Annotated in this window: 213 protein-coding genes, 5 tRNA genes, 1 other RNA gene and 4 pseudogenes (2 of these 223 cut by a window edge); 115 read left to right on the top strand and 108 right to left on the bottom strand. The window is 72.2% G+C overall.

What is annotated here, in order from left to right:
- Positions 1-650, top strand: the 3' portion of a protein-coding gene (locus tag AC27L3_RS10660; protein ID WP_487233752.1) for an S-(hydroxymethyl)mycothiol dehydrogenase. Its footprint begins 442 nt before the window's first position; 650 of the gene's 1092 nt are visible here — the last part of the coding sequence; its start codon lies off the left edge, out of view; its stop codon occupies positions 648-650.
- Between the two features lie 18 nt (positions 651-668).
- Here AC27L3_RS10660 and bla read toward each other — a convergent pair whose 3' ends face one another.
- From bla to AC27L3_RS10640, 4 genes are all read right to left on the bottom strand, one after another.
- On the bottom strand, positions 669-1628 hold the full coding sequence (bla, locus tag AC27L3_RS10655) for a class A beta-lactamase (protein WP_487233751.1): 960 nt from the start codon (positions 1626-1628) through the stop codon (positions 669-671).
- An 88-nt stretch (positions 1629-1716) separates the two neighbouring features.
- Complete coding sequence (locus AC27L3_RS10650; protein WP_487233750.1) at positions 1717-2532, bottom strand: polyphosphate polymerase domain-containing protein; 816 nt, start codon at positions 2530-2532, stop codon at positions 1717-1719.
- Positions 2529-3152 (bottom strand): DUF4956 domain-containing protein, encoded by a 624-nt coding sequence (locus AC27L3_RS10645; RefSeq protein ID WP_487233749.1) that lies wholly within the window; start codon positions 3150-3152, stop codon positions 2529-2531. Before AC27L3_RS10645 ends, AC27L3_RS10650 begins: the two co-directional genes overlap by 4 nt.
- 211 nt (positions 3153-3363) lie before the next feature.
- On the bottom strand, positions 3364-4695 hold the full coding sequence (locus tag AC27L3_RS10640; RefSeq protein ID WP_487233748.1) for a 6-phospho-beta-glucosidase: 1332 nt from the start codon (positions 4693-4695) through the stop codon (positions 3364-3366).
- A gap of 77 nt (positions 4696-4772) precedes the next feature.
- On the opposite strand from AC27L3_RS10640, the gene AC27L3_RS10635 reads away from it, so the two are divergent.
- From AC27L3_RS10635 to era, 8 genes are all read left to right on the top strand, one after another.
- The gene (locus tag AC27L3_RS10635) at positions 4773-5888 is read left to right on the top strand and encodes a PfkB family carbohydrate kinase (RefSeq protein WP_487233747.1); all 1116 of its coding nucleotides are present in this window, start codon (positions 4773-4775) and stop codon (positions 5886-5888) included.
- Between the two features lie 104 nt (positions 5889-5992).
- On the top strand, positions 5993-6991 hold the full coding sequence (locus AC27L3_RS10630; RefSeq protein ID WP_487233746.1) for a PhoH family protein: 999 nt from the start codon (positions 5993-5995) through the stop codon (positions 6989-6991).
- 12 nt (positions 6992-7003) lie between these two features.
- Positions 7004-7501, top strand: a complete 498-nt coding sequence (ybeY, locus tag AC27L3_RS10625; RefSeq protein ID WP_365967070.1) for an rRNA maturation RNase YbeY — start codon at positions 7004-7006, stop codon at positions 7499-7501.
- Entirely contained in the window at positions 7498-8805 is a 1308-nt protein-coding gene (locus AC27L3_RS10620; protein WP_487233745.1) for a hemolysin family protein, read from the top strand. Before ybeY ends, AC27L3_RS10620 begins: the two co-directional genes overlap by 4 nt.
- Positions 8806-8873: 68 nt before the next feature.
- Complete coding sequence (locus tag AC27L3_RS10615; protein ID WP_487233744.1) at positions 8874-9284, top strand: DoxX family protein; 411 nt, start codon at positions 8874-8876, stop codon at positions 9282-9284.
- A 113-nt stretch (positions 9285-9397) separates the two neighbouring features.
- Positions 9398-10237, top strand: coding sequence for a helix-turn-helix transcriptional regulator (locus AC27L3_RS10610; protein WP_487233880.1), 840 nt, complete (start codon positions 9398-9400; stop codon positions 10235-10237).
- A 34-nt stretch (positions 10238-10271) separates the two neighbouring features.
- On the top strand, positions 10272-10619 hold the full coding sequence (locus AC27L3_RS10605; protein ID WP_487233743.1) for a cytidine deaminase: 348 nt from the start codon (positions 10272-10274) through the stop codon (positions 10617-10619).
- Between the two features lie 58 nt (positions 10620-10677).
- Positions 10678-11619: a GTPase Era gene (gene era, locus AC27L3_RS10600; RefSeq protein ID WP_344434913.1), complete on the top strand. Its 942-nt coding sequence runs from the start codon at positions 10678-10680 to the stop codon at positions 11617-11619.
- 20 nt (positions 11620-11639) lie between these two features.
- Here era and AC27L3_RS10595 read toward each other — a convergent pair whose 3' ends face one another.
- Both AC27L3_RS10595 and AC27L3_RS10590 read right to left on the bottom strand, forming a co-directional pair.
- Positions 11640-11906 carry a protealysin inhibitor emfourin gene (locus AC27L3_RS10595; RefSeq protein WP_344434912.1) on the bottom strand — a complete coding sequence of 89 codons (267 nt, stop codon included), beginning with the start codon at positions 11904-11906 and terminating at the stop codon, positions 11640-11642.
- Positions 11907-11945: 39 nt separating this feature from the next.
- On the bottom strand, positions 11946-13013 hold the full coding sequence (locus AC27L3_RS10590; protein ID WP_487233742.1) for a M4 family metallopeptidase: 1068 nt from the start codon (positions 13011-13013) through the stop codon (positions 11946-11948).
- A 311-nt stretch (positions 13014-13324) separates the two neighbouring features.
- Between AC27L3_RS10590 and leuA the strand changes: the two genes are divergently transcribed.
- The 5 genes from leuA to AC27L3_RS10565 all read left to right on the top strand — a co-directional run bounded on the left by leuA (position 13325) and on the right by AC27L3_RS10565 (position 18159).
- Positions 13325-15112 carry a 2-isopropylmalate synthase gene (gene leuA, locus AC27L3_RS10585; protein WP_487233741.1) on the top strand — a complete coding sequence of 596 codons (1788 nt, stop codon included), beginning with the start codon at positions 13325-13327 and terminating at the stop codon, positions 15110-15112.
- A gap of 141 nt (positions 15113-15253) precedes the next feature.
- Positions 15254-15955: a TerB family tellurite resistance protein gene (locus tag AC27L3_RS10580; RefSeq protein WP_487233740.1), complete on the top strand. Its 702-nt coding sequence runs from the start codon at positions 15254-15256 to the stop codon at positions 15953-15955.
- Positions 15956-16000: 45 nt separating this feature from the next.
- Positions 16001-16747, top strand: a complete 747-nt coding sequence (gene recO / locus AC27L3_RS10575; RefSeq protein ID WP_365967078.1) for a DNA repair protein RecO — start codon at positions 16001-16003, stop codon at positions 16745-16747.
- 43 nt (positions 16748-16790) lie between these two features.
- On the top strand, positions 16791-17624 hold the full coding sequence (locus AC27L3_RS10570) for an isoprenyl transferase (protein ID WP_487233739.1): 834 nt from the start codon (positions 16791-16793) through the stop codon (positions 17622-17624).
- Positions 17617-18159, top strand: a complete 543-nt coding sequence (locus AC27L3_RS10565; RefSeq protein ID WP_487233738.1) for a YcxB family protein — start codon at positions 17617-17619, stop codon at positions 18157-18159. The genes AC27L3_RS10570 and AC27L3_RS10565 overlap by 8 nt, the downstream gene beginning before the upstream one ends.
- 64 nt (positions 18160-18223) lie before the next feature.
- Here AC27L3_RS10565 and AC27L3_RS10560 read toward each other — a convergent pair whose 3' ends face one another.
- From AC27L3_RS10560 to AC27L3_RS10545, 4 genes are all read right to left on the bottom strand, one after another.
- Positions 18224-18634 carry a Fur family transcriptional regulator gene (locus AC27L3_RS10560; protein ID WP_487233737.1) on the bottom strand — a complete coding sequence of 137 codons (411 nt, stop codon included), beginning with the start codon at positions 18632-18634 and terminating at the stop codon, positions 18224-18226.
- Between the two features lie 64 nt (positions 18635-18698).
- Entirely contained in the window at positions 18699-19568 is an 870-nt protein-coding gene (locus tag AC27L3_RS10555) for a metal ABC transporter permease (protein WP_487233736.1), read from the bottom strand.
- Positions 19568-20335 carry a metal ABC transporter ATP-binding protein gene (locus tag AC27L3_RS10550; protein WP_487233735.1) on the bottom strand — a complete coding sequence of 256 codons (768 nt, stop codon included), beginning with the start codon at positions 20333-20335 and terminating at the stop codon, positions 19568-19570. Before AC27L3_RS10550 ends, AC27L3_RS10555 begins: the two co-directional genes overlap by 1 nt.
- Positions 20336-20352: 17 nt before the next feature.
- A complete protein-coding gene (locus AC27L3_RS10545) occupies positions 20353-21360 on the bottom strand; it encodes a metal ABC transporter substrate-binding protein (RefSeq protein WP_487233734.1) in 1008 nt (335 codons plus the stop codon).
- Positions 21361-21513: 153 nt separating this feature from the next.
- Between AC27L3_RS10545 and AC27L3_RS10540 the strand changes: the two genes are divergently transcribed.
- Positions 21514-22896, top strand: a complete 1383-nt coding sequence (locus tag AC27L3_RS10540; protein ID WP_487233733.1) for a glycine--tRNA ligase — start codon at positions 21514-21516, stop codon at positions 22894-22896.
- Positions 22897-23110: 214 nt separating this feature from the next.
- Here the strand turns inward: AC27L3_RS10540 and AC27L3_RS10535 are convergent, their stop codons facing one another.
- Positions 23111-24595, bottom strand: a complete 1485-nt coding sequence (locus AC27L3_RS10535; protein ID WP_487233732.1) for an MFS transporter — start codon at positions 24593-24595, stop codon at positions 23111-23113.
- A gap of 101 nt (positions 24596-24696) precedes the next feature.
- Here AC27L3_RS10535 and AC27L3_RS10530 point away from each other — a divergent pair, with 101 nt between their 5' ends.
- From AC27L3_RS10530 to AC27L3_RS10515, 4 genes are all read left to right on the top strand, one after another.
- The gene (locus AC27L3_RS10530) at positions 24697-25617 is read left to right on the top strand and encodes a helix-turn-helix transcriptional regulator (protein ID WP_487233731.1); all 921 of its coding nucleotides are present in this window, start codon (positions 24697-24699) and stop codon (positions 25615-25617) included.
- 54 nt (positions 25618-25671) lie between these two features.
- Positions 25672-26802, top strand: a complete 1131-nt coding sequence (dusB, locus tag AC27L3_RS10525; protein ID WP_487233730.1) for a tRNA dihydrouridine synthase DusB — start codon at positions 25672-25674, stop codon at positions 26800-26802.
- Between the two features lie 307 nt (positions 26803-27109).
- Positions 27110-29920 (top strand): pyruvate, phosphate dikinase, encoded by a 2811-nt coding sequence (ppdK, locus tag AC27L3_RS10520; protein ID WP_487233729.1) that lies wholly within the window; start codon positions 27110-27112, stop codon positions 29918-29920.
- 460 nt (positions 29921-30380) lie between these two features.
- Positions 30381-31424: an ArsR/SmtB family transcription factor gene (locus tag AC27L3_RS10515; RefSeq protein WP_487233879.1), complete on the top strand. Its 1044-nt coding sequence runs from the start codon at positions 30381-30383 to the stop codon at positions 31422-31424.
- Here AC27L3_RS10515 and AC27L3_RS10510 read toward each other — a convergent pair.
- The 4 genes from AC27L3_RS10510 to AC27L3_RS10495 form a co-directional block, all read right to left on the bottom strand.
- Positions 31382-32218, bottom strand: a complete 837-nt coding sequence (locus AC27L3_RS10510; protein WP_344434884.1) for a carbohydrate ABC transporter permease — start codon at positions 32216-32218, stop codon at positions 31382-31384. The two genes, AC27L3_RS10515 and AC27L3_RS10510, sit on opposite strands and share 43 nt — an antisense overlap.
- A gap of 17 nt (positions 32219-32235) precedes the next feature.
- Entirely contained in the window at positions 32236-33162 is a 927-nt protein-coding gene (locus AC27L3_RS10505; RefSeq protein ID WP_487233728.1) for a carbohydrate ABC transporter permease, read from the bottom strand.
- Positions 33162-34415, bottom strand: coding sequence for an ABC transporter substrate-binding protein (locus AC27L3_RS10500; RefSeq protein ID WP_487233727.1), 1254 nt, complete (start codon positions 34413-34415; stop codon positions 33162-33164). The genes AC27L3_RS10505 and AC27L3_RS10500 overlap by 1 nt, the downstream gene beginning before the upstream one ends.
- A 71-nt stretch (positions 34416-34486) precedes the next feature.
- Complete coding sequence (locus AC27L3_RS10495) at positions 34487-36385, bottom strand: APC family permease (protein WP_487233726.1); 1899 nt, start codon at positions 36383-36385, stop codon at positions 34487-34489.
- Between the two features lie 221 nt (positions 36386-36606).
- Between AC27L3_RS10495 and AC27L3_RS10490 the strand changes: the two genes are divergently transcribed.
- Entirely contained in the window at positions 36607-37197 is a 591-nt protein-coding gene (locus tag AC27L3_RS10490; RefSeq protein WP_487233725.1) for a hypothetical protein, read from the top strand.
- Between the two features lie 21 nt (positions 37198-37218).
- On the opposite strand, the gene AC27L3_RS10485 is transcribed toward AC27L3_RS10490, so the two are convergent.
- Entirely contained in the window at positions 37219-38148 is a 930-nt protein-coding gene (locus AC27L3_RS10485) for an oxidoreductase (protein WP_487233724.1), read from the bottom strand.
- Between the two features lie 146 nt (positions 38149-38294).
- Here AC27L3_RS10485 and AC27L3_RS10480 point away from each other — a divergent pair, with 146 nt between their 5' ends.
- Complete coding sequence (locus AC27L3_RS10480) at positions 38295-39080, top strand: sulfite exporter TauE/SafE family protein (RefSeq protein ID WP_487233723.1); 786 nt, start codon at positions 38295-38297, stop codon at positions 39078-39080.
- A gap of 150 nt (positions 39081-39230) precedes the next feature.
- Positions 39231-40172: a trypsin-like serine peptidase gene (locus tag AC27L3_RS10475; RefSeq protein ID WP_487233722.1), complete on the top strand. Its 942-nt coding sequence runs from the start codon at positions 39231-39233 to the stop codon at positions 40170-40172.
- A 25-nt stretch (positions 40173-40197) separates the two neighbouring features.
- Here AC27L3_RS10475 and AC27L3_RS10470 read toward each other — a convergent pair whose 3' ends face one another.
- On the bottom strand, positions 40198-40857 hold the full coding sequence (locus AC27L3_RS10470) for a SanA/YdcF family protein (protein ID WP_487233721.1): 660 nt from the start codon (positions 40855-40857) through the stop codon (positions 40198-40200).
- A 160-nt stretch (positions 40858-41017) separates the two neighbouring features.
- On the opposite strand from AC27L3_RS10470, the gene AC27L3_RS10465 reads away from it, so the two are divergent.
- The 5 genes from AC27L3_RS10465 (at position 41018) to AC27L3_RS10445 (ending at position 47524) form a co-directional block, all read left to right on the top strand.
- A complete protein-coding gene (locus AC27L3_RS10465) occupies positions 41018-42337 on the top strand; it encodes a deoxyguanosinetriphosphate triphosphohydrolase (RefSeq protein WP_487233720.1) in 1320 nt (439 codons plus the stop codon).
- 147 nt (positions 42338-42484) lie between these two features.
- Complete coding sequence (locus tag AC27L3_RS10460; protein ID WP_487233719.1) at positions 42485-43747, top strand: NAD(P)/FAD-dependent oxidoreductase; 1263 nt, start codon at positions 42485-42487, stop codon at positions 43745-43747.
- Positions 43744-44208, top strand: coding sequence for a GNAT family N-acetyltransferase (locus tag AC27L3_RS10455; protein ID WP_487233718.1), 465 nt, complete (start codon positions 43744-43746; stop codon positions 44206-44208). Before AC27L3_RS10460 ends, AC27L3_RS10455 begins: the two co-directional genes overlap by 4 nt.
- Before the next feature lie 59 nt (positions 44209-44267).
- Positions 44268-46169 (top strand): DNA primase, encoded by a 1902-nt coding sequence (gene dnaG, locus AC27L3_RS10450; protein WP_487233717.1) that lies wholly within the window; start codon positions 44268-44270, stop codon positions 46167-46169.
- A 239-nt stretch (positions 46170-46408) separates the two neighbouring features.
- Positions 46409-47524: an RNA polymerase sigma factor gene (locus AC27L3_RS10445; RefSeq protein ID WP_487233878.1), complete on the top strand. Its 1116-nt coding sequence runs from the start codon at positions 46409-46411 to the stop codon at positions 47522-47524.
- 53 nt (positions 47525-47577) lie between these two features.
- Here AC27L3_RS10445 and AC27L3_RS10440 read toward each other — a convergent pair whose 3' ends face one another.
- Together AC27L3_RS10440 and AC27L3_RS10435 are read right to left on the bottom strand one after the other, a co-directional pair.
- Complete coding sequence (locus AC27L3_RS10440; RefSeq protein ID WP_487233716.1) at positions 47578-49014, bottom strand: FGGY family carbohydrate kinase; 1437 nt, start codon at positions 49012-49014, stop codon at positions 47578-47580.
- Positions 49015-49056: 42 nt separating this feature from the next.
- On the bottom strand, positions 49057-49344 hold the full coding sequence (locus AC27L3_RS10435) for a YtxH domain-containing protein (RefSeq protein WP_487233715.1): 288 nt from the start codon (positions 49342-49344) through the stop codon (positions 49057-49059).
- A 198-nt stretch (positions 49345-49542) separates the two neighbouring features.
- On the opposite strand from AC27L3_RS10435, the gene AC27L3_RS10430 reads away from it, so the two are divergent.
- The 5 genes from AC27L3_RS10430 (at position 49543) to AC27L3_RS10410 (ending at position 51247) form a co-directional block, all read left to right on the top strand.
- Positions 49543-49615 (top strand) — tRNA-Asn (locus tag AC27L3_RS10430).
- A 5-nt stretch (positions 49616-49620) separates the two neighbouring features.
- Positions 49621-49693 (top strand) — tRNA-Asn (locus AC27L3_RS10425).
- Between the two features lie 187 nt (positions 49694-49880).
- Positions 49881-49957, top strand: a tRNA-Ile gene (locus AC27L3_RS10420).
- 131 nt (positions 49958-50088) lie between these two features.
- Complete coding sequence (locus AC27L3_RS10415; RefSeq protein ID WP_487233714.1) at positions 50089-50745, top strand: histidine phosphatase family protein; 657 nt, start codon at positions 50089-50091, stop codon at positions 50743-50745.
- Positions 50746-50821: 76 nt separating this feature from the next.
- Entirely contained in the window at positions 50822-51247 is a 426-nt protein-coding gene (locus AC27L3_RS10410) for an OsmC family protein (protein ID WP_487233713.1), read from the top strand.
- A gap of 24 nt (positions 51248-51271) precedes the next feature.
- On the opposite strand, the gene AC27L3_RS10405 is transcribed toward AC27L3_RS10410, so the two are convergent.
- Together AC27L3_RS10405 and AC27L3_RS10400 are read right to left on the bottom strand one after the other, a co-directional pair.
- Positions 51272-51868: a sortase domain-containing protein gene (locus AC27L3_RS10405; protein WP_487233712.1), complete on the bottom strand. Its 597-nt coding sequence runs from the start codon at positions 51866-51868 to the stop codon at positions 51272-51274.
- 73 nt (positions 51869-51941) lie between these two features.
- Positions 51942-52529, bottom strand: coding sequence for a hypothetical protein (locus AC27L3_RS10400; protein WP_487233711.1), 588 nt, complete (start codon positions 52527-52529; stop codon positions 51942-51944).
- 182 nt (positions 52530-52711) lie between these two features.
- Between AC27L3_RS10400 and AC27L3_RS10395 the strand changes: the two genes are divergently transcribed.
- Positions 52712-53236 carry an isochorismatase family protein gene (locus AC27L3_RS10395; protein ID WP_487233710.1) on the top strand — a complete coding sequence of 175 codons (525 nt, stop codon included), beginning with the start codon at positions 52712-52714 and terminating at the stop codon, positions 53234-53236.
- 24 nt (positions 53237-53260) lie between these two features.
- Here AC27L3_RS10395 and AC27L3_RS10390 read toward each other — a convergent pair whose 3' ends face one another.
- Entirely contained in the window at positions 53261-53731 is a 471-nt protein-coding gene (locus tag AC27L3_RS10390; RefSeq protein WP_487233709.1) for a MarR family winged helix-turn-helix transcriptional regulator, read from the bottom strand.
- Between the two features lie 92 nt (positions 53732-53823).
- Between AC27L3_RS10390 and AC27L3_RS10385 the strand changes: the two genes are divergently transcribed.
- The 9 genes from AC27L3_RS10385 (at position 53824) to AC27L3_RS10345 (ending at position 61031) form a co-directional block, all read left to right on the top strand.
- Entirely contained in the window at positions 53824-54870 is a 1047-nt protein-coding gene (locus tag AC27L3_RS10385) for an NADP-dependent oxidoreductase (RefSeq protein WP_487233708.1), read from the top strand.
- A 38-nt stretch (positions 54871-54908) separates the two neighbouring features.
- The gene (locus AC27L3_RS10380) at positions 54909-55700 is read left to right on the top strand and encodes an EI24 domain-containing protein (protein ID WP_487233707.1); all 792 of its coding nucleotides are present in this window, start codon (positions 54909-54911) and stop codon (positions 55698-55700) included.
- A gap of 111 nt (positions 55701-55811) precedes the next feature.
- Positions 55812-56390, top strand: a complete 579-nt coding sequence (locus tag AC27L3_RS10375) for a TetR/AcrR family transcriptional regulator (protein ID WP_487233706.1) — start codon at positions 55812-55814, stop codon at positions 56388-56390.
- Positions 56391-56501: 111 nt separating this feature from the next.
- Positions 56502-57434 (top strand): MBL fold metallo-hydrolase, encoded by a 933-nt coding sequence (locus AC27L3_RS10370; protein WP_487233705.1) that lies wholly within the window; start codon positions 56502-56504, stop codon positions 57432-57434.
- A gap of 184 nt (positions 57435-57618) precedes the next feature.
- Entirely contained in the window at positions 57619-57831 is a 213-nt protein-coding gene (locus AC27L3_RS10365) for a hypothetical protein (protein WP_487233704.1), read from the top strand.
- Positions 57818-59209, top strand: a complete 1392-nt coding sequence (locus AC27L3_RS10360) for an amidase (protein WP_487233703.1) — start codon at positions 57818-57820, stop codon at positions 59207-59209. Before AC27L3_RS10365 ends, AC27L3_RS10360 begins: the two co-directional genes overlap by 14 nt.
- Before the next feature lie 13 nt (positions 59210-59222).
- The gene (locus AC27L3_RS10355) at positions 59223-59606 is read left to right on the top strand and encodes a tautomerase family protein (RefSeq protein ID WP_487233702.1); all 384 of its coding nucleotides are present in this window, start codon (positions 59223-59225) and stop codon (positions 59604-59606) included.
- 106 nt (positions 59607-59712) lie between these two features.
- Positions 59713-60060 carry a VOC family protein gene (locus AC27L3_RS10350; protein WP_487233701.1) on the top strand — a complete coding sequence of 116 codons (348 nt, stop codon included), beginning with the start codon at positions 59713-59715 and terminating at the stop codon, positions 60058-60060.
- 242 nt (positions 60061-60302) lie between these two features.
- On the top strand, positions 60303-61031 hold the full coding sequence (locus AC27L3_RS10345; RefSeq protein WP_487233700.1) for a hypothetical protein: 729 nt from the start codon (positions 60303-60305) through the stop codon (positions 61029-61031).
- Between the two features lie 182 nt (positions 61032-61213).
- Here the strand turns inward: AC27L3_RS10345 and AC27L3_RS10340 are convergent, their stop codons facing one another.
- Genes AC27L3_RS10340 through AC27L3_RS10325 form a run of 4 tightly spaced genes read right to left on the bottom strand, consistent with a single transcriptional unit; the run spans position 61214 to position 63969 of the window.
- Positions 61214-61486: a hypothetical protein gene (locus AC27L3_RS10340; protein WP_487233699.1), complete on the bottom strand. Its 273-nt coding sequence runs from the start codon at positions 61484-61486 to the stop codon at positions 61214-61216.
- Positions 61483-61953, bottom strand: a complete 471-nt coding sequence (locus tag AC27L3_RS10335; protein ID WP_487233698.1) for a MarR family transcriptional regulator — start codon at positions 61951-61953, stop codon at positions 61483-61485. Before AC27L3_RS10335 ends, AC27L3_RS10340 begins: the two co-directional genes overlap by 4 nt.
- Before the next feature lie 41 nt (positions 61954-61994).
- Positions 61995-62693, bottom strand: a complete 699-nt coding sequence (locus AC27L3_RS10330) for a carbon-nitrogen hydrolase family protein (protein WP_487233697.1) — start codon at positions 62691-62693, stop codon at positions 61995-61997.
- Between the two features lie 7 nt (positions 62694-62700).
- A complete protein-coding gene (locus tag AC27L3_RS10325; protein WP_487233696.1) occupies positions 62701-63969 on the bottom strand; it encodes a pyroglutamyl-peptidase I in 1269 nt (422 codons plus the stop codon).
- 90 nt (positions 63970-64059) lie between these two features.
- On the opposite strand from AC27L3_RS10325, the gene AC27L3_RS10320 reads away from it, so the two are divergent.
- Positions 64060-64854: an MgtC/SapB family protein gene (locus AC27L3_RS10320; protein WP_487233695.1), complete on the top strand. Its 795-nt coding sequence runs from the start codon at positions 64060-64062 to the stop codon at positions 64852-64854.
- Between the two features lie 321 nt (positions 64855-65175).
- Here the strand turns inward: AC27L3_RS10320 and AC27L3_RS10315 are convergent, their stop codons facing one another.
- Entirely contained in the window at positions 65176-66024 is an 849-nt protein-coding gene (locus tag AC27L3_RS10315) for an SGNH/GDSL hydrolase family protein (RefSeq protein ID WP_487233877.1), read from the bottom strand.
- Between the two features lie 330 nt (positions 66025-66354).
- Here AC27L3_RS10315 and AC27L3_RS10310 point away from each other — a divergent pair, with 330 nt between their 5' ends.
- Both AC27L3_RS10310 and AC27L3_RS10305 read left to right on the top strand, forming a co-directional pair.
- Complete coding sequence (locus AC27L3_RS10310) at positions 66355-66849, top strand: DUF3145 domain-containing protein (protein ID WP_487233694.1); 495 nt, start codon at positions 66355-66357, stop codon at positions 66847-66849.
- 1 nt (position 66850) lies between these two features.
- A complete protein-coding gene (locus tag AC27L3_RS10305; protein WP_487233693.1) occupies positions 66851-67726 on the top strand; it encodes an NAD(P)-dependent oxidoreductase in 876 nt (291 codons plus the stop codon).
- Positions 67727-67788: 62 nt separating this feature from the next.
- On the opposite strand, the gene fabF is transcribed toward AC27L3_RS10305, so the two are convergent.
- From fabF to AC27L3_RS10280, 5 genes are all read right to left on the bottom strand, one after another.
- A complete protein-coding gene (gene fabF, locus AC27L3_RS10300; RefSeq protein ID WP_487233692.1) occupies positions 67789-69051 on the bottom strand; it encodes a beta-ketoacyl-ACP synthase II in 1263 nt (420 codons plus the stop codon).
- Between the two features lie 65 nt (positions 69052-69116).
- Positions 69117-69365, bottom strand: coding sequence for an acyl carrier protein (locus AC27L3_RS10295; RefSeq protein WP_487233691.1), 249 nt, complete (start codon positions 69363-69365; stop codon positions 69117-69119).
- Positions 69366-69467: 102 nt separating this feature from the next.
- Positions 69468-70472 carry a beta-ketoacyl-ACP synthase 3 gene (locus AC27L3_RS10290; protein ID WP_487233690.1) on the bottom strand — a complete coding sequence of 335 codons (1005 nt, stop codon included), beginning with the start codon at positions 70470-70472 and terminating at the stop codon, positions 69468-69470.
- 14 nt (positions 70473-70486) lie between these two features.
- Positions 70487-71440, bottom strand: coding sequence for an ACP S-malonyltransferase (locus AC27L3_RS10285; RefSeq protein WP_487233689.1), 954 nt, complete (start codon positions 71438-71440; stop codon positions 70487-70489).
- A 98-nt stretch (positions 71441-71538) separates the two neighbouring features.
- Positions 71539-72720 (bottom strand): PucR family transcriptional regulator, encoded by a 1182-nt coding sequence (locus tag AC27L3_RS10280; protein WP_487233688.1) that lies wholly within the window; start codon positions 72718-72720, stop codon positions 71539-71541.
- 106 nt (positions 72721-72826) lie between these two features.
- Between AC27L3_RS10280 and AC27L3_RS10275 the strand changes: the two genes are divergently transcribed.
- Entirely contained in the window at positions 72827-73498 is a 672-nt protein-coding gene (locus AC27L3_RS10275; protein WP_487233876.1) for a pirin family protein, read from the top strand.
- 206 nt (positions 73499-73704) lie between these two features.
- Here AC27L3_RS10275 and AC27L3_RS10270 read toward each other — a convergent pair whose 3' ends face one another.
- Entirely contained in the window at positions 73705-74523 is an 819-nt protein-coding gene (locus AC27L3_RS10270) for a serine hydrolase domain-containing protein (protein ID WP_487233687.1), read from the bottom strand.
- Between the two features lie 112 nt (positions 74524-74635).
- Here AC27L3_RS10270 and AC27L3_RS10265 point away from each other — a divergent pair, with 112 nt between their 5' ends.
- Both AC27L3_RS10265 and AC27L3_RS10260 read left to right on the top strand, forming a co-directional pair.
- Positions 74636-75097: a MerR family transcriptional regulator gene (locus tag AC27L3_RS10265; protein WP_487233686.1), complete on the top strand. Its 462-nt coding sequence runs from the start codon at positions 74636-74638 to the stop codon at positions 75095-75097.
- Positions 75098-75104: 7 nt separating this feature from the next.
- Positions 75105-76124, top strand: coding sequence for an aldo/keto reductase (locus tag AC27L3_RS10260; protein WP_487233685.1), 1020 nt, complete (start codon positions 75105-75107; stop codon positions 76122-76124).
- Between the two features lie 95 nt (positions 76125-76219).
- Here the strand turns inward: AC27L3_RS10260 and AC27L3_RS10255 are convergent, their stop codons facing one another.
- The 5 genes from AC27L3_RS10255 to AC27L3_RS10235 form a co-directional block, all read right to left on the bottom strand.
- On the bottom strand, positions 76220-76897 hold the full coding sequence (locus AC27L3_RS10255; RefSeq protein WP_487233684.1) for a response regulator: 678 nt from the start codon (positions 76895-76897) through the stop codon (positions 76220-76222).
- The gene (locus AC27L3_RS10250; protein ID WP_487233683.1) at positions 76894-78207 is read right to left on the bottom strand and encodes a sensor histidine kinase; all 1314 of its coding nucleotides are present in this window, start codon (positions 78205-78207) and stop codon (positions 76894-76896) included. The genes AC27L3_RS10255 and AC27L3_RS10250 overlap by 4 nt, the downstream gene beginning before the upstream one ends.
- Positions 78208-78304: 97 nt before the next feature.
- Positions 78305-79162: a DUF4429 domain-containing protein gene (locus tag AC27L3_RS10245; protein WP_487233682.1), complete on the bottom strand. Its 858-nt coding sequence runs from the start codon at positions 79160-79162 to the stop codon at positions 78305-78307.
- A 65-nt stretch (positions 79163-79227) separates the two neighbouring features.
- On the bottom strand, positions 79228-80475 hold the full coding sequence (locus AC27L3_RS10240; protein ID WP_487233681.1) for an alpha/beta hydrolase: 1248 nt from the start codon (positions 80473-80475) through the stop codon (positions 79228-79230).
- Between the two features lie 110 nt (positions 80476-80585).
- The gene (locus tag AC27L3_RS10235) at positions 80586-81236 is read right to left on the bottom strand and encodes a TetR/AcrR family transcriptional regulator (protein ID WP_487233680.1); all 651 of its coding nucleotides are present in this window, start codon (positions 81234-81236) and stop codon (positions 80586-80588) included.
- Positions 81237-81318: 82 nt separating this feature from the next.
- Between AC27L3_RS10235 and AC27L3_RS10230 the strand changes: the two genes are divergently transcribed.
- Positions 81319-82911: an MFS transporter gene (locus tag AC27L3_RS10230; RefSeq protein WP_487233679.1), complete on the top strand. Its 1593-nt coding sequence runs from the start codon at positions 81319-81321 to the stop codon at positions 82909-82911.
- A gap of 99 nt (positions 82912-83010) precedes the next feature.
- A complete protein-coding gene (locus AC27L3_RS10225; RefSeq protein WP_487233678.1) occupies positions 83011-83385 on the top strand; it encodes a peptidase inhibitor family I36 protein in 375 nt (124 codons plus the stop codon).
- Between the two features lie 58 nt (positions 83386-83443).
- Here AC27L3_RS10225 and aceE read toward each other — a convergent pair whose 3' ends face one another.
- On the bottom strand, positions 83444-86176 hold the full coding sequence (gene aceE / locus AC27L3_RS10220) for a pyruvate dehydrogenase (acetyl-transferring), homodimeric type (RefSeq protein ID WP_487233677.1): 2733 nt from the start codon (positions 86174-86176) through the stop codon (positions 83444-83446).
- A gap of 472 nt (positions 86177-86648) precedes the next feature.
- Between aceE and AC27L3_RS10215 the strand changes: the two genes are divergently transcribed.
- The 6 genes from AC27L3_RS10215 (at position 86649) to AC27L3_RS10190 (ending at position 91205) form a co-directional block, all read left to right on the top strand.
- Positions 86649-87071 carry a DUF3052 domain-containing protein gene (locus AC27L3_RS10215; RefSeq protein WP_487233676.1) on the top strand — a complete coding sequence of 141 codons (423 nt, stop codon included), beginning with the start codon at positions 86649-86651 and terminating at the stop codon, positions 87069-87071.
- Positions 87072-87262: 191 nt separating this feature from the next.
- Complete coding sequence (locus AC27L3_RS10210) at positions 87263-87721, top strand: peroxiredoxin (RefSeq protein ID WP_487233675.1); 459 nt, start codon at positions 87263-87265, stop codon at positions 87719-87721.
- Between the two features lie 182 nt (positions 87722-87903).
- Positions 87904-88479: a TerD family protein gene (locus tag AC27L3_RS10205; RefSeq protein ID WP_487233674.1), complete on the top strand. Its 576-nt coding sequence runs from the start codon at positions 87904-87906 to the stop codon at positions 88477-88479.
- Positions 88480-88597: 118 nt separating this feature from the next.
- Complete coding sequence (locus AC27L3_RS10200) at positions 88598-89173, top strand: TerD family protein (RefSeq protein ID WP_344434821.1); 576 nt, start codon at positions 88598-88600, stop codon at positions 89171-89173.
- A 48-nt stretch (positions 89174-89221) separates the two neighbouring features.
- The gene (locus AC27L3_RS10195) at positions 89222-90361 is read left to right on the top strand and encodes a DUF475 domain-containing protein (protein ID WP_487233673.1); all 1140 of its coding nucleotides are present in this window, start codon (positions 89222-89224) and stop codon (positions 90359-90361) included.
- A 100-nt stretch (positions 90362-90461) separates the two neighbouring features.
- Positions 90462-91205 carry a TerD family protein gene (locus tag AC27L3_RS10190; protein WP_487233672.1) on the top strand — a complete coding sequence of 248 codons (744 nt, stop codon included), beginning with the start codon at positions 90462-90464 and terminating at the stop codon, positions 91203-91205.
- Positions 91206-91259: 54 nt separating this feature from the next.
- Here the strand turns inward: AC27L3_RS10190 and AC27L3_RS10185 are convergent, their stop codons facing one another.
- The gene (locus AC27L3_RS10185; RefSeq protein WP_487233671.1) at positions 91260-92207 is read right to left on the bottom strand and encodes a TerD family protein; all 948 of its coding nucleotides are present in this window, start codon (positions 92205-92207) and stop codon (positions 91260-91262) included.
- Positions 92208-92419: 212 nt separating this feature from the next.
- Between AC27L3_RS10185 and AC27L3_RS10180 the strand changes: the two genes are divergently transcribed.
- The 4 genes from AC27L3_RS10180 (at position 92420) to AC27L3_RS10165 (ending at position 97687) form a co-directional block, all read left to right on the top strand.
- Positions 92420-93622 carry an HpcH/HpaI aldolase/citrate lyase family protein gene (locus AC27L3_RS10180; RefSeq protein WP_487233670.1) on the top strand — a complete coding sequence of 401 codons (1203 nt, stop codon included), beginning with the start codon at positions 92420-92422 and terminating at the stop codon, positions 93620-93622.
- On the top strand, positions 93619-96144 hold the full coding sequence (locus AC27L3_RS10175) for a phosphoribosyltransferase (protein WP_487233669.1): 2526 nt from the start codon (positions 93619-93621) through the stop codon (positions 96142-96144). The genes AC27L3_RS10180 and AC27L3_RS10175 overlap by 4 nt, the downstream gene beginning before the upstream one ends.
- Complete coding sequence (locus AC27L3_RS10170) at positions 96141-96938, top strand: HAD family hydrolase (RefSeq protein WP_487233668.1); 798 nt, start codon at positions 96141-96143, stop codon at positions 96936-96938. Before AC27L3_RS10175 ends, AC27L3_RS10170 begins: the two co-directional genes overlap by 4 nt.
- A gap of 86 nt (positions 96939-97024) precedes the next feature.
- Positions 97025-97687, top strand: a complete 663-nt coding sequence (locus tag AC27L3_RS10165) for an O-methyltransferase (protein ID WP_487233667.1) — start codon at positions 97025-97027, stop codon at positions 97685-97687.
- A gap of 36 nt (positions 97688-97723) precedes the next feature.
- Here AC27L3_RS10165 and AC27L3_RS10160 read toward each other — a convergent pair whose 3' ends face one another.
- Both AC27L3_RS10160 and AC27L3_RS10155 read right to left on the bottom strand, forming a co-directional pair.
- Positions 97724-97939: an FmdB family zinc ribbon protein gene (locus tag AC27L3_RS10160; protein ID WP_487233666.1), complete on the bottom strand. Its 216-nt coding sequence runs from the start codon at positions 97937-97939 to the stop codon at positions 97724-97726.
- Positions 97940-97963: 24 nt separating this feature from the next.
- Positions 97964-99364 carry a hypothetical protein gene (locus tag AC27L3_RS10155; RefSeq protein ID WP_487233665.1) on the bottom strand — a complete coding sequence of 467 codons (1401 nt, stop codon included), beginning with the start codon at positions 99362-99364 and terminating at the stop codon, positions 97964-97966.
- Positions 99365-99590: 226 nt separating this feature from the next.
- On the opposite strand from AC27L3_RS10155, the gene AC27L3_RS10150 reads away from it, so the two are divergent.
- A tRNA-Val gene (locus AC27L3_RS10150) sits at positions 99591-99662 on the top strand.
- 474 nt (positions 99663-100136) lie between these two features.
- A complete protein-coding gene (locus AC27L3_RS10145) occupies positions 100137-100487 on the top strand; it encodes an HNH endonuclease (protein ID WP_487233664.1) in 351 nt (116 codons plus the stop codon).
- Between the two features lie 574 nt (positions 100488-101061).
- Here the strand turns inward: AC27L3_RS10145 and AC27L3_RS10140 are convergent.
- Complete coding sequence (locus AC27L3_RS10140; protein ID WP_487233663.1) at positions 101062-101526, bottom strand: hypothetical protein; 465 nt, start codon at positions 101524-101526, stop codon at positions 101062-101064.
- A gap of 731 nt (positions 101527-102257) precedes the next feature.
- On the opposite strand from AC27L3_RS10140, the pseudogene AC27L3_RS10135 reads away from it, so the two are divergent.
- The 4 genes and pseudogenes from AC27L3_RS10135 to AC27L3_RS10120 form a co-directional block, all read left to right on the top strand.
- Positions 102258-102647, top strand: a pseudogene (locus AC27L3_RS10135) (phage terminase small subunit P27 family); the annotation flags it as partial.
- 294 nt (positions 102648-102941) lie between these two features.
- Positions 102942-103280, top strand: a complete 339-nt coding sequence (locus AC27L3_RS10130; RefSeq protein ID WP_487233886.1) for a hypothetical protein — start codon at positions 102942-102944, stop codon at positions 103278-103280.
- Between the two features lie 170 nt (positions 103281-103450).
- Complete coding sequence (locus AC27L3_RS10125; RefSeq protein WP_487233662.1) at positions 103451-103894, top strand: hypothetical protein; 444 nt, start codon at positions 103451-103453, stop codon at positions 103892-103894.
- 608 nt (positions 103895-104502) lie between these two features.
- A tRNA-OTHER gene (locus tag AC27L3_RS10120) sits at positions 104503-104584 on the top strand.
- Between the two features lie 66 nt (positions 104585-104650).
- Here the strand turns inward: AC27L3_RS10120 and AC27L3_RS10115 are convergent.
- Positions 104651-105382, bottom strand: a complete 732-nt coding sequence (locus AC27L3_RS10115) for an SDR family oxidoreductase (RefSeq protein WP_487233661.1) — start codon at positions 105380-105382, stop codon at positions 104651-104653.
- A gap of 111 nt (positions 105383-105493) precedes the next feature.
- Between AC27L3_RS10115 and AC27L3_RS10110 the strand changes: the two genes are divergently transcribed.
- From AC27L3_RS10110 to AC27L3_RS10100, 3 genes are all read left to right on the top strand, one after another.
- The gene (locus AC27L3_RS10110; protein WP_487233660.1) at positions 105494-106090 is read left to right on the top strand and encodes a TetR/AcrR family transcriptional regulator; all 597 of its coding nucleotides are present in this window, start codon (positions 105494-105496) and stop codon (positions 106088-106090) included.
- Positions 106091-106133: 43 nt separating this feature from the next.
- Entirely contained in the window at positions 106134-106787 is a 654-nt protein-coding gene (locus AC27L3_RS10105) for a GNAT family N-acetyltransferase (protein ID WP_487233659.1), read from the top strand.
- A 77-nt stretch (positions 106788-106864) separates the two neighbouring features.
- Positions 106865-107722 (top strand): YwqG family protein, encoded by an 858-nt coding sequence (locus AC27L3_RS10100; RefSeq protein WP_487233658.1) that lies wholly within the window; start codon positions 106865-106867, stop codon positions 107720-107722.
- 12 nt (positions 107723-107734) lie between these two features.
- On the opposite strand, the gene AC27L3_RS10095 is transcribed toward AC27L3_RS10100, so the two are convergent.
- Together AC27L3_RS10095 and AC27L3_RS10090 are read right to left on the bottom strand one after the other, a co-directional pair.
- The gene (locus AC27L3_RS10095; protein WP_487233657.1) at positions 107735-108247 is read right to left on the bottom strand and encodes a DinB family protein; all 513 of its coding nucleotides are present in this window, start codon (positions 108245-108247) and stop codon (positions 107735-107737) included.
- Positions 108244-108774: a hypothetical protein gene (locus AC27L3_RS10090; RefSeq protein WP_487233656.1), complete on the bottom strand. Its 531-nt coding sequence runs from the start codon at positions 108772-108774 to the stop codon at positions 108244-108246. The genes AC27L3_RS10095 and AC27L3_RS10090 overlap by 4 nt, the downstream gene beginning before the upstream one ends.
- 160 nt (positions 108775-108934) lie before the next feature.
- Here AC27L3_RS10090 and AC27L3_RS10085 point away from each other — a divergent pair, with 160 nt between their 5' ends.
- Complete coding sequence (locus tag AC27L3_RS10085; protein WP_487233655.1) at positions 108935-109690, top strand: DUF5919 domain-containing protein; 756 nt, start codon at positions 108935-108937, stop codon at positions 109688-109690.
- Positions 109683-110150, top strand: coding sequence for an NUDIX domain-containing protein (locus tag AC27L3_RS10080; RefSeq protein WP_487233654.1), 468 nt, complete (start codon positions 109683-109685; stop codon positions 110148-110150). Before AC27L3_RS10085 ends, AC27L3_RS10080 begins: the two co-directional genes overlap by 8 nt.
- 24 nt (positions 110151-110174) lie before the next feature.
- On the opposite strand, the gene AC27L3_RS10075 is transcribed toward AC27L3_RS10080, so the two are convergent.
- The 3 genes from AC27L3_RS10075 to AC27L3_RS10065 form a co-directional block, all read right to left on the bottom strand.
- Positions 110175-110753: an RNA polymerase sigma factor gene (locus AC27L3_RS10075; protein ID WP_487233653.1), complete on the bottom strand. Its 579-nt coding sequence runs from the start codon at positions 110751-110753 to the stop codon at positions 110175-110177.
- Between the two features lie 232 nt (positions 110754-110985).
- Positions 110986-114408, bottom strand: coding sequence for an NACHT domain-containing protein (locus AC27L3_RS10070; protein WP_487233652.1), 3423 nt, complete (start codon positions 114406-114408; stop codon positions 110986-110988).
- A complete protein-coding gene (locus AC27L3_RS10065; protein ID WP_487233651.1) occupies positions 114405-115373 on the bottom strand; it encodes a LysR family transcriptional regulator in 969 nt (322 codons plus the stop codon). Before AC27L3_RS10065 ends, AC27L3_RS10070 begins: the two co-directional genes overlap by 4 nt.
- Positions 115374-115626: 253 nt before the next feature.
- On the opposite strand from AC27L3_RS10065, the gene snpA reads away from it, so the two are divergent.
- Positions 115627-116304: a snapalysin gene (gene snpA / locus AC27L3_RS10060; protein WP_487233650.1), complete on the top strand. Its 678-nt coding sequence runs from the start codon at positions 115627-115629 to the stop codon at positions 116302-116304.
- Positions 116305-116373: 69 nt separating this feature from the next.
- Here the strand turns inward: snpA and AC27L3_RS10055 are convergent, their stop codons facing one another.
- From AC27L3_RS10055 to AC27L3_RS10045, 3 genes are all read right to left on the bottom strand, one after another.
- Positions 116374-117015 carry a DedA family protein gene (locus AC27L3_RS10055; protein WP_365965556.1) on the bottom strand — a complete coding sequence of 214 codons (642 nt, stop codon included), beginning with the start codon at positions 117013-117015 and terminating at the stop codon, positions 116374-116376.
- 171 nt (positions 117016-117186) lie between these two features.
- On the bottom strand, positions 117187-117618 hold the full coding sequence (locus AC27L3_RS10050) for a DoxX family protein (RefSeq protein ID WP_487233649.1): 432 nt from the start codon (positions 117616-117618) through the stop codon (positions 117187-117189).
- Between the two features lie 190 nt (positions 117619-117808).
- A complete protein-coding gene (locus AC27L3_RS10045; RefSeq protein WP_487233648.1) occupies positions 117809-118477 on the bottom strand; it encodes an HNH endonuclease family protein in 669 nt (222 codons plus the stop codon).
- A gap of 239 nt (positions 118478-118716) precedes the next feature.
- On the opposite strand from AC27L3_RS10045, the gene AC27L3_RS10040 reads away from it, so the two are divergent.
- From AC27L3_RS10040 to AC27L3_RS10030, 3 genes are all read left to right on the top strand, one after another.
- On the top strand, positions 118717-119511 hold the full coding sequence (locus tag AC27L3_RS10040; RefSeq protein WP_487233647.1) for an ABC transporter permease: 795 nt from the start codon (positions 118717-118719) through the stop codon (positions 119509-119511).
- Positions 119512-119706: 195 nt separating this feature from the next.
- Positions 119707-120288 (top strand): TMEM165/GDT1 family protein, encoded by a 582-nt coding sequence (locus AC27L3_RS10035; RefSeq protein ID WP_487233646.1) that lies wholly within the window; start codon positions 119707-119709, stop codon positions 120286-120288.
- A gap of 41 nt (positions 120289-120329) precedes the next feature.
- Entirely contained in the window at positions 120330-121070 is a 741-nt protein-coding gene (locus tag AC27L3_RS10030; protein WP_487233645.1) for an SAM-dependent methyltransferase, read from the top strand.
- A gap of 21 nt (positions 121071-121091) precedes the next feature.
- Here the strand turns inward: AC27L3_RS10030 and AC27L3_RS10025 are convergent, their stop codons facing one another.
- From AC27L3_RS10025 to AC27L3_RS10015, 3 genes are all read right to left on the bottom strand, one after another.
- Entirely contained in the window at positions 121092-123824 is a 2733-nt protein-coding gene (locus AC27L3_RS10025; protein WP_487233644.1) for a KGGVGR-motif variant AAA ATPase, read from the bottom strand.
- A 12-nt stretch (positions 123825-123836) separates the two neighbouring features.
- Positions 123837-124250: a hypothetical protein gene (locus AC27L3_RS10020; RefSeq protein ID WP_487233643.1), complete on the bottom strand. Its 414-nt coding sequence runs from the start codon at positions 124248-124250 to the stop codon at positions 123837-123839.
- Between the two features lie 116 nt (positions 124251-124366).
- A complete protein-coding gene (locus AC27L3_RS10015; RefSeq protein ID WP_487233642.1) occupies positions 124367-124636 on the bottom strand; it encodes a DUF6255 family natural product biosynthesis protein in 270 nt (89 codons plus the stop codon).
- Between the two features lie 388 nt (positions 124637-125024).
- Between AC27L3_RS10015 and AC27L3_RS10010 the strand changes: the two genes are divergently transcribed.
- Positions 125025-125783 carry a GntR family transcriptional regulator gene (locus tag AC27L3_RS10010; RefSeq protein WP_487233641.1) on the top strand — a complete coding sequence of 253 codons (759 nt, stop codon included), beginning with the start codon at positions 125025-125027 and terminating at the stop codon, positions 125781-125783.
- A gap of 122 nt (positions 125784-125905) precedes the next feature.
- The gene (locus AC27L3_RS10005) at positions 125906-126313 is read left to right on the top strand and encodes a hypothetical protein (protein WP_487233640.1); all 408 of its coding nucleotides are present in this window, start codon (positions 125906-125908) and stop codon (positions 126311-126313) included.
- A gap of 11 nt (positions 126314-126324) precedes the next feature.
- Here AC27L3_RS10005 and AC27L3_RS10000 read toward each other — a convergent pair whose 3' ends face one another.
- The gene (locus tag AC27L3_RS10000) at positions 126325-126771 is read right to left on the bottom strand and encodes a MarR family winged helix-turn-helix transcriptional regulator (RefSeq protein WP_487233639.1); all 447 of its coding nucleotides are present in this window, start codon (positions 126769-126771) and stop codon (positions 126325-126327) included.
- A 50-nt stretch (positions 126772-126821) separates the two neighbouring features.
- Here AC27L3_RS10000 and AC27L3_RS09995 point away from each other — a divergent pair, with 50 nt between their 5' ends.
- Both AC27L3_RS09995 and AC27L3_RS09990 read left to right on the top strand, forming a co-directional pair.
- Positions 126822-127304, top strand: coding sequence for a MarR family winged helix-turn-helix transcriptional regulator (locus AC27L3_RS09995; RefSeq protein WP_487233638.1), 483 nt, complete (start codon positions 126822-126824; stop codon positions 127302-127304).
- Between the two features lie 112 nt (positions 127305-127416).
- On the top strand, positions 127417-127785 hold the full coding sequence (locus tag AC27L3_RS09990) for a cupin domain-containing protein (protein WP_487233637.1): 369 nt from the start codon (positions 127417-127419) through the stop codon (positions 127783-127785).
- A 136-nt stretch (positions 127786-127921) separates the two neighbouring features.
- On the opposite strand, the gene AC27L3_RS09985 is transcribed toward AC27L3_RS09990, so the two are convergent.
- On the bottom strand, positions 127922-128629 hold the full coding sequence (locus AC27L3_RS09985; protein WP_487233636.1) for an HAD-IA family hydrolase: 708 nt from the start codon (positions 128627-128629) through the stop codon (positions 127922-127924).
- 251 nt (positions 128630-128880) lie between these two features.
- On the opposite strand from AC27L3_RS09985, the gene AC27L3_RS09980 reads away from it, so the two are divergent.
- Positions 128881-130971 carry a DHA2 family efflux MFS transporter permease subunit gene (locus AC27L3_RS09980; protein ID WP_487233635.1) on the top strand — a complete coding sequence of 697 codons (2091 nt, stop codon included), beginning with the start codon at positions 128881-128883 and terminating at the stop codon, positions 130969-130971.
- 7 nt (positions 130972-130978) lie between these two features.
- On the opposite strand, the gene AC27L3_RS09975 is transcribed toward AC27L3_RS09980, so the two are convergent.
- A complete protein-coding gene (locus AC27L3_RS09975) occupies positions 130979-131491 on the bottom strand; it encodes a GNAT family N-acetyltransferase (RefSeq protein ID WP_487233634.1) in 513 nt (170 codons plus the stop codon).
- Between the two features lie 85 nt (positions 131492-131576).
- Between AC27L3_RS09975 and AC27L3_RS09970 the strand changes: the two genes are divergently transcribed.
- Positions 131577-131717 carry a hypothetical protein gene (locus AC27L3_RS09970; RefSeq protein WP_487233633.1) on the top strand — a complete coding sequence of 47 codons (141 nt, stop codon included), beginning with the start codon at positions 131577-131579 and terminating at the stop codon, positions 131715-131717.
- 35 nt (positions 131718-131752) lie between these two features.
- Here AC27L3_RS09970 and AC27L3_RS09965 read toward each other — a convergent pair whose 3' ends face one another.
- The 3 genes and pseudogenes from AC27L3_RS09965 to AC27L3_RS09955 all read right to left on the bottom strand — a co-directional run bounded on the left by AC27L3_RS09965 (position 131753) and on the right by AC27L3_RS09955 (position 133700).
- Complete coding sequence (locus AC27L3_RS09965; RefSeq protein ID WP_487233632.1) at positions 131753-132451, bottom strand: hypothetical protein; 699 nt, start codon at positions 132449-132451, stop codon at positions 131753-131755.
- Between the two features lie 658 nt (positions 132452-133109).
- Positions 133110-133282: pseudogene (locus AC27L3_RS09960) on the bottom strand (transposase); the annotation flags it as partial.
- A gap of 61 nt (positions 133283-133343) precedes the next feature.
- The gene (locus tag AC27L3_RS09955) at positions 133344-133700 is read right to left on the bottom strand and encodes a VOC family protein (protein WP_487233631.1); all 357 of its coding nucleotides are present in this window, start codon (positions 133698-133700) and stop codon (positions 133344-133346) included.
- A gap of 99 nt (positions 133701-133799) precedes the next feature.
- On the opposite strand from AC27L3_RS09955, the gene AC27L3_RS09950 reads away from it, so the two are divergent.
- Positions 133800-134171 (top strand): creatininase family protein, encoded by a 372-nt coding sequence (locus AC27L3_RS09950; RefSeq protein ID WP_487233875.1) that lies wholly within the window; start codon positions 133800-133802, stop codon positions 134169-134171.
- Between the two features lie 81 nt (positions 134172-134252).
- Here AC27L3_RS09950 and AC27L3_RS09945 read toward each other — a convergent pair whose 3' ends face one another.
- The 6 genes and pseudogenes from AC27L3_RS09945 to AC27L3_RS09920 form a co-directional block, all read right to left on the bottom strand.
- Positions 134253-134585: an antibiotic biosynthesis monooxygenase family protein gene (locus tag AC27L3_RS09945; RefSeq protein ID WP_487233630.1), complete on the bottom strand. Its 333-nt coding sequence runs from the start codon at positions 134583-134585 to the stop codon at positions 134253-134255.
- 138 nt (positions 134586-134723) lie between these two features.
- A complete protein-coding gene (nbaC, locus tag AC27L3_RS09940; protein WP_487233629.1) occupies positions 134724-135272 on the bottom strand; it encodes a 3-hydroxyanthranilate 3,4-dioxygenase in 549 nt (182 codons plus the stop codon).
- Positions 135254-135877 (bottom strand): hypothetical protein, encoded by a 624-nt coding sequence (locus tag AC27L3_RS09935; RefSeq protein WP_487233628.1) that lies wholly within the window; start codon positions 135875-135877, stop codon positions 135254-135256. The genes nbaC and AC27L3_RS09935 overlap by 19 nt, the downstream gene beginning before the upstream one ends.
- Before the next feature lie 23 nt (positions 135878-135900).
- On the bottom strand, positions 135901-136434 hold the full coding sequence (locus AC27L3_RS09930) for a hypothetical protein (protein WP_487233627.1): 534 nt from the start codon (positions 136432-136434) through the stop codon (positions 135901-135903).
- Positions 136435-136656: 222 nt separating this feature from the next.
- Positions 136657-136788 (bottom strand): annotated as a pseudogene (locus AC27L3_RS09925) (antibiotic biosynthesis monooxygenase family protein); the annotation flags it as partial.
- Between the two features lie 24 nt (positions 136789-136812).
- Positions 136813-137508, bottom strand: coding sequence for a TetR/AcrR family transcriptional regulator (locus AC27L3_RS09920; protein WP_487233626.1), 696 nt, complete (start codon positions 137506-137508; stop codon positions 136813-136815).
- 73 nt (positions 137509-137581) lie between these two features.
- Between AC27L3_RS09920 and AC27L3_RS09915 the strand changes: the two genes are divergently transcribed.
- Positions 137582-139501, top strand: coding sequence for a bifunctional glycosyltransferase 87/phosphatase PAP2 family protein (locus AC27L3_RS09915; protein WP_487233625.1), 1920 nt, complete (start codon positions 137582-137584; stop codon positions 139499-139501).
- Here AC27L3_RS09915 and AC27L3_RS09910 read toward each other — a convergent pair.
- The 4 genes from AC27L3_RS09910 to AC27L3_RS09895 all read right to left on the bottom strand — a co-directional run bounded on the left by AC27L3_RS09910 (position 139488) and on the right by AC27L3_RS09895 (position 142713).
- On the bottom strand, positions 139488-140168 hold the full coding sequence (locus tag AC27L3_RS09910) for a hypothetical protein (RefSeq protein WP_487233624.1): 681 nt from the start codon (positions 140166-140168) through the stop codon (positions 139488-139490). The genes AC27L3_RS09915 and AC27L3_RS09910 overlap by 14 nt on opposite strands.
- Positions 140168-140572, bottom strand: a complete 405-nt coding sequence (locus AC27L3_RS09905) for a DUF6114 domain-containing protein (protein ID WP_487233623.1) — start codon at positions 140570-140572, stop codon at positions 140168-140170. The genes AC27L3_RS09910 and AC27L3_RS09905 overlap by 1 nt, the downstream gene beginning before the upstream one ends.
- Positions 140559-141179, bottom strand: coding sequence for a DUF6230 family protein (locus AC27L3_RS09900; protein WP_365965394.1), 621 nt, complete (start codon positions 141177-141179; stop codon positions 140559-140561). Before AC27L3_RS09900 ends, AC27L3_RS09905 begins: the two co-directional genes overlap by 14 nt.
- Positions 141180-141471: 292 nt before the next feature.
- Complete coding sequence (locus AC27L3_RS09895; RefSeq protein ID WP_487233622.1) at positions 141472-142713, bottom strand: cytochrome P450; 1242 nt, start codon at positions 142711-142713, stop codon at positions 141472-141474.
- A 403-nt stretch (positions 142714-143116) separates the two neighbouring features.
- On the opposite strand from AC27L3_RS09895, the gene AC27L3_RS09890 reads away from it, so the two are divergent.
- Positions 143117-144286, top strand: a complete 1170-nt coding sequence (locus AC27L3_RS09890; RefSeq protein ID WP_487233621.1) for a steroid 3-ketoacyl-CoA thiolase — start codon at positions 143117-143119, stop codon at positions 144284-144286.
- Here AC27L3_RS09890 and AC27L3_RS09885 read toward each other — a convergent pair.
- From AC27L3_RS09885 to AC27L3_RS09865, 5 genes are read right to left on the bottom strand one after another with little or no spacing between them, the layout of a single operon-like run.
- Positions 144270-145148, bottom strand: a complete 879-nt coding sequence (locus AC27L3_RS09885; protein ID WP_487233620.1) for an ECF transporter S component — start codon at positions 145146-145148, stop codon at positions 144270-144272. The two genes, AC27L3_RS09890 and AC27L3_RS09885, sit on opposite strands and share 17 nt — an antisense overlap.
- Positions 145097-146770: an ABC transporter ATP-binding protein gene (locus AC27L3_RS09880; protein WP_487233619.1), complete on the bottom strand. Its 1674-nt coding sequence runs from the start codon at positions 146768-146770 to the stop codon at positions 145097-145099. The genes AC27L3_RS09885 and AC27L3_RS09880 overlap by 52 nt, the downstream gene beginning before the upstream one ends.
- Entirely contained in the window at positions 146767-147969 is a 1203-nt protein-coding gene (locus AC27L3_RS09875) for an energy-coupling factor transporter transmembrane component T (RefSeq protein ID WP_487233618.1), read from the bottom strand. Before AC27L3_RS09875 ends, AC27L3_RS09880 begins: the two co-directional genes overlap by 4 nt.
- Complete coding sequence (locus tag AC27L3_RS09870; protein ID WP_487233617.1) at positions 147966-148616, bottom strand: SCO2322 family protein; 651 nt, start codon at positions 148614-148616, stop codon at positions 147966-147968. Before AC27L3_RS09870 ends, AC27L3_RS09875 begins: the two co-directional genes overlap by 4 nt.
- On the bottom strand, positions 148613-149893 hold the full coding sequence (locus tag AC27L3_RS09865) for an SCO2321 family membrane protein (RefSeq protein WP_487233616.1): 1281 nt from the start codon (positions 149891-149893) through the stop codon (positions 148613-148615). The genes AC27L3_RS09870 and AC27L3_RS09865 overlap by 4 nt, the downstream gene beginning before the upstream one ends.
- 242 nt (positions 149894-150135) lie before the next feature.
- On the opposite strand from AC27L3_RS09865, the gene AC27L3_RS09860 reads away from it, so the two are divergent.
- The 6 genes from AC27L3_RS09860 (at position 150136) to AC27L3_RS09835 (ending at position 158523) form a co-directional block, all read left to right on the top strand.
- Positions 150136-151623 carry an aldehyde dehydrogenase gene (locus tag AC27L3_RS09860; protein ID WP_487233615.1) on the top strand — a complete coding sequence of 496 codons (1488 nt, stop codon included), beginning with the start codon at positions 150136-150138 and terminating at the stop codon, positions 151621-151623.
- Complete coding sequence (locus tag AC27L3_RS09855; protein ID WP_487233614.1) at positions 151620-151859, top strand: ferredoxin; 240 nt, start codon at positions 151620-151622, stop codon at positions 151857-151859. Before AC27L3_RS09860 ends, AC27L3_RS09855 begins: the two co-directional genes overlap by 4 nt.
- Positions 151860-152006: 147 nt before the next feature.
- Positions 152007-154619, top strand: a complete 2613-nt coding sequence (lanKC, locus tag AC27L3_RS09850; RefSeq protein ID WP_487233613.1) for a class III lanthionine synthetase LanKC — start codon at positions 152007-152009, stop codon at positions 154617-154619.
- 36 nt (positions 154620-154655) lie between these two features.
- Positions 154656-154781, top strand: coding sequence for a SapB/AmfS family lanthipeptide (locus AC27L3_RS09845; RefSeq protein ID WP_487233612.1), 126 nt, complete (start codon positions 154656-154658; stop codon positions 154779-154781).
- A 78-nt stretch (positions 154782-154859) separates the two neighbouring features.
- Entirely contained in the window at positions 154860-156545 is a 1686-nt protein-coding gene (locus tag AC27L3_RS09840) for an ABC transporter transmembrane domain-containing protein (RefSeq protein ID WP_487233611.1), read from the top strand.
- 166 nt (positions 156546-156711) lie between these two features.
- A complete protein-coding gene (locus tag AC27L3_RS09835; protein ID WP_487233610.1) occupies positions 156712-158523 on the top strand; it encodes an ATP-binding cassette domain-containing protein in 1812 nt (603 codons plus the stop codon).
- On the opposite strand, the pseudogene AC27L3_RS09830 reads toward AC27L3_RS09835, so the two are convergent.
- A pseudogene (locus AC27L3_RS09830) lies at positions 158449-158853 on the bottom strand (LuxR C-terminal-related transcriptional regulator); the annotation flags it as partial. The gene AC27L3_RS09835 and the pseudogene AC27L3_RS09830 sit on opposite strands and share 75 nt — an antisense overlap.
- Positions 158854-159183: 330 nt before the next feature.
- The gene (locus tag AC27L3_RS09825; RefSeq protein ID WP_487233609.1) at positions 159184-159849 is read right to left on the bottom strand and encodes a TetR family transcriptional regulator; all 666 of its coding nucleotides are present in this window, start codon (positions 159847-159849) and stop codon (positions 159184-159186) included.
- A gap of 227 nt (positions 159850-160076) precedes the next feature.
- Between AC27L3_RS09825 and AC27L3_RS09820 the strand changes: the two genes are divergently transcribed.
- The 5 genes from AC27L3_RS09820 (at position 160077) to AC27L3_RS09800 (ending at position 165667) form a co-directional block, all read left to right on the top strand.
- Positions 160077-161423: a glycosyltransferase family 4 protein gene (locus AC27L3_RS09820; RefSeq protein ID WP_487233608.1), complete on the top strand. Its 1347-nt coding sequence runs from the start codon at positions 160077-160079 to the stop codon at positions 161421-161423.
- A gap of 123 nt (positions 161424-161546) precedes the next feature.
- Positions 161547-162278 carry a class I SAM-dependent methyltransferase gene (locus AC27L3_RS09815; protein WP_487233607.1) on the top strand — a complete coding sequence of 244 codons (732 nt, stop codon included), beginning with the start codon at positions 161547-161549 and terminating at the stop codon, positions 162276-162278.
- Positions 162275-163357 carry a prenyltransferase/squalene oxidase repeat-containing protein gene (locus AC27L3_RS09810; protein ID WP_487233606.1) on the top strand — a complete coding sequence of 361 codons (1083 nt, stop codon included), beginning with the start codon at positions 162275-162277 and terminating at the stop codon, positions 163355-163357. Before AC27L3_RS09815 ends, AC27L3_RS09810 begins: the two co-directional genes overlap by 4 nt.
- An 87-nt stretch (positions 163358-163444) precedes the next feature.
- Positions 163445-164236 carry a maleylpyruvate isomerase N-terminal domain-containing protein gene (locus tag AC27L3_RS09805; RefSeq protein WP_487233605.1) on the top strand — a complete coding sequence of 264 codons (792 nt, stop codon included), beginning with the start codon at positions 163445-163447 and terminating at the stop codon, positions 164234-164236.
- A gap of 12 nt (positions 164237-164248) precedes the next feature.
- Entirely contained in the window at positions 164249-165667 is a 1419-nt protein-coding gene (locus AC27L3_RS09800; protein ID WP_487233604.1) for a M1 family metallopeptidase, read from the top strand.
- A gap of 187 nt (positions 165668-165854) precedes the next feature.
- Here the strand turns inward: AC27L3_RS09800 and AC27L3_RS09795 are convergent, their stop codons facing one another.
- The 6 genes from AC27L3_RS09795 to AC27L3_RS09770 form a co-directional block, all read right to left on the bottom strand.
- Positions 165855-166865, bottom strand: a complete 1011-nt coding sequence (locus tag AC27L3_RS09795; protein WP_487233603.1) for an LLM class F420-dependent oxidoreductase — start codon at positions 166863-166865, stop codon at positions 165855-165857.
- 123 nt (positions 166866-166988) lie between these two features.
- Complete coding sequence (locus tag AC27L3_RS09790; RefSeq protein WP_487233602.1) at positions 166989-167891, bottom strand: DUF5336 domain-containing protein; 903 nt, start codon at positions 167889-167891, stop codon at positions 166989-166991.
- Positions 167892-168080: 189 nt separating this feature from the next.
- A complete protein-coding gene (locus tag AC27L3_RS09785) occupies positions 168081-169013 on the bottom strand; it encodes an N-acetylmuramoyl-L-alanine amidase (RefSeq protein WP_487233601.1) in 933 nt (310 codons plus the stop codon).
- 23 nt (positions 169014-169036) lie between these two features.
- Complete coding sequence (locus AC27L3_RS09780; RefSeq protein WP_487233600.1) at positions 169037-169714, bottom strand: class I SAM-dependent methyltransferase; 678 nt, start codon at positions 169712-169714, stop codon at positions 169037-169039.
- A gap of 78 nt (positions 169715-169792) precedes the next feature.
- Positions 169793-170419: a response regulator transcription factor gene (locus tag AC27L3_RS09775; protein WP_487233599.1), complete on the bottom strand. Its 627-nt coding sequence runs from the start codon at positions 170417-170419 to the stop codon at positions 169793-169795.
- Entirely contained in the window at positions 170416-171576 is a 1161-nt protein-coding gene (locus AC27L3_RS09770) for a sensor histidine kinase (RefSeq protein WP_487233598.1), read from the bottom strand. The genes AC27L3_RS09775 and AC27L3_RS09770 overlap by 4 nt, the downstream gene beginning before the upstream one ends.
- A gap of 197 nt (positions 171577-171773) precedes the next feature.
- On the opposite strand from AC27L3_RS09770, the gene AC27L3_RS09765 reads away from it, so the two are divergent.
- From AC27L3_RS09765 to AC27L3_RS09750, 4 genes are all read left to right on the top strand, one after another.
- Positions 171774-172640, top strand: coding sequence for a MaoC/PaaZ C-terminal domain-containing protein (locus AC27L3_RS09765; protein ID WP_487233597.1), 867 nt, complete (start codon positions 171774-171776; stop codon positions 172638-172640).
- Positions 172641-172676: 36 nt separating this feature from the next.
- Positions 172677-173753 carry a Zn-dependent alcohol dehydrogenase gene (locus AC27L3_RS09760; protein ID WP_487233596.1) on the top strand — a complete coding sequence of 359 codons (1077 nt, stop codon included), beginning with the start codon at positions 172677-172679 and terminating at the stop codon, positions 173751-173753.
- Positions 173750-174682: a 3-oxoacyl-ACP reductase gene (locus tag AC27L3_RS09755; RefSeq protein WP_487233595.1), complete on the top strand. Its 933-nt coding sequence runs from the start codon at positions 173750-173752 to the stop codon at positions 174680-174682. The genes AC27L3_RS09760 and AC27L3_RS09755 overlap by 4 nt, the downstream gene beginning before the upstream one ends.
- 980 nt (positions 174683-175662) lie before the next feature.
- Entirely contained in the window at positions 175663-175860 is a 198-nt protein-coding gene (locus AC27L3_RS09750; RefSeq protein ID WP_487233594.1) for a hypothetical protein, read from the top strand.
- Positions 175861-176291: 431 nt separating this feature from the next.
- Here the strand turns inward: AC27L3_RS09750 and AC27L3_RS09745 are convergent, their stop codons facing one another.
- Positions 176292-177014, bottom strand: a complete 723-nt coding sequence (locus AC27L3_RS09745; protein ID WP_487233593.1) for a hypothetical protein — start codon at positions 177012-177014, stop codon at positions 176292-176294.
- 522 nt (positions 177015-177536) lie between these two features.
- Here AC27L3_RS09745 and AC27L3_RS09740 point away from each other — a divergent pair.
- Entirely contained in the window at positions 177537-177980 is a 444-nt protein-coding gene (locus tag AC27L3_RS09740) for a hypothetical protein (protein ID WP_487233592.1), read from the top strand.
- 2 nt (positions 177981-177982) lie between these two features.
- Here the strand turns inward: AC27L3_RS09740 and rnpB are convergent.
- Together rnpB and AC27L3_RS09730 are read right to left on the bottom strand one after the other, a co-directional pair.
- An RNA gene (gene rnpB, locus AC27L3_RS09735) (RNase P RNA component class A) lies at positions 177983-178381 on the bottom strand.
- A 29-nt stretch (positions 178382-178410) separates the two neighbouring features.
- Positions 178411-179877: an RNB domain-containing ribonuclease gene (locus AC27L3_RS09730; protein WP_487233591.1), complete on the bottom strand. Its 1467-nt coding sequence runs from the start codon at positions 179875-179877 to the stop codon at positions 178411-178413.
- Positions 179878-180011: 134 nt separating this feature from the next.
- On the opposite strand from AC27L3_RS09730, the gene yaaA reads away from it, so the two are divergent.
- The gene (yaaA, locus tag AC27L3_RS09725; protein ID WP_487233590.1) at positions 180012-180794 is read left to right on the top strand and encodes a peroxide stress protein YaaA; all 783 of its coding nucleotides are present in this window, start codon (positions 180012-180014) and stop codon (positions 180792-180794) included.
- Between the two features lie 174 nt (positions 180795-180968).
- A complete protein-coding gene (locus AC27L3_RS09720) occupies positions 180969-181274 on the top strand; it encodes a hypothetical protein (RefSeq protein ID WP_365965473.1) in 306 nt (101 codons plus the stop codon).
- A gap of 27 nt (positions 181275-181301) precedes the next feature.
- On the opposite strand, the gene AC27L3_RS09715 is transcribed toward AC27L3_RS09720, so the two are convergent.
- From AC27L3_RS09715 to AC27L3_RS09705, 3 genes are read right to left on the bottom strand one after another with little or no spacing between them, the layout of a single operon-like run.
- Entirely contained in the window at positions 181302-182498 is a 1197-nt protein-coding gene (locus AC27L3_RS09715; protein WP_487233589.1) for a bifunctional RNase H/acid phosphatase, read from the bottom strand.
- Between the two features lie 44 nt (positions 182499-182542).
- Positions 182543-183286, bottom strand: coding sequence for a zinc ribbon domain-containing protein (locus AC27L3_RS09710; protein WP_487233874.1), 744 nt, complete (start codon positions 183284-183286; stop codon positions 182543-182545).
- Positions 183287-183302: 16 nt separating this feature from the next.
- On the bottom strand, positions 183303-184142 hold the full coding sequence (locus tag AC27L3_RS09705; RefSeq protein WP_487233588.1) for a Nif3-like dinuclear metal center hexameric protein: 840 nt from the start codon (positions 184140-184142) through the stop codon (positions 183303-183305).
- A 287-nt stretch (positions 184143-184429) separates the two neighbouring features.
- Here AC27L3_RS09705 and AC27L3_RS09700 point away from each other — a divergent pair, with 287 nt between their 5' ends.
- Both AC27L3_RS09700 and AC27L3_RS09695 read left to right on the top strand, forming a co-directional pair.
- A complete protein-coding gene (locus AC27L3_RS09700; RefSeq protein WP_487233587.1) occupies positions 184430-185554 on the top strand; it encodes a hypothetical protein in 1125 nt (374 codons plus the stop codon).
- A gap of 134 nt (positions 185555-185688) precedes the next feature.
- On the top strand, positions 185689-185874 hold the full coding sequence (locus tag AC27L3_RS09695; RefSeq protein WP_487233586.1) for a hypothetical protein: 186 nt from the start codon (positions 185689-185691) through the stop codon (positions 185872-185874).
- Between the two features lie 804 nt (positions 185875-186678).
- On the opposite strand, the gene AC27L3_RS09690 is transcribed toward AC27L3_RS09695, so the two are convergent.
- Positions 186679-188568, bottom strand: coding sequence for a stealth family protein (locus AC27L3_RS09690; protein ID WP_487233585.1), 1890 nt, complete (start codon positions 188566-188568; stop codon positions 186679-186681).
- A 418-nt stretch (positions 188569-188986) separates the two neighbouring features.
- Between AC27L3_RS09690 and AC27L3_RS09685 the strand changes: the two genes are divergently transcribed.
- Genes AC27L3_RS09685 through AC27L3_RS09675 form a run of 3 tightly spaced genes read left to right on the top strand, consistent with a single transcriptional unit; the run spans position 188987 to position 194998 of the window.
- Positions 188987-190012, top strand: a complete 1026-nt coding sequence (locus AC27L3_RS09685; protein ID WP_487233584.1) for a hypothetical protein — start codon at positions 188987-188989, stop codon at positions 190010-190012.
- A gap of 40 nt (positions 190013-190052) precedes the next feature.
- Positions 190053-192929 (top strand): stealth conserved region 3 domain-containing protein, encoded by a 2877-nt coding sequence (locus AC27L3_RS09680; protein ID WP_487233583.1) that lies wholly within the window; start codon positions 190053-190055, stop codon positions 192927-192929.
- Positions 192930-192934: 5 nt separating this feature from the next.
- On the top strand, positions 192935-194998 hold the full coding sequence (locus AC27L3_RS09675; RefSeq protein WP_487233582.1) for a PIG-L family deacetylase: 2064 nt from the start codon (positions 192935-192937) through the stop codon (positions 194996-194998).
- 82 nt (positions 194999-195080) lie between these two features.
- On the opposite strand, the gene AC27L3_RS09670 is transcribed toward AC27L3_RS09675, so the two are convergent.
- From AC27L3_RS09670 to AC27L3_RS09660, 3 genes are all read right to left on the bottom strand, one after another.
- A complete protein-coding gene (locus AC27L3_RS09670; protein ID WP_487233581.1) occupies positions 195081-196610 on the bottom strand; it encodes a trypsin-like serine protease in 1530 nt (509 codons plus the stop codon).
- A gap of 90 nt (positions 196611-196700) precedes the next feature.
- Positions 196701-198311: a S1 family peptidase gene (locus AC27L3_RS09665; RefSeq protein ID WP_487233580.1), complete on the bottom strand. Its 1611-nt coding sequence runs from the start codon at positions 198309-198311 to the stop codon at positions 196701-196703.
- Positions 198312-198381: 70 nt separating this feature from the next.
- Positions 198382-198870 (bottom strand): hypothetical protein, encoded by a 489-nt coding sequence (locus AC27L3_RS09660; protein WP_487233579.1) that lies wholly within the window; start codon positions 198868-198870, stop codon positions 198382-198384.
- 454 nt (positions 198871-199324) lie between these two features.
- Here AC27L3_RS09660 and AC27L3_RS09655 point away from each other — a divergent pair, with 454 nt between their 5' ends.
- Positions 199325-202657 (top strand): ALF repeat-containing protein, encoded by a 3333-nt coding sequence (locus tag AC27L3_RS09655; protein WP_487233578.1) that lies wholly within the window; start codon positions 199325-199327, stop codon positions 202655-202657.
- A gap of 65 nt (positions 202658-202722) precedes the next feature.
- The gene (locus AC27L3_RS09650) at positions 202723-203118 is read left to right on the top strand and encodes a hypothetical protein (protein WP_487233577.1); all 396 of its coding nucleotides are present in this window, start codon (positions 202723-202725) and stop codon (positions 203116-203118) included.
- Positions 203119-203197: 79 nt separating this feature from the next.
- Here the strand turns inward: AC27L3_RS09650 and AC27L3_RS09645 are convergent, their stop codons facing one another.
- From AC27L3_RS09645 to AC27L3_RS09620, 6 genes are all read right to left on the bottom strand, one after another.
- Positions 203198-205006 (bottom strand): FG-GAP-like repeat-containing protein, encoded by a 1809-nt coding sequence (locus AC27L3_RS09645; RefSeq protein ID WP_487233576.1) that lies wholly within the window; start codon positions 205004-205006, stop codon positions 203198-203200.
- A 152-nt stretch (positions 205007-205158) separates the two neighbouring features.
- Entirely contained in the window at positions 205159-207288 is a 2130-nt protein-coding gene (locus tag AC27L3_RS09640; protein WP_487233575.1) for an FG-GAP-like repeat-containing protein, read from the bottom strand.
- 117 nt (positions 207289-207405) lie between these two features.
- Positions 207406-209445: an FG-GAP-like repeat-containing protein gene (locus AC27L3_RS09635; RefSeq protein ID WP_487233574.1), complete on the bottom strand. Its 2040-nt coding sequence runs from the start codon at positions 209443-209445 to the stop codon at positions 207406-207408.
- Between the two features lie 103 nt (positions 209446-209548).
- On the bottom strand, positions 209549-209929 hold the full coding sequence (locus tag AC27L3_RS09630) for a hypothetical protein (protein ID WP_487233573.1): 381 nt from the start codon (positions 209927-209929) through the stop codon (positions 209549-209551).
- Between the two features lie 126 nt (positions 209930-210055).
- Positions 210056-210592 (bottom strand): hypothetical protein, encoded by a 537-nt coding sequence (locus AC27L3_RS09625; protein ID WP_487233572.1) that lies wholly within the window; start codon positions 210590-210592, stop codon positions 210056-210058.
- Positions 210593-210754: 162 nt separating this feature from the next.
- Positions 210755-211633: a PhzF family phenazine biosynthesis isomerase gene (locus AC27L3_RS09620; RefSeq protein ID WP_487233571.1), complete on the bottom strand. Its 879-nt coding sequence runs from the start codon at positions 211631-211633 to the stop codon at positions 210755-210757.
- Between the two features lie 108 nt (positions 211634-211741).
- On the opposite strand from AC27L3_RS09620, the gene AC27L3_RS09615 reads away from it, so the two are divergent.
- From AC27L3_RS09615 to AC27L3_RS09600, 4 genes are all read left to right on the top strand, one after another.
- Complete coding sequence (locus AC27L3_RS09615; protein WP_487233570.1) at positions 211742-213055, top strand: multidrug effflux MFS transporter; 1314 nt, start codon at positions 211742-211744, stop codon at positions 213053-213055.
- 10 nt (positions 213056-213065) lie between these two features.
- Positions 213066-214094, top strand: a complete 1029-nt coding sequence (locus AC27L3_RS09610; protein ID WP_487233569.1) for a small ribosomal subunit Rsm22 family protein — start codon at positions 213066-213068, stop codon at positions 214092-214094.
- A 646-nt stretch (positions 214095-214740) separates the two neighbouring features.
- Positions 214741-215250 carry a GNAT family N-acetyltransferase gene (locus AC27L3_RS09605; protein ID WP_487233568.1) on the top strand — a complete coding sequence of 170 codons (510 nt, stop codon included), beginning with the start codon at positions 214741-214743 and terminating at the stop codon, positions 215248-215250.
- Between the two features lie 108 nt (positions 215251-215358).
- Positions 215359-215922 carry a Uma2 family endonuclease gene (locus AC27L3_RS09600; protein ID WP_487233567.1) on the top strand — a complete coding sequence of 188 codons (564 nt, stop codon included), beginning with the start codon at positions 215359-215361 and terminating at the stop codon, positions 215920-215922.
- A 12-nt stretch (positions 215923-215934) separates the two neighbouring features.
- On the opposite strand, the gene ddaH is transcribed toward AC27L3_RS09600, so the two are convergent.
- The gene (ddaH, locus tag AC27L3_RS09595) at positions 215935-216756 is read right to left on the bottom strand and encodes a dimethylargininase (protein WP_487233566.1); all 822 of its coding nucleotides are present in this window, start codon (positions 216754-216756) and stop codon (positions 215935-215937) included.
- 268 nt (positions 216757-217024) lie between these two features.
- Here ddaH and AC27L3_RS09590 point away from each other — a divergent pair, with 268 nt between their 5' ends.
- Positions 217025-217750 (top strand): bifunctional DNA primase/polymerase, encoded by a 726-nt coding sequence (locus AC27L3_RS09590; RefSeq protein WP_487233565.1) that lies wholly within the window; start codon positions 217025-217027, stop codon positions 217748-217750.
- An 18-nt stretch (positions 217751-217768) separates the two neighbouring features.
- Here the strand turns inward: AC27L3_RS09590 and AC27L3_RS09585 are convergent, their stop codons facing one another.
- From AC27L3_RS09585 to map, 6 genes are all read right to left on the bottom strand, one after another.
- Complete coding sequence (locus AC27L3_RS09585; protein ID WP_487233873.1) at positions 217769-218719, bottom strand: SCO2278 family lipoprotein; 951 nt, start codon at positions 218717-218719, stop codon at positions 217769-217771.
- The gene (efeU, locus tag AC27L3_RS09580; RefSeq protein WP_487233564.1) at positions 218616-219608 is read right to left on the bottom strand and encodes an iron uptake transporter permease EfeU; all 993 of its coding nucleotides are present in this window, start codon (positions 219606-219608) and stop codon (positions 218616-218618) included. The genes AC27L3_RS09585 and efeU overlap by 104 nt, the downstream gene beginning before the upstream one ends.
- A gap of 31 nt (positions 219609-219639) precedes the next feature.
- A complete protein-coding gene (gene efeB / locus AC27L3_RS09575; protein WP_487233563.1) occupies positions 219640-220926 on the bottom strand; it encodes an iron uptake transporter deferrochelatase/peroxidase subunit in 1287 nt (428 codons plus the stop codon).
- A 12-nt stretch (positions 220927-220938) separates the two neighbouring features.
- Entirely contained in the window at positions 220939-222075 is a 1137-nt protein-coding gene (efeO, locus tag AC27L3_RS09570) for an iron uptake system protein EfeO (RefSeq protein WP_487233562.1), read from the bottom strand.
- Between the two features lie 234 nt (positions 222076-222309).
- A complete protein-coding gene (locus AC27L3_RS09565; RefSeq protein WP_487233561.1) occupies positions 222310-222978 on the bottom strand; it encodes a biliverdin-producing heme oxygenase in 669 nt (222 codons plus the stop codon).
- A 93-nt stretch (positions 222979-223071) separates the two neighbouring features.
- Positions 223072-223929, bottom strand: a complete 858-nt coding sequence (gene map, locus AC27L3_RS09560) for a type I methionyl aminopeptidase (protein ID WP_487233560.1) — start codon at positions 223927-223929, stop codon at positions 223072-223074.
- Positions 223930-224005: 76 nt separating this feature from the next.
- On the opposite strand from map, the gene AC27L3_RS09555 reads away from it, so the two are divergent.
- Positions 224006-224239, top strand: a complete 234-nt coding sequence (locus AC27L3_RS09555; protein WP_487233559.1) for a hypothetical protein — start codon at positions 224006-224008, stop codon at positions 224237-224239.
- 36 nt (positions 224240-224275) lie between these two features.
- Here the strand turns inward: AC27L3_RS09555 and AC27L3_RS09550 are convergent, their stop codons facing one another.
- Positions 224276-224738 carry the 3' end of an MFS transporter gene (locus AC27L3_RS09550; RefSeq protein ID WP_487233558.1) on the bottom strand. 860 nt of this gene lie beyond the right edge of the window, so the window shows 463 of its 1323 coding nt (coding positions 861-1323); the start codon falls outside the window, past its right edge; the stop codon is at positions 224276-224278.

Raw genomic sequence — 224738 nt, 5'->3', positions numbered from 1 at the left:
TCGACCCCGCGGTCTCGCCCGCCGTTGCCGGCCTGCTCGGCTGCGGCGTCATGGCCGGCTTCGGCGCCGCCCTGAACACCGGCAACGTCGGCCGCGGCGACTCGGTCGCCGTCATCGGCTGCGGCGGCGTCGGTGACGCGGCCGTCGCCGGCGCCCGCCTCGCCGGAGCCGCGCGGATCATCGCCGTCGACCTCGACGACCGCAAGCTGGAGTGGGCCCGGCGCATGGGCGCCACCCACACGGTCAACTCCCGCGACACCGACCCCGTCGAGGCCATCCGTGAGTTCACCGGCGGCTTCGGCGCCGACGTCGTCATCGACGCCGTCGGCCGCCCCGAGACGTACAAGCAGGCCTTCTACGCCCGCGACCTCGCCGGCACCGTCGTCCTCGTCGGCGTCCCGACGCCCGAGATGCAACTGGAACTGCCGCTCCTGGACGTCTTCGGCCGCGGCGGCGCCCTGAAGTCCTCCTGGTACGGCGACTGCCTGCCCAGCCGCGACTTCCCCATGCTCGTCGACCTGCACCTGCAGGGCCGGATCGACCTCGCCTCCTTCGTCACCGAGACCATCGGCCTCGGCGACGTCGAGAAGGCGTTCGAGCGCATGCATCAGGGCGACGTGCTGCGCTCGGTGGTGGTCTTCGAGGACTGACCGCCGGCCGACCTGCGGTCAGCCGAGGGCGCCGGCGAGGACGGCGACGGTCTGCGCGATCAGCTCGTTGTCGCCCTCCGCCTTCCGGTCGTGGGGGTGCGTCGTCAGCACGGCCATCACGACCGGCGCACCCTGCGGCGTCCAGACGACGCCGACGTCGTTGTTCGTCCCGTAGCTGCCGCCGCCGGTCTTGTCGGCGACCCTCCAGCCGGCGGGGATGCCCTTGCGGAACCGCTTGTCGCTCGTGGTGTTGCCCAGCAGCCAGCCCGTGAGCCGGCTGCGGTCGTCGGGGTCCAGCGCGTTGCCGAGCACGAGGTGGGCGTAGGTGCGGCCGATGGCGTACGGGGTCGTGGTGTCCGTCACCCGGTCCGGCTCGGCGGTGTTCAGCGCGGGCTCCCACCGGTCGAGGCGGGTGACACGGTCACCGACCGAGCGCGCGAAACGCGTGACGGCCGTCGGGCCACCGAGCTCGCGCAGCAGCAGATTGGCGGCGCAGTTGTCGCTGAAGGAGATGGCGGCGGCGCACAGCTCCTCGACGGTCATGCCGTTGGCGATGTTCACCGGCTTGTTGGTGATCGGCGAGTTTTCCGCCTGCGCGTCGACGACGTCCTGGGCGGTGTAGCGGATCCGCTTCGCCAGGAACGCGCCGTCACGGTCGAGATCGCGCAGCACGGCGGCGACGGCGAGCGTCTTGAACGTCGAACACATCGGGAACAGTGCGTCGGCGCGGTGCGCGACGGTGCGGCCGGTGCGGACGTTGTGGGCGTACACGCCGAGGCGCGCGCCGTGCGTGCGCTCCAACTCGGCGAGACGCCGGGCCGCGTCGTCGCCGCCGCGCCGCTGCGGGGCGGCCTGGGCCGTTCCGTTGCCGGCCAGGACGGTGGCCAGGGCGGCGCCTGCGCCGAGGGTGAGGACGTTGCGGCGGGGTATGGACGTCACTGCGGGTGGTTCCTCTCGCCGGGGGCTGTTCGGTGCCATTACACGTCCGGCTTGCCGCCTCTGGTTCCACATCAGCCACATTTGCCCCAGGGATGGTTCGCCCCGTAGGGGCGCACCCCCCCCGCACTCACCCCGTCGTGAACGCGGCTCGTGCCGCGCGGCGCCAGCGGTTTGCGGGGAGGGCGGGTCGCAGGGCCGCCAGTGCCGCGCAGTACTTCGTGAAGACCGCCGGCCGCACCCCGTGCGCGTGCAGCAACAGGTCCGCCTCCGTCAAGTGCCCCGTACTCTTCGTCTCGACGAGTACCAGTCCGCTGTCGCACCGCACCACCCGCCCGCCCCGCAGGTCGGTGCACACGAGCCCGGCGTCGCAGGTGATGCGTTCCCCGTCCGCGACGAGTGTCGTGCGGACGTAGTCGGTGCTGACCGACGGGCTGAGGGTCTCCGGGGCGGGGAAGCCGTAGGCCCGGGCCAGGGTGGTGTCGAGGAAGGCGCGGTGGGAGGCGTCCAGGGGGTGGTCGCCGGTGCCCATGGCCCGCCGGAGTTTGACGGTGTCGCCGCGGCGGCCCTTGAGCTTGAGCTCGAACTGCCGCTCGCCGGAGTCCTCGTACACCCGTTCGCGAATCTTGAAGCGCAGCCGGCGGCCCTGGCGGTGATCGTGGAAGCTGCGCAGCGTGGGGGTGTCGTAGTAGACGGAGTGGTAGCGGAAGGCGCGGACGCCGTCGATGGTCAGGGCCCGGAAGGGGCCGCCGGTGCGCCGGGGGTCGGTGAGGTGGGCGGCCAGGCGGCAGAACGTTTCGGCGGGCACCAGGTAGCTGCGGTCGAAGCGGGTCAGCAGTTCGGCCCGCTCGTTGACCTCCGACAGGGTTATGGGTGCCGCGGCGGCCGCGGCCGTGCCGATGGCGCCCACGGCCCCGGCTCCGGTGACGGCTACGGGTGCGGTCACGCCGCCTCCCAGGCCGGGGCGGACTGCGGGGTCACCTGCCGCGGGGTGGTGGGGGCACCGGGTTCGAGGGCGCGGTAGCGGACGTCGACGACCATGAGGTCGCGGACGTAGTCGATCTCCATGACGGTCCAGTCCAGCGGTTCGCCGAGCCTGCGGGCGAGGTCGGCGCGCAGGGCGGCGGGGTCGCCGTGGACGGCGTCGAGGGTGACGAGGGTGCGGCGGGAGCGGGCGTACAGCCGGGGGTGGTCGGCGCCGTAGACGACCAGCAGCAGGACGGCGGCCATGGCGGCGGCGATGCCCAGGGCCAGGTGCGGCAGGCCGCACACCAGGCCGAGGACGAGGGTGGTGAAGTAGTACGCCACCTCCTCGTGCTGCACGGCGTCCGAGCGCAGCCGGATGATGGACAGCACGCCGAACAGGCCGAAGCCGAGCGCCAGGCCGCCGTTGCCGCTGAGCTCGCCGAGGGCCGCGACGACGGTGAACAGCGCGACGTTCAGGGCGAGGTAGGCGGGTACGAGGTCGCGGCGGCGGTGCCGCGGGTAGTAGATCGCGAAAGTCAGCAGGCATACGGCGACCAGGTCGAGTCCCAGGTGGGCGGCCAGGTGACGCATGGATTCCATTGCTCCCTCTCTCTGCGCGCTCGGACGATCACAGACGTTGGGGAAACTTTGAGTGAAGCGGTGGACTCACTCGGGTGAACAATGCGAATCCTTGACGGAATCGGCCCCGGACTGACCGGAACCGGAAGCATCTCTTACGTAAATCACCTTGTTGCGCGGGCGGTATCACCCGTGCAGCCGCAGCCGCAGCCGGCCCGCGGCGGACGGGGCGTCAGATACCGGCCCGCTCCGCCCGTTCCAGGATGCGGGCCGCCACGGCCGGGGAGTCGACGAGCGGGTGCAGCGCCAGGGCGCGCAGGGCGGCATCGCGGTCCTCGTGCACGGCGGCGTCGATGGTGGCCCGCTCGACGGCCTTCAGCTGCAGCATCAGGCCCAGCTGGTCCTCGCGCAGGGGGGCGCCCGGCAGGGGCTGCGCGCCCTTCGCGCTGACGTCGCACACCGTTTCGATGATGGCGTGCGGGGCGAGGGCGGGCACGGTCGAGCCGTTGGGGACGTTGAGGATGAGGCGGGTGTTCTCGTCGCCGGCGATGGCCCGCATCAGGGCGAGGGCCACCTGGTCGTAGCCGCCGCCGTCCAGGTCGCAGGAATCGCGTTGCCAGCCGCCGGAGGCCGCCCTGCTCTCCGCCATGTACGTCTCCTCGCGCTGCAGCCGGGCGTGCTGCCACAGCTCGTGCGCGCGGTGCGGCTCGGCGGTGGCCCGCTCGAAGAAGTCGCCCTGCTGCCGGTCGAGGAACTCCCCCCGGGTCTGCGGGGCCTCCCGCAGCGAGGCGAAGGTCTCGCGGCGGAAGTAGTAGTAGTGCAGGTATTCGTTGGGCAGTGCGCCGAGCGCCCGCAGCCAGCGCGACCCGAAGAGCTTGCCCTCCTCGAACGTGGCGAGCGCCGCCGGGTCGGCCAGCAGCCCCGGCAGCAGGTCCTCGCCCCCGACCCGCAGCGACCGCAGCCAGCCCAGGTGGTTCAGGCCGATGTAGTCGAACTCCGCACCGGCCTGTTCGACCCCCAGCGCCCGGGCCGCCCGCCGCACCAGCCCCACGGGTGAATCGCAGATGCCGATGACGCGCTCACCCAGCACGGCGGACATCGCCTCGGTCACCATGCCGGCCGGGTTGGTGAAGTTGATGACCCAGGCGTCGGGCGCGACGGCCGCGACGCGCTCGGCGATGTCCATGGCCACCAGCACCGTGCGCAGCCCGTACAGCACCCCGCCCGCGCCGACGGTCTCCTGGCCCAACACGCCCTCGGCCAGCGGGATCCGCTCGTCGAGCACCCGCCCGGAGGTGCCGCCCACCCGGATCGCGGAGAAGACGAAGTCCGCCCCGCGCAGGGCCTCGTCCAGGCTGCTCGCCAGCCGTACCGCCGGGGCGCCGGCCACGCCTGCGGCCTGGGCGCCCAGCACGGAGGCGATCACGGCCATGCGGGCGGAGTCCGTGTCGTACAGCACCAGTTCCGTGCAGCGGCCGGGCGCGTCCCGCCGGGCGTCGTCCAGCAGCGCGCGGTGCACCAGAGGCACTCTGAACCCGCCACCGCCGAGAATGGTCAGCCTCATGGGACGGAACGTACCTCAGCATCGGGCACACTGTGCGGAACCGCATTCGTGCATCCCGAGAGGAGCGGCGAGCGAACATGACGGTGCCCGGCCCCCACGAATATCGTCCGGAGCGGCCTGCGGCCCCCGTCCTCGACCCGCTCGCCGCGGTCCGCGCCCCGGACGATCCGGCCACCGACGTCTACCTCACCGGCACCGTCTTCCTGGACATCATCTTCACCGGTCTGGACTCCGCCCCCGTGCGCGGCACCGAGTCCTGGGCCCGCGGCATGGGCTCCAGCCCCGGCGGCATCGCCAACATGGCCACCGCCCTGTCCCGGCTGGGCCTGCGCACCTCGCTCGCGGCCGCCTTCGGCGACGACATGTACGGCGAGTACTGCTGGGAGGCGCTCTCGCGCGGCGAGGGCATCGACCTGAGCCTGTCGCGCACCGTCCTCGGCTGGCACTCCCCGGTCACCGTCTCCATGGCCTACGAGGGCGAGCGCACGATGGTCTCCCACGGCCACGAGGCGCCGCCCGAGGAGCCCCCCGGCTGCCCGCCGCCCGCCCGCGCCTGCGTGGCCCTGCTGGAACCGGGGCGGCCGCAGGAGTGGATCGCCCGGGCCGCCCGCGGCGGCAGCCGGGTCTTCGCCGACGTCGGCTGGGACGAGTCCGGCCGCTGGGACCCGGCCGACCTGGACGGCCTGGAGCACTGCGAGGCGTTCCTGCCCAACGCCGAGGAGGCCATGCGCTACACCCGCACCGACTGCCCGCGCGCCGCCGCCCGGGCGCTGGCGGAGAAGGTGCCGCTGTCCGTGGTGACCATGGGGGAGCGGGGCGCGTACGCCGTGGACGGGCGCACCGGCGAGAGCGCCGAGGTCCCGGCCATCGTCGTCGAGGCCCTGGACCCCACCGGCGCCGGCGACGTCTTCGTGGCCGGCTTCGTCACCGGCACCCTCGCCGGGTGGCCGCTGGCCGACCGGCTGGCCTTCGCGGGGCTGACCGCGGCCCTGTCCGTGCAGGAGTTCGGCGGCTCGCTCTCCGCGCCCGGCTGGGTGGAGGTCGCCGCCTGGTGGCAGCACGTGCGCTCCTTCGACGACCAGTCCGCGGCCACCCTGCGCCGCTACGCCTTCCTCGACGACCTGCTGCCCGCGGCCCCCCGCCCCTGGCCGCTGCGCCGGGCCGTGCCCACGCTGGGCTTCCGGCACAGGTAAAAGCCCTTCGGCCCGCTGGCCGGGCCGTCGTACCCTTGAATTCCAGGGTTCTTCGGATACAGGAATGCAGGAAAGAGAGGGATGAGCAGGCCTAGAGCCGGCCCATGACTCAGACACCCACACGACCGCAGGCGAGCACGAGCATCACCGTCCCGGCCAAGCACCCCATGGTCACGGTCCTGGGCTCCGGGGACTCGCTCCTGCGCGTGATCGAGAAGGCGTTCCCGTCGACGGACATCCACGTCCGGGGGAACGAGATCAGCGCTACCGGGGACGAGCGGGAAGTCGCCCTCGTGCAGCGCCTCTTCGCAGAGATGATGCTGGTGCTCCGCACGGGCGCACCGCTGACGGAGGACGCGGTGGAACGCTCGATCTCCATGCTGCGCGAGGAGAACGCGGGGGCCGCGGTCGAGGCACCGTCCGACGTCCTCACCCAGAACATCCTCTCCAACCGCGGCCGCACCATCCGCCCCAAGACGCTCAACCAGAAGCGCTACGTCGACGCGATCGACAAGCACACCGTCGTCTTCGGCATCGGCCCCGCCGGCACCGGCAAGACCTACCTGGCCATGGCCAAGGCCGTGCAGGCCCTGCAGTCCAAGCAGGTCAACCGGATCATCCTCACCCGGCCCGCCGTCGAGGCCGGCGAGCGGCTCGGCTTCCTGCCCGGCACGCTCTACGAGAAGATCGACCCCTACCTGCGCCCGCTGTACGACGCGCTGCACGACATGCTCGACCCCGACTCCATCCCGCGCCTGATGGCCGCCGGGACGATCGAGGTCGCGCCGCTGGCGTACATGCGCGGCCGGACGCTCAACGACGCGTTCATCATCCTCGACGAGGCGCAGAACACGAACCCCGAGCAGATGAAGATGTTCCTCACCCGGCTCGGCTTCGACTCCAAGATCGTCATCACCGGTGACATCACCCAGGTCGACCTGCCCGGCGGCACCAAGAGCGGTCTGCGCCAGGTGCGCGAGATCCTCGACGGTGTGCCCGACGTGCACTTCTCCATGCTCACCAGCCAGGACGTCGTCCGGCACAAGCTCGTCGGCCGTATTGTCGACGCGTACGAGAAGTACGACAGCCGCAACGGAAAGTAAACCGCGAAACCCATGGCCATCGACGTCAACAACGAATCCGGCACGGAGGTCGACGAGCAGGCGATCCTCGACGTCGCCCGCTACGCCCTCAACCGGATGCGCATCCACCCGCTCTCCGAGCTCTCGGTCATCGTCGTCGACGCCGAGGCCATGGAACAGCTGCACATCCAGTGGATGGACCTGCCCGGCCCCACCGATGTGATGTCCTTCCCGATGGACGAGCTGCGCCCGCCGGCCAAGGACGACGACGAGCCCCCGCAGGGTCTCCTCGGCGACATCGTCCTGTGCCCGGAGGTCGCCAGGAAGCAGGGCGAGGAGGCGCCGACCGGGCACTCCATGGACGAGGAGCTGCAGCTGCTGACCGTCCACGGCGTGCTGCACCTCCTCGGCTACGACCACGAGGAGCCCGACGAGAAGGCCGAGATGTTCGGCCTCCAGGCGGCGATCATCGACGGCTGGCGCGCCGAGCACGGCCTGACCGGACCCTCCCCGGCGCCCACGTTCACGTGACCGGCCGCCTGATCGCGGCGGCGGTCCTGCTGCTGGTCGTCGCCTGGCTCGCCGCCTGCGCCGAGGCCGGCCTCGCCCGGACCACCCGGTTCCGGGCCGAGGAGGCCGTCCGGCTCGGGCGGCGCGGCAGCGCCCGGCTCATGGCCGTCGCCGCCGACCCCACCCGCTACCTCAACGTCGCCCTGCTGGTGCGCGTCGCCTGCGAGATGGCGGCGGGCGTCTTCGTCACCTACGTCTGCCTGGAGTCCTTCGACGCCACCTGGCAGGCGCTGACCGTCGCCATCGCCGTCATGGTGCTGGTCTCCTACGTCGCCGTCGGCGTCTCCCCGCGCACCATCGGCCGCCAGCACCCCCTCGGCACCGCCACGGCCGCCGCGTACGTGCTGCTGCCGCTGGCCCGCATCATGGGCCCGGTGCCCAGGCTGCTGATCCTCCTGGGCAACGCACTCACCCCCGGCAAGGGCTTCCGCATGGGCCCCTTCGCCTCCGAGGCCGAGCTGCGGGCCATGGTCGACCTCGCCGAGAAGGAGTCCCTCATCGAGGACGAGGAGCGCCGCATGGTGCACTCCGTCTTCGAGCTCGGCGACACCCTGGTGCGCGAGGTCATGGTGCCGCGCACCGACCTGGTGGTCATCGAGCGCGGCAAGACCATCCGGCAGGCCCTGACCCTCGCCCTGCGCTCCGGCTTCTCCCGGATACCGGTCACCGGCGAGAACGAGGACGACGTCGTCGGCATCGTCTACCTCAAGGACCTCGTCCGCAGGACGCACATCAACCGCGAGGCCGAGAGCGAGCTGGTCTCCACCGCCATGCGGCCGGCCGTCTTCGTGCCCGACACCAAGAACGCCGGCGACCTGCTGCGCGAGATGCAGCAGCAGCGCACCCACTGCGCCGTCGTCATCGACGAGTACGGCGGCACGGCCGGCATCGTCACCATCGAGGACATCCTTGAGGAGATCGTCGGCGAGATCACCGACGAGTACGACCGGGAGCTGCCGCCCGTCGAGGAGCTCGGCGAGGGCCGCTACCGCGTCACCGCCCGCCTCGACCTGGGCGACCTCGGCGAGCTCTACGGCCTGGAACACCTGGACGACGAGGACGTCGAGACCGTCGGCGGCCTGCTGGCCAAATCCCTGGGCCGGGTGCCCATCGCCGGCGCCACGGCCGAGGTGCCCGTCGGCGAGCGGGGCATCGACCCTTCCCTGCAGGCCCTGCGCCTGACCGCCGAGGCCCCCGCGGGCCGGCGCAACCGCATCGTCACGGTGCTGGTCGAGCCGGTGCGGGAGGCGTCGCAGGACGCCTGAGCGGGCTGAGCGGGCGAACCTTGCGGGGCCGGGGCATCCCCCCGGCCCCGCGAGGGAAGGCGGTGAACGTGGCAATCGTCCGGAGCCTCGCCCGCCCCCTGCTCGCGTCCGTCTTCGTCACCAGCGGCCTGCAGACCGTCCGCCATCCCGAGGCCCTCGCGGCCCTCGCGGCGCCGGTGGCCCTGCCCATCGCCCGACGCGTGCCGGGGCTGCCGCGCGACGCCCGGGCGCTGGTCCGGCTCAACGGCGCCGTCCACCTGGGCGCCGGCGCGGCACTGGCCTGCGGCATCCTGCCGCGCGCCTCGGCCCTGGTGCTCGCCGCGAGCCTGGTGCCCACGACGCTGGCCGGTCACGCCTTCTGGAAGGAGACGGACCCGGGCCGGCGGATGCAGCACCGGGCGGCGTTCTACGGCAACGTCTCGGTCCTGGGCGGTCTGCTGCTGGCGGCCGTGGACCGCCGGCACCGCCGCAGGAAGTGAAGGCACCGCGCCTTATCGTGGGGGCCGTACCGCCACGCAGGGCCGCCTCCGGCGGGGGAAGAGGGGGAGAGTTGACGGCCGTACGCCGACGCCACGAGTTGCGCGAGTTCCTGATGAGCCGTCGGGCCCGGGTGTCCCCGGCCGACGTGGGCCTGCCCGACGGCGGGGGCCGGCGCCGCACACCGGGGCTGCGCCGGGAGGAGGTCGCGGTCCTCGCCGGGGTCGGCGCCTCCTGGTACCAGTGGCTGGAGCAGGGCCGCGACATCACCGTCTCGCCCCAGGTGCTCGACGCCGTCGCCCGGGTGCTGCGCCTGGACCACCCCGAGCGCCGCCACCTGTACGTCCTGGCCGGGCTCAACCCGCCGCTGCCCGAGCCCGCACCCGCCGACGACCCCGAGTACCTGTGCGACGGGCTGCGCCGGCTCATCGACGCCTGGCTGCCCTCGCCGGCGCACATCATGGACCCGTACTGGAACCTGGTGGCCTACAACGAGTCCGCCACCCTCGTCCTGGGCTTCCGCGAGCAGACCCGGCAGAACTGCCTCATCGACTTCTTCACCGACCCCGTCTACCGCTCCCGCGCCGGCAACTGGGAGGCCAACGCGGGCAGGGTCGTCGCCCAGTACCGGGCGGCCTGCTCCGAGCGGCCCGGGGACGAGGGCTTCGAGGCGGTGGTGGCCGAGGTGTCCGAGGCCAGCGAGGAATTCCGGCAGCTGTGGGCGCGCGGCGACGTGCAGCCCGGAGGACAGATGGTCAAGGAGGTCCACCACCCGGTGGCCGGCACCCTGTACCTGGAGAGCACCCAGCTGCGCGTCCCGGCCCGCCCCGACCTGGCCATCGTCCTGCACAACCCCGTGCCCGGCACCGGCACCGCCGAGAAGGTGGCCCGGCTGTGCACGCCGGAGGGCCGGCGCGAGGCCATGTACGCCCTGGCGGACGCGGCCACCGGCTGATCGGCGCCGGGTGCCCCGCGCCTATGCTCCAGGCATGACGGAGACCCTGCACCCCGAAGACCGCAAGCTGATCACGCTCGCCCGGGCCACCCGGGCCCGCAACGCCGTCGCCGAGGGCGCGGCCGTACGCGACGAGACCGGCCGTACGTACGTCGCCGGCACCGTCGACCTGCCGTCCCTGCGGCTGAGCGCCCTGCAGACGGCCGTGGCCATGGCCGTGGCCAGCGGGGCGGCGTCCCTGGAGGCCGCGGCGGTGGTCTCCGAGGCCGGGGCCGTCACCGACGCCGACCGGGCCGCCGTGGGCGACCTGGGCGGGCCGGGAACGCCCGTCCTGCTGGCCGGGCCCGACGGCACCCCCGGGCCCGTGGTCGCCGCGGGCTAGCCCGGCCCGCGGGCGGCTCTGGTCGGAGGGCAGCGGGGAATCGGGGAGAATGTGAGGCATGGACAACGCCGCCTCCCCCTCCCAGGCCCCCCACCGCGCGGGCTTCGCGTGCTTCGTCGGCCGCCCCAACGCGGGCAAGTCGACCCTGACCAACGCACTGGTGGGGACGAAGGTCGCGATCACCTCCAACCGTCCGCAGACCACCCGGCACACCGTGCGCGGCATCGTGCACCGCCCGGACGCCCAGCTGGTCCTGGTGGACACCCCCGGCCTGCACAAGCCGCGCACCCTGCTGGGCGAGCGGCTCAACGACGTCGTGCGCACCACCTGGGCCGAGGTCGACGTGATCGGCTTCTGCCTGCCGGCCGACCAGAAGATCGGCCCCGGCGACCGCTTCATCGCGGGCGAGCTGGCGGGCATCAAGAAGACCCCCAAGATCGCCATCGTCACCAAGACCGACCTGGTCGACTCCAAGACCCTCGCCGAGCAGCTGATCGCCATCCAGCAGCTGGGCGAGGAGCTGGGCATCCAGTGGGCCCAGATCGTCCCGGTCTCGGCCGTGGGCGACAAGCAGGTCGCCCTGCTGGCGGACCTGATCGCGCCGATGCTGCCGGAGAGCCCGCCGCTCTACCCCGAGGGCGACCTCACCGACGAGCCCGAGCAGGTCATGGTCGCCGAGCTGATCCGCGAGGCGGCCCTCGAAGGCGTCCGCGACGAGCTGCCGCACTCCATCGCCGTCGTGGTCGAGGAGATGATCCCCCGCGAGGACCGCCCCAAGGACAAGCCGCTGCTGGACATCCACGCCAACGTCTACATCGAGCGCCCCAGCCAGAAGGGCATCATCATCGGCCCGAAGGGTGCGCGCCTGAAGGAGGTCGGCATGAAGTCCCGCAAGCACATCGAGGCCCTGCTGGGCACGCCGGTCTTCCTGGACCTGCACGTGAAGGTCGCCAAGGACTGGCAGCGCGACCCCAAGCAGCTCCGCAAGCTCGGCTTCTAGCGAAGCGCCCCGCAGGGGCGCTACGCGCCTTCCTTCAGTACCGTGCGGATCAGCTCCCGCTGCTCCGACGTGAGGTGCGGGTCCGCGAGGTGGACCGAACGGCCGTTCACCTTGATCTCGTAGTGGAAGGCGTCCGGTACGCCCCGGGCGGGCGCCTCGCGCCCCGGCGCGAGGGCGCGGTGCGCGAGGGCCTCCAGGTGCGTCGCGTCGGGCCGGCCGCAGGTGTCCAGCTCGGCCCGGCGCTCGATGCCGGCATAGCCGCCGGTGCGGGTGATGGCGATACGCATGCTTGACGCCTACCCCGTCCGTGGCGGTCCAGGCCGCCGCTACGCGGTGGGAACCCCCACCTGGCTCCAGGCCTTGAGCACGGCCTGGACGGCGTCCCCCTCGCCGTACAGCGCCTTCGCCGAAGCCACCGTCAGCCGGGCGAACGCGGCGAAGTCCGCGTCGGAGGCCAGCTCGCCGCCGGTCAGCGTCTGGTACCAGATGCGGCCGGCGCGCTCCCACGCATTGCCGCCGAGTGCGGTGGCCAGCAGGTAGAAGGCGTGGTTCGGGATGCCCGAGTTGATGTGGACGCCGCCGTTGTCCCGGCTGGTACGGACGTAGTCGTCCATGGTGGCCGGCTGCGGGTCCTTGCCGAGGACGTCGTCCTGGTACGCGGTGCCGGGCGCCTTCATCGAGCGCAGCGCGGCACCCCGGTCCACGCCCGGGCCGAGCAGCCCGGCGCCGATGAGCCAGTCGGCCTGCTCCGCGCTCTGGCCGAGGGCGTACTGCTTGATGAGGGAGCCGAAGACGTCGGAGACGGATTCGTTGAGCGCGCCCGACTGGCCGTAGTACTCCAGGTTGGCCGTGTGCTGGGTCACGCCGTGGGTCAGCTCGTGACCGATGACGTCCACGGGGATGGTGAAGTCCAGGAAGAGGTCGCCGTCGCCGTCGCCGAAGACCATCTGCTCGCCGTCCCAGAAGGCGTTGTCGTAACCCTGCCCGTAGTGGACGCTGGCGTTCAGCGGCATTCCGGCGCCGTCGATGGAGTGCCGGCCGTACACCTTGAAGTACAGGTCGAAGGTGGCGCCGAGCCCGGCGTGGGCGCGGTTGACGGTGGCGTCCTTGGCCGGGCCCTCGCTCTCGGCGTGCACCTTGGTGCCCGGCAGGGTGCTGGTGTGCCGGGCGTCGTAGATGGTCCGCTGCGGGTGGTCCGACGCGGCCCCCGCCGCCGCGCCCGACACGGTGCGGGCTGCCGTGACACGGCGCCGGGTGCGCAGCGCGCCGTCGTGCTCCAGGGTGCGGCGGGCGGGCTCGTGGTGGCGGGGGTCCTCGGACTCGGCGAGCCGGTCGAGCACATGCGGCGGGACGATGCCGCAGAAGACCCCGTGCTTCTGGTTCCGGGTAGTCATGCGCCGAATCTGGCACCGGCTCCCCGCCTTGTCAGCGGCCGGTGCACGGATTGACACAAACGAGTGGCCGGATTCCGGCGCGCCCCGCACCCGTCCCGCGCCCGTCCCGCATGGTGGAACGCCCCTGCCCGGTCCCCGGCGTCTCGGCTAGTGTGCTGTGCACCATGCGTGACGTGCTGCTTCTTCTTAGCTGCCGCGGCGAGGGTCCGTAGCGAAGGCCGACCCCCTCCCCGCGGAGTCCGGTGCTGCCCGTGCCTCGTCGCCAGCAGTCCCGTCGGCCGTCCGCGTGACTTCCGAGGAGCCTTCCGCAGATGTCCCAGAACGCCCAGAGCGCTCGGCACGCCGATTCCGTCGGCCGCCCCACGCCCGTCACCGCCGCCACCGTCACCCAGCGGCCCTCCGGGATGCCGGTGCACAAGTACCGACCGTACGACGCCGTCGACCTGCCCGACCGCACCTGGCCCGACCGGCGCATCACCGCGGCGCCCCGCTGGCTGTCGACCGACCTGCGCGACGGCAACCAGGCGCTGATCGACCCGATGTCGCCCGCCCGCAAGCGGGAGATGTTCGACCTGCTGGTGCGCATGGGCTACAAGGAGATCGAGGTCGGCTTCCCCTCCTCCGGGGCGACGGACTTCGACTTCGTCCGCTCGATCATCGAGGAGGGCGCGATCCCCGAGGACGTGACGATCTCCGTCCTCACCCAGGCCCGCGAGGAGCTGATCGAGCGGACGGTGGAGTCCCTGCGTGGCGCCCACCGCGCCACCGTGCACCTGTACAACGCCACCGCGCCGGTCTTCCGCCGCGTGGTCTTCCGCGGCTCGCGCGAGCAGGTCAAGCAGATCGCCGTCGACGGCACGCGGCTGGTCATGGAGTACGCGGAGAAGATCCTCGGCGACGAGACGGTCTTCGGCTACCAGTACAGCCCCGAGATCTTCACCGACACCGAGCTGGACTTCGCGCTGGAGGTCTGCGAGGGCGTCATGGACGTCTGGCAGCCCGAGCCCGGCCGCGAGATCATCCTGAACCTGCCCGCCACCGTCGAGCGCTCCACGCCCTCCACGCACGCCGACCGCTTCGAGTGGATGTCGCGGAACCTCTCGCGGCGCGAGTACGTCTGCCTCTCCGCCCACCCGCACAACGACCGCGGCACCGCCGTCGCCGCCGCCGAGCTGGCGGTCATGGCCGGCGCCGACCGCGTCGAGGGCTGCCTGTTCGGCCAGGGCGAGCGCACGGGCAACGTCGACCTGGTCACCCTCGGCATGAACCTGTTCTCCCAGGGCGTCGACCCCCAGATCGACTTCTCGCAGATCGACGAGATCCGCCGCACCGCCGAGTACTGCAACCAGATGGAGGTCCACCCGCGCCACCCGTACGCGGGTGACCTGGTCTACACCGCCTTCTCCGGCTCCCACCAGGACGCCATCAAGAAGGGCTTCGAGGCGATGGAGGCCGACGCGGCCGCCGCCGCAACGACCGTCGACGCCATCGAGTGGGCCGTTCCGTACCTGCCCATCGACCCCAAGGACGTCGGTCGTTCGTACGAGGCCGTCATCCGCGTCAACTCGCAGTCCGGCAAGGGCGGCATCGCCTACGTCCTGAAGAACGACCACAAGCTGGACCTGCCGCGCCGGATGCAGATCGAGTTCTCGAAGATCATCCAGGCCAAGACCGACGCCGAGGGCGGCGAGGTCACCCCGCAGGAGATCTGGTCCGTCTTCCAGGACGAGTACCTGCCGACCGCCGACAACCCCTGGGGCCGCATCGCCCTGCGCGGCACCCACACCTCCACCACCAGCGAGGGCCGCGACGCACTGACCGTCGAGGCCGTCGTCGACGGTACGCACACCACCCTGACCGGCACCGGCAACGGCCCGATCTCCGCCTTCTTCGACGCGCTCGCCGCCATCGGCGTCGACGCCCGGCTGCTCGACTACACCGAGCACACCATGAGCGAGGGCGCCAGCGCCCAGGCCGCCTCGTACATCGAGTGCGTGATCGACGGCCGGGTGCTGTGGGGCATCGGCATCGACCCCAACACCACCCGCGCCTCGATCAAGGCCGTCGTCTCGGCGGTCAACCGCGCGTACCGCGGTTGACCACATCCGGTGGGCCCGGCGGCCGCCGCACCCCTGCGGCCGCCGCGGCCGGACGGCCGAGGTACTGACGCCGCATCAACGATGTGGCTAACATCACGTCAACGCGGCGACGAGGCCGTGGCGTTATGGAGGTGCGCCGTGATGCACGCGCAAGGCCGACACAGCCCGGACCGGTGTGTGGTGGGCGTACGCACCGTATGGCGCACCGTGGGAGACGGCGAGTTCTTCTGTCCCGGTTGCGGCGGCGACCGCAACTACCACCGCCGCACCGGCCGGCGCCGCCTCGTCGTCCTCGGCATCCCCCTGCTCCCGCGCGGGCAGGCCGGACCCATCGTGGAATGCACCGCCTGCCGCGGCCGCTACGCCATGGACGTCCTCGACCACCCCACCACCACCCGCTTCTCCGCGATGCTGCGCGACGCCGTGCACACCGTCGCCCTGGCCGTCCTGGCCGCCGGCGGCACCCAGGCCCACACGGTCCGGCGCGCCGCCGTGGGTGCAGTACGGGCGGCGGGCTTCGCCGACTGCAGCGAGGAGCAGCTCGTCACCCTCATCGAGGCCCTGGCCGCCGACACGGGCCGCTACGCGGCCCCGCCGACCGGCGGCTTCGACAGCCGCGGCACGGCCCTGGTCATCGAGCTCCACGAGGCCCTGGAACCCCTCGCCCCGCACCTGGCCCCGGCCGGCCGCGAGGCCATCCTCCTCCAGGGCGCCCGCATCGCCCTGGCCGACGGCCCCTACCGCCCCGCCGAACGCGAGGTCCTCGCCACGGTGGGCCGCGCCCTGATGCTGGGCCCCGAAGCCACCGACCGCCTCCTGGCGGCGGCCCGCACCCCCTCGTAGCCGACCGCGGCGGGGGCGCCGTCCGGCGTACGGGACAATGTCCCCATGACTCTGTTCCGCGACGACGGCATCGTGCTGCGCACTCAGAAGCTGGGCGAGGCGGACCGGATCATCACCCTCCTCACGCGCGGCCACGGCCGCGTGCGCGCCGTCGCGCGCGGCGTGCGCCGTACGAAGTCGAAGTTCGGCGCCCGCCTGGAGCCGTTCTCGCACGTCGACGTGCAGTTCTTCGCCCGCGGCGGCGAGCTCGTCGGGCGCAGCCTGCCGCTGTGCACGCAGAGTGAGACGATCGCCCCGTACGGTGGGGCGATCGTCACCGACTACGCCCGCTACACCGCCGGCACCGCCATGCTGGAGACCGCCGAGCGCTTCACCGACCACGAGGGCGAGCCGGCCGTCCAGCAGTACTTGCTGCTCGTCGGGGGCCTGCGCACCCTCGCCTCCGGTGAGCACGCCCCGCACCTCGTCCTGGACGCCTTCCTGCTGCGCTCCCTCGCCGTCAACGGCTACGCGCCCAGCTTCGGCGCCTGCGCGAAGTGCGGAATGCCCGGTCCGAACCGGTTCTTCTCGGTCGCGGCCGGCGGCGTGGTGTGCGGGGAGTGCCGGGTGCCGGGATGCGTCGTACCCTCCTCGGAGTCGATCGAGCTCCTGGGCGCGCTGCTGACCGGGGACTGGGCGACCGCGGACGCGTGCGAGGCGCGTCACGTCCGCGAGGGCAGCGGCCTGGTGGCCGCGTACCTGCAGTGGCACCTGGAGCGCGGCCTGCGCTCCCTGCGCTACGTCGAACAATAGGCACACAGGGATCAAGGACAGGGACCAAGGAGAAGTGGCAGTCATGGCACGACGCGGGATTCTGGGCATCCGACGCGAGTACCGCACCCCCGACCCGCACCCCTCCGGCGCCCGGCCCCCGAAGATCCCCGGCGAGCTCGTGCCCGAGCACGTGGCCATCGTCATGGACGGCAACGGCCGCTGGGCCAAGGACCGCGGCCTGCCGCGCACCGAGGGCCACAAGGTCGGCGCCGAGCGGGTGCTGGACGTCCTGCAGGGCGCCATCGAGATGGGCGTCGGCAACGTCTCCCTGTACGCCTTCTCCACCGAGAACTGGCGGCGGTCCCCGGACGAGGTCCGCTTCCTGATGAACTTCAACCGCGACTTCATCCGCAAGACCCGCGACCAGCTCGACGCGCTGGGCATCCGGGTGCGCTGGGTGGGCCGCATGCCCAAGCTGTGGCGCTCGGTCGCCAAGGAGCTGCAGATCGCCCAGGAGCAGACCAAGGGCAACGACAAGCTCACCCTGTACTTCTGCATGAACTACGGCGGCCGCGCGGAGATCGCCGACGCCGCCAAGGCGCTGGCCGAGGACGTCAAGGCGGGCCGGCTCGACCCGTCGAAGGTCACGGAGAAGACCTTCGCCAAGTACCTCTACTACCCGGACATGCCGGACGTCGACCTCTTCCTGCGCCCCTCCGGCGAGCAGCGCACCTCCAACTACCTGCTCTGGCAGAGCGCGTACGCCGAGATGGTCTTCCAGGACGTCCTGTGGCCCGACTTCGACCGCCGCGACCTGTGGCGCGCCTGCCTGGAGTTCGCCCGGCGCGACCGCCGTTTCGGCGGCGCGATCCCCAACGAGGAGCAGCTCGCGAAGGAGCCGGTGACCGGTGAGTGAGACCCTCGCGGCCCCGCCGGCCGCGGGCTCGGTGACCCTCGAGTTCGAACTGACCCTGGCCGACGTCCGTTCCGCCCTCGCCGCCCGCACGCGCGCGGTCCCCGGCGTCCGGCGGCAGCGCATCCTGCTGCCCCTGGCCTACGCGGTCCTCGCCGTCGCCATCCTCGCCCCGCACGGGCCCGACGGGCTGGCGGGCCGGGACTGGATCACGCTCGCGTTCATGGGCTTCGCCGTGGCCGTGATCCTCCTCCTGCCCACCCTGCAGGCCCGCGCCGCCCACAAGACCTTGAGCCTGCAGGGCCGCACCCACGTGACGGCGGACGCCGAGGGACTGACCACCGTGGCGAGCCTGACCTCGCAGCGCACGCTCTGGCCGGCCTTCGGCCGCTACACGGAGCGCGACGACGTCTTCGTCCTGCTGAGCCCCGACAAGCGCAGCAACTGCGTCGTCATCCTCCCCAAACGCGGCCTCGCCACCCCGACCGAAGCCGACCACCTGCGCGCCCTCCTCGCCTCGCGCCTGCCGCGGGCCTGACCGCGAAAAGCCGAACGGCCCCGGACGTCCTCGACGTCCGGGGCCGTTCACGTGGCCGCTGCGGCTACCGCTTCGCCGCGCACTCTCCGCAGGTGCCGAAGATTTCGATGGTGTGGGCGACGTCCACGAAGCCGTGTTCCTCGGCGATGGAGTCGGCCCACTTCTCGACGGCCGGGCCCTCGACCTCCACGGCCTTGCCGCACAGGCGGCAGACCAGGTGGTGGTGGTGACCGCTGGAGCAGCGGCGGTAGACGGCTTCGCCTTCGCTGGTGCGCAGGACGTCGACCTCGCCGGCGTCCGCGAGGGACTGCAGGGTGCGGTAGACCGTGGTCAGGCCGACGGAGGCGCCGCGGTGCTTGAGCATGTCGTGGAGCTCCTGCGCGCTGCGGAACTCGTCCACCTCGTCGAGCGCGGCCGCGACCGCGGCCCGCTGCTTGGTGGCCCGGCCGCGTACCGGGGGTCCGGCGGTCGCCACAGTTGCCTCCTCAAGCTCGCCTGAACACTCGTCGCACGGGGTGCAGGCCAATTGTGCCAGGCGATCAGACCTTGACGTCGTCCGTGACCGCCGTGCAGCGTTCCGCGGCCTCCGTGGCCGCGGCGCGGCGGCGGGCGAGGGGGGTGGCCAGGACGGTCAGCAGGATGAACAGGCCGATGGCCAGGAGCACGATCGTCGCCCCGGAGGGCACGTCCACGTAGTACGAGGTCACGGTGCCGGAGAGGGTCACCAGGACGCCGATGGCCACCGACATGGAGAAGGTCGCCGCGAAGCTGCGGGCGATTTGCTGGGAGGCGGCGACGGGGATCACCATCAGGGCGCTGACCAGCAGCAGTCCGACGACGCGCATGGCGACGGTGACGGTGACGGCGGCGGTGACGGCGATCAGCAGGTTCAGCAGGCGCACGGGCAGGCCGGTGACGCGGGCGAACTCCTCGTCCTGGCAGATCGCGAACAACTGCTTGCGCAGGCCGACGGTGGTGAGGATGACGAAGCCGGCGAGCAGGCAGATGGCCACGACGTCCTGCGGGGAGACGGTGGTGATCGAGCCGAAGAGGTAGGTGGTGAGGTTGGCGTTGGAGCCGCCGGGGGCCAGGCTCATCAGCATGACGCCGCCGGCCATGCCGCCGTAGAAGAGCATGGCGAGCGCGATGTCGCCGCGGGCGCGGCCGTAGGAGCGGATGAGCTCCATGACGACGGCGCCGACGACGCAGACGATCGTGGCGATCCACACGGGGCTGGTGTTGAGCAGGAAGCCCAGGCCGACGCCGGTGAGGGCCACGTGGCCGATGCCGTCGCCCATCAGCGCCTGGCGGCGCTGGACGAGGTAGATGCCGATGGCGGGGGCGGTGATGCCCACCAGGAGCGCGGCGAGCAGCGCCCGTTGCATGAAGGCGAGTTCGAGGATGTCCATCAGCTCAGCAGCCCTGTCCGGATCGGTTCCGCGGCCGGGTCGGCGTGCGGGTGTACGTGGTCGTGGCCGGGCAGCGCGTGCTGGCCCACGGCCTCGGGCGGGGGCCCGTCGTGGACGACGCAGCCGTCGCGCAGCACGACGGCGCGGTCGATGAGCGGCTCCAGCGGGCCGAGCTCGTGCAGCACGAGCAGGACGGAGGCGCCGCGGGCGACCTGCTCGCGCAGGGCGCTCGCGAGGACCTCCTGGCTGGCGAGGTCGACGCCGGCCATCGGCTCGTCCATGATCAGCAGTTCGGGTTCGCCGGCGAGGGCGCGGGCGATCAGTACGCGCTGGTGCTGGCCGCCGGAGAGCGCGGCCACCGGGTCCTTCAGCCGGTCGGCCATGCCGACCAGCTCCAGGGCCCGTACGACGGCCTCGCGGTCCGCCTTGCGGGTCGGCCCGAGCTTCGTACGGGCCAGGCGTCCGGCGGCGACGACCTCGCGCACGGTGGCGGGCACGCCGCCGGCGGCGGTGGTGCGCTGGGGGACGTACCCCACGCGCGCCCACTGGCGGAAGCGGCGCCGCGGGGTGCCGAAGAGCTCCAGCTCGCCGCCGGTCAGCGGGACCTGTCCGACGATGGCCCGCACGGCGGTGGACTTGCCGGAACCGTTGGCGCCGAGCAGGGCGACGACCTCGCCGCGGCCCACGCTCAGGTCGATGCCGCGCAGCACCGGGCGCGAACCCAGCGATGCCGTGGCCCCGCGCACGGATATGACGGGCTGCTCCATGGCTGTCTCCTGTCCGCTCACTTGGTTCCCAGGGCCTTCTGCAGGGCGGCCAGGTTGGCCTTCATCACGCCGAAGTAGTCGCGGCCCCGGGAGGCGTCGGTGATGCCTTCGAGAGGGTCGAGCACGTCGGTCCTCAGCTTCAGGTCGCCCGCGAGCGTCTTCGCGGTGGCGGGGCTGGCGAGGGTCTCGAAGAAGACGGTGCCGATGTGGTGCTCCTCGGCGAGCTTGTGCAGCTGCTTCATCCGGGCGGCGCTGGGCTCGGACTCGGGGTCGACGCCGCTGATGGCCTCCTGGACCAGCCCGTAGCGCTCGGCGAGGTAGCCGAAGGCGGCATGGGTGGTGATGAAGGTGTCGGAGGCGCGGTTCTTCAGACCGGCCGCGAAGTCATTGTTGAGCGTGTCGAGCCTCTTCGCCAGCTCGTCGGCGTTGTGCGTGTAGTCGGCCCGGTGCTCGGGGTCGGCCTCGCCGAGGGTCTTCGCGACGCCCCGGGCGACCTGGGCGTAGCGGACGGGGTCGAGCCAGACGTGGGGGTCGGTGCCCGCCCCGTCGCCGTGGTCGTGGTGGCCGTCCGCGCCCTCGTCCTCGTGGCCGCCGGCGTCCTCGTGACCGCCGGCCTCGGCACCGTGCTTCTCCAGGCGGGTGAAGGAGGTGGCGTCCGCGACGTGCTTGTTTCCGGACTGCTTGATGGCCTCGTCGACGGCGGGCTGCAGTCCCTTGAGGTAGACGATCGCGCCGGCGTCGGCGAGGGAGCCGGTCTGCCGGGGGGTGAGCTCCAGGTCGTGCGGTTCGACGCCGGGCTTGGTCAGTCCCGTGACGTCGACGTGTTCGCCGCCGATTTCCCGGGCCAGGAATTCCATGGGGTAGAACGACGCTATGACCTGCAGTTTTCCGTTCTTCTTGCCGTCACCGGCGGTGACGGCGGAGCAGGCGGTGAGGGTCACGAGGCCGAGCGCCGCGGCGAGGGAGACGGCGGCGAGGGGTATTCGGCGCCGGCCCGGGGCCGGACGAATCGGGCGTACGTTCATGACACTCATTTTCAACAAAGATGGAAACGATTGTCAACTGCACGGCGGTCCGCGCGAGCGGTCAAGCCAAGGCCAGAGCCGATTTGATGAGAGGGGGTACAGCGCCGGTAACCTGAATCATTCGCTGTTCGTCGTCGCAATGAAGAGAGCACCGTGGCCGCCGACAAGATCGACACCATCGTCAGCCTGAGCAAGCGCCGTGGCTTCGTCTATCCGTGCAGTGAGATCTACGGCGGCCAGCGCGCCGCCTGGGATTACGGGCCGCTCGGCGTCGAGCTCAAGGAGAACATCAAGCGTCAGTGGTGGCGCTACATGGTCACCTCCCGCGAGGACGTCGTCGGCATCGACTCGTCGGTGATCCTGGCCTCCGAGGTGTGGGTGGCCTCCGGCCACGTCGCCACCTTCACCGACCCGCTGACCGAGTGCACCTCCTGCCACAAGCGCTTCCGCGCCGACCACCTGGAGGAGGCGTACGAGGCCAAGCACGGCCGCCTGCCCGAGAACGGCCTGGCGGACGTCAACTGCTCGAACTGCGGCAACAAGGGCCAGTTCACCGAGCCCAAGCAGTTCTCCGGCCTGCTCTCCACCCACCTCGGCCCGACCCAGGACAGCGGCTCGGTCGCCTACCTGCGCCCCGAGACCGCGCAGGGCATCTTCACCAACTTCGCCCAGGTCCAGCAGACCTCCCGGAAGAAGCCCCCGTTCGGCATCGCCCAGATGGGCAAGTCCTTCCGCAACGAGATCACGCCGGGCAACTTCATCTTCCGCACCCGCGAGTTCGAGCAGATGGAGATGGAGTTCTTCGTCAAGCCGGGCGAGGACGAGCAGTGGCAGGAGTACTGGATGGAGCAGCGCTGGAACTGGTACACCGGCCTGGGCCTGCGCGAGGAGAACATGCGGTGGTACGAGCACCCGAAGGAGAAGCTCTCCCACTACTCCAAGCGCACCGCTGACATCGAGTACCGCTTCCAGTTCGGCGGCAACGAGTGGGGCGAGCTCGAGGGCGTCGCCAACCGCACCGACTACGACCTCGGCGCCCACTCCAAGGCCTCCGGCCAGGACCTGTCGTTCTTCGACCAGGAGGCCGGCGAGCGCTGGACCCCCTACGTCATCGAGCCCGCCGCCGGTGTCGGCCGCACCATGCTCGCCTTCCTGCTCGACGCCTACGTCGAGGACGAGGCCCCCAACGCCAAGGGCAAGCTGGAGAAGCGCGTCGTGCTGCGCCTCGACCCGCGCCTGTCCCCGGTCAAGGTCGCGGTCCTGCCGCTGTCCCGCAACCCGGAGCTCTCCCCGAAGGCCAAGGGTCTCGCGGCCGACCTGCGCAAGCACTGGAACATCGAGTTCGACGACGCCGGCGCCATCGGCCGCCGCTACCGCCGCCAGGACGAGATCGGTACGCCGTTCTGCGTGACCGTCGACTTCGACACCCTCGAGGACAACGCGGTCACCGTGCGCGAGCGCGACACGATGAAGCAGGAGCGCGTCTCCCTCGACCAGATCGAGGGCTACCTGGCCGCGCGCCTCATCGGCTGCTGAGGCCGCTGGGACGCTGAGCCGCTGACGCGAGCCGGCGCCTGACAACGCTCAAGGGCCCGGCCCCACCGCACCGCGGTGGGGCCGGGCCCTTGAGCGTGGGGCGCAGCGCCCCCGGCGCGCACGACGCGCCCTGCGCGCCGGCCTCAGAGCCACGGAGCCTCAGAACCCCAGGCCCTCAGACTCTCGGAGCCTCAGGCCCACGGAGCTCGGTGCCTCAGCGCACCGACCGGGGCAGGCGCAGCGTCAGCAGCACCGACACCACCACCAGCACCAGCTGGACGCCCAGGGTGATCGCCAGCGCCTGTCGCATGCCGTTCGACGGGGTCAGCGACAGGAACAGCGAGCCCATCGTCGCCACGCCCAGCGCCATGAACGCCTGCTGCGTGGTGACCAGGACGCCGCTGCCGACACCCGCCCGGTCCACCGGCACCTCGCTGAGCACGAGCCGCATCGTCAGCGGCATCAGCAGGCCCTGGCCCAGGCCCTGCACGGCCAGCCCCGGCGCGAGGCCGAGGGGGCCGAGCCCGTCCCAGCCGTACCAGAAGGTCGCGGCCACGATCAGCAGGCCGGCGCCCTGCAGCAGCGCGCCGCCCGTGGCCAGGCCCCTGCCGTACCGCGCGGCCAGCCGCGGCCCGGCCAGCGAGCCGGCCAGGAACGTCACGCACATCGGCACCAGCGCCAGCCCCGCCGCCAGCGGGCCCAGTCGCAGGCCCTCCTGCAGGGCCACCGCGAGGACGAACATGAAGCCGCCCCACCCGATGGAGAAGGGGGTGATCAGCGTCAGTCCGCTGCGCACCGCGTGCACCCGCAGCAGCGACGGCGGCACCAGCGGGGTGCGCCCCGCCCGCTCCTGGCGTACCTCCACCACGACGAACGCCACGGCGGCCACCGGGAAGAGGGCCAGCAGCAGCCAGGACCACAGCGGCCAGCCCGCCGCCCGGCCCTCGGTCAGCGGCACCAGCAGCGCGATGAGCGCCACCGACAGCAGGACCGTGCCCCAGCCGTCGACGCCGCTGGGCCGCTGCGAGCGGGTCTCCGGGACGGCCCGCGCCGTCAGCAGCAGGGCCACGGCGGCGATCGGGGCGTTGATCAGGAAGATCGAGCGCCAGCCGGTGCCGGCCACGTCGACGGAGACCAGGATGCCGCCGAGCACCTGCCCGACCGCGCTGACCACGCCGGCCGTGCCGCTGTACAGGCTCATCGCGCGGGTGCGCCGCTGGCCGCTGGTGGTGGCCTGGATGGTGGCCAGGACCTGCGGCAGCATCAGCGCCGCCGCCGCGCCCTGGGCGACCCGGGCGGCCACCAGCGTCCAGGCGTCCGGCGCCAGGCCGCAGGCCACGGAGGTCACGCCGAAGGCCGCCGTGCCCCAGCCGAACAGCCGCCGCCGCCCCACCATGTCGCCGAGCCGCCCGCCGAGCACGAGCAGCACGGCGTAGGCGATGCCGTAGCCGCCGACCACCATCTCCAGCAGCGCCGGGCCGGCGTGCAGGTCGTGGTCGATCGTCGGCAGCGCGACGTTGACGATGAAGAAGTCGAGGAACGGCAGGGCGGCTCCGAGCAGGACGGTCGCCAGGCCCAGCGGGGTGAGGACGGTGTCGGCCGGGGCCGCCTGCGGCGGGGACGCGGCGGGCACGGGGGACGTCGGGACGGGGGAGGGGTCGGTGACGGGGGCGGTCGGCGATATCCGGGGTTCACTCACGGATACGACGATGGCAGTGGCCGGAGCCTGGTACCAGATTGTTCTTATCCTGGTACCTGCAGTACCTGGAAACAGCCTGCTGCGGACCGCACCCTGGGGGCATGACGACGATGACGTTCGAGCCCTCCGCCGTAATCGTTCCTACGGCGGACGACGTACGCCGGCGGGAACTGGCGGCCTTCCTGCGCTCCCGCAGGGAGCGCATCACGCCCGAGCAGGTGGGGCTGCCGCGCGGCCCGCGCCGCCGTACGCCGGGGCTGCGCCGGGAGGAGGTGGCCCAGCTCGCCGCCGTCGGCGTCACCTGGTACACGTGGCTGGAGCAGGCCCGGGACATCCAGGTCTCCACCCAGGTGCTCGACTCCCTCGCCCGCGCGCTGCGGCTCGACCGCGGCGAGCGCGGCCACCTCTTCGCCCTGGCCAACGCCGTCGACCCGCTGCCCGGCACGGACAGCGCCGTCATCACCCCGGCGCTGCGCGAGATGCTGGAGCAGCTGGAGCCGCTGCCCGCCACCGTGCAGAACGCGCGCTACGACATCCTGGCCCACAACCGCTGCTACGGCCGGCTGATGAGCGACCTCGACGCCCTGCCGCCCGAGAACCGCAACTGCCTGTGGCTGCACTTCACCGATCCCGTCTGGCGCGCCTCCGCGCTCAACGGGGCGGAGGCACGGCGGGCCATGGCCGCCAAATTCCGGGCCGCCATGGCCGAGCACATCGCCGAGCCGGCCTGGAAGTGCCTGCTGCGGCGGCTGCTGGAGGCCTCGCCCGAGTTCGGCGAGCTGTGGGCACGGCACGAGGTCGTGCCCGTCGACGACCAGCGGCAGGCGATCCTGCAGCACCCCCGGGTGGGCCTGCTGCGGCTGAACCACACCAGTCTGTGGACCGGCCCCACCCCCGGCACCCGGCTGATCGCCTTCACGCCCGCCGACGAGGACAGCCGGGAGGGGCTGCGGCGCCTGCACGCCCTGGTGCTCGCCGAGGAGGCCGGGACGGGCGGCCCTCGGGGGGTCTGCGCCGAATGAGGGACAATTAACGGTCAGCCCGACCGTCCCCACCACTTCGAGGAAGCTCCCTCCATGACGCTCCAGATCGGTCCGCACTCGGTGCAGCCGCCGGTGGTCCTGGCCCCCATGGCGGGGATCACCAACGCGCCCTTCCGCACCCTCTGCCGTGAGTTCTCCGGGGGCAAGGGGCTCTTCGTCAGCGAGATGATCACCACCCGCGCGCTCGTCGAGCGGGACGCCAAGACGATGCGGCTGATCCACTTCGACGGCACCGAGAAGCCCCGCTCGATCCAGCTCTACGGCGTGGACCCGGTCACCGTCGGCAAGGCCGTCCGCATGATCGTGGACGAGGACCTCGCCGACCACATCGACCTCAACTTCGGCTGCCCCGTCCCCAAGGTCACCCGCAAGGGCGGCGGCTCGGCCCTGCCGTACAAGCGCAACCTGCTGCGCTCGATCCTGCGGGAGGCCGTGGGCAACGCCGGGGCCCTGCCGGTGACGATGAAGATGCGCAAGGGCATCGACGACGACCACATCACGTACCTGGACGCCGGCCGCATCGCCGTCGAGGAGGGTGTCACCGCCATCGCCCTGCACGGGCGCACCGCCGCCCAGCACTACGGCGGCACCGCCGACTGGGAGGCGATCGCCCGGCTGAAGGAGGCCGTGCCGGAGATCCCGGTGCTGGGCAACGGCGACATCTGGTCGGCTGAGGATGCCGTGCGGATGGTGCGCGAGACCGGCTGCGACGGCGTGGTCGTCGGGCGCGGCTGCCTGGGCCGGCCGTGGCTGTTCGCCGACCTGGTCGCCGCCTTCGAGACGGGCGGTACGGAGCACAGTGCGCGCCCCACGCTGCGGGAGGTGGCCCGGGTGATGGTGCGCCACGCGCAGCTGCTCGCGGAGTGGCTGGAGGACGAGGAGCGCGGCGTCATCGACTTCCGCAAGCACGTGGCCTGGTACACGAAGGGCTTCGCGGTGGGCTCGGAGCTTCGGAAGAAGCTGGCAATCGCCTCGTCTCTGGATGAACTGGACGCTCTTTTGAGCGAGCTCGACCTGGACCAGCCCTGGCCCGCCGGTGCCGACGGCCCCCGGGGTCGTACGTCCGGACGTAATCGCGTGGTGCTTCCGGACGGGTGGCTGGACGACCCGTACGACTGCGCAATCGTCGGCGCGGAGGCGGAACTCGACACTTCGGGCGGGTGAAACCGGGGTGGACGCCGAGTGATTCTCGCCACCTCTGATACATGATGCGCTCAGATGAGCGCGCGAATCGGGGGTGCACCTCTCGTAGGGGTGGCACGCAGTGCCACCCCTTTTCCCTTCAAGAGTCGACGTCATGCGCCGCCGAACGATGGATTTTCTCGACGCCGCGTGATGGTGCGATTGTTTTCGGTCATCTTCTCTTCAGGAAATGAAGGAAGCGGGTTGAAACCTCAGATGAGCGGAAGACTTTCGATCTGCTGGCTGACAGGTGGTTACGCCCCCAGGTTGGCGGAGTAGACCTCCCTAGATGCCTTCGATCTGGGTACGCTCCCCGCCGTCAGGGCAGCCCTCCCCCCAGCGTCCCCGGGAGGCCCCGAGTGAGGAGTCGATTCCCGTGCCGGTAACCGAAGATCGCCAGAAGTTCGTCTACGACTTCACCGAGGGCAACAAGGACCTCAAGGACCTGCTCGGCGGTAAGGGGGCCAACCTCGCCGAGATGACGAACCTGGGTCTGCCCGTGCCGCCCGGCTTCACCATCACCACCGAGGCCTGCAAGGTCTACCTCGACGGGGGCCAGGAGCCGCCGTCGATGCGCGACGAGGTCAGCGCCCACCTGACGGCCCTCGAAGAGCGCATGGGCAAGAAGCTCGGCCAGCCCGACAACCCGCTGCTCGTCTCCGTGCGTTCCGGCGCCAAGTTCTCCATGCCCGGCATGATGGACACCGTCCTGAACATCGGCCTGTCCGACGCCTCCGTGACCGGCCTCGCCTCCCAGGCCGGCGACGAGCGCTTCGCGTGGGACTCCTACCGCCGCCTCATCCAGATGTTCGGCAAGACCGTCCTCGGCGTCGACGGCGACCTCTTCGAGGAGGCGCTGGAGGAGGCCAAGCGGGCCAAGGGTGTGGCCACCGACGTCGAGCTGGGCGCCCAGGACCTCCAGGGCCTGGTCGAGCAGTTCAAGGGCATCGTCGCCAAGGAGACCGGCCGCGAGTTCCCGCAGGACCCGCGCGAGCAGATGGACCTCGCCATAAGGGCGGTCTTCGAGTCCTGGAACGGCGACCGCGCCAAGCTCTACCGCCGCCAGGAGCGCATCCCCGGCGACCTGGGCACGGCCGTCAACATCTGCTCCATGGTCTTCGGCAACCTCGGCCCCGACTCCGGCACCGGCGTCGCCTTCACCCGCGACCCCGCCAGCGGCCACCAGGGCGTCTACGGCGACTACCTGCAGAACGCCCAGGGCGAGGACGTCGTCGCCGGCATCCGCAACACCATGCCGCTGGCCGAGCTGGAGCGCATCGACAAGGCCTCCTACGACCAGCTCATGCAGATCATGGAGACCCTCGAGACGCACTACAAGGACCTGTGCGACATCGAGTTCACCATCGAGCGCGGCAAGCTGTGGATGCTGCAGACCCGCGTCGGCAAGCGCACCGCCGGCGCCGCCTTCCGCATCGCCACCCAGCTGGTGGACCAGGGCCTGATCGACGAGGCCGAGGCCCTGCAGCGGGTGACCGGCGCCCAGCTCGCGCAGCTGATGTTCCCGCGCTTCGACGAGAAGGCGAAGACCGAGCTGCTGGGCCGGGGCATCGCGGCCTCGCCGGGCGCCGCCGTCGGCCGGGCCGTCTTCGACTCCTACACCGCCGTGAAGTGGTCGCGCTCGGGCGAGAAGGTCATCCTCATCCGCCGCGAGACCAACCCCGACGACCTCGACGGCATGATCGCCTCCGAGGGCATCCTGACCTCCCGCGGCGGCAAGACCTCGCACGCGGCCGTCGTGGCCCGCGGCATGGGCAAGACCTGCGTCTGCGGCGCCGAGGAGCTGGAGGTCGACACCAAGCAGCGCCGGATGACCGCGCCGGGCGGCGTGGTCGTCCAGGAGGGCGACGTCGTCTCCATCGACGGCTCCAGCGGCAAGGTCTACCTCGGCGAGGTGCCGGTCGTGCCGTCCCCGGTCGTGGAGTACTTCGAGGGCCGCATGCACGCCGGTGCCGACGACGCCGACGAACTGGTGCAGGCCGTCCACCGGATGATGGCGTACGCCGACCGGATGCGCCGCCTGCGGGTGCGGGCCAACGCCGACAACGCCGAGGACGCCGCGCGCGCCCGGCGGTTCGGCGCCCAGGGCATCGGCCTGTGCCGCACCGAGCACATGTTCCTCGGCGAGCGCCGTGAACTTGTGGAGCGACTCATCCTCGCCGACACCGACGCCGAGCGCGACGAGGCACTCAGTGCCCTGCTGCCGCTGCAGAAGGCCGACTTCGTCGAGCTGTTCGAGGCGATGGACGGGCTGCCGGTCACCGTCCGGCTGCTCGACCCGCCGCTGCACGAGTTCCTCCCCGACATCACCGACCTGTCGGTGCGCGTCGCCCTCGCCGAGGCGCGGCAGGAGCCGCACGAGAACGAGCTGCGCCTGCTGCAGGCCGTGCACAAGCTGCACGAGCAGAACCCGATGCTCGGCCTGCGCGGTGTGCGCCTGGGTCTGGTCATCCCCGGTCTGTTCGCCATGCAGGTGCGGGCCATCGCCGAGGCCGCGGCCGAGCGGGTGGCGGCCAAGGGCGACCCGCGCGCCGAGATCATGATCCCGCTGGTGGGCACCGTCCAGGAGCTGGAGATCGTGCGCGAGGAGGCCGAGCGCGTCATCGCCGAGGTCGAGGCCGCCAGCGGCGCGGGCCTGAAGCTGCCGCTCGGCACGATGATCGAGCTGCCGCGCGCCGCGCTGACGGCCGGTCAGATCGCCGAGGCCGCCGAGTTCTTCTCCTTCGGCACGAACGACCTCACCCAGACGGTGTGGGGCTTCTCCCGCGACGACGTGGAGGCCAGCTTCTTCACGGCGTACCTGGAGAAGGGCATCTTCGGCGTCAGCCCCTTCGAGACCATCGACCGCGACGGCGTCGGCTCGCTGGTGCGGGCGGCCGTCCAGGCCGGCCGGGCCACGCGGCCCGACCTGAAGCTGGGCGTGTGCGGTGAGCACGGCGGCGACCCGGACTCCGTCCACTTCTTCCACGAGGTGGGGCTGGACTACGTCTCCTGCTCGCCCTTCCGGATCCCGGTGGCCCGCCTGGAGGCGGGCCGCGCGGCGGCCCTGAACGGCACGGCGGGCGGCAGCGACAGCCGCTGAGCCACCGCAACAAGGCTCCGGAGCCGGTGTGGGATGACCTCGACCCTCAGACCCCGACGGCTCCGGTAGGGAGGAGGGGCAGCACCCGTGCGGGGGGCTGCCCCTCCTGTGCTTGCCGTGCCGGGGGGCGTAACCCCCTCGTAACGGGCGCGATCCGCCCGGGCGCATGGCGAAGGGGCGGCGCCCGTGCGGGAGCGCCGCCCCTCTTTACTCCCCCACCGGGAGTTGTTGCCGCCCGCATCGGCTCGGGCGGCAACTCGCGTACTCAGCGTCCGCTTATTCGCTCGCCACCCCCCACGGGAACGAGCGGTGCGGCCCTGAGTGCGTGAATAGCATTTCGCTTGTGCGATGTTCGCCGCGAGTCCTTTCAACTGTGGCCAAAAGGGCGTGGTAACACCTCGTATCGGTGTGCATACTCAGTGAGCGGGGGGTGGCCGCGGATGTCTCATGTGGGGGTTTGGTGCTGCGTGTCCATTTCACTGGACTCGATCTGGCCCGGTTGCGCCTGGCCGGCGACCCGGACGTGCTCTGGGAAACCGTATTGAGCCTGCACCGGCTCCGGGACAAACAAGGCGAGTCGATCTTCGGTGATTGGCGGTCGGAAACCCGGGCTCGGTTGAATGGTGAAACTCGGCTACTGGCGCCGCTGGTACCTCCCCGCGGATATTTCCCCGACTTCCTGACGCCACCGGAAGGGTTAGCGGGACTCGACTGCGGCATACAGGCGCTGCGGGCCACACCGGCCGAGCGGGTGCACGACGAGTTGTCCCGGTTGTCCACCGTGCGGACCCTGCCGGCTTGGATACGATCGCTCGCCGACGGCGACACCCGCGCCTTCGGCAAGCTGATCGCCGCGCTGCACGCGTACCACGACGCGGCCATCGCACCCTACTGGTCGCACATCCAGGCGCAGATCGAGGCCGACCGCGCCGTGCGCGGCCGGGCCCTGCTGGACGGCGGCGCGGACGCGCTGCTGTCCTCGCTGCCGCCGACGATGCGCTGGAACGCACCCGTGCTGGAGGTCGACTACCCCGTCGACCGCGACCTGCACCTGGACGGCCGCGGGCTGCTGCTCCTGCCCTCCTTCTTCTGCCGCCGCACCCCCGTGGCCCTGCAGAACCCGGAGCTGACCCCCGTGCTGGTCTACCCGGCGCGCACCATGTCGGAGACGGCGCCGGTGGTGCCCGCCGCGCCCAAGTCGCTCGGCAAGCTCGTCGGCCACACCCGCTCGGCGGTGCTGGGCTCCATCGGCGGTGGCTGCACCACCAGCGAACTGGCCCGCAGGGTCGGGGTGTCGGCGGCCTCGGCGAGCCAGCACGCCGGCGTGCTGCGGGAGGCGGGTCTGGTGCTGACGCTGCGCAACGGCAGTGCGGTGATGCACACCCTCACGCCCCTGGGCGCGGCCCTGTTGCGCGGCGGCCACGCCCACGGCCACCGCGGCCCCCAGAACAGGCCCCGCGTTCAGTCGTCGATCCCCGAGCGCTCCACCCCCGCCACGATGTAGCGCTGCAGCAGGAGGAAGACCAGCAGCAGCGGGAGGATCGAGACGGCGGCCGCGACGAACAGTTCGTGGATCTGGACGGTCTGGGCCGTGGTGAACGTCGACAGCGCCACCTGCACCGTCCACGAGTCGCGGCCCTGGCCGATCACCAGCGGCCACAGGAAGGCGTTCCATGCGCCGATGAAGACGATCGTGCCCACGGCGGCGAAAACCGGCCGCGAGTTGGGCACGACCACGCGCCAGTACGTGCGCCAGTGGCCGAGCCCGTCCACCTGGGCCGCGTCCTCCAACTCCCGGGGGAAGCCCAGGAAGTACTGGCGGAAGACGAAGCACGCGAAGGCGCTGAAGAGGGTGGGCACGATCAGGCCGCGCAGCGTCGAGATCCAGCCGAGCGAGGAGACCAGCACGAACGACGGGACGAAGGTGACCGCGGCCGGCACCAGCAGGGTGCCCAGGATGGCGTAGAAGACGGCGTCGGCGTGCCGGTAGGGGATGCGGGCCAGCCCGTAGCCGGCGAGGGAGGCCAGCAGCAGGGTGCCGAGGGTGGTGGCCACGGCGATGAGCGAGGAGTTCAGCAGGGCCCGGGCCATCGGCACGTCCGGGTCGGTGAACAGTTCCCGGACGTTGGAGAAGTGCGGACTGTGCGGGAAGAACGTCCAGCCGGGCGCCGTGATCTCCTCCTCGCTCGCCAGGCCGCCGCGCACCAGCAGGTAGAAGGGGATGAGGAACAGCACGGCCAGGGCGCACAGCAGCACCATGCGCAGGGCCCGTCCGGCACGTACGAGTGCGTCGTCCATGGTCTCCTCGGTCCTCCTCAGTCCTCTCTGCGGGCCAGCCCGGCCCAGCGGGCCTGCAGGATCGTCGCCACCGCGATGACGAGCGCCAGCAGCACCGCGCCGGCGCTGCCCAGGCCCAGGTCCTGTCCCTGGCCGAGGGCGAGGTAGTACAGGTGGACCAGCGGCGGCCTGGCGTAGGGCGGGTAGCCGCGCTGGTCGGACAGCAGGTTGTAGAACTCGTCGAACGCCTGGAAGGCGTTGACGACCAGCAGCAGCGCGACGGCCACCGAGGTGCTGCGCAGGGCCGGGAAGGTGATGTGGCGGAAGGTCTGCCAGCCCGGCCGGGCACCGTCCAGGGCGGCCGCCTCGTACAGCCGGGGCGGGATGCGCTGCAGGCCGGCCAGGAAGAGCACCATGTAGAAGCCGGTCTGCAGCCACAGCCGCACACTGACGATCACCAGCCAGTACCAGGGCGGGTCGGTCTGCGCCAGCCAGGCCACCGGCTCGGCGCCGAACCAGCCCAGGACGGTGTTGGCCAGCCCGAAGCGCACCCCGTTGAACAGCGAGAGCTTCCACACCGTGGCGGCGACGACGTAGCTGCAGGCGGTGGGCAGGAAGAAGACCGACCGGAAGAACGCCCGGGCGAAGCGCAGCCGGTTGACCGCCAGGGCCAGCGCGAGCGACAGCGCGAAGGTGGCCGGTACGACGAAGGCGGTGAAGACGGCGAAGGTCACCAGCGAGGAGCGGAAGGAGGCGTCGCCCAGCAGCTCGGCGTAGTTGGCCAGGCCCACGAAGTCGCTGGGGGAGACGGTGTTGTGGGCGTCGAAGAAGCTCAGGTACACGCTCCAGGCGAGCGGTACGTAGGTGAAGAGGGCGAGCCCCGCGGCGAAGGGGCCCACGAAGACCCAGAACCACAGGGTGCGGTGCCGCTGCCGGGTGGCCGGGGCGCCGGCGGAGGCGGGCATCAGCCGTGGTTCCGTACGCGCCGCAGTTCGGCGTCGGCCTTGCGGGCCACCGCCTTCAGCTCGCCGGCGGGGTCGGCGCCCTCGCGGATGATGCGGCTGAGTGCATCCAGATAGGCGGTCTGGCTGGCCGCCGTCCACAAAAGGGGCACCGCCCAGCCGTGGTCCTTGGTGAAGCGCACGATGTCGGCGGCCGCCCCCGACGCCAGCCGGTCGGCGCGGGCGGCCAGGGAGGTGCGGGCGGGGATGTGCAGCCCGTAGGACTGGGCGAAGTCCAGCTGGAAGTCGGTGCGCTGCACCCACAGCCACTTCACGTACGCCTCGGCGGCCTCCCGGTGGGCGCTGCGGCTGCTGACGGCGGCGGCCCACGCGCCCACGGGTACGGCGGGGCGCCCGGCCGGGCCGTCCGGCGGGAAGGGCAGCACCCCGAAGTCGTCGCCGAACGCCTTTGCCACCTGCGGCAGCGCCCACAGCCCGCACCACTGCATCGCGGCCAGGCCCTGGGTGAAGGCGGCGGGGTTGAACCAGTCGGTGGGTGCGCCCAGCAGCAGCGAGCCGTCGGTGTGCAGCCGGTGGAGCTTGCCGAGGGTGCGCGCCGCGGCCGGGTCGTCGAAGCCGACCCGGCCGTCGGGGGTGACCAGCGACAGGCCGGCCGCGTACAGCGGGGTGCCGCCCAGGGCGCCGGCGCCGCCGGCGTTGCCCAGGAAGAGTCCCTTGACGTCCTTGCGGGTCAGCCGGCGGGCGGCGTCGACGAGCTCGTCCAGCGACTGCGGCGGCCGCACTCCGGCCGCCTGGAGCAGGCTGCGGCGGTAGTAGAGCACCTGGGTGTCCACCAGCTGGGGGATGCCCCACACGCGCCCCCGGTAGGTCCGGGGCGCCAGCAGCGCGGGGGCGAAGTCGTCCTTGGCGTCGCCCAGCAGGGCGGTCAGGTCGGCCACCTGACCGCCCTGGATCTGGTCGATCGTGGGGCCGGCGACCTCGAAGACGTCCGGCCCGGAGTCGGTGAGCAGGGCGGCGGCCGTCTGCTGGTCGTAGTTGCCCGGCCGCCATTCCACGCCGACGTCCGCCGCCTTGTACGCGGCGGCGTACCGCTCGACGGCCTGCCGGGTGCCCGGCTCGCCGTACTGGTGGTACCACTGCGCCAGGCGCGGCCCCGAACCTCCGCCGCCGCGCCCGGTGTTGGCGCCGCACCCGGGCAGCGTGGCCAGCCCCAGGCCGGCTCCTCCGGCCAGGAGGGTTCTGCGACTGATCGGCATCCGGGCTCTCCCCTCGCGCTTCCGTCGTAAGGTCAACGATCAGCGATGAGGGGCGATGTCGAACAGAGGTGTCAGCGTCGCATGTCGGCCAATTCCTCGGCACTGCGCGCCGGGCCGATGCGAAAGCGCAGCCGGCAGATGACGGCATCGGTGTCGCGGCGCACGGCGTGCGCCAGCACGGCGCCGCGCTGGTTCTGCAGCAGCCGCTGCCACAGCCGGGCGGGCTCGACCTCGGGGATGAGCACGGTGATGCGCTGGTCGGGGCGGCGGGCGGTCAGCTCGCGCACGTAGTCGACGACCGGGCGGCCCAGCGAGCGGGAGGGGGCGGTCAGCTCCACCAGCGCGACGCCGGGGTTCCACAGCTCCCAGTCGCGGCGCAGCGACTCGGCGGACCTGCGGCCCTCGGCGTCGGGGTGGACGACGGTGACGGCCACGGCCTCGTCGCCGAGGGAGACGGCGGCGGTCAGGGCCTTGCTGGTCAGGCGGGAGAGGGAGGAGACGGGGACGACGACCAGCGAGTGGCAGCGGCGCGGCGGCTCCGGCACCCGGCCCAGCTCCAGCCGCTCGCCGATGCGCGCGTACGCCCGGTGGACGGTTTCGAAGGCGAGCACCAGCAGGGGCAGGGCCAGGGCGATCAGCCAGGCGCCCTCGGTGAACTTCGTGGCCGTCACCACGACGGTGGCCACGCCCGTCAGCAGCGCGCCGAAGCCGCTCAGCAGCGCCCTGCCGCGCCAGCGGGGGGAGCGTTCGTGCCGCCAGTGGCGCACCATGCCCACCTGGCAGACGGTGAAGCCGACGAACACCCCGATGGCGAACAGCGGCACCAGGGTGTTGACGTCGCCGCCGGAGAGGACCAGCAGCAGGGCGGAGGCCACGCCGAGCGCCAGCACGCCGTGCCGGTGGACCTGGCGGTCGGCCTTGAGGGCGAAGACGTGCGGCAGGTAGTTGTCGCGTGCCAGCAGGCTCATCAGTACGGGAAGGCCGCCGAAGGAGGTGTTCGCCGCCAGGGCGAGCAGGACGACGGTGGCGATCTGCACGAGGTAGAAGGCCCAGGTGTGGCCGAGGGAGGCGTCCGCGAGCTGGGCGAGGACGGTGACGCCCTCGACCGGCTGCAGGTGGAAGCGGCCGATGAGCACCGACAGCCCGATGAGCATCAGGCCCAGCAGCGCGCCGAGGGCGACCTCGGTGCGCTGGGCGCGGCGGGTGGCCGGGGCGCGGAAGGCGGGGACGGCGTTGGCCACGGCCTCGACGCCGGTGAGCGCGGAGCAGCCCGCGGCGAACGCCTTGAGCAGCAGCAGGGCACCCACCGAGGTGGCGCCGCCGGCCAGGACGGAGGCGTGCCCGGCGGCGGCCTCGGTGCTGACGGGTGCGGAGCGGAAGAGCCCGACGACGATCACGGCGAGGATCGAGCCGACGAAGACGGCGGTGGGCACGAGGAATGCCTTGGCCGACTCCACGATGCCGCGCAGGTTGACGGCGGTGACCAGGACGAGCACGCCCAGGCACAGCCACAGCCGGTGCGCGTACAGGGAGGGCACGGCCGAGGTCAGGGCGGCGACGCCGGCGGTGACGGAGACGGCCACGTTCAGGACGTAGTCCAGGACCAGGGAGGCCGCGGTGACCAGGGAGGCGCGCCGCCCCAGGTGCCGCTTGGCGACGGCGTAGGAGCCGCCGCCGTCCGGGAACGCGGCGATGACCTGCCGGTAGGAGGCGACGAGCACCGCCAGCAGGACGGCGATGGCGAGCGTGACCGGCAGCGTGCAGCCCAGGCCGTGCGCCCCGGCCGCCGCCAGCACCAGGACCACCGACTCGGGTCCGTACGCCACCGATGCCATGGCGTCGAGCGACAGGGCCGCGAGCCCCTGGACGGCGGTCAGCCGGTGCCGCTCCCGACCGGAGCCCGCGGCGCCGGTATCCGGCGGCTCCTCCGCCGTCCCGGGGCCCTGCTCCGCATTGGCCAGCATGGACATCTTTTGTCTTACCTCCGTTGGTCGGAGGCCCAGCGTCTGTCCGGTCCGCCGGGACCGCGCCCGCTCTTGTCGCGTTCTTGGCGGTTTCTGCGCGGATTCATATGCAATCTTGATGCCTTCTGTGACGCGGTGTCAGTGCAGCGCAAGGATTGCCCAAGACCACGTCAGTACGCCGTCAACGGTGCATGGCAAGTACAGCGATCCGCCCTAGCGTCGGCCCCATGGGACGGCGACAGACCATGCGCGCACGGGTGCGCATCCTCGACGCGTACGGACAGGCCGGCGCCGGCGGCCCGGTGGCGGCAGCCGCGCGAGTACTGGCCCGGGACCGCACCTGGCGGCGCGAGGCGCGGGCCGCCTGGTGCTGCGGGCTCGCACTCGGCGGCGTGCTCCTCCTGGCCGACCTCGCCCGCGGCAGCCTCGATGCGCCGCGCGGCTGCTGCTGGGCCGTCATCGGCGCGACGCTGGTGGCCCTCCTGCGACCGGCGCGCATCAGCGCCGGCGAGAACTGGCTCGCCTCCCGCGGCCTGTTCGGGGAGCGGCGCGTGCGCACCGACCTGCTCGTCCAGGTGCGCCGCGCCGACGGGGTCGCGCCGCGTCTGGTGCTGCGCGACGCCGCCGGCGGCCGCGTCGAGTTCGACCCCGGCGTGCTCGCGGCGAACCCGCTGCTGTGGCACCTGCTCGAATCCGGCGCGCGCCGCTCCCGCCGGCGCGGCCTGCTGCGCGAGGGCGCGCCCGTCCTCGCCGCACTCGCCGAACGGGTCGACGGCGACGGCGCCCGGCAGCTGCTGCGCTCGGCCGGCCTGGAGTAGGCGCAAGGGCCCCCTCGCGGCCTACCCCCAGTCGTACGTCACCCCGGTCAGCCGCTCCGACAGCCGCCACAGCCCCGCGCTCGCCCGGTCGTCGCGCGTCCAGCCGGCCCGCACCGAGCGCACGGGCGCCCCGCGCCACAGCTGCAGGCGCGGGCCGAAGAAATCGTCGGGGCGGACGTCCGGTGCCGTGGCGGCGTACAGCGACGGCAGGGCGCCGGCCTCCGCGCTCTGCGCGACGAATCGATTCAGCAGCTCCACCAGGTGCTCCCGGACCGCCCGCTGCTCCATGCGCGGCCCCGCCGCCTGCAGGTTGGTCGCCGCATAGCCCGGGTGCGCGGCCACCGCCACGACCGGCGAGCCCTCGGCCGCCAGACGCCGCGCCAGCTCGTGCACGAAGAGCAGGTTGGCGCTCTTGGAACGGCCGTAGGCCAGCCACCGCCGGTAGCGGTGCTCCATCTGCACGTCCCGCGGATCGACCGTCCCCAGCACGTGCAGTCCGCTGGAGACCGTCACCACCCGCGCCCCCGCGCCGGCCGCCCGCAGCCGTGGCAGCAGCAGCCCGGTCAGCGCGAAGTGCCCCAGGTGGTTGGTGCCGAACTGCATCTCGAAGCCGTCGACCGTCTGCCGCTGCGGCAGCGCCATCACCCCGGCGTTGTTGACGAGCAGGTCGATCCGCTCGTCCTTCAGATCCGCCGCGAAGCCCCGCACCGAGGCCAGGTCGGCCAGGTCCAGCAGCGCCAACTCCACCTCGGCGCCCGGCGCCTGGTCGCGCATCAGCTCCTCGGCCGCCCTGCCGCGCGTGGCGTCCCGGCACGCCAGCACCACCCGGGCCCCGCGCCGCGCCAGCTCGCGGGCGGTGACGAAGCCGATGCCGCTGTTGGCGCCCGTCACCACGGCCGTGCGGCCGCTCTGGTCGGGGATGTCGCTCGCACTCCAGCCGTTCCTGCGCACCTGCGCACCTCCACGTCGGTTGGGGGTGTCCGATGGATCTCCGCGGCGTCGCGACGCGGCGGCACGCACTCTCGCCGCACCGGCCTCCACGGCCCGGGGCCGCCCGGCGGACCCACGATAGGCCAGGCCCCGCATACCATCCCGCGGTGATCTCCGAGATATCCCTGCCCACCCTGCTCGCCCTGTGCCTGGCCGCCGCCGCGGCGGGCTGGATCGACGCCGTCGTGGGCGGCGGCGGCCTGCTCCAGCTGCCCGCCCTGCTCGTCGGACTGCCGCACGCCCCCGCCGCCCACCTCCTCGGCACCAACAAGGCCGTCGCCGTCTGGGGCACGGCCGCCGCGGCCGTCGCCTACGCCCGCACGGCACCCGTCGACGTGCGCCTGGCCCTGCGCATCGGCGTCGCCGCCCTGGGCGGCTCCCTGGCCGGGGCCTTCTTCGCCAGCGGCATCGACAACTCCGTGCTCCGCCCACTGATCATGGTCGCCCTGCTGGCCGTGCTCGCCTTCGTCCTGCTGCGCCCCGCCTTCGGCGTCACCGCCGCCGAACCCGGACCGCCCGCCCGCACCCGCGTCCTCGCCGCGATCGGCGTGGCGGGGCTGGGCATCGGCTGCTACGACGGTCTCGTCGGCCCCGGCACCGGTACCTTCCTCGTGCTCGCCCTGGCCGGAATCCTGCACCTGAACCTGGTGACCGCCTCCGGCACCGCGAAGATCGTCAACGTCTGCACCAACCTCGGCGCCCTGGTGACCTTCGCCCTCAAGGGCGCGGTGCTGTGGCAGCTGGCCCTCCCGCTGGCCCTGTGCAACCTCGCCGGCGGCGCGCTGGGCGCCCGCATGGCCCTCAAGCGGGGGAGCGGCTTCGTGCGCGGCGTGCTGGTGGTGGTCGTGGTGTCGCTGGTGTGCAAGCTGGCGTACGACCAGTGGGCCCTCTGACGCGAGCGGCGCCCCCGGCCAGAGCCCCCCGATCGGACGATTCGTCGGTCATTCCTCCCTACAGACGGTGCGGAAAGCTGCTCGCTCCGCCGAGTTCACAGCTTCGGCGGTTAGCCTGTCGACTACCTTCCTGACGTGGTGGGGGTGGCCGTGCGTTTCTCCCGTTGGAGCCGTGTCCCCTGGGTGCGGGCCCTTCTCGCGGGGCTGTACGTCGTCGCGTTGGCCGCCGCCGTCCCCCACGGCGCCGGCGGACACGCCAGGCGGGGCGACTGGACCAGCGAGGAGGCCAGACGCTTCTGGGGCCCCACCCGCATGTCGGACGCCGCCGGCGACGACTCCGAGGACGGCTCCGGCACCGAGGCCGCCCGCCGGCGCGCCGCCCAGCGCATCACCACCAGCGCCCGGCACTTCGCCGGCGTCCCCACCGTCGGCGTCATCTTCTACGTCGGCCAGGACCTGAAGGACCACCACTGCACCGCCAGCGTGGTGCACAGCCCCAAGGGCAACCTCATCGTCACCGCCGGCCACTGCGGCCTCGGCGACGACGCCGCCTTCGTCCCCGGCTACCGCTCCGGCGCCGACCGGCAGCCGTACGGGATCTGGCCCATCGACCGCACCTTCACCGACCCCCGGCGCGACGACCACGGCGACGGCTCCGATTTCGACGTCGCCTTCGCCACCGTCGCCACCGACGACCGGGGCCGCCCGATCGAACGCGTCACCGGCGCCAACCGGCTCGTGCGCACCCCCGGCTTCACCAACGTCGTCACCGTCGTCGGCTACCCCGACTCCGACGCCGACCCCGCCGACCAGGCCGTCCGCTGCACCGCCCTGACCAGCAGGCTGGAGGGCCACCAGCAGATGAAGATGCGCTGCGAGGGCTTCTACTCCGGCACCTCCGGCAGCCCCTGGTTCACCCGCTTCGACGACCGGAAGGGCGCCGGCGACATCGCCGGCGTCCTCGGCGGCCTCAACGGCGGCGGCCCCGACGGCGAGGACAGCGACAAGGTCTCCTACAGCCCCCTCAACGGCGACGACGTCTTCGCCCTCTACCTCGACGCCATAAACGGCCGCGAACCCCGGCGCGAGTGACCGCCCGGGGGCCGCACGGCGCGCCTCAGCCCGCCTCCGCCAGCGCCCGCTCCACCCCCGGCTCGTGCGGCCCCAGGAACCGCGGACCGGGCCGCACCAGCGCCTCCAGCGCCGCCTTGCTCGCCGCGAACACCTCCCGGGCCCCGCCCGCGTACCAGGTCACGTCGTGCGCGTCACCGGACGCCCCCACCCCGTACGCCTCGATGCCCGCCGCCTCGCACAGCGCCAGGGCCCGGCGTATGTGGAACCCCTGACTGACCAGCACCGCCCGTTTCACGCCGAAGACGCGCTGCGCCCGCACGCACGAGTCCCACGTGTCGAACCCCGCGAAATCGCTGACGATCCGCTCGCCCGGCACCCCGCGCGCCCGCAGGTACGCCCGCATCGCCTCGGGCTCGTCGTAGTCGTCCCGGCTGTTGTCCCCCGTCACCAGCACCACACGCACCTTGCCCGCGCGGTACAGGGCCGCCGCCGCGTCCAGCCGGTGCGCCAGGTACGGGGAGGGCCGGCCCTCCCACAGGCCGGCGCCGAAGACCATGGCCACCGGCGCCGACGGCACGTCACGGGCCGTGCGCACCCGGGGCGTACCCGCCGCCCACACCCAGGTCACCGGCAGCAGCGCCGCCACGCACACCCCCACCAGCACCCGTACCGCGCGCCGCCGCCCGCGCACGGTCGCCGGCATCCGCACCCGCGCCCGCCACCCGCGCACCCCACCAGCCCCGTCCGTCCGGCCTCCCCGTCGTTCGAAGGAGGATCAAGGAAGACCAACGCCACAGGCCGGCGCACGGTTCCCGCGGCCGGCGCGCATCGCCCCTGTCACACCCGGCGGCTACGGTCGGGGTATGAACGGCAGCACAGCACACCCCGTGACGGAGAACGGCATCCCCGGCTACGCCGCCGACGACCTTCGACGCTGGGCGCCCGAGCCCGACAAACGGCCCGGCCGCACCGCCTTCCAGCGCGACCGGGCCCGCGTGCTGCACTCCGCGGCCCTGCGCCGCCTCGCCGGCAAGACCCAGGTGGTCGCCCCCGGCGTCAGCGCCCACGCCTGGGACGCGACCCCCCGCACCCGCCTCACCCACTCCCTGGAGTGCGCCCAGGTCGGCCGCGAGCTCGGCGCCGCCCTCGGCTGCGACCCCGACCTCGTCGAGGTCGCCTGCCTCGCCCACGACCTCGGCCACCCGCCCTTCGGCCACAACGGCGAACAGGCGCTCGACGAAGTCGCCGCCGGCTGCGGCGGCTTCGAGGGCAACGCCCAGTCCCTGCGCCTGCTCACCCGCCTCGAACCCAAGCGCTTCACCACCGCCGAGGACGGCACCCAGGTCAGCGTGGGCCTCAACCTCACCCGCGCGGCCCTCGACGCCGCCACCAAGTACCCCTGGACGCGCGGCGGCCACCCCCTGATGCCCGACTCCCGCAAATTCGGCGTCTACGCCGACGACGTCCCCGTCTTCGAGTGGCTGCGCCGGGGCGCGCCCGGCCACCGGCGCAGCTTCGAGGCCCAGGTCATGGACTGGTCCGACGACGTCGCCTACTCCGTCCACGACGTCGAGGACGGCCTGCACGCCCGCCACCTCGACCCCGCCGCCCTCCTCTCCGGTCCCGAGCGCGACGAGGTCTTCGCCGTCGCCGCTCACCGCTACGCCCCCGGCGCCGAGCCCGGCGAGCTCGCCGAGGCCCTCGACCGGCTCCTCGCCCAGGAATGGTGGCCGCACTCCTACGACGGCTCCGCCGCCTCCCAGGCCCGCCTGAAGGACGCCACCAGCCAGCTCATCGGCCGCTTCTGCCTCGCCGCCGAGACCGCCACCCGGGCTCGCTACGGCCCCGGCCGCCTCACCCGCTACGGCGCCGAACTCGTCGTACCCCCCGGCACCCAGCTGGAGTGCGCCGTCCTCAAGGCCGTCGCCGACCGCTACGTCATGCAGCGCGAGGACCAGGAGAAGCTGCGCGCCGAGCAGCGCATCGTCATCGCCGAGCTCGCCGAGGCCCTCGTCGCCCGCGCCCCCGACGGCCTCGACCCGCAGTTCCGCGCCCTCTACCTCGACGCCGGCGACGAGGCCGGGCGGCTGCGCGCCGTCGTCGACCAGATCGCCGCCCTCACCGACGCCTCCGCCCGCTCCCTGCACGCCCGCCTCACCGGGGCCGGTGCACCCCACCGGTGATCCCCGCACGGCCCCTTGCGGGCGGCGCCCGCCGCGGGGTACTCCCTCTACCGGCGGCACGCGGGGTGCGGGACCCTCTGCGATGGCGTACCGGACCGGCGGACGTACCGTGCGCAGCGCGGCGCGGCGGCAGCGAGGAGGCAGCAAGTGGTGGACGCGAACCAGACGTTCGTCATCGTCGGAGGAGGACTGGCCGGCGCCAAGGCCGCCGAGACCCTCCGCAGCGAGGGCTTCACCGGACGGGTGATCCTCATCTGCGACGAACGCGAACACCCCTACGAGCGCCCCCCGCTCTCCAAGGGCTACCTGACCGGCCGCGACGCCCGCGACAGCGTCTTCGTCCACAAGCCCGACTGGTACGCCAGGGCCGACGTCGAGCTCCACCTCGGCCAGCCCGCCGTCCACCTCGACCGCGCGGCCAGGAGCGTCCGTCTCGGCGACGGCACCCTCGTCCACTACGACAAGCTGCTGCTGGCCACCGGCGCCGAACCGCGCCGCCTCGACGTCCCCGGCACCGGCCTCGCCGGCGTCCACCACCTGCGCCGCCTCGCCCACGCCGAGCGGCTGCGCGGCGTGCTCTCCTCCCTCGGCCGCGACAACGGCCACCTCGTCATCGCCGGCGCCGGCTGGATCGGCCTGGAGGTCGCCGCCGCCGCCCGCGGCTACGGCGCCGAGGTCACCGTCGTCGAACCCGAGCCCACCCCCCTGCACGGCGTGCTCGGCCCCGAGCTCGGAGCGCTCTTCACCGACCTGCACACCGAACGCGGCGTCCGCTTCCACTTCGGCGCGCGCCTCACCGAGATCACCGGCCACGACGGCATGGTCCTGGCCGCCCGCACCGACGACGGCGAGGAACACCCCGCCCACGACGTCCTCGCCGCCGTCGGCGCCGCCCCGCGCACCGCACTCGCCGAAGCCGCCGGCCTCGCCCTCGTCGACCGCGCCGACGGCGGCGGGATCGCGGTGGACGCCTCCCTGCGCACCTCCGACCCCGACATCTACGCCGCCGGCGACGTCGCCGCCGCCGAGCACCCTTGGCTCGGCACCCGCCTGCGCGTCGAGCACTGGGCCAACGCCCTCAACGAGGGCCCCGCCGCCGCCCGCGCCATGCTCGGGCAGCACATCGCCTACGACCGCGTGCCGTACTTCTTCTCCGACCAGTACGACGTGGGCCTGGAGTACTCGGGCTGGGCGCCCCCCGGCTCCTACGACCAGGTCGTCTGCCGCGGCGACATCGGCAAGCGCGAATTCATCGCCTTCTGGCTCCGCGAGGGCCGCCTCCTCGCCGGCATGAACGTGGGCGTCTGGGACGTCACCGCGCCCATCCAGAGCCTCATCCGCTCCGGCGCCGCACTCGACCCCACGGCCCTGGCGGATCCGGCGACCCCCCTGGAATCCTTGCTCCCATGACCACCACCCTCCGCACCGCCGTCGTCCCCGTCACCGAGATCTTCGACCTCCGCCACGCCGTCCTGCGGCCCGGGCTGCCTCCCGAGGCGGCCGTCTTCGCCGAGGACGCCCTGCCGGACGTCTTCCACGTGGCGGCCTACGACGAGGGCGGTGCGGTGGTGGCGTGCGCCACGTTCTTCCCCGAACCGCTGGAGGGACACGACGCGCCCGCACACCGCATCCGCGGCATGGCCAGCGCGGCGACGGTGCGCGGCAGCGGCTACGGCGCGGCCGTCCTGGAGGCCGGCCTCGCCGAGGCCGCGGCGCGGGGCGCGCGGGTGGTGTGGTGCAACGGGCGCACGGTGGCGCGCGGCTTCTACGAGCGGCACGGCTTCGAAGTCATCGGCGACGAATTCATGGTCGAGGGCGTCGGTCCCCACTTCGTCTGCGCGAAGGAGCTGCCGGCGCCTGCGGCGGGCTGAGCCCCGATCGGCACCCCGCGGCGGACCGCCGGGCTCCCGGGCCACCGTAGAATTCACGCGTGGCAGGCAGGATCAACGATGACGACGTGAAGGCCGTCCGGGACGCCGTCCCGATCGACGCCGTCGTGTCCGAGTACCTCCAGCTGCGTCCCGCCGGCGGCGGCAACCTCAAGGGGCTGTGCCCCTTCCACGACGAGAAGTCGCCGTCGTTCCACGTCAGCCCCGCCAAGGGCCTGTACCACTGCTTCGGCTGCCAGCAGGGCGGCGACACCGTCGACTTCGTCATGAAGATCGACCACCTCTCGTTCGCGGAGACCATCGAGCGGCTCGCCGGCCAGGCCGGCATCACCCTGCGCTACGAGGAGGGCGGCTACACGCCCGGCCGCCAGCAGGGCGAGCGGATCCGGCTGATCGAGGCGCACAAGCACGCGGCGAAGTTCTACGCCGAGCAGCTGGGCAGTGGCGAGGCGGAGATCGGCCGCGCCTTCCTGGCCGGGCGCGGCTTCGACCAGGCGGCCGCCGAGCATTTCGGGGTGGGCTACAGCCCGGCCGGCTGGGACCACCTGACCCGCTTCCTGCGCGGCAAGGGCTTCTCCGACAAGGAGCTGCTGGTCGCGGGCCTGGCGCAGGAGAGCCGCAACGGCCGGCCGATCGACCGGTTCCGCGGCCGTCTGATGTGGCCGATCCGGGACATCACCGGCGAGGTCGTGGGCTTCGGTGCGCGCAAGCTGCGCGACGACGACAACGGCCCGAAGTACCTGAACACCCCCGAGACGCCGATCTACAAGAAGTCGCAGGTCCTCTACGGCATCGACCTCGCGAAGAAGGAGATCGCCAAGAGCAACCGGGCGGTGGTCGTCGAGGGCTACACCGACGTCATGGCCTGCCACGTCGCCGGCGTGACCACCGCCATCGCGACCTGCGGCACCGCCTTCGGCGGCGACCACATCAAGATCCTGCGCCGGCTGCTGATGGACAACGCCGCCTCCGAGGTGGTCTTCACCTTCGACGGCGACGCCGCCGGTCAGAAGGCGGCCCTGCGCGCCTTCGAGGACGACCAGAAGTTCGCGGCGGAGACCTCCATCGCCATCACCCCCGGCGGCATGGACCCCTGCGAGCTGCGCCTGGCCGAGGGGGACGCCGCGGTGGCGGCCCTGGTCGACGCCCGTACGCCGTTGTTCGCCTTCGCCATCCGCCAGGTCGTCGCCCGCCACAACCTGGACACCGCCGAGGGCCGGGCCGCGGCGCTGGAGGCCGCCGCCCCCATCGTGGCGAACATCAAGAACAGCGCCATCCAGCACGAGTACGCCGTGCAGCTCGCCGGCATGCTCGGCATCCTCGACACCCAGTTCGTCGTCCGCCGCGTCGGCCAGCTGGCCCGCTGGGCCCGCGAGCGCGGCCAGCGCCCGGACTCCCGGGGCGGCGCCCGGCAGGGCGCCGCGCAGGCCGCGGCGGCCCCGCAGCCGCCCGCCCCGCGCGGCCCCGCACTGAACCTGCGCAGCCCCGCCGCGCTCACCGAGCGCGAGCTGCTCAAGCTGGCCCTGCAGTACCCGGCGCTGGTCGCGCCCGCCTTCGACGCCTACGGCGAGGACGAGTTCACCGCGCCGCCGTACGCGGTCGTCCGGCGCTGCATCGAGCAGGCGGGCGGCGTGACCGACGCCGACGACGGCTACCTCGCGCGCGTGCGCGACGCCGCGCCCGACGACACCGTGCGCGCCCTGGTCACCGAGCTGGCCGTGGAGGCCGTGCGCACCAAGAACGTGGACGAGAACTACGCGGGCATGCAGCTGGTGCACGTCCGGCTGCGGGCCGTCGAGCGGCGGATCAAGGACGTCCAGGCCGGCCTCGTCCGGCTCGGCGACCGCCCCGACCCCGAGCACCTGGCCGCCGTGCAGAACGAGTTGTGGGTGCTGGAGCAGTACGGCCGCGCCCTGAAGGACCGCGGCGCCGAGGCCCTGTGAGCCCCGCCCCGGCCGCCGGGTCGTAGCAAAACGTCACGGTCCGCGCTCAGAAAGTGAGCGCACGCCCCTCGTGGCGGGCCCGCGTCGTGCCCCACACTGTTGGGCGGTGCCGTCACTCCCGGAGCGCGGCGGACCGGCCCGCCGGACGGGCTCCCCCGTGACGCCGCGCCCGCTCCCCGGCCCGGGCGGCCCCCGCCGCCGCGCCCCACCGCTTTGCCGCATGCTCTGCCTCAGTCGCGATCACCCTGGAGGTCGCCCCCGTGCAGACCCGGACCCCGACCCTGACCCCGGCCCCGGCGCACCCGCTGCCGGTGGTGCCCCAGCAGGCCGAGCCGCCCGCCGCCGAGACCCTCCCACCGCACCGGGAGGACCTCCCCGAGCCGGAACGGCCGTCGCCGGCCGACGGCGGCCCCGTGGAACCGGTGGCCCGGGCCGACACCGGCGGACCCTCCTCCGACCTCTTCCGCCAGTACTTGCGGGAGATCGGTCGCATCCCCCTGCTGTCGGCCGCCGAGGAGGTCGAGCTCGCCCGCCGCGTCGAGGCCGGCCTCTTCGCCGAGGAGAAGCTCGGCAACACCCCCGACCTGGACACCCGCCTCGCCCTGGACCTCGACCGGCTCGTCGTCCTCGGCCGCATGGCCAAGCGCCGCCTCATCGAGGCCAACCTGCGCCTGGTCGTCTCCGTCGCCAAGCGCTACATAGGGCGTGGGCTGACCATGCTCGACCTGGTCCAGGAGGGCAACCTCGGGCTCATCAGGGCGGTGGAGAAGTTCGACTACGCGCGCGGCTACAAGTTCTCGACGTACGCGACCTGGTGGATCCGCCAGGCCATGTCCCGCGCGCTGGCCGACCAGGCCCGCACCATCCGCGTCCCGGTGCACGTCGTCGAGCTCATCAACCGCGTGGTGCGCGTCCAGCGCCGGCTGCTGCAGGAACGCGGCTACGAGCCCACCGCCGAGGAGGTCGCCGCCCAGCTCGACCTGTCCGAGGAGCGCGTCACCGAGGTGCTGCGGCTCGCCCAGGAACCGGTCTCGCTGCACGCGCCGGTGGGGGAGGAGGACGACGTCGCGCTCGGCGACCTCATCGAGGACGGCGACGCCGCCTCGCCCGTGGAGTCCGCCGCCTTCCTGCTGCTGCGCGAGCACCTGGAGGCCGTGCTCTCCACGCTCGGCGAGCGCGAGCGCAAGGTCGTCCAGCTGCGCTACGGGCTGGCCGACGGCCGGCCGCGCACGCTGGAGGAGATCGGCCGGATCTTCGGCGTCACGCGCGAGCGGATCCGCCAGATCGAGTCGAAGACCCTCAACAAGCTGCGCGACCACGCCTTCGCCGACCAGCTGCGCGGCTACCTGGACTGAAGGCCGGGCCGCACGGGCCCCTCAAGGCCCCGTGACGCGCCCGGGAAGGCCCCTCACGCGGGCGGGAAGGCTCCCGGGTGGGTCTGCTCGCGCACGGTCGCGTACTGCTGCCGCACGGCCTGCCCCACGGCCGTGTCCTCGCCCGCGGGATCGAAGACCTCGCCGGCGGGCGCCGGCCACAGCGGGGGCTGCTGCGGGGAGAGCACGCCCTGCTGCACGCCCAGCGACCACGCCGCCTGCCGGGCGGCGCCCAGGGCCGCGTAGTCGGCCGGCTGCGGCACCACGACCTGCGCGCCGAACAGCGCCGGCGCCATGGCCTGCACGGCCGGCAGCTCCGCCGCCGCGCCCAGCAGGAAGACCCGGCGCACCTCCACGCCGCGGCCGCGCAGCACGTCGAGCGCGTCGGTCAGGCCGCACAGCATGCCCTCGAAGGCGGCCCGTGCCAGGTGTTCGGGCTTCATGCTCTCGCGCCGCAGGCCCGACAGGGTGCCGGCGGTGTGCGGCAGGTGCGGGGTGCGCTCGCCCTCCAGGTACGGCAGGAGGACGAGCCCGTAGGAGCCGGGGGAGGACTTCAGGGCCAGCTCCGACAGGCCGGGCAGGTCGGTGCCCAGCAGCTCCGCGGTGCCGCGCAGCACACGGACCGCGTTGAGCGTGTGCACGACGGGCAGGTGCATGCCGGTCGCGTCGGCGAACGAGGTGATCGTGCCGGAGGAGTCGGCGAGGGCGCTGTGGTGGACGGCGAAGACCGAGCCGGAGGCGCCGAGGGAGATCACGGCGTCCCCGGGGCCCACGCCCAGGCCGAAGGCGGCCGCCATCGTCTCGCCCGTACCGGCGGAGATCAGCAGGCCCTCGGGGGTGTGCCCGGCCGGCTCGGCGGGCGCCAGGACGTCCGGCAGCACCGCCTGGCGGCCCAGCGCGAGCTCCACCAGGTCCGGGCGCCAGCTCTCGGTGGCCGCCGACCAGAAGCCGGTGCCCGAGGCGTCGCCGCGGTCGGTCGTACGGCGCGCGGGGCGGCCCAGCAGCTGCCAGACCAGCCAGTCGTGGGGCTGCAGCACCGCCGCCACCCGGGCCGCGTGCTCGGGCTCGTTGCGGGCCATCCAGCGCAGCTTCGCCAGCGCCTGCGCGGCCTGCGGCACCGCGCCGACGGCCTCGGCCCACGCCGCCCGGCCGCCGAGCGCGTCGGTCAGATCGGCGGCCGAGGGCTGCATGCGTTTGTCGTTGCCGAGCAGGGCGGGGCGGATGAGGACTCCGCCCGCGTCCAGGGTGAGCAGCCCGTGCTGCTGGGCGGAGACGCCGATGGCCTGGACACCCTCCAGCAGCCCGCCGGTGGCGGCCTCGCCCAGGGAGATCAGCCAGGCCTGCGGGTCCCCTTCGGGGAGCGAGGAGGGGTGGGGTGCGTAGCCCTGTCGCAGCACGGCACCGGTGTCCGCGTCACAGACGACGATGCGTGTGCTGTCGGAGGAGCTGTCCAACCCAGCGACTATGCCCATGCCGAGATGATGCCAAACCTCTGCCCTTCACCGGGCATCCGGTCAGGTGTTGCTCGTACCCCAGTCGTCCTCGGAGCCCTGCCCGCGCTCCCGCAACGAGCGGACCCGGTCCGCCAGGCCGCCCGGAAGCTTGTCCCCGGCCCGGGAGACGGTCCGCGAGACCAGGGCCCGGCCGTTGACGGCGGCGGTCTCGGCGGTGTTGCGCACCGCCGGGTTCTGTGCGATCCGCAGGGCCCCCTTGCGCAGCTCTTCGTACCGCTCGCGGCCGGCTCGCGCGCCGAGCACGTAGCCGACAGCCGCGCCGGTGATGAACGTCAGCCGGTAGCGCATCGCGCCCATCCTTCCCTTGGATCCGCTGTGCTCGCCGCCTACCCGGCGGGGCCGAAGGTCACTCCCGGCCCGCCCCGGGCCCCGGCCCGGAGGTACCGATTGGCGGAGCACCCCCCAGCTTGCGCTAATGTATGTGTCGCAGCGAGCGCACGCCGCCCGGGAGACCGGTCGGAGGTGCATTCGAGGCAGACGCGCCGATCCCCTGTAGCTCAATTGGCAGAGCAGCCGGCTGTTAACCGGCAGGTTACTGGTTCGAGTCCAGTCGGGGGAGCGCGGTCCCTTGTAGCTCAATTGGCAGAGCAGCCGACTGTTAATCGGCAGGTTACTGGTTCGAGTCCAGTCGGGGGAGCGGTGAGAGGACCCCTCCGGGGGTCCTTTTTTCATCCCGGAACCCGGTCACGGGAACCGGACGGCTCGTGATCGAAGTCCTCATGGTCGGACCGATCACACGATACGGCCCCGCCGGGGCAGCAGATCGTATGAACGGCTATGCTGCGGCAGACGGCGCGCACAGATGTGCGCGACGCGCCGTGAACGGGGCGGTAGCTCAGCCGGTTAGAGCAGCGGACTCATAATCCGTCGGCCGTGGGTTCGAGTCCCACCCGCCCCACCACGGACTGCAGGCGCAGAAACGATGCGACCTGTGACGATTAGAACTGTGAGTGCCCCGTACGGCTCCGCCGGGCGGGGCACAGTGCTGTCCGGGGCGCCTGCCCGGCCGCCCCTGCGGGAAGCCGTTGCGGCATGGGTGAGCTGCTGCTCGTCCGGCACGGCGAGACCGAGTGGAGCCGTGACGGACGTCATACGAGCTGGTCCGACCTGCCGCTGACCGAGGCCGGGGAACGGCAGGCGGTCGCGTTGCGGCCGCTGCTCGGCGGGCGGAGGATCGCTCTGGTGCTCGTGAGCCCCCTGCTCCGGGCGCGGCACACCGCCGAGCTGGCCGGGCTCGGCGACGCCGAGGTCGAGCCGCTCCTGCGGGAGTGGGACTACGGGGCGTACGAGGGCGTCACGACCGCGGAGATCACCCGGGAGCGCCCCGGCTGGTCCCTCTTCGACGACGGCGTCCCGCCCGGGCCGCCCGGTCACCCCGGGGAGTCCCCGGACCAGGCCGGTGCGCGGGCCGACGAGGTGCTGGCGCGGATCGGGCCGGTGCTCGCCGGTGCCGGGAGCGGCGGGGGCGAGGCGGGTGACGCAGGTGACGCGGGTGATGTGGTGCTCGTCGGGCATGCGCACTTCCTGCGCGTCCTGACGGCCCGTAGGCTCGGGCTGCCACCGGCGGCCGGTGCGCTGTTCCGCCTGGACACCGGCACCGTCAGCACACTCGGTGCCGAGCACGGGCGCCCGGTGCTGACCGCCTGGAACGGGCGTGTCGGAGCCGGGGCCGGCCCGGCCGGGGCATGATGATCGCAATGTCATGGCGGCGCAGGCCCGGGAACGGGCCCGCCGCCTCGTCGCTCGTCCCCGGGAGGGAAACACCGTGGCCACCACTCGCACCGCGACCACCGTCTGGGAAGGCGAACTGCTCAAGGGCAGCGGCACCGTCACCTTCGAGTCCTCCGGCATCGGTTCCCAGCCCGTCTCCTGGCCCTCCCGCGCCGAGCAGGCGAACGGCAAGACCAGCCCGGAGGAGCTCATCGCGGCCGCCCACTCCAGCTGCTTCTCGATGGCCCTCTCGCACGGCCTGACCGGCGCCGGTACGCCGCCCACCCGCCTGGACACCAAGGCCGAGGTGACCTTCCAGCCCGGCGAGGGCATCACCGGCATCCACCTGACCGTGCGCGGCGAGGTGCCCGGCCTGGACGAGGAGGGCTTCGCGGCGGCCGCCGAGGACGCCAAGAAGAACTGCCCGGTCAGCCAGGCGCTGACCGGTACGACGATCACGCTGGCCGCTGAGCTCGCCTGAGCGGTTCCGCGGCTTCTTCCGCGGCTACTGCTGCAGGGTCGCGGAGACGATCAGGCGCCGGTGCCCGTGCTCCTCGCCGCCGTCCCCGCCGCAGGTGACCAGCCGCAGCGCCTTCTCCTCCGCCGGCCCGTGGGATCCGGTGGAGGGGAGGGCGTTCCCCGCACGTTCCTCGGTGCCGGTCACGGTGAAGTGCAGCACCTTGCCGTCGCCGCGCACGACGTCGATCATGTCGTTCCTGGCGAGGCGGTGCAGGTCGTGGAAGACGGGCTTGCCGCCGTCGTGCGAGGAGTCGCGCGGGGAGTCGTGGCCGACGATCACGGCCGTGCCGGGCGTCCCGGGGCGCGCGCTGTTCATGACCCAGCCGGCCGTCCCGCTCTTCTCCCGCGGCGGGACGCGCACGCCGTCGCCCGGATCACGGCCGAGCCGGATCAGAGGGCTGTCCACGCCCAGGGACGGTATGACGACCCGCGACGGCTCGTCCGCCCGCGCGGGCCCGCCGATGGCCTTGCCGGTACCCCCGCCGGGCGCGCACGCCGCGATCGCCGGCAGCAGGACCAGCGGCAGCAGGAGCAGCCCGGCAAGGGGCGCCAGCGAGGCTCGGGGGCGTCGGGACACGGACATGGCCCCCACCGTAGGCAGGGCCGGCCCCGCGCCGCCTCGGCCGAAAGGACGGGAGTCCTCCTCGGGCGTCCTGCTACGGGATCAGTCGCTGGAACAGTCCCCACGTGAACTCCGCCACGTACGGACGGCGCTCCCCGCCCGCGTCCGGGGCCGTGAAGGCCAGCTGCCAGCGCGTCGGTGCCGTGCCCTCCATGGGCCGGGCCGGCGGGAAGGCCCGGGCCACCTCGTCGACCGTGTACGCCCAGGGCCGCAGCTCCTCGATCGTGCGCGGCAGCGCCGGCCCGGCGCCGGGGGCGCGCACCAGCCACTCGTTCCAGACCGCGCCGCCGGGCGCGGCGAGGACCTCGAAGCGCAGGTCCGGCCAGAGCGGCACGCGCCAGGTCGACGCCTCGAACGCGAGCTCGCCGACCCTGCGCTCGCCGACCGTCTCGGGCGGCCCGAGGACCGAGCGGTAGCGCGGGCCGGTGCCCCGGCCGCGCGGCGAGCGCACCATGGCCTGCCAGCGCTTGTTGGCCTCGCGTATCCGGCCGCGGTCGACCCCCAGGGTGCGCAGCGCCTCCTCCACCAGGCCGGGCTGGTGGTCGGCCATGCGCCGCAGCAGGACGAGCTGGAAGTCCAGGGGACCGAAGGAGCCGGGAGGGGCATCGGAAGCCGGTGTCATGGCGGCCATCGTGTCGCATCCTGGTCCCGTGGCGACAACCGCCCCGGTCGTCCGGGCGAGTTGCGGCAGGCGGCCCCGAAGTGCCCGGTGAAGTCGCGCTTTCGCGCAAGCTTCACCTCCCGGCAGCCGCGAGCTGTCCGGGAGGCCGCCCATGCCCAGGTCGGGGCCGGTACGGTCGGGCCATGACGGAAATCGACCCCCGGCACAGCGCACTCGTCCTCGTCGATCTCATGGAACGCATGCTGGCGTTGCCGCTCGCGCCGTACCCGGGGGACGAAGTGGCCGAGCGGGCGGCGGAGTTGGCCATGTCCTTCCGCAAGGCGGGGGCGCCGGTGGTGCTGGTGCGGGCCGAACGGCCGGGCGTGGCCGAGCAGCCGCCCGGCAGCGGGCTGCCGCCGGGGCTGGCCGAGCCGGGGGACGTCGAGATCGTCAAGCGCGCCGTCGGCGCCTTCCACGGCACCGGCCTGGACGCGCGGCTGCGCGAGCGGGACGTGCGCACGCTGGTGCTCGCCGGGGTCGCCACGAACCTGGGCGTGGAGTCGACGGCCAGGGCGGCCGCCGACCACGGCTATGCGCTGGTCTTCGTCGAGGACGCGATGAGCGCGCTGACGGCCGAGGAGCACCGTGCCTCGGTCACGCTGGACATGCCGCGGCTGGGCACCGTGCGCCGGGCGGCGGAGCTGCGGATGCCGGGCCGGGTCGGCTGACCGGCGGCGTGCCGGGTCCGGTCGTCAGGCTTCCTCGCCCAGCATCCGGCGCAGCAGGTCGCGCAGGGACGTGCGCTCGGCCGTGGAGAGGGCCGCCAGCGGCTCGCGGGCGAAGTTCAGCGACTCCCGCAGCCGGACGGCCGTGCGGTGCCCCTCCTCGGTGGCGGCGGCGAGCTTGACGCGGCGGTCGTCCGGGTCCGGCCGGCGCTCGACCAAGCCGCGCGACTCCAGGCGGTCGACGATGCCGGTGATGTTCGACGGCTCGCAGCGCAGCTGCTGGGCGACCTTGCGCATGGGCAGCGATTCGCGCGCGAGCAGCGTCAGGACGCGCGCCTGGGCGCCGGTCAGCGCGTGCCGGGAGGCGGCCTCCTCGTACTCCTCGTGGTACCGCGCCACCACGGTGGCGATCAGGTCGACCACCTCGACGGTCAGGGCGTCCGCGGGTGGCAGCGGCGGAGTGGGGGAGGCGTGGGGGGCGGTGGGCGACGACGTCATGGACACCAGGTTACCCGGTTGCTTGACAACATGAAATATCGAGGCACATGCTTGTTTCAGTTGCTGAAGCAATTCGAAGAAGGTTGGCTCCCATGACCAGCACGTCCACCACGCCCGTCACTCCCGTCGCGCCTGCCACCAGCCGGGAATGGCACCTCGTCCGCCGTCCCAAGGGCTGGCCCGTGCCCGAGGACTTCGCCCTGCGCGAGGTGCCCGTGCCGGAGCTCGGCGAGGGCCAGGTCCTCGTCCGCAACCTGTTCATGACCGTCGACCCGTACATGCGCGGCCGCATGGACGAGCGCGAGTCGTACATCCCGCCCTTCCAGCTCGACCAGCCCATGGACGGCGGCGCGGTCGGCGAGGTCGTCGCCTCCCGGGCCGAGGGCGTCGAGGTGGGCGACCACCTCCTGCACGGGCTCGGCTGGCGCGAGTACGCGGTCGTCGACGCCGCCCGCGCCGCCAAGGTCGACCCCGAGGCCGCGCCCCTGTCCGCCTACCTCGGCGTCCTCGGCATGCCCGGCATGACGGCGTACGCCGGCCTGCTCGACGTCGCCTCCTTCAAGGAAGGCGACAGCGTCTTCGTCTCCGGCGCCGCGGGCGCGGTCGGCAGCATCGTCGGCCAGATCGCCAAGCTCAAGGGCGCCTCGCGCGTCATCGGCAGCGCCGGCTCGGACGAGAAGGTGCGCGTCCTGCTGGAGGACTACGGCTTCGACGCCGCCTTCAACTACAAGAACGGCCCCGTCGGCGAGCAGCTGAAGAAGGCCGCACCCGAGGGCATCGACGTCTACTTCGACAACGTCGGCGGCGACCACTTCGAGGCCGCGCTCGACGCCCTGAAGCTGCACGGCCGCGTCACCATCTGCGGCATGATCTCCCAGTACAACGCCACCGAGCGGCCGGCCGGCCCGGGCAACCTCGTCCAGGTCCTGGCCAAGCGGCTGCGCGTGCAGGGCATGATCGTCTCCGACCACGAGGCGCTGCGGCCGCAGTTCGTCAAGGAGGTCGGCGGCTGGATCCGCTCCGGCGAGCTCGTCGTCCGCGAGACGGTGTACGAGGGCGTCGACCGCGCCGTCGACGCCTTCCTGGGCATGCTGCGCGGGGAGAACACCGGCAAGATGATCGTCAAGCTGACCGACTGAGCGGGCCCGATCGAAGGGGGCCGGTACTCTTGCCCGCCATGCGAGATCTTGTGGCGGGCATGAAGTACCTGGTCGAAGGCCAGCGGTGGGTGGCGCGACACCGCCGGCAGTGGGGGTTCGGGCTGCTGCCCGGACTCATCACGGCCGCCGGGTACACGGTGGCGATCGTCGTCCTCGCCCTGCGGGTCGAGGACGTCGCCGTGTGGGCCACACCCTTCGCGGACGGCTGGGGCTCGCCCTGGGCGGGCCTGTTCCGCGGGGCACTGATGGCGCTGTTCTTCGGCGGCGGCCTGCTGCTGGCCCTGCTGTCGTTCACGGCGGTGACGCTGCTGGTCGGACAGCCCTTCTACGAGGCGCTGTCCGAGCGCGTCGACCGGGAGCAGGCGCGCGAGGGCGAGCCCGTCCCCGCATCCGGCCTGCCGCTGTGGCGGGATCTGTGGATCTCCGCCTGGGAGAGCCTCGCGGTACTGGTGCGGGCGATGCTGTGGGGGCTGCTGTTCTTCGCCCTGGGATTCCTGCCGGTGGTCGGCCAGACGGTGGTGCCGGCGATCGGCTTCTGCGTGTCCGGCTTCTTCCTGGCGGAGGAACTCACGGCGGTGGCACTGCAGCGACGGGGAGTACGGCTGCGGGAACGGCTGCACCTGCTGCGCTCCCGGAAACTGCTGGCGGTGGGCTTCGGGCTGCCGCTGGTGCTGCTGTTCCTGGTGCCGTTCGTGGCGGTGGTGGTGATGCCGGGCGCCGTGGCGGGGGCGACCCTGCTGGTGCGGGATGCGGTGGGGGAGCGGGAAGCGGCGGAGGATGCGGCGGGGGAGCGGGAAGCGGCGCAGTAGCGCTGCGGGCGGCCCTCGTAGCCGGTCAAGGCTCCGAGCCCGGCCTCTGCACGGGCAGCGCTCCCGAGGTTCGATCAGCCGGACGCAATTCTTTCGCATTAAGCTGGACGCATGAGTGCCCGAGCGACCACACGTCCCGGCGGGCGCAGCGCCCGCGTCCAGCAGTCCGTGCATCAGGCCGTCCGTGACCTGGAGGCGGAGGTGGGGCGGGACGCCCTGACCGTGCCGCTGATCGCCGCACGCGCGGGGGTGACGCCGTCCACCGTCTACCGGCGCTGGGGGGACCTGCGGGAACTGCTGTCCGATGTCGCCGTCGAGCGGCTGCGTCCCGACGGTCCGCCGGCCGACCACGGCAGCCTGCGGGCGGACCTGGAGGCGTGGGCGGTGCAGTTCGCGGAGGAGATGGCCTCGACGGCGGGGCGCACGTACATCCGCGACGCCTTGCTGGGCGACCCCGAGCAGGGCAATGCGGTTCGCTGCTCCGATTACGCCGCCGAGCAGTTGAAGGCCATCGGGGTGCGCGCGGCCGGGCGGGGGGAGGCCGTGCCCGACGTGGAAACCCTGATGGACGTCCTCGTCGCCCCCCTCATGTACCGCATTCTGTTCCGCCCCTCGGATCTGTCGGAGGGCTACACCGACCGGCTCGTGGCGTCGGCGCTCGGGCGGGGCGCTGTGCCCTCCGGCAGCTAAAAGCTAAAGGTTTGCGTTTTGGGGTGCGGGGAGCCTAATCTGTCTAACGCAAAGCGTTTGCTTTAGGCGCCCTGCTGGCAGCGGGCGGGAGGCAGGGGAAGGGACCCACCGATGAGCACCACCACGCCCCGTCGGGCCACTTCACCCGCACGCGCGGGATGGAGCCTCGGCGACATCGCCGTACAGCGCGTCGACGAGATCGAACTGCCGCGCGAGACCGGACCCTGGCTGCTGCCGGGCGCCACCAAAGAGGTGCTGGACGAGGCGTCGTGGCTGCGCCCGGACTTCGCCGACACCGAGGTCCCCCGTCTGGCGAGCCACAGTTTCGCGGTGGAGGCGGGCGGGCTGCGGATCGTCGTGGACACCGGCATCGGCAACGCCAAGCCGCGCGCCAACCCGGCCTGGAACGGACTCGACACCGACTTCCTGCAGCGCCTGGCGGCGGCCGGCTTCCCGCCCGAGTCCGTGGACCTCGTGATCACCACGCACCTGCACACCGACCACGTCGGCTGGAACACCCGCCTCTCCGGTGACGACTGGGTGCCCACCTTCCCCCACGCCCGCTATCTCACCAGCCGCGCCGAATGGGACCACTGGGCCGCCACCGACCTGGACGAGGCCCGACGCCAGATGTTCCGCGACTCCGTCGTCCCCGTACGCGACGCCGGACAGTACGACCTCGTGGACGTGCCCGAGCAGGGGCACGAGGTCGCGCCGGGCGTCCTGGTCGTCCCCGCCCCGGGCCACACCCCGGGACAGGTCGCCGTCGCACTGCGCGGCAGCGACCGCCACGCGCTGATCACCGGTGACAGCATCCACCACCCCGTACAGCTCTCCCACCCCCACGTGCACAGCTGCGTCGACATCGACCCCGCCCAGGCCGTCCGCACCCGCGCCCGGCTGCTCGACACCCTGGCGGACACCGACGCGCTGCTCCTGGGCACCCACTTCCCGCAGCCCACGGCCGGCACCGTCCGCCGGGAGAACGGCCGTTACCGGCTGCTCGCCGAGCACGCCGCCGAGATCCCGGCCACCGCGGCCTGACCGCCCGCCGCCGACCGCGCAACCGGCCCCACCCGCACCAGGCCACCGCGGCCCGACCGCGCAACCGGCCCCACCCGCACCAGGCCGCCGCGGCGTCCTCGGCCGCCCCACGCGAACCTCCGCCTCCGCCTTCGGAGTGCCGGTCATACCGCCGCCCCACCCCTCGCCGACAGGAAGAACATCCATGTCCGCCGCCGAACTCACCCCGCCCGAGGCCGCCCGCTGGGCCGCCCGCGCCGGACTCGACCTGCCCGCCGAGCGCCACGCCGCGGTCGCCGCGGTCGCCAACCACATCCACGGCGTCGTCTCGGTCCTGCGTGAGCTGGACTTCGCGGACGTCCCACCCGCCGCCGCCTACCACCCCGTACAGGAGAAGCACGACGATGCAGCCGTATGAGCTGTCCCTCGCCGCCGCCGCGGACGCGATACGGGACCGGCGACTGTCCCCCGTCGAACTGGTCGACTCGGTCCTCGACCGGATCGACAAGGCGGAGCCGCACCTCGGCGCCTACGTCACGGTCGGCGCCGAGCAGGCGCGCCGGAGCGCACGCGAAGCCGAACACGAAACGGCGCACGGCCGTTACCGGGGACCACTGCACGGCATCCCGATGGGACTCAAGGACCTCATCGACGTCGCCGGGATGGCCACCACGGCCAGCTCCCGGGTCCGCGCCGGCCACCGCGCCACGGCGGACAGCACCGTCGCCGCGCGTCTGAGCACCGCCGGCGCGATCCTGCTCGGCAAGACCCACACCCACGAATTCGCGTTCGGCCTGACCACCCCTCAGACCGGCAACGCGTGGGACACCGGCCGGGTCGCCGGCGGCTCCAGCGGCGGCTCCGCGGTCGCCGTGGCCTCGGGCACCGCGACCTTCGCCCTGGGCACCGACACCGGCGGGTCGATCCGGGTGCCCGCCGCGCTCAACGGCGTCGTCGGCCTCAAGCCGACCTACGGTCTCGTCCCCCGTCACGGCGTCACCTCCCTGGCCTGGTCACTGGACCACGTCGGCCCGATCACCCGCACCGTCGAGGACGCGGCCCTGGTCCTGACCGCGCTGGCCGGACACGATCCGCGCGACCCCGCCTCGCTCGCTCCGCCCACCGTGGACTACCGGCCCGGTGCCGGCACGGACCTGACAGGGCTGCGCATCGGTCTGCCGCGCACCTACTACTTCGACCACGTCCACCCGCAGGTGGAAACCGCCGTCCGGCACGCCGTCGGGCAGCTGGAAGCCCTGGGCGCCCGGCTCGTCGAGGTCGACATCCCGATGACCCGCTACGTCCAGGCCACCCAGTGGGGCCTGATGGTGCCGGAGGCCGGGGCCTACCACGAAGGCAGCCTGCGCACGGTCCCCGGCCTGTACCAGGAGGACGTCCGCATTCTCCTGGAGGCAAGCGAGTTGATGAGCGCCGGCGACTACGTGCGCGCTCAGCGCTCCCGCACACTCATGCGCGCCGCGTGGGCACGGATGCTGGAGGGCGTCGACGTGATCGTCGCCCCGAGCGTCCCGATGCCGGCAGTCCGGGCCGGCCAGGAGACGGTGACCTGGCCCGACGGCACGGTCGAGAGCGTCTCCGACGCCTACGTGCGCCTGAGCTCACCCGCCAACATCACCGGAGTCCCCGCCCTGACCGTCCCGGTCGGCCACGACGCGGCGGGCATGCCCATCGGCATGCAACTGCTGGGCCGCCCCCTCGGTGAGCCCACACTCCTGCGCGTCGGCCACGCCTACGAGCAGACACAGCCCGCCCGGGCCCTGGCCACGGCGGCCTGACCCCCCGCAGGAGGTGAGCCGCCGTATTGACGCTCTGACCACCGACAGCGAGCGGCTCGACGGGCTCGGCCGTGCCGTGCACGACGCCCTGGTCGAGACGATCGGCATCCCGCCGGACGACCGGTTCCAGGTCCTGACCGGCCACGACGGTGTCAACAGCACGCTGCGGTACGACGATTACCTGGGGATACGGCGGGACGAGGGCATCGTGTTCGTCGCGATCACGATGCGTGCCGGACGTACGGCGGAGCAGAAGCAGGCGCTGTACCGGCGCATCGCCGAACTTGCCGACGCGTACACGGGTACGGAGCCGCGCAATGTGCTCGTCACGGTGACCGAGAACGCGTCCATCGACTGGTCGTTCGGCAACGGGGTCGCGCAGTTCGCCTCGGCGTAGGGGCCCACCGGTATGTGTGCGGCTGAGGCTGCTGCGGCGGCGGGCGTGCCGTAGTACTCCTTGGGGGATGCAAGGGCAGGTTGCTCGTTATCGTTTGGAGTCGTCGATGGCCGTTCGCCGTGTCGTGCCCAACATCCGCTCGGAGGCCGCGCAGGAGAGCCGGGAGTTCTACGGCCTGCTGGGCTTCGAAGAGGTCATGAACCACGGCTGGATCATGACGCTGGCGTCCCCGTCCAGCCCGGCAGCGCAGATCAGCGTCATGGCCGGCGACAAGAGCGCGCCGGTCGCGCCCGACATGAGCGTCGAGGTGGACGACGTGGATGCGGCTTATGTGGTCATGCGGGAGAGCGGTGCGGAGATCGTTCATCCGTTGCAGGACGAGGAGTGGGGCGTGCGGCGATTCTTCGTTCGCGACCCCAGCGGACGGGTGGTCAACGTGCTGGGCCACCGCTGAGGTGGTGGGCTGGTTTCCTGTCGGAACTTCGGCCCGGCCGGGCGGTGTTGCGCCGCAGGTGCTCGGTGAGCTGGGATTCGCCGGCCGATCACGCAATGTGACGCAAATATGGTCGAGTCATCACTTCTTTGGATGATGAGGGTGTTCATCCCGTTACTCGCTGTGCCTGCCAGTGGTTAGCTGGGCTTGCGCCGCGGGCCGGGGCCCGTCCCGGTGCCGCCCGGTGGAAGGAGGACCACGAGATGACACGATCGATGGTCAGAAACCTGTGGACGCTGACAGTCGCGGCCGTGGTGAGCGTTTGCGCCGTCATGGGGATGACGACGCCTGCCTTCGCCGCTTCCGGCTACCTGAATCTGCACCAGTGCGTGTACTACTCCGGCTCGGCAACCGACCACTTCACCACCGTGGTGCCGGGCGGCGACGGACGGTTCACCACGGGGACCAACGCCTCCGGCACGGCTGACACGACCCCGTCCTGTGGCTCGGGTGACGGCAACTACCAGCTGGTCTCACTGCTCTCCGGCGTCAAGGCGCTCAACCTGAGCACCGGACGGTACCTGAACGTCCACCAGTGTGTGTACTACTCCGGTTCGGCGACCAATCACTTCACCACCGTGGTGCCGGGCGGCGACGGACGGTTCACCACGGGGACCAACGTCTCCAACACGGCTGACACGACCCCGTCCTGTGGCTCGGGTGACGGCAACTACCAGCTGGTCTCACTGCTCTCCGGCGTCAAGGCACTCGACCTGAGCGCCGCACGATACGTGAACCTGCACCAGTGTGTGTACTACTCGAGCTCGGCGACCAATCACTTCACCACCGTGGTGCCGGGCGGCGACGGACGGTTCACCACGGGGACCAACGCCTCCGGCACGGCTGACACGACCCCGTCCTGTGGCTCGGGTGACGGCAACTACCAGCTCGTCCCACTGCTCTCCGGCGTCAAGGCACTCACTGTGGCCTAGCTCGTCCACGCCCGGAACGACACCGCCTCCGATCCCTCTTCAGGGGCCGGAGGCGGTAGTTCGTCGGCGGTGGTGGCCTCGCCCCGAGGGCGTCGATCGGGCCGGCGGCCTGGCGCACGCGTCGGTCGGGCCGAGCGTCGTCGGCAAGCGGGTGTGGTTCGAGCCGCGGGAGCGAACCCGCTTCAGACGTGGCGGCCGCGGGGTGCGCAGAACCAGCCCGCGATGTTGCCGAAGAACGCGCAGGCCCACCACAGGAGCAGCGCGGGGGCGGCGAAGTAGGAGGGCCACAGCAGCCAGGCCACGCCGGCGCCGGAGGCGGCGGTGAGGAGCGGCGGGAGTGCCGCGTGGTACCACCGCCCCGCACGGCGGACCAGCCACACCGCACCCCGGCCGGTGAGGAACGCGGCGAGGGTGAAGGCGGCGAGCACGACGAGACCTATGAGCGGCGAATTCACACCCCGACGTTACCCCCCGCGTTGCGGATCAGCTGCTGGAGCACCTTCACCGTGGTGACGTAGTCCGCGTCGTCGATGCCCTCGTGGAGGGCGGCGCGGATGGCGGGAGCGTTGCGGGCGAGGTCGATGCGGGCCTGTTCGCCCTCCTCGGTGATCCACAGCCGGTCCGTGGCGTCCCGGGTCAGCCAGCCGCGTTCCAGGAGTACCTCGGCCTCCGCCGCGAGGTCGTCCTCGGGCCGGATGTAGGAGGCCATGGCGTCCTGCAGCTCGGGCAGGGTCATCCCCCGGCCGTCGGGCGAGATGTCGTTCGCCGACAGGTTGCGCAGCAGCCAGAACTGGGGCTGGGTGTAGCCCTTGGCGGCCTGCTGGGCCCGGGTGTACGCGATGAGGGCCTCGTAGGCGACACCGGTCCAGTGCGCGGCGGGCTGTGCGGCAAGTTCGGCGTCGGACATGTGTCGGGTCGTCATGGGATCGACCGTAGGACCTCAAGCGCGGTTGAGGGCAACCCCTATCCGACCTTCGCCAGTACCAGGTCCTCTTCCTGCGCCGAGCCCTCCGCCAGGACGGTGCCGTCGGGGGCCCAGATCGCGCTGAGGCCGCACGCGTCGTAGGGGCCCGCCGGGCCGATGTGGTTGGCGAGCAGGACGTGGAGGGCGTTGTCGGCGGCCAGGGCGGGGAAGATCTGCATGCGTTCGGCCGCGCCGTTGCCGCGGCCGTACAGGGAGCTGGCCAGCAGGACGGCGCAGCCGTCCGCCGCTGCTCGGGCGGCGAGGTCCGGGAAGTGGGCGTCGTAGCAGATCGCCAGGGCGAAGGCGATGCCGTCGAGGGTGAAGCGGCCGTCGGAGTCTCCTGCCACGAAGCCGGCCGCCTGCTCGTCCGGCGTCAGGTGCTGCTTGGCGTAGCGCGTGAGCAGGGTGCCGTCCGGGCCGTACACGTACGAGGCGATGGTGGGGCCCGGGGCGATGCAGTTGACCACCGCGGCCACGCCCGCGGCGCGGCAGGCGTCGCGGACGGGGGCCAGGCGGGGGTCGTCGGGGGTGACGGCGGCGGTGACGGCTTCCAGCTCGTAGCCGCTGAGGGCGAGCTCGGGGAAGACCACCAGGGCCGCGCCCTGCGCGCCGGCCTCGGTGACGAGGGCGGCCATGCGGGCCGCGTTGGCTTCGATGGCGCAGGGCGCGGCGGTGAACTGGGCGGAAGCGATGATCACGAGCACATCATGGCTGGTGGAGAGTCCCCACGGCCACCTTCAGGATGTCGCGGACCTGGGTGGTGATCATCAGGCGGGCGCGGACGAAATCCGGGTCCGTGACCGTGCCCGGCGACGGGGCGGAGAGCACCGGCGTGTGCAGGTGGCCGCCGGGCACCGGCAGGTGCACGGCGTCGCGCAGGAGCGTGGCCCGGTAGGCGATCTCGTTGGAGAGGTAGTCGCCTCCGCCGCCCGCCCGGGCCGTGGAGCCGGGGGTGGGGCCGTCCGGCCGGTCGACCTCCTCCGTGCCGCCCGCGGGGATCTCGGTGACGGAGGTGTTGTCGTGCACGGGGAAGGGGCCGGTCGTGGCGGAGGTGAGGGCGGTGTACGGCAGGGAGGTCGTCGTCCACTGCGGCTGCGGCGTCACGGTCGGGATGCCGCGCGGGACGGGCACGGTCTCGGTGCGGGAGTCGCGCACGTTGTCGGGGTGGCCGCCGCGCCAGGCGCCGTTGGTGCGTTCGACGTCGAAGCGGCCGGGCCGGCCCTGGCTGATGGTGGTGAAGAGGTCGACCCGATGCGGGCCGGGGCGGAAGGACGGAAGCAGGGTGCGCTCGACGGTGCCGTCGGCGAAGTCGGCCCAGCGCACGGGGAAGACGACGGTCTCGATACGGGCGGGGCCCGCCGCCGTGTCGATGGTGGTGCCGTCCAGGGCGAGGGCGGCCGCGCCGGAGGGGTTGGAGCGGCGGGGGTCGGCGTCGAGCTGGAAGGGGTCGAAGCCGGTGATCAGGACGCGCTTGAGCGCGCTGCCCGCCGGCAGGTCGACGGAGTCCTGGCCGCGGGAGGAGCGTTCGACGGCGGCGAGCAGCCGTGCGCGGGTGCGCTCGGTGAGGGTGAAGGACGGCTGCCAGGTGCGCAGGGCACGCGTCATGCCGAGCCGGGCCCAGTACAGGGGGCGGTCGTCGTCGCGGCTCAGGTCGCCGCCGGCGGGGCCGCGGCCCTGGACGCGGTCGACGGCGCGCCGCCACAGCCGGCGGCCCTCGGCGGTGGCCAGCCGCTCGGCCTGGGCGCAGGTGCGCGTACGGGCGAGGGCGGTGGTGAAGGCGGGGGCGACGTCGTCGAAGCCGGAGCGGCGCAGGATCTCCTGGGGGACTTCGCCGGTGAGCCGTTCCTCCTCGACGGTGAGCGCAGCGGTGGGTGCGGCGGCCGTGGCGGGTGCGGCCAGGGCGAGGGGTGTGCACAGCAGGAGGGCCGCGGCCACGGCGCCGCGTCGTATCGGTGACAGATCACTGAGTCTCATGAGGCGGAAGGAAACCACTGAGCGGGCATTGGGCGATAGTGGGGGCGCCAACTCGCTGTGGTGGCGGCGGAATTCGGCCAGAATGGCGAGATGACCACAGTGCGGCTTCTCACCGATCCGCTCATATCCGCCGGACACCTCCTCGCCGCCCCGCTGTTCGATCCGGGGGCGGGGCAAGGCACCCGCCAGTTAGCCGAGTTGGCGCTCGCGCTGCTGCTGTCCTCGCTCATCGGGCTGGAGCGGGAACTGCAGCAGAAGAGCGCGGGCCTGCGCACCCACACCCTGGTCGGGGTGGGCAGCGCGCTGTTCATGGAGGTCTCGATCCACGGCTTCGGGGCCGTGACGGGCGACAGACTGGACGGGTCCCGGGTGGCGGCCCAGATCGTCTCGGGCATCGGCTTCATCGGCGGCGGGCTCATCTTCGTCCGCCGCGACGCGGTACGCGGGCTGACCACGGCCGCCACGATCTGGCTGACCTGCGCCGTCGGCATGGCCTGCGGCGGCGGGCTGCCGCTGCTGGGGGCGATGGCGGCGCTGGTGCACTTCCTGGTCGTGCGCGGCTTTCCGGTGATGACCCGGCGCCTGGCCCACGGGTCGTCGTCGGGCCATGTGGAGCTGAGCCTGTCCTACCGGGCCCGGCGGGGGCTGCTGGGTCGGGTGCTGGAGCTGTGCACCAAGAAGGGCTTCACCGTCACCGACTTCGAGATCCACGCCGAGGGCAGCGGCGCCGAGGGCGGCGAGAAGGGCAAGGGCAAGGGCAAGGAGACCGGAGTGGTGCTGGGGCTGGAGGGCAGGGCGCCGGCGTTCGTGCTGGTGGAGGAGCTCACGGACTGGGAGGGCATCCTCGGCGTCGACCTGCGCTCGCGCCGGGACAGCACCGAATGAGCCGGGGTCCCCGTAGCGGGTGAACTCGCTTGGGAGAACGGCGCGTTCATCGGATAACGTGCGGGCAGAAGGCGACGCGGGCCCTGCACGGACCCGTGCGCGGTCCCCGCGCGCCTTCGCGCCACGGCTCGGGCGTCTCCGCGCGGGCGTGTGGCACGGGGCGCCCGGGGCGAGGGTACGGGCGCCGGTGCCGCGACGTGCGCCCGTTGACGTCCGGTGGCGGGCCCGGGCCGTGCGCGGCCGGTTCGCCGGCCGCTCCCAGGGGCGGGGGCGGGGTCACCTGACGGTCCCCGCCCCTTCCTCGTGCGGCGCCAGGCGCCCCTATGGGGCGGCCTGGGCCTTGGGCGGCTCGGCGGAGGTGATGGTGCGGTAGGCCAGTCCGGCCAGCTCGACCTGGCCGCGCGGGCTGGGGTGGAACCAGTCCCACTTGCTCAGCTCCTGGCCGGTGAAGCCGTAGCCGTGCACGGTGTCGTCGAAGCGGCACAGCGCGTCCCGGGAGCACACCTCGCGCAGGACGGCGTTGTACTCGCCCACCCGCCGGTCGACCTGCGCCCGCCGGGCCACCGCGGCCTCGTCGGTGGCGTCCGCGTCGCCCAGCATCGACGGGCACACCGAGCCGAGCCGCCAGACCTGCTTGCCGATCAGGCTCTTGCGCCCCTCGGACCACAGGCGCATCAGGTCGGGTACCCCGGCCACGTACACCTGGGTGCGGGGCAGGGCCTGGCGCAGCTCGCCCAGGGAGCGTTCGAAGTCGGCGCGGAAGCTCGCCACGGGTGTCATATCGGCCACATCCCGCCGGCAGGCGTCATTGGCCCCCAGCAGGACCGTGACCAGCTGCGGGCGCCGGGCGACGGCCTGACGCATCTGGTCCGGCAGGTCGGCCATCCGGGCCCCGGTGCGGGCGTAGTTCCAGCTGCTGGTCTGCGGCGACGGCAGCAGCCGCCGGGCGAGGCTGTCGACCTCGGTGCCGGTGGCCCAGGAGACCTCGGGGCAGTCCTCGAGCACCGAACAGGCGTCGAAGCCGCGGGTGATGGAGTCGCCGAGGGAGGCGATCGAGGCGGGGTGGGTGTTCCAGGCGGGGCGGGTGGGGCTGGGTCTCGCCGTGGTCGTACGGGTGTCCTCGCCGCCGGAGCAGCCGCTGACCAGCAGGGCGGCGGACAGGGCGGCCATGGCGGCCCGCGCGAATCCTGATCGTTTCCGCCCCCTGGTGGTGCGCACGGTCCTTCCCCTTTCGGCCGGATGGCATCTGTCCGGGACCGACGGTACGTCACCCCGTTCCCCCGTTCGCGCGGTAGCTTGTGCTCCGGTGATCGAGTCGGTCCGGCGGCTTTCGCTCTTCGGCGCCGCGACATCACAACACGTCACATCCTGTCCCTTTTCAGGAGAATCGCTCCCAATGGTGTTTACTGTTGGTAACCTCGCGAGCCGGTACGGGAGTGGGACCGGTACGGCTGCGGGGCCGCTGGGGAAGGCGAACCTCGAACAGCACAGGAGGTCCCGGTGACGTCACGAGGGGTTCTGTACGTGCACTCCGCGCCCCGCGCGCTGTGCCCGCACGTCGAGTGGGCCGTGGCCGGCGTGCTCGGCGGGCGCGTCACCCTCGACTGGATCCGGCAGCCCGCCGCACCCGGCACCTGGCGCGCGGAGTTCTCCTGGCAGGGCCGCCCCGGCACCGCCTCCCAGCTGGCCTCCGCGCTGCGCGGCTGGCACCTGCTGCGCTTCGAGGTGACCGCCGAGCCCTCCGCCACCGCCGAGGGCGAGCGCTACAGCTCCACGCCCTCCCTGGGCATCTTCCACGCCGTCACCGGCATCCACGGCGACATCCTCGTCCCGGAGGACCGGCTGCGGGCAGCCCTCGCCCGTGCCGCCCGCGGCGAGAGCGACCTGCAGGCCGAGGTGGCCAGGCTCCTGGGCAAGCCCTGGGACGACGAGCTGGAGCCCTTCCGCTACGCCGGCGAGGGCGCCCCCGTGCGCTGGCTGCACCAAGTGGTCTGACGTGTCGTCCGTCGCCGTCCTGGGCACCGGCATCATGGGTGCCGCCATGGCCCGCAACCTCGCCCGCGCCGGGCTGGACGTCCGCGCCTGGAACCGCACCCGGGCCAAGGCCGAACCGCTCGCCGCCCACGGCGTCACCGTGGCCGGTACCCCCGGCGCGGCGGTCCGCGGGGCCGATGCCGTCCTGACCGTGCTCCACGACGGCCCCGCCGCCCTGGACGTCCTGCGCGCGGCCGCGCCGGACCTCGCCCCCGGCACGGTGTGGGTGCAGGCCGGCACCGTCGGCCTGGAGGGCCTGGCGGAGCTGGCCGCCTTCGCCGACGGCAGCGGGCTCGTCCTCCTCGACGCCCCCGTCCTGGGCACCCGGCAGCCGGCCGAGGCCGGCGAGCTCGTCGTCCTCGTCGCCGGGCCCGAGGCCGCCTGCCGGTCCGCGGCCCCCGTCCTCGAGGCCATCGGCAGCCGCACGCTGCGCGTCGGCGACGACGCGGCGGACGGGGCCGCCACCCGGCTCAAGCTCGTCGTCAACAGCTGGGTGCTCGCCGTCACCCACGGCGCCGCCGAGGCCCTTGCCCTCGCCCGCGGCCTGGGCGTGGACCCGCAGCACTTCCTCGAAGCGGTCGCGGACGGCCCGCTGGACCTGCCCTATCTGCGGGCCAAGTCCCGCCTCCTGCTGGAGAACACCCTCACCCCGCCCTCCTTCGCCACCGCCACCGCCGAGAAGGACGCCCGGCTCATCGTGGCCGCCGCCGAGGCGGCCGGCGTCCGCCTGGACGTGGCCGCGGCGGGCGCCGAGCGCTTCCGCCGGGCCGTCGCGCAGGGCCACGGCGAGCAGGACATGGCCGCCTCCTACTTCGCCAGCTTCGGCGCACCGCACTGACGTACGCGCGAAGGGCCCGCCCCGGCCGAAGCCGGGACGGGCCCTTCGCGCTACGGGCGCGGTCAGACCGTGCGCAGTGCGAGCACCACGTTGTGGCCGCCGAAGCCGAAGGAGTTGTTGATGGCCGCGATCGAGCCCTCGGGCAGCGGACGCGGCTCGTCGCGCACGATGTCCGCGTCGATGTCGTCGTCCATCGCGTCGATGTTGATCGTCGGCGGGGCGACGCGGTGGTGCAGGGCCAGCACCGTCGCGACCGTCTCGATGCCGCCGGCACCGCCGAGCAGGTGACCGGTCATGGACTTCGTCGCGGAGACCGCGACGTGGTCCAGGTCCTCCCCGAGGACCTTGCGCAGCGCCTTGATCTCGGCGGCGTCGCCCTGCGGGGTGGAGGTGGCGTGCGCGTTGAGGTGCACGACCTCGGCCGGCTTGAGGTCCGTGGTGTCCAGCAGGTTCTGCAGGGCGGCGGCGATGCCGCGGCCCGTGGGCTCCGGCTGGGCGATGTGGTGGCTGTCCGCGGACAGGCCCTGGCCCAGCACCTCGCAGTAGACGCGGGCACCGCGCCGGGCGGCGTGCTCGGCGGACTCCAGGACGACGACACCGGCGCCCTCGCCGAGGACGAAGCCGTCACGGGCCTTGTCGTACGGGCGGGAGGCCTTGGTGGGCTCGTCGTTGTTCTTGGACATCGCCATCATGCTGGCGAAGGCCGCGACGGGCAGCGGGTGGATGGCCGCCTCGGTGCCGCCGGCGACGACGATGTCGGCGCGGCCGGAGCGGATCATCTCGTAGGCGTAGCCGATGGCCTCGGCGCCGGAGGCGCAGGCGCTGACGGGGGTGTGCACGCCCGCCCGGGCGTTCACCTCCAGACCCACGTTGGCGCTCGGGCTGTTCGGCATGAGCATCGGCACGGTGTGCGGGGAGACGCGGCGGGCGCCCTTGTCCTTGAGCACGTCGTACTGGTCGAGCAGGGTCGTCACGCCGCCGATGCCGGAGGCGATGACGGTGCCCAGGCGCTCGGGGTCGACGGCGGCGTCGTCACCGGCCTTGCCGGTGAAGCCGGCGTCCGCCCACGCCTCGCGCGCGGCGATCAGAGCGAACTGCGCCGAGCGGTCGAGCCTGCGGGCGAGCGGCCGGGGCAGCACCTCCTCCGGGTCCACCGCCGCCGTGGCGGCGATGCGGACCGGCAGGTCGGCGAACCGCTCGTCCTCCAGGGGCCGCACGCCGGAACGGCCGGCGAGCAGGCCCTCCCAGGTCGAAGCGCTGTCGCCACCCAGCGGTGTGGTTGCGCCGATACCGGTGACGACCACGGTGCGATTGGTCGAGTTCATCGGGATTCTGTCTCCACGTGTAGAGGTGCTGGAACCGCCACCGCCGGGTGGCGACGACGCTACGGTCAGTCCTGGTGCTTGAGGATGTAGTCGGCGGCGTCGCCGACCGTCTTCAGGTTCTTGACGTCCTCGTCCGGGATCTTGACGTCGAAGCGCTCCTCGGCGGCCACGACGACCTCGACCATGGACAGCGAGTCGACGTCCAGGTCGTCGGTGAAGGACTTGCCCAGCTGGACGTCCTCGACCGGGATGCCGGCGATCTCGTTGACGATCTCGGCGAGACCCTTGACGATCTCATCCTGGGTGTAGGCCATAGCGGCGCTCCTTTTATTCATGTGCGTTGGAACTGCGGTAAGGAAACTGCAGGGGCGGTGAGCTCCCGGTGGGCACCGGCGGCGCCGGTCCCGGGAACTCGCCTAGGGGAGGGTAACGACCGTCGCGGCGTACACGAGACCCGCCCCGAAGCCGATGAGGAGCGCGGTGTCCCCGCTCTTCGCCGCGCCGGTGGCCAGGAGCCGCTCCATGGCGAGCGGGATGGAGGCCGCGGAGGTGTTGCCCGTGGTCTCCACGTCACGGGCGACCGTGACGCTCTCCGGCAGCTTGAGGGTCTTCACCATCGAATCGATGATCCGCATGTTGGCCTGGTGCGGGATGAAGACGTCCAGGTCCTCGGGGCTGACCCCGGCCTCGTCCAGGGCCTGCTGGGCGATCTTCGCCATTTCGAAGACGGCCCAGCGGAAGACCGCCTGACCCTCCTGGGTGATGGCGGGGAACCGGACGTCGGACTCCTCGCGGTAGACGTCCCAGGCCACCGTCTGCTTGATGGTCTCGGCCTTGTCGCCCTCCGAGCCCCAGACGATCGGGCCGATCGCCGGCACGTCGGACGGGCCGACGACCACGGCGCCCGCGCCGTCGCCGAAGAGGAAGGCGGTGGCGCGGTCCTTGAGGTCGGTCAGGTCCGACAGCCGCTCCACGCCGATCACGAGGACGTACTCGGCCGAGCCGCCCACGATGAAGTCCTTGGCCATGGTCAGGCCGTAGCCGAAGCCCGCGCAGCCGGCCGAGATGTCGAAGGCGGCGGGCTTGCCCGCACCCACCTTGTGGGCGATCTCGGTCGCGATGGCAGGGGTCTGCTTGAAGTGCGACACCGTCGCCACGACGACGGCGTCGATCCGGTCGGGCGAGATACCGGCGGCGGCGATGGCCTTGCCGGCCGCCTCCAGCGACATGGCGGCCACGGTCTCCTCCGGGCCGGCCCAGTGCCGGGTGGCGATGCCCGAGCGGGAACGGATCCACTCGTCGGAGGAGTCGATGTGCTTGAGGATCTCCTCGTTGGGCACCACCCGGGTGGGTCGGTAGCCGCCGACGCCCATGATGCGCGCGTAGGGGGCACCCTTGGCGGGCTTGATGGTCGCGGTCATGGTGGACGGACTCCTTATTCGGCCGGGGCTGCGGCCGGGGTGGCGTGCTCGGCGATCAGCGCGCGGGCCTTGTCGAGGTCATCGGGAGACTTCAGCGCGACGGTCTCGACCCCGGGCAGGGCGCGCTTGGCCAGGCCGACGAGGGTGCCGCCGGGCGACAGCTCGAGGATGCCGGTGACGCCCAGCTCCTTGAAGGTCTCCATGCACAGGTCCCAGCGCACCGGGTTGGCCACCTGGCCCACCAGGCGCGCGACGACCTCGCGGCCGCCGGCCACGACGCCGCCGTCCTTGTTGGAGACGTAGGCGGTGCGCGGGTCGGCCGGGGACAGCTGGGCGACGGCCGCCTCCAGTGCGGAGACCGCGGGAGCCATGTGGTGCGTGTGGAACGCGCCCGCCACCTTCAGCGCGATGGCCTTGCGGGTGCCCTCGGGCAGGTCCTCGGCGAGCGCGGCCAGCTGCTCCGCCGTGCCCGCGGCCACGATCTGACCGGCGCCGTTGACGTTCGCCGGGGTCAGGCCCAGCTTCTCCAGGTGCGGCAGGACGACCTCCGGGGCGCCGCCCAGCAGGGCGGACATGCCGGTCGGGGTCACCGCGGCGGCCTCGGCCATCGCCAGGCCGCGGGTGCGCACCAGGCGCATCGCCTCCTCGTCGGTGAGGACGCCGGTCAGCGCGGCGGCGGCGAGCTCGCCCACGCTGTGGCCGGCGCTCGCGCCGACCTGCGCGGCGAGGTCGTCGGGGGTGGCGAAGAGCTGCTTGGCCGACAGCAGTGCGGCCGCCACCAGCAGCGGCTGGGCGACCGCGGTGTCGCGGATCTCGTCGGCGTCGGCGTTCGTGCCGTAGTGGACAAGGTCCAGGTCGATGGCTCCGGACCACGCACGGAGCTGATCTTCAACACCGGGGAGGTCGAGCCAGGGGGTCAGGAAGCCGGGCGTCTGAGCGCCCTGGCCGGGAGCGACGAGTACGAGCACCCTCACACTCTCTCTCGTGGACGGCATCGCCCACCCGTGGGGACAGGGACGAAGAACCGTCAGGGGAATTGTGGACGTTCAACAAAAGCCTAAGGCTGTCACTCGGTGTCGGCCAGCCGCCCGAGGATCAGTGCGATCCGCAAGGTGAACGCCGAGCGGACATCGGAGGGTGACCATCCGGTGACGTCCGTCACACGTCGCAGCCGGTACCGCACGGTATTGGGGTGGACGAACAACATCCGCGCCGCCCCCTCCAGACTGCTCGCCTGCTCCAGATAGACGCTCAGCGTCTCCAGCAGAGCCGAGCCCGCCTCCTCCAGAGGTCTGTAGATCTCCTCCACCAGCTGCCGCCGCGCCGCCGGATCCCCGGCCATCGCGCGCTCCGGCAGCAGGTCGTCGGCCAGCACCGGCCGCGGCGCGTCCGGCCATGCGGCACATGCCTTCAGCCCGGCCGCCGCGGCCTGCGCCGACCGCGTCGCCGCCAGCAGGTCCGGCACCACCGGCCCCGCCACCACCGGCCCCGCCGCGAACGGCCCGATCAGCGCCTTCGCCGCCTGCACCGGATTGTCCGAACCGCCGGCGATCACCACCAGCCGGCTGCCCAGCACCCCCGTCAGCACCTGCAGCTTCGCGTGCCGGGCGGCCCGCCGGATCGCCTCCACCGTCAGCTCGCTGTCCCCGTTGGGCGCCGTGCCCAGCACCACGCACACATGCGCCGGGGCGTTCCAGCCCAGCGCCGCCGCCCGCGAGACCGCGCCCTCGTCCGCCTCGCCCGACAGCACGGCGTTGACCACCAGCGACTCCAGCCGGGCGTCCCAGGCGCCACGCGCCTCGGCCGCCTGCGCATACACCTGGGCCGTGGCGAAGGCGATCTCCCGCGCATAGACCAGCAGCGCCTCGCGCAGCGACGACGCGTCGCCCGGGGCCGCCACCTCGTCGATGGCCGACTCCATGACCTCGATGGTCGTGCGCACCATCTCCACGGTCTGCCGCAGCGTGATCGCCCGGGTCAGCTCCCGCGGCGCGGTGCCGAAGACGTCCGTGCTGATGGCCTGCGGCGTCTCCGGATGCCGGAACCACTCCGTGAACGCCGCGATACCGGCCTGGGCGACCAGGCCGATCCACGAGCGGTTCTCCGGGGGCATCGCCCGGTACCACGGCAGCTGGGCGTCCATCCGGGCGATGGCCGCCGCGGCCAGCGTCCCGGAGGACTGCTCCAGATTGCGCAGCGTGGCGCTGTGCGGATGCGGGGTCGGGGTCTGGTCAGCTGGTTCAGGCACGGGGACAAGCCTGCCTTATTCGGGTGCGCTCCGGAGCCGCCGGTACCCCCGCGACGCCCGGAGCGGCACCCGGCGGAGCTACGGTGGCCCTGTGACGCGCCCTGTGATGCATGTGCAGCGGGCCGCCGACCGCTACCGCGGCGGTGAACCGGAGGCCGGGATCGACACCCGGCACGCCTTCTCGTTCTCGGGCTTCTACGACCCCGACAACGTGCGCTTCGGACCGCTCGCCGCCTGCAACGAGGAGCGCCTCGCGGCAGGTGCCGGCTTCCCCGAGCACCCCCACCGCGACGTCGAGATCGTCACCTGGGTGATCGAGGGGGAGCTCGCCCACGAGGACTCCACCGGTCATGTCGTCACCGTCCGCCCCGGCGACCTCCAGCGCCTCAGCGCCGGCTCGGGCGCCCGGCACAGCGAACGCAACGCGGGGTCCGCTCCGCTGCGGTTCGTCCAGATGTGGCTGACACCGTCCGACTTCGGTGGCGAACCCGAGTACGAGGTGGTACGCGGCATCGCCGACGACACGCCGTACGCCCTCGCGCGGGCGGAAGCGGTGCTGCACGTCCGCAGGCTGCAGGGCGCCCGGCGGGCGGCGCTGCCGGATGCGCCGTGGCTGTACGTGCACGTGGTCCGCGGAGCCGTGCGCCTGGCCGGCGAGGTACTGCGCGAGGGCGACGCGGCCCGCATCCTCGATGCGACCGGCATCGAAGCGGAGGGCACGGGCGCCCCCGCGGAGCTGCTGGCGTGGGAGATGCACGCCGAGCCGCACTTCGGCTAGGCCGTGCCCCGAAGGGGCGCGGGGAACTGCGCGATCAGCCACCGGCGGCCCGCAGCCGAACGCGCCACCTCGGGGTCCGGGCGCAGCACGGCATGTCGTCCGCGGGCACGTCGTGGCTTGTCGCGCAGTTCCCCGCGCCCCTACGGGGCGCCGTGGTGGCGCGTGACGAAGATCCCCCGGACCCGGCGGCGTCGTAACGTGGCGCGTCAGGCCGAGCGCAGCTCGGCCAGGACGGCGTCCGTCAGGGCAGGCCACACCTCGATCGCCCAGGGGCCGAAGGGGCGGTCCGTCAGGGCGACGCAGGCCGCCCCCGCCTGCGGGTCCACCCACAGGAACGTGCCGGACTGGCCGAAGTGGCCGTACGTCCGCGGCGAGGAGGACGCCCCCGTCCAGTGCGGGGACTTCCCGTCGCGGATCTCGAAGCCCAGCCCCCAGTCGTTGGGGCGCTGGTGGCCGTAGCCCGGCAGGACGCCCGACAGGCCGGGGAAGGCCACCGACGTCGCCTCGCGGACCGTCTCGGCCGCCAGCAGCCGCGGCGCCTGCAGCTCCGCCGCGAAGCGGACGAGGTCCTCGACCGTGGAGACGCCGTCCTTGGCGGGCGAGCCCGGCAGGTCCGTGGCGCTCATGCCCAGCGGCTCCAGCACCGCCTGCCGCAGGTACTCGGCGAAGGGAATGTCCGTCGCCTTGGCGATGTGGTCGCCCAGCACCTCGAAGCCGGCGTTGGAGTACAGCCGGCGCGTGCCGGGGGCGGCCATCGCGCGGTGCTCGTCGAAGGCGAGGCCGGAGGTGTGCGCGAGCAGGTGGCGTACCGTCGAGCCCTCGGGGCCGGCCGGCTCGTCCAGTTCGATCGCCCCCTCCTCGACGGCGACGAGCGCGGCGTAGGCGGCCAGCGGCTTGGTGACGGAGGCCAGGGGGAAGCGGTGCCCCATCGCGCCGTGCGCTCCCGCGCAGCTGCCGTCGGCCCGTACGACGGCCGCCGCAGCGGTCTCCACCGGCCAGTTCTCGATCATCCGCAGGCTCTCCATGGAAGGGAGCCTAACCCGCCCGCGTCCGCTCCCCGGATTCCCGCTTGCTTGGAGTGCACTCCAACTCTCTAGCGTTGAGCCCGACGCAGAAGGTTCGCGAGGGGGAAGCGGCATGACGGTGATCGACAGCATTCAGGTACCGGCTCCGGTCTGCAGGGAGCTGGACCGGCAGCGCAGCCGCCGCCCCGTGGGCCGGGAGCGCTACACGATCAGCGAAGTCGCCGCGTACGCCGGGCTGTCGGCGCACACGCTGCGCTGGTACGAGCGCATCGGGCTGATGCCGCACGTCGACCGCTCGCACACCGGCCAGCGCCGCTACACCGACCGCGACCTCGACTGGCTGGACCTGGTCGCCCGGCTGCGGCTGACCGGGATGCCGGTCGCGGACATGGTCCGCTACGCCGAACTCGTCCGGGAGGGCGACCACACCTTCCCCGAGCGCGAACGACTGCTGAGCGCGCACCGCGAGGACGTCCGCAGGCGGATCGCGGAGCTGCGCAGCACGCTCGACGTGCTCGACTACAAGATTGAAAACTACGCCGCCGCCCGGGACCGGGCACGCGAAGGGGCATGACGTACACATGAGCAACGACAAGATCGCAAGCGTGCGGCTCGGCACGGACGGCCCGGAGGTCGGCGTCCAGGGCCTGGGCTGCATGGGCATGAGCTTCGCCTACGGACCGACCACCGACGAGGACGAGGCCCGCGCCACGCTGGAGCGGGCGCTGGAACTGGGCGTCACGCTCTTCGACACCGCCGACATGTACGGCTTCGGCGAGAACGAGAAGTTCATCGCGCCGTTCGTCCGGGCGCACCGCGAACAGGTCGTCCTGGCCACCAAGTTCGCCATCGTCGCGAACCCGGAGAACCCGGCGGAGCGCACCATCCGCAACGACGCCGCCTACATCCGCCAGTCCGTCGAAGGCAGCCTGCGCCGCCTCGGCGTCGACGAGATCGACCTGTACTACATGCACCGCCGCAACCCCGACGTCCCGCTGGAGGAGTCGGTCGGCACGATGGCCGAGCTCGTGCGCGAGGGCAAGGTCAAGCACCTGGGCCTGAGCGAGGTGACGGGCAGTGAACTGCGCGAGGCGCACGCCATCCACCCGATCGCTGCCGTGCAGTCCGAGTGGTCGCTCTTCAGCCGCGACATCGAGGCGAACGTCGTACCGGCCGCTCGCGAGCTCGGCGTCGCACTGGTGCCGTACTCCCCGCTGGGCCGCGGCTTCCTGACGGGAGCGTTCGTCGACGCGAACAAGGACCTCACGCAGGACGACTGGCGGCGCACGCAGCCGCGCTTCACCGGCGACAACGCGGCCGCGAACGCGGCGCTGCTGGAGCCGGTCCGGCGCGTCGCCGAGGCCCACGGCGCCACGCCGGCGCAGGTGGCACTGGCGTGGGTGCAGCAGCGGGCCCGGGTCGAGGGCCTGGCGGTCGTGCCGATCCCGGGCACGCGCAAGCGCTCCCGCCTGGAGGAGAACGTGGGCGCGACGCGGCTGGTGCTCACCGATGCGGAGCTGGCGGAGCTGGAGCCGATCGCGTCGAAGGTCGCGGGTGACCGCTACCCGGACATGTCCTTCACGTCGGCAGGCCGCGACTAGCGCCTGTCCGGCGCCCCGTCAGGCTCGGGGGCAGCGCGTTCGACTGCGGGCGCGTCGTGGCTTGTCGCGCAGTTCCCCGCGCCCCTACGGGGCGCCTACTCCTCGCCCGGGGCTACCAGCCCCGACTCGTAGGCGAAGACCACCGCCTGCGCCCGGTCGCGCAGCCCCAGCTTCCCCAGCACCCGGCCGACGTGCGTCTTGACCGTCTGTTCCGCCAGCACCAGCCGCGCCGCGATCTCCTGGTTCGACAGTCCGCGGGCGATCAGCTCCAGCACCTCCGTCTCCCGCGGCGTCAGTCCGTTCAGGCGGACGGAGCGGGAGCGGCGGCGGGGGGCCGGGCCCTTGGCGAAGTCGGCGATGAGGCGGCGGGTGACGGAGGGGGCGAGGAGGGCCTCGCCCGCCGCCACCACGCGCACGGCGGAGATGAGGTCCGCCGGTGGCGCGTCCTTGAGGAGGAAGCCGGAGGCGCCGGCGCGCAGCGCCTCGTAGACGTAGTCGTCGACGTCGAAGGTGGTGAGCATCAGCACCTTGGGCCGGTGCTCGACGCCGCGGGGCGGGTCGAGGAGCTGCCGGGCGGCCTCCAGGCCGTCCATTTCCGGCATGCGCACGTCCATGAGCACGACGTCGGGGTGCACCCGGCGGCTGAGCTCCACGCCCTGCCGGCCGTCCGGCGCGTCGCCGACGACGTCGATGTCGCTCTGGGCGGCGAGGAGCGCGGCGAAGCCCGCCCGGACCATGGCCTGGTCGTCGACGATGATCACTCGGATGGTCAACGGGCTTCCTTCGTCGTGGGGGCCTGGGGGGTCAGCGGCAGCCGGGCCGCGACCCGGAAGCCGCCCTCGGGCAGGGGGCCGGCGTCGAGGGTGCCGCCGACCAGGCGTACGCGTTCGCGCATGCCCACCAGGCCGTGGCCGGTGCCGCCGCTCTCCAGGGGGGCCGCGTGCGGGTCGGCGGGGGCGGCGTTGACGACCAGGAGCATCAGGTCGGTGCCGTCGGCCACCGACACGGACACGCTGGTGGCCGCGCCGGGGGCGTGCCGCACGGCGTTGGCGAGGGCCTCCTGCACGATGCGGTACGCGGAGAGGTCGACGGCCTGCGGCAGGCCGTCCGGCAGCGGGTCCGGCACGGTCAGCTCGACGGGGAGCCCGGAGCGTACGGTCGCCTCGACGAGCTGGGGGATGCGCGCGATGCCGGGCTGGGGTGCCCGCTCGGCACCGGTCGCGCCCTCGCCGGAGGCGTCGGCGCTGCGCAGGACGCCGAGCAGGCGCCGCATCTCGGTCAGGGACTCGCGGGCGGTGGTGGCGATGGAGCCGAACTCCTCGCGTGCCTCGTCCGTCAGCCCGCTCAGCCGGTAGGGCGCGCTGTCGGCCTGCACGGTGATCACGGACATGTGGTGGGCGACGACGTCGTGGAGCTCGCGGGCGATGCGGGCGCGCTCCTCCAGCAGGGTGCGGTGGGCGCGTTCGGCCTCGCTGATGGTCTCCTGTTCGGCGAGCGCCCGCCGGGCGTCGCCGCGTTCGCGCAGGGCGCCGCCGATCAGGAGCAGCACGGCGCTGAGGACGACCAGCGGGACCCAGGTGCCGCCGGCCCGTGCCGGGGCGATGGCGTCGAATCCCAGGCTCGCCAGGAGGATCACCAGCCAGACGCCGGTCAGTGTGGCGCGGCGTTCGCGTGCGGCGACGGCGACGGTGAGCAGCAGCAGGCCGATGACGGCCGTCGGCGGCCACGGCCAGGGCATGCCGTGCGGCGGCTGGGCGATGCGCACGGCCGCGGCGGTCGCCGCGTGGGCGCCGAAGGAGACGGCCCAGGCGGCCAGCGGACGGCGGACGGCCATCAGCAGCGGGGCGGTCTGCGCGATCGCGAGCAGGGTGGCGAGGCCGGCCTGCAGGGTGTACTCGCGGGTCAGCAGGTAGGCGCTGACGGGCAGCAGGATGACGAGGAAGAGCCAGGCGACGAGGTAGGGCAGGAGCCGGACGAAGGGACGCCGGGACTGGCCGAGCATCGGCACGGGCGGTCCGGCGGGCGTGCAGGCGTCGCGCAGCAGGGCCAGCGACCGGGTGAGGAGCGGTGACAGCGGGGACATGGCGTGATCAGCCTAGGCGTACGGGCGCGCGTCCCGCGTCACCCCCCGGTGCCGTCCCTGCGGCCGAAACTCATACCCCGGTAGCACGCGCTCGCGGTCACAGCTCCGCCAGCAGCTCGGCCTTCTTCGTGCTGAACTCGTCGTCGGTCAGCAGCCCGGCCTCGTGCAGCTCGCCGAGGTGGCGGATGCGGTCGGCGATGCCGCCGGGGTCGGGGCGGGCGGCGGGCACGGGGCAGGGCGCCGGCCGGTCGGGCCTGGCCCGGACGGCCTGCAGGACCGCGGCGGCGAACGGCAGGGACTCGTGGACCAGGCCGTAGCCCCTGCCGAAGACGACCGCGGCCGGATCCTGGTCCGGGGCGGGCCGGGCGCCGTCGACGCCCCGGCGCAGCAGCCGCAGGTGGCCGCCGTCGGCGTCGGGGGAGCGCCACTGCACCCCGGTGAGTTCCTCCAGGCCGAAGCGCTGGTCCCCCGCCTTCCACTTGGCGGAGGAGGCGCCGGTCCAGAACCAGCGGAAGGAGACGGCCGATCCGTCGAAGGAGGCCTTGCCGTCGTAGGCCTTGAAGGACAGCGGCGGCTCGGGTGCCGCCACCAGGTGCCGCTCGGCCGGCTCGGCGGCGTGCGGGCCGAGCTCGGCCCGTATGCGCTCGGCGAAGTACTCGGCGAGCAGGGCCCGTTCGGCGGGCAGCACCAGCCGGTAGGGGTCGTTGCCCTCCTTGAGCCGGCCGTCGGCCGCGTCCACCAGCGGGTCGGCGCCGGCTCTGACCACGGCGCGCAGCACCACCGTGCCGTGTCTCCCCGGGGCCTGCTCGACGGCCGCGAGCGCCTCGTAGGGGACGCGCCGCTCGCCGAGCACCTGCAGCAGCTTCGGTGTGCGGATCCCCCGTTCGAAGCGGATGAGCACGGAGTCGGTGTCGAACTCCCAGACGGTGTGGAAACCCGTCAGCACATCACCCATGCCGCTCATCGTAAGCGGCACCCGCGCGGGCGTCCCCCCTCGTGGCGCTACGCGCGTCAAGCCCGTCAGGCCGCGGCGGCGCCGGCGGTACGGTCCAGGCCGTCCGTGCAGTCACCGGTGTCCCCGGCGCACCGCACGGCGTCGACGGCACCGACGCCGATGTCGGCGAAGTTGGCCAGGCTGGTGGTGCCGGGGCGGAAGTAGCCGGCGTGACCCTCGGCGTCGGCCGCCGACAGCACGCGGGCGCCGAAGCCCGCGGAGACCGGGTCGGCGCCGTGACCGAGGCCGCCGACCTCCATGTGCGGCACGCCGCGGATCCAGTCGTCGGCGTCCCGCATCGCCCATATCCGGGCCGTGGTGCGCAGGTCGGAGACGCGGTCGGCGCGCATGCCGGGGCTGCCGGCGACGGCGACGTCGGTCACGCGCGGGGAGAGGTCACGGGCCGCGACGCCGCACACCACCGAGCCGTAGCTGTGGCAGAACAGCGAGACGCGGGAGTCGCCGGGCAGGGCACGCACCAGCTTGCGCAGGCGCAGTGCGCCCTCGGCGGCGAGCTTGCCGGTGGCGGCGTCCATGCCGACGCCGGCGGGGGAGGTGTAGTCGGCCCAGGCGATGACGGCGGTCCCGGCGGCGGGGGCCGCCTTCCGCTCGGCGTCGTAGAGCGAGCGGGCCATGCCCACCGGCGCGCTGTACGCGCGCTGGGTCTTCTCGAAGGTCAGCACGTTGGTGTCGACGCCGGGGACGACCACCGAGACGTGCCGGGCGCGGTCGAGGTCGCCGATGACCTCGGCCACCCGGCCGTCGCCGGCCGGGTCGAAGGCGAGCACCTGCCGGCCGTCGGCCAGCAGGGATTCGAAGCGGTGCATGCGCCGGCCGGCCTCGTAGCGGCCGCCGGGGGTCAGGGCGCTGTCGTGGGTGCGGTGCTCCTCCGCCGCGCTGGCCTGGGCGAGCGCGATGCGGTTGGCGCGGTAGCGCAGGGTGAGCGGCACCCCGCCGAGGTTGCCGACGACCAGGGGGTAGCGGTCGGCCAGCCGCTCGCGCTGGCCTTGCGTGAGGGCGGCGAAGAAGCGGGCGACGACGCCGGGTTCGGCGTCGGCCGGCGGCAGCGACCGCCCGCCTATGGAGCCGTGGTGCCACGCGGCGAGGGCCGCGGTGCGCGCATCGGGGGTTCCCTTGTGCCCCTTGACGGCCGTCCAGCCCGTTGTGGCGAGCATCACGAACACCACGGCCAGCGCGAGCAGTGCGCGCCAGGCCGTGGAGGCGTTGGCCCAGGGGATGGCGGAGGGGGAGCCGAGCTCCGGGAAGGAAGTCACCGCCGACCACAGTAGGAGAAAAAAGAGGCCGCCCGGGAATCCGGTGAGCTATATCACGTTTGAATCAACGGCATTTGGGCGTGGAAGAGCGTGTTCCGTGCAGGGTCCGTTCAAGAACGCCAGTTTTCGGCCAGCGCCGGACCGATGTGGTCCAAGTAGTCGGCGGTGACCCGGCGGAACGCCTCCTTGTCGCTCCCCAGAAGATCGCCCCAGCGCTTGACCACCTCCCGCATCACCCCGCCGAACGCCGCGACGATGATCCGCGGGCGCGGGTCGTCGGCCGGCATCCCCTCGCGGCGGGCGATCTCCGCGGTGAGCCGGTCCTCCAGCTCGGCCGACATCCGCAACTGGGCGGCCAGCAGCTGGGGCGTCTCCTGGACCGTGCGGAAGGTGCTGACGTGCAGCTCCAGCGGGACGACCGAGTGAATGGCCTGGTCGATGGTGTCCCAGGAGGCCAGCACGGCCGTGCGCAGGGCCGTCAGCGGCGACTCCGCGGCCGGCCGCGCGCACACCGCCTCGAAGAAGTGCTCCTCCACCATCCGCTGGACGGACAGCGCGACCTCCTCCTTGCCCGCGAAGTAGCGGAAGAAGGTGCGCTGCGAGACGTCGGCCGCGGCGGCGATCTCGTCCACCGTCGTGCGCTCGTAGCCGTGCCGGGCGATCAGCTCCAGCGCGGAGCGGATCAGGGCGTCCCTGGTCCGGCGCTTCTTGCGCTCGCGCAGACCGGGGGGCATCTCCGCCGGGACCTCGATCGCCTGCATGGCTGCCTCTCTCGTGAAACTGGCAGATTATGACGCTTGGAACCGTTGGTCACTTGTCAGTGACTGCCATAATCTCGGAAGCATGACTCAGACCACCGTCGCCGACGCGACGTCGGACCTGAAGCCCCCGAACGGATTACGGGGACACCCCTGGCTGACCCTCGTCTCGGTCGCGATCGGCGTGATGATGGTGGCGCTCGACGGAACGATCGTCGCCATAGCCAATCCCGCCATACAAAAAGACCTCGGCGCCTCGCTCGCCGACGTGCAGTGGATCACCAACGCCTATCTCCTCGCCCTCGCCGTCGCACTGATCACGGCGGGCCGGCTCGGCGACCGCTTCGGCCACCGGCTGGTCTTCCTCATCGGTACCACCGGTTTCGCCGTCTCCTCCGGACTCATCGCCCTCTCCGGCAGCGTGTCGCTCGTCGTCGCCCTGCGCGTCGTCCAGGGCCTCGCCGGAGCCCTGCTGATGCCCGCCGCGCTCGGCCTGCTGCGCGCGGTCTTCCCCGCCGAGCGGCTCAACATGGCCATCGGCGTATGGGGCATGGTCATCGGCGCCTCCACCGCCGGCGGCCCCATCGTCGGCGGACTGCTCGTCGAACACGTCAACTGGCAGTCCGTCTTCTTCATCAACGTCCCCGTCGGCGCCCTCGCCCTCGTGCTCGGCCTGGTCATCCTCAAGGACCACCGGGTGAAAGGCGCCCCCCGCACCTTCGACGCCCCGGGCGTCGCCCTGCTCTCCGCAGCGATGTTCTGCCTGGTCTGGGCGCTGATCAAGGCGACCGACTGGTCCTGGGGCGACGCGCGGACGGTGACCTTCCTGGGCGTCGCCGCCCTGCTCTTCGCCCTCTTCGTCGCCTGGGAGGTACGGGGCACCCGCGAGCCCCTGCTGCCCATGGGCCTCTTCCGCTCCCTCCCGCTGTCCGCCGGCACCGTCCTGATGGTCCTGATGGCCTTCGCCTTCATCGGCGGCCTGTTCTTCGTGACCTTCTACCTGCAGAACGTCCACCGGCTCAGCCCCGTCGACGCCGGACTGCACCTGCTGCCGCTGACCGGAATGATGATCGTCGGCTCACCCGCCGCGGCCGCCCTGATCACCCGGATCGGACCGCGCATCCCCCTGGTCGCCGGCATGGTCAGCACCGCCGTCGCCTGCGTCGGGCTGAGCACCCTGGACGCCGGTACGGACACCCCCACCATGTCGCTGTGGTTCGCCCTCATGGGCGTCGGCCTCGCACCCGTCATGGTCGGCGCCACCGAAGTCATCGTCGGCAACGCGCCGCTGCGGCACGCGGGGGTCGCCAGCGGCCTGCAACAGGCGGCGATGCAGGTCGGCGGATCCCTCGGCACCGCCGTCCTCGGCGCCGTCATGGCCCAGCGCGTCGACGACCTGCTGCCGCGCGCCTGGGAGAGGGCCGGGCTGCGCCCGGGCACGCCGGAACAGATGGACCAGGCGAGCCACGCCGTCCAGGTCGGTGTCGCGCCCGTCCCGCCCGGCCTCCCGCCGCAGGCGGCGGAGCGCATCACCACGGTCGCGCATGACACTTTCGTGTCAGGGATGCAGCTCGGATTCCGGGTGGCCGCGGGCGTCGCGGTGCTCGCGGCGCTGGTCGCGCTGTTCACCAGGCGCGGCGAGCACGCCGCACAGGCGGCCGGCCCCGGCCATCTCTAGTGACTTCCCCTATCAGGGCGTGACCGGTTGAACACCCTTGGCAACAGCAGGCGCGGGCACAAGACTCCTCACATCGACCGAGTGGGGGAGTGATGCGTCATGCGTATGTTTCGTGCTGCCGCTGTAGCCGTGGGCCTGGCCGGGACGGTGGTCCTGGCGCTCGCACCGGCCGCGAGCGCCGGGGCCGCCCAGCGGACCGGCGCCTGCGCGGCAGGCCAGCTGTGCCTGTGGCCGAAGGCCCACTTCAAGGGGCAGGCGCAGGTGGCCGAGCTGGAGGGCACGACGACGGAGAGCTGTGTGCCGCTGCCCGAGGGCATGTCGGCGCTGTCCCTGGCCAACCGGACGGGGCACCCGGTGACGACGTACCAGAGCGCCACGTGCGGCGAGACGGGTGAGTTCCAGACGTACCCGTCGGGCACGTGGGCCCCGGAGTCGCCGTACGTGGTCCGGGCGTACAAGGTCTGGGAGCGCTGACGAACACGAAAGGGCCCCTGGACGGTGAAACCGTCCAGGGGCCCTTTCGCGCGACTACTTACGCGTCACCACCGGCCGCGCCGGGGTCGGCCGCGGCCACGTCGAGCAGCTCGTAGCGGTCGATCGCCTGCTTGAGCGCAGAGCGGTCGATCTTGCCCTCCTTGGCCAGCTCCGTGAGCACCGCCAGCACGATCGACTGCGCGTCGATGTGGAAGAAGCGACGGGCGGCACCGCGGGTGTCGGCGAAGCCGAAGCCGTCCGCACCCAGCGAGGAGTACGTGCCGGGCACCCAGCGGGCGATCTGGTCCGGGACGGCGCGCATCCAGTCGGACACGGCGACCTTCGGGCCCTCGACGCCGGTGAGCTTCTTCGTCACGTACGGGACGCGCTGCTCCTCCTCGGGGTGGAGCAGGTTGTGCTCCTCCACCTCGATGGCGTCGCGGCGCAGCTCGTTCCAGGAGGTCGCCGACCAGACGTCCGCCTTGACGTTCCACTCCTCGGCGAGGATGCGCTGGGCCTCGATCGCCCACGGCACGGCCACGCCGGAGGCGAGGATCTGCGCCGGGATGGCACCGGCCTCGCCGGCCTTGTAGCGGTAGAGGCCCTTGAGGATGCCCTCGGCGTCCACGTTCTCCGGCTCGGCCGGGTGCTGGATCGGCTCGTTGTAGACGGTGAGGTAGTAGAAGATGTCTTCCGCGTTCTCGCCGTACATGCGGCGCAGACCGTCCTGGACGATGTGCGCGATCTCGTAGCCGAACGCCGGGTCGTACGCGACGACGGCCGGGTTGGTCGAGGCCAGCAGGTGCGAGTGGCCGTCGGCGTGCTGCAGGCCCTCACCGGTCAGGGTGGTGCGACCGGCGGTGGCGCCGAGGACGAAGCCGCGGGCCAGCTGGTCGGCCATCTGCCAGAACTGGTCGCCGGTGCGCTGGAACCCGAACATCGAGTAGAAGACGTAGATCGGGATCAGCGGCTCGCCGTGCGTGGCGTAGGCGGAGCCGGCGGCGATCAGCGAGGCGGTGCAGCCGGCCTCGGAGATGCCGTCGTGCAGCATCTGGCCGGTCGGGGACTCCTTGTAGGCGAGCAGCAGCTCGCGGTCCACGGCCTCGTACTGCTGGCCCAGCGGGTTGTAGATCTTCGCCGACGGGAACAGCGAGTCCATGCCGAAGGTGCGGTACTCGTCGGGGGCGATCGGCACGAAGCGCTTGCCGATCTCCTTGTCCCGCATGAGGTCCTTCAGCAGGCGGACGAACGCCATGGTGGTGGCGATCGACTGCTGGCCGGAGCCCTTCTTGATCGCGGCGTAGGCCTTGTCGCCGGGCAGGTTCAGCGGCTTGGAGCGGTCCACACGGGTGGGCACGTAGCCGCCGAGCGCCTTGCGGCGGTCGTGCATGTACTGGATCTCCTCCGAGTCGCGACCCGGGTGGTAGTACGGCGGCAGGCCGGACTCCAGCTCCTTGTCCGAGATCGGGATGTGGAGGCGGTCGCGGAAGCGCTTGAGGTCCTCGACCGTGAGCTTCTTCATCTGGTGGGTCGCGTTGCGGCCCTCGAAGTTCGGGCCGAGCGTCCAGCCCTTGACCGTCTGGGCCAGGATCACGGTCGGCTGGCCCTTGTGGGCCTTGGCCGCCGCGTAGGCCGCGTAGATCTTCTTGTGGTCGTGACCGCCGCGACCCAGGTGCAGGATCTGGTCGTCGGTCATGCCCTCGACCATCTTGCGCAGACGGTGGTCGTCGCCGAAGAAGTGCTCGCGGATGTACGCACCGGTCTCGGTGGCGTACGTCTGGAACTGGCCGTCGGGGGTGCTGTTGAGCTTGTTGACCAGGATGCCGTCGCGGTCCTGGGCCAGCAGCGGGTCCCAGGAGCGGTCCCACACCAGCTTGATCACGTTCCAGCCGGCGCCGCGGAACTGCGACTCCAGCTCCTGCATGATCTTGCCGTTGCCGCGGACCGGGCCGTCGAGGCGCTGCAGGTTGCAGTTGACGACGAAGGTCAGGTTGTCCAGGCCCTCGCGCGCGGCCAGGGACAGCTGGCCGAGCGACTCCGGCTCGTCCATCTCGCCGTCGCCCAGGAACGCCCAAACGTGGGACTTGGAGGTGTCGGCGATGCCGCGCGCCTCCATGTAGCGGTTCATGCGGGCCTGGTAGATCGCGCCGAGCGGGCCGAGGCCCATCGAGACGGTCGGGAACTCCCAGAAGTCCGGCATCAGGCGCGGGTGCGGGTAGCTGGACAGGCCGTAGGGGGCCTTCGACTTCTCCTGGCGGAAGGCGTCCAGCTGCTGCTCGGAGAGTCGGTCCAGCAGGAAGGCGCGCGCGTAGACACCGGGGGAGGCGTGACCCTGGAAGAAGATCTGGTCGCCGCCGTCGCCGTCGTCCTTGCCGCGGAAGAAGTGGTTGAAGCCCACGTCGTACAGCGAGGCGGAGGAGGCGAAGGTGGCGATGTGGCCGCCGACGCCGATGCCGGGGCGCTGGGCGCGCGAGACCATGACGGCCGCGTTCCAGCGGGTCGCGTTCAGGATCTTGCGCTCGATCTCCTCGTTGCCGGGGAAGAACGGCTCGTCCTTGGTCGCGATGGTGTTGACGTAGTCCGTGCTGCGCATCTCGGGCACGGCCACGCGCTTCTCGCGGGCCCGCTCGATCAGGCGGAGCATGAGGTAGCGGGCACGTTCCCGGCCTCGCTCATCGACAGCCGCGTCGAGCGAGTCGAGCCATTCCTGGGTCTCTTCGGGATCGAAGTCCGGGACCTGGCTGGGAAGACCGCCAATGATGATCGGGTTGCGATCGGATCCGGAAGCCACGCTGTTCCTTCGTTGTTCGGGTCGTGCCGCGCACGCGGTCAACACTGTCTATATGTCGCGCCGGCTCCCATCGTGGACCGCGGCGGCGGAAACGTCATCTCTACTGGGTGGTAACCACCGCAGAGCGAGACGAATCGTTCTGATGTCGGGTGGCGCCCGGCGTTGGTCGCCTCGGGCGCCGAATCGCAACCATACGCCCCCAATGCAGGGTGCTCGCGTACGGCCGTTCGGCCGCGGGGGCCGTCATTGCGGGGAGTAACTTCGCAAACCCGGCATCATACTGTGACGTGAATCACTTGCGCTTGCGCTCCGATGGTTGGAGTTGCCATGAGACGTCCGCGTCCGTCAACGTTTCGGCGGTCCCCATGGCCGGGTACTTGCGCGATCGGTCCGGCACGTGTGGACTACGCCCAATGCCTTGCGTACGCGAGGAGCACAAGACAATTTCCCGAAACATGACAGGAGACAATCCGTGAGCGCGACCGCGGACCACGCGGAGGAGCGGAGCAACCCCGCCGGCAGGCTGGGGTTCGAGCCCGGACAGGTGGTCCAGGAGATCGGTTACGACGATGACGTCGATCATGATCTCCGTGAGGGTATCGAGTCCGTCATCGGTCAGGAACTCGTCGACGAGGACTACGACGACGTGGCCGACGTCGTCCTGCTGTGGTTCCGGGACGAGGACGGCGACCTCACGGACGCGCTGGTGGATGCCATCGGCTTCCTCGACGACGGCGGCAACATCTGGCTGCTGACCCCCAAGACGGGGCGCGACGGCTACATCGAGCCGAGCGACATCCAGGACGCCGCGCAGACTGCCGGGCTTTCCCAGACCAAGAGCATCTCCGTGGCCAAGGACTGGACGGGCACCCGGCTGGCCGCACCCAAGCGCTAGCCCCCGCAGACGCCCCGCCCGCCCCGGGCCGCAGGCCCGGGCGTCGGGCCCGAGCACCCCCGGTGACCCTCGTCACCGGGGGTGCCGGCGTTTCGGGCGGATGTCGTTCACCGGGGGTCCGGTGATTTCCCCGGGAGCGCAGTGACAGACTGGGCCCGCCGACAGGTCCCGTCACCAGAAAGGTGTTCCCCATGGCAATCGCCGTAGGCGACAAGGCTCCGGACTTCGAGCTGAAGAACCAGCACGGCGAGACCGTCCGGCTCTCCGACTTCCGGGGCGAGAAGAACGTCGTCCTGCTCTTCTACCCCTTCGCCTTCACCGGCGTGTGCACCGGCGAGCTGTGCGCCCTGCGCGACGAGCTGCCGAAGTTCGTCAACGACGACGTGCAGCTGCTCGCCGTCTCCAACGACTCCCCGTTCTCCCTGCGCGTCTTCGCCGAGCAGGAGGGCCTTCAGTACCCGCTGCTGTCGGACTTCTGGCCGCACGGCGAGGCCAGCCGCGCCTACGGCGTCTTCGACGAGGAGAAGGGCTGCGCCCTGCGCGGCACCTTCGTCATCGACAAGGACGGTGTCGTGCGCTGGACGATCGTCAACGGTCTGCCCGACGCACGTGACCTGAACGAGTACACCAAGGCGCTCGCCGCGCTCTGAGCGCGCCGTCGCCAGTGCACTCCCGGGACGCCTGGGGCAACCCCGCCCGGCGTCCCGGGCGTCCTTGGTGCAAGACCCTGTCGACGCCGGGAACCGGTCACTAGGATCCACACGTTGATCGGGTGCCATCGCACAACCGGGGGCGCGGGAAACGCCTGGCCCCTCGAACCAATGGAGGACTCGTGGGAGTCAGTCTCAGCAAGGGCGGCAACGTCTCGCTGACCAAGGCGGCCCCGAACCTGACCGCGGTCGTCGTCGGTCTCGGCTGGGACGCCCGTACGACCACCGGTACGGACTTCGACCTGGACGCCAGCGCACTGCTGACCAACGACCAGGGCAAGGTCGCCAACGACCAGAACTTCGTGTTCTTCAACAACCTCAAGAGCCCCGACGGCTCGGTCGAGCACACCGGCGACAACCTCACCGGTGAGGGCGAGGGCGACGACGAGCAGATCAAGGTGAACCTCGCCGCCGTGCCGGCCGACGTCGCCAAGATCGTCTTCCCGGTCTCGATCTACGAGGCCGAGGCCCGCCAGCAGAGCTTCGGCCAGGTGCGCAACGCCTACATCCGCGTCGTCAACCAGGCCGACAACACCGAGCTGGCCCGCTACGACCTCAGCGAGGACGCCTCCACCGAGACGGCCATGGTCTTCGGCGAGCTCTACCGCCACGGCGCCGAGTGGAAGTTCCGGGCCATCGGCCAGGGCTACGCCTCGGGCCTGCGCGGCATCGCCCAGGACTTCGGTGTGAACGTCTGACGTCCGCCACGCCACCGCTCCGGCGCCGTACGCCCCGTTCGGGGAGTGCGGCGCCGGACGTGCACCGAGAATCACCGTCATCTCGGGCAACACCGCAAACTCGGGGAGGAAGCTGCACATGGGTGTCACGCTCGCCAAGGGAGGCAACGTCTCCCTCTCCAAGGCCGCGCCGAACCTGACCAACATCACCATCGGCCTCGGCTGGGACGCGCGCTCCACCACGGGCGCCCCCTTCGACCTCGACGCCAGCGCCCTGCTGTGCGCCGCGGGCCGGGTGCTCGGCGACGAGTACTTCGTCTTCTACAACAACCTCAAGAGCCCGGACGGCTCGGTCGAGCACACCGGTGACAACCTCACCGGTGAGGGCGAGGGCGACGACGAGTCCATCCTGGTCGACCTCACCAAGGTGCCGGCCGCCTGCGACAAGATCGTCTTCCCGGTCTCCATCCACGAGGCGGACGTGCGCGGCCAGAGCTTCGGCCAGGTCTCCAACGCCTACATCCGGGTCGTCAACCAGGCCGACGGCAGCGAGCTGGCCCGCTACGACCTCAGCGAGGACGCCTCCACCGAGACGGCGATGATCTTCGGCGAGGTGTATCGCTACAACGGCGAATGGAAGTTCCGGGCCGTGGGTCAGGGGTACGCGTCGGGGCTGCGAGGCATCGCCCTAGACTTCGGGGTCAACGTTTCGTAAAGCCGCGTCCGCGCGGACCTCCCCGTACAGCAAAGGATTGGGTAGCCAGTGCTCCTGAAAACCTTCGGCTGGTCGCTGGCCGTCACGGCGGTCGGACTGGCCCTGGCCGGCTTTCTGTGGGGGTGGCAGGGGCTGGCGGTCGTCGCGATCCTCTCCGTCCTCGAGATCTCGCTCTCCTTCGACAACGCGGTCATCAACGCGGGCATCCTGCGCAAGATGAACGCCTTCTGGCAGCGGATCTTCCTGACCGTGGGCATCCTCATCGCCGTCTTCGGCATGCGGCTCGTCTTCCCGGTCGTGATCGTCGCCATCACCGCCAAGCTCAGCCCCGTCGAGGCGGTGCGGGTCGCGCTGCAGGACCACGACCGCTACGAGCAGCTGGTCACCGGCGCCCACCCCGCCATCGCCGCCTTCGGTGGCGTGTTCCTGCTGATGATCTTCCTTGACTTCATCTTCGAGGACCGCGACATCCGGTGGCTGGGCTGGCTGGAGAAGCCGCTGGCCAAGCTGGGCAAGCTGGAGACCCTCTCCACCGTCGTCGCCCTGGTCGCCCTGCTGATCGCGGCGACCACCGTCGCCACGGCCGTCCCGGTCCACGGCGGCGAGGGCACCGTCGACAAGGCCAGCACCGTCCTGCTCGCCGGCATCGGCGGCCTGGTGACGTACCTGGTGGTCGGCGGCATCTCCGACTTCTTCGAGAACCGCCTGGAGGAGCAGGAGGAGGCCGACGAGGAGGCCGCGGCCAAGGCCCCCGCCAAGAGCGGTGCCTCCGTCGTGGGCCTGGCCGGCAAGGCCGCCTTCTTCATGTTCCTCTACCTGGAGGTCATCGACGCCTCGTTCTCCTTCGACGGCGTCATCGGTGCCTTCGCCATCACCAACGACATCTTCGAGATGGCGCTCGGCCTGGGCATCGGCGCGATGTACATCCGCTCCCTCACCGTCTTCCTCGTCCGCAAGGGCACCCTGGACGACTACGTGTACCTGGAGCACGGCGCGCACTACGCCATCGGCGCGCTGGCCGTCATCCTGCTGATCAGCATCAAGTACGAGATCAACGACGTCATCACCGGTCTCGTCGGCGTGGTGCTCATCGGCCTGTCGTTCCTCTCCTCGGTGGTGCGCAACCGCAAGGAGGCGGCGGCCGGGGAGGGCTCCGGCCCGAAGGCCGAGGTTCCCTCCGGGGTGTGACCCCGGCACATTTGAGGGAACCCTCTCCACGGGGCGGTCATGAGGATCATCCTCCATGACCGCCCCGCGGCATGTGTGCTCACTGTGGGGGTTTTCGGCGATGGGGATCCGGGAGAAATTCTTCGGCAACTGGGGGAGTGCGGCCGCGCGCCAGTTCGACGTCGGCGGCACCAGCGGCGCGGTCGAGCTGACCAGGCGCAGGCCGGCGTTCTCGCTGACCAAGCAGGGGGCGGTGACCGGCAATCTGAGGGTCAACCTCTCCTGGCGCATGCGCACCTCGGACTTCGGTGAGCGCCCCGCCTTCGGCTCCTCCCTGCGCCATCCGCTGCGCAAGTTCACGCCCCAGGTCGTCCAGGCCCAGGGCCCGGCGATGGTCAACGTGGACCTCGACCTCGCCTGTATGTACGAGCTGGCGGACGGGTCCAAGGGCGTAGTGCAGCCCCTCGGCAACATACTGGGCAGCATCAACTCGCCGCCGTATGTTCAGCTCAGCGGTGACGACCGCTTCGGCTCCGGCTCGGGCGAGACCATCTACATCAACATGGACCACCGCGACGAGTTCAAGCGACTGCTGATCTTCGTCTACATCTATGACGGGACGCCGGCCTTCGACCGTACGCACGCGATGGTCACCCTCTACCCCGGCAACGGCCCGCGCCTGGAGGTCGCCCTCGACGAGCGCGCTCCCGAGGCCCGCTCCTGCGCGGTTCTGATGATCGAGAACATCAAGGGCGAGATGATCGTCCGCCGCGAGATGCGCTACGTCTACGGCTTCCAGTCCGAGCTGGACCGCCTCTACGGCTGGGGCCTGCAGTGGGGCCGGGGGTACAAGAGCAAGGTCTGAACGAAACCCCTGTACCTACCCCGTGCCCGCCCGGCGTACGCCCCTCCGTCCCGCTCAGTGCTGCGGCAGGAACTGCGGACCCTGCGGCGGCAGCCGGAAGGCCGGGTCGGGCACCGGGTGGTGCGGCGGGTAGCCGTACGAGGGCTGCGGCGGCGTCTGCTGCGACTGGTGCTGCTGCGGATACCCGTACGCCGGCCGGTGCGCGGGCACGGACGGCACCTGCGGGTACGGCTGCGGATAGCCGTACGCCGGCCGGGGCGCCGTCGCGGGCAGCGGCACGGACTGCGAGGGCGGCGGGACCACCGGCGGCGCCGTGGGCGGCGGCGGGTAGGCGTAGCCCCCGGCCGGCTCGCCCGCCGCACCGGTGACGGCCGGCTCGGTCGGGCCGACGGCCTCCGGAGCGGCCGGGGCGGGGGCGCCCGCCGCGTCCTCGGCGCCCTCCTCCGGCTCCTCCACCGTGATGCCGAACTCCGTCGCCAGCCCCACCAGCCCCGTGGCGTACCCCTGGCCCAGGGCCCGGAACTTCCAGCCCTCCCCGCGCCGGTACAGCTCCCCGCAGAGCATCGCCGTCTCGTCGCCCGTCTCCGGGCGCACGTCGAAGCGCGCGACGGGCGTGGCCTCCGCGGTGCCCGCACCGGGCTGCGCCGCGTCGTACAGCAGCACGCACAGGTCGTCGACCTGCCCGAAGGTGCCACCGTCCGCCGAGGCGGCCAGCACGACGCGGGAGACCGCCGCCTCCAGGCGCGCCACCTCGACCTCGACGGAGTCCGTCGCCCCCTCGACCAGCCGCTTCTTCGGCAGGTGCCGCACCAGGCCGCAGGGGTGGGTGGGCTGGTTGTAGAAGACGAAGTCCTCGTCGGAGCGCACGCGGCCGCCGTCCCCCAGCAGCAGCGCGGAGACGTCCACGTCCGGGACGCCCGGACCCGGGGTCCAGCGCAGGACGGCCCGCACGGCGGGGGCCTCGAGCGGGATGTTCGACCCCTTCAGCATGGCGTGCGTCATGTCCGCAATCCTGCCTTCCCGCCGGGTGCCTGGACAACGCAGGGGGTCACCGGCGGACACCCCTTTACCGAACGGCTTCGCGCAGGTCATGAGTTTTTCATGCGCTTGGGGAACTCTTGACCCACCCGCGGACGTACGATAATCGGCCACACTTCCTGGCCGGCCCGGCCGGAGGGACGGCGCCCGGCAGGCCGCGGCAATCGGGGAGAGCTATGAGGCATTTCGGATACCTTCCACCGGAGGTGCGCGGCGGGCTGTTCCACCGGGAGCCCGGCGAGTTCACCGCCGCTTCCCCCGCCCGTACGCTCGCCGTCGCCCTCGGCGCCACCCTCTACGCCCCCGCCACCCGGCCCACCCTCGCCCAGGACGTCCGAAAGCAGGCGCGCCGCGGCGTGGTGTCCATGGTGCTGTGCCTGGAGGACTCCATCAACGACGCCGACGTGGCGGACGCCGAGGAGAACCTCGTCCGGCAGTTCGCAACCCTCGCCGACGACCCCACCGACAGTCCCGACGACGGCCCCGACGACGGAAGTGCGCCGGACCTTCCCCTGCTGTTCATCCGCGTCCGCGAGCCCGGTCAGGTGGAGGACCTCGTCCGCCGCCTCGGCCCCGCCGTACGGCTGCTGTCCGGATTCGTCCTGCCGAAGTTCACCGAGGAGCGGGGCCTGCCCTTCCTGGAGGCCCTCACCGCCGCCGAGGCCGCCTGCGGACGGCGCCTGTACGCCATGCCCGTGCTCGAATCCCCCGAGATCCTCCACCTGGAGACCCGCGCCGACGCCCTCGCCGGCGTCTACCGCGCCGTCGACAAGTACCGCGAGCACGTCCTCGCCCTGCGCCTCGGCGTCACCGACTTCTGCGCCGCCTACGGGCTGCGCCGGGCACCCGACATGACCGCCTACGACGTCAAGCTCGTCGCCTCCGTCATCGCCGACGCCGTCAACGTCCTCGGCCGCGCCGACGGCAGCGGCTTCACCGTCACCGGCCCCGTGTGGGAGTACTTCCCGCAACCCGAGCGGATCTTCAAGCCCCAGCTGCGCCGCAGCCCCTTCGCCGGCCCCGCCGAGGCCCTGCGCACCGCCCTCATCGAACACGACCTCGACGGACTCCTCCGCGAGATCCAGCTCGACCGCGCCAACGGCCTGCAGGGCAAGACCTGCATCCACCCCTCGCACGTCGCCCCCGTCCACGCCCTCTCCGTCGTCAGCCACGAGGAGTACACCGATGCCCGGGACATCCTGCGGCCGGAAAGCGACGGCGGCGGAGTGCTGCGCTCCGTCTACACCAACAAGATGAACGAGATAAAGCCCCACCGCGCCTGGGCCGAGCGCACGATGCTGCGCGCCGAGGTGTTCGGCGTCGCCCGCGAGGACGTCAGCTTCGTCGAACTGCTGGCCGCGGGGCTCCGCAACGCATGAGAGTGGGGAAAACCGAAGTGAACGGCGTATGGTCCGGCCAATGGGTCACGGACCGGCTGGGCATCGAACTGCGGGGTGACACCGCTCGGCTGCGCGACCTGCTGGGCCTGGCCCTGCGCCGCAACCCCAAACGGGCCCACCTGCTCGTCTCCCACGTCCTCGGCAAACACGTACCGGTCCCACCGGCACGGGTGTACGGCGCAGGGCTCGACCTCGGACGGCGCGTACGGGCCGCACTCGGCGAGGCGGACGCGGCGCGCGCCGTGGTCCTCGGCTACGCCGAGACGGCCACCGGCCTCGGCCACTGCGTGGCCGACGGGCTCGGCCCCGCGCCCTACCTGCACTCCACGCGGCGCGCGGTACGCGGGGTCGAGGCGGTGGGAGGCTTCGAGGAGGAGCACAGCCACGCGACCTCCCACCTGCTCCTGCCGGAGGACGACGCATTCTTCGCCGGCGACGGACCACTGGTGCTCGTCGACGACGAGTTCTCGACGGGGCGCACGGTGCGCAACACGATTGCGGCACTGCATGCGCGCTTCCCGCGGGGGCGGTACGTGGTGGCGGCACTGGTGGACGTGCGCAGCGCGCACGATCGTGCGCGGCTGGAGGACTTCGCGCGCGAACTCGGCGCGCGGATCGACGTCGTGGCCCTGGCCACGGGGACGGTCCACCTGCCGCACGATGTGCTGGAGCGGGGCGCGGAGCTGGTGCGTTGCACGCCGTCGCCGTCTGCGGACGCGTTTGTGCCCACCCGTTCCGCCCTGCGGAACGCCTGCCCACAAACGCGTGTGGAGCTCGCCTGGCCCCCCAACCTCCCGGACGGCGCCCGCCACGGCTTCACGCCGGAGCACCATGAGCGCCTCGAAGAGGCGTTGCCGGCGATGGCAGCCGACCTCTGCCGTGTTGTGGGCAGTCGTTCCGCTGGGGCGATGGGGGCACCTCCCGGCGGTAGCCGGGGGAGGGTGGGCACAACGCGGCCCGCACCCGGCGACGGCGCTCAGCTCCCGCGGTGCGAACCGCACCGCATCCTCGTCCTCGGGACCGAGGAGCTGATGTACGCTCCCCTGCGCCTCGCGCACGCGTTGGAGCGGCAACTCGAAAGGGACGCCCCCGGCGTCACCGTGGCGTACTCCACCACCACCCGTTCCCCCGTGCACCCCGTCGACGATCCCGGCTACGCGATCCGTTCCCGCATCACCTTCCGCACGCGCGAGGGCGACCGGTACGCGTACAACGTCGCCGGTGCCGGCTTCGACACCGTTGTCGTCGTGGCCGACGACGTCACGGACACCGCCGATCTGCTCGCCCGGCTCGCCGCGCACACGCAGCACGTCGTGCTCGCCGTCGTCCCTTCCTACATCCCACCGAAGGCCCGCATTCCCATGCCCGAACCCCTCCGTGGTCCCGCCTTCTCCTCCTACGCCCCGGAGGATGTCGGCTGGCTGCTGCAGGATCTGTCGTCCGTGGAGCTGGAGGCGCCGACCGAGGAGCGGGAGGAGGCCATTCAGAGCGGGGGTGCGCACTATGCGGAGTCGCTGCCGGTGGAGTACCAGCCCAGCGCCCGCTACCAGGAGCTGTACCACGCCGCCCTGGAGGCGTCCGCGCAGCGCCTCGCGCTGGCCGTCGGCACGGTCACGGAGACCGTGCTGGCGGAGCGGTCGCCGCGGCCCGTGCTCGTCTCGCTGGCCCGTGCCGGTACGCCGGTGGGCGTGCTGATGCGGCGCTGGGCGCATCACGCGCACGGCCTGGACGTGCCGCATTACGCCGTCTCGATCGTGCGCGGCCGCGGCATCGACCCCAATGCCCTGCGCTGGCTGGCCGCCCACCACGACCCGGCCGACGTCGTCTTCGTCGACGGCTGGACGGGCAAGGGCGCCATCACCCGCGAACTGGCCGAGGCGCTGCGCGACTTCCCGGGCTTCGACCCGCGTCTGGCGGTGCTCGCCGACCCCGGCCACTGCGTGGAGACCTACGGTACGCGCGACGACTTCCTCATCCCTTCCGCCTGCCTCAACTCGACCGTCTCGGGCCTGATTTCGCGTACGGTGCTGCGCGCCGACCTGGTCGGTCCGCACGATTTCCACGGCGCGAAGTTCTACCGGGAGCTGGCGGGTGCGGACGTCTCGCGGTCGTTCCTGGACGCCGTCGCCGCCCGGTTCCCGGGGCTGGAGGAGGACGTCGCCCTCGCGGTGAAGGAGCTGTCGGCGGCGGACCGTACGCCCACGTGGGTGGGCTGGGAGGCGGTCGAGCGCATCAGCGAGGAGTTCGGCATCCACGACGTCAACCTCGTCAAGCCGGGCGTCGGCGAGACCACGCGGGTGCTGCTGCGCCGCGTGCCCTGGAAGATCCTCGCCGCGCGGGGCGCCGGCGCGGACCTCGACCACGTGCGCCTGCTGGCGGCCCAGCGCGGGGTGCCGGTGGAGGAGGTGGACGGGCTGCCGTACAGCTGCGTCGGCCTGATCCACCCGCGGTACACCCGTGGCGCCACCGGCGCCGACGGCCGGTCGGTGACCGCCCCGTGACCGTACTCGTCGCGAGCGACCTCGACCGCACCCTGATCTACTCCACTGCCGCCCTCGCCCTGGGCATGCCGGACGAGCGGGCCCCGCGCCTGCTGTGCGTGGAGACCTACGAGCAGCGGCCGCTGTCCTACATGACGGAGACCGCGGCCGCGCTCCTGGCCGAGCTGGGCGCCGCGGTCACGTTCGTCCCCACCACCACCCGTACCCCCGAGCAGTACGCCCGCATCAACCTTCCCGGCCCGGCACCGGAGTTCGCCATCTGCGCCAACGGCGGCGAACTGCTGGTGCGCGGGGTGCCGGACGCCGGCTGGCGGACGCAGGTGCGCCGGGCGCTGGACGCCGAGTGCGCCACGCTGGCCGAGGTCCACGAGCGCCTCGTGCGCACGGCCGAACCGGCCTGGCTGCTCAAGGAGCGCACGGCCGCCGGCCTCTTCGCGTACCTCGTCGTCGACCGCCCCCTGCTGCCGGACGCCTGGGTCAAGGAACTGGCCGCCTGGGCGCAGGAGCGGGGCTGGACGGTCTCGGTGCAGGGCCGCAAGCTCTACGCCGTCCCCAAGCCGCTCACCAAGAGCGCGGCGGTCGCCGAGGTGGCCCGGCGCACCGGCGCCGAACGCGTCCTCGCCGCCGGGGACTCGCTGCTGGACGCCGACCTGCTGCTGGCCGCCGACCGCGCCTGGCGGCCCGGCCACGGCGAGCTGGCCGACATCGGCTGGACGGCACCGCACGTCACCGCGCTGACCGCGCGGGGCGTGGCGGCGGGGGAGGAGATCGTGCGGGCGTTCGGCGAAGGCTGAGGGCCGGGGGCTACGCTCGGGACCGCATCAGTGTTGTTGTGCTCACCCGTTCGTCCAGTCGCCCAGTCGTCCGACGAGGAGATCGCATGACCGAGATCAAGAGCCCGCCGCTCACGCCCGAGCTGTACGACTACGTGCTCGCCCACAATCCCCCGTTGGACCCCGTGCAGAGCGCCCTCGTCGAGTCCACCCACGCGCTCTTCCCCGGTGACGCGATCAAGCAGGTGGCCCGGGAGCAGGCGCCCCTGCTGGCCTTCCTCGTCCGGCTCACCGGCGCCCGGCACGTCGTGGAGGTCGGCACCTTCACCGGCCTGTCCGCGCTGGCCATGGCGCAGGCGCTGCCGCCCGGCGGCAGCCTGCTGACGCTGGACGTCTCGCAGGAATGGACGGCCCACGCCCGCGAGGCGTGGGCCAAGGCCGGGGTGGCGGACCGCATCGAGCTGCGCATCGCGCCCGCCCTCGACTCCCTGCGCGCCCTGCCCGCCGAGCCGCACATCGACCTGGCCTTCCTCGACGCGAACAAGGACGGCTACGTCGACTACTGGGAGGAGATCGTGCCCCGGCTGCGCCCGGGCGGCCTGATCGTCGCCGACAACGTGCTCTTCGCCGGCCAGGCGGCCGACCCCACGGTGACGGACGGGCCGGGGGCGGCGATGCGCGTGTTCAACACGCACGTCGCCGCCGACCGGCGGATGGAGTCGGTGATGCTCACGGTCGCGGACGGTCTCACGCTCGCCCGCAAAGTCTGACCCGGGAGCCGGTCAGCCGCAGCAGCCGCCCACCGGTCAGCCGCAGCAGCCGCCCCCGCAGCAACCGCCGCCGCCCGCGCGGGGTGCGGCGGGGGCGGTGGACGAGGTGCCGGTGACGGCGACCGTCGACAGCAGCTTCACGGTGTCGGTGTGCCCTTCCGGGCAGGTGGCGGGCGCCGAGGACTCGGCCATCGGCCGGTTCAGCTCGAAGGTGTCGCCACAGGCCTTGCAGCGGTATTCGTAACGAGGCATGGCGGCAGGATAAATCAGCCTGCCTCAGCCCCGCCCGGCCCCGCGCTCCTCCCGTATCTCCTGCACGACGCGGGCGGCCGTCCGCCGTACCGCCTCGGTCTCGGTCAGGAAGTGCCACCAGTCCGGGTGCCGGCCCTGCAGCCCCTCGACCGCCCGCTCCAGCCGGGCCACCGCCTCGTCCAGCGGGCGCGCATGCCGGGGGTCGGGCGTGCTGCGCCCGGCCATCGCCAGGCGCTGGGCGTCGCGCAGGGCGAAGCGGGTGCGCTCGACCTCCCCGGTGTGGTCGAAGGACACCTCATCCAGCCGGCGCAGCCGCTCCCCGGCCGCCGAGACGCCCTCGTCGGTGGCGTTCAGCAGGGCCCGTACGGTCGCCAGCAGCGCCGTGGCGTCGGCCCAGCGCTGCTCGTCCCGGGCCGAGCGGGCCTGCGCCAGCTTCTGCTCGGCCTGCGAGACGGCCCGTTCGGCCTCGTCCGGCACCTGCTGCAGGTCCTGCCAGCAGGCGGCGCTGTAGCGCCGGCGCAGCTCGCTGAGCACGGGGGCCACGCCGGCCGCGCGCGTGGTCAGCGCCTGGGCGCGGGTGCGCAGGGAGACCAGCCGCTTGTCGATCTCCGCGGCCTTCTGCGGCAGCCGCTCGGCCTCCTCGCGGACCGCCTCCGCCTCCCGCTGCACCCGCTCGGCGCGCTGCAGCGTCTCGCGTACGCCGTGCCGGCCGGCGCCCTCGTTGAGCCTGGTCAGCTCGGGGGCCAGCGCGGCCAGCCGGGCCGCGAGGTCGTCGGCCCGCAGGCCCGCCTCCCGCGCGCCGTCCAGGGCGCCGGTCGCGGCCCGCAGCTGCTGCCGGGCCCGCTCGACGGCGGGCGCGAGCTGCGCCAGCTCGTTCTCGGCGCGGGTCAGCAGCGGGCCGAGGGACTGCGCGAAGCGGTCCAGGTCGGCCTTGGCACGCACCAGCTCGTCCTTGGCCCTGGTCAGCTCGGTGCGGGCGCGCGCGGCGGCCCCCGGCTCCAGGTCGTCGCGGTCGAGGTCGTGCGCGTCGACGGCCGTGATGTACGCGGCGGAGACCTCGTCTATGCGCCGGCCGAACGCCTCGAAGTCGGCGGCCGCCTTGCGGGCCGCGGGCGAGGAGTCGGCGGCCGTGATCGTCTCGATGGAGATCCGCAGGTCGCGCTGGGCGGTGTCCAGCTCGTAGAACGCCGCCGCGGCCGCGTCCTTCGCCTCCTGGGCCTGCGCCCGGTTGTTCTCCCCGCGCCCCCATCCCCAGCGGCGCGTGCCGCCGCCGGCGAAGGCGGCGGCGAGGGCGATCAGGGGCAGTGGCAGCAGGACCACCACGGCGGTCTCCCGGACGGCGGCGGCCAGCGCGGTACGTGCGACGGTCCCTCTCACTTGCCCTCTGCCTCTCCCGTTGGATCGCCCCAGGTCCGGGAGGGCCATTGTCGCAGCCCGGGTTGCGCCCGCGGGGTCAGCCCAGGTCGCGCACCTCGACGTCCCCGTTGCCGCCGCGCGCGGTGACGGCGTGCGGCGCGCAGTGGCACGGCGACCGTAGGAGATCCCGCCCCGCGCGGGGACCCGGCCGGCTCCCGGATCGGTGTGGGGACAACCCCAGATGTGTGGTTTGCGGGGACCGGGGTGGGGCAAGGTAGGCTGTCCACTCATGCCAGGGCGCATAGCTCAGCGGTAGAGCGCTGCTCTTACAAAGCAGATGTCGGCGGTTCGAACCCGTCTGCGCCCACCGGGCTTGACCAGGACAGGAGCCCCGTACCAAGATCGGTACGGGGTTCCTGTGCTGTTGAATGGGAGCGAAACGGGAGACCCACTTCGTGGGCTAGCTCACAGCCCTCAACCCAACTCGGCGGCCGCGCCGCCATCGCGCTTCCAGGCACTCAAGGCGATGCCGTCGCATCTCGGGCGTCACGTGCTCGTAGGTGCCCTCGATGTCCTTCGGGACCCAGCCCATGGTCACGAAGCGCAGGGCCCGGTCCACCCAGTCCTCAGACCTGGTCCATCCCCACCAGCAGCACCCGCTACATCGGACCCTTCCCCGTCCGACTCTTCGGCACCACGCTACTCCTCGACGTCGACCACACCGAACTCAAGCTCTCCGCCTACACCCTCCCCCTCGTCACCTGACCCCCGGGGGCCGACTCCTCCTCCCCCCCCCCCCCGGGGGACCCCCACCCGGGGGACCTACCCGGAGGGGAGCACGATGCCCACCGCCCCACCCAGCCGGTGCAGCGAGCACGGCTGCACCAAGCTCACCATCAACGGACGATGCGACGCCAACACCCGCAAGTCGTGGGCCAACCGGTCAGCAGCCTGGGGCGCAGGCAGCACCCGCAAGCACCGCCGATGGCGCGCCGAGCGCCTGGCCGACGAGCCCGAATGCCGGCGCTGCGGCGCCACCAAGGACCTGCAGGTCGACCACATCGTCCCGCTGTCCGAAGGCGGATCACGCTGGGACCCGGCCAACGCCCAGACCCTCTGCGCCACGTGCCACGAGATCGAGAGCGCCGAGGACCGGTGCCGCCGTACCCGCGACCACTACCTCACCACCTGACCGGACACGTCCGGACCCGATCCGGACACCCATCCGGAGCCGGACAGACACCCTGCCCAACCCTCTGACCTTGCAGAAACACGGACCTCCGCATCGTCGCAGGTCAGAGGAGGTAGGGGAGTCGGAATCGCCAAAACGGGCATCCCGGACAGCACCGCGGTCAAGTCGGAAGACGCGCGCTCAACCGGTGTACCCCTCCTGGGGCGACTCCCTGTGCGAGGTGTCTGCTGGTGGCGCGGATCAGCCGTGGGTTAGCCAGAAGATGCCCCCAAAGAGGAGCAGCATGAGGAAGCTGACAACCCCTCCGACGCCGGGCCTGCGCCGCTTGAGGGCGCACCAGGTGAGCATCGCCAACGCTGGGATCCATCCGCATGCATACACGATCCAGCCTGTCAGCTCGGCTTCATCGCCTCTCACGGCGTTGAAGCAGATGAAGGCGGCTGTAATGAACAAAGCGGGCGAGCCCCAGATGTTGTCCGAGACTGTCTGTTCCCTCGTCTTTTTCAACTGTGCAGCTCCAGGTCAGGGAGCTGTGATGCCCCCGTGCCCGGGGGCATCACAGCGTCAAGCGGTCTTACATACCGGAGAGGTAGCGGACCAGCTCGATCATGGCCTCACCGGGCAGGGCCTGGAGCGTCCACTTGACCGGGTTCCAGTCGGAGAGCCCGTCGACCCAGTCCTTGAAGGCGTTCGCGCCCTTCTTGGCGGCGTTCACGGCGCCCTTGAAGAGCCCGGGGGACTTCTTCAGGAGCGCGATGATCGCGTCGATCTTGCCGCCGACGATCTGCTGGCCCTCACCGGCGTTGGCGGCGGCCGTCAGGGCGGCGAGCTCCGCAGCGGAGATGCTGGCCTCGCCATTGGTGGCGGACCGCGGGTTCGCCGCCTTGAGTGCGGCCAGCTGCGCCTCGGAGATGGCCACCGTGGACACGCTGGCCGTATTGCGGTGGGCTTCCACGGCGTTGGCAGCCGGAATGGCCACGCCGAGCGAGACGGCTGCTATCGCCGTCGCGGCAGCTATTCTCAGGGACTTGCGGTTCATGTAGTCTTACCTCCGTTGAAGGGTGTCCGCGCCCTTGCGAGGGTCGCCAAATCCAGCTGGGGCGCGGTCACTTGATGGAGCAGTAAGGGCAATTGTTGTGCACCGAGGTTTCTGGGCCCCTCGCTCCAAGGGTAGTTGGCGCCTGTTTGTGCAGTGACGCCAGCGAGGCCGCGTCGAAATCGTCGTTCGAGTTGTAGTCAAGACTACGTCTCGCACCCTCGTTGTTCTCTCGCGAGCCAATATCCCGCTTGAGCACTAAACAGCCCCCCGGCTTGCCCTTTTGCTGAGTGCGTGACGAACCTATGCCATTCATTGATCAAAGGGCAAGAAAATCAAGGGGATTGGCTAATTAGTCATGCTGTTGGACGGCAAGTACCCATTTGACCAGCGAGTTTGGCGGGTAAGGGCCTGATCGACATGGCCGCTTCTCGATGCTGTACGTCGGCGTGGGCGCGTTGTCTGCCTTGACATACGCTAAGCATTGCATAAACGACTGATTTCCCGTCTGGCGTGTCGCCTCAAGCACTCGCGGGAACTGGGGCTAATTGGCGATGACGGCCCCCGATACCTGTCGCCGAACCGGCCGCAAGGGTGCTCGATGTGGGAGGTCAGGGTCAGTTCAATGCCGAGGCGATCGCTTTTAGCCATAGCTGCGGTGTTCCTCTCTACAAACCTTGCGCTTCTTCAAACTGTCAGCCCCCCGTCTCCGACTACTTGGTCCAGGAGCGCTGATGTTGAGCGCGGTCGGGAGATGTGTGATGCCTTCTCTCAAGCCGCGCCCAGCCGGTCTGAAACTGATCGAGGGCCGGGCGCCGGGCCGGGACTCCGGCGGACGCCCGGTGAAGCAGGCGCCGACGTTCCGCAGGCTGCCACCGGAGCCGCCAGCATGGCTGCCGGAGGAGGCTCGGGCAGAGTGGGAGCGCGTGGTGCCGGAGCTGGCGCGGCTGGAGCTGCTGAAGCCGGTGGTGGACCGGTCGGCGCTGACGGCGTACTGCCTGTGCTGGGACCGGCTGGTGCAGGCTCAGCGTGAGCTGGCGGAGGATGGCTCAGTGCTATCGATGAACTCGCAGGGGCGGGTACGCCATCCGGCAGTGGCGGTGATCGAGGCGGCGTCGAAGGAGCTGCGCGCATGGGCGGGTGAGTTCGGGCTGACGCCGTCCGCCAGGCGAGGATGGGCCGTCAGGAGGCGGACGATGGCGACGAGGCGAACCCGTTCGCGGGATCTGGCTGACCGTCGGCATCAGCCCCGAGGTCGCGTGGTACCTGGAGGACCGGGGCATCCCGCTTCCCGACTGCCCGCCGAAGGTGCCGTGGGTAGAGCACACTCCCAGCCCCATGCCCCTGCTCAACGGTCGCGACGTAGGCCGACACCTTCAGGTGGCATTCAGCAGCCTGCCGCGCGAAGGGGCACGCCCGTGAGCATCCACCTGACGACCGGGACCAGCATGTCAGCAGTGCGTTCCACCACCGGCCAGGACCAATGGCTCCTACACCGGGAACCTCACCCGTCGGCAGCCCTTGAGCAGTGGCGAAGGGGCATGCCCACCCCCATCCGAATCGGCGCTCACTTCGACCTCGTATCCATCCCCGCGGCAAGGGTTCGAAGCGCCATCGCCGGCATCAAGGACGGCCCAGCCGCCGAGCGCCTGTTCCGGGAAGCGGGCATCGACCACGGGGTGATCGTGACCCGCAGCCGCGAATGCCTCTCCGTCCTCGTGCCGCCCGGCACAGCCCTCAACTGGCCCCGCCAGTAAGCCAAACGCTACGGCTCGATCTACCGGACCGATCGCCTGGTCGTGCCGCCCCCGAGCCGCATGGGGCCGCCCGGCGCCTACTGGCTCCTGCCGGCACCAGCCAGCTCCGAGGAACTCTGCACTGTCGACGCGGTACAGCAGCTGATTGCAGCGTCGAAGGGTGTGTCTCGGTGACCACCTTTCGCCCAACGCCACAAGACCATCCGGGATGCGGTAGAACGCCCGCCACTGACGGGCGGGCGGCTTGGCTTCTCGCCGCTGAGCCGGAGTACAGCCAGTCGATCGCCCTGGAGTGCTGGGGCTGGGTCGGCAACGCCTTGGTGAAGACCGGCCGCCTGTTCGACGCCATTTACATGCGGGCGGCCCTGCTGGGCATCGAGCAGGTCGCGGAGGTGACTGAGCCTCCGCCTGGCTCCGTGCAGCGCCTCCTGGCGGCCGGCCTCACCCACTCCGTGATCGTCACTCGGGCCGGCAGACGGTACACCTTCCTCGTCTCGCCGGGTACGGCGAGCACCTGGCACGTGCCCGGGACTGTCGCCGTGGGCCCGCATGACGTCGAGAGCTCGGTCGCCCTCCCAGCACCGCAGCGGACGACACCGCCCGGCGCGTACTGATCCTGCCGCCGCCGGAGGGGCCCGAGATGCTTTGCAATCCGGAGGCGATCCGGCGGCTGGTCGAGGGTGCGCGATGAACCGCTGGTGCGCCTGGCACAAGGGAACGACGCGCAGCGCAGTCGTGGTCGACGTCATCGTGGGTGACCAAGTGGCCGGGTCCGTCTACGCCTGCCCTGTATGCGTCCGCCAGCATGGGCTCACGCCGCTAACCGTGTCGAAGGCGGTGGTACCGGATGCCGGCGCCGGCGAGCAGCCCATGTCGGATCCTCGGCGGCGTGATCTGTAGCACCTGTTGTGGCGCTTTCAACTTGTCGCCGGATAGGTTCCCTGCACCCTCCACGTCAAGACCGTTCTATCCACTGGTGCCGTGCGGCGCCATCACAACGTGCCGAAGCACCGTAAGGGACGGCCCCCCTCGCAGGGGCTTCGGCACTGCGCCCCTGGCTCCGGGAGCCAGGGGCGCTTCCTTGGTGTTGACCTGCGAGGACTGTGGGTGGATGTGGGAGCGAAATGGGAGCGGGGGAGTGCGCTGAAGGGTCCTGAAAGGGCGTGAAGAGTCGCACCCGGGTGCGAAGCGTCACTTGAGTTCGCAGGTCAACCGGTCCATGGGGCACGGACAAGCACCTTTGTATCCTCTGAGCCTGCTATTACAAGCAGATGTCGGCGGTTCAAATCCGTCTGTGCCCACCAACACGAAGGCCCCCAGCCGATCACGGCTGGGGGCCTTTTCCGTGCCTGCGGGCCGGTGGGCTGCGGTCAGCGGCCGGTGGGGAGGTTGGCACCGCCCGTGCAGTCGAGGACGACGCCGGTGACGAAGGTGTTGGCGGCCAGCATGTGGATGGCCCGGGCCACGTCCTCGGGGCGGCCGACCCGGCCCGCCGGGGTCGTGGCGGCCAGCCCCTCGAACAACGCCTCGCGCTGCGCGTCCGGTACGCGCTCCCACCAGGGCGTGTCGATGACGCCGGGGGAGACGGCGTTGACGCGCAGCGGCGCGAGCTCCACGGCCAGCGGAGGGACCATCGCCGCCAAGGCCCCGTTGATGGCGGCCAGTCCGGCGGTGCCGGGGAAGGCGGCGCCGGCGGAGGCCGCGGTGATCAGCGTGACCGAGCCGTCCTTGCGCAGGTGCGGCAGGGCGGCCTGCAGGATGCGTACGTGCGGCCAGAACTTGCCGTCGAACCCGGCAGCCAGCTCGTCCAGGTCGAGCCCGGCGAACGGGCCGCTGCCCGCGCTGCCGCTGACGGCTATCACCAGGTGGTCGATCGTGCCCGCGCCGGCGAAGAAGGCGTCGACGGCGGACGGGTCGGTGGCGTCCATCCGGTGGCCGGCGGCCTTGCCGCCTATCCGGGCGACGGCCGCTTCCAGCCGCTCCCGGCCTCGGCCGGTGACGAGGACCTCGGCACCGTCGGCGGCGAAGGCCGCGGCGGCGGACTCGCCGATGCCGGAGCTGCCGCCCATCACGACGACCCGCTGCCCGCTGAAAACAGTCATGCTGATGCTTCCCCCTTGACGAGACTGTCGGTTCCGACAAGAGCCTTTACCGGAACCGCTAGTCTCGTCAAGGATCTTCCGGAACCGCAGAGCCCAAGGCAGGAGCGCCCCATGGACGCGATCGAGCACCGCCCGCACACCGGGCGCCGCCGCAACGAGGCCGCGCGCCGCGCCATCCTGGACGCCGCCCTGCGCCTGCTGGCCGAAAGCGACGGTGCGCCCGTCACCGTCGACGCCATCGCCCGAGCCGCAGGCGTCGGCAAGCAGACCGTCTACCGGTGGTGGCCCTCCAAGGGCGCGGTCCTGCTGGACGCCCTCACCGATCGCGCCGGACGCGAGGTGCCCGCACCGGACACCGGCTCCCTGCGCGAGGACGTGCGCACCCTGATCACCGCCACCTTCGCCGCCGCGCAGAGCGCGGCCACGGCTCCCGCACTGCAGGCCCTCGTACGCGAAGCCGCCCGGGACCCCCACCTCGCCGACATGATGCGCACGTTCACCACCGCCCGCCGCAGCGCCATGCGCGACGTCCTCGACCGCGGCCGGCAGCGCGGCGAACTCCCCGGCCACGCCGACCTCGACCTCATCACCGACCAGATCTACGGCCTGTTCTGGTACCGCTTCCTCGTCGGCCACGCCCCCCTCGACGCGGCAACGGCCGGCCGCCTCACGGAAGCCGTCCTGCCCGTCCTGCCGCCCGAAGTGTAAGGTGTCAGCTCAGCCAGGGATCATTACATCGTGGGGGATGGGCATGGCGGACGCGGGAATCGGCGAGCTTGTGCAGGCGTGGATCGACGGCTGGGTCGTCTCGCGCGGCGCGGCGGACCCGGTCGAGGAGACCTGGGGCTGGAGCATCGACGTCGGGCAGACCCGGCACCTGTGGCGCCACGTGGTACCCCGGCCCGACGAAATGACGGTCCGTAAGCTTGCCGACGGCACCACCGCACCCTGGACCTGGCTGAAGCTGTTCGCCGAAGGCGACGAGGTCCGGCCGTGGGTCGGACCGGGGTGGCGGTTCGAGCAGACCGGCTTCCTGATGACCTGCCCGCTGCAGGCCGAACGGCCCGCCGTGCCGGCCGGGTACCGGGTGACCACCTGGACCCGCGGCGACGTCGTCCGCGTCCTCGTCCGCAACACCGACGGCCACTACGCCGCCCGCGGCCAGATCGCCCACGGCTCGGGCTCCGCCGCCGTCGCGGACCAGATAGAGACCGCCCCCGAGCACCGGCGCCAAGGGCTGGGCGGCCTCGTGATGCGGACCCTGCAGAACGCCGCGTACGAGGCCGGAGCCCGCACCGGCGTCCTGGTCGGCACGACCGAGGGCCGGCATTTGTACACCTCGCTGGGCTGGACCACCCACGCCCCGATGGCAAGCCTCTGGTACGAGCCCCAGGCCGCCGCGTGAGATCGGTCCGTACCCTTCCTGACGAACGGGGGAGCCTGAAACCGGCCGTTGTCAGTGGGTCGGTGCATCATCGCCCCATGACACCGAGCACCGACGCCACCGCCCACGCGCTGCACGCGCTGGCCCACGAGCACCTGCCCGCCGACATCGCCGAGCGATGGATCGGTCTGCTGCGGCCGAGCGCGGGGCTGCGGGCGGCCGGCGGCGCCGAATCCGTCGTCGGCCGGCTCGGCGGGTTGCCGCAGTTGCCCGAGGGGGTGCAGTGGCCGGTGTGGGAGAGGCACGGGGCGCTCACCTTCATCGGCTCCGTCGACTGCGCCGCGCTGCCCGGCGCCGCCCTCGACATCCCGCTGCCCGCGGACGGCACGCTCGCCTTCTTCTACTTCGACGGACAGCTCGACGACGGCCGGGCACTGGTCAGGCCGAACGATGCGGCCACGTGGGCGGGGGCGCGCGTGCTGTACGTACCGGCGGGCGTGCCCGTCACCGAACGGGCGGCGCCCGCGGGGATACGGCCGTACCGCGAGGTGCCGCTGACGGCGCACGTGGAGACGACGGCGCCGTACGAGTGGCACCCGGTCGTCTACCGCGAGTTCGACCCGATGGACGACGACCACCCGCTGTGGGGCGAGGACTTCCGGGAGGACCTCTACGAGCGCGTCGACGTCAGCAAGCACCGCATCGGCGGCCACGCGAGCCCCGACCAGGACGACGTCGAGACCGAGGTCGCCCACGGCGCCCTGGGCAGCCCGCCGAGGAACGACCCGCGCCTGGAGGACGAGGCGCTGCGCTGGGTGCTGCTCGCCCAGTTCGGCAGCGACGACGACGCCGGGATGATGTGGGGCGACCTCGGCACCCTCTACTGGCTCATACGCCCCGAGGACCTGGCCGCACGCCGCTTCGACCGCGCGATGTTCACCTGGCAGTGCGGCTGAGCCGTGCGCGCATCAGGCGCCCACGGCGCCATCGACGCCCTCGCGCAGGAAATCCGCGTGCCCGTTGTGGCGGCCGTACTCCAGGAGCACGTGCACCATCACCATCCGCAGTGACACCTCCTCGCCCCACCGCGGCTGGTATCCGGTGACGTCCAGGGATGCCGCCTCCCGCTCGACGCGGCGTGAGGTGTCCACCTCGGCCTCCCAGGCGGCGAAGGCCTCGGCCCTGGTGGACGCGCTCGCGTCGTACGCCGCCTGGAAGTCGCCCTCGTCGGACCAGACCAGGGGCACGTCGTTGTCCTCGAACACGCGACGGAACCACGTGCGCTCCACCTCTGCCATGTGCCGCACCAGCCCCAGCAGCGACAGCGTGGACGGCGGCATCGACCGCTGCCGCAACTCCTCGTCGGTGAGCCCCTCGCACTTCATGGCGAGGGTCGCCCGGTGGTAGTCGAGGAAGGCCCGGAGCGTCTCCCGCTCACTGCCGGAACGGGGCGGGCCTATGCGGTTGTCGTCGCTGCTCACTGGCGGTGCTCCTCATCCGTGCCGGTAACCGGGGCGGTATCCGGGGTCAGTATCCGCCCCCGCCGCCCGCAGCCCGCGCAGGGCCTCGCCCCGGCAGTGGTCCCCGGCCCGTCCGGCGCCGGCAGCAGCCAGTACGCCCCCGGGGGCTCCGCGCGGTGGGGAGGCGGTACGGCGACGTACTCGCTCCGCCCGCCCCGGCCCAGGCACGCCGTGCCGGGCACGTCCCAGTTCCGGTGCGTACCGGGCGCCACGAGCACGCCGTACCGCTCACGAGTACGGGAGACCATAACCCCCGCCTCGATCCCGGCCGCCCGGAAGCGCTCGCGTACGGCGTGGTCGTCCTTGATGCCGCCGACGCATCCGCGCACGAGCGCGGCGGGCAGGTGCACCACCTCGAAGTGCACCCCGACTCGCACGGCGGCGGCCAGCCCGTGTGCCCACGCCTCGCGCGCGTCGCGCGGGTGGGTCTCGCGGGCGAGCAGCCAGCGGGCCGCCTGGGCGGCGTTTTCCTCGGCGGTCGGGGACATGTCGGTGCTCCAATCCGGTGGGGAAGCAGGAGCGTGGCCGCTCCATCGGCTGAGCACCTACATTCGTCCTCCGGAACGGGCGTTCCTACTGCGTTCCGGGGACGTTGGGCACGGAGTCGGAGTACGTTGCCGAACGTTCCCGACGTCCCAGGGGGTATCCGTGAACGAAGCGCTGCGCCGCGCCATGGCGCAGACCCGGCTGACCGACAGACAGTTGGCCGAGCGGTGCGGCGTCGACGTCAAGACGGTTGGCCGCTGGATCACCCAGGCGGGCCGGGTTCCGCACGCCCGGCACCGGTGGGCGGTCTGTGAGGCGGTCGGAGAGGACGAGGCCGTGCTGTGGCCGACAGCAGCGAAGAAGGCGATCAAGGTCGGGCCCGACCGTGAAGTCGTTGCCGTCTATCCCTTCCGCTCGGCCTGCCCGTCGTCGTTGTGGCGCTCGCTGATCACCAAGGCGGAGCAGCAGCTGACCTTCGCCGGGTACACGAACTACTTCCTCTGGTTCGAGCAGGCACGGTTCGGAACGGCCCTGCGCCGCAAGGCGGCGCAGGGGTGCCGCGTCCGGTTCCTGCTCGGTCACCCCGAGGGAGAACTGACCCGGACCCGGGAGCGCGAAGAAGGGGTCGCGCTGACCCTGTCCACCCGCATCCGGGTGACGCTCGCCGAGCTGGAGAAGATCAAGGAGCAGGCCGGCATCGACGCGAGGTACAGCGACGGGCATGCGTACCTCTCCGTGTTCCGCTTCGACGACGACATGATCGTCACGCCCTTGCTGACCCACCACGTGGGCCATGACGCCCCCACCCTTCACCTGCGCCGGCACCAGGACGACGGCATGTTCGACCGCTTCGCCTCGCACGTCGAGGAGCTGTGGAAGCGGGGCACTCCGGTATGGGAAGGAGACCGCGATGAGTAGGCGGGACTACGAGGACGACCCGGACGCACCGGCCGCCAACAGCCTCGTGCCGGCCGCCTCCGCGGTCGTCGTCGACGAGGGCGGACGCATTCTGCTTCAGCGCAGGCGCGACAACGGCATGTGGGCGCTCCCCGGTGGGGCGATGCACATCGGTGAGTCCCTCCCGGACTGTGCCGTGCGGGAGACCAAGGAGGAGACGGGGATCGACGTCGAGATCGTCGGTCTCGTCGGCACCTACAGCAATCCCCGCCACGTCTTCGCCTACGACGACGGCGAGGTACGGCAGGAGTTCTCCGTGTGCTTCCTCGCCCGCCCCCTGACGGGGCAGCTTGCGGTGTCCGAGGAGTCCACCGACGTGCGCTGGTTCGCCCCCGCCGAGGTCGACGCGCTGCCGATGGTCGCCGGTGTCCGCAGGCGCGTCGACGATTGGCGCTCCGGCGCCATGCCGGCCACCCGCTAGCCGCCGGGGCCGCGGCGTCCGCCGTCACTCCCCGCGGCGCTCCGCGCCTTCCGTCCCCTCCCCGAAGGTCTGTCGCAGGCGGCGGCGGGCGTAGCGGACCGTGGAGCGGACGCCGGCCTCGGTTATGCCGAGGATGCGCGCGGTTTCCTTCGTGCTGAAGCACAGGCCGAAGCGCAGCAGCATGACGTCGCGCTGGCGGTCGGGCAGGGCGCTCAGGGCCTGGTAGAGGGTGAGGGATTCGACGAGGGCGTCGATGGGGTCGTCGGCCTCGCGTAGGGCGGTGGTCTCGAAGGCGGCGACGTCGGCGACGACCGCGCGGCGGCCGCGGGCGCGGGCGAGGTCGGTGGTGCGGTTCTTCACGACGCGCCAGGCGTACGCCTCGGGCACGGGTTGCCGCAGGACGGTGGGCCAGCCGAGCAGGAGTTGTTCGAAGGCGAGGTCGACGGCCTCCTCGGCGTCCGCGCGGGAGTCGAGGTGGAGTTCGGCCCAGCGGACGTACGGTCCGCGGTAGAGCCGGTGGAACGCGTGGAAGTCGGCCGGAATCCCGGGCGGATCGGCGGGGGTGGCGGTGCGGGTGGTGGGGCGGTGGTGCTCCTCGCTCACCTGACGTCCCCCTCGACGGTCATGTGGCGTGCGAGTTCCGTGAGTTCCGCGTTCACGTGCTGCTCGGATCCCTCCGTTTGCTGCCGGCGGTGCCTCCCCGCGCGAGCACCGGAGAGCGGGTGTGTGCTCTCTGCCCTCAGTAGCGTTCCGGAGGGCCCAATCGTGCATTCGAGGCGCGATGGTTTTCACGGAGCGCGACGCCGTGGTTACGCCGGCCCGCCCGGTGGGGGCGTCAAGGGCCGCGCATGCGGCCGGCCATGCCGTCCCAGAAGTGGTGCAGTTCGGGGACGCGCATGCCGACCCAGTTGGGTGTTTTCCTGCTGTGCCCTCGTGGGAAGTGGCGTCGTACGCGCCCCGGCAACAGGGCCTGTTGCTGGCGGCAGAACGGTTCGCGGAGCTCGGCGCGGAGCTCGGTGCCGCGGGGCGGGTAGGGGCAGAACTGGAAGGGGCAGCTGTGGGGGCTGCAGGAGGAGCCCGGTGTCGGTGAGCCGGATGTGGTGACCTTCAGGTCGGGGTGGAGTGGCTCGCGGTTGGCGGTGATGCAGGGGGGAAGCTGCAGGTGCGGTTGCTGCGAGCGGCTCAGCCGTTCCTCGACCTCGTCGGGTTGGCCGTCGCGCTCGATGAGGTTCACCATGACCAGAACGTCGGCGACGAGGCGCTGCGCGCGTCCGTCGAGGCTGCTCCAGCCGATCGAGGGTGGGATCCACAGGTTGTGCTTGCGGTACAGCTGTGGACCGCTGTTGCGTGAGCCGATGTTGTCGGCGACGCCTTTCTCGTCGATCCAGATGAACCGTTCCGGTCTCTTCGTCTCCAGGGCGAGCGTCACCAGATCGGCCGTCTCGGCGACGAACGGGTGCAGTGGCCGGCGTGCCGCGGCGCCGTTTCCGCCGGAAGGCACGGTCGGCGCATGTGCCGTACCGGCCATGGACAGCCAGCGCTCCACCGTCTGGATCGCGGTCGTCGGTGGTGCGTGCGTCTCGTGATGGCCCCGCTTGCGGACGGCCGGGCCGTCGGGAATCTCCCACAGGCACAGCGCCTGGAGCAAAGTGAGCTGCGCGTACCAGCACCGGCTCTGCTGGAGCATGGTCTCCGCCTGCCGGACGAGGTCCTTGCGGCCACCTGAGTACGCGAAGGGGTGACGCTCGCGCCGGTTGGCAGCGAACTTGAACCCTTGGGCCATCGCGTTCTCGACGGACAGCATCAGGTCGGGAGCGCCGGGGTGGTTCGGATCGAGGTGGCGCAGCCATTTCGTCATCCGGCTGCGGGCCTCCTCGCGGCGCTCGTCGCTCACCGAGCCGAGGAGCATGGGGAGCATCCAGGCGCGCATGACGAACTCCCGCCACAGTCGCGCTCGCTGGTCGCGGTATTCCTGGAGGATTTCGGTCCGTGTTCTGTTCAGCTCGTTCTCTTCCGCGGTGCGCTCGGGTGATTTCGGTTTCTGCGACGTCAGCTGCAGTGCGAGCGCCCATTCGTCGAGCCGTTTCCGCTTCTTCTCCTTGAACAGTTCGACCTGGTCCTCGTATTCACCGACGGGGTCGAGATTGATGTCGTTGATTCTCTTCCGGATCACGGCGAACGCCGAGTCGCCACCGTCACCGACTTCCTGCGCGACCGCGAGACGAATGGCGTGGGAGGGGTCGCCGATGCCCAGTTCGAGGAGGTCCACGTACATTGGTGTGGTGGTGATCCTGCGGTTGCCGGTGCCGTTCATCTTGCCGTCGGCCGTGCGCAGGGCAGCGCCCAGTCGCCTGACGACGCGGAGCTTTGCGTCGTCGAGCGTCCGGCTGTCTCCCTTGATGTCGCCCCAGCGGCTCCTGAGGGTGGAGACGATGGCCCTCAGTCGCTCCGGCGGATTCCGTACGCTCTCGATCTCCAGGGCGGCTGCATAGAGTTCGAAGGCCTTGGGGTCCTCGCGCTGCTCCGCGAGCAGACAGAGCCGCTGTGCGAGTGACCGGCCGAAGACGGGATCCCAGTACCGTTTGCGCAGGTCCTTCTTCACCACGGTCATCACCCCGGGTTCTTCCGGGGATAGCGACTTGGCTGCACGCAGGCGGGAGACATTGCCGCATTTGCCGTACCGGTCGAAACGGCGCCGCATGGTCCACAGGTGTTCGGCTTCGATGCCCGCCCATTTCGCCGGGGAGGCGTGCAGGTGCCGGCCCTGGAGCTCGGCGACTGCGACCTCCAGCTTGTCCTGGAGGAGTCCCACGCAGGCCAGTGCGGAGACCACCTCGATCGCATCCCGGCGGTCCGGCTCCGACCTGACGACGTCGACCCGCAGTCGGCCCTCGACCAGCGCCTTCTCCCAGGTCTCCAGCAGCCACAGCCGCAGGGTGGAGCGGTCACGGCTGCGGGTGTCGAGCGGTCGGCCGTCCGTGTGCCCTTCGCGCCCGAGGTAGCCGCTCTTGCTGAGCTCCCTCGCGATGTGAAGGTAGATCGGGGATTCGGTCACCTCGGCCGTTTCGACGATCCAGTCGAGACGGCGCTCGTCCGCTTCCGGTGTCCGCGCCTGCACGAAATCCAGTGCTGCTTCCTCGCTCAGGGGCTCCAGCTCGATGATCGCGGCCCGCGTCACCTCCAGGGCGGTGTGCGGCCGTGAGGCGATGACCAGGGGCAGATTCCTGTCATCGGCCGTCTCGATCGCCCGGGCGATGATGTCGTCCCGGTTCTCCTGGAGGCTCTCGTCCAGCAGCGCCTCCTCCAGCCCGTCGGCGATGACGACCGGTTTGTCGTCCGCCAGCAGCTGCTGCCAGACCCGCTCGGTCTTGGTGCGGGCGAGAATCCCCTGGGGGGCCGCGTCGAGGAAGCGCTGCTTGGCCATTTCCTCGAAATTCAGGTCCGGCTCGCCGGCGGCGTCCCTGAGGCGTACAGGAACGGGGACGGCACCCTGCCGGGCCAGCAGCTGGGTGAGCTGTACCAGCACCGCGGTCTTTCCGGTGCCCACTCCGCCGACCAGCAGGTACGGCCTGCGGGTGGTGCGATCGCGCAGTCGCTGGGCGATCACCTGGGCGATCTCCTGCCGTCCCACGACCTCGGCGGTGTTCGGTCCCGCCGTGGGGACCAGTTCGTGAGGTTTCCTGCGGGCTTTCCTGAGGTACCGCCGCTTCGTCCAGCCGTACCACCAGAACAAGAAGATCGCGGTCGCGAGTCCGACAATGAGGAACGGGCCGACGAAGCGGACGACGGTGGCGAATCCCGTGTTGTCCTTCTGCCACTTCTCGAACCAGGTCGGCCTGCCCCGGACCATGATGAAAAGGCCCTCGCCAAACCAGGCGACGACGATGATCGAGGCAATCACGCACAACGCACGGATGCCATTGGTGTACGTGATCCAGCGGCGCCACTTCCTGGGCCGTATCGCGTCCTCCCGCGCCTCCCACCGCACGGTCAGCCAGTGCCAGAAGGCGAGCGCGTACCACCGCACCCGGCTCAGCGTCCGGCGCAGGAACAGGCTCGCCATGGGGGCATTGGCGGGGCGTTTTCTGCCCGGCGGGTGACGGATAAGTTTGGTCATCCCTTCCCTCCTCCGAGCGTGACGCCTGCTGCGGGAACGGGGCCCCTTCCAACAGGGGCTTCTTCCATCGAACCCACCCCACCGGCCTGATGCAATCCGGCTTCCGGCTTCCCGCCGCCGGTCCGCCGGTCCGCCGGTCATGCCGGCAGGGGCAGGGGGCTGTCGTGGGCGGCGAGCCAGGCGCGGTACGGGGGGCTGGCGGCGGCCGCGTCGCAGTAGGCGGCCGTGAGGTCGGCGAAGAGGGCGTCGACGTCGTGCAGGGGCAGGGAGCCGGAGCGCGAGGCGAGGGAGAGCTGGACGGTGAGGGGGTCGCCGGCCAGCGGGCGGACGACGGTGGCGCCGTCGGGCCGGGGCGTGGCGGTGGGCTGGCAGGGGCGTACGGCTTCGCCGGAGGCGACGAGGTCGGTGGCGGTGGCGGTGTCGCGGACGTGGACGAGGCGGGGGTCGAGGCCGGTCGTGGTGAAGGCGCGGCGCAGGGCGGCGGCCTCGTCGTCGGCGGTGGGGTCGACGATCCAGGGTTCGTGGGCGAGGTCGGCGAGGTGGGCGACGGGTCTTCGGGCGGCGGGGTGGCCGGCGGCCAGTTCGACGAAGCGCGGTTCGCGGGCGACGAGGACGCGGCGTTCGACGCCGGGCGGTACGTGCAGGGGAAAGCCGGCGGTCTCGTGGACGAAGGCGACGTCGAGCTGGTTGGTGGCGAGGAGTTGCAGGAGCGTGTTGGAGGAGACGTCTATGTGGATGGTGGTGTCGGTCTCCGGCAGGCGGCGGTGGATGCGGCGCAGCCAGCCGGCCACGGCGCGGCTGCCGATGCTGCCGATGCGCAGGCGCAATCCGCCGACTCCCAGGGCGGCTTCGCGGGCGGCGGCGACGAGGGCGGCCATCTCGGCGACGATGGGCCGGGCGCGGGTCAGGACGCTGTGGCCGAGCGGTGTGGGGCGGCTGCCGTGCTGCCCGCGGGTGAACAGCGTGCCGCCGACGGTGGATTCGATGCGGCGCAGCTGGGTGGTCAGGGAGGGCTGGGTCATGCCGAGCTGCACCGCGGCCTTCCGCACGCTGCCGGTGTCCGCGATGGCGCAAAGTGCACGGAGGTGCCGGACCTCGAGCTCCATTCCGGGAGCATATCGAGCGCCTCGTACGTCACACCAGACACATCCAGGACGGAGGAGGTGGTGGGTGACGGGTGGGCGGCGAAGTGGTGGCGGAGGATAGGCGATTGGATGGCGTTATGGCCAACTGGCATCATCCGCACCATTGATAACTCGTCAGAAACTCAGGGGGAACACGAGTTCACCCGGTGAGCCCCGCCCGCCGTTCCCACCACGGCGGCAGCAGCGGGCTCTCGGCACGAATGGAGTCCCCCACATGAAACCCTCCACGATGGTGCTCTCCGCCGCGCTCGGCATCGGCCTCGCGGCGACGCTCACCGCCGTTCCCGCCTCCGCCGCCTCGGTGCCGCAGACGCTGGACGGGCAGCACTACTCGCGCTCGGCGTATGTCGGCTCGAAGGCCGAGGAGGCCAACAACAAGGCCTTCTTCGAGGCCGTGATGAAGTCGGCGCAGGCCAAGCAGGCCGCCTCGCCGGGCCTGAAGACCGTCACCGTCACCTACGACGCCAGCAACGCGCCGAGCTTCGCGACGGAGATAGCCAACAGCGCCCGCATCTGGAACGGCTCGGTGCGCAACGTCCAGCTGCGCGCCGGCAGCAACGCCGACTTCAGATACTACGAGGGCAACGACTCGCGCGGCTCGTACGCCAGCACCGACGGCCACGGCCGCGGGTACGTCTTCCTCGACTACCAGCAGAACGAGCAGTACGACTCCACGCGCGTGACCGCGCACGAGACCGGTCACGTGCTGGGGCTGCCGGACCACTACTCCGGTCCGTGCAGCGAGCTGATGTCCGGTGGCGGCCCCGGCCCCTCCTGCACCAACCCGTACCCGAACTCGGCCGAGCGCAGCCGCGTCAACCAGCTGTGGGCGAACGGCCTGAGCGCCTTCGCCAAGGACGGCAAGAACGGCGTCTTCACCACGGCCCGCTGAGCGGTCACGGAAGCGACGGTGGCCCGGTTCCGCAGGGAACCGGGCCACCGGTGCGTCATGGGCGAGGGGTCAGGACGACGCCTCCGCCTCCTGCGGGCGGCGCATCAGGAACGCCGCCCCCGCGCCGGCCGCGAACAGGGCCAGGGCGGAGACGGCCGTGCTCAGCCAGCTCGCGCCGAGCCACTGGCCGCCGAAGTAGCCGAGGCAGACGCTGTAGGCCGCCCAGGTCAGGCCGGCCAGGGCCGACCAGGGCAGGAACTCGGCCACCCGGCGGTGCATCACGCCCGCGCCGATGCTGACCACCGAGCGGCCGGCGGGCGCGAAGCGGGCGACGACGACGAGCGGGCCGCCGCCGCGCAGCAGGGCCGTGCCCAGGCGGGCCTGGGCGGCGGTGAGCCGGCGGGAGCGGGCGATGGCGCGATCGAAGCGGTCGCCGCCGCGCCAGGCGACGCGGTAGGCCATCATGTCGCCGAGCACGGAGGCGGTGGCGGCGCACATCACGAGCGCGAAGACGTCGGGGAAGCCGGAGTGCGCGTGCACGGCCGTGGCCTCGCCGACCGCGCCCGCGGCGGAGCCGGCGGCGGCGGTGGCCGCGGCGATCACCAGGACTCCGCTGGGCAGGACCGGCAGGAAGACGTCCAGGAGGACGGACACGGCGACGATCACATATATCCACGGGGTGCCGGCCAAGGCCCCCAACTGCTCCAGCACGTCCTTCACTCCCGGTACGGTCCCCCGCCGCGACGTCGCAGGGGAGCGGCAGGGGCGGCCTTGACAACCGTACAGCGTACGCGGAGACGTGCCGGAAAGTGCGCTCGGGGTCGGTTTTGTCACGCGAGTCACGTACTGCCCGCACCGCCCCGGGCGTCACAGGAGTGGGCGTCAGCCCCGCGAGCCCCGGCCGAAGAGGCGGTCCAGCGACAGCGCGCCCGGGCCGGTGAAGACCAGCAGCAGGAACGCCCAGCAGAACATCGCCGAGGACTCGCCGCCGTTCTGGATCGGCCACAGGGCCACGCTCTGGTGCACGTCGAAGTACGCGTACGCCATGGAGCCGGAGGCTATGAAGGCCGCGCTGCGGGTGCCGACACCCAGCAGGACGAGCACGCCGGCGACGAGCTGGATGACGGCCGCGTACCAGCCGGGCCAGGTGCCCGCCGGGATCGAGCCGCCGTGCGTGCCGACCGCACCGCCCAGGACGCCGAAGAGGGAGGCGGCGCCGTGGCAGGCGAAGAGCAGGCCCACGACGATCCGGAACAGGGACAGGACATAGGGCCGGGCGGCGTCGACGCGCGCGGTCAGGGTGGCGGCGGGCATGGCGGAGCTCCTCGTGATCTTCGGGGACGGTGGAACGACGAGGGCTACAGGTTAGGGAGACCTAATAGTACTTGCAAGTTCAAGTTTTTGATTTTTTCATTACGGACGGCGAAGGGCGGCCCCCCTGCCGGGAGCCGCCCTGCCTGCGGCGCTGTGCGGCGACGCTCGTCGGTCGGACGGCGCTCGTCGGTCAGCAGCCGCCCAGGATGCCGGCGAGGGCGTTCTTCTCGGCGGCGTCGACGGTGAGCTTGTAGTCGTACTTCACCGACACCCACATGCGCGCGTACTCGCACTGGTAGGACTTCAGCGGCGGCAGCCACTGCGCCGGGTCCTTGTCGCCCTTCGCCTGGTTGACGCGGTCGGTGACCGCGATCAGCTGCGGACGCGTGAGGTCGTTGGCGAACGCCTGGCGCTGCGCGGTGGTCCACTTGTTCGCGCCCGAGCGCCACGCCTGGGCGAGCGGCACCACGTGGTCGATGTCGATGTCCTGGGCGTCGTGCCAGGTGGCGCCGTCGTACGGCGAGTACCAGGTGCCCGAGACGGCCGCGCACCGCTCGTCCTGCTCCACGTCCTCGCCGTCGCGCTGCAGCACGACCTCGCGGGTGTTGCACTGCCCGTGCTGGGTGATCCAGTGCGGGAACTTCGCCCGGCTGTAGCCGTCCATCGAGCCCTCCGCCTGGACGGTCAGCTTGGCCAGTTCGGCGCGGGCGGTCGCGGCGTCCGGCGGGGTGGGCGGCGCGGCCTGCGCCGCGGGGCCGTTCAGGACGAGGGAGCCGACGAGGGCGGCGAGCCCCGCGGCGACCGCCGTACGACGCGCGTAGACGCTCTGCTTGCCGAGGGGGAGGCGCGGTCCGGGCATGGGAACTCCCTTGGGAATGGTGGGGGTGCGGGCCGTCGAAGCGCGGCCAGGATCGCGGCGACGGATGGCAGGGGGGTGGTCGCCAGATGACAGGATGGCGACGGGGTCATGTCAAAGCAAGGGTTTGCGGACGTGAGATGTAAGCGGAACGCAAACTTCAGGACGGTGGCCCCGGCCCGCCTGACACGCCGCCAGCTCACCACCGGGGCAAGGATGTTCGCCGCGCTTAGGGTGGCCGCGTGCTCGCCGCCGACACCCTGTTGCCCGCCAACACCACCCTCGGTGTGGTGCTCGCCGCGCTGCTGCTGGTCGCCGTCACCGTCGCGGCCCGCGCCCGCCTCGCCGACTCCCACGAACACGGCTACGCCCGCGCCATCGCCCTCGCCGGCGTGCGCGCCGCCGTTCAGCTGGCCGTCGTCTCCCTCGCCATCGGCTGGGTCGTAAGGGCCCTGCCGCTGCTCCTCGGCTTCCTCGCGCTGATGTTCGCCGTCGCCGTCCGCACCGCCGGACGCCGCATCACCCCCAACGGCACCTGGTGGTGGGCGGCCGCACCCATCGGCGCCGGCGTGCTGCCCGTCGTGGCCGTCCTGCTGCTGACCGGCCTCGTCCCCCTCAAGGGCGTCGCCCTCATCCCCGTCACCGGCATCCTCATCGGCAACGCCCTCACCGCCACCGTGCTGGGCGGCCGGCGCGCCCTCGACGAGCTGCGCACCCGGCACGGCGAGGTCGAGGCCGGCCTCGCCCTCGGACTCCTGCCCCGCGAGGCCCGACTGGAGATCGCCCGGCCCGCCGCCTCCGACGCCCTGCTGCCCGGCCTCGACCAGACCCGCACCGTGGGCCTCGTCACCCTGCCGGGCGCCTTCGTCGGCATGCTGCTCGGCGGCGCCTCACCGGTGCAGGCGGGCGTCGTCCAGCTCTTCGTGCTGGTCGCCCTCATGGCCGTGCAGGCCGTCGCCGTCACCGTCGTCCTGGAACTCGTCGCGTGCGGCATCCTCCACCGATCCCGTACGCTGGGAGCAGCAGAAGGGGAGTAGCTCTTCGCCGGACCGTCGACATACTGCCGAGCCTCAGCGCCCGGCCGGCGCCCGGAGCCGGTACACCGCCGCGATTGCCACGCGGTGCCACCGGTCAGCGAGACCTTCGGCCGCAGTGTCCACGACGCTGCCGTGCCGAAGCGACCCCTGGAGCGTTGCGGTGCGGCGGCCCGCCCCGACAGAGGAACCACCCCTGTGATCAGCATCACCGTCGCCGCGCTCGTCTTCGGCGTGATCTTCCTTGCCGAGCTGCCCGACAAGACCGCCCTGGCCGGCCTCATGCTCGGCACCCGCTACCGGGCCTCCTACGTCTTCGCCGGCGTCGCCGCCGCCTTCCTCGTCCACGTCGCCCTGGCCATCGCCGCCGGCAGCATCCTGACCCTCCTGCCGCACCGCGCCGTCCAGGCCGTCGTCGGCCTGCTCTTCCTCGCCGGCGCGGCCATGCTGCTGCTGAAGAAGGACGAGGAGGACGAAGGCATCACCAAACCCGCCGACCAGTCCTTCTGGAAGGTCTCCGGCGCCGGCTTCATGCTCATCCTCGTCGCCGAGTTCGGCGACCTCACCCAGATCATGACCGCCAACCTCGCCGCCCGCTACGACGACCCCCTCTCCGTCGGCCTCGGCGCCACCGCCGCCCTGTGGTCCGTCGCCGCCCTCGGCATCCTCGGCGGCCGCACCCTCATGCGCTACGTGCCGCTGCGGCTCGTGACCAAGGTCGCGGCCCTGGTCATGCTCGCCCTCGCCGGCTTCAGCCTCTACGAAGCCGTCCTGGGGTAAATGAGGTGCCGGCCGGTTCACGGGCGTGCCACCCTCCGCCCGTGAACCGTGCACAGATCTCCGCGCTCGCCCACGCCGACCACCCCATCGCCGCCCCGCTCGACGACGAGGCGGTACGCACCCTCCTGCAGCGCGCCGTACCGCGCGAGGACGCGCGCATCCTCGACCTCGGCTGCGGCCGCGCCGAATGGCTCCTGCGCGCCCTCGCCGCCTACCCGCACCTGCGCGCCGAAGGCGTCGACGTCTCCGCCCCCGCCCTGGCGGCCGCCCGCGCCGGCGCCGAACGCCTCGGCGTCGACGACCGGCTCGTCCTGCACGAGGCCGACGCCGGCACCTTCACCGCCCCCCACGCCTTCGACCTCGTCCTCTGCGTCGGCTCCACCCACGCCTTCGGCGGCCCCACCGCCACCCTCGCGGCCGCCCGGCGCCACCTCGCGCCCGGCGGCCGCGTCCTCATGGGCGACGGCTTCTGGGAGCGCGAGCCCACCGCCGAGGCGGTGGAGACGCTGGGCGACCTCGACGACCTCACCGGCCTCGTGCACCGCATCACCACCGACGGCTGGACCCCCGTCCACGGCCACATCAGCACCCGCCGCGAACTCGACGCCTACGAATGGGCCTGGACCGGAACCCTCTCCACCTGGGCCCTCGACCACCCCGACCACCCGGACAGCCCCCAGGCCCTGGCCGCAGCCACCACCCACCGCGACGAATGGCTGGGCGCCTACCGGGACTCCTTCGGCTTCGTCACACTGGTGCTGCGGCCGACGTCCGAAGACTGAGGGGACCAGTACCGTCGGATTTCAGCGACGTCCCAGGACCTTCGCCCTGCCTTCGCTGCCGAAGCCGAGCCCGTAGCGGTAGATCTCCGGCACCCGGTAACGGCCGTCCTTGTCCCTGAGGAATACGCCGGAATCGACCAGGAATTCCGCCTGCTCTACATTGAGGTTCACCGTCTTCAGTTCGAAGGGGACGGTGACCGCCTCAAATTTCTGCAGATCGGTCAGCAGGGCGCCGATTTCCTGGTTCTCGGTCTGGATGGAGTCGATCTTGCTCTTGCTGCATTCGAGGAGCGCATTGCGCATGGCGCTGGGAACCAGAACGCGATCTTCGAAATTGCTGGGTGGGATGGAGAGCCGTGACGCCTCGGCGAGGAATGTCACCACATCCCTTGCCTGTACTTGGTTGTGGAAATCGCTGAGAGCGGCCAGGACCCACAGATGGGAGCGCGCTTCCCGTGACTTCTTCGAACCCATTTTGCGCCCCCACAGTTGAATGAGGGACTCGACCAGCCTTTCGTTGGGCAGCTCGGTGATGTCGGCCCTGTCCACGGGGTGCGGAAGAGCATTCGCCTCGGCAGCCACCCACAACGCGAGTCGGAGGGCTTCCTCCTTGTCCCAGCGGAGCTCGTAGGGGGCGTACCGGGCCAGCAGCTGCCCACTGTTCTGCCGCACCGCTCGTGTCACCAGGTCGCGACGCACGAATACGACCAGCCCGAGAGGGCGGCCACGGAGCGACCGCAACCACCCCAGAACATCGATGAGAAGGACTCGCAGTGCGGTGCGCTTGACTTCGCGGTCAAGGGTCTGCAGGAGATCCTCGAGCCCGTCGATGACGAATACCGCGCGTGTGCGTTTGCCGAGATCGGTGAGGGCTCCCTCGACGTCACCGTCGTCAGGCGGAAGCACCCCGGCTGCTGCAGCGAGACACTCGAGCCACAGATCACGCCACCCGAGATCGTCCTCGCTGCCCAGCGTGGAAAGTGCACGCTTCAACCGGTCGGAAATCTTGGCTCCCGCCTCGCTCTGTCCACTGCCATGCCGGCTTGCGAAAGAGTCCCTCAGATCCTGAGTGGTGAAGTCGTTGAATTGCAGATTCGCAGATTCCAGGACGGGAACGATGGGGGCATCCAGGCGAACGCCCTCGACGTGGGACTGTTCGGCAAACCTGTCCCAGGATCGGGACGTGCACGCCTTGCCATGCAGGAAGGTCTTCCCCGCTCCCTTCGCCCCGACCACCAGGACGATGGGGGATTCCGTGCGGTGGTCTCCCAGTAGGCGCCGCAGAGGTTCGGTCACCAGGAAGCCGCTGGCGGACGACAGCGCTTCGTTCTCTGCGTAGACGAGCTGCTTCGCCTTGGCCGCCAAGTTCCTGCGCAGGGCGGTGTAGTCGACGGCGTCCGCGGACTCCTCCGTCGTTTCCCGTGACTCGGTCGCGATCGGTTCCGGAGCCGGAATGATGGGGTCCAGAACCTCGGACACCTTGCAGCTGTTCACGACTTGCAAGACCGCGTCCCATCCCGAGGGCAGGGCCAGCAGTTCTTCACGGAACGGGCTCAGCACGGGCCTGGACAGCAGCCCGGAATCAACCTGATCCGTACCTTCGTCCGTGTCCCCGGATTGCCGCAGCGTCGTGAACAAGGCATCGCCGAGCTCGTCTCGCGCCCGTTCCGCTTCCGCAGCGTGTACGTCAGGTCGGTACTGGGTGATGATGACGGAACTGGCGGGATCCTTCCGATGAAGGGCCGGAGCGCGGCGCCCCAGCTGTCGGAGCAGTCCTTCCGTGCCCGCGAGGGATTGATGGCTCAGAGTGGTGACGAAGATGCGCTGTACCCGCGGATCGAGCAGCACAGGAGCGGACAGCTCGGACGCACCCGCGCGAAGGTCCACCACAACGGTGTCTGCTTTCACGCGTGCGGCGAGCGCGGCCAGCGCCTCGGTGAGGAAGTACGGCGAGCGTCCAGGGGTGAGCAGATCCGCCGGCTCGATCCGGGCGGGGCTGAGCAGTGGCCCCCTGCTCGTCGGGACGACCGTTATCCGGCCGGCACCGGGGTAACGGCCCACCTGCTGGTTCGGCAGGTACGCCGCCGCAATGTCGACCGCCGTCGACCAGCCACCGTCTTCCGAGCCCTGAAGCAGAGCCAGAAAATCGGTGTAGCAGAAGTCGAGTTGTCCCCCTTGAGCCTTGTGCATCCAGGTGATGCCCGGGGCCTCGAGGTCTGCATCGACCAGCAGGACGCTGCCGCCACGTCGAGCCACCGCATCAGCCATGGCTACAGCGTGAACCGTGCGCCCGACGCCGCCCTTGAAGGAGTGGAACGCCACGAATTGCACGTCACCGGTGAAGCGCTCGTCGTTCGGCCGGTCCAGCGGCTGAGCCAGGTGCGGCGTGATGTGCTTCTCACGCAGCAGGGGTACGCGACGGGGCTGCTCGGCGTGGTCCTGCTCACGACTGAGAACCACGGGAATGCCCGTGAACCCGGGCACCCGCGGGTCGTCCAAGCCGAGCATGATCTCGCCGTCACGCCATTCGGTCGAACCGGCGCCGAATGCCCGGTCGAGCCATCCCTTCACCTGCTCGACGGCCGTGCCGCGCGAGACGACGAGCTCCAGGCCGTCCCACCAGCCGTCCGCAGCCAGCAGCCACGACGGCCATCGGCCGTCGGCGGCCAGGAGAGTGAGATGCTCGTCGACATCGACCCAGGTGAAGAGGTGCTCGGGAGGAGTCGGCCCCTCCAGGTCGTGCAGATCGGCCATGGGTCCTACTCCTCAATCCTGCTCGCACCAGCTGACCAGGGTGCGGAGCGTCTCATGGGCTTCCTTCTCATCCGCCGCGTCCAACTTCGCACCATAGCGCCATGCCTGGTGCAGATCGGCCAGAGCCACGGAGCCGCGCGTGGGTGGGTGCAACCGACAACTCTGAAGACGATTCAGGCGCTCGCCGAGGTGGCGTGGCAGCCGGAGGTCCTTGGCCAGCTTGCGCAGGTCGTGTGTGGGATCCAATCCGGAGGAGTCACGAAGGCCGCGCCGGGCCAGCAGCCGCTCCTTGAGGCCGCACTCTGCGGCGTAGAACGTCAGCAGGCAGGCCGTGGCCCCGTCCCCTTCCGTGTACACCGTTTCCGCGCTGTCGCTCAGCTGATCCCGTCGTCGCTGGAGTGCCCTGACCCCCACCTGAAGCACCATGGGGGGAGTATGCCAGCCGCACTGCCGATTTTCGGACCACATGAACGGATGCTGAACCGGCAATACGGTGCACGTAGTTCGGTTGCCTCATGGCCGCCTACGGGAGCTGCGGGGGATCACCTTGCCGAGGCGACCTGCCAGGCGCTGTGACCCGCACCGACGGTGGTGGGCGCGCTCGGCACCGTTCGCTCCGGCAGCTCCAGGGCCAGGGCGAGGGCGCGGTAGTCCGCGAAGCGCTGCGTACCGCACTGACGGCAGGACTCGATGCCCCCGATCAGCGTCCAGGCCGCCTGGGCGTGCGCACAGCGCGCCGCCTTCTTCGTGGGCCGCCCGGGAAACGCCCGTACGGCCCGTGCCCGCCGTGCCCGCCGTGCCGGCCGCCTCACGAGTGCGCCGCCCTCAGGTGCAGCCCCAGGGCAGTGGCCATGGCCTCGGCCGTCTTCCGGTCGCCCTGCCGGACGGCGGTGTAGCGGCGGGCCTTGATCTCCCTGCAGCGGAGGCAGGGCGGGGGCGGTGGAGCCTGGCCGGTTCCCTGTGAAGGTTTTGCGGCAGGCTGCATCGGACTGGTGTCATCACACACTTTGACTCCGCGACGGTAAAAGGTAGAAGAACACGGAGAAGGCGCCCTGAGCATTTATCTCTAGAGAAGTATCAGTGAAGCATTCTCTCTCTAGAGAAGTCAACCGGCTCGCAAACCAAAGGGGTTGGGGATACCCGGTCGGGTCGGTGGGCGGGGCGCCCGTAGGCTGTCCAGGGAGGAGAGGTGATCACCCGATGGCCGAGCAGGGCTCTGTCCGCCGTACGAAGTACCAGAGGATCGCAACCGAACTGCGCGACGCGATCCAGGCGGGCGAATACGCCCCCGGTGACCGGTTGCCCGGCGAGAACGAGCTGATGGCCGCCTACAACGTGGCGCGGATGACGGCCCGGCAGGCGCTCGGAGTACTGCAGAACGAGGGCATCACCGAGGCCCGGAAGGGCGCCGGCGTCTTCGTGCGGTCGTTCCATCCGCTGCGGCGGCACGGCATTCAGCGGCTGAGCGGTGGCAACTGGGGCTCCGGGCAGTCCATCTGGTCGGCCGACCTGGGAGAACGCGCTCTCGTCGTCGACCGCGTGGAGGTCACGGAGCGCACGGCTCCCGAACACGTCGCCACGGCGCTGGGACTGTCCCCGACGGCGACCGTCTGCGTCCGCAGCCGCCGATTCCTGCTGGACGGAAAACCGGTCCAGACGGCCGTTTCCTACCTGCCGTCCGAACTCGTCGCCGGTTCGGCCGTGACCCGCGAGGACACGGGCCCCGGAGGAACCTACGCCCGCCTCGCGGAGCTCGGCTGCGCACCGGTCCGCTTCCGCGAAGAACTCCGCTCCCGCATGCCCTCCACCGAGGAGGCCGCCGAACTCGGCCTGTCCTCCGGCACCCCCGTCATCCAGATGTGCCGCACGGCTTTCGCGGAAGGAGGCCGGGCCGTGGAGTTCAGCGAGATGACGCTGGATTCCGCGTCGTACGTCCTGGAGTACGAGTTCGATGCGTGAAGCCGGGGGCGGGAAGGCGTCGGTGGGAAGGGCGCGGCGGGTGCCGCATTCGCATAGCAGCTCTCCGGACGGGTGAATACGCTGGTCGTAGGGGTCGGCATCTTCGATCCGAGGAGCCTGCCATGAGGAGGAAGACGCACGGCGCCTGGCGTGCGACGGGAGTCGTCACCGCACTCGTGACGGCCGTCGCCATGGCCTCCGTCGCTCCGGTTCAGGCGCAGTCCACCGCTCAACTGTCCGCGTGGATCAGCGACGGCTGGGGTGGCGGGACGATCACCAGCGTGCCCGCGGGGATCAACTGCCACACGCAGGCGTGGGACCCGTACACGTCCACCGATCCGCCGCCCAACCCGACGGGTAATTGCACCGCGACCTTCCCGGTCGGTACGACGGTCACCTTCACGGCCACGCCCGACCCGGGGTCGTACATCAATGACGGCCCCACCCCGAATCCCGTGACCATCCGCAGTGGCTACAACTACACCTGGGTGATGTTCTGCCCCAATGACGGTCTGTGCTCGGCGGGTTAGGGTCGTGGTCGTCAAGCGACGTCGAGGTGCGTCGCCAGGCGCTGGAGGAGGTCCATCAGCACGCCGTACTCGTCCGGAGTGAGGCACTGCATCATGCGGGCGCGTTCGACTCCGGTGCGGTCGGAGATCCGGCGGTGGGCGGCCCGGCCCGCCTCCGTCAGTTCGAATGTGCCGGTGTCCATCGGGCGGGCCCAGCCCCGGGCGGTCAGGGTCTCGACGTACGGGCGCATCGTCGGCTCGGTGGGGGAGAGGAAGGCCGCCATCGTCCTGTCGACGTCGGGCACCGTGGCCGGCTCGTAGGAGAGCGTGTTGAGGACCTGCCAGCCGCGGCGGGTGAGGTTCTCGTCGGCGAGAAGGCGGGCGAAGCTCTCCTCGATGGAGCGGTCGATGGATTTGAGCCAGTAACCGAGCGGGCGGTGGACGCGGACGTCGGGCAGGGCAGTGTCCTGGGTGGTCATGAGGGTCCCCCTTATGTATGCGTTATTGCAACAGTTGTAAACTAGCATGCATGTCGAAGGGTGACCAGCAAGAAGAAGCCGTTGCCGCCGTCGAGCGGGCCATGGTGGCGATCCGCCGCAGTCAGACGCGCCGTTCGCTGGCGCGGCTGGCGTCCGCCGAGGGCGGGCGTCAGGTGGTGGATCCCACGTTGTTCGGGGTGCTGGACGCGGTGGAGGAGCGCGGCCGCTCCTGCACCGTCACGGATGTCGCCGCCGCGCTCGGCGTCGACCAGCCGCGGGCCAGCCGCCTGGTGCTGCGGGCCGTGGAGGACGGGCTGCTGACCCGGCACGCCGACCCCGCCGACCGCCGGCGCACGCTGCTCGAACTGACCGCGTCGGGCAAGGAGCAGCTGCAGCGGGCGCACCGGGTCCGCCGTGCCGTCTTCGGCAAGGCGATGGCGGCCTGGCCGGAATCCGACCGCAGTGAATTCGCCCGGCTCATCACGGCGTTCGTCGCCTCGTTCGGGCAAGTGATGGAGGGGGAGGGGAAGTAGGGGGATGCGGGGTGAGAGGGGTAACCCTCGGTAGCGGCGCATGGCCGGGGCTGCGCATGCGCTCGCGCGTGCCTATCGTGAGAGAAGGGGCAGCAGCGCGAGGAGTGCGGCCATGACGTCGACGACATGGGACGAGACGCCCGTCACGTTCACGGGCGGCGGAGTCGAGATCCGGACGCAGCAGCTCGGTGGCGACATGAGCGTGCTGTACATGCGCGCGTCCGAGGGCGCGGACCTGAGCCCCCGGCTCAAGGGGCTTGAGGACGACATGTGCCAGTGCCCGCACTGGGGCTGCATCACCAAGGGGCGCATCGCCCTGCGGACGGCGCAGGGCGAGGAGACGTACGAGACGGGGCAGACGTTCTACTGGCCGCCGGGGCACTCGCCCCGGGCGGTCGAGGACAGCGAGTTCTTCGTCTTCTCCCCGGTGGAGGCCCTGGAGCGGACGATGAGCCACGTCACGGCCGAGGAGGCGGCGTGAGGTGACGTCCGGGGCGGGGCCGCCCGACCGGCGGACCCGCCCGCGGGGCCGGAGCCCGTCCGGCGGACGAGGTGTGCGCGGCACTCCACCTGCGCCCACGGGTGCGTCGTGGCGTGTCGCGCAGTTCCCGCGCCCCTTACGGGGTCTCGGTCTCCGTGATCCCCGTGATCCGCAGGGTGATCCGCCCGTCCGTGCCGCGTTCCACCCGTACCGACGTCAGGTCGGCGACCGCGACGTCCGGGGCGTGGGCGGCGGCGCGGGGGCCGATGCCGACGACGCGCATGCCGGCGGCCTTGGCGGCGGTGATGCCGGCTTCGGAGTCCTCGAAGGCGATGCAGTCCTCGGGGGCGAAGCCCAGTTCCGCGGCGCCCTTGAGGAAGCCCTCGGGGTCGGGCTTGCTGGCGCCGACCGACTCGGCGGTCACGCGCACCGGCGGCATGGGCAGGCCGGCGGCCGTCATGCGGGCCTCGGACAGGGCGCGGTCCGCGGAGGTGACGAGGGCGTGGGGGAGGCCGGCGAGGGCGGCCAGGAAGGCGGGGGCGCCGGGGACGGGGACGACGCCGTCGACGTCGGCGGTCTCGGCGGCGAGCATGCGCCGGTTGTCCTCGTGGTTGAGCTCCATGGGGCGCTCCGGCAGCAGGACGGCCATGGTGGCGTAGCCCTGGCGGCCGTGGACGACCTTCATGACCGCGTCGCCGTCCAGGTCGTGCTCGGCGGCCCAGCGGCGCCAGCAGCGCTCGACGACGGCGTCGGAGTTGACGATCGTGCCGTCCATGTCCAGCAGGAGCGCGCGGGCGGTGAGCGTGGCGCCTGCGGGGGTCTCGGCGCGGGCGTGGGCGGTCATCGGGGCCTCCAGGGGCCTGGCGGAGCGCGGGGGAGAACAAGCGGCTCCACCCGCCGGTCAGGGAGTGCGGGCGGAGCCACTTTGTTTCTCAAAGATACAAAACGGGCGGCCGCAGCGCCAACGGCCCTGGTCGGCCTAGCCCGGCGAGCCGCGGACGGCCATCCGGGCGACCATGGAAGCCGGCGACCGGCGCCGGCCGAGTGACGTGGGCCGGCCGAACGCACCGCACCCCCGTTCGGGAGGAGCTGGCCATGGCCCAGGACACCCCGAGGCCCCCCGAGGCCGCCGCATCCCCGCCCGCACCGGCGGCGGTGGGCGCGCCCGGCGAGGGACGGTCGCAGAGCACCGTGCGCGTGGCCATCGGCGCCCTGCTGCTGGGCATGCTGCTGGCGGCGCTCGACCAGACGATCGTCTCCACCGCCCTGCCGACGATCGTCAGCGACCTCGGGGGACTGGAGCACCTGTCCTGGGTGGTCACCGCTTACCTGCTGGCCTCGACCGCGGCGACGCCCCTGTGGGGCAAGCTGGGCGACCAGTACGGGCGCAAGAAGCTCTTCCAGACCGCCATCGTGATCTTCCTGGTCGGCTCGGCCCTGTGCGGCATCGCCCAGAACATGCCCCAGCTCATCGCCTTCCGCGCGCTGCAGGGCCTGGGCGGCGGCGGCCTGATCGTGCTGTCGATGGCGATCGTCGGCGACATCGTCCCGCCCCGGGACCGCGGCCGCTACCAGGGTCTGTTCGGCGCGGTCTTCGGCGGGACGAGCGTGCTCGGCCCGCTGCTGGGCGGCCTGTTCGTCGACCACCTCAGCTGGCGCTGGGTGTTCTACATCAACCTGCCCGTCGGCGTCGTCGCGCTCGCCGTCATCGCCGCCGTCCTGCACATCCCCGCCGTCCGCCGCCCGCACCGCATCGACTACCTGGGCACCTGCCTGATCGCCGCGGTGGCCACCTGCCTGGTGCTGATGACCTCCCTGGGCGGGACGACCTACCCCTGGGCGTCCTGGCAGATCATCGGGCTGGGCGTGCTGGGCGTGGCGCTGCTGGTGCCGTTCGTGCGCGTCGAACGGCGCGCGGCCGAACCCGTGCTGCCGCTGGGCCTGTTCCGGCTGCGCACCTTCGCGCTGTGCTCGGTCATCGGCTTCGTCATCGGCTTCGCGATGTTCGGCTCGATGACGTACCTGCCGACGTTCCTGCAGGTCGTCCAGGGCGTCTCGCCGACGATGTCGGGCGTGCACATGCTGCCGATGGTGGCCGGCATGCTCATCGCCTCCACCGGCTCCGGCCAGATCGTCAGCCGCACCGGCCGGTACAAGGTCTTCCCCATCGCCGGCACCGCCGTCACGGTCGTCGGCCTGCTCCTGCTGCACCAGCTCGACCCGGCCACGAGCACCACCACCACGAGCCTGTACTTCTTCGTCTTCGGCTTCGGGCTCGGCCTGGTCATGCAGGTCCTCGTGCTGATCGTGCAGAACTCCGTCGGGTACGAGAACCTCGGCGTCGCCACCTCGGGCGCGACGTTCTTCCGCTCCATCGGCGCCTCGTTCGGCGTGTCCGTCTTCGGCACGATCTTCGCCAACAAGCTCGGCCCGCGCATCGCCGCCGCCCTCACCGGCGTCCCCCTGCCGCCCGGCCTGGGACCGGCCACCCTGCAGGCCGACCCGCACGCCCTGCACCGGCTGCCCGCCGCCCGCCGCGGCGCCGTCCTCGCCGCCTACTCCCAGTCGATCACCGACGTCTTCCTCTACGCGGTGCCCCCCGCGCTCCTCGCCTTCGCCCTCGCCTGGCTGCTGCGCGAGGAACCCCTGCGCGCCAGCGTCACCGCCCCCGACGCCAGCGAGGTCGTCTCCAGCAACCCCGTCGAACGCTCCTCGCACGACGAGGTCGCCCGCGCCCTGTCCCTGCTGGGCAGCCGCGAGGGCCGGCGCCGGATCTATGTGAAGATCACCGACCGCGCCGGGCTCGACCTGCGCCCCGCCGCCAGCTGGATGCTCCTGCGCATCCACCGCGACGGCCACGCCGAACCCCCGCTCCTCGCCGAACGCGCGGACATCCCCGTCCGCGTCGTCACCGAGGCCGCCCGCGAACTCGAAACGCGCGGACTGGTCGCACGCGAGGGACCGGTGCTGCTGTTCACCGAGGCCGGCAAGCTGGAGGCCCAACTGCTCTTCCGGGCCCGGGAGGAGATGCTCGCCGAACTGCTCGGCGACTGGTGGACGGCCAAGGACCGGCCCCACGACCTCCAGGCGCTCGTCCACGAACTCAGCACCGAACTGTGCGGCTCGGACGCCGAACAGCCGCGCGACGACGATGCGCGCGGCGTGAAGGGCGACCACCGCCGCTGAGCGGCCCTCAGCCGAGCTCCTTGCCGAGCCACACCTCCGCGTACGGCCCCGCGCAGTACGGCGCGATCGCCGCGTAGCCGTGCCGGGCGTACAGCGCCCGCGCCTCGGTCAGATCCCGCCGCGTCTCCAGCACCATCCGCCCCGCACCCCACGCCCGCGCCGCGGCCTCCGCGGCCGCCAGCAGCGCCGGCGCCCCACCGCGCCCCCGGTGCCCGGGCCGTACGAACATCCGCGTCAACTCGGCCGTACGCGCGTCGAGCCGCCGCACCCCCACGCACCCGCCCGGCTCTCCTGCGCCGTCCCGGCCCACCAGCAGCACGCCCCGCGGCGGGGTGATGTCGTCGTCGGCCATCCCGGCCAGATACCCCGCGATCTCCTCGGGGGTGCACGGCCGCCCGTCCTCCCGAAGGTGCCAGCGATCGGCCACGTCGGTCAGGTACTCCCGCAGCAACACGGCCGCCTCGGGGGAGGTCGCGGATTGCTCGGTGATGGTCCAACGGGGGGTGGGTGCGCTCGTCATGGCGCGGATCGTCGCACGGCGGCCGCGAGGGGGCAGCTGCTTTTCCGGCGGCCGGGGCGGGGCGGGCGGCACTACGATGTCGATCATGGAAGGCAGCGATGTGCCGCGCTGGATGCGGGTGGTGTCCGTGATCGCCGACGTACTGCTTTCGGTACTGCGCGGCGGCAGCAAGCGTAAGCGTGGGAGCTCCTCCACCGGCGATTCCTCCGGGGACGCCGACGGCTGACCCGGGCGGTACTCGTCAGGCTGTCCCGTCCCTGGCTAGGCCCCTTGCTCAGGCTTGTCGGACGGCGTGCGCGGAGACCAATGCGGCGTCGCGGCTGACCTGTCGCTCGTATGAGGAGTCCGACCTTCATTCCCATGGGCAGACAATGGCGGCTTTGAAACTGGCTTTTGAGCTTCTCGGTCACAATGCGCGGAGGCAGCCCGCATGCCTGCCGCACACGCTGCAAGGATGGCGGCATAGAAGACGCTACCTATGATCAAGTACCCGGAATCCGGCACCCCTTTGATCATGTCCGCAACTCCCCATATGGCCATGACCACATAAACGTTGCACCATATGAAAGTCAGCCAGTAGAAGACTCGCCACACCTGGGCAGCCACTCCATGAAGCGGCCGGATCAGGAGCAATCGGCGTAGAACGGGGGCCTTCTTCGGAGGTTCCACTTTCTTTCGAGAAGCTTCGACCGCTGCGTAACATCTGTCCAGCCAGTCGCGGGCCGGGCGCAAATCGTCCTCAAGTGGACCCAGCAGTTGACGAGCCTGTATCCATGCCTGAATGAATTGAACTTGCGCTTGACCTATTTCAACTTGCCGTCGAAGTCGAAGGTCAAAATTCTTTTCATTGCGGCGATCTTTGATGAGGATGCCGAGGGCGCCCATCGAGCCCGTCAATACGGGAGCCAGAAGCGGAATGAGGCTCACAAGTATTTCTTTTCCCGTCATGGCTTCATTCACCTCGCTTGATGTCTCCGATCAGCGAAGAAGCGACGGAATCCCCTGCATCCAGCCTGCGCCTTCCCATCTCTGTGGGCAACGCGCAGCGCCCGGCAGGGTTCGCCAGGAGCACGCTCTCCTGTGCCCCAGCCCGCTGTTATCAAATCGCAAACGTCCACAGGCGCGCAGCGCGCCGAGAAGTAGCCGATCCACCCCCACACCCGGCCCAGCCCCCTGAGCCGCGAAGACGACCGGACCGGCACCAAGTGGAGCGGCCCCGGCCAGAGAGCGCTAGCGGTACTTCGCCGACGGCAGGTTCGTCGTGGCGCAGGTCAGAACATGGCCGGCTACGAGGGGACAGGTGGGGGGCGCGGGTCCGGCGCTCGCAATGCACGACCGTGGGAGGCTGGCCGCCGTTCTCGCGCCGTCACCACTGCGGCAGCGTAAGGAGACCGCACCACCCGGCCCTGGCTGAGGGGGAGCCGGCTGCTGCCGCGCTGTGGCCAAGCCCGGCGGAGACGCTCCGCTCGCACCTGCCATCGCCGTGGCTGAGCGTCCGGCCGCCCCGCCGAGTCGGTTGGTGTGACCTCCAGCCAATGCGGCAGTGGACCTGCTGCAGGAGCCGCTACCAGGTGCCGTCCGCAGACCACAGCAGATGCCTTTTGTGCACGGTCTTTCAGGGGCCGAACCCCTCGGGCAGGTCACGCCACTGCCCCCGGTCCGCACCCGGTGCAGAACCCCGTCGATCACCTGTCGGTGATGCCGCCACCTGCCGCAACGTCCGTTGCTCACCGGCAGAAGCGACTCCAAGCGAGCCCACTCCTCGTCCGTCGGATCACCGCGACCAGTCATACCAGGCCAACGAGTCGGATGAGTCGGATGAGCGGAGAAGCATGGCTTGGGCCGAGGTGGTTCACCGCCCCGTCGGGGTCCATGCGGCAAGCTCGTTGCCACCCGGCTCCCGGAAATGGAAGCGCCTGCCGCCGGGGAAGTCGAACGCCTCGGCCGTGATGGTGCCGCCCGCCTTGAGGACCGCGGCTCGCGTCGCCTCCAGATCGTTCACCTGGATCACGGCGAGCGGCCCGGCCGGGGCTTCCGAGTGGTCCTGCTGGAAGCCGAGGCTGACTCCGCCGCCGCAGTCCACATCAATGTACTCCGGGCCGTACGGCGTCCCCGCCCAGCCGAAGACGGCCCCGAAGAACTCTGCGGATTCCCGAGCCGACGTGGTGGGGAACTCGACCATCGTGAAGTTGCTCATGCCCTCGATCATATGAAGGGCTGTTGAGGGTCGTGTCAGTACACCTGGTGACAGTTCCGGGCCGTGGCCGCCCGCTATGACAAGCACGGCTACGCCTGTCCGGCACGGTTCATGCAGCCGCACCGCTTATCTCGCCCTGCTCGTGATCGAGTAGACATGGCCCAGCGGACCCGGCGCATCTGCCGCGCCCGGGCCCGCGCCGACGCCGAGCTGGAGAACAGCAGTGCCGAGGACATGCACGGCGGAGAGTTCGAGGTCTCCCTGCTCCTCCACGGCGCCCCACACCTCGTGCGAGACGGTATCGACGGGGACGACCACTCGGCCCCAGCCGCCCGTACCTGCTCACCCTGGGCATGGCCGGCTACACGACGAACGGCATCATCGGGCAACCCTCGCTCGCCACGGCAGCCAAGGGCAAGGCGATCTTGGACAGCTTCTCGCGGTCCGCTCAGGCCCACCCTAGGGGCGATCGCGCCCAGCTGACATACGCGTTCTTCAACTGGCTGCCGGTGGGTTGGGCCCCGCTATACGACAGCCGGGGCCTCCACCGGCAGCGTGGGATGCTCAGGCGCCGCTGTTCTTGGGGCCCGCCTGCTGGATGACCTCGAAGCTCCACAGGGTTGACCCGGAGGCCGCCGGGCGCTGCTTGGGGGCGCCTTCCCCGCCGCCTTGGTGCGCGGCCTTCATGGGGCCCTCCATCCATGCCTGGAAGTCCTCTTCGCTGCGCCAGCGCGTGTAGACCAAGTAGGTGTCGGTTCCCTCGACCGGGCGAAGGAGCTCAAACCACTCGAAGCCGTCGGAGTTCTCCACGGCCCCCGCGCGGGAGGCAAAGCGCTGCTCAAGTACCTCGCGCTGTTCGGCCGGGACGGTCAGAACGTTGATCTTCACAATGCTCATGGGGTCATCTTGCCCCACTCCTGTCGACAGCCCGGTCAGGGGCGAGTTACTGACCTTGTGGACGTGGTGTCGCAGGGGCTGATGGACGGTTTATCGGATCCGGCAGGGTGAGGCCCTTGGCGAGCGTCGGGTTGATCGTCAGCGGACCGAGCTTCCGTGGCAACGCTGCACCACTTCAGCGGGCACCGGTTTGACCGTCCCGCACTGTGAGCACGTGCGGCGTTCCTCATAGCGGTGGAACGCGTCGATGAACGCGGGTACCTGTCGCTGCACGTCCTTGTGGACGTACTCCTCGCGATACAGCTCATGGTTGCACTGCTCGCAATACCACACGATCGCCTCGGTGGCGTCCGCTGCACGGCTTCGGTGGATGACGAGCCCGACGCTCCCTTCGGTTCGGATGTTCAGGTGAGGCACCCGAGGGGGAACCAGGAACATCTCGCCTTCCCGGATCAGGAGGTCGCGGAATTCTCCGTCCTCGCGCACGCGGCTGATCAGCTCTCCGCGGACCTGGTAGAAAAGCTCCGGGGAAGCGTTGATGTGGAAGTCGCTCCTGCCGGGCGGACTGGGGCCGTCGAAAAGCGCGACCATGAATCCGTCGTTCCAGAGGAGCTCGTGGTGCATCACCGGCTTCTCACCGGCGGCGGCACTGTCGAGGGCCCACTGGATCACGTTGACGACGTCCAATCGGTCCCGCATACCGCACCTCCTTTTCCGGGCGGCTCGTAGAAGAAGTGCGGCAGCGTGTTCAGCGTGTACGTGCCGAAGAAGCGCGGCATGCTTCCGGACAGCTCGCCCAAGTGCCAGTAGGTGTGGACCGCCAGGTGTTCCCACACAGCGCCACAGGTCAGCAGCGTGTCCGGGGCAGCCGGAGGGCCGGCGGCGTTCCAGAGCCGCACATCGAAGGCCGCAAGGGTGCGCAGCGCCTTGATCTGGGCCCGCCGGAAGCACGCGAACAGCAGCTCCTTGGAGAACCTCTCACGATTCACTTTTGCAGCCTTGCTGACACCACTGGGCAGGCCGATACCCAATTCGTTGAACGTCTGGTGAAAGGACTCCTCCAGGACGACCTCCCCATGGTCGAACCATGACGAGAAGAGATCGCACACGCATGCCAGGTGTCCCACCGACCACGCAGCGGAGGCCCCGCTCGGACCCTCGGCGAAGAATTCGGCATCATCGAGGGGTTCCAGCCCGCACAGCAAGGTGTTACCGCTGCGATTCAGTTGACGCTGTATCGCCTCTTTGACCAGCTCGGCTCCGGTATTGCCGCTGCTGTCCAGAGGACTCATCGAGGCAGACCCTTCCGCGGGGGCTACGGCTGGATGTCCAGCTCGACGCCACCGTGGTCTCCCCGCAGGCCGGAAGCCAGGCACTCCGTAGGCAGCTGACTGGGCAGCGTGGTCACGGTTCGCTGCGCGAACTGCCCTTCGCCACGACCCTCGGTCACCCGGCCCGACAGCCTGACAACGAGGACGCCCGCGACATAGGCCGCAGTGGCACGGTCGTAGACGATCAACGACCGGTGGTGGTCGGCATACCGGACGGTCTCCGTGGCGCGTGGTGCGGTTACCGCAACGCAGGACGCTCTCGGCGCCACCGCGTCGAGAGAGCCGGTGGCGGGTACGGTGCGGCCGGGTGCGACGGTACACGTGTACCGGGCCTCGGAGTGGATGCCGGCTGTCTGAGGCGCAAGGGTCAGGGGCGGGTCGTAAGCGTTGCTGAAGGCACCCGCGCAGGTGATACCGCCGCTATGCCCCGTGTTGGCCTGGCTGGCCGGGGCGCATACCACCGAGCCCGCCACGACCAGCGAAGTCAACGCCAGTGCCGAACCGCGCCTGCCGACCATGAATCCTCCAGAGTGTCCCGAGACGCTGTCGCCACCTTTGCTACCCACGCAGGGACCGGACGCCCCTGGCTCGTTGGCGCGCACCCACCGCACACGCTCGCTCTCATGCGCCGACGCATACACCTTCCACACCGCGCGGAAGGCCCGCACGCCCATCTGCCCAACCTGTCAGCCCATCGACACCACGCCTGTGTCAGTAGTGGTACATCAGCGAACCTGTTGCGGGCGCAGAAGTTCGAACCACTCGAAGCCGTCGGAGTTCTCCACGGCCCCCGCGCGGGAGGCGAAGCGCTGCTCAAGTACCTCGCGCTGTTCGGCCGGGACGGTCAGAACGTTGATCTTCACGATGCTCATGGGGTCATCCTGCCGCAGGCCGCCTCAGCCGCGGCGGCCGCCGCCCAGATCGGCGAGGACGTCCTCCACCTGCGGCATGGTCAGGGGCGGCGCCGGCAGGGGGGTGGTGGGGGCCGTGCGCAGGGAGTCCAGGAGAAGGGCCAGGTGGCGGCGCCAGGAGCCGGGGGAGACGGCGTCGGCGGAGGGGACGCAGCTGCCGAGAGCGGCGAGGAGGAGCAGGAGGTCCTCGGCGACGACGTCCGGTCGCACCGTACCCTGCTCCTGGGCCCTGCGGACCAGCTCGCTGACCGTCTCGTGGTTGTGCCGGCGCAGCGCGGCGAGGCTCTCGCCGGCCTCGATGGTCGTCGTCATCAGTTCGATCGCGCCACGGTCGGCGGCCAGGCCCTGGAAGATGCGCTCCATGTAGGAGGTGAGGGCGGCCATGGCGTCCTCGCCGCGGCGGGCCTGTTCGCCCATGGCCATGACCTGGGCGAGGGACTCGTGGAAGACCGCCTCGATGAGGGCCTCGCGGGTGGGGAAGCGCCGGTAGAGGGTGGCGTTGCCGACGCCGGCGCGGCGGGCGATCTCGTCCAGGGGGGCCTCCAGGCCCTGCTCGGCGAACAGTTCCCGGGCCGCGGCGAGCAGCAGCTCCCGGTTGCGCCGGGCGTCGGCCCGCAGCGGCGGGGCGCCTGCTCGCGTCGCGTCGTCCCCGGGTCCCGTCGTACGTCCGCTGGTGCTCATGACCGCACCCTAACGGCCCCGGGAGCGTTGGAATCAGGCGACCTGTGGGAGTTTTCGGAGGAGCGGCGGAGCAGTGGCGGATGCGGAGCGGAGGGCGGTCTCGCGGGTCGGCGTGGTCCTGGGGGCGCTGTGCCTGGTGGCCGGGCTGCCGTTCGTACGCCGGGCCGTGGCCGTGCTGTTCCACGGGACGGGGGTCCTGCACGGCGGCGAGCACCTGATCGGCACCCCGTTCGCGGGGCTGGTCCTCGGGCCCCTGGACGGGACGCCGGGCATGCTGCTTGCGGCCGTCGCCGTCGCGCTGGTCGCGGCGCGGGCCGCGCCCCGCCCCCCGGGCGGGCGCGCCCCCTGGGCGCTCGCCCCGCTCGCCGTCGTCCTGACCGTCGTCTCGCTGCCCGTGCGGCACGGCTTCGCCCTCGGGCAGAGCGGCATCGTCCCGGTGCTGCTGGTCCTGCTGGGCTGCTGCCCGCCCCGTGGCCGGGCCCCGGGCGTGCTCACCGGGATCGCCGCCGCGCTGCAGCCGGCGGCGCTGCTGTTCGCGCCCCTGCTGTGGCTGACGGGGCGCTGCCGCGCCGCCGTCACCGCCGGCGTGGTCTTCGCCGTCTGCACGGCGCTGGCCTGGGCGGCCCTGCCGGACGCCTCGTGGACGTACTGGGCGCACCACGTCGCCGGCACGGGCCCGGGCGGGGCGGCCGCCGCGTCGCTGCACGGGCTGCTGCCGCGCGCCGGCCTGCACGGGCCGGTGGAGCTGGGCCTGTACGCGATGGTGGGCGCCGTCGTGGTCGTGGTGGCGCTGCGCCGGGCCGCCCGTTACGCGGGGGACGGGCAGGTGCTGCTGGCCACCGCCGTCACCGGCTGTGCGGCGCTCGCCGTCTCGCCGACCGCCTGGCCGCACCAGCAGCTGTGGATCCTGATGGCCGCGGTGGGCCGCGTCGGCCGCCGGCGCGCCGACCGGCTGGCGTGGCCGGTGCTGGTGGTGCTCGTGACGACGCTGCCCAGTGTCGTCCTCGTCCCGCCGAACCCCGTCCTCGGGCCCGTCGGCCGGCATGCGCCGCTGCTCGCGGCGCTGGTCACGGCCTGCGTGGTGCCGTTCCTGCCGCGTTCCTGCGCCGAGTGGGACGCCCCCGAGCCCACTCCCGTCGCCGAGCCGCAGCGCGGCCGCGCGAGGTGGGTGCCGCTGCTGCGCTTCTTCAAGCGCGCCCTCAACCGTCCGAACCTGCTGCTGGAGCTGATGCTGATACGGGTCGGCTACTGGGTCTACTCCTACATCCGCGCCCAGGCCCCCGACTCCCGCGGCACGGCGGAGTACCACGGGCGGCAGATCCTGCGCGCCGAGGAGTTCCTGCACCTGGACGTCGAGCACGCCTTCAACCACTTCGTGGCCGGGCGCGGCGGCCTCGCGGACGCCATGGACTACTACTACGGCACCTTCCACTTCCTGGTGCCGATGTGCGTGCTGGGCTGTCTGTACTGGCGCCGCCCGGCGACCTACCGCTGGGCGCGTACGGCGCTGGCCCTCGCGACGCTGATGGCGCTCGCCGGCTTCTGGCTCTACCCGCTGGCCCCGCCGCGGCTGATGCCGGGCCTGGGCTTCGTCGACACCGCCAACGGCCCGCAGGACTTGTCCAACCCCGACTTCGGGGCGCTGACCGACCTGTCCAACCAGTACGCGGCGATGCCGTCGCTGCACATCGGCTGGTCGCTGTGGTGCGGTGTGGTGATCGCGGTCGTGACACGCAGGCGGTGGCTGCGCTGGGCCGGCATGGTCTATCCGCTGCTGACCCTGTCGGTGATCGTCGGCACCGCCAACCACTACGTGCTGGACGCGGTCGGCGGTGCGCTCGTGGTGGCCTGCGGGTTCGCCCTGCAGTACGCGCTGACGGGTCCGGGACGGCCGGCGCTCGGGGCGATCCCCGGGGCACGCAGCGGGACGTCCGAGGTGGTGCGCGAGCCGGAGGCGGCGAGGCCCCCGGCCCGGCTGCTCAGCCGACCGTGATCTGCGACGAGGGGTCCGTGACGTCCGTGACGTCGTACGTGGCGTTGAAGATTGCCGACGTGGCGGTCGTCGGGCAGCCGAAGCCTCCCTCGATCCTCACCGGGACCGCGGCGTCGGTGACGGTGATCTGCGAGGGCGCGCCGTTGGTGTACGTCGCCGGGATCAGGGCGGGGGCGTCGGGGGAGGCGGTGACCGTGCAGTTGGCCAGTCCGCTGCTCTTGAGGACCATGCCGCCGGCGGGCGCGGTGAGCGAGGCCGTGTCGGGGGAGCCGTGCTGCATGGCGATGTCCCAGGTGCCGGTCGTGGTGATGGTGATGTTCACGCCGGGCAGGCTGGAGCTGCAGTCGGAGAAGGTGGGCGCGTTGGCCTTGCTGACGACCGGGCCGGCTGCATTGGTGTTGCCGGGGGCCGCGGGTACGTGGTTCACGTCGCTGCCGGCGGTGGGCGCGGAGGAGGACGTCGTACAGGTCACGGTGAGCGAGCCGGCTCTGAGGGTGACCTCGCCGTTGAGGGTGGCGGCGAACGCGTGGCCGGCGGGCCGGACGGTGGTGGGACCGGCCTCGTCGGCGGCCGTGGCGCCGGCCGGGCCGCTGCCGGCCAGGGTCAGGGCGGCGGCCGCGGCGAGCGCGGCACCGGCGGTCATGAGGGCGTGCGTGCGTAACGGCATCAGGACTCCTTGGGGGAGGGAGAACGTTCCTGCGCGCCTCGTGCACCGGCCGGCACCGGCTGCCAGGCGAAGATCATGGCGCCGCCGACGTTGCCGAGGATCGTGCCGATGAGGAACCCGCCGAGGTTGGACATCACCAGGGTCGCGGTGGCGACCAGGACGGTGAGGATCCCGGCCAGGGCCCGGTACTGCGGGGCGAACCAGGCGGAGAGGCCCATCACGATCATGACCAGGCCCATGAGCACCCCGGGCACGCCCGCGATGCCCTGCTCCAGCATGACCTTCAGCGGGGCCAGCGGAATGACGCAGATCTCGGCGCCCGCCAGGACGGCGGCCAGGCCGCCCCAGAACGGACGGCCCTTGCGCCACAGCCGCCAGCGCCGCCGGAGGTCAGAAGCACTCATGCTTGCCGAGCTTGACGTCCATGCTCAGGCCGGAGAGCTTGAACTTCCCGGCGGTGGTCGCCCAGGCGACCTGCTGCACATTGTCGATCTTGATGGACTTCGCCTGCTGCCCGAAGGCGTCCTGCAGGCCCTGGGCCGAGGCGGGGCCCTTGTTGAGGGTCGAGGCGTCGCGGCCGATCTCGATGTCCTCGAAGGTGGCGTTGCCCCCCATGTGGGTGGCGTCGAGGAAGAGGTTCTCCGCCTCCACCGGGTTGCCGCCCTTGCCGGCGGTGAGGCTGAGGGAGATGTCGCCGATCACCGGCAGGCTCGTGACGACCGACTGGCACAGGTCGTGGATCGTGGCCTTCTTGATGGCGGTCACGGCGACCGGCAGCAGCTTGCCGCGCGCGTTCTTGTCGATGCCGCCGTACTGGGCGAAGCCGAGGCCCTCGATACTGGAGGCCCCCACCTTGAATTCCTGGCCCGAAACGGCGAACGACGCGGCCAGCGCCCCCTGCGAGAGGGCGACGGCCAGTGCGGCGGTGGCGGCGAAACCCGGCACGGCCAGCACGGCGAACCTGCGCCACCTGACCCGGCCCGTCACCTGTCTTCCCTGAGCGTCCTTCATGCGGATGTCCCCTCGACGAGTGAGGTGAGTGGTGCATGGGGGAGCGGGCGCTGCGGTGCGCGACCTGGCGCGCAGGCGCCGTCCCGGAAAGGTGTACCCGAGGGTAAGTCCGGTGCATGCGGCTGACAAGGGTTCAGGTATGGACCGATGGCCTTGGCCGAAAGGGGAGTTGGCGCGGGCGGCCGCGCCGCCGCCTGGGTGCGGCACGGCGCGTTCGTCTGCGGGCGCGTCGGGGCTTGTCGCGCAGTTCCCCGCGCCCCTGAGGGGCGCTGCCCGAACCGCCGGACAGGCCCTACGGGGCGCGGTAGTGGACGCGGAGTTCCTTGATGCCGTTCAGCCAGGGGGATCTCAGGCGGCGCGGTGGCGCGGCCAGGCGGATGCCGGGCAGGGTGTCGGCGATGGCGTCGAAGATCAGGCCGATCTCCAGCACCGCCAGCGAGCGCCCCAGGCAGAAGTGCGGGCCCCCGCCGCCGAAGCCGAGGTGGGGGTTGGGGTCGCGGGTGATGTCGAAGGCGCCCGGCGTCGTGAAGACCTCCGGGTCGTGGTTGGCGGAGGCGTAGAACAGGCCGACGCGCTGGCCCGGCCCGATCCGTACGCCGCCCAGCTCCGTCTCGCAGGTCGCCGTGCGCTGGAAGGAGACCACCGGTGTCGCCCAGCGCACGATCTCCTCGGCGGCGGTGGCCGGGCGCCGGCTGCGGTAGAGCTCCCACTGATCGGGGTGGGTCAGGAAGGCGTGCATGCCGTGGCTGATGGCGTTGCGGGTGGTCTCGTTGCCCGCGACGGCCAGCATCAGTACGAAGAAGCCGAACTCGTCGGAGGCGAGGTTGCCCTCGTCCTCGGCGGCGACCAGGGCGCTGACGATGTCCCGGCGCGGGCAGCGGGTGCGGTCGGCGGCCAGTGCCATGGCGTAGGCGATGAGTTCGGCGGCCGAGCGGGTGCCGCTCTCCTCGCTCACCGCGAGCTCCGGGTCGTCGTAGGAGATCATGCGGTTGGTCCACTCGAAGATCCGGGACCGGTCGTCCTGGGGGATGCCGATGAGTTCGGCGATGGCCTGCAGGGGCAGTTCGCAGGCGATGTCGGTGACGAAGTCGCCGCTGCCGCGCTCGCCGGCGGCGGCCACGATGGCCCGGGCCCGTTCGCGCAGGGCGCCTTCCAGGGCGCGGATCGCCCGCGGGGTGAAGCCGCGCTGGACGATGCGGCGGACGCGGGTGTGTTCGGGCGGGTCCATGTTGAGCATCATCAGCTTCTGGGCGTCGATGCGCTCGGGCCGGATGCGCGGGTTGAAGCGGATGATGGCGGTGTTGCGGGAGGAGGAGAAGACCTCCGGCCGGGTGGACGCCTCCTTGACGTCGGCGTGCCGGGTCACCGCCCAGTACCCCGCGTCGCCGAAGCCCGAGACCCCGGGCGGCTGGGCGATCCAGGCGACGGGCGCCGTACGCCGCAGCAGCGCGAATTCCGGCAGGGGAAGGCGCTGCCGGTACAGGTCGGGATCGGTGAGGTCGAAGCCGTCGGGCAGCGCGGGACAGGAGGACATGGCCACCACCGCCAATGAACCGCCGATGACTGACGGAGCCGTCCCGTGAGATGTCTGACGCTCCGTCAGAACTGTGTCGTCCGACGGTAGTGAGACCGGCCCGCGACGGCAAGGGTGATGGCGCGTTCCCTTGCCGGAGCGGCCTGCGCACCCCTTGTGCCCGGCGGTGGGGCTCGTAAGACTGCCAGGCGGAACTGGAACACGTACCAGGGCCTTTCCGGCGGATCGTGCCGTGCCCCGCAAGGGACGCGGGGCGGTACCGATCCGCGGCCACACGGCGGCAGCCGCACAGCGGCACTGCCCCCCGCGCCCCTTACGGGGCACGAAACGAACCGCCGGACAGGCCCTCGTTGCCGGCCGGGGCGCCGGGACGCCCCGCGACGCTTAAGGAGCGAACGAGCCAATGGCCGCCGAACCCGTCATCGTCGAAGCCGTACGCACCCCGATCGGCAAGCGCGGAGGCACGCTCGCCAACCTCCACCCCGCCTACCTGCTGGGCGAGACCTACCGCGAGGTGCTCGCCCGCACCGGCATCCAGCCCGACTGCGTCGAGCAGATCGTCGGCGGCACCGTCACCCACGCCGGGGAACAGGCCATGAACCCCGCCCGCACCGCCTGGCTCGCCATGGGCCTGCCCTACGAGACCGCGGCCACCACCGTCGACGCCCAGTGCGCCTCCTCCCAGCAGGCCAACCACCTCGTCGCCAACATGATCGCCACCGGCGTCATCGACGTCGGCATCGCCTGCGGCGTGGAGGCCATGTCCCGCGTGCCGCTGGGAAGCGGCTCCAAGCACGGACCGGGCAAGCCCTTCCCCGACGAGTGGAACGTCGACCTGCCCAACCAGTTCGAGGCCGCCGAACGCATTGCCCGCCGGCGCGGCCTGACCCGCGAACGCGTCGACGCCCTCGGCCTGCTCTCCCAGCAGCGGGCCGCCCGCGCCTGGGCCGAGGAGCGCTTCAAGCGCGAGACCTTCGCCGTCCAGGTGCCCACCACCGAGGAGGAACAGCTCGCCGGAGGCGGCATGTGGCGCTCGGTCGACCGCGACGAGGGCTTACGCGACACCACCCCGGAAGCCCTCGCCGGCCTCAAACCCGTCATGCCCACCGCCGTGCACACCGCCGGCAACTCCTCGCAGATATCCGACGGCGCCGCCGCCCTGATGTGGGCCTCCAAGCGCATGGCCCGCGCCCTGCGGCTGCGCCCCCGCGCCCGCATCGTCGCCCAGGCCCTCGTCGGCGCCGACCCGCACTTCCACCTCGACGGCCCCGTCGACGCCACCCGGGCCGTGCTCGGCAGGGCCGGCATGTCGCTGCGCGACATCGACCTCGTCGAGATCAACGAGGCCTTCGCCTCCGTGGTGCTCTCCTGGGCCCAGGTCTTCGACCAGGACCTGGAGAAGGTCAACGTCAACGGCGGCGCCATCGCCCTCGGCCACCCCGTCGGCGCCACCGGCGCCCGTCTGATCACCACCGCCCTGCACGAACTCGAACGCCGCGACGGCGAATTCGCCCTCGTCACCATGTGCGCGGGCGGGGCCCAGGCCGCGGCGACGATCATTCAGCGGCTGTGAGGGGATCCCGCGGCGGGGCCTGCGTGAACGCCACCGGCGCATCGAACGCCGCCCGCCGCGTCGCCCGGCGCAGCGCCCGCAGCACCGCCGGCCCCACCGTGAGCGTGGCCACCACCGTCACCACGGCCCGCGGCAGGTCCCAGCCCAGGGAGGTCGACAGGCAGTAGGCGGCGAACCGGGCCAGGTTGTCCGGCAGCGGATCCCCCGGCACGAAGGAGATCCCCGAGGCCAGCGAGCCGATGTACGGCCAGCCCTGGAGGTTCATCACCGTGCCGTAGGCCACCGACGCCACCGCGCCGTACGCCGCCAGCAGCACCGTCTCCCGGCGGCCGCGCCACCGCTTTGCCCCCGGCAGCAGCCCCGCACCCATGGTCACCCAGCCCATGGCCAGCATCTGGAACGGCAACCACGGCCCCACCCCGCCGGTCAGCAGGGCCGAGGCGAACATCGACACCGAACCCAGCACGAACCCGAAGCCCGGCCCCAGCACCCGGCCCGAGAGCACCATCAGGAAGAACATCGGCTCGATGCCCGCCGTGCCCGCCCCCAGCGGCCGCAGCGCCGCACCCGCCGCCGCCAGCACCCCCAGCATCGCCACCGCCTTCGCCTGCAGGCCGGTGTCGGCGACCGTCGCCACCACCACGGCCAGCAGCAACGGCAGCAGAGCGGCGAACAGCCAGGGCGCGTCCCCCGAATGCGCCAGCCCCGAGCCGGGTGCGGCCAGCAGCGGCCAGCCGAAGGCGGCCACGCCGACGACCGTGACCAGGACCAGGGCGGCGACCGACCGGGGGCCGAGCCGGACGGGACGGGTCACGACGCCTCCTTTCCCAGGGCCTGCTCCACCTGCGCCACCGTCAGCCACGGCTGGGGCGCCAGGATCTTCGCGACCTGCGGGGCGAACGCCGGCGAGGAGACCACGACCTCCGCCGTCGGCCCGTCGGCCACCACCTCGCCCTCCGCCAGCACCACCACCCGGTGCGCCACCTCGGCGGCCAGCTCCACGTCGTGCGTGGCCAGCACGATGGCGTGGCCGGCCGCGGCCAGCGCCCGCAGATGCCCCACCAGACGGGCCTTGGCCGCGTAGTCCAGGCCGCGCGTCGGCTCGTCCAGGAGCAGCAGCGGCGGCCCGGCCGTGAGCACCACCGCCAGCACCAGCGCCAGCCGCTGCCCCTCCGACAGATCGCGCGGATGCGCGGCGTCGGCCACCTCCGGCAGCAGCTCCGAGACCAGGGCCCGGCACGTGCCCGGCTCCGCCCCCGCGTCCTGATCGGCGGCCGCGCACTCCGCGGCCACCGTGTCCGCGTACAGCAGGTCCCGCGGGTCCTGCGGTACGAGACCGACGTGCCGCACCATCTCGCGCGCGGGCACGCGGCGCGGGTCCGCGCCACCGACGCGCACCGTGCCGCGCTGCGGCTCGTGCAGACCGGCCAGCGTGCGCAGAAGCGTCGACTTGCCGGCACCGTTGCGACCCATCAGCGCCACCGTCTCCCCGGCGCCCACCGACAGCGCCACCTCGCGCAGGGCCGGCACGCGGCCCCGGCGCACGGCCACGTCCGTCAGCTGCGCGGCAGGCGCCGCCGCCTCGGCGGGCCGGACCCTCCTCCGCCACGGGCGGCGGGGGCGGGGCACGGGCGCGGCCGCCTGCGGTGCGCTCACGGCGGGCGCGTACGGGGCCAGGCGCTCGCGCAGCCCGCCCGCCCGGCGGCGGGCGTCGCGCACCGTCAACGGCACCGGCGACCAGCCCGCGAGCCGGCCCAGCGCGACCACCGGGGGCCGGACCGGCGAGACGGCCATGACCTCCGCCGGAGTACCGGCCACCGCGGGCCGGCCCGGACCCGGCAGCAGGATCACGCGATCCGCGTACTGCACGACCCGCTCCAGCCGGTGCTCGGCCAGCAGCACGGTGGTGCCCAGGTCGTGGACGAGGCGCTGCAGGACGGCCAGCACCTCCTCGGCCGCCGCCGGGTCCAGGGCGGACGTCGGCTCGTCCAGCACCAGCACCTTGGGGTGCGTGGTCAGGACCGAGCCGATCGCCACCCGCTGCTGCTGCCCGCCGGAGAGCTCGGCGATCGGCCGGTCCCGCAGGGCCGCCAGACCGAGCAGATCCAAGGTCTCCTCGACCCGGCGGCGCATGGTGGCCGGCGGGACGCCCAGGGACTCCATGCCGTACGCGAGCTCGTCCTCGACGGTGTCGGTCACGAAGTGCGCCAGCGGATCCTGGCCCACGGTGCCGACGACGTCGGCGAGATCGCGCGGACGGTGCGTACGGGTGTCGCGGCCCGCGACGCTCACCCTGCCGTGCAGGGTGCCGCCGCTGAAGTGCGGGACGAGCCCGCTGACCGTGCCGAGGAGGGTCGACTTGCCGACGCCGGACGGGCCGACGAGCAGGCACAACTCCCCTTCGGGGACGGTGAGGTCGACGCCGGCGAGGACGGGTCGGTCGGTGTCGGCGTAGGTGACCGAGACGTTCTCGAACCGGATCACGGGTGCGGCTCCTTGTCGCGACGCGCGGACGGGCTTTCAGCCCGTCCGGCGTTTGAGGACACTGCGCGAAGCGCGGTCCCGGGGGGTGCGAGGGGGCGCAGCCCCACTCGGGAACGGTGGAAGGGCGGGACCGGGGCGATCCACGCCGGCAGCAGGCCCAGCAGCAGGCCCGCCGCCGGCCACAGCGGCAGCGCCGGTGCCGTCAGCGGGAACGCCGGCGGGTGCAGGGCCGTTGCCGGCTCGCGCGCGGCAGCCCAGATCGTCAGTGCCGCCACCGCCGCACCCGATCCCGCGACGAGCCACGCCCGTGTACCCCACTTATCCGGCCGGTAGCGGGTGCGCAGCGTCCGGCGTCCGCCGAGCCACAGGCCCGCGAGGGCCAGGAGGACGCCCGTCACCAGCACCGGCGCCCCGTACGCCGCTCCCGCGTCGGCCAGCAGGCCGTACGTTCCGGCGCAGACGGCGAGCAGGCCGCCGAGGGTGAGGGCGGTGGTGGTGCGCCGCAGCGCGGGCGGCACGTGGGCCGTCCGTCCGTAGCCGCGGGCGTCCATCGCCGCGGCCAGGGCGACGGACCTCTCCAGCGCGCCCTCCAGCACGGGCAGGCCGACCTGGAGCAGGGCCTTCAGGCCGCGGTCGGGCCGGCCGCGCAGCCGCCGGGCGGCCCGCAGCCGGCGGACGTCGGCGACGAGGTGGGGGGCGAAGGTCATGGCGACGACCACGGCCATGCCCGCCTCGTACAGGGCGCCCGGCAGGGACTTGAGCAGCCGGGCCGGGCTGGCGAGGGCGTTGGCGGCGCCCACGCAGACCAGCAGGGTGGCCAGTTTCAGCCCGTCGTACAGGGCGAAGAGCAGGGCCTCGGCGGTCACCCGGCCGCCCAGGCGCACCCCGCGCGCCCAGTGCGGCAGCGGCACCTCGGGCAGGGTCACGACGGTGTGCGTGCCGGGGATGGGCGAGCCGAGCACGACGGCGAAGACGAGGCGGATGACGAGGACGGCGAGCCCGATGCGCAGGAACGCCCCGTAGGAGCGGGCCCAGGGCGCGTCGGTGCGCCGCACGGCGACGACGTAGCCGGCGACGGCGACGAGCAGGCCGAGCAGCAGCGGGTTCGTCGTGCGCGAGGCCGCGGTGGCCAGGCCCAGTGCCCATACCCACCACGCGCCCGGGTGCAGGGCGCTCGCGCGGTCGTGTCCGCGGGTCATCCGTTGCGACGCCGCCGTGCCTGCCAGGCCGCGGCGCCGCCGAGGGCGACCACGGCGGCGATGCCGGCGATCAGCCCGGCGGAGGGGCCGCCGTCGTCCTGCTGCTCGGCGGCGGGCGTCGCGGTGGCCTTCGGCGCGTCCGCGACCTTCTCGCCGCAGCCGGTCCTCGGGTATCCGGCGATGGCGCACAGCAGGGCGTTGGAGTCGTAGCGCAGCGGTGGTGCGACCGCCGCCAGGGCGTCGGCGGCGCTCGCATCCTGCTTCACCTGGGCGCATGCGCTGCGGGCCGCCGGGGGCTCGGCGGCGTTCGCGGCGTCGGCGGCCGTGCCGAAGTCGAGGACGACGGCGATGCGCTTGCTGCCCTCGCGCGCCGGCGTGGCGTCGCACACCGGCCCGAAGGCGGGTGCGGTGCGCGGTTTCGCGGCGTCGGAGGAGTCCTTGCTGACGGCGAAGCGGAAGCCGACGACGCTGCCGTCCGCGGGCCGGGCCGCGGCCGGCCCCTGCGTGGCGTACGTCCACTGGGTGCCGCCCGCCTGCCAGAAGGACCAGTAGCGGTAGCCGTCGGCGTGCGCGGGCGCCGCGCCGAGCACGGCGAGCACGCCGGCGAGCAGCGCCGCGCACAGGGTCCCGGTGCTGCGCCCGGTCACGGCCGGTTCTTCTTCCTGCGGCCGCTGATGAGGAAGCCGACGCCGGTGCTGGCGAGGAAGAAGACGGCGACGATCCACCAGACGCCGGCGCCCTTGCCGGAGTCCTTCTTCTTCTCGTCCTTCTTCTCCGGGGTGGCCGACCCGGTGGGCTGCTGCTCGGGGCCGGTGTCGTTCAGGGCGGCGACCAGGTCGGTGCCGCCGAAGGCGCGCGGGTCGGCGCCGGCGGCGTGCGCGGCGAGGACGAGCTTGGCGAGGCGGCCGGGGTTGCCCTTGGCCCACTCGGCGGCCTTGGCGTCGGCGGACTGCAGCCACGTCAGGGGCTTGTCGGCCGCTGCGCGGTGGCCGCCGGCGGCCAGGGCGAGGGTGGCGTCGGCGGTGGTGCCCAGGTCCGGGCCCTCGGGGGCGCCGGGCATGGCGGACTTCAGGTAGCCGCCGTTGGCCTCCGTCTTCTTCGCCAGGTACGCGGCGGCGGCCTCGGCGGAGGCGGCCGCGTCGGCAGGTTTGGCCGAGGAGTCGTCGGCGCACTCGAGCGGCTTGAGGGGCTTGTCGGCCGGCTTGGCGTCCTTGGTGTCCTTGGCGGGGGAGCCGGCGAGGTAGCCCTTGCCGAGCATGCCGAGGGCGGCCGCGGCGGAGGCGAGGTCGTTGGGCGCGAAGGTGCCGCGCTCGTCCTCGTTCTTGTCGCAGCCGGACTGCAGGGCGATCAGCGCGTCGTAGGGGCTCCTGCCGCTCCTGGCCGTCGTCCTGGCGACGTCCTTGCCGGCGGCGGCGAGCGCGCCGATCGCGCTGGCGGTGGAGTTGGCGTCGGTGGGGTTGCCGGGGGCCATGCCCCAGCCGCCGTCCTCGTTCTGGTGGGCGGTGAGCCAGGTCATGGCCTTGGCCACGGCCTGCTCGTTGCCGCCGGTGGCCGCGAGGGCCTGGAGGGCGGTGGCGGTGGCGTCGGTGAACTCGCCGGCCTTGGCGTCGCACGCCCGGCCGGTGTCGGCGCGGTACGCGGCGAAGCCGCCGTCGGCGCACTGCTGGCCGGCGAGCCACCGCACGGCCTGCGAGGCCGGGGTCACGCCGGTGGCGCGCTGGGCGAGGAGGGCGAGCGACTGCCGGAAGACGCCGTCGTACTGGGGATCGCCGGTGCCGAAGAGGCCGGGGGCCGCCGGGGTGGCCGCCGGGGCGGGGGAGCCGCCGTCGGCCAGGGCCGCGGGGGCGGCCACTGCGCTCAGGACGGCGGCGGTGGCCAGGGTCGCGGCGGCGCGGCGCACGCGGGCGGCGGGGGAGGGGGCCATGGTGGTGCCTCTCGGTCTGTTCAGTCGGCCGGGTGGCGGCGCTTCCGGTAGGGGACGACCACTCTATCCGGCCCCTTACCGGGCACTGATATCGACATATACGCCCCCTTTGCCGCCCCGGATACCGCCCCGGCCCTGGGCACCTCCATTGCCCCGTCCCCCGGCAGCTGCTATCAGCACAGAGACGCGCAACTGATGCTCCGTCAGGAATATGGGGCGCAACGTTCCGGGAGGCGACCGCGATGGCCGACATCGTCGAGCACGGACAGCTCTTCATCGGTGGCACCCTCACCGACCCGGCCCCCGCCCCGCCCGGCCGCAGGGCGGCCGTCATCGAGGTCCGCTCGCCGCACACCGAGGCGGTCATCGGCCGCGTCCCCCACGCCTCGCCCGCCGACGTGGACCGGGCGGTGGACGCCGCCCGGCGGGCCTTCGACTCCGGCGTGTGGTCGGAACTGCCGCTCGCCGAGCGCATCGAGGTCGTCACCCGCATCAAGGACGGCATCGCCGCCCGGCACGAGGAGATCGCCCGGCTGATCTCCGCCCAGAACGGCTCCCCCTACTCCTGGAGCGTCCTCGCCCAGGCCCTCGGCGCCGTCATGGTCTGGGACGCGGCGATCACCACCGCCCGCGACTTCCCGCACGAGGAGCGCCGCACCGGCGTCCTCGGTCCGCTGCTCGTGCGCCGGGAGCCGGTCGGCGTCGTGGCGGCCGTCGCGCCCTGGAACGTGCCGCAGTTCGTGGCGGCCGCCAAGCTGGCGCCCGCCCTGCTGGCCGGCTGCTCGGTGGTGCTCAAGCCCGCGCCGGAGACCCCGCTGGACGCGTACCTGCTCGCCGAGGTCGCCGCCGGAGCCGGCCTGCCCGAGGGGGTGCTCTCCATCCTGCCCGCCGGCCGGGAGACGGGCGAGTACCTCGTCGGCCACCCCGGCGTCGACAAGGTCTCCTTCACCGGCTCGGTCGCGGCCGGCAAGCGCGTCATGGAGGTCGCCGCCCGCCACCTGACCCGCGTCACCCTCGAACTCGGCGGCAAGTCCGCCGCGATCGTGCTGCCCGACGCCGACCTCGACGCCGCCGTCGCCGGCATCGTCCCCGCCGCCTGGATGAACAACGGCCAGGCATGCGTCGCCCAGACCCGGGTGCTCGCCCCGCGCTCCCACTACGCCGAGGTCGCCGAGCGCCTGGCGGCCGCGGCGGACGCGCTCGTCGTCGGCGATCCGCTCGATCCGGCCACCGAGGTCGGCCCGCTGGTCGCCCGGCGCCAGCGCGACCGCTCGCTGGAGTACATCGCGCTCGCCCGCCGCGAGGGCGCCACCGTCCTGGCCGGCGGCGGCCGCCCCGGCGGGCGGACCACGGGCTGGTACGTGGAGCCCACCCTCCTCGGCGACGTCGACAACGCCATGCGCGTCGCCCGCGAGGAGATCTTCGGCCCGGTCGTGTGCCTGCTGCCCTACGACGACGAGGAGGAGGCCGTGCGCATCGCCGACGACTCCGACTACGGCCTGTCCGGCAGCGTGTGGACCCGCGACGTCGAGCGCGGCATCGCCATCGCCCGCCGGGTGCGCACCGGCACGTACTCCGTGAACACCTTCAGCCTCGACATGACCGGGCCCTTCGGCGGCTACAAGGACTCCGGCCTCGGCCGGGAGTTCGGGCCCGAGGGGTACGCGGAGTACCTGGAGCAGAAGACCATCCACCTGCCCCGCCGGCACGGCACCGGGGACGGCCGGTGAGCGCGGGCGCGCGCTGGCGGGTGAGCGTCGACCGGAGCCTGTGCGTGGGCTCCGGGCAGTGCGCGGCCGCCGCGCCCGGCGCCTTCCGGCTGGACGCGGCCCGGCAGTCGCACCCCGTGACGGAGGAGACCGAGGCCCGCGCGGAGGTGTGGGAGGCCGCCGAGAACTGCCCCGCCGAGGCCGTGACCATCCGCCTGCAGACCACCGGGGAGGTGCTCTTCCCCCCTCCCGAATAAGGGCCCGCCGCAGCGTGTTCGACCTGGTCCGGACATATATTTACGCGTGCGTTCTGCACGGGATGTTCATGACACGCGTGACTGTCCCGGCCCCCTCCCGCGGTGGAACTCTCTTCCCGTCCGCAGCAGGCAGGCAGAGGGGGGCCGATGGAGAAGCGGTACGAGGTCTACTGCCTGGCCGACCGCGCGTTCTACGACGTCCCCGACGCGGGCGGCGGACCCGCCGCCCGCACGGCCCCGTACGAGACCGCCCGCCGGCCCATGCCCGCCGGCTGGCGCAGCGCCCGCAGCGGTGACTGGCTCCACCTCACGCCCGCCGACACCTCCGGGCAGCCCCGGCAGGGCTGGAAGATCCACGTCTCCGCGACCGCCGAGGGCGCCGAGAAGACCGCGGCCGCCGTATGGGACTACTGCGTCCCGCGCGGCATCCCGTTCAAGTTCGTGCCCGCGCCCCACCTGCTGCACCTGCGCAACAGCAAGTACGCGCCGCGCGACGGCAGCGGGAAGTTCGTCACCGTCTACCCGGCCGACGAGGCGCAGCTGCACACCGTCCTCACCGAGCTGCACGAGATCCTCGGCGGCCTGCCCGGCCCGTACATCCTGACCGACCTGCGCTGGCACGAGGGCCCGCTGTACGTGCGCTACGGCGCCTTCGCCCGCCGCTACTGCACCGACGCCAAGGGCGCCCTCGTGCCCGCCGTCGAGGACCCCACCGGCACCCTCGTGCCCGACCTGCGCAACCCCGCCTTCCAGACGCCCGAGTGGGTCACGCTGCCCGCCTTCCTGGCGCCCCACCTGGCCGCCCGCAACGCCATCACCGTCACCGACCTGCCCTACCGCATCGAGAAGGCCCTGCACTTCTCCAACGGCGGCGGCGTCTACCGCGGCACCGACACCCGCGACGGCAGCGCGGTCGTCCTCAAGGAGGGCCGCCCGCACGCCGGGCTCGCCGCCGACGGCGCCGACGCCGTCACCCGCCTGGAACGCGAACGCGACGCACTGCGCAGCCTGGCCGGCACCGGCGTCGCCCCCGGCCTGCGCGACTGGCTCACCGTCGGCGACCACCGCTTCCTCGTCATGGACTTCGTCGAGGGCCGGCCCCTGAACTCCTTCTTCGCCGAACGCCACCCGCTGCTCGCCCCCGAGACCGACCCGGCCGCCCTCGCCGCCTACACCGCGTGGGCCCTGCGCATCCACCGGGCCGTCGAGGACGCCGTCGCCCGCGTGCACGAGCGGGGCGTGGTCTTCAACGACCTGCACATGTTCAACATCCTCGTCGCCCCCGACGAACAGAGCATCACCCTCATCGACTTCGAGGCCGCGGCACCGGCCGACGAACACGGCCGCCAGGTCGTCGCCCACCCCGGCTTCGTCGCCCCGCCCGACCGCACCGGCACCGCCGTCGACCGCTACGCCCTGGCCTGCCTGCGCCTGGCGCTGTTCCTGCCGATCACCACGCTGCTGACCGTCGACCGCGGCAAGGCCGCCCACCTCGCCGACACCATCGCCGCGCACTTCCCCGCCGTACCCCGGGAGTTCCTCGACGAGGCCGTCGCCGAGATCACCGGCACGCCGCCCGCCCGCCGCGCCCCCGGCCCCCGGCCCCGCTACGCCGGCCTGCCCGAGCCGCAGCAGTGGCCCGCCGCCCGCGACTCCCTCGTCCGGGCCGTCCTCGCCTCCGCCACACCCGGCCGGGACGACCGCCTCTACCCCGGCGACATCGCCCAGTTCGCCGACGGCGGCGGCCTGGGCCTGGCCCACGGCGCCTCCGGAGTGCTCTACGCCCTCGCCGCGTCCGGCGCCGGCCGCCACGAGGCCGGCGAACAATGGCTGCTGCGGCACACCGACCCCGTACCGCCCGGCACCCCCCTCGGCCTCTACGACGGCATCGCCGGCGCCGCCCTCGCCCTGCACCACCTCGGCCACACCGCACGCGCCCACGACCTCGCCGGCACGATCCTCGCCGAACAGTGGCAGCGGCTCGGCCCCGGCCTGCACGGCGGCCTGGCCGGCGTCGGCCTGCTCCTGGACGAACTCGCCGGCGCCACCGACGACGCGCACCTGCACGCCTGCGCCCGCGAAGCGGCCCGCGCCGCCGCCCGCAAACTCGCCGAACCCGCCGCCGGGCGGCGCCGCGCCGGACTCCTGCACGGCGCCACCGGCCCCGCCCTGCTCTTCCTGCGACTGCACGAGCGCACCGGCGACCCCGCCCTCCTCGACCTCGCCGGCACCGCCCTGCGCACCGACCTCGCCTCCTGCGTGCGCACCCCCATCGGCTCCCTCGACGTCGACGAGGGCTGGCGCACCATGCCCTACCTCGGCGACGGCAGCGTCGGCATCGGCGCGGTGCTCGACGACTTCCTCGCCCACCGCCCCGCGGACGCCGACAAGGACCTGCGCGAGGGCCGCGACCGCATCCTGACCGCCGCCCGCTCCCGCTTCTACGCCCAGCCCGGGCTGCTGCAGGGCCGCGCCGGCATGGTCTGGCACCTCGCCCGCACCACCACGCCCGGCGCGACGGCCGCCGACCTGACCGCCCAAGTGGCCGCCATGGACTGGTACGCCATGCCCTACCAAGGCGAACTCGCCTTCCCCGGGCACCAGATGATGCGGCTGTCCATGGACCTCGCCACCGGAGGCGCGGGCATCCTGCTCGCCCTCGCGGCCGCCCACGGCGAACCCACCGCCGGGCTGCCCTTCCTGCCCCTGCCGGGGCCCCAGAGCCGGCCCCACCGCGCAACGGACGCGGTGGAGTCGTGACCCACACGAACATCCGTCCCCACGAAAGGAAGAACCATGGCGCTCCTCGACCTGCAGAGCCTGGAGTCCGACGAGCTGTCGCACGACGGCGGCCACGGCGGCGGCAGCAACGCGAGCCTGCTCCTGTGCTGGAGCACGGCCAGCGTGGCCCTGTGCCTGTGACCCACGCTCGCGGGTGACCGCACCTGGTGGGCCCTCCCCCGAGGAGGGCCCACCCCGCCCTTCCGGGAGGACCCCCGCATGGCCGGCACGGCCACCCTGCGCGCCGCCGTCCGGCACAGCGCCGGCCGCACCCTCGCCCTCGCCGCCGCCACCACCGCGAGCACCGGCGCGGCCCTGCTCCTGCCGGCCGCCCTCGGCCACACCCTCGACCTGCTGCTCGCCGAGGACCACGACGCCGGGCGGTGGGTCCTGCTGTGCGCCGCCCTCATCGCCACCTGCGCGATCCTCGACGCCGCCGGCGACCTCCTCACCGCCACCACCACCTCGCGCACCACGGCCTGGCTGCGCCGCGACGCCCTCGACCACACCCTGGCGGCAGGCCCCCGCGCCACCGCCCGCATCCCCGCCGGCGACCTCGTCACCCGCCTCGTCGGCAACGCCGCCCACGCCGGCGCCGCACCCGCCTCCCTCGCCGGCACCCTCCCGGCCGTCGCCGGGCCGCTCGGCGGCATCGTCGCCCTCGGCCTCATCGACCACCGCCTCGCCCTCGTCTTCCTCGCCGGCGCACCCCTCCTGGCCCTGCTGCTGCGCGCCTTCGCCCGCGCCTCCGCCGACACCCTCACCGGCTACCAGCGCGACCAGGGCGAACTCGCCGGCCGGCTCATGGAGGCCACCGGCGGCGTACGGACCATCGCCGCCGCCGGCACCGCCGCCCGCGAACGCGACCGCATCCTCGAACCGCTCGCCGGCCTCTCCCGGCACGGCCACCGCATGTGGCGCGTGCAGGGCCGCTCCACCGCACAGGCCGGCGTCCTCGTCCCCCTGCTGCAGATCGCCGTCCTCGCCGTCGCCGGACTCCGGCTCGCCCAAGGGGCGCTCAGCGTCGGCGACGTGCTCGCCGCCGCACGGTACGCGGCGCTCGCCACGGGAGTGGGCGCGCTCGTGGGCCGCGTCAACGCCCTCGTCCACAGCCGCACCGCGGCCGCACGCATCGCCGAGGTGCGCTGCCTCGAACCCCTCGCGTACGGCACGCGGCACTGCCGCCGCGGCGGCGACGGCACACTGCGCCTGCGCGGCGTGAGCGTCGAACGCGGCGGACGCCGGGTGCTGCAGGACCTCGACCTGGACGTGCCAGGCGGCACGACCACCGCCGTCGTCGGCCGATCGGGCACCGGCAAGTCCCTGCTGGCGGCGGTGGCCGGCCGCCTGACCGACCCCACGGCCGGGGACGTCACCCTCGACGGCGTCCCGCTGCGCGAACTCACCCACGACGCACTGCGGCGGGCGGTGGGGTACGCGTTCGAGCGCCCGGCGCTGCTGGGGGAGACGATCGGCGACACGATCGCCCTCGGGGCGTACCAGCCCCCGCGGGCGGACGTCGTCGCGGCCGCGCGGGCCGCATGCGCCGACGACTTCGTACGGCGCCTGCCGGCGGGGTACGCGACGCGGTGCGACGAGGCACCGCTGTCCGGCGGCGAGGCCCAACGCCTCGGCCTCGCCCGGGCCTTCGCCCACGCGGGCCGGGTGCTCATCCTGGACGACGCCACGTCGAGCCTCGACTCGGTGACGGAACGCCGCGTCGGCGCCGCGCTGCTGGCCGGAACGGTCGCGGCCCCCACCCGCCTGGTGATAGCCCACCGCACCGCAACGGCGGCCCGCGCCGACCGCGTGGCCTGGCTGGACGCCGGCCGCATCCGCGCAGTGGGCACGCACGAGCAACTGTGGCGCCGGGAGCGCGAGTACCGGGCGGTGTTCGGTGGATGAGCACGCGGCCGGGGCGCGGCCCCCTGGGGGTCCAGGGGGCGCAGCCCCCGGTGGGGGCGTGGGGGCGCAGCCTCCGTGAACCTGCCCCGGCCGCGGGCCGGGGGTGCGAGGGGGCGCAGCCCCCTCGGGAACGGGGGAAGGGCGGGGTCGGGGAGAGGACACAGCAGTGGCAGCACTCCGGTACATCGCACGGCACCGCCGCCCCCTCGCGGCCCTCGCCGCCTGGTCGGCCGTCGAGGCCCTGCACACCTTCGCCACCGGCTACGCCCTGGCCAGGGCCCTGGACGCCGGGTTCCTCGCGGGAGCGCCCCGGGCGGGCCTCGCCTGGCTGGCCGTCGCCGCCCTCGCCGTCGTCGTCGGCGCCTTCGGGACCGCCCGTACGTACCGCGGCATCGCCGCCCTCGTCGAGCCGCTGCGCGACACCCTCGTGCGCCGCGTCGTCACGCGCGCCCTGGTCGACGGTGACGGCGGTGCCGTCTCCCGTCTGACGCACCAGGTGGAGATCGCCCGGGACACCTTCGCGGGTCTGCTGATGGTGACGCGGTCGTTCGTCTTCACCGCGGCCGGGGCGCTGGCGGGTCTGTTCCTGCTGGCGCCGGTGCTGCTGGCGGTCGTCGTGCCGCCCCTGCTGCTGGGCCTGGCCCTGTTCGTGGCGACGTTGCGTCCGCTCGCCCGCCGCCAGGAGGCGTACCTGGCGGCCGACGAGGCGCTGGCGAAGGACCTCGGCCTGCTGGCGGCCGGGTTGCGGGATGTCGCCGCCGCCGGTGCGGAGCAGGTCGTGCGCGAGAGTGCGGGCGCCCGCATCGAGGAGGGGCGGCGCACGGCGGACGCCCTGGCGCGCTGGTCGCTGGCGCGCGCCGGGGCGCTGGCCGTCGCGGGGCGCCTGCCGGTCGTACCGCTGCTGGCCGCCGCCCCCTGGCTGCTGGCCCACGGTGTCTCGCCGGGTGCCCTGGTCGGCGCGCTGACGTATCTGACCCAGTCCCTGCTGCCGGCTCTGCAGGGCCTGGTGCACGGCCTGGGCACGAGCGGTTCGCGCTTCCTGGTGGTGCTGCGCCGGCTGGCCGCCGTACCGCCGGAGCCCGGGGAGGGGCGGCCGGTTCCCCCGAGCCCGTCGGCACCCGCGGTGGAGCTGCGCGGGGTGACCTTCGGCTACGGCGCGCACGCCGACCCCGTGCTGCGGGAGCTGGATCTGACGCTGCCGGCCGGTGGCCGGCTGGTGGTGGTCGGTCCGAGCGGGGCCGGCAAGTCCACGCTGGCAGGGCTGCTGGCGGGCCTGTTGCGGCCGTGGTCGGGCGAGGTGCGGGTGGCGGGCGTGCCGGCCGGCAGCGGGGGAGCGCCCGCGCGCCGGGTGCTGATCCCGCAGGAGGCGTACGTCTTCTCCGGCACCCTCGGCGCGAACTTCCGCTACCTGCGCGAGGACGCGGTGCCGCAGGCGGAGGTCGCCGCCGCGGTCGGGGCGATCGGAGCGGAGGCGCTGGTGCGCCGGCTGGGCGGGCTGGACGCCCCCGTGGTGCCGGGGGAGCTGTCGGCGGGGGAGCGGCAACTTGTCGCGCTGGTGCGCGCGTACCTCTCGCCGGCCCCCGTGGCGCTGCTGGACGAGGCGACCTGCCACCTGGATCCCGCGGCCGAGGAGCGCGTGGAGCGCGCCTTCGCGGCGCGCCCCGGCGGCAGCGTGGTGGTGGTTGCGCACCGTGCGGGTTCCGCCCGCCGTGCGCAGAAGGTGCTGGTGATGGACGGTCCCGGCACGGTGAGCGGTACGCACGAGGAGCTGCTGGCGTCTTCGGCGCTGTACCGGGACCTGGTGGGGGTGGGCGAGGGCTCACACCCACCCGGCGCAGCGGGAGATGCGGATGGCGTCGACGCGGTTGCGGGCCCCGGTCTTGCGGGTGATGGCGGCCATGTAGTTGCGCACGGTTCCGTTCGACAGGTGGAGGCTGCGGGCGATCTCGCCGACGGAGGCGCCCTCGGCGGCCAGTGACAGCACGCTCAGTTCGCGGCGGGTGAGGGGGATCTCGGCGGCCTGCAGGAAGTTGAAGCCGAGCGTCTCGTCGATGTAGCGCTCGCCCTTGGCGACGCGGCGTATGGCGTCGACGAGTCTGTCGGGTGAAGCGTTTTTGCTCAGGTATCCCAAGGCCCCCAACTCGTAGGCCCGGCGCAGCGGCCCCGGCCGCCCGGCGCTCACCAGGGCGAGCAGGGCGCCCCCGGGCCGCCCCGCGTCGCCCCCGTTGTCCCGGGGGTCCTCCCGGCTCTCGCACCACCCGCGGCCTCTGGGGGGCACGCCCGCCGCGTCCGTGTCGGGGCTGTCCATGTCGACCACGCACACCTCCGGCAGCAGGGCGCGGGAGGTGGCGAGGGCCCCGCGCCAGGACGCCGAGGAGACCTCGAGGTCCGGCTCTCTGCCGAGCCAGGCCGCCAGGGCCGTGCGCAGCAGATAGGTGTCGTGTACGAGAAGAACGCGTGTCACGTTTCGCCTCTTCCGCTCCGTGTAGCGATCCACTTGGGGCCACCCGTCGGTAAATACATACCGGCGGAGTCGCTGTTCCGGGTGCAGTTACCCGCTACCCGGGGGGCGTAAGGGCGCGGGGCGCGGGCCGGGTCCGCCCCGGGCGCGAGAGCCGTGCCCCCACTGTGGTGCGGCCTAGCGGGTGGCGGGGGCGGCGGGGCCGATGAGGCGGCAGGCCGTCGTCAGGTCGATCTTGACCTGGGCGATGGAGGCCCGCCCGGACAGCCAGGTGATCAGCGCGGAGTGCCAGGTGTGCTCGATGACGCGGACGGCCGAGAGCTGCTCGGCGGTGGGCGGGCCGGTCAGGCCCATGGCGTCCAGGACGATGGCGGTGGTGAGCCGGGAGACGGTGTCGACCTCGGCGCTGACCGAGCGGTCGGCGAAGGTCAGGGCGCGCACCATGGCCTCGGCCAGGTGGGGGTCGCGCTGCATGGCGCGGAAGGCCCGCAGCAGGGTGCCGGCGACCCGCTCGGCGGGGTCGGCGCCGGTCGGCGGGCGCTTGCGCAGGGTCGCCTGCAGCTGGTCCAGCTGGTCGTGCATCACCGCGACCAGGAGGTGGATCTTGGAGGGGAAGTAGCGGTAGAGCGTGCCGAGGGCGACGCCGGCGTCCTCGGCGACCTCGCGCATCTGCACCGCCTCGAAGCCGCCGCGGGCGGCCAGGCGGGTGGTGGCGAGCAGGATCCGGTCGCGCCGGGCCTCCTGGCGGGCGGTCAGGGACGGGCCGGTGGTGCCCGGGGCCGTGGCGGCGGGGGACGGCGCGGGGGTCCCGGCCGGCCGTGCCGGCTTTGATTCCGTCGTCATGTGTCCCGTTCCATGGTGTCGTGTGACACTCCATCCAGCGGTGTCGGTGCGGCCCGGACGGCACAGCATGGCAGGGCCCGGGCCGTGGCGCGAATCACCCGGCGCCGCTCTTTCGGTCCTCTGACATCCCGGTAGATTCAAGCTTCCGACGACCCAGTCTGAAACTTGTTCTAGATTAGCGCGACCCGTTACGCTCCGGCGGAACAGCCAGCGAGAAGGAGGCCGGAGTGACCGCTGAGGCCACAGAGGCATCGGTCACACGAGTTGACGGCAACCTCCTCGACGGGGGCGGGGCCGGCCCCGCCGGCGACCGGCCCCTGCGCATCGCGCTGCTCACCTACAAGGGCAACCCCTTCTGCGGCGGCCAGGGCGTCTACGTACGCCACCTCTCCCGCGAGCTCGCCCGCCTGGGCCACTCGGTCGAGGTCATCGGCGCCCAGCCCTACCCCGTCCTCGACGAGGGCGTGCCCCTGACCGAGCTGCCCAGCCTCGACCTCTACCGGCAGCCCGACCCCTTCCGCACGCCGAAGCGGGAGGAGTACCGCGACTGGATCGACCTGCTGGAGGTCGGGCACATGTGGGCCGGGCGCTTCCCCGAGCCCCTGACCTTCTCCCTGCGCGCCCGCCGCCACCTCGCCGCCCGCCGCGGCGAGTTCGACGTCATCCACGACAACCAGACCCTGGGCTACGGGCTCCTGGGCGGCCCCGGCGTGCTCGGCGCCCCACTGGTCACCACCATTCACCACCCCATCACCGTCGACCGGCAGCTGGAGCTGGACGCCGCGCCGAACCGCAAGCGCCGCGCCTCGGTGCGCCGCTGGTACGGCTTCACGCAGATGCAGAAACGTGTCGCCCGGCGGCTGCCGTCCGTGCTCACCGTCTCCGGCTCCTCCCGCCAGGAGATCGTCGACCACCTCGGCGTCCACCCCGAGCGCGTCCACGTCGTGCACATCGGCGCCGACACCGCACTGTTCTCCCCGGACCCGTCGGTCGCGGAGGTGCCCGGCCGCATCGTCACCACCTCCAGCGCCGACGTCCCCCTCAAGGGACTGGTCCACCTCGTCGAGGCCCTCGCCGACGTGCGCCGCGACCACCCCGACGCCCACCTCGTCGTGGTCGGCAAGCGCCCCGAGAAGGGCCCGGTCGCCGCGGCCGTCCGGCGCCACGGGCTCGACGGCGCCATCGAATTCGTCAAGGGCATCAGCGACGCGGAACTCGTCGACCTCGTCCGCTCGGCGCAGGTCGCCTGCGTCCCCTCCCTCTACGAGGGCTTCTCCCTGCCCGCCGCGGAGGCCATGGCCACCGGCACGCCGCTCGTGGCCACCACCGGCGGGGCCATACCCGAGGTCGCCGGCCCCGACGGCGAGACGTGCCTGGCGGTGCCGCCGGGCGACGCGGTTGCGCTGGCCGCCGGGCTCGGGCGACTGCTCGGTGACGCCGAGCTGCGGCGGCGGCTGGGGGCCGCGGGGCGGGAGCGGGTACTGGCGAAGTTCACGTGGCGCCAGGCGGCGATCGGGACGGTGGAGCACTATCGCAAGGCGATGGCGCTTGCAGCTGCCGGCCGGAGTGCCTGATGCCGTCTCCCGAGTGCGGGCCGTGGGTGGGTTTGTACCCACCTGTTCCTCCCCCGGCCACCGCTGGGAGGGCCCCCATGGGAACGCCTGCCCACAAACCACCACGAGCGAAAGCGCAGTGCCTTGCTGACCGTTGACTTCTCCCGCTTCCCGCTCGCCGCCGGCGACCGCGTGCTCGACCTGGGCTGCGGCGCCGGCCGGCACGCCTTCGAGTGCTACCGGCGCGGTGCGCACGTCGTGGCCCTCGACCGCAACGGCGAGGAGATCCGCGAGGTCGCCAAGTGGTTCGCCGCCATGAAGGAGGCCGGCGAGGCCCCCGCCGGGGCCACCGCCACCGCCATGGAGGGCGACGCCCTCGCGCTGCCCTTCCCCGACGCCAGCTTCGACGTCGTCATCATCTCCGAGGTGATGGAGCACATCCCGGACGACAAGGGTGTGCTCGCCGAGATGGTGCGCGTCCTCAAGCCCGGCGGCCGGATAGCCGTCACGGTGCCGCGCTACGGGCCGGAGAAGATCTGCTGGGCGCTCAGCGACGCGTACCACGAGGTCGAGGGCGGGCACATCCGCATCTACAAGGCCGACGAGCTGCTCGGCAAGATGGCCGAGGCCGGGCTCAAGCCGTACGGCACCCACCACGCCCATGGCCTGCACAGCCCGTACTGGTGGCTGAAGTGCGCCTTCGGCGTCGACAACGACAAGGCGCTGCCGGTGCGCGCGTACCACAAGCTGCTGGTCTGGGACATCATGAAGAAGCCCGCGGCCACCCGCGTCGCCGAGCAGCTGCTCAACCCCGTCATCGGCAAGAGCTTCGTCGCCTACGCCACCAAGCCCCACCTGCCGGCGGCCGCCGAATGACCGGCGCCGGCCGCATCGAACGCCTCGCCCTGCCCGGCGTGCTCACCGCCGAGGAGGCGGCCCGCACCGCCGCCGGCATCGCCGCCGTGCAGCGCGCCGACGGGGCCATCCCGTGGTTCCGGGGCCACCACCTCGACCCGTGGGACCACGTCGAGGCCGCCATGGCCCTGGACGCGGCCGGCGAGCACGAGCGGGCCCGGGCCGCCTACCGCTGGCTCGCCCGGCACCAGAACCCGGACGGCTCCTGGTACGCCGCGTACGCCGACGGCGCCGCCGACGAGCCCACCGACCGCGCCAAGGAGACGAACTTCGTCGCCTACGTCGCGGTCGGCGCCTGGCACCACTACCTGTCCACCGGCGACGACGCCTTCCTCGACGGCATGTGGCCCACCGTCTACGCGGCCGTCGAGTACGTCCTGACCTTCCAGCAGCCCGGCGGGCAGATCGGCTGGAAGGCCGAGGAGGACGGCAGCCGGCGCAGCGAGGCGCTGCTGACCGGCAGCTCCTCGATCCACCACGCGCTGCGCTGCGCGCTGGCCATTGCCGAGCACCGCGAGGAGCCGCAGCCGGACTGGGAGCTGGCCCTGGGGCTGCTGGGGCACGCGATACGCCACCACCCGGAGCGGTTCCTGGACAAGAGCCGCTACTCCATGGACTGGTACTACCCGGTGCTCGGCGGCGCCGTGACCGGCGTGGCCGCCAAGGAGCGCATCGAGGAGCGCTGGGACGACTTCGTGGTCCCCGGCCTCGGCGTGCGCTGCGTGGTGCCCAACCCCTGGGTGACCGGCGGCGAGAGCTGCGAGCTGGCGCTGGCCCTGTGGGCGATGGGGGAGTCCGACCGGGCCGTGGACATCCTGCGCTGGATCGGCCACCTGCGGGCCGATGACGGCATGTACTGGACCGGCTACGTCTTCGAGGACGAGGCCGTCTGGCCGCAGGAGCTGACCACCTGGACGGCCGGCTCGCTGCTGCTGGCCGCGGCGGCGCTCGGCGGCGACGAGGCGACCACGGCGGTCTTCGGCGGCGAGCGGCTGCCGGCGGGCCTGGAGCCGGAGTGCCCCTGCGGCATGGAGGCGTAATCTCCGATTCCGGTTGCGGTTCCGCTCCCGCGCTCAACGGACCCGTTCCGGCGGGGGATTGTCAGACCCCCGCCCTACAGTGGCGCCATGACTCTCTTCAGCCATGAGCGTTACTGTGCCGAGGTCCTGGAGCAGACCGCTCGGATCCGCGAGCTGCTGCGCGGAGCCGACCTCTCCGCCACCGTCCCCACCTGCCCCGACTGGACCCTCGCCCAGCTCGTGCTGCACCTCAGCAGCGCGCACCGGGGCGTCGCCGAGCGGGTGCGCGACCGGGTGACCGAGTTCGTCCCGCCCAAGGGCGACGTCTCCGGTGTCGAGGGCGCCGAGAAGTTCGACGCCGACTCCCTCGACCGCTGGCTGGCCGAGGGCGCCGAGATGGTGGTCGAGGCCCTGCGCGAGGCCGGACCGGACGCCGACGTGTGGACCTTCGGGCGGGAGCAGAAGACCCGCTTCTGGGCCCGCCGCATGACGCACGAGACGGTGATGCACCGGGCCGACGTCGCCGCCACCGTCGGCGCCGATTTCACCGTCGCCCCCGACATCGCCGCCGACTGCCTCGACGAGTGGCTGGAAGTCATCACGTCCCCCCTCGCCAAGGCATGGAAGCCGGTCCTCGGGGAGCTCACCGGCCCCGGCCGCACCCTGCACCTGCACGCCACGGACACCCCGGCCGAGCTGCAGGCCGAATGGCTCATCGACGCCACGGGCGAGGAGGTGCAGTGGCGGCGGTCCCACGAGAAGGCGGCCGTCGCCGTGCGCGGCCCCATGACCGACGTCCTGAGCGTCTTCTACCGCCGGCTGCCCGCCGACACCGACCGGGTGGAGATCCTCGGCGACCGCGCCGTGCTGGACCACTGGCTGGAGCGGACCGGCTTCTGATGTGATCAGCCCATGAGAGCGAGGCCGTTCCCGCGCCGCCGTGCGCTGTCCGCCGTCCTGGCGCTGCTGCTCGCCACCGCGTGCGGCGGCACCGGTGGCGGCCCCGCGGGCCCCCGTGCGGGCGCGCCCGGCGTGGGCGACCCGCTCTTCCCGGACCTGGGCAACGGCGGTTACGACGTCGGCCACTACGGCCTGACCCTCGACTACGACCCCGCCACGGGCCGGCTGCGCGGCACCGCCGTCATCACCGCCGACGCCAGGGAGGACCTCGCCTCCTTCAACCTCGACCTCAAGGGCCTGACCGTCCGCAGCGTGCGGGTCGGCGGCGAGGACGCCCGTACGACGCGCAAGGGCGGCGAGCTGACGGTCGTCCCGGCCAAGCCGCTGAAGAAGCACGCCGGCTTCCGGACGGTCGTCGTCTACGAGGGGGAGCCGCAGCAGATCACCGACCCCGACGGCTCCACCGAGGGCTGGGTCGCCACCGACGGCGGCGCGGTGGGCCTGGGCGAGCCGGCCGGCTCGACGGCCTGGTTCCCCGGCAACCACCACCCCTCCGACAAGGCCACCTACGACATCACCGTCACCGTGCCCGAGGGCTTCACGGCCGTCGCCAACGGCGAGCCGACCTCCACCGAGCGCGGGCCCGGCGGCCGCACCACCTTCACCTGGCACACCGGGCAGCAGATGGCGAGCTACCTGGCCACCGTCGCCGTGGGCCGGTTCGCCGTCACCACCGCCAGGACCCCGCACGGCCTGCCCGTGTACGTCGCGGCCGCCCCCGGGCAGGCCGACGCCGCGGCCCGCACCGCCGCCCTGCTGCCGCAGGTCCTCGACTGGGGCGGCCGCCTGTTCGGCCCGTACCCCTTCTCCTCCACCGGCGCGGTCCTCGACAGCAACCCCGAGGTCGGCTACGCGCTGGAGACCCAGCCCAAGCCGTACTTCCACGCCGCCCCCGACGACCGGACCGTCGTGCACGAGGTGGCCCACCAGTGGTTCGGCAACTCGGTCACACCCCGCACCTGGCGCGACATGTGGCTCAACGAAGGCTTCGCCACCTACGCCGAGTGGCTGTGGGAGGAGCAGCACGGCGGCCGCACCGCCCGGCAGATCTTCGCCGACCACTACAGCGGCAAGGACCCGCAGAGCCGGGGTATCTGGGCCTTCCCGCCCGACGCCCCCACCGCCCGTACCGTCTCCGACCCACCGGTCTACGGGCGCGGCGCGATGGTCCTGCACAAGCTGCGCGAACGGCTCGGGGACCGCGCGTTCTTCGCCGTCCTGCAGCGCTGGACGCAGCTGTACCGCTACTCCAACGCCGGCACCGACTCCTTCGTCCACCTCGTCGAGAGCACGGCGGGCAAGAAGGAGGCCGACGAGGTCTTCGCCACCTGGCTGCACGGAGCTGGCAAGCCGGCCTCGCCCGGGGACTAGGCGGCGCCCAGGGCGCCCCGGGGCGGCGTGTCGGCTGCGGGCCGTCGGTGGCCGATCGCGCAGTTCCCCGCGCCCCTTACGGGGCGCCCTGGTCAGCGCCCCGTAGGGGCGCGGGGAACTGCGCGACAAGCCACGACGCGTCCGCAGATGGAATACCGTGCTCCGCCTGCACCCCGTCGGCGCAGCCTTAATCGTTCAGCTCGGCCAGCACCGTCAGCGTTTCCTCGTCCCGCGCCGTCACCAGCAGGTCGGTCACCGGGCCGGCGCGCCACGTCTCCAGCCGTTCGGCGATCCGCTCGCGCGGGCCGACCAGCGAGATCTCGTCGGCGAAGGCGTCGGGCACCGCCTCGGCCGCCTCCTCCCGCCGCCCGGAGAGGAACAGCTGCTGCACGCGCCGCGCCTCCTCCTCGTACCCCATTCGGCCCATCAGGTCCGCGTGGAAATTACGGGCCGCGTGCCCCATGCCCCCCACGTACAGCGCCAGCATCCGCTTCACCGGCCGCAGCCCCTCGGCCACGTCCGCGCACAGGTGCACCTGGGCCATCGGCGCCACCACGAAGCCCTCGGGCCGGCTCGCGAGGGCTTCGGCGTACAGGCCGGTGCGCTCCGGCGACCAGTACAGCGGCAGCCAGCCGTCGGCGATGCGGGCCGTCTGGGCCACGTTGCGCGGCCCCTCGGCCCCCAGCAGTACCGGCAGACCCGTGCGCAACGGGTGGGTCATCGACTTCAGCGAGCGGCCCAGCCCGGTGCCGCCCGGCCCGCGGTAGGGCAGCGGGTGGTAGCGCCCGTCGAGCGCCACGGGGGCCTCACGGCGCAGCACCTGCCGTACCACGTCCACGTACTCCCGGGTCGCGGTCAGCGGGCTGTCCGGGAACGGCCGCCCGTACCAGCCCTCCACCACCTGCGGCCCCGACAGGCCCAGCCCCAGCAGGAGGCGGCCGCCCGAGAGGTGGTCCAGGGTCAGCGCGTGCATGGCCGTCGCGGCCGGTGAGCGGGCCGCCATCTGGGCCACGGCCGTGCCCAGCCGGATCCGGCGCGTGTGGGCGGCGATCCAGGTCAGCGGGGTGAAGGCGTCCGACCCCCAGGACTCCGCGGTCCACACCGAGTGGTAGCCGAGCCGCTCGGCGTGCAGGGCGAGCTCCAGTTGGCGGGGCGCGGGCCGCCGGCCCCAGTAGCCGAGGGCGAGACCGAGCCGCATGCCGCCACCTCCCGTGCCTGAACCGACCGGGCGTCAGGTGACTGTACGGGCGCCACCCGCCCCGGACAAGACGGCGGCCCGCCGGGAAGAACCCGGCGGGCCGCGTCGGTCGAGCGGGGCGCGTCAGCCGCGCTGGATGCCCGAGGTGTCCTGCAGCAGGCCGCGACGGCCGTCCTGCGTCTGGGCCACCAGCGCCTGACCGCGCTGGTCCACCGCCAGGTACCAGGTGCCCGGCACCAGCTCGGAGATCTGCGTCGGCGAACCGTCCTCCGCGAACAGCGGACGACCCACCGGCACCGCGAACCAGAACGGGGCGAACGGCTCGCCCCCGCCGGCCGCCGGCTGCGCCGCACCGGCGGCCGGCTGCGGCGCCTGCGCCTGTGCCGGCTGCGGCTGCTGCTGCACCGGCTGGCCCGGCTGGGCCTGCGGGCCCGGCTGCGCGCCGCCGTACGGCTGCGTCTGGTCCGGGGCACCGTACGGCGACGGGGCACCGGCACCCGGCATCCCGCCCTGGCCCGGGTAGCCGTAGCCCGCGGGCGCGCCCGGCGCACCGTAGGGCGCGGGGGCCGGCTGCGGGGCGCCCATCAGCGGCGCCTTCAGGGCCGGGGTGCGCGGGGTGAGCACCGCCACCGCCGCCAGCAGCAGGTTGGCGATGAGCCCCAGGATCTGGCCGACGCCGGGCGAGACCTGCTCCACGTCGGGACCGCCGAAGATGGTCCACAGCGAGGACCACGTCGCGAACACGGCCAGCGCGATGCCCCACTGGTCGAGGCTCAGGCCCACGAGCTTGCGGCCCTCGGGCTGGAAACGGGCGGCGACGATGAGTGCGGCGGCGATGATCCCGGCGAGGAAGATCGACGGCAGTACGGGGAAGAGTTCGGGCTTCCAGCCGTTGGGCTCCTTCGGGCAGCCGAAGGAGGACTGACCGCAGTCGTAGGAGCGGAAGCTGAGGAACGAGGCGATGAACAGCAACACCGCTGCTCCGATCACCCCGCCGTCGCCTCGAGTGAGGGAGCGGATGTTCACCTGGGATCCTTATGTCAGTGCTGTCAGTAATCGTCGCTGTCGCCGGTACGCGGGATGCCAAAGCGCGCGCGGGCGCGGGGGTGGCGGCCACCCATCGTACGGGGAGCACCACCGCCGGGCCGTCCGGGCGTCCGCTTCGTATCACCCTCGTGACACGCGCGGCACCCCGCCGGTCGCGCCCGCCGGTCCCTACCCGTGCAGGAAGTCCGTAATGCCGTCCGCGATCCCCTGCGCCGCCTTCCGGCGCCAGTCGGCATCGGTCAGCAGGGCCGCGTCCTGGGCGTCGCGCATGTTGCCGCACTCGATGAAGACCTTCGGCACCACCGAGAGGTTGAGGCCGCCGAGGTCGCTGCGGGTGTCCAGGCCCGTGCCCTTGCCGATGTAGTTGGACGGCGCACTGCCCGTCGTCCGCACGAAGTTCCCCGCGATCCGCGCGCCCAGCTCCTTCGACGGCCCCACGATCCGCGACGTGTCCGCGGCCCCGGCCTGCACCAGTGCGGGCAGGATCACATGGAATCCGCGCTGGCCGGGCGCCGCCCCGTCGGCATGGATCGACACGGCCGCATCACCGTGGGCCTTGTTGCCGATGTCCGCCCGCTCGGTCACGCACGGCCCGTACGGCCGGTCGCCGTCGTGCGTCAGCGTCACCGACGCGCCCCGCGAGAGCAGGATGTCCCGCAACCGGTGCGCCACGTCGAGGCTGAAGGCGGCCTCCGCGTACCCCGCGTTGGTCTCGGTGCCGGTCGTGTCGCACTCCTTGCGGCCGTTGCCCACGTCGACCTGACGGTTGATCTCGGCGGAGTGCTCCGCGTTGTGGATGTTGTGGCCGGGGTCGACCACCACGACCTTCCCCCGGAGCGGACCGTCCTTCGCCGCCTCGGGGGCGGGCGCCGCAACGGACGGCGAGGGGACGGCGGACGACGACGCGGGAGCCGGCGAGGCCGGTGCCTGCGTGCTCGCCGAGGTCGCGGGCGCCGGACGGGCGGGCGCCGACGCGGCCCCCGCGGGCCGCGCATCGGCGCCGGCGCCGCCGCCGCAGCCCGCCGCCCCGCCGGCCAGGAACACCACTGCCAGCCCCGCGACGAGACGCCGGGTCACCGAGGGAACGCTGCCTATGGACACGCGGGCGATGCTAGCGCCGCCGCTCAGATCCCGAGACCCGTACGCCGCAGTACGCGCAGCGAGCGCGTCACCGAGACCTCCGTGAACGCCCCGGACTCGAGCGCCCTGCGGTACACCCGGTACGGCGCCTGGCCGCCGTCCGCCGGATCCGGGAAGACGTCGTGGATCACCAGCAGGCCACCGGGCGCGACGTGCGGGGCCCAGCCCTCGTAGTCCGCGTTCGCATGCTCGTCCGTGTGCCCGCCGTCGATGAACACCAACCCCAGCGGAGCCCCCCACAACGCCGCCACCTGCGGCGACCGGCCCACCATCGCCACCACGTGCTCCTCCAGCCCGGCCCGGTGCAGCGTCCGGCGGAAGACGGGCAGCGTGTCCATCCGGCCCACCTCGCCGTCCACGAGCGAGGCGTCGTGGTACTCCCAGCCCGGCTGCTGCTCCTCGCTGCCGCGGTGGTGGTCGACGGTCACTGCGACGAGCCCCGCCGCACGAGCGGCGCCGGCCAGCAGGATCGTCGAACGCCCGCAGTACGTCCCCACCTCCAGCAACGGCAGCCCGAGCGCGAGGGCGTCCTCCGCGGCGGCGCACAGGGCGAGCCCCTCGTCGAGCGGCATGAACCCCTTGGCCGCCTCGAACGCGGCGACGACGGTGGGCTGCGGTGCCATGGGGTTGTCCTCACTGTGCGGTGCCTTGTCGGTGCTCATGCTGCCGCACGTGCGGGCGGGGGGCTGCCGCGGGGTGGTGCTGCCCGGCAGGCACCGGCAGGTGTGCCCTCCGGCCCCCTACAGCCAGCCGTTCTGGCGCGCGGCCCGCACCGCTTCCATCCGGTTCCGCGTCTGCGTCTTCCCGATCGCCGCCGACAAGTAATTCCGCACCGTCGCCGGCGACAAGTGCACCCGCGCCGCGATGTCGGCGACCGTCGCCCCGTCGACGGCCGCGCTGAGCACGTCGCGTTCCCGCTGCGTGAGCGGGTTGGGCCCGGCGCTGAGGGCCGCGGCGGCCAGTGCGGGGTCGATGACGCGTTCGCCGGCGAGGGCGCGGCGGATGGCCGCGGCGAGGTCCTCGACGGGTCCGTCCTTGACGAGGAAGCCGCAGGCGCCGGCTTCCATGGCCCGGCGCAGGTAGCCGGGCCGCCCGAAGGTGGTCAGTATCAGGACGCGGCACTGCGGCAGCCGCGCGCGCAGGTCGGCGGCGGCGTCGAGGCCGCTGCGGCCGGGGAGTTCGATGTCCAGGAGGGCGACGTCGGGTTGCTCGGCCAGGGCCCGGGGCAGGATGTCGTCGCCGTTGCCGACCTGGGCGACGACCTCCATGTCGTCCTCCAGGCCGAGCAGCAGTGCCAGCGCACCGCGCATCATGCCCTGGTCCTCGGCCAGCAGGATCTTCGTCCGCCGGTTATGCTCGGTGCTCACGCGGCGCGTTCCTCCTCGTTGTCGTCCACCGGCAGTTCGGCCACGAGCCGGAATCCGCGTCGCCCGTCGGGGCCGGCGGTCAGGAAGCCGCCTGCGGCGGCGAGTCGTTCGGTCAGGCCCTTCAGGCCGGTGCCGGGTGTGCCGGAGCCCGACCCTACGCCGCACCCGTCGTCGCCGATCTCCAGATGGACGCGGTCGGTCTCGCCGCGTACTTCGATGGTGCAGTGGCCGGCGCCGCTGTGCCGGACGACGTTGGTGACCCCCTCGCGCACGACCCAGCCGAGCAGGGCCGCGGTCTGGGGCGGCAGGGGCGGGCCGGACTGGTTGACGTCGGTGGTGATGCCGGAGGCGTCCAGGAGGGAGCGGGCGCGCTCGAGTTCGGTGGTGAGGCTGCCCTCGCGGTAGCCGGTGACGGCCTCGCGGATCTCGGTGAGCGCCTGGCGGCCGACGGCTTCGATGTCGGCGGCCTGGCCCATGGCGGCGTCGAGGTCGCGGGGCCCGAGGCGGCGTACGGCCTCGGCCTTGACGACGATGACGGACATGGTGTGGCCGAGCAGGTCGTGCAGGTCGCGGGAGAAGCGCAGGCGTTCGCGCTCGACGGCGGAGCGGGCGAGTTCCTCGCGGGTGGCGCGCAGTTCGGCGACGGTCTCGAAGAGCCGCAGCACGGCCGCCGTGACCAGACCGGAGAGGACGGTTCCGTAGCCGACGGCGACGGAGTTCTCCACGCTGCCGTGGAAGCCGGCGATGACCCCCGCCGACCCGGCGAAGCCCAGGACCGCGATGCCGAGCATCCGCTCGCCGCGCAGCACGATGCCGGAGGCCAGGGACAGGACGGGGAAGCACAGCAGCCAGTCGCCGCCGTAGCCGATCGTCAGGGCGTACGTGCTCAGGACCAGCCCGAGCAGCAGCAGACGGGGCAGCGGTGTGCCCAGGCGCCTGCGGTCGAGGCCGTGGACGACGGCGCCGATGTAGAAGCCGGCGAAAAGGACGACTCCGGCGCCGCCGAGCCAGGGCAGGGGCAACTCGCCGCCCACGAGGTCCTGGACGTCGCCGGAAATCATGAACAACCACGGCAGGAAGGCGAACTTGCCCGGGGGTTTGTGGCGGGCGATGTCGTCGATGCCGCCCTGGGCGGACGCCCTCAGCCTCTTACGCATGCCCGCATCGTAGGCAGGCGGCCGACGTGCCCGGCAGGAGCGAATGTCGTGCGCCACCCGTGACATTTGTCTTCCCACGCCACCGGCTTTGGGCTATACATGAGGGCCGTTGAATAGAACGCGTTCTACTCGCTTGCGTTCGAGTCCGTTGCGTTCGAGTCCGTTGCGTTCGAGACGGCGATAGGAGTACCGCCTCCATGCCCATCGACCCCGCCCAGGCCCTCGCCGCCGCCCCCCGCACCGCCACCCTCGCCTGGGACCACAAGGACGTCCTGCTCTACCACCTGGGCATCGGCGCCGGCACCCCGGCCACCGACCCCCAGGAGCTGCGCTACACCCTGGAGAGCCGGCTCCATGTGCTGCCCTCCTTCGCGACCGTCGCCGGCGGCGGCCGCGCCGTGGCCGGCGGGCTGGACTGGCCGGGCGTCGACGTCGACCTCGCCGCGGTGCTGCACGGCGGGCAGACCGTCACCGTCCACCGGCCCCTGCCCGTACGGGCGCAGCGGGCGACGCAGACCGCGCGCGTGCGCGCCGTCCACGACAAGGGCAAGGCCGCCGTCATCGTGCTGTCCTCCGACGTCGCCGACGAGGCCGGCCCGCTGTGGACCAGCACCAGCGAGATCTTCGTCAAGGGCGAGGGCGGCTTCGGCGGCGAACGCGGCACCACCGCCCGCCTGCAGACCCCGGCCACCGCCCCCGACCTGACCGCCGAGCGGCCCACCCGCGAGGACCAGGCCCTGCTCTACCGCCTGTCCGGCGACTGGAACCCGCTGCACGCGGACCCCGAGTTCGCCAAGCTCGCCGGCTACGACAGGCCCATCCTGCACGGGCTGTGCTCCTACGGCATCGTCCTCAAGGCCGTCGTCGACACCGCGCTCGACGGCGAGGTCGGCCGCGTGCGCTCGTACGCCACCCGCTTCGCCGGCGTCGTCCTGCCCGGCGAGACCCTGCGCGTGCGCATGTGGCGCGACACGCCCGGCCCCGGACGCATCCAGGTCACCGCCACCGCCGTCGAGCGCGACGACGCGCCCGTGCTGACGGACACGGTCGTCGAGCACTCCTGAGGTCTGTCTCCTCGCCCCGTGAAGGGAGCCCTCCCCATGCGCGCCGCCGTCCAGCACAAGACCGGGCAGGACCGCCTGGAAGTCCTCGACGACGTCGAGGCCACCGGCTTCGGGCCCGGCAAGGTCAAAATCCGCGTCCGCGCCGCCGGACTGTGCCACTCCGACCTGTCCGCCATGTCCGGCGTCCTGCCGCAGCACGCCCCGTTCGTCCCCGGCCACGAGGGCGCCGGCGACGTCCTCGCCACCGGCGACGGCGTCACCCACGTCAAGCCCGGCGACCGGGTGCTCGTGTGCTGGCTGCCCGCCTGCGGCAGCTGCCCCGCCTGCCGGCGCGGCCAGAGCCAGCTGTGCCTGAAGGGCCTCGCCGAGGGCGCCGCCCCCAACTTCCGCCACCGCACCACCGACCTGTACGGCTTCGCCGGCACCGGCACCTTCGCCGAGGAACTCGTCGTCGGCGCCCGCTGCGCCGTACCCGTCCCCGACGACGTCCCCTACGAGATCGCCGCCCTCATCGGCTGCGGCGTCACCACCGGACTGGGCGCCGCCCTCAACACCGCACGGGTCACGGCCGGCTCCTCGGTCGCCGTCATCGGCTGCGGCGGCGTCGGCATCAGCGCCGTCCAGGGCGCCCGCGTCGCCGGCGCCGCCCAGATCGTCGCCGTCGACCCCGTCGAGTCGCGCCGCGACGCGGCCCTGCGCCTGGGCGCCACCGAGGCCGTCGCCCCCGAGGGCCTGCGCGACGCCGCCGCCCGCATCACCGGCGGCGAGGGCTTCGACTACGTCTTCGAGGTCGTCGGCAAGGCCGCCACCGCCCGCACCGCCTACGACGCCACCCGGCGCGGCGGCACGCTGTGCGTGGTGGGGGCCGGCGCCATGGACGACCACTTCTCCCTCAACATGTTCGAGCTGTTCTTCGACGAGAAGAAGATCCTGCCCTCCCTGTACGGCGGCGGGGACGTCCTGCGCTCCTACGAACGCGCCATCGCCCTGTGGCGCGCCGGACGCGTCGACCTCGAAGGTCTCATCACCCACCGCGTCCCCCTCGCCCGCGTCAACGACGCCCTCGACCAGATGCGCAGCGGCGAGGCCCTGCGCACCTGGGTGATGCTGTGAACGCCGCCCTCGAAGGCAGGACCGCGATCGTCACCGGCGCCGGCCGCGGCCTCGGCCGGGCCGAGGCCCTCGAACTCGCCCGCCACGGCGCGAACGTCGTCGTCAACGACCTCGGCAGCCCCGGCCGCGACGGCACCGGCGCCCCCTCGCCCGGCCCGGCCCAGGACGTCGTCGAGGAGATCCGCGCGGCCGGCGGGCAGGCCGTGGCCCACACGGGCGACGTCTCCGACTTCGCCGCGGCGCGGGAGCTGGTGCAGCTGGCCGTCGACACGTACGGCTCGCTGGACGTCCTCGTCAACAACGCCGGCATCCTGCGCGACCGCATGGTCTTCTCCATGACCGAGGAGGAATGGGACTCCGTCCTGCGCGTCCACCTCAAGGGCCACTTCACCACCGTGCGCTTCGCCGCGGCGTACTGGAGGGAACGCGCCAAGGCCACGGGCGCCCCCGTCCACGGGCGGATCGTCAACACATCGTCGGAGGCGTTCCTGGCGGGCTCGGCGGGCCAGCCGAACTACGCGGCGGCCAAGGGCGGCATCATCGGCCTCACCACCTCGACGGCGGCGGCCCTGCGCAAATACGGCGTGACGGCCAACGCGATCTGCCCCCGGGCCCGCACCCGCATGACGGAAGACCTCTTCGGCACACCCCCGCCCGGCCTCGACCCCCTCTCCCCCGACCACGTGGCCCCCCTGGTCGCCTACCTGTCCTCACCGGCGGCGGCGACGGTGACGGGCCAGGTGTTCGTGGTGCACGGCGGCCTGGTGGCGGTGATGGAGCGCCCCCGAGTGGCGGCAACCTTCGAGACGAAGTCCGACACCTTCACGGTCGAGGAACTCGACGGCCTCCTCTCCCCGTACTACGCGAGGCGCGACCCGGGCGAGGGCTTCGCGGCCCCGGAGGTGCTGGGGCTGCGGCGGGGTGGGTGAACGGGGACACCGGATTCGACTCCGGCGAGTGACGGCCCTCCACAACGCGAAAGCCCCGCTGATCCGGTGGGCGCCGGTTCAGCGTTTCCCCGGCGTTTCAGGGCCTCCTTCACGAGTGGCGTCGTCAGGCTGACGGGGGCCGCTGGGTCACCGAGCAGACGATCAGCAACGTGCCTCTGACCGCGGCCGAGGCCGAAGCGGCCCGGGACGGACGGCCAAGCGTCCGGTCTCCGGCCACCGGTGAGCCGAGCCGCCGGGCCGTCGGCCGTTCCCCTAAGAAGACGCGTCGTACCAGAGCGTGAACCGAGCTTGCTCCGGGGTGTACCGCCACGGCTGGCCGGAAGCGTGCCGGAGGTACTGGGCGGTCCACGCCAGGACGTGCCAGCCCAACGACAACTCGGGCAGGACGAACCGGCCGTCGGGGCCACGGCGCCAGGTGGGGCCGATGGCCACCGGATCGATGACGCCCGGCGGAAGAGCCTCGGCGGAGGCGGCGGCCACCCCTTCGTGGAGACAGGCGTCAGGCGCCCAGAGCGGCCCGGTAATCCGCGATGGCGGTCGCGCCGGCCGGGGTCTCCTGCCCGGCCGCCGCGCGCACCAGCTCGACGCCGTCCTTGTTACGCCGCCGGCGCTCAGCAGAACGCTTCGACGCCGGTCCGCGGGCCCTGGGGGCCGGGCCGACAGGCTGAGGCGAGGCGCCGCCCACGGCTGATTCCGTCCTCTTGTGCTAATGACCGCCCGGTCGAGGTAATCCCGCCTTGCGACATTGAGTATTCCCTGATCAAACAACAGGCTGTGAGGTAAGCGCGGTAAGTCCCGATTCGAAGGGATGTGCCATGACTTCACGATGTATGAGGCGGCGGCTGTTCGGAACCGTTGTGCCCGCTCTCGCCACGCTGGGACTGCTGGTGGGTTTGCCCACGAGCGCGCAGGCGGCGAACGGCCAGTTCGTGTACACCCGGGCCGACACGGGGGCGAACATGTCACTCGTCAGCCCGCCGAACGACCAGTGCCTGGCGCTTGCCGGCGGTGCGAGCAGGGCCAGCAACGGCACGGACACCACGGCGGTCGTGTACGCGGACTCCTCATGCCAGCAGCCGCTGGCGATCGTCGGCGCGCAATCGTCCTGGCAGGGGTCCACGACTCCCGCCCGGAGCGTGCGCTTCGGCTCCGCGTAGACCGACACCAGGCTGCGTGAGACGCGAGGGCACACCCGGATGGCAGCCTCGAAGGAGAGCCGACCTCGTTCTCCGGGGGCCATGTTCCGGTCGATGAGGTAGGCGCGCACTTCGCGGAGGTCGACGAGGGCGCGGCCGGTGTGGTCGTACCCTCTGCGCTCGACGTGGCCGCGTCGGATCCACTGGCGGCGGCGACGGTGTCGCAGATGATCGGTGGGGGTGTCGGGGACACGTGCGTCTGCCTCCTCCCGGGTACGCCGAAAGCCTCGTCGGCGGGGCCAACGGGGCTTTCGAGTGATCACTGTTCCCCGGTATGCGGGCACGCGGGGGCGCTGTTGACGAGTGTGACACGAGATGAGAGAACCCGGAACAGCCTCGTTTGAGGGGCGGGCGGGTAACTGCGCCGGTCCTCCCGGAACCCGCAGGAAGGTTCAGGTTTCCTTCCTCTTGCCGTCTATCCATTCGAATGACCGAACGTTCTTTTGGATCTCGGCAGTCTCGAAAGGGTGCCCGTGATCGTTGATCACATAGGTTCCCGATGTTTTTCCGTCCGCCCATTCGAGCCTTGCGTCCCACTTGCAGTGCCCGCTCGGAATCACCGTAACGAGCAGGATGGATGGGTCGGTTGATGTGACCTTGTACGGGAACTTGAGCTCGTCCGAGCGCTCGTTGCTTGGCAGCGCAGGCCGTGTGACCCAGTACGGCGCACTCATATCGAAATTGACGGCCCCATAGTGGTAGGTCGCCCCGTTGCCGCAAGCGCGCCCGAGATTGACGTGCGTACCCTCGACCGGCTTCTTCTTTTCTACGAGGCGAAAGGTGAGGCTCTTCAGGATGACGGCCGACCTCACCGCTTTCGCGGTAACTACCATGTGCAGCTTGACCGGGCCGGCAGGGACGGCGCCGAAAGCATCCGGATCCTGGTCCCAGGTGTGGCCCTGGATGCGCTTGCCGGCTCCGGGAGGGGTGTTCATGAGCTCGCTGTCGGGACTGTGCGGGTAGATCCAGCCGGCCGAATTGCAGTCGCTCCCTTGCTCGACGCTGACGTCGATCCCGGTTGGCTCGCCGAAGACCTTTTCCTTGACGTCAGTCCCTACCTGCGTCACAACGAAGCCGATGACAGCCACCACGGCTGCACCGAGTCCGGCGAGCACCTTCTTTTTGGCGCCTTTCCAAAAAGATCCATCCTCGTCCGGCCGGCCCCCACCTCCGGGCGGCTGGCCTCCGCCTTGACTGTCATCTGACATTGTCACCCCCGAGCGAACCGTGAAGTGTCAGGGAGGAGCCTGTCGCGACGGAGGAACTCCGTCCCGTCCGTTCAGGGTGTCAGCTTGTATGAGTAGTGGCGGTGGTCCGCAGCGAAACTCCCCGAAGGGGTGGCTTCGTATAAGCAGAGTTGACAATCGGTCGCAGAAGAAGGCGCTTGGCGTCCGCTTGGGACCCAATGTCATATATGAGTGGAGAGCGTGTGTCGCGTCTGGGGATGGCCGGAGTCCTCCTCTCGAATGGACTCTTACTCAGAGAACGTGATCAGGGCGGCGAGGTCTATGGGGTCCCAAGAACCTCGACACCCGCGGTATCGCGTAGCTTCCGCGGCCTGAGCGTCGGCTCCGGGCTACGGCAGGGGGGAGACGTTCGGGCTCTCGCCGGACGACATCGACGGCGACGTCATCACGGTGACCCGGCAGGTCGTCAAGGTCAACGGCCGGCTGGCGTTCGCTCCGCCAAAGGGCAACAAGACCCGCGAGGCGCCTTGCCCACCCGAGCTCGCTGCCGCTGTTGACGCGCGTGCGGCTGAGTTCGGCACGGTCGAGGTGACGTTGCCGTGGGTGGATCCCGACCGGGCGAACCTGCCGTGGAATGAGCGTCCCCTCGTGACGGTGCGAGTTCTGGTCACCACCACGCGTGGCGGCGCCATCAACCGGTCCACGTTCGACGGCAAGCAGTGGAAGCCCGCTCTGGTAGAGGCCGGGGTGATCCCTCCGCCGAAGGTGACGGTCATCCCCCGCCCGGGGAAGCGCCCTCTGGAACGAGTACTCGGGCCGAAACTCCCCAGATACTCCCCACGGGGCAAAATAAAGCCCCTCAGCTCTGCGTTTCCGCAGGTCAGAGGGGTGTGAGGCGGACGAGTCGGCCTGTACGCCGGGTTCTGTCTCCCGGGGGCCTTGCGGCCGCCGGGGAGGCGGTCATCCATCTAGGCCTGCCGTTGCCGACAGGCTCGTGCGGTCTACCCGCGGACTCGGGCGGGCAGCCCTCGAACATCCGCGCAGGGCCGCCGTGGCGGCCCCTCTTGACCTTGCTCCGGGTGGGGTTTACCGAGCCGTCCGGGTCACCCCGGACGCTGGTGGTCTCTTACACCACCGTTTCACCCTTACCGAGGGCACGAGGCCCCCGGCGGTCTGTTTTCTGTGGCACTGTCCCGCGGGTCACCCCGGGTGGGCGTTACCCACCACCCTGCCGTGTGGAGCCCGGACGTTCCTCGGAGGATCCTTCGATCCTCCGCGACCGCCCGGCCGGCTCGTCCGCCGTGCCGACCATGGTACCGGCCGCTCACACCGGGGCGAACCCGGCCTCGGCCCTGCCCGGGTCGGCGGCGGTCACGCGGACGCGCAGCCGGCGGCCGAGGGGCAGTGGGGGGCCGTCGGCGGGGCCCTCGACGCGGCCGGCGACGGCCGGGTCGTAGAGGTGGACGGTGCCGGCCGTGGGGCGGGAGGGGACGACGTCGACGACGTACGCGTCGAAGATCTCGCCGATGCGGTCGCGCAGCAGTGCGGCCTCCACCAGGTCCACGCATGCGCGCTCCGCCTGCGCCGCCCGCCGGGCGCCGCGCTCCATCTGCGCCGGCAGCGCCTCCAGCGCGGCGCGCACCCACTCGGGGGGTGCGGTGCCGGCCGCGGCGGCGAGGACCAGTTCGTTCGCGTAGCGGTCGGCGAGGCGGCGCAGCGGGGCGGTGCAGTGGGCGTACGGGGCGGCGACCGCGGCGTGGACCGGGTCGGCGGGGCGGGGCAGCGCCGCCGGGCGGTCGCGGTCGAAGACGGCGTACCCGGCGCCGCTCAGCAGTGCGGTGCATTCCTGCAGGAAGGCCGCGTGCTGGCTGTCGGTGGGGTCGAGGGCCCGTACGAGCACGGCGTACGGCATGTCCTGCGGCCACGGCACCCCGAGCGAGCGGGCCACGCGGCGCAGCCGGTCGGCTGCGTCGGGCGGGGCGGCCCGCAGGGTGCGCAGGATGCCGGTGCCCGCGTCGAGCATCAGGCGGGCGGCAGCCATGCCGGTCATCAGGGACAGCTGGGCGTGCCAGCGCTCCACGGGCAGCGGGGCGCGGTACTCCGGCGTGTACCGCCCGTCCCCGCGCCGCACGACCACGCGTTCGGGCACGTGCAGCGATAGTCCGCCGCGTTCGCGTTCGAGCTGCTCGCGCAGTTCGCCGATCTCGCGGAGCAGCCGCAGCGGCTCCTCGGCCGTGCCGGAGTCGAGCCGCCGCTGGACGCCCGCGTAATCGAGGCGGGCCCGGCTGCGCACGGTGGCGCGGCGTACGTCCGTCCTGGTCGGGCGACCGTCGGCGTCGAGGTCCAGTTGCCACAGGACGGCGGGACGGTCGTGGTCGGGCAGCAGGCCGGCCGCGTCCTCGGCGAGGATCCCGGGGTGCAGGGGGATGCGCAGGTCCGGGTAGTACAGGGTGAGGGCGCGCGCGTGGGCCTCGGCGTCCAGGGCGCCGCCGGGCCGGACGAAGGCGGCCACGTCGGCGACGGCGTAGTGGACGCGGTAGCCGCCGCCGGGCCGGCGGGCCAGGGACACCGCCCGGTCGAGGTCCTTCGAGCCGGGCTGGGCGATCGTGAAGAGCGGTAGATCCGTCGCGTCGTGCGCGGGCATGGCCGGCCGCCGTGCCGCCTGCTCGGCCTCCTGCAGCACGGCGGGCGGGAAGGCCGCGGGGACGGCCGTGCGCGTCCGCAGCTCGTGCAGGGCGGACAGCAGCGGGCCGTGCTCCCTGTCCGTCACGGCCAGCGGGCGGCGGGGCATGGCACCGAGCCTAGGCACGCGGCGAGCGCCCGGCACGGCGAGTGCGGCGTACGGCGTCGGGGTGCGGCGGCGTTAGGGTGCACACGGCTGACCGACGCCGAAGCCTTCCGTCCCCATCGAGGAGAGATACGACCGTGCTCGTGCTGTTGCCGCCGTCCGAGGGGAAGGCCACCGGGGGTACCGGTGCCGCGCTGGAGATCGCGGGACTGTCCCTGCCGGGCCTGCGCGAGGCCCGCGAGAGGGTGCTCGGCGAGCTGGTGGAGCTGTGCTCCGGCGACGAGGACAAGGCGGCGGAGGTGCTGGGCCTCAGCCAGGGCCTGCGCGGGGAGATCGCCAAGAACGCGGCGCTGCGCACCGCCCCCACCCGCCCGGCGGCCGAGGTCTACACGGGCGTCCTGTACGACGCGCTGGACCTGGCCACGCTGCCCGCCGCCGCCCGGCGCGCGGCCGAGCGCTCCCTGCTGGTGTTCTCGGGCCTGTGGGGCGCGGTGCGCATCGGCGACGCCATCCCCTCCTACCGCTGCTCGATGGGCGTGAAGCTGCCCGGCCTCGGCGCCCTGGGCGCCTTCTGGCGCGGGCCGATGGCCGAGGTGCTGCCGGAGGCGGCGGGCTCGGGGCTGGTCCTCGACCTGCGTTCGGCGGCGTACGCCACCGCCTGGAAGCCCAAGGGCGAGCTCGCGGGCCGTACGGCCACGGTGCGCGTCCTGCACGCCAAGGTCGTCGGCGGCGTCGAGAAGCGGTCGGTGGTCAGCCACTTCAACAAGGCGACCAAGGGCCGCATCGTCCGTGACCTGCTGACCTCGGGCTCGGCCCCCGCCACCCCGGCCGAACTCGCCGAGGCGCTGCGGGAGCTGGGGTACGTGGTCGAGCAGGGCGCGAAGCCCGGCGCACTGGACGTCGTGGTGACCGAGCTGTAGCAGCCGAGCTGTTGGTGACCGAGCTGTAGTCCGCATCCCGCCACTCGTGGGGGTGGCGGGCGGGTGACCGGCTGACAGAAGGTGAACGACGGTGACCGCCGTCCCGCTAACCTGCTGCCTGCCATGAACGATTTCGTTGATGAAGCACGCTCGCGAGTCGCACACCTGCTCAGGATGGCCAACACCGACGACGACCGGATCAGGGCACAGATCATCGAGTACGCCGACAGCACGCCCGAGCCGCCGGTGATAAGCAGGGGCGCGGGCATCGTCACCACCGGGTGCGCCCGCTGCCGGCGCACGGCCTGGCGGCAGCACGACTGCGAGGGGCCCATGTGGGTGTGCGGAACGTGCGGTCACGTGGAGCCGATCACCCTGCGGTGCCCGCAGTGCGACCTCGACATGACGCCGCCGCGCGTGGGCGCGCCCGACCGGTGGGAGTGCCCGGGCTGCGAGCGGGTGGCGTCGACGGTTCCGTAGAAGTCGACGGTTCCCTGGAAGACGCGGTCACACCCGCAGGTGCGACGTGTCGTTGAGCAGGCGCAGCGACGCGTTGCCGTCGGCGTAGTAGGCCACCGCCGACAGCGAGGCCGCCGACAGTTCCATGCGGAAGGCCGACTCCGGCGGGGCGCCCAGGGCCAGCCGTACGAGCGTCTTGACCGGGGTCACGTGCGTCACCAGCAGCACCGTGCGCCCCGCGTACCGGGCGATGAGCCGGTCCCGGGTGACGGCCACCCGGCGGGCGACGGCCGCGAAGCTCTCGCCGCCGCCGGTGGGGGCGGCCTTGGCCGAGGCGAGCCAGGCGTCGAGGTCCTCGGGGAAGCGCTCGCGGACCTCGCCGAACGTCAGGCCCTCCCAGGCGCCGAAGTCGGCCTCGCGCAGGCCGTCCTCGACGCGTACGTCCAGGCCCAGCCGGCCCGCGACGGCCTCGGCCGTCTCGCGGCAGCGCCGCAGCGGGGAGGTGACGATCGCCTGGATGGTGCCGCGCGCGGCGAGCGCGGCCGCGGCCGCGCTCGCCTGGCGGCGGCCGGCGGGCGAGAGGGCGGGGTCGCTGCCGCCGGAGCCGGAGAAGCGTTTCTCGGGCGTCAGGGCCGTCTCGCCGTGCCGCAGCAGCACGAAGGTGGTGGGTGCACCGAGGTCGGCCGGTGCCGCCCAGCCGACGGGTGCGGCCTTGGGCTCGGCCAGGGGCTCGGCGACGGGCACCTCGACGGCGTGGGTGGCCGTGGTGCCGGCCGCGGCGGAGGCCGCGACCGCGAGTCCGGCCGACGAGCGGCCCGGCTCCCACTGCCGGCCCGCCTTGCCGGCGTCCATGGCCTCGTTGGCGAGGCGGTCGGCGTGCTTGTTCTCCTCGCGGGGGATCCACTGGTAGGAGACGTTGCCGGGCGGGAGGATCCGCTGGGCCCGGGCGGCGAGCGGCTTCATGTCCGGGTGCTTGATCTTCCAGCGGCCCGTCATCTGCTCGACGACGAGCTTGGAGTCCATCCGCACCTGGACGCTCGCCTCCGCGTCGAGCGCCCGGGCGGCCTCCAGTCCGGCGATCAGGCCCTTGTACTCGGCGACGTTGTTGGTGGCCCGCCCGATGTACTCGGCGGCCTCCGCCAGCGTCTGCCCGGTGGCCGCGTCGCGGACGACCGCGCCGTAGCCGGCGGGGCCGGGGTTGCCGCGGGAGCCGCCGTCGGCCTCGACGATGAAGCGGTGGGGCATCGTGTTCGCTTTCGTTCCGGCCTTCGCCACGGCTCCGCCGGGGCCTACAGCCCCGACTCGGGCGTACGGACGAGGATGCGGCGGCAGTTCTCGCAGCGCACGACGGCGTCGGGGGCGGCGGAGCGGACCTCGTTGAGCTCGGTGATGTTGAGCTCCAGGCGGCAGCCCTCGCAGCGGCGCTGGTACAGGCGGGCGGCACCGACGCCGCCGGACTGGGCGCGCAGCTTGTCGTACAGCTTGATCAGGTCCGCCGGGATGGAGTCGGCGACGACCTCGCGCTCCTTGGTGACGGTGGCGATCTCGGCGTCGATCTGCGCGGTGGCGGCGTCCCGGCGGGCGACGGCATCGTTGACCTTGGCCTGGACGGACTCCACGCGGCCGGTCAGCTCGCGGACCCGCTCCTGGGCGGCCTCGCGGCGCTCCATGACCTCGAGGACGACGTCCTCCAGGTCGCCCTGGCGCTTGGCGAGGGAGGCCACCTCGTGCTGGAGGTTCTCCAGGTCCTTGGGGGACAGGCCGGCGCCGGAGTCCAGGCGCTGCTGGTCGCGGGCGGCGCGCTGGCGGACCTGGTCGACGTCCTGCTCGGCCTTCGTCTGCTCGCGGGCGCAGTCGCTCTCCTCGGTCTGCGCGGCGACGAGCAGGTCGCGGTGCTGGGTCAGGTCGCCTTCGAGGGCCTGGATCTCGGCGTGCTCGGGCAGGGCCTTGCGCTTGTGGGCGAGCTGGGTGAGGCGGACGTCCAGGGCCTGGAGGTCGAGGAGGCGGATCTGGTCGGCGGGCGCGGCGTTCAGTTGGGGGCTCCTGGGGTTACTGGTGATGGGCGGACGACGCCGCGTGGGCGGTCCAGGGGTCGGTGACCGTGCGGCTGACGTGGGTGCGCAGGCCCCAGCCGTACCGGTCGGAGATCTCGTCGAGCTGGGCCGCGGCCTGCTCGGTCCAGGGCCACTCGGTGGCCCAGTGCGCCGCGTCGATGAGCGCCAGCGGGCTGTGCTGCTGGGCCTCCGAGGCGGGGTGGTGGCGCAGGTCGGCGGTGACGAAGGCGTCGACGCCCGCGGCGCGGACCTCCGCGAAGAGGGAGTCGCCGGAGCCGCCGCACACGGCGACCGTACGGATGAGGCGGTCCGGGTCGCCGGCCGCGCGGACGCCCTGCGCGGTGGCGGGCAGGCGCTTGGCGACGCGCTCGGCGAACTCCGCCAGCCGCACCGGCGGGTCGAGCTCGCAGATCCGGCCCAGGCCCCGGCGGCCGGCCGGATCGCTCGCGTCGGGCACGAGGGGGCCGGTCACGCGCAGGTCGAGGGCGCCGGCCAGGGCGTCGGAGACGCCGGGATCGGCGCTGTCGGCGTTGGTGTGCGCGACGTGCAGCGCGATGTCGTTCTTGATCAGGGTGTGCACGATGCGGCCCTTGAAGGTGCCGGCCGAGACCGTCGTCGTCCCCCGCAGGTACAGCGGGTGGTGGGCCACGATCAGGTCGGCGCCGAGCTCCACGGCCTCGTCGACGATCTCCTGCACGGGGTCGACGGCGAACAGGACCCGGGTGACCGGGGCGTCGGGGTCGCCGCAGACCGTGCCGACGGCGTCCCACTGCTCGGCCCGCTCCGGCGGCCAGAGGGCTTCGAGGGCGGCGATCACTTCAGACAGTACGGGCACGGGGAAAGGCTACCTGGCCGCGTGCCCCGGGCGGCCTCCTCGGTGGCCGTCCGGCAAGCACACCCACCCTGCGTGTCTCGGGAAAACGGAAAACTCACCACCCGTACGCGTGAAGCCGCGGGGGTCGCAGGGTTCGGCGGGACGCCCGATAACTACGTTCTGTGCCGGAGGTGACGTTTCTCATGACGGTCTGTGCTCCCCCTGGCACCCCGGCCCCCTCTGATCCACAGAGTCCTCCGGGCCCCTCGGCCCCGTCCGCCCCCGCGCGGAGTGCGCCGCCGGCGGACATGAGACGCCCCGCATTCACCGTCACGGCGGACGGCTCGTACGCGGCGTGGCTGGCCCTCGGCCGCGGCACGGACGGCTGGTTCCCCGAGCGCTGGACGCTGGACGGGCCCGAGCCCTACGCCGTGTCGCTGCCCGGCAGCCAGCCCGAGGAGGCCGACAGCCAGGTGCTGCCGCTGACCGACGGCCGGGTGCTCATCCGGCGCCGGGTCGCCGAGCGGTACGCACTGTCCCTGCTCTACCCCACCGGTCACGGCACCGGCGAGGTCCCCCTCGGGGCCATCGAATGCCGTCACCTCTCCCTGCTGCCCCCCGCGCCCGACGGCGCCCGCGCCTACGCGCTCGTCCTCGCCGAACGGCACACCACGCTGTGGCGCGTGCACGGCGGCGGCAACGGCCCCGAACTGCTCGCCACCATCCCCGGCCGGTGCGAGGGCGGCGCCTGGCTCGACCGCGCCGGGCGGCTGCTGGCCCTCGACCGCGAGCTGGAGGGCGTCACCAAGACCGTCGTCGTCGACCTCGGCCGGGGCGGCGAGACCAGCCCCCTGCTGCAGATCACCGACACCAGCAACGACCGGCTGCTGCTCGCCGAACCCGACAGCGGCCTGCTCCTCGTACGCTCCGACGCGCCCGGCACCGACCGGCTCGGCTGGGGCGTGCTCGGCTCCGCCCGGCCCGTCCGCTTCCCCGAGTGCCTGCTGCCCCCGGGCACCGCGCTCACCCCCTTCGCCGCCCAGCCCGGACAGGGCCTGGCCCCCGAACAGTGCTCGGTCGCCTTCCGCGTGGACCGCGAGGGCGCCGGCAGCTGGGTCGGCGTGTGGAGCGCGGCCGCCAAACGGCTGCGGCAGTTCCCCGGGCCGGTCGGCTGGCTCACGGGCGCCGGCCTGTGGACGACCGGCGGCGAACTCAAACTGCCCTTCGTCACCCCCAGCGTGCCCTGCGGCCTCGCCCGGCTGCGGCTGCCCCCGCCGGAGGACCCCGGCGGCGACCTGGCCGAACCGCTGTGCCTCGAAGCGGACGACGAGGACGAGGACGAGCCCCTCACGGGCCCCGCCGCCCTGGCCCCCGTGCCCGCCCCGCGCCCCGTACCGCTGCAGCAGGCACCGTGCGCACGCGCGTCCGGCTAGTGGGACCGGGCGGGCACCGGCTGGCTTGGTGATCAAGGTCCCGTTAGACTTGCCGGCCGGGTGGCCGGCCGCAACAACCGTGCACGGCCGCCGGATCGAGACCCTTTCCCGACCCGACGGAGTGACGTACCGCCATGTCCGACGCCGCCGCGGCCCGCACCGAGACGACGCACGAGACGGAAGCACGCGCCCCCCGGGCGACCACCCCCACCGGCACGGGCCGCCACCGCGGCCCGGTGGCGGCGGAGGACGCCGCCGCGGCCCAGGCCCCGGCGATGCCCCACGGCAAACACCGCCGCGCCCCGGGCGCGCCGGCGTAGGGCGAAGCGGAGCCGAGGAGACAGAACCCGGCGTACGGGCCGACTCGTCCGCCTCATTCTTCTCCGGCTGCCCCGCACGGGCGGACCGGAGCCGCTACCGTGGTGAGTGCCCGGGCCGGCGAACCCCCACCAGCCAGGTGAGGACGACGGCACGGGAAGGCCCGCCACTGAGGGCACAGTGGCGGACTTTCGACAGAAGGCAGTGAAGACCTGGGTGGCCCCCCACCAGTGGCTTTGGTGGGGGTACACCGTCCTCAGGTCGTCACTTTCGGTGATTCACCTCCAACCACCAGCGGATCACAGCGCCGATGGCCGCTCCCACCATGGGGGCGGTCAGCCTGTGGATCCGTCGGAGCAGGACCCTGAGGTGAGACCAGTCCTTCTTCTTGCGATGCCGCAAAGGCTCGCGCCTTTCTCCTGGGCGGGCTGTACCCACCAGCGGTCGGACCCTCCGGATGGAGGGCCCGGCCGTGGGCACGGCCGTACCCGGCGCGCCGGGAGACCGTGCCCCAGTCAGGCCCCCCCTCCAGCGAGGAAGGCCGACCGGTGGCAGGCGCCCCGGAAATCCGGCGCTCGGTTGCGACACCGGGGAGAACGCTAGCGGCCAGGGTGTGCCAACAGGGCACAATGCGGCGGTAGTTACGACTTTCAGGTAAGAAGTGGGCGTCCGGCCGCTCCCTGAGCAGCGCGCTGCCTACCCTGCCCGGCGCCTCCGTGTGCTGCCGGGCATGACGCGAACGCCGACGAGCCGGGGCCCATCGGGCCCCGGCTCGTCGGCGTGAAGCTGTGGAAAGCCGCTCCTGCCTATCCGCGCTTCTCGAACGGGCTCGGCACCGGGAAGTAGCCCTCCAGGAAGGGGGCTATCAGGGCGTTCGTGCGCGCCATGTCCTTCTCCGTCGAGACCGTGTCGTTGATGCAGAACGCGTCCATGTCCCGGTGGGCCAGCAGGCGGTTGAGCCTGCGGGAGGTGTTCGGGTGGGCCAGGTCCATGTAGACGTAGCGCAGGTCGGACGGTATGGCCTTGGCCCGGTGGTAGGCGTAGTAGTGGTGCAGGGAGGAGGCGACGGAGAGGTCGGCCGGGCTGCGGAAGCGGGCTGCGGCGGTGGCGGCGTGGGCGTCGGCGTAGCGTTCCTCGATCTCGTCGAGGACGCTGCGGCTGAGCGCGTGCGGCACGTGGCGCATCTTTTGGGTGAAGGTGGCGCCGAAGCCGTCCTCTATGAGGGCCCGGTTGTTCTTGGCCGCCGCCGCGACCGGCGGGTCGGCCGGGTTGTGGGCGCCGAGGGGCACGAGGGCGGGCGAGGGGAAGAACTTGGTGAGCCCGTTGGAGAGGAAGAAGTCCTGCGGGGTGAGGGGGCTGCCGAGGAAGACGTCGTCGTTGAAGTACAGGAAGTGCTCGGAGAGTCCCTCGATGTGGTGCAGCTGGGTCTCGATGGCGTGCGAGTTGAACGTCGGCAGCACGGCCGGGTCCGAGAAGATCTCGCGGTGGCCGACCACCCGGATGCCGGGGTGGTCGGTGTTCAGCCATTCCGGGGTCTGGTCGTCGGTGACCAGGTAGATCGTGCGCACCCAGGGCGCGTACTGATGGATGGAGCGCAGGGAGTACTTGAGCTCGTCGCGGCTGATGTAGCGCGCGTCGTTCGCGGCCTCCTCGTGGCGCTCCTCGCCCGTGCCGTCGGCCTCGCGCTGGGCGCGGGCGCGCCGGGCGGCCCACGCGGGGTCGTTGCCGTCGACCCAGGTGTAGACGACGTCGATGGGGAAGGTGATGTCCTGGGGGAGCCGGAGGGTGAATTCGGGGCGGGTGCGCACGCGGCGTCCGCGCCGGGCGGTGGCCGGTCCCTCGGCGGCGTGGCCCAGCGGGCCCGTGAACAGCTCCAGGGGCGCCTCGACGGTCTCGCCGTCGGCGTCGATCTCCTCCACCACGCCGTTGCGGCGGGGGGCGGTGAGCACGGGGCGGCCGTACGGGCCGTCCTCGCGCGTCCAGAACTGGATGTCGCAGCCGTGCTCCGGGCCGAGGACGAGCGAGCCGTCGGCGGTGGTGCGCAGCCAGGTCAGCCGCAGGACGGCGGTCTTCTCCAGCTGCCGCCAGGTGCCCGCCACGAACCCGGGCAGGGCCTGGCCGGGAGCGCCCGTACGGTCCACCGCGGCGACGTAGCCGGGGGTGCGGGCGCACAGGCGGGCCAGCTGCTGCAGGGCGCGGCGGCGGTCGGCGGCGGCCACGGCGACGGCCGGGGCGGTGCCCTCGGTCGCCCAGCGGACGCAGAAGTGGTCGATGCCGGCGTCCTCCAGCGCGGAGGTCACCAGCGACAGGGCCTCGGCACGGGCGCCGTGCGGCGTGGGCGCGGGGTCGACCAGGGCTATGTGGGCCTTGCCGTCCACCAGCACCGCGCGCGGCAGGTGCGACTCCAGGTGCCCGGCGTAGCGGCGCTGCAGCCGGCGGCCGCGCAGGCGCTGGTGGCGCTGCTGGAGGTCGAGGGAGTCGGCCATGTGCTGCATGAGGGCGCCGCGGGTCTCGACGGAGACCCGCTGGGCTATCGCGCGCCGCGCGCTCTCCGGCAGCAGCCGGCGGTAGGCCTTGACCAGGCCGGACTTCTCGGGGTTCGCCTGGCGGGGCACGGACGGCACGGCCGCCGGGGCGGGGGCGGGGCCGGCGGCGTCCTCGCCGGTCACCGGCTTCGCCGACTGGTCGAGTGCCAAGATCCTTCAACCCCTCGGTCGCACAGCCCGGTCGCGCGGCCCGCCTGGCGGCCTACGGCCCGCCGTGCGGCGACGGCCAGCTCGCGGCCCCGGAAACACAGAGAAACAAGTAACTACCAGAGCGTTTTGCGCGGAGGCAATCCGCTGCCGGGCCGTCCCCCGGCCGTGGGCCGGGGCGCGGGCGGGCGTGCAACGCGCTCCCTTCAAGGGATCCACCGCTTTTCGGGCCGTACGGTTCCGCACCGGCCGTGTGGGGAATTTCACCTGGTGGCAACGCCCCCGCAAGAGCGGGGTGGCAGGGCGAAAGCCGCTGCCGACCGGGCGGGCCACCGCGGCCCGCCCCTTACCCTGAATGAGTGCTCGTTCAGATCATGACCCCCGCGGCTCACGCAGCGGCGGACGGCCACGGGAAGCGCCCGTGACCGCCCCCCGCCACGCCCTGCGCGTGATCAAGAAGTCCGCCCGCATCGCGCTGCGCCGCAGCCCGGCCTGGAAGGTCGGGCAGCAGGTGCGCCGCCGCGTGGGCACCGGGATCGCGAACGGCCGCGACACCTACGTCGACTCCGTGCTGATGCCGGCCGCCCACGGTTCGGCGGCCCGCGTCCAGTACGCGGCCGTCCTCGACGGCCACACCCTGAATCTGCAGGCCGTGCTCCCCGCCGGCACCCCCGAGGCCGCCCCGGCCCATCTGGTGCTGATCAACGGCGCCACGGCCGTGCGCACCGAGGCCCGCCTGGAGCGCACCACGTCGGGCGAGCTCACGGCGACCGCCACCGTCCTGCTGGGCGCCGAGGCCGGTGGCCTGCCGGTCACCGTCGGCCGCTGGCACCTGGCGCTGGAGGTGGAGCGCCCCGGCGCGACCGTCCGGCTGCGCCTGCTCGGCGACGGCGCCCCGGCGTACGGCGGCCCCACCCGGCCACTGGCCGTCTGCCCGGTCACCGGCCGCCGGCACCGCCTGGGCATCACCCCGGCCGGCCAGCTGCGGCTGACCGTCGCCGCCGCCGAGCCGCGCGCCGAGGTGCTGCGCATCGAGCGCTCCTTCAGCGGCGTGGACGTGCTCTTCGCCCTGTACGGCGCCGACGCCGGCGGCACCCGTCCCGTCGTCGAGCTCGCCGAGCAGGACCGGCGCGGCGTGGTCCGGCACACGGCCGAGCCGCTGCCCGGCGACGACAGCGCCTGGCGGCTGACCGTGCCGCTCGCCCGGGTGCTCGACACCTCCCGCGCCCAGACCTGGAGCCTGCGCCTGCCCCGCGCCGCGCGCGGGGCCCGGCCGCTGGAGCTGGGCCGGCGCGGCCACGACCTGCGCGCCCCGCGCCAGGTGTTCATCCCGCCCAAGTTCACCGTACGGGCCGCGGACGGCACGTTCGTCCAGATCAAGCCCCAGTACACCCGCCGCGGCGCGCTTCGGCTCGTCTGCACACCGCGCACCCCCAGCACCCGCTGAGGACACCGCCACCGGACCGCCGCACACACGAAGGCCGCACGTGAAAATCACCTTTCTGCTGACCTCCGCCGACACCATGGGCGGTACCGAACGCGCGACGATGACCCTCGCCGAGCTGCTCGCCGAGCAGCACGAGGTGGAGATCCTCAGCGTCTTCCGCACCCAGGACGAGGCGTTCTTCGACAGCGGCGCCGTGCGCGTGCGCAACCTGATCGACACCCGCGGCGGGCAGCAGCGCCCGGTGCGGTCCGAGGCGGACGGCGGCCCGGAGCTGGCCGCCGCCCACCGGCGCCTGGCCAATGCCCCCAGCGAGCTGGTCCAGCCCGAGTGGGAGGCCGCCTTCAACCGCCTGGCCGACCTCGAGCTCGCCGAGGCGCTGCAGGACACCGACGCGGACGTGCTGATCTCCTCCACGCCCGCCCTGCTCGCCTACATGGCCCAGCTCGCCCCCCGCCACGTGCTCACCGTGCACATGGACCACCGGGTCTCCGAGCTGCGCGGCGTCACCGGTGAGCCGCTGCGGATGTACACCTCCCACATCGACGCCCTCGTCTCGCTCACCAGCCGCACCCGCGACTGGTTCGCCGAGACCCTCGGCGCCTGCGCCCCGCGCCTGGCCGCCATCGGCAACGCCCTGCCCGACGGCTTCCGCCCGCGCTCCACCCTGGAGACCCGCACCGTCGTCCTCGGCGCCCGCCTGGCCGCCGAGAAGCAGGTCGAGCACGCCATACGGTCCTTCGCCGCCGTGGCCGCCGACCGCCCCCGCTGGACGCTGCGCGTCCTGGGCGACGGCCCGCGCATGCGCGCCCTGAAGAACCTCGCCAACCACCTCGGCGTCGCCGACCAGGTGCAGCTGGTCGGCAGCACCGGCAACATGGCCGAGGAGTGGGCCAAGGCGTCCATCGCCATGCTCACCTCCCGCGTCGAGGCCTTCGGCCTCGTGCTCGTCGAGGCCCAGGCCGCCGGCGTGCCCGTCGTCGCCTACGACTGCCCCAACGGCCCCGGCGAGATCCTCACCGACGGCGAGAACGGCCTGCTCGCCCCGCTGGGCGAGGAGGGCGAGCTGGCCGACGCCCTCGCCCGCCTGATGGACGACGGCGAGCTGCGCCGCGCCATGGGCGCCGCCGCCCTGGAGAACGCCGGCCGCTTCAGCCACGACCAGGTCGCCAAGGAGTGGAACGACCTGCTCGACGAGCTCGCCGCGCACCGCTCCGGCGGCCGGCGCGACGCCGAGCGGGCCCGCCGCCGCATGCTGCAGGCCGCGGCCGACACCGCCGGCGGCATCGCCGGCGCCGCCGTGCCGCGCGGCATCGACCGCTCCTTCTCCGACGTCGCCCACAAGGCCCACGAGGTGCGCATCGAGGCGGCCCGCCCCGACGTCAAGCGCGCCGGCGGCCAGATCTGCCTCGTCCGCGAGAACACCACGCCCTTCGAGGTCATGCAGGACAACCTCGACCTGGCCGTGGACGCCCTCGACGCCCAGGGCATCGCCTACGCGGTGACGCCCACCACCCAGCTGCGGCACACCATCGCCGTCGACGGCGCCTCCCGCGACGCCTTCGTCGACGAGCTCGCCCGCCGCTACAAGGACGAGCCGGTCTACGTCGCCCTGCTCAACGCCCGCGGCTCCGTGCTGCGCACCGTCCTCGCCGGCTACCTGACGCCTTCCGTCATCCCGGCCACCTGCGTGGGCATGCGCGTCTTCCGCCCCGTCATCACCGGCGGCGGCCAGCTGCGCGTCAGCGGCGTCTACGGCTGCACCGTCGCCTTCTGGCAGGACACCGAGGACGACGAGACCACGGTCACCTTCCCCTCCGGCACCCGCTACGGCGCCACCCTGCCGCGCACCGAGCTGGCCAAGCCCGCCACCACCCGCATCGGCGAGCGCGAGTACAGCACGCTGGAGGCGTACGCCAAGACCTTCGTCGACGAGGTCGACTTCCCCATCGACGTCGTCTACACCTGGGTCGACGGCACCGACCCCGCGTGGCTGGCCCGCAAGGAGAAGACGCAGGCCGAGCACGGCATCCTGGCCGCCGCCTCCGCCGGCGCCTCCGCCCGCTTCCGCAGCCGCGACGAGCTGCGCTACTCGCTGCGCTCGCTCGACATGCACGCCCCCTGGGTGCGCACCATCTACCTGCTGACCGACGACCAGACCCCCGACTGGCTGGACACCGACCACCCGCGCGTGAAGGTCGTCAGCCACCGCGAGGTCTTCGGCGACACCGGCCGCCTGCCGTCGTTCAACTCGCACGCCATCGAGAGCCGCATCCACCGCATCGAGGGCATCGCCGAGCACATCCTCTACTTCAACGACGACGTCTTCCTCGGCCGTCCGATGCAGCCGGAGTCCTTCTTCCACGGCTCGGGCGCGGCCAAGTGCTTCATGTCGCCCACGGCCATCCCGGCCGGCGACCCCTCGCTCGACAGCGACCTCGTCTTCGCCGCGGCGAAGAACAACCGGGCCTTCATCGAGCGGGAGTTCGGCAAGACCGTCACCAACACCTTCCTGCACACCCCGCACCCGCTGCGCCGCAGCGTGCTGGAGGAGCTGGAGGAGCGGTTCCCGGAGGAGATCGGCACCACGGCCTCCGCCCAGTTCCGCAGCCGCAGCGACCTGGCGATCGCCTCGTCGCTGCACCACTGGTACGCGCTGTTCACCGGGCGCTCGCTGCCGGGCAGCATCAGCTCGGCCTTCGTCAACGTCGGCCTGCGCGAGCACCACGTCCGCCTGCACCGCATCCTCGCGACGCGCGCGAACGACGTGTTCTGCATCAACGACTACCACGACGGGGACGTGCCGGAGGACGAGCAGGCGGATGCCCTCGCGGTCTTCCTCGAGGGCTACTTCCCCGTCGCCTCCCAGTTCGAGAAGGGCTCCGAGCGCAACCGCCGCCTCGTCCACGGGGGCGAGTGACCGGCATGACGACCTCTTTTGCCCCTCGCAGGAGAACGGTGCTCGCCGCGATGCTCGCCCTCGCGGCGGCGGGCTGCACCTCGAAGACGCAGGAGCAGCCCAAGCCCGTCACCGTCACGCCCCGGGCCCAGGTGCCCGTCGGCGACGACGGCGCCTCGGGGGCCACCAGCATGCAGATCGTCGCCCACCCCGACGACGACCTGTACTTCATGAACCCCGACGTACGGCAGTCCATCGACGCCAACGACAAGGTCGTCAGCGTCTACCTCACCAGCGGTGAGGCCGACGGCCGCAACAAGGTGCCCGGCCGCAAGGAACGCCTCAAGGCGGACTTCGCCGGCTACGCCGGCGCCCGCCAGCAGGGCCTGCGGCAGGCGTACGCCCTCATGGCCGCCGGCGACCCGCACGCCGAGTGGAAGCGCGGCGTGCTGCCGCTGCCCGGGGGCCTGCAGGCCGAGACCGACACCCTCGTCAGCCACCCCGGCGTCGTCCTGGTGTTCCTCGGCATCGCCCAGCACACCGCGGACGACAAGGCCGGCGGCGGCAAGGACGTACGCCTGCCGGCCCTGTGGGCCGACCCCAAGGCCGTCGGCAAGACCCGCGTCGCCGCCGGCTCCACCGTCCAGGAATCCCACCCGGTCGACCGCGGCGCCGTCATCGACGTCCTCGCCGCCGTCCTGGACCACTTCCGGCCCACCCTGGTGCGCACCATGGACCTGGACCCGGACATGCAGGTCCACGACGGCCGCAACCGCCTGCACCACGACCAGGCCGGCTACTCCGACCACCCCGACCACACCGCGGCCGCCCTCTTCACCTACGCCGCCCTCCAGCGCTACCGGGGACCGGGCAAGGGCGCGCACTACACCGTCACCGCCTACCGCGGCTACTACAACGAGCGGTGGCCGCAGAACCTGCCCGACGCCGCGGTCCGCCGCAAGGTCGCCGTGCTCAACGCCTACGGCGGCGCCCCCGGCTCCTGCGACTTCCCCGCCGGCTGCGGGGACTACGACGTCGGCCAGAACCGCGCGTACGGCACCGGCTGGGCCCAGCGCACCAGCTACCGCTACCCGGGCAACGCCACCTGGGTGCTGCCCGACGCCGACGGCCGCCTCACCGCCTTCGGCGTCCTCGACCAGCAGGCCGCCCTGTGGCACGAGAGCTCCGCCGGCAGCGGCAAGTGGCAGGGCCCCAAGCTCCTCGGCGGCGGCCCCCTGCTGCCCGGCCTGACGGCCGCCCTCACCCGTGACGGGCGCTGGCAGGTCTTCGCCGAGCGCATCACCGGACTCGGACCGGGCCCCGACGACAACAGCCGCGAGCTCGTCGTCGCCGAACAGGACCGCAAGAACGGCGACTTCGGCCCCTGGACCTCCCTCGGCAACCCCGAGGACCGGGCCGCGCGCGGCCGCCGCGTCGGCGGCCCCGTCGTCGCCCGCAACGCCGACGGCTCGGCCCAGCTCTTCGCCCGCAACTGGGCCAAGGGCGTCGCCACCCGTCACCAGCAGCCCGACGGCACCTGGACCCCGTGGACCCAGCTCGACGGCGGCGCCGAGGTCCAGGAGGGCCTGGCCGCCGTCACCGACGCCAAGGGCCGCATCCACGTCTTCGGCTCCGGCCACGAGACCGTCCACCACTGGGTCCAGCGGCAGCCGGGCGGCACCTTCGAGCACCTGCCCACCAAGCTCCCCCTGCCCGCCGACCCGCCGGCCGCGCTGGCCCGCCCCGACGGCTCCCTCCTGCTGGTCATCCGCGAACCGAAGACCGCAACCCTGCTCGCCTACCGGCTCCCCGCCGGCACCACCGAGTGGGAACGCCTCCAACTGGGCCTGGCCGCCCGCGGCTTCGGCCCCGCCACCCTCCTGCCCGCGGGCGAGCACACCCTCGTCGCCGCCCGCAACGACAACGGCTCCACCAGCCTCGCCCTGTGGCGCACCGGCAAGACCCCCCGCTGGACCACCCAGCCCGGCCTGGTCGTCGGCACCGCCGCCCTGGGCACGGCCAAGGGCAAGAAGCACACGGTGGCCTGGCTCGGCACGGACGCAAAACTGCACGCGGCGGGCGTGAAGTAGAGCGCGCGCCGTTGCCGCGAACGGGTCCGGCCCCTCACCTCGCATCGAGGTGAGGGGCCGGACTGCTGCTTCTACGAGCCGGTCAGGAACCGGGCCAGAACACGCGGGCGTCGGCGAGGGCGCCCTTGCCGTCACCGGCGTACCAGCGCAAGCTGCCACGGCCCCAGCGGGCGAAGAGGTCGCCGTTGCGGTCGCCGTTGAAGTCACCGCCGAGGACGACCTGCATGGTGTCCCACGTCGCGTCGCGCCACATGTCGCGGCCGTTGTCGAACGTGCCCTTGTCGTTGCCGGCGTACAGGGCGAGGCCGCCGGCGGTCGACACCGCGGCGATGTCGTCACGGCCGTCACCGTTGAAGTCACCGGTGGCGATCTGCTTCTTGGTCCAGGTCTTGTCGCGCCACATCTCGTGCCGCTGGCCGCTGAGCGTGCCGTCGGCGGCGGTGGAGTACGCCATCAGGGAGCCGTCGTCCCACTGCGCGATGAGACCGTCGCGCTGCCAGCCGTCCGCCTTGTAGCGGGCGACGAGCGGAATCCTGCCCCAGGAGGTGTCGGACCAGGCCTTCTTCCGGGGCGCGAGCTTGCCGCTGTCGGTGCCGACGTACAGCTGCAGGGTGCCGTCCGGGTCGACGGCCAGGATGTCGGCCTTGCCGTCGCCGTTGAAGTCACCGCCGATGATCTTCTTCTTGCCGTCCCACGTGTTGTCGTTCCACAGCGCACGGCCGTAGCCGAGCGTGCCGTCGGGGCCGGCGTAGAAGGCCTGCAGCGAGCCGTCCTTCATCACGGCCGCGACGTCGGTACGGCCGTCGCCGTTGAAGTCGGCGGTGGTGACGACATTGGTGATCTGGTCGGACTTCCCGGTCAGCCGCAGCTGCTGGATCCAGCCGTTCACGTCGTCCACGCGGGCGGAGACGGCGCCGGTACGGGTCTCGTCGGCACCGAAGCAACCGCCCTGCCAGGAGCCGCTGTTGACGGCGGCGATCTCGACGCGCCCGTCCTTCTCGCGGAAGGCCGGACCGCCGGTGTCGCCCTTGCACACACTGGCGTCCGCCGACTTGCCGGCGAGGTCGACGGTGGTGCCGGAGACACCGCTGACGCCGAAGACGGCGGTGTGCAGCAGATCCGGGACCCACTCGTCCTTGGTGCGCCCGTAGCCCGTGACGCGCAGCTCGTCGCCCGCCTTGGGCTCGTAGCCGGCCACGCCGGCCGGGGTGATGCCCGTGACGGCCCTGGCCAGACGCACCATGACCACGTCGCGGTCACCGCGCGGAACGAGCTCGACCCCCTCGACCGTGGCACCGCCGTCGCGCCCGAGGTCGGTGCGACCGACGGTGACGACGGTCTTCATCTTCGGGGCACCACCGGTGATGCGGAAGCCCTGCGAGGGATCGTCGGCGAAGCAGCTGGCGGCGGTGAGCACCCACTGCTCGTCCACGAGCGCACCACTGCAACTGCGCTTGCCCTCACCGAGGTCGAGCCGCGCACTGAACGCGTACTGCCCGTCCTTCGCCTCGTCGCCGACGACGGCGAAGGCCGGGGTGGCGGCGCCGACCGTTGCTGCGACGAGGCCGGCGGCGGTGGCCGCCCGGGCAACGCGCGAACGCTTGTCAAACATGAAGAGAAAGCTCCTGGGATTCTGCAGAAGTCTGCGGAAAAGGGGCGGGCCGCCCCTTGGCGGAGGGGCGGCCCGGTTTCGTCAGGGGGGTCAGCCGACGAGCTGGACCTCGCCGATGGGCCCCTTGTCCTTGGAGGGGATGGCGTTGGGGGTCACGTTCGGGTAGTAGCTGAGGTCGGTGGTGTCCCAGCGGACGAGGATGTCGTTGAGACGGCCGCCGGGCTTGGTGAAGTTGCCGACGGTGATCTGGGCGGCGTGCGTCCAGTGGTACTTCTCCGGGGTGACCTGGACGCGGCCGTGGTCGCCCTTGGTGTCGCCGCCGGGGAAGACCTGGGTCTGGCCGTCGTTCCAGCGGATCATCAGGTCGGCGGTCTTGCCGCCGGTGAACTCGATGGCGTTGATCTGGACGGCGTTCTTGAAGCCGTCGTTCTTCAGCGTGAGCTGCGTCTCCTTCTTCACGCCGTTGACGTCGGTGTCGGTGTACATCGACGTGGAGCCGTCCTCCCACAGGACGAGGAGGTCGTCGCGCAGGGCGTTGGCGGTGAAGCGGCCGGAGGTGATCAGGCGGGCGTGCGACCACCAGGAGCCGGGCTCGGCGAGGGTCTTCTCCTCGTGGAAGCCCTTCTCGTCGACGTGGGTGTACGTCGAGAGCTTGCCGTTGGCCCAGCGCACGGTGATGCCGTCGGTACCGCTGTCGGTGTACCGGCCGCCGGTGACCGCGACGGCGTTCTTCCAGTAGCTGCCTGCACCCTCGAGCGGGATCTCACGGGTGAAGGGGTACTTCGGGTTGTCGTAGTCGGCACCCTGGAAGAGGCTCGCGGAGCCGTCCTTCCACGCCACGAACAGGTCCATGCGGCGCTTGCCGGTGGGCTCGCTGGTGAAGTAGCCGGACGCCAGGTGCGCGGCATTGCCCCAGCCGCGGCGCGGCAGCAGCGTCTGCGCGTAGGTCTGCTGGACCCAGTCGGCCACGTCGTCGACGCGCGTGCTGCTGACACCCTTGCGGGTCTCGGCCTCGTCGACGCCGAAGCAGCCGCCCTGCCCGGAGGCGTTGTTGACGGCCGCCAGCTCGAACACGCCGTCCTTCTCCCGGAAGGCCGGGCTGCCGGAGTCGCCCTTGCACGTGGTCGCGTCGGCGCCCTTGCCGTCCAGAGAGAGCGAGGCGCCGTTGATGCCGCTGACACCGAAGGCGGCGGAGTGCAGCGCGATGGGCGCCCACTCGTCCTTGGTGCGGCCGTAACCGGCGATGCGCAGCTCGTCGCCCTGCTTCGGCTCGTACTTCGCGAGCTCGACCGGCTTGACGCCGGCCACCGGGGCCTTGAGCTTGACCATGACCAGGTCGCGGTCGCCACGGGGAACGAGCTCGGTGGCCTCGACAACGGTGCCGTTGTCGTGCGTCAGGTCGGTACGGCCGACGGTGACGACGGTCTTCAGCTTGGGCGCACCGCCGGTGATACGGAAGCCCTGCGAGGGGTCATCGGCGAAGCAGCTCGCGGCGGTGAGCACCCACTGGCTCTCCACCAGCGCGCCGGTGCAGCTGCGCTTGCCGTCACCGAGGTCGAGCTTCGCGGTGAAGGCGTACTGCCCCTCCTTGGCCTCGTCACCGACGACAGCGGCGGCGGGAGTGGCGATGGCGACACCGGCGGCGACAGAGGTTGCGAGAACACCTGCTATCCACGCGGTGCGCGGACCCTTGCCAGACATGTGATTCCTTGTGAGGTGAGCTGGGAACTGCGGAGGTGCCGGGCAAGTCTGTGGCCCGGGGCGTCTCGTGCTACTTCTTGGCGACGATCTCGAGCAGGGTGAACTCGCGGCGCTGCGGGTCGGCGCTCTGGCCGACGGGGGTCCAGGTGTTCTTGTCCAGCTTGAAGGACTTCTCCTGGTTGTTGGTCACCATGTTGAGGTTGACGTCGTAGTCGTTGCCCACTGCGCCGTAGACACTGGGCAGTTCCAGACTCAGGTAACCGGACTTGCCGGTGACACGGAAGCAGAAGCGGCCCTTGCCGACCGTGTCGATGTCCTGCATCTGCCGCGCCGAGACCTCGATCAGGCCGGGCCGGCTGTCGCAGGCGACGAGGGTGATGTGGCCGTCGCCGCGCTTCAGCTTGATGCCGCGCTCCTTGAAGATCTTGTCGGCCTGGGGGTACTCGAAGTCCTCCACGGTGGTGGTGGGGGCGGCGTCGGCCATGGCGGTGCCGGTGCCGGTGAGCACCGTCACGGCCGCCACGGCGCCAGCGGTGAGGGCGCGGGAAAACAGTCGCATCGGTATGGTTCCTTGCCTGTCGATAAGCGTGGGCTGAGAATCTGCGCACGGCTGGAGCTGGCGCTTGCCTGTCCTGCAAGGAACCCGGAGGGCTGGTCGGACCCCCCAAGCAGCCGGTTCCGCGGCCTGACGGCGCGTTGGCTGTCCCCCTACAGCTCGGACTGGCGAGCTATTGATATCACCCGTCGCACTTGCCCCGAAAGCGGGGTTGCCATGCACTCGGGCCGCCTGGGGCGGCAGTGGGCGCTCTGGTCGGCATGCGATGATTCACGCCACACACCCCTTGGAACAGTCGATGTGGCGGTGGATCAGCAGGTGCTCCCGTTCTGCCCTGATATGGGGTGAGGCGGAAAACATACCTTCCCGTCGGTCCGCCCTATACGATCAAGTGCTGTGTTGCGGCAATTGCCGCGACATGGCGGGTCATTGACGGCCCGGCAACTTTCGAGGGGATATGACCAGTATCAGACACATACCTGCGCGCAGCGGGAGCCTGCGCGCGCGGTTCATCGGTGCAGCGGCCCTGACCATGGCCGCGACCGTACTCGGTACCACCGTGGCACAGGCCGTTCCGGCCACGCCTGACGGTCCGCCGCTTCCCGACAACGCCAGGGCGCAGACGGTGGACGCGTGGGTCTACGGCGGGATGTCCACCAAGGACGCCGCGGCCAAGGCGCTGACCGGTTCGGACGACGACCTCAAGACGTTCCTGCAGAAGGGGCTCGACCGGGCCCGGGCCGAGGACGAGCGCTTCGCCATCCTGACGATGCTCAGCTCTGCCGGCGACGGCTTCCGGGCAGCAGCCTCGAAGGCGCTGAGCGGTACGGACGCGGACGTCCACGAGTTCGTGAAGTCCGGTTACAAGAACCCGCTGAGCGACGACCGACGCGTTGCCGTCCTGGCGGCCATGGCCAATGCAGGGGACTCCGTCCGCGCTGCCGGGGACAAGGCCATGAAGGACGGATCGCCCCAGGCGCTGGAGGACTTCCTGCGCCGGGGTCGTGCGGTGGCTCAGGAGGAGGACGAGCGCGTCCAGATCCTGACCATCATGAACGCCGGTGGGCCGCAGGTGAAGAAGCTCGGCGACCGCGCTCTGCGCGGGGACGCCCAGGACCGCCGGGACTTCCTGGACACCGGTCAGCACCTGGCGCGCCAGCGCGACCAGGAGACGCTGACGGTCACGCAGCTGGCCAAGCTGGCCGAGGACGCCGGTAAGCGGGCCAAGTCCGAGACCGACGCGGCCAAGGAGGCCTCCGCGCGGGCAGAGGACGCCGCGGCCAAGGCCAAGGAGGCCGCGCTCAAGGCTGCCAAGGAGGCCGCGGCAGCCAAGAGCGACCTCAACGAGGCCGGTCGGGCGGCCAACCGGGCCGCCGCTGCCGCCGAGGGCGCCGCCGCCGCTGCCCGGACGGCCATTCAGGCCTCCAACACGGCCGTCTCGGCGGCCCGCACGGCTGCTGCCGCCGCCCAGGCCGCGGCCTCGGCCGCTGCTGCGGCGGGCCAGGCCGCTTCGCGCGCGTACTCGGCCGCCGCGGCTGCCGCCGGGAATGCCAGCCAGGCCTCCGCCGCCCGCGAGGCCGCCCAGGCCGCCCGCGACGCCGCTGCCGGCGCACGGACCGCCGCCGCTGCCGCCGAGCACGCCGCGGACGCGAGTGCCGCCGCCGGCGCCTCCGGCGCTGCCGCCGCCCGTGCGGCACAGAACGCCGCCGATGCCGCCGAGGCTTCGGCCGACGCGAGTGCCTCCGCGGGGGAAGCGAGCGCCCAGGCGCAGCGCGCCCGTGAGGCTGCCGGTGTCGCCCGCAGCGCCGCCGCCACGGCCACCGCGGCCGCCGGCCGGGCCCAGTCGCTCGCCAACCAGGCCGCCTCTGCCGCCCGTGACGCCAACCGTGCGGCCAACAGCGCCGCCAACCACGCCGAGAAGGCCGCCGCCGCGGCCGACAAGGCCGCTGCCGAGGCGGGCAAGGCCCAGGACTGGGCGAACAAGGCCACAGAACACGCCAACGCCGCCATCGAGGCGGCCAAGACCGCGTCCGACGCGGTCGAGCAGGCGCAGAAGGTCGAGAAGCTGGCTCGCGACAGCGAGAAGGCCGAGCTCGACAACCAGACCAAACTCGGCATCGAGGAAGCCAAGGCCCTCAAGCAGGCCGAGCAGGACGGCCGCGACCAGGTGGCGGAACTGCGCAAGCAGGCCGGCGCCAATGACGAGGCCACCCGGCAGCTGCTGGCGAAGGCTGCTGCGACCGATGACAGCAAGTCCGCGGCCGGTCTCGGCCGTCAGGCCGCCGTCAAGCTGATGGACAACACCGGCACGTGGACCCGGCAGGCGGCGCAGGACGCCCTCGCCGGCACCGACAGCGACGTTGTCTCCTGGGTCAAGCGTGACTACCAGCGTTCCGTTCAGCAGGACCGCCGCGAAAAGGTTCTCGCCCTCGCCAAGGTGGGTGGGCCGGTCCTGGCCGAAGCCGCCCAGAAGACGCTCGCGAGCGGTGACCCCGCGGTCGTGGAGAAGTTCCTGACCGACGGTGCCTACGACGTGCAGACCGAGGACTACCGCATCCAGGTGCTGTCGCTGATGAACGGCGCGGGACCGGCCGTCAAGAAGGCCGGTGACGCCGCCCTGCGCACCGGCAGCGTCAAGGCGCTGAACGCCTTCCTGCTGGAGGGCTACCAGAAGGCCCAGGCGGAGGACGACGAGGTCGAAACCCTCACCATCATGAACAATGGTGGGGACAACGTGAAGGCCGCCGCCCAGGTCGTGATGAACGGTCCCAGCTGGATGCGGCACGACTTCGTGACGCGCGTGCAGTACAAGGCGGCCCAGAAGGACATGGACACCGCGACCCACGTGGCGTCCATCAGGGCCATGATCGCCACTGCGGCAGGCAACGCGTCCCTGGCCAACCAGAACGCCGCTCTCGCCTACGAGGTGGCCCTCAAGGCGCGGGACAAGGCCACCGAAGCCGGTGAGTGGGCCACCAAGGCGCGGGCATCGGCCAACGACGCCAAGGGCTACGCCGAGCAGGCTCGTGCCAAGGCCAAGGAGGCCGATGCCTCGGCGGATCGGGCCGCTTCGTCGGCCCAGAAGGCCAAGGACGCCGCTGCCACGGCGCAGCGGGCGAGCCGCCAGGCGAACTACTCCGCCAGCCAGGCCATGGCCTCCGCCGAGCAGGCCGCCGCCTCGGCCGCCAACGCCCAGGCCTCGGCCGCCAGCGCGAGCCGGTCCGCCACCGCGGCCGGTCGCGACGCCTCGGCCGCGGCTGCGGCCGCCAGTGATGCGCGCGACATTGCCGACCGCAAGTACGCGCAGGAGCAGGCCGCGGCCGCGGCCAAGGCGGCGCAGCAGGCGAAGGAGAACGCCGCCAAGGGCGTGAACCCGGCGGACAACTCCAAGTACGACAAGCCCGGCGAACCGCATGTCCCCACCGACAAGGAGGACACGAAGTACTGGGCCGACTTCTTCAACCACATGAGCACGGCCCTGGGCACCGCGGCAGCCATTACCGCCTTCATCCCGGCGGCCGACCTCGTGGTCACCCCCGCCCTCGGTGCGCTGTCGATGATCTCCGGTGGTGTGGCCGCCGCCCTTTACTGGTCCATCGACGACAAGGGCGGCATGATGAGCGCCCTCACCGGTATGGCGCTCGGTGGCGTCGGTAACCTGGCGAGCGGGGGAATCAAGCTCGGGGCCGAGGTCCTGGGTGGTGCCGGTGCTGCTCTGTCCAAGGTCGAGCGGACCACGCATGCAGTGAGCCAGGCCATCTCCCCTATCGTGGGCATGTTCACCTGGTGACACGCTGGTAATGAGCTGAACTGTGGGCCCGCGGGCTCGGGCCCACAGTTCCAAGGAAGGCAATAATGCACGCCGCTCCCTCTGTTCCGCTGTACGTATGGTGCGTTGCCGCAATTGCGGTCACCGCCATTTTCTGGGCTTTCTTCGTGCCGCTCATGCCCAATAAGCAGTACCGGCTCAGAATTGCCTCGGCGCCGCTGGCGGGGGTCGTGTTCGTCGCACTGGCCTCGGTGGCGAAGGACGACGGCCCCGAGGTGGCATTGCCGATCTACTCCTGCGTGGTCCTCGGCATCGTCCTCGGGTTCGTCGGACGCCGCACGGAACTGAAGGAAAAGTCCCTCAACATGGCAAGGAACGGCGAGGGCAAGGAGAACGCCCTGTCCGCTGGGCTGCAGCTTCAGCTCGTCCTGGTGATCGTCGTCATGGCCGCGGTCGGTACCTGGTTCTCCATGCCGAGGTGATCAACGGCAGGTCGTGCACGTGGAAGCCCTCCGGCCCCGAACGGGTCGGAGGGCTTTCCTGCGGTGCCCGATGGTGCCGCTACCACCCGCCCGTCAGCCGCAGGGGTCGGCTGAAGTCCGCGCCGCCCCTGTTCACCCACTCCCGCAGGACGCCCGACTCGTCGTCCCGCGCCAGCAGGTGGGCCGTGCCGCCGCCGTAGAAGGTGCCGGCCGTTGTTTCCGAGTAGTGCCAGCCGCCCGTGAGGGGTTTGTCCTTGTCGGGGCGGGTGAAGGTGCCGTCGCCGTCGCCCGTCCAGAGGTAGAGGTTGTCGGCGGCGTCCTTGGCCAGCAGGTCCGGGCGGCCGTCTCCTGTGACGTCGCCCGCCGTCGTCTGGGTGTAGTTCCAGTCGCCCGACATGAACGTCGCATCGCTGAGCGTGCCGCCCCGCCGGCCCGTCCAGCGGTAGAGGTTGCCCTTTGCGTCGCGGGCCAGGATGTCGGCGATGCCGTCTCCGTTGAAGTCGCCGGCCGTGGTTTCGGTGTAGTTCCAGTCGGCGCGGATGACGCGGCGGGCCTCGAAGGTGCCGTTTCCTCGGCCGGGCCAGAGGTAGAGCTGGCCGTCGGGGCCCTTGGCGATGAGGTCGGCGTTGCCGTCGCCCGTGAAATCGCCCGCTTCCGTTTGCGTGAAGTTCCAGCCGCCCGTGAGGGGTTTGTCCTGGTCGGGGCGGGTGAACGTGCCGTTGCCGTCGCCTTTCCACAGGTAGAGGTTGGCGTCGGGGTCGCGGGCGACGACGTCCGCCGTGCCGTCGCCAGTGAAGTCGGCTGCCGTCGTCTGGGAGTGGACCGGGCTGAACGGGGTCGGCGGTACCGGGCCCGAGAGGGTGTCGGCCAGGGCCCGGGTGCCGTTGTCGGTGAAGTGGAGTTTGTCCGCGTCGGTGCGGTAGACCGTGAAGAGCCGGGTCGGGTCCAGTGGGTCCTGGGTGGCCCTGTCGAAGTCCACGACCGAATCCACGTCCCGCGTCGTGCGGATGTAGGCGTTGACCTGTTGGCGTACCGCCTCCCGCTCGGGCGTGTAGTTGTGGTTGCCCTTATATGCCGGAATTGTCGCGACTGTTATGGGCAGTCCTGCGGCGTGCGCGCGTTCTGCCAGTTGCCGGATTCCGGCGATCAGGTCGGCAGCCTTTGCGTCGTTGACGATGTCGTTGATGCCCTCGTAGAGGACGACGGACTTCACGTTCGGCTGGGCCAGCACGTCGCGGTCGAAGCGGTCGAGCGCGCTCACTCCGTACGCGGCACGGGCGCCCGGGCCGAGGATGCGGTTGGCGGAGATGCCTGCGTTCGAGACGCCCATCGGCCGACCCTGGGCGCGCAGGGAGCGCGCGTAGGCGTCGGTCCAGCGGCGGTTGGTGTCCGGTGTCGTGGCCGCGACGTCGGTCTGCGAGTCGCCGATGGCGACGACGGTGCCGGGGTTGCCGTCCGCTGTCACGTCCAGGCCGCTCAGGAAGGCCCAGTGATTCCACGTGCCGGGGTAGTTCGCGCTGCCTGCGTCGTCCGTGCGGTCCGCTGCATCCGACGTGTACGACGTCGTCCAGGCATCCGGGTGGTACGGCGCCGTCCGCACCGGATCCGGCAGATGGACGCTCACCAGCAGGTCCTCGTCGGCCTTCACCGGGAACGCCACCGGATCGCTGTAGGCGCTCTGCCCGGGCCGCAGTACGAGCTGCCGGCTGCCCCCGAACGTCAGGCCCACGGGTCGGCCGGCGGCTGACGCGCCACCGGAGCGGTGGGCCAGGGTGGCGTGGCCGATGGTCACCGGGTCCTGGCTGAAGGTGTTGCTCAGCTGTATGCGCGCGGTGCTGCCGCCGATGGTCGTGTGGACGACCATCCGCAGCGTCTGCCGTCCGGCCACCCCGGATTCCTCCGGAGGGGCCGCGGCGGTCAGCGCCGTGCCCCACGACCTCGTCCAGACGGAGTCGGACGCGGGCTGTGCCTCCGCCAGAGCCGGCTGGACCGTCAGCGTTCCGCATGTGAGGAGCAGCGCCGCGGCTGCTCGTACCGCCCTCACCAGCCGTCCGCGAGGCGCAGGGGGCGGCTGAAGGTGGCGTTGCCCGTGTTGAGCCATTCGTGGAGGGCGCCGGTTGCAGGGTTTCTGCCGAGGAGGTGGGCTATGCCGCCCTTGCGGAGGGGGAAGGCGGTGACGTCCGCGTACGTCCAGCCTCCGGTGAGGTTCCGGGGTGCGGTGAAGGTGCCGTCGCCCTTGCCCGTCCAGAGGTGGAGCTTGCCGCCGGCGTCCTTGGCGATCAGGTCGGCCTTGCCGTCGCCGGTGAAATCAGCGGCCGTTGTTTCGGTGAAGTTCCATGCGTTGTGGATGACGCGTGGGCTGTCGAACGAGGTGTTTTTGCCGCCTCGCCACAGCTGCAGGTTTCCGGCGGCGTCGCGCGCGACCAGGTCCGGGACGCCGTCGCCCGTGAAGTCCGCCGCCACGGTCTGCGTGGACGTCCAGCCACCCGCCACCTTGCGGGGTGCGGCGAAGGTGCCGTTGCCCTTGCCCGCCCACACCTGGAGGTTTCCGGCGGTGTCCTTGGCGAGGAGGTCCGCTTTGCCGTCGCCAGTGAAGTCGGCGGCCACCGCCTCCGTGAAGTCCCAGTTCTGCATGACCCGCTTCGGGCCGGCGAACGTGCCGTCACCGCGTGAGCTGTCGTCCACGTCCTTGTTGCCGGCGCGCAGTCGCAGTTCGCCGTTGGCCTCGCGGGTGACGAGGTCGGGGATGCCGTCGCCGGTGAAGTCCGCCGCCACGATTTCCGTCGTGCCTTGCGGGGCAGGAGGCGTGGGCGTACCGGCCGTCGGGGCCGCCGTCGGGCTCGGGCTCGCGCTGGGGGCCGGGCCCGCAGGTACGGGGGAGCGGGCGGGGACCACCGCGTCGGCGAGGGCCTGGTTGCCGTTGTCGGCGAAGTGCAGGCGGTCGTCACCGCGGTTGTAGTAGGCGGCGAAGATTCGCGCGGGGTTCAGCGGGTCCCGCATGGCGGCGTCGAAGTCCACGTAGCCGTCGATGTCGCGCATGGTGCGGATTCGATCGTTGAGGGCCTGCCGCTCGCGGTCCATGGCGGGCGTGTACTCCTTGAACCCCTTGAACGGCGGGATGGTTGCCACGGTGAAGGTGAGTTTCGCGGCGTGCGCCCGCGCGGCGAGTTGTCCGATGGCGGACGCGAGTTCCGGTGCCGTCGCCTTGCCGAAGACGATGTCGTTGATGCCCTCGTAGAAAATGACCGACCTGATGCCTGGCTGGGTCAGCACGTCGCGGTCGAAGCGCTTCAGCGCGCTTTCCCCCCACTCGGCCGGGTCGCCGTCGCCGAGTATCCGGTTGCCGGATATGCCGGCGTTCACGACGCCCATCGGCTTGTCCCGGGCCTGCAGCGCACGCCCGTACGCGTTGGGCCAGCGGCGGTTGGCGTCCGTTGTCGTGTGCCCGCCGTCGGTCTGCGAGTCGCCGAAGAGGACGACCGTACCGCCGCTGCGGGCCATGACGTCGACGCCGCTGAGGAAGGCCCAGTGCGTGAAGGACGTGGGGAAACGACCGCCCGCGGATTCCGCCGTACGGTCGGCCGTGTCGCCCGGCGCGGAGGCGAAGGACGTCGCCCGCGTGTAATCGTGGAAGGGGGCGCTGTTGACGCGGTCGGGGAGGTGGATGCTGACCAGAAGGTTCTCGTCCGCCTTGACCGGGAACGCGGCCGGGTCGCTGTAGACACTCCCGCCGGGTGCCAGGACGGTGCCCGGCGCGCCGCCGAAGGTGAGGGGGAGCGGCGGCGCCTCCGGGGTGGCCCCGATGGCCTGGCGGGCGATGGTGGCGCGCCCGATGGTCACGGGTTCGGTGCCGAAGGTGTTGACGAGGTGGATGCGGGCGGAGGCGCCGGCGATGCTGGTGTGGACGACCATGCGCAGCGTCTGCCGCCCGGTGACCTTCGACTGCGCGGCGGGACCGGCCGTGGCCATGGCGGTGCCCCACGTCCGCGTCCACGTGGGCATGACCGTCCAGGCCCGCCCGACGGCCTCCGACTCGGTGCCGCCGAGCAGGGTCATGACCGGCCACACCATCGCGGCGAGTGCCACGACGCAGGCGACGACGGCCAGGGGGAATCCCCGGCGGGGCCGTCGTCGACGGGATCTGCGGCGCGCGCTGCCGTGGCGTGCCATCGGTGCTGTGTCTCCTTGTGCCTGAAGGTGTTCGGACGACCAGGTGGAGGTGGCTGATCTCAGTGCTTCAAGAAATGATCACCCATCTGCAGAAACCGTCGTCATCCGGGCACCCTGTTACCAGCTGTCCGCGAGGCGGAGCGGGCTGCTGAAGGACGCGCCCCCCAGGTCGAGCCACTCGTGGAGCACTCCGGTGGTGTCGCTGCGTGCCATGAGGTGGGCGATGCCGCCCGTACGGAAGGGGACGGCTGAGGTCTGAGAGTAGTTCCAGTCGCTCAGCAGCTTCCGTTTGCGGCTGAAGTCACTGTTGCCCCCACCGGTCCACAGATACAGGTCATTCGCCTGATCCTTGGCGATGAGATCAGATTTGCCGTCACCGGTGAAATCTCCGGCCGTGGTCTGGGTGAAGTTCCAGCCACCGGTGAGCCGGACTTCCCGGCTGAAACCGCCCTTTCCGTCCCCCGTCCACAGGTGGAGGTCGCCGCCGGCGTCGCGTGCGACGAGGTCGGCATGGCCGTCCCCGGTGAAATCGGCGGCCACGACCTCGGTGTATGCGAAGTTGCCCAGCAGCTTCCTCTTGCGGCTGAAGTCGCCGTTGCCACCGCCGGCCCACAGGTAGAGGACGTTGTCGTCGCCCTTGGCGACGATGTCGGCCTTTCCGTCCCCGGTGAAGTCGGCGGCCGCGGTCTGGGTGAAGTTCCAGCCGTCGGTCTGCTTCCTGATCTGACCGAAGGTGCCGTCGCCCTTGCTCCTGTCGTCGACGTCGGAATTGCCGGACCAGAAGTACAGGGGCGCGTTCGCCTCGTTCTTCCCGCGGGCTATCGCATCGGGAATGCCGTCACCGGTGAAGTCCGCGACGGTCGTCTGGTCGAAGCGCGCGGTGACGCGCGGGGGTACGGGCGGCGGGGCGACGGAGTCGGACAGCGCCTGGCTGCCGTTGTCACCGAAGTGGAGCCGGTCGTCGCCGCGGTTGTAGTAGGCCGCGAAGAGCCGGCTCGGGTCCAGCGGATCCCGGGAGGCCCGGTCGAAATCCACGTACGCGTCGATGTCGCCGGTGCCGCGGACGTACTCGTTGACGTCCTGGCGGACCTGTTCCATACGGGCGTCGTACCGTCCGTACCCCCGGAACGGCGGAATGGTGGCCGCAGTGAAGGTGATGCCCGCACTGCGCGCACGCGAGGCGAGCCGGCGGATGCCGCCGACGATGTCCGGGGCGGAGGCATTGCCGTAGACGATGTCGTTGATGCCCTGGTAAAGGATCACGGACTTGACGTTGGGCTGCTCCAGCACGTCCCGGTCGAAACGGCCGATGGCGCTCTGCCCGTAGTCGGGGTGATCGGACAGCAGGAAGCCGCCGGATATCCCGGCATTGACGACACCCATGGGCCGCTCCCGTACCTGAAGGGCGCGCGCATAGTCGTCGCCCCAGCGGCGGTTCGCATTGCCCGTCGTATGCCCGCCGTCGGTCTGCGAATCGCCGAGCAGAACGGTGGTGCCGCCGCTGTTGACCGACATGACGTCGACGCCGCTGAGAAAGGCCCAATAGGGGAAGTCGGTGCGGAAATTCTCGTCGCCGGCCTCGGCGCTGTGGTCCGCCGCATCACCGGGTGCCGTCGTGTACGAGCTGGTCAGCGTGTACGGGTGGAAGGGCGCCATCGCCACCGGGTCGGGGAGGTGGATGCTGACCAGGAGGTCCTCATCGGCCTTGACGGAGAAGGCGGCCGGGTCACTGTCGATGCTCCCACCGGGCTGGAGCACGGTGCTCTGCTTGCCACCGAAGGTGAGGGTGACGGGCGAGCCGGTGGCGGAACCGCCCTCGTCCCTGTTGGCGACGGTGGCGTGCCCGATGGTCACGGGCGTCGTACTGAAGGTGTTGACGAGGTGGATGCGGGTGGCGGAGCCGGCGGTGCTGGTGTGCACGACCATCCGCAGCGTCTGCCGGCCCCGCACCTGGGAGCCCCGCCGGTCGGACTTCTGCTTGCCGGGCGGCGCCGGCCACTCGGCGGGAGCGGCGATGGTCATGGCCGTACCCCACGTCCTGGTCCAGGCGGGGGCGGCGGCACCGGCGGGGGCAGCGGTCAGTGCGGAGGAGAGGGCGGCGAGGGCGAGCGTGAGGGCCGTGGCCCCGGGTCTCCAACGGGAGAGCGGACGTGCCATGTGTACGGTCTCCTTCCAACTTCGAACTTCACCGAATAGGAACGACGACAGGGGGCGCCGGCGTCCACGCGCCGGCGCCCCCTGTCGCTGATTCGGGGCGAGATCACCGCACCGTGACGGCGAATTCGGGCGACATCACCCCGCCAGCCGTCATACGCAGGGCGTTCTTGCCCTTGATGCCGAGCTTGGCCCGCAGCGCGTACGCCTCGGCCTTGTTCAACGGCACGGTCGCCGGCAGGGACACCCACTTCTTGCCCTGCTTCTGCTGCAGGGTGACGGCGGTGCCCGGCTTCAGGCCGGTGGCCTTGCCGGTGATGCGGAACTCCTGCCAGGCCGCGACCGCGGTCACGCTCGCCTGCGCGGTGAGCGTGGGCGTGGGCGCGGGCACGGCGGAGGTGGTGGCGGCCGTCGCCGTGGCCGCGGTGCCGGCCAGGAGGGCGGCGGTCAGGGTGCCCGTGAGGGCCAGGCGGCAGGTGCGGTTCATGGCGTGCTCCTCCCTGTAGCCGAGGGGGCTTCACTGGGGAACACGTGCTTCCGGAGGGCAGGGTTGAGTGCAGGTTCGGACAGATTCACGGACGGACTACGGGGCCACGGGATTACGGACTGCGACCTACGACCCGGCGAACGTGAACGTCGAGTGGGCCGTTGTCAGTTGGGTGCCGTCGGGAGCGTAGGCCGTTACCTGCAACTGCCAGTGGACCGGCGGTGTCGGGACGATGAAGGTGGGCTTCCAGTCCGTGCTGTCCCAGTTCAGGGCCGGGGTGCTGATGGTGCTGTCGTCGCTCGTGCGGATCTTTGTGGCGTCGTTGTACGTGTACCACTTCACGTAGCCCGAGCGGCCCTTCAGGCCCGTCCAGGTCATGATGAGCTGCACCTTCGTCACCGTCGGGGTCACCGCGCCCATGGGGACGATGCTGGTGATCCGGGCCGAGACGCGCACCGGGGTGGGGGTCGGCGAGGGCGGGGTGGTCGCCGTGCTCAGGACCGGGGTCGGGCTCGGGCTCGGGGCCGGGGGGTGGTTCGGGGCGAAGGGGCCGGCCTGCATGACGGCCGGGATCGCCGCCGCCAGGACGATCGCCAGGCCGGCCGTCACCCAGTACGTCCACACCCTCGACCAGAAGCGGGTGTCCGGTGGGTGCGGCGGCATGGGTGGATGCGGTGGGTGCGGGTCTCCGTCCTGCGGCATCGTGCTGTCCCCCCGGTTTTCTGCCCCGTGCTTGGGAGGATGCTAGACCCGGAATCAACCATTCGGGCGGCCGCCGGCGGCAGTTGGGGGCGCGTACGACAGGACGCGCCCCTGCCCGCTCCCTTACGCGATCCGTGTCGCCGTGCCCGTCACGCGCACCCGCGGGTCGCCCTCCCGCAGTTCCACCTCCAGCAGGCCCGGGCGGCCCATGTCCGTTCCCTGGTGCAGGGTGAGGTGGGCGGACGGGCCGACAAAGGACAGCTCGCGCAGGTACGCGCCCAGGGCGGCCGCCGCGGCGCCCGTCGCCGGGTCCTCGACCACACCGCCGACCGGGAAGGGGTCGCGGACGTGGAAGGTCGAGGCGTCCTTCCGCCAGAACAGCTGGACCGTCGTGAGGTTGTGCACGCGCATCAGCGCCGCCAGGCGGTCGAAGTCGTAGGACAGGTCCGCCAGTCGCTCCCGCGACGCCGCTGCCAGGACGAGGTGGCGGGCGCCCGCGTACGCGATGCGCGCCGGGTAGGACGGGTCCAGGTCCGTCGCCGGCCAGTCCAGGGCGGCCAGCGCCTCGGTCACGACCTCCTGCGGCACCTCCTCGGTGTGCGGCTCCACGCTCGTCAGCGTTGCGCGCAGCTGTCCGTCCCCGCCGTGGGCCACCTCCACCGGTACCGTTCCCGCCGGCGTCGCGAACACGTACGCGCCCGGGCCCCGGCGCTCCGCCAGGGCCACGGCCGTCGCCACGGTCGCGTGGCCGCAGAAGGAGACCTCCGCCAGCGGGCTGAAAAAGCGCAGGGTGAACGCGCGGCCCGGCTCGCCCAGCCCCTCCGGCGGTGCCGTCAGGAAGGCCGTCTCGCTGTAGCCGAGGTCGGCCGCGATCGCCAGCTGGGCCGCGTCGTCCAGGGCGGAGGCGTCCAGGACCACGCCCGCGGGGTTGCCGCCGTTCGGGTCGGAGGAGAAGGCCGTGTAGCGGAGCACGTCCGCGATCTCGGTGTTCGTCATGATCATGCTCAACCCGCCCCTCGCGCCCGGCATTCCCTTCCCCGGCATGCCGTCTCGATCACACTTTCCACGTAAGGGGCGTCGGCCCATCGCGCTCATGACACCATGGACGGCATGACAAGCTCCGATACCGCACCAGCCCCCGCCGCCACCCGCCGTACCGGACTGCTCGTCACATTCGTCCTCGGCGGCCTGACCGCCGTCCCCCCGCTGTCGATGGACATGTACCTCCCGGCGCTGCCCCAGGTCACCGACGCCCTGCACAGCCCCGCGGCCACCGTCCAGCTCACCCTCACCGCCTGCCTCATGGGCATGGCGCTCGGCCAGCTGGTGGTCGGGCCGATGAGCGACAAGTGGGGACGCCGCCGGCCGCTGCTCGCCGGCATGGTGGTCTACGTCCTGGCCACCGCCGTGTGCGCCGTCGCCCCCAATGCGGGCATGCTCGTCGCCTTCCGGCTCCTGCAGGGGCTCGCCGGCGCGGCGGGCATCGTCATCGCCCGGGCGGTCGTCCGCGACCTGTACGACGGCGTGGCCATGGCCCGCTTCTTCTCCACCCTCATGCTGATCTCCGGCGTGGCCCCCGTGGTCGCCCCGCTCGTCGGCGGCCAGATCCTGCGGGTGACCGACTGGCGCGGGGTCTTCGTCGTCCTCGCCGCCATCGGGGTCGTGCTCACCGCCCTCGTATGGCGCCGGCTGGAGGAGACGCTGCCCGCAGGGCGCCGCCAGGCCGGCGGGCTCGGGCCGGCCCTGCGCGCCATGGGCGGCCTGCTCGCCGACCGCGTCTTCACCGGCTACATGCTCGCCGGAGGCTTCGCGTTCGCCGCGCTCTTCGCGTACATCTCCGCCTCGCCCTTCGTCGTCCAGGACATCTACGGCGCCTCCCCGCAGACCTTCAGCCTCCTCTTCGGCGTGAACTCGATCGGCCTGGTCGCCGTCGGCCAGCTCAACGGCAAGGTGCTGGTCGGCCGGGTCTCCATGGACAAGGTCCTGGCCACCGGCCTGGTGATCATCACGGTGGCGGCCGCCGCCCTGCTCGCGATGACCTCGGGCCTGCTCGGCGACGCCGGGCTCGTCCCCGTCGCCGCCGGCCTGTTCGTGCTGATGTCGGCGATGGGCCTGGCCATGCCCAACACCAACGCCCAGGCCCTCATGCGCTCCCGCGACGCCGCCGGCTCCGCCTCCGCGCTGCTGGGCACCTCCACGTTCCTCCTCGGCGCCGTCGCCTCCCCGCTCGTCGGCATCGCCGGCGAGCACACGGCCGTACCGATGGCCGCCGTCCAGCTCGGCTGCGCGGTCGCCGCGCTGGCGTGCTTCGTCGGGCTGTGCCGGCCGTGGCGCAAGAGCGAGGCCGGTACGGGTACGGACGTCCTCGCAGTCACCCCCGTCGCCCCCGTCGCCCCCGAGCCCTCTGCAACCGAACGCGCATAGAATTCGCCAAATGCACGCCCCCGCACACCCGCCGACCGGCGAGACCCTGCGCACCGCCCTCGCCGGCCTCCTCGACGGGCTGCCGCCCCGGCAGGCCACCGCGGCCGTCGAGCGGCTGATCGCCAACTACCGGGGGCGCACCCCCACCCACACGCCGGTCCTGCGCGACCGCTCCGACGTGGTCGCCTACGCCGCGTACCGCATGCCCGCCACCTTCGAGGCCGTACGGTCCGCGCTGGAGGCGTTCCGGGACCGGATGCCGCAGTGGGAGCCGGCCACGCACGTGGACATCGGCGGCGGTACGGGCGCGGCGACCTGGGCCGTCGCGGCGGCCTGGCCGCAGGCGCAGCGCGAGACCACCGTCCTGGACTGGGCCGAGCCCGCCCTCGCCCTCGGCGCCGAGCTGGCCCGCGGCGCCGCGTCCGAACCGGCGCTGCGCGCCGCGCGCTGGCAGCGGCAGGCGATCGGCGCGGGCCTGGCCCTGCCCGCCGGCACCGACCTGGTCACCGTCTCCTACGTGCTCGGCGAGCTGACCGAGGCCGATCGGGGCGCGGTCACCGACGCCGCGGCCGCCGCGGCGCAGGCCGTGGTGCTGATCGAGCCCGGCACGCCCGACGGCTACCTGCGGATCATCGAGGCCCGTGACCGGCTGATCGCCGCCGGCTTCCGCGTCGTCGCCCCCTGCCCGCACAGCGCCGCCTGCCCCATCGAGCGGGGCACGGACTGGTGCCACTTCTCGGCCCGGGTGAGCCGCTCGTCGCTGCACCGGCAGGTCAAGGGCGGTTCGCTGGCGTACGAGGACGAGAAGTTCTCGTACGTGGCCGCCGTGCGGGAGGCGGCCGTCCCCGAGGCCCCCGCGCGCATCGTGCGCCGGCCGCAGATCCGCAAGGGCCAGGTCCTGCTCGACCTGTGCACCCCCGAGGACGGCCTGACCCGCGAGACGGTCACCAAGCGCCACGGCCCCCTCTACCGGGCCGCGCGCGACGCGGACTGGGGCGACGAGTGGCCCCCGCGGGGCGGCGCGGGCGAGGACGAGTAGGCCGTATTCGGCGGATCTTCGTCACGCGCCACCACGGCGCCCCATAGGGGCGCGGGGAACTGCGCGACAAGCCGCCACGCGCCCGCAGACGGGGTGCCGTGCTTCGCCCCGGGCCCCGGGTGGCGCGTCGACTGCGGGCCGTCGGTGGCCGATCGCGCAGTTCCCCGCGCCCCTTCGGGGCACTGCACCAGCCCACGGCGCCCCGTAGGGGCGCGGGGAACTGCGCGACAAGGCACAGCGCGCCCGCAGACGGGGCGCCGTGTCGCGCCCACGCGGCGGCAGCCGCAGATCGACACCGCCCCGCGCCCACGCCGGGGCCCGGGCGAGGCCCGGCACTGCTTCTGCGGGCGCGTCGTGGCTGATCGCGCAGTTCCCCGCGCCACTACGGGGCGCCGTGGTGCCCCGCGGCGAAGAGCCGCCGTGCCGGGGCCCTGGTGGGGCCCGGCGGGGCTCTCGCTCGCCTGCGTAAACGCGTTGCTCCGGCGCGCGGCGGGCTGTTACGGTCGCGCCGCGCGGGAAGCGCGATCGCACCGGACAAGGGAGGTTGATGAATATGGCCGTCGACGGCCGTCTTCAGCATGCCCTTTTCCGGCCCGCGCCCTAGAGGCGGGCGCGTGCCGGTCGTTCCGACGACCAGGAGCACCACGTGACTTCCGACTCCACCCGCACCGAGCTGATCACCGACCGTCTCGTCCTGCGGCCCTGGGACCTCTCCGAGGTCGCCGCCGTCATCGACACCACCAGGTCGGTGGACTGGGCGGACGACTTCCCCGCCGAAGGCGACCGCGTCATAGCGGGTCTCTTCGACGACAACCCCGGCTGGCTCGGCGTCCACGGCCACCGGCTGGTCGTCGAGCGCACCGGCGGTCTGGTGGTGGGCTCGATCGGCCTGTTCTGGCCGCCGACCGAGGGAACCGTCGAGATCGGGTACGGCATCGTGCCCTCCCGCCGCGGCCGGGGCTATGCCCCCGAGGCCGCCCGGGCGCTCGCCGCGTTCGCCCTGACCGCTCCGGGCGTCCACACGGTCACGGCCACCGTGGAGCTGTCCAACCCGGCCTCCGTCCGCGTCCTGGAGAAGGCCGGCTTCCGGCGCTGGACCACCGAGGAGGATGTGGCCCGCTTCAGGCTCACGACGCAGGACGGTCACCGGCGGTGACCCGGTAGGGGGCGCCGGCCGGCTCTCCGGCCGGCGCCCCCGCCGTGTCGTAGGTGCGTGGGACGATGAAGGCGTACGCAGCAGCCCGCCCTCAGCAGGAGCCATGCCATGGACTACGCCCGGATGCGCGCCATCGCCGAGGAGCTGATGAAGCACGCTCCCGATCCCATCAAGGGCTTCGAGATCACCGGCGACGGGATCTACATGATGATGTCGCCGTCCAGGTTCCACGACTTCAACGCCATGCGCCTCAGCCGGCAGCTGGATCGGCAGCTTCCGGAGGGCCTCGTGGCCTTTCCGGGTGGCGACATCGAGGACCCCTCGGTCGGCAAGCTCCGCCGCCCGGACGTGATCGTCGTCGCGGACGAGGTGTTCGGGGAGGAGAACGAGCCGTTCAACCCGCGTGATCTGTCCCTGGCCGCGGAGATCGTCTCACCGACCAACCACAGCAACGACTACATGGAGAAGATGGACGAGTACCCGGCGATGGGCATCCCGCTGTACCTCCTCGTCGACCCCCGCAAGGGGACCGGGGCAGTGATGTCCGATCCCGGCCCCGGCCCCGATGGGCGGCCCTGCTATCGCACGCGGCACGACTACGTCTTCGGTGACAAGATCACCGTCGGTGACTGGACGGTCGACACCTCCGAGTTCCGCACGTACTCCTCCTGAGCCCCCTGGTTCCTATCTCAGCTCCTGCGTGCAGCACTTCACGCTGCCCCCGCCCTTGAGGAGCTCGCCCAGGTCCATGCCGATGGGCTCGAAGCCGCGCTCCCTCAGGGGCTCGAAGAGCCCCACCGCGGCCTGGGGCAGCAGGACGTGGTGGCCGTCGCTCACGGCGTTCAGGCCCAGCGCCGCCGCGTCGTCCGCGGTGGCGATCAGGGCGTCGGGGAAGAGGCGCTCCAGGACCGCCCGGCTGCCGGGGGAGAAGGCGCCGGGGTAGTACATGACCTCGTCGGTGGTGTCGTCCAGGACGCACAGGGCGGTGTCGAGGTGGTAGTAGCGCGGGTCGACCAGGTCCAGGCCGATCACCGGGCGGCCGAAGAACTCCTGGGCCTCGGGGTGCGACAGCGGGCTGCTGCGGAAGCCGCGGCCGGCCAGGATCCAGGAGGCGGTGACGGCGAAGTCGCCCTCGCCCTCGTTGATGTGGGTGGGCTCGCGCACCTCCGCGTACCCGTGGGAGCGGAACCACGCGACGTGCGCGTCGGCCTCGGCCCAGCGCTCGGGGTGGGCGAAGCGGGCGCCGAGCACGCGCCCGTCGACGACGGTGGCGCCGTTGGCGGCGAAGACCATGTCGGGCAGGTCGGGGCGGGGGACGAGCTCCTCGACGGTGTGGCCGAGGGAGCGGTAGCGGTCGCGCAACTCCTCCCACTGGGTGAGGGCGAGCCGGAGGTCTACGGGCTTGCCCGGGTCCATCCAGGGGTTGATCGAGTATGTGACCCGGTAGTACGTCGGCGGGCACATCAGGTAGCGCCGGGGGGTGGATGCACGCGCAGGGCTGGGCAAGTCGCCCTCCTCACAGTGGTGTTGGGTGGGCACGGTGACTCGTGCGTGCCCAAATCGTCCACGGTGGGCGGCCGGAGCGCATGAACCGTACGGGTGGTTTAGAAGTGGCCCGGCCGCAGCGCCCGGCAACCGCTCTGACGATACGGTTCGTCTCGTGACGTGGCGTCCGCGCGGCCGTTCTCACACCCCCCGGATGCGCCCGGCGGCCACGCCGGGAGCAGGATGGTGGCAGCATTGACCGAGGACCGCGGTCGAAGTGAGGGGATAGATGGAACGCAAGGGCAGATTCTCCCAATGGCTGCGCCGCCCCAGGAGCGGAGCGGGCGGCGATACGGGCACGGGGGCGGCCTCCGCCGCCCGTGAGGAACTGCTCCTGGCCGCGGCCGCGGCGGGGTTCCCCCTGGCTCCCGCCGCGCACCCCGACGGGTACGGCTGTTCCTGCGAGCGCATCGGCTGTCCCACCCCGGGCCGCCACCCGGTCTCCTTCGCCTGGCAGACCCTGGCCTCCGCCGAGGCCGACAAGGTCGCCGGATGGCTGCGCGCCCAGCCGGAGGCCAACTTCGTCACCGCCACCGGCATCGCCCACGACGTCCTCGACGTGCCGGCCGAGGCCGGCCGGGCGGCCCTGGAACGGCTCACGGCCGCCGGCGTCGAGGTCGGCCCCGTCGCCACCGTCGCCCCCGACCGGATGCTCTTCTTCACCGCCACCCGCGGCACCCCCGACGACGAGGACGAGTGGTGGCCCTGCGAACTGGACTGCCATCCGGAGACGATGGACGAGCATCCCGGCCTGCGCTGGCACTGCCGCGGCAGCTACGTGCTGCTGCCGCCCTCCGTGCTGCCGGGTGAGCAGAAGGTGACCTGGCTGCACGGTCCCGAGCGGGCGCTGCCGGATCCCCTGACCCTGCTGGAGGCGCTCACCGACGCCTGCGCCCAGTACGCGGGGGAGCAGCAGGACCACGAGCCCGCCCACCCCTGGCCGATCGGGCTGTAAAGGCGCCGAAGAGGTCTGTCACTCGCCCCTGGCGGCGGTCAGCGACTCGATCCGGTTCAGGAAGACCACCTGGCCCGCAGTACCCGCAGTGCCCCCCGGCACCTGCACCGCCGACTCCGACACGCGGGTGTACGTCACCGCCTGCTTGAGGCTGCCCTTGAGCAGCGCCTTCGTGCGGGAGTCGGTCACCTCCGGGCGCACGCCCTGCACCATGGCGCGCCGCTCGCGGTGGCGCGCGGTGAAGAACGCCAGCGCGCCGCCGTCCCGGGTGCGCAGCGCCAGCGGCGGGAAGCCGGGGGCGCCCTCGGGGGTGTCGATGTACTCCGTCCAGAACGTGGGTGTGCGGGTCAGCTTCGCCCGCTCGGCGCGCAGCTGCGTGGTCGCCGGGCCGGGGGCGAAGCGCCCGCCGTCGCCGGTGCGCAGGAAGTCCGCGTACGCCGTGCTCAGCGCCCGCGGCTCGACGGCGAGGCCCCCGCTCACCGCCTGGGCCCAGCCGTCCTTGTCGGTGGCGAACTGCGGCACGCTGCCCGGCGCCAGCAGCGACAGGTACGCCGCCCGCCACCGCGCGTCGGCGTTCTCGCGCACGAAGACCACCAGCCAGCGGTTGCGGTCGCGGTTGCTGCGGGTGTCGGCGAGGAAGAACTTCGGCCACCCGGCCATCTTCGGGATGGTGAAGCGGGCGTCGTCCAGGACGAGCCCGGGGTAGCCGGGGTTGCCGCCGGGTGTGATCGCGCGCTGCGCGGCCATGTCCGCCCGGCCGATCTCGGCGAGCGCACCGGACTCGACCCGGTCCACCAGGGCCGGGTCGAGCTTGCGGTACGCCTCGTTGTAGCCGTCCGTGAAGTGCTTAAGGACCGTGCGGGCCTCAGCCCTGTCCTTCACCGACGGGATGACCGCCCGTTCGCCGTGCACCGTCACGCAGCCCGTCGCCAGCATCAGCAGCGGCAGGGCCAGCAGCATCGCCGGCATGCGCACCGCTCGACGCGGCGAGAGGCGTATCGGCAGGCGTCTCATCGCGCTTGGACTCCTCGGGGACTGCTCGGGACGGCGCAACCCTACCCGTACGCCCCGGCGCGAAGAACACCAGCAGGGTCGGCACCAGGTACAGCGCCCACACCGCCACCTGCAGCCAGGTCGGGTCCGGCTGGAAGTTGAAGACGCCCTTGAGCAGCGTGCCGTACCAGCTGTCCGCCGGCACCTGGTCGCTGACGTCGAACGCCTTGCTGCCCAGGCCCGGCAGCACGCCGGCCTCCTGCAGGTCGTGGAAGCCGTATGCGAGCACGCCCGCGGCGACCACGACGAGCATGCCGCCGGTCCACGTGAAGAACTTCGCGAGGTTGATCTTCAGGGCGCCGCGGTAGAACAGCCAGCCCAGCACCACGGCCGTCAGCAGGCCCAGGACGGCGCCCACCAGCGGGCGCACGCCGTCGTCGGTGGCCTGCACGGCCGTCCAGATGAACAGCGCCGTCTCCAGGCCCTCCCGCCCCACGGCCAGGAAGGCCGTGACGACCAGGGCCGTCGTGCCCATCGCGAGCGCGGCGTCCAGCTTGCCGTGCAGCTCCTTCTTCAGGTGCCGCGCGGTGCGCCGCATCCAGAAGACCATCCACGTCACCAGGCCGACGGCGATGACGGACAGCGAGCCGCCGAGCATCTCCTGGTCCTCGAAGGACATGCTCTGCGAGCCGAACTGCAGCAGGGCGCCGAAGCCCATGCTCAGCAGCACCGCGACGGCGATGCCCGTCCACACCGGGCGCAGGGCGTCCCGGCGCCCGGTCTTGACCAGGTAGGCGACCAGGATGCAGACGACCAGGCTGGCCTCCAGGCCCTCCCGCAGGCCGATCAGGTAGTTGCCGAACACGCGGCTTCTCCCTTTCTGTTGGGGACCGTCGTCACGCGAAGAGGGACTTGCCCCACCAGTCGCCCGCGTCCCGGACGCCCGGCGGCACGGCGAAGATCGCCGAGCCCACGTGCTGGATGTACTCGTTGAGCGCGTCCTCGCGTGCCAGCCTCGTCTGCAGCGGCACGAAGCCGTCGCGCACGTCGCGCTGGTACGCGATGAAGAACAGCCCGGCGTCCAGGCGGCCCAGGCCGTCCGTGCCGTCCGTGAAGGAGTAGCCGCGGCGCAGGATGCGGATGCCGTTGTTGCTGTCGGGGTGGGCCAGGCGCACATGGGCGTCCGGCTTCATCGCCTTCAGGTTCGGCTCGTCGCGCTCCTTGCGCCGGCCGACGGGGGCGCCCTCGGCCTTGTCGCGGCCGAAGACGTCCTCCTGCTCGGTCAGCGAGGTGCGGTCCCACGTCTCGATGTGCATGCGGATGCGGCGCGCCACCAGGTACGAGCCGCCCACCATCCAGGCGGGGCCGTCCTTCTCGCCCACCCACACGTGCTTGTCGAGGGCGGCGGTGTCGGACCCGTCGATGTTCCGGGTGCCGTCCTTGAAGCCCATCATGTTGCGCGGGGTCTGCGCGTCGGGCGTCGTCGAGGAGGTCTTGCCGAAGCCCAGCTGCGACCAGCGGATGGCGGCGCGGCCCATGGCGATGCGCGCCAGGTTGCGGATGGCGTGCACGGCGACCTGCGGGTCGTCGGCGCAGGCCTGCACGCACAGGTCGCCGCCGCTGCGGGCGGCGTCGAGGTTGTCCTTGGGGAAGACGGGCAGGTCGATCAGGGCCTGCGGACGCCGGGCCTTGAGCCCGAAGCGGTCCTTGCCGTCCTTCTCGAACAGGCCCGGGCCCACGCCGAAGGTCAGCGTCAGCCGCGAGGGCTTCAGGCCCAGGGCCTCGCCGGTGTCGTCCGGGGGCAGCTCGGCGTTGTCGCCGATCGCGCCGGTGCCCACCTCGTGGCCCGCCGTCATCCGCGCGGCCGCGGCCGTCCACTCCTGCAGCAGCTTGATCAGCGCCGCCCGGTCGGTGGTGGTCACGTCGAAGGCGGCGAAGTGCAGGCGGTCCTGCACGGCCGTGGCGATGCCCGCCTGGTGCACGCCGTGGAAGGGCACGGCGTCCCCGAGGGAGGCGGCCGGGCTCGCGTCGTTGCCGGTGCGCAGCGCGGCGGCGGTGCCGCCGGCGGCCGCGGCGCCCAGCGCCAGGCCGGCGCCGCCCCAGCCCAGCAGGGCGCGGCGGGAGGGGCCGGCGGTGCTCTGCCCGGCCGTGTGCGTGGTCTGCTCGGTCGTCTCGTCGCTCATCGGCTCGTCCCTTTACTTCGCGACGGCGCCGGCGAGCTTGGACAGGGGCTCGGCGAGCGCGTTGACGGCGTCCGAGAGCTTCTTGCGGTCGTCCTTGCCCACGGTGTCGTACGCCTTGTAGCCGTCGCCCTCGCGGTAGTCGGCGAGCGCCTTCTTCACGGCGGCGAACTGCTTGTCGAGCTCGGCGGCCAGCGCGGCGTCGTTCTTGGCGGCGACCGGCTTCAGCAGCTCGTACGCCTTCTCGGCGCCCTCGACGTTGGCCTCGAAGTCGGCGAGGTCGGTGTGGCTGTAGCGCTCCTCCTCGCCGGTCACCTTGCCGGTGGCCACCTCGTCGAGCAGCTCCTTGGCGCCGTTGGCCATGGAGGTCGGGGTGATCTCGGCGGTGCCGACGCGCTTCTGCCAGTCCTTGAGGTCGGTGATCAGCTGGTCGGCCAGCTTCTTGTCGTCGTCGCCGATCTGCTTGGCGTCCCACAGGGACTTCTCCAGCTTGTGCCAGCCGGTCCAGGTCTGGCCCTTCTCCAGGCCGTCCTCACGGACGTCGACCTTCGGGTCGATGTCGCCGAAGGACTCGGCGACCGGCTCGGTGCGCTCCCAGCCGGTGCGGGAGGGCGCGTAGAGCTTCCTGGCCTCGTCCAGGTCGCCGTTCTTGACCGCGTCGGCGAACTTCTGCGCGGCCGGGAGGGTCTCGTCGGCCTGCTGCTGCACGTACGTGCGGTAGGCGGCGACCGCCTTGTCCAGCTCGGGGTTCTTCTTCTCCGCCTTCTGCGAGCCACCGGTGACGGTGATCTTCTGACGGATGCCGTCGCCCTTCATTCCGGGCTTGCAGGCGATTTCGTAGGAGCCGGCCTTCTTGATCGTCGCGGTGATCTCGGCCTTGGTGCCCGGGCCTATGTTCTCCCGCTCCGTCACGATGCGGTCGCCCTCGGCGTAGACGTACACCTCGGTGACCTTCGAGCCCTTGTTCTCGATCTTGAAAGTCACGTCGCCCGCGGGGAACGAGGTCTTGGCGACCTCGCACTTGTCGTCGCTCGCCTTGACGGCGATGGCGTCGGCGTCGTTCTTGTCGGCCTTCCCGGAACAACCGGACACGGCGGTCAGGACCGCCGCCGCCGCGACGGCGGCGACTGCGGAGGAGCGGAGGGCTCGCATGAGGGCTCCCAGGCATGCTCGAGAGGCGGTTCGGGACGTGGCCGGAAATCATTGCTGATTTAGGCCGCCCTAACTTATCTGAGGCTTGCCTATCCTGTTCCCGGAACGGCGCGTGATTCTGCTCTCATGGCGGGCCGGCAGAGCAAAATTTCGTCTCCCTCGTCCCGAAAACACCACACCTCTCACGCCCCTCGGGCGAGCACCAAGATCCATTACTTTCGCCACTGGCGAATTTCAGGCGCTCAGCGGAAACTCCCGGCCCAGGGCGTGGAAGACGGCGGTGTTCATCGAGAAGGCCCGCCGGCACTCCTCGACCACCCGCTGCTTCTCCAGGTCGTCGACCGGCAGCGCGTCGAGCAGCCCGCGGTACTCCCGCTTGAACGCCGCCGGGTTGGCGATGTCCTCGAAGACGTAGAAGCGCACGCCGTCGCCCTTGCGGGCGAAGCCCCACGTCCGCTCGGCGGTGCCGCGGATGACCTGCCCGCCCGAGAGGTCCCCGAGGTAACGGGTGTAGTGATGGGCGACGTACCCCGCCGGCCAGGTGCGGGCGCACTCCTCGATGCGGGCCGCGTACGCCGCCGTCGCCGGCAGCGGCACCAGGCCCTCGCGCCAGCCCGGGCCGCCGGCCAGATGGGCGAGATCGCGCTCCAGCCCCGCGGTGCGGGCCAGTTCGGGCCGTATGAACGGGCCCGCCACCGGATCGGCGGACAGGGCGCCCGAGGCGGACTCCAGGGCCCGGTAGACGAACCACAGCTGCTCCGTGTAGCGGCGGTACGCGGCGAGGCCCAGCCGGCCGCCCAGCATGTCGCTCATGAACGACGAGCTCTCGGCTTCCGTGTGCTGCTCGTGCGAGGCGGTACGGATGAGCACGGAGAAGGGGATCGGGGCGGTGGACGGGTCCAAGGCGGCCTCCGGTGACCGAGGGAGCGCTGAGGGGGCATTCCCGCTTAGGTTTACCTAAGTGGGAATGCTTCCCGACGTCCTGTCGGTAAAACCCTAGGGCAGGGTGAGGATCTCCGCTCCCGTGTCCGTCACCACGAGCGTGTGCTCGAACTGCGCGGTGCGCTTGCGGTCCTTGGTGACGACCGTCCAGCCGTCCTCCCACATGTCGTACTCGTACGTGCCCAGCGTCAGCATCGGCTCGATCGTGAACGTCATGCCCGGCTGGATCAGCGTGTCGTGGTGCGGGCTGTCGTAGTGCGGCACGATCAGACCCGAGTGGAAGGACGAGTTGATGCCGTGACCGGTGAAGTCGCGCACGACGCCGTAGCCGAAGCGCTTGGCGTACGACTCGATCACCCGGCCGATCACATTGATCCGGCGCCCCGGCTTGACGGCCTTGATGGCACGGGCCAGCGCCTCACGCGTGCGCTCGACCAGCAGCCGCGACTCCTCGTCCACCTCGCCGACCAGGTAGGTGGCGTTGTTGTCGCCGTGCACCCCGCCGATGAACGCCGTCACGTCCAGGTTCACGATGTCGCCGTCGCGCAGCACCGTGGAGTCCGGGATGCCGTGACAGATGACCTCGTTGACCGATGCGCACAACGACTTGGGGAAACCGCGGTAACCGAGCGTCGAGGGGTAGGCGCCGTGGTCGCACATGTACTCGTGCGCCACGCGGTCCAGCTCGTCGGTCGTCACACCCGGCGCAATGTGCCGCGCCGCCTCCTCCATCGCCCGCGCCGCAATGCGCCCCGCGATCCGCATCTTCTCGATCGTCTCGGCGTCCTGCACCTCCGGACCGTCGTACGGGGCCGGAGCCGGCCTGCCCACGTACTCGGGCCGCGGAATCGAAGCGGGAACGGGGCGGGTGGGGGAGAGCGTCCCCGGGACAAGAAGCGACTGGCCAGACATGTCTGCGAGTGTAGCCAGGGGCCATCGGGGAGCATGTGGGCGAGAGCACACGCGACGTGAGGACGTGAGGAGAGCCATGGCACTGTTCAAGCGGCGCCCCGCCGGGCGGGAGGGCGAGTGGTACTACTGCCTCAAGCACGGCACCGTCGAGGAAGGCCCGGAGTGCCGGGCCGCGGACCGCATGGGGCCGTACGGCACGCGCGAGGAAGCCGCGCATGCGATGCAGACGGCGCGCGAGCGCGAGGAGGCGTGGCGCGAGGACCCGCGGTGGAACGACGACGCCGGCGGCGGGCCGGGCGGCGCCCCGTAGGGGCGCGGCGCCCCGGGCCCGGGGCGGAGGCCCGGCCTACGCCGCCTCCGTCACGCGGTCCGCGCTGCGCGCGGCCCGCATGCGGACGGCGTGTTCGTCCGTGCGCTGGTCGTACGACAGCAGCTTCGGCAGGCACGCGGCGAGCAGGCCCACCGAGGCCAGGCAGGCCAGGCCGCCCGACCAGACCGACATGCGGGCGTTCGTCAGGGAGGCCATGCCGCCGGCGCGGACCTGGCCGAGCTGGGGGCCCACCGAGTACGACAGCAGTTCTATGCCCGCGAGGCGCCCGCGCAGGGCGTCGGGGATGGTCTGGTCCCAGATCGCCGAGCGGAACAGGCCGCTGACCGTGTCGCAGCCGCCGGCGACGGCCAGGAAGAGCAGGACCAGCCAGACGTTGTGCAACAGGCCCGCCACCGCCATGGCCGCGCCCCAGCCCGCCGCGGCGAGGACCACCATGCGGCCGTGCCGGTGGATGCGGGAGACCCAGCCGCTGGTGAGG

It is taken from the genome of Streptomyces sp. PKA51, from assembly GCF_057552455.1.
This window is presented reverse-complemented; position numbering and strand designations above follow the sequence as displayed.

Coding starts and splice junctions, on each gene's coding strand:
- AC27L3_RS09955 (WP_487233631.1), bottom strand. CDS start 133,700: ATGATCGAGGGCATGAGCAACTTCACGATGGTCGAGTTCCCCACCACG.
- AC27L3_RS10640 (WP_487233748.1), bottom strand. CDS start 4,695: ATGAGGCTGACCATTCTCGGCGGTGGCGGGTTCAGAGTGCCTCTGGTG.
- AC27L3_RS09730 (WP_487233591.1), bottom strand. CDS start 179,877: ATGCCCCGCCGCCCGCTGGCCGTGACGGACAGGGAGCACGGCCCGCTG.
- AC27L3_RS10210 (WP_487233675.1), top strand. CDS start 87,263: ATGGCAATCGCCGTAGGCGACAAGGCTCCGGACTTCGAGCTGAAGAAC.
- AC27L3_RS09640 (WP_487233575.1), bottom strand. CDS start 207,288: ATGGCACGCCACGGCAGCGCGCGCCGCAGATCCCGTCGACGACGGCCC.
- AC27L3_RS10265 (WP_487233686.1), top strand. CDS start 74,636: ATGACGGTGATCGACAGCATTCAGGTACCGGCTCCGGTCTGCAGGGAG.
- AC27L3_RS10260 (WP_487233685.1), top strand. CDS start 75,105: ATGAGCAACGACAAGATCGCAAGCGTGCGGCTCGGCACGGACGGCCCG.
- AC27L3_RS09765 (WP_487233597.1), top strand. CDS start 171,774: ATGCCCATCGACCCCGCCCAGGCCCTCGCCGCCGCCCCCCGCACCGCC.
- ybeY (WP_365967070.1), top strand. CDS start 7,004: ATGGCCATCGACGTCAACAACGAATCCGGCACGGAGGTCGACGAGCAG.
- AC27L3_RS10105 (WP_487233659.1), top strand. CDS start 106,134: ATGGCGGACGCGGGAATCGGCGAGCTTGTGCAGGCGTGGATCGACGGC.
- AC27L3_RS09780 (WP_487233600.1), bottom strand. CDS start 169,714: ATGAGCACCGACAAGGCACCGCACAGTGAGGACAACCCCATGGCACCG.
- AC27L3_RS10400 (WP_487233711.1), bottom strand. CDS start 52,529: ATGACACCGGCTTCCGATGCCCCTCCCGGCTCCTTCGGTCCCCTGGAC.
- AC27L3_RS09795 (WP_487233603.1), bottom strand. CDS start 166,865: ATGCGGCTCGGTCTCGCCCTCGGCTACTGGGGCCGGCGGCCCGCGCCC.
- AC27L3_RS10190 (WP_487233672.1), top strand. CDS start 90,462: ATGGGGATCCGGGAGAAATTCTTCGGCAACTGGGGGAGTGCGGCCGCG.
- bla (WP_487233751.1), bottom strand. CDS start 1,628: ATGGCACCGAACAGCCCCCGGCGAGAGGAACCACCCGCAGTGACGTCC.
- AC27L3_RS10165 (WP_487233667.1), top strand. CDS start 97,025: ATGACCGAGATCAAGAGCCCGCCGCTCACGCCCGAGCTGTACGACTAC.
- AC27L3_RS09590 (WP_487233565.1), top strand. CDS start 217,025: ATGGAACGCAAGGGCAGATTCTCCCAATGGCTGCGCCGCCCCAGGAGC.
- AC27L3_RS09825 (WP_487233609.1), bottom strand. CDS start 159,849: ATGACGACGGAATCAAAGCCGGCACGGCCGGCCGGGACCCCCGCGCCG.
- AC27L3_RS10605 (WP_487233743.1), top strand. CDS start 10,272: ATGACGGAGACCCTGCACCCCGAAGACCGCAAGCTGATCACGCTCGCC.
- efeB (WP_487233563.1), bottom strand. CDS start 220,926: ATGAGCGACGAGACGACCGAGCAGACCACGCACACGGCCGGGCAGAGC.
- AC27L3_RS10090 (WP_487233656.1), bottom strand. CDS start 108,774: ATGTCCCCGACCGCCGAGGAAAACGCCGCCCAGGCGGCCCGCTGGCTG.
- AC27L3_RS09930 (WP_487233627.1), bottom strand. CDS start 136,434: ATGGTCGGCAGGCGCGGTTCGGCACTGGCGTTGACTTCGCTGGTCGTG.
- AC27L3_RS09720 (WP_365965473.1), top strand. CDS start 180,969: ATGGCCAACACCGACGACGACCGGATCAGGGCACAGATCATCGAGTAC.
- AC27L3_RS10180 (WP_487233670.1), top strand. CDS start 92,420: ATGAGGCATTTCGGATACCTTCCACCGGAGGTGCGCGGCGGGCTGTTC.
- AC27L3_RS09910 (WP_487233624.1), bottom strand. CDS start 140,168: ATGCCGTTACGCACGCACGCCCTCATGACCGCCGGTGCCGCGCTCGCC.
- AC27L3_RS10555 (WP_487233736.1), bottom strand. CDS start 19,568: ATGGACATCCTCGAACTCGCCTTCATGCAACGGGCGCTGCTCGCCGCG.
- AC27L3_RS10320 (WP_487233695.1), top strand. CDS start 64,060: ATGACCACAGTGCGGCTTCTCACCGATCCGCTCATATCCGCCGGACAC.
- era (WP_344434913.1), top strand. CDS start 10,678: ATGGACAACGCCGCCTCCCCCTCCCAGGCCCCCCACCGCGCGGGCTTC.
- AC27L3_RS09760 (WP_487233596.1), top strand. CDS start 172,677: ATGCGCGCCGCCGTCCAGCACAAGACCGGGCAGGACCGCCTGGAAGTC.
- AC27L3_RS10545 (WP_487233734.1), bottom strand. CDS start 21,360: ATGAACGTACGCCCGATTCGTCCGGCCCCGGGCCGGCGCCGAATACCC.
- AC27L3_RS10065 (WP_487233651.1), bottom strand. CDS start 115,373: ATGGAGCTCGAGGTCCGGCACCTCCGTGCACTTTGCGCCATCGCGGAC.
- AC27L3_RS09615 (WP_487233570.1), top strand. CDS start 211,742: ATGACAAGCTCCGATACCGCACCAGCCCCCGCCGCCACCCGCCGTACC.
- AC27L3_RS09630 (WP_487233573.1), bottom strand. CDS start 209,929: ATGAACCGCACCTGCCGCCTGGCCCTCACGGGCACCCTGACCGCCGCC.
- AC27L3_RS10390 (WP_487233709.1), bottom strand. CDS start 53,731: ATGACGTCGTCGCCCACCGCCCCCCACGCCTCCCCCACTCCGCCGCTG.
- AC27L3_RS10295 (WP_487233691.1), bottom strand. CDS start 69,365: ATGGCCTACACCCAGGATGAGATCGTCAAGGGTCTCGCCGAGATCGTC.
- AC27L3_RS10645 (WP_487233749.1), bottom strand. CDS start 3,152: ATGGAATCCATGCGTCACCTGGCCGCCCACCTGGGACTCGACCTGGTC.
- AC27L3_RS10160 (WP_487233666.1), bottom strand. CDS start 97,939: ATGCCTCGTTACGAATACCGCTGCAAGGCCTGTGGCGACACCTTCGAG.
- AC27L3_RS09845 (WP_487233612.1), top strand. CDS start 154,656: ATGGCGCTCCTCGACCTGCAGAGCCTGGAGTCCGACGAGCTGTCGCAC.
- AC27L3_RS10380 (WP_487233707.1), top strand. CDS start 54,909: ATGCGAGATCTTGTGGCGGGCATGAAGTACCTGGTCGAAGGCCAGCGG.
- map (WP_487233560.1), bottom strand. CDS start 223,929: ATGTCTGGCCAGTCGCTTCTTGTCCCGGGGACGCTCTCCCCCACCCGC.
- AC27L3_RS09945 (WP_487233630.1), bottom strand. CDS start 134,585: ATGAGCATTGTGAAGATCAACGTTCTGACCGTCCCGGCCGAACAGCGC.
- leuA (WP_487233741.1), top strand. CDS start 13,325: ATGTCCCAGAACGCCCAGAGCGCTCGGCACGCCGATTCCGTCGGCCGC.
- AC27L3_RS09900 (WP_365965394.1), bottom strand. CDS start 141,179: ATGAAGGACGCTCAGGGAAGACAGGTGACGGGCCGGGTCAGGTGGCGC.
- AC27L3_RS09600 (WP_487233567.1), top strand. CDS start 215,359: ATGGACTACGCCCGGATGCGCGCCATCGCCGAGGAGCTGATGAAGCAC.
- AC27L3_RS10145 (WP_487233664.1), top strand. CDS start 100,137: ATGCCCACCGCCCCACCCAGCCGGTGCAGCGAGCACGGCTGCACCAAG.
- AC27L3_RS09895 (WP_487233622.1), bottom strand. CDS start 142,713: ATGTCCTCCTGTCCCGCGCTGCCCGACGGCTTCGACCTCACCGATCCC.
- AC27L3_RS10005 (WP_487233640.1), top strand. CDS start 125,906: ATGAGGAGGAAGACGCACGGCGCCTGGCGTGCGACGGGAGTCGTCACC.
- AC27L3_RS10100 (WP_487233658.1), top strand. CDS start 106,865: ATGACACCGAGCACCGACGCCACCGCCCACGCGCTGCACGCGCTGGCC.
- AC27L3_RS10110 (WP_487233660.1), top strand. CDS start 105,494: ATGGACGCGATCGAGCACCGCCCGCACACCGGGCGCCGCCGCAACGAG.
- AC27L3_RS10200 (WP_344434821.1), top strand. CDS start 88,598: ATGGGTGTCACGCTCGCCAAGGGAGGCAACGTCTCCCTCTCCAAGGCC.
- AC27L3_RS10470 (WP_487233721.1), bottom strand. CDS start 40,857: ATGCCGGCGACCGTGCGCGGGCGGCGGCGCGCGGTACGGGTGCTGGTG.
- AC27L3_RS09975 (WP_487233634.1), bottom strand. CDS start 131,491: ATGACGAGCGCACCCACCCCCCGTTGGACCATCACCGAGCAATCCGCG.
- dusB (WP_487233730.1), top strand. CDS start 25,672: ATGACGCTCCAGATCGGTCCGCACTCGGTGCAGCCGCCGGTGGTCCTG.
- AC27L3_RS10505 (WP_487233728.1), bottom strand. CDS start 33,162: ATGCCCGCCTCCGCCGGCGCCCCGGCCACCCGGCAGCGGCACCGCACC.
- AC27L3_RS10315 (WP_487233877.1), bottom strand. CDS start 66,024: ATGGCCGCCCTGTCCGCCGCCCTGCTGGTCAGCGGCTGCTCCGGCGGC.
- AC27L3_RS10395 (WP_487233710.1), top strand. CDS start 52,712: ATGACGGAAATCGACCCCCGGCACAGCGCACTCGTCCTCGTCGATCTC.
- AC27L3_RS09585 (WP_487233873.1), bottom strand. CDS start 218,719: ATGCCGGCGATGCTGCTGGCCCTGCCGCTGCTGATGCTGGCGACGGGC.
- AC27L3_RS10500 (WP_487233727.1), bottom strand. CDS start 34,415: ATGCCGATCAGTCGCAGAACCCTCCTGGCCGGAGGAGCCGGCCTGGGG.
- AC27L3_RS09770 (WP_487233598.1), bottom strand. CDS start 171,576: ATGCGTAAGAGGCTGAGGGCGTCCGCCCAGGGCGGCATCGACGACATC.
- AC27L3_RS10455 (WP_487233718.1), top strand. CDS start 43,744: ATGACCACCACCCTCCGCACCGCCGTCGTCCCCGTCACCGAGATCTTC.
- AC27L3_RS10070 (WP_487233652.1), bottom strand. CDS start 114,408: ATGACCGGCGGACCGGCGGACCGGCGGCGGGAAGCCGGAAGCCGGATT.
- AC27L3_RS09905 (WP_487233623.1), bottom strand. CDS start 140,572: ATGAGTGCTTCTGACCTCCGGCGGCGCTGGCGGCTGTGGCGCAAGGGC.
- AC27L3_RS10590 (WP_487233742.1), bottom strand. CDS start 13,013: ATGACTACCCGGAACCAGAAGCACGGGGTCTTCTGCGGCATCGTCCCG.
- AC27L3_RS10375 (WP_487233706.1), top strand. CDS start 55,812: ATGAGTGCCCGAGCGACCACACGTCCCGGCGGGCGCAGCGCCCGCGTC.
- AC27L3_RS10155 (WP_487233665.1), bottom strand. CDS start 99,364: ATGGCCCTCCCGGACCTGGGGCGATCCAACGGGAGAGGCAGAGGGCAA.
- AC27L3_RS09985 (WP_487233636.1), bottom strand. CDS start 128,629: ATGACCGCCCACGCCCGCGCCGAGACCCCCGCAGGCGCCACGCTCACC.
- AC27L3_RS10080 (WP_487233654.1), top strand. CDS start 109,683: ATGAGTAGGCGGGACTACGAGGACGACCCGGACGCACCGGCCGCCAAC.
- AC27L3_RS09920 (WP_487233626.1), bottom strand. CDS start 137,508: ATGAGCACCAGCGGACGTACGACGGGACCCGGGGACGACGCGACGCGA.
- AC27L3_RS09620 (WP_487233571.1), bottom strand. CDS start 211,633: ATGATCATGACGAACACCGAGATCGCGGACGTGCTCCGCTACACGGCC.
- AC27L3_RS10275 (WP_487233876.1), top strand. CDS start 72,827: ATGCATGTGCAGCGGGCCGCCGACCGCTACCGCGGCGGTGAACCGGAG.
- AC27L3_RS09800 (WP_487233604.1), top strand. CDS start 164,249: ATGAGAGCGAGGCCGTTCCCGCGCCGCCGTGCGCTGTCCGCCGTCCTG.
- AC27L3_RS10245 (WP_487233682.1), bottom strand. CDS start 79,162: ATGGGTGATGTGCTGACGGGTTTCCACACCGTCTGGGAGTTCGACACC.
- AC27L3_RS10570 (WP_487233739.1), top strand. CDS start 16,791: ATGGCACGACGCGGGATTCTGGGCATCCGACGCGAGTACCGCACCCCC.
- AC27L3_RS10510 (WP_344434884.1), bottom strand. CDS start 32,218: ATGGACGACGCACTCGTACGTGCCGGACGGGCCCTGCGCATGGTGCTG.
- AC27L3_RS10360 (WP_487233703.1), top strand. CDS start 57,818: ATGCAGCCGTATGAGCTGTCCCTCGCCGCCGCCGCGGACGCGATACGG.
- AC27L3_RS09610 (WP_487233569.1), top strand. CDS start 213,066: ATGCACGCCCCCGCACACCCGCCGACCGGCGAGACCCTGCGCACCGCC.
- AC27L3_RS10550 (WP_487233735.1), bottom strand. CDS start 20,335: ATGGAGCAGCCCGTCATATCCGTGCGCGGGGCCACGGCATCGCTGGGT.
- AC27L3_RS09715 (WP_487233589.1), bottom strand. CDS start 182,498: ATGCCCCACCGCTTCATCGTCGAGGCCGACGGCGGCTCCCGCGGCAAC.
- AC27L3_RS10270 (WP_487233687.1), bottom strand. CDS start 74,523: ATGGAGAGCCTGCGGATGATCGAGAACTGGCCGGTGGAGACCGCTGCG.
- AC27L3_RS10530 (WP_487233731.1), top strand. CDS start 24,697: ATGACGACGATGACGTTCGAGCCCTCCGCCGTAATCGTTCCTACGGCG.
- efeO (WP_487233562.1), bottom strand. CDS start 222,075: ATGCGAGCCCTCCGCTCCTCCGCAGTCGCCGCCGTCGCGGCGGCGGCG.
- AC27L3_RS10435 (WP_487233715.1), bottom strand. CDS start 49,344: ATGCGCTACCGGCTGACGTTCATCACCGGCGCGGCTGTCGGCTACGTG.
- lanKC (WP_487233613.1), top strand. CDS start 152,007: ATGGAGAAGCGGTACGAGGTCTACTGCCTGGCCGACCGCGCGTTCTAC.
- AC27L3_RS09655 (WP_487233578.1), top strand. CDS start 199,325: ATGACCAGTATCAGACACATACCTGCGCGCAGCGGGAGCCTGCGCGCG.
- AC27L3_RS10630 (WP_487233746.1), top strand. CDS start 5,993: ATGACTCAGACACCCACACGACCGCAGGCGAGCACGAGCATCACCGTC.
- AC27L3_RS10020 (WP_487233643.1), bottom strand. CDS start 124,250: ATGGTGCTTCAGGTGGGGGTCAGGGCACTCCAGCGACGACGGGATCAG.
- AC27L3_RS10440 (WP_487233716.1), bottom strand. CDS start 49,014: ATGGGCATAGTCGCTGGGTTGGACAGCTCCTCCGACAGCACACGCATC.
- AC27L3_RS10345 (WP_487233700.1), top strand. CDS start 60,303: ATGACACGATCGATGGTCAGAAACCTGTGGACGCTGACAGTCGCGGCC.
- AC27L3_RS09980 (WP_487233635.1), top strand. CDS start 128,881: ATGGCCCAGGACACCCCGAGGCCCCCCGAGGCCGCCGCATCCCCGCCC.
- AC27L3_RS09555 (WP_487233559.1), top strand. CDS start 224,006: ATGGCACTGTTCAAGCGGCGCCCCGCCGGGCGGGAGGGCGAGTGGTAC.
- AC27L3_RS10490 (WP_487233725.1), top strand. CDS start 36,607: ATGGGACGGCGACAGACCATGCGCGCACGGGTGCGCATCCTCGACGCG.
- AC27L3_RS10405 (WP_487233712.1), bottom strand. CDS start 51,868: ATGTCCGTGTCCCGACGCCCCCGAGCCTCGCTGGCGCCCCTTGCCGGG.
- AC27L3_RS10610 (WP_487233880.1), top strand. CDS start 9,398: ATGAGCCGTCGGGCCCGGGTGTCCCCGGCCGACGTGGGCCTGCCCGAC.
- AC27L3_RS09810 (WP_487233606.1), top strand. CDS start 162,275: ATGACCGGCGCCGGCCGCATCGAACGCCTCGCCCTGCCCGGCGTGCTC.
- AC27L3_RS09995 (WP_487233638.1), top strand. CDS start 126,822: ATGTCGAAGGGTGACCAGCAAGAAGAAGCCGTTGCCGCCGTCGAGCGG.
- AC27L3_RS09625 (WP_487233572.1), bottom strand. CDS start 210,592: ATGCCGCCGCACCCACCGGACACCCGCTTCTGGTCGAGGGTGTGGACG.
- AC27L3_RS09805 (WP_487233605.1), top strand. CDS start 163,445: ATGACTCTCTTCAGCCATGAGCGTTACTGTGCCGAGGTCCTGGAGCAG.
- AC27L3_RS10415 (WP_487233714.1), top strand. CDS start 50,089: ATGGGTGAGCTGCTGCTCGTCCGGCACGGCGAGACCGAGTGGAGCCGT.
- AC27L3_RS09935 (WP_487233628.1), bottom strand. CDS start 135,877: ATGAGTCCTCTGGACAGCAGCGGCAATACCGGAGCCGAGCTGGTCAAA.
- AC27L3_RS10175 (WP_487233669.1), top strand. CDS start 93,619: ATGAGAGTGGGGAAAACCGAAGTGAACGGCGTATGGTCCGGCCAATGG.
- AC27L3_RS09990 (WP_487233637.1), top strand. CDS start 127,417: ATGACGTCGACGACATGGGACGAGACGCCCGTCACGTTCACGGGCGGC.
- AC27L3_RS10335 (WP_487233698.1), bottom strand. CDS start 61,953: ATGACGACCCGACACATGTCCGACGCCGAACTTGCCGCACAGCCCGCC.
- AC27L3_RS10495 (WP_487233726.1), bottom strand. CDS start 36,385: ATGTCCATGCTGGCCAATGCGGAGCAGGGCCCCGGGACGGCGGAGGAG.
- AC27L3_RS10045 (WP_487233648.1), bottom strand. CDS start 118,477: ATGCCCGGACCGCGCCTCCCCCTCGGCAAGCAGAGCGTCTACGCGCGT.
- AC27L3_RS10115 (WP_487233661.1), bottom strand. CDS start 105,382: ATGACTGTTTTCAGCGGGCAGCGGGTCGTCGTGATGGGCGGCAGCTCC.
- AC27L3_RS10235 (WP_487233680.1), bottom strand. CDS start 81,236: ATGCAGGCGATCGAGGTCCCGGCGGAGATGCCCCCCGGTCTGCGCGAG.
- AC27L3_RS10370 (WP_487233705.1), top strand. CDS start 56,502: ATGAGCACCACCACGCCCCGTCGGGCCACTTCACCCGCACGCGCGGGA.
- AC27L3_RS10230 (WP_487233679.1), top strand. CDS start 81,319: ATGACTCAGACCACCGTCGCCGACGCGACGTCGGACCTGAAGCCCCCG.
- AC27L3_RS09860 (WP_487233615.1), top strand. CDS start 150,136: ATGGCCGACATCGTCGAGCACGGACAGCTCTTCATCGGTGGCACCCTC.
- AC27L3_RS09840 (WP_487233611.1), top strand. CDS start 154,860: ATGGCCGGCACGGCCACCCTGCGCGCCGCCGTCCGGCACAGCGCCGGC.
- AC27L3_RS09890 (WP_487233621.1), top strand. CDS start 143,117: ATGGCCGCCGAACCCGTCATCGTCGAAGCCGTACGCACCCCGATCGGC.
- AC27L3_RS09695 (WP_487233586.1), top strand. CDS start 185,689: ATGTCCGACGCCGCCGCGGCCCGCACCGAGACGACGCACGAGACGGAA.
- AC27L3_RS10140 (WP_487233663.1), bottom strand. CDS start 101,526: ATGAACCGCAAGTCCCTGAGAATAGCTGCCGCGACGGCGATAGCAGCC.
- AC27L3_RS10000 (WP_487233639.1), bottom strand. CDS start 126,771: ATGACCACCCAGGACACTGCCCTGCCCGACGTCCGCGTCCACCGCCCG.
- AC27L3_RS09665 (WP_487233580.1), bottom strand. CDS start 198,311: ATGTCTGGCAAGGGTCCGCGCACCGCGTGGATAGCAGGTGTTCTCGCA.
- AC27L3_RS09650 (WP_487233577.1), top strand. CDS start 202,723: ATGCACGCCGCTCCCTCTGTTCCGCTGTACGTATGGTGCGTTGCCGCA.
- AC27L3_RS09750 (WP_487233594.1), top strand. CDS start 175,663: ATGTCACTCGTCAGCCCGCCGAACGACCAGTGCCTGGCGCTTGCCGGC.
- AC27L3_RS10595 (WP_344434912.1), bottom strand. CDS start 11,906: ATGCGTATCGCCATCACCCGCACCGGCGGCTATGCCGGCATCGAGCGC.
- AC27L3_RS09670 (WP_487233581.1), bottom strand. CDS start 196,610: ATGTTTGACAAGCGTTCGCGCGTTGCCCGGGCGGCCACCGCCGCCGGC.
- fabF (WP_487233692.1), bottom strand. CDS start 69,051: ATGAACTCGACCAATCGCACCGTGGTCGTCACCGGTATCGGCGCAACC.
- AC27L3_RS09700 (WP_487233587.1), top strand. CDS start 184,430: ATGAGACGCCCCGCATTCACCGTCACGGCGGACGGCTCGTACGCGGCG.
- AC27L3_RS10580 (WP_487233740.1), top strand. CDS start 15,254: ATGCACGCGCAAGGCCGACACAGCCCGGACCGGTGTGTGGTGGGCGTA.
- AC27L3_RS09865 (WP_487233616.1), bottom strand. CDS start 149,893: ATGGCCCCCTCCCCCGCCGCCCGCGTGCGCCGCGCCGCCGCGACCCTG.
- ppdK (WP_487233729.1), top strand. CDS start 27,110: ATGCCTTCGATCTGGGTACGCTCCCCGCCGTCAGGGCAGCCCTCCCCC.
- AC27L3_RS09635 (WP_487233574.1), bottom strand. CDS start 209,445: ATGGCACGTCCGCTCTCCCGTTGGAGACCCGGGGCCACGGCCCTCACG.
- AC27L3_RS09660 (WP_487233579.1), bottom strand. CDS start 198,870: ATGCGACTGTTTTCCCGCGCCCTCACCGCTGGCGCCGTGGCGGCCGTG.
- AC27L3_RS09950 (WP_487233875.1), top strand. CDS start 133,800: ATGCAGCCGCACCGCTTATCTCGCCCTGCTCGTGATCGAGTAGACATG.
- AC27L3_RS10350 (WP_487233701.1), top strand. CDS start 59,713: ATGGCCGTTCGCCGTGTCGTGCCCAACATCCGCTCGGAGGCCGCGCAG.
- AC27L3_RS10290 (WP_487233690.1), bottom strand. CDS start 70,472: ATGACCGCGACCATCAAGCCCGCCAAGGGTGCCCCCTACGCGCGCATC.
- AC27L3_RS10050 (WP_487233649.1), bottom strand. CDS start 117,618: ATGCCCGCCGCCACCCTGACCGCGCGCGTCGACGCCGCCCGGCCCTAT.
- AC27L3_RS10025 (WP_487233644.1), bottom strand. CDS start 123,824: ATGGCCGATCTGCACGACCTGGAGGGGCCGACTCCTCCCGAGCACCTC.
- AC27L3_RS09875 (WP_487233618.1), bottom strand. CDS start 147,969: ATGACCCGCGGACACGACCGCGCGAGCGCCCTGCACCCGGGCGCGTGG.
- AC27L3_RS10185 (WP_487233671.1), bottom strand. CDS start 92,207: ATGACGCACGCCATGCTGAAGGGGTCGAACATCCCGCTCGAGGCCCCC.
- AC27L3_RS10365 (WP_487233704.1), top strand. CDS start 57,619: ATGTCCGCCGCCGAACTCACCCCGCCCGAGGCCGCCCGCTGGGCCGCC.
- AC27L3_RS10010 (WP_487233641.1), top strand. CDS start 125,025: ATGGCCGAGCAGGGCTCTGTCCGCCGTACGAAGTACCAGAGGATCGCA.
- AC27L3_RS10465 (WP_487233720.1), top strand. CDS start 41,018: ATGAACGGCAGCACAGCACACCCCGTGACGGAGAACGGCATCCCCGGC.
- AC27L3_RS10250 (WP_487233683.1), bottom strand. CDS start 78,207: ATGTCCCCGCTGTCACCGCTCCTCACCCGGTCGCTGGCCCTGCTGCGC.
- recO (WP_365967078.1), top strand. CDS start 16,001: ATGACTCTGTTCCGCGACGACGGCATCGTGCTGCGCACTCAGAAGCTG.
- AC27L3_RS10225 (WP_487233678.1), top strand. CDS start 83,011: ATGCGTATGTTTCGTGCTGCCGCTGTAGCCGTGGGCCTGGCCGGGACG.
- AC27L3_RS10325 (WP_487233696.1), bottom strand. CDS start 63,969: ATGAGACTCAGTGATCTGTCACCGATACGACGCGGCGCCGTGGCCGCG.
- AC27L3_RS10385 (WP_487233708.1), top strand. CDS start 53,824: ATGACCAGCACGTCCACCACGCCCGTCACTCCCGTCGCGCCTGCCACC.
- AC27L3_RS10635 (WP_487233747.1), top strand. CDS start 4,773: ATGACGGTGCCCGGCCCCCACGAATATCGTCCGGAGCGGCCTGCGGCC.
- AC27L3_RS09675 (WP_487233582.1), top strand. CDS start 192,935: ATGACGACCTCTTTTGCCCCTCGCAGGAGAACGGTGCTCGCCGCGATG.
- snpA (WP_487233650.1), top strand. CDS start 115,627: ATGAAACCCTCCACGATGGTGCTCTCCGCCGCGCTCGGCATCGGCCTC.
- AC27L3_RS09970 (WP_487233633.1), top strand. CDS start 131,577: ATGGAAGGCAGCGATGTGCCGCGCTGGATGCGGGTGGTGTCCGTGATC.